This window comes from Brevundimonas sp. 01N35 (assembly GCF_056399785.1).
In genome coordinates, this window is record NZ_JBFTRZ010000006.1 from 1 (window position 1) to 218925 (window position 218925).

Consider the following 218925-nt stretch of genomic DNA (forward strand, 5'->3'; position numbering starts at 1 on the left):
GAACTCATCGACTCGCCCGCCTTCCAGCGATCCCAGATTTCAGCCCGCTGGGCCGCCGAGTAATAGATCCGCCGCCGCTGCTTCATCGCCCACGCTCCATCTCCGAAGAAAAGTTAGCGTGTTGCGTTCACCGGTTGAGCCCACCGTGGAAAGCAGACCTTGGCCGCCTAGCCGAAGATCATCGCCATAATGCAAGCCAAAAGAAATGAGCATGCAGCGCCTAGTGCGACCAGCAGAGCATGAACTGGGTCCAAGGCTTTAAATAGATGAATCCATGATTGGGGGAGGTTCATCCTAAAACTGAATATTGGGATGCATATGACTGCACAAATAGCGGCCGCCACCATACCAGTAACGGCGAGCTTCCAAATAAAGTAGCCGGTCTGCCCGTCCGCTAGGATACTTACCGTGCTGAGTCCGCCTGATGTTACGGTTGCCAGGATATACAACCATATCCGACCGGATAGCGCCGTCACTGCGGCGACGACGCCCGTGATCGCAGCAGGCACGAGACCCGCCACATAAACGAAGGGGGTCGCACCGAGGAACAAGGCAACCAACGTCCCGGTGGGGCCGAATAACAAGAACAGGCCCGCAATCGGTCCCGCGAGCATGAAAAGCAGAATTGCGGTCACGGATTGCCGAAGGGCAGCAAGCGGGGACTTGGCGGGTCGTCCTGTCGCTAAGGAGTCCATCTCGGGAGAATGCGAGGAAGTTGGATGGTCCGCAATGGGTCGCAAGCGGCCATTGTGGGATGCGCCGGAATGCGCCCTTAAACGGCGATCTTTACTGCATGATTCAATGTGGGTCTAAGGAGGTAGCTGCCTCCAACCACCACGGATTTCTCGGTCAGATTGATCTCAGTAGTTCGGCAGGCGCGACGCGCCGCCGGTGATCTTGCACAGATAGTCGGTCTGCGCCCGGCCGGTGGTGGCGCCCGTGGGGGCCAATATGCCGCCGCGCGCCGAGCAGTCGGCCTCAAGCCTGTCGAGGTCCTGCTGATAGGTGGGGAGAGGCCTGCCCGAGGCGCAGGCGGCGAGGGCGAGGGGGGCGACGAGGGCGGCGAGGACGAGCGCGGTGCGCATGACGGAGTCTCCTTGCGACTGACGGCGTAACGGTCAGGCGTCGGCGGACGTTCCGTCAGTCGCGCCGACGATGCAAGACGCCTTTCAGAACGCCAGCACGCCCAGATGCTCCAGCAGGATCTTGAGGCCCAGCGCGATCAGGGCGATCCCGCCGATCAGTTCGACGATCTTGCCCAGTCGCGTGCCCGCCGCCTTGCCGATCAGCAGGCCGAGGGTGGCCAGGGTGAAGGTGGTCGCGCCGATGCAGGCGGCGATCAGCCAGATGTTTTCGCCCAGCAGCGCCAGGCCGACGCCGACCGCGCCCGCGTCGATCGAGGTGCCGACGGCGGTGGCGACCAGGGCGATCACGCCGCGCGAGACGGCCTTCCTGGTCTCGGCTTCCTCTTCAGCCTCGTCCTCGCGCTTCAGCGCCTCCCAGATCATCTTGCCGCCGACCGCGCCCAGCAGGCCGAAGGCGATCCAGTGGTCGATGGCGGCGACGAAGCTGGCGGCGGCGATGCCCAGGCCGAAGCCGATCAGGGGGGTGATGGCCTCGACCACGCCGAACACCAGGCCCGAGCGCAGGGCCTGGGGCAGGGTGGGGCGGTGCACGGCCCCCCGGCCGATGGCGGCGGCAAAGGCGTCGGCCGACATGCTGAGGGACAGGATGGCGATGGCGACGGGGGTCATGGATCAATACTCAGCCGGGCGCGTGACAGCACGTCCGGGCGCAGGCCGGCTCGGCCCCCGGAACGTGCTGGTCTCGCTAGGCGGATGTGATCCGCTGATCGCGCCATGCCCCGTGCCGGAGCAAGTGTGTTGACGCGATCCCGGCTGAACGACGCCGGAAGCTACTCCCCAACGCGGCCCCTCTAGCGGCTGGGAGCTCGGGGTTCAAGCCCGCGGGGCTGGCCGGGCGCGACAAGGCCCCCCATTTGTGCTAGACGCCGCCGCTTCACCCCCGCCGCAGGATATCCAGCCTTGAGCATCACGCTCGATCTTTCGCGCGCTTCCGCCCCGGTTAAAGCCCCCGTCAACCTCAGCGGTCTGACGCGCGAGGGGCTGCGCAACGCGTTGATCGAAGCGAACATCTGTCCGCCCGAGAAGGCCAAGATGCGCGCCACCCAGGTGTGGCGCTGGATCCACCACTACGGCGTCACCGACTTCGCCCTGATGAGCGACATCGGCAAGGAGACCCGCGCGGCCCTGGCCGAGGCCTTCACCCTGGCCCGCCCCGAGATCGTCGAGCGTCAGGTGTCCAAGGACGGCACCCGCAAATACCTGATCCGCACCGCGCCGGGCATCGAGGTCGAGGCCGTCTATATTCCTGACGTGGGCCGGGCCGGCGCCCTGTGCGTCTCGTCCCAGGTCGGCTGCACCCTGAACTGCACCTTCTGTCACACCGGCACGCAGAAGCTGGTCCGCAACCTGACCACGGCCGAGATCGTGGCCCAGGTGCAGGTGGCCCGCGACGATCTGGACGAATGGCCGTCGCCCAAGGAAGACCGCCGCCTGTCCAACATCGTCTTCATGGGCATGGGCGAGCCGCTCTACAATCTGGAGCACGTCGCCGACGCCATCGACATCATTTCGGACAACGAGGGCATCGCCCTGTCGCGCCGCCGCATCACGGTCTCGACCTCGGGCGTCGTGCCGCAGCTTCAAGCTCTGGGCGACCGCACGGCGGCCATGCTGGCGATCAGCCTGCACGCCACCAACGACGCCCTGCGCGATGTCCTGGTGCCGCTGAACAAGAAGTATCCGCTGGACCAACTGATGGCCGGCATCCGCGCCTATCCGGGCCTGGCCAACGCCCGCCGGGTGACGTTCGAATACGTCATGCTGAAGGGCGTCAACGACAGCCCGGACGAGGCCCGCGCCCTGGTCAAGCTGATCGAGGGCATCCCGTCCAAGGTCAACCTGATCCCGTTCAACCCCTGGCCCGGCACCGACTACGAATGCTCGGACTGGAAGACGATCGAACGCTTCGCCGCCATTCTGAACAAGGCCGGCTACGCCTCGCCTATCCGCACCCCGCGCGGCCGCGACATCCTGGCCGCCTGCGGCCAGCTGAAGTCCGAGAGCGAGAAGCAGAGGGCCAGCGCCCGGATCAAGGCCGAGCGGGCGGAAGCCGGAACGGACGACGCAGCGGCGGCCTGACGTCGCTCGTGGCGGACGAACGCTGTTTTCTCTCGTGAGTGTGGCTGCATTGCTCTAGCGCCGCCGTGCGGGCTTGGGCATGGGTGTTTTGCTTTCGTTCCGTTTTCAGCTGGAGGCTGCGGGCTCGCACATCATGGACTCGTCGTCTCTGCCCAGCGTCCTGTCGAGTCCCGAGGTTCAGGCCTTCGCCACCGGCTTTCCCATCCTGGTGCTGCATCTGCTGGTGACCTTCGGTCTGCTGGCCATGGGGGCGACCGTCTATGCCTTGCTGACGCCGTGGCGCGAGGTCGCCCTGATCCGTCAGGGCAACGCCGCCGCCGCCGTCGCGTTTTCCGGCGTGCTGGTCGGTCTGGCCATTCCGCTGGCGACCTCCCTGTCGGTCTCGACCTCGATCCGCGACATCGCCATCTGGGGCGTGGCGACGGTGGTGCTGCAGCTGCTGGCCTTCCGCGTCGTCGACCTGCTGCTGACCGGTCTGCCGCAACGGATCGAGAAGGGCGAGATCGCCGCCGCCGTGGTGCTGGCGGGCGCCAAACTGGCCACGGCCCTGATCCTCGCCGCCGCCCTGACGGGCTGAGACGGCGCGGCGATGCGCTTTCCCCATCTTCCTGACTGGACCATCTATGCGGCGGTGGTCGGGGCGATTTTGATCGTGTCGCTGGGGCGACGCGAAAAGGCCGACGCCCCTCATGCGCCCGAGGGCGACGAGGCGCACGGCCCTCTGCTGGGACCGGTGACGCCGTTCGATCCTTCGGTCACCGTCATCGCCCCCGACCTTCCCTTCCAGCCCTCGTCCGGCACGGCCTTTTCCATCGCCGGAGAGGGGCGCTGGGTCACGGCCCGGCACGTGGTCGAAGGCTGCCGCCGCCCGGCGCTGGTGATCGGCGGCGGGCGCGCCCTGGCCGCCGACGTGCGCCTGGCCGAGCGCGCCGACGTGGCCGTGCTGCTGACTGAGGGCGGCCCCCCCGCCTTGCCGATCGCGACGCAGACGCCGCTGCGCAAGGGCCAACGCGCCTTCCATCCGGGCTTTCCCCAGGGCGAGCCGGGCGAGGTGGCGTCGCGCCTGCTGGGCCGCGAGACGCTGAAGATACGGGGACGGGGCGAGCGTGACGAGCCGGTGCTGGCCTGGGCCGAGGCCGGGCGCACCAAGGGCCTGAAGGGGACGCTGTCGGGCCTGTCCGGGGCGCCGGTTCTCGACGGCCGCGGCCGGGTGCTGGGCGTGACCATCGCCGAGGCGCCGCGCCGGGGCCTGATCTACACCACGGCGCCCGACACCTTCGCCCCCGCCATCCGGGGCGAGCAGCGCGCCGACGAGAAGGCGCTGGGCGAGGCTGTGACGACCGAGAATTACGGCCAGGTCGCAGATCGTCTGCGGCGCGACCTGCGGGTGGCCCAGGTGGTCTGTCTGACGACCTGACGCTCCGCCGGCCATCCCGGAAGCGGCGCAGCCGCTATCCGGGACCGTTGTCGTAGCGCCCTACTTCAGCGTGGCGCTGTCCAGGTTCAGCGCGGTCAGCGGAACGACCTCGACGTTCGGATATTTCGCCCGCAGGCCGTCGATGAATTTCGACGCATCGCCGACGATGACCAGGCTGGCGCGGTCGGTCGGCAGGTGTCCGGCGAAGGCCGCCTCGACCTGTTGCGGCGTGACCGAACGAACGCGCCCGGCATAGTCGGCCAGATCGCTCATCGGCAGGTCGTAGAGCGCCAGGTTGGCGACCAGACCGCCCAGACCGTCCACCGTCTCCAGCGAGCGGCCGAAGCCGCCGATCAGGGTGGCGCGGCGCGGGGCCAGTTCGGCCTCGGTCGCCTGGGTCGTGCCCAGCTTGCCGACCTCGGCCAGGATCAGGTCGGCCACCTCGGTCGCCGTCTCGTTCTTGGTCTGCGTCGAGGCGGTGAAGACGCCGACGTCCTGCTGGGCGCCGACCGAGGAGCGGGCGCCGTAGCTGAGGCCGCGCTTGATGCGGATCTCCTGGTTCAGCCGCGAGGAGAAGCCGCCGCCCAGCAGGGTGTTGCCCAGGGTCAGGGGGAAGTAGTCGGCGTCGGTGCGCTTGATGCCGCGAATGGCGGCGATGACGGCGGCCTGGCCCGCGCCCGGCTGGTCGATGACGACGACGCGCGTCGGCAGGGTCTGGCCGGCCTTGGCGACCGGAGCCGGCCCGGGCTGGGCCGGATCGCGCCAGTCGCCGAAGGCGGCCTGGGCCAACGCGCGGGCCTCGGCCGGGGTCACGGCGCCCGAGAAGACGATCGTGGCCTGCGACGGGCGATAACGGGCGGCGTGGAAGGCGGCCACGTCCTCGCGCGTGATGGCGGGGACGCTGGTCAGGGTGCCGCCGCCGGGCGCGCCGTACGGGGCGGCGCCGTAGATGACGCGGCCGACCGATTGCGAGGCGATCGAGCCGGGCTGGCTGAGGGCCACGCGCAGGCCGTCCAGGGTCTGCGACTGCTGGCGCTCCAGCTCCTCGGCGGCGAAGGCCGGGTGGCGCACCAGATCGGCCATCAGGGTCAGCGACCGGGCGAAGACGTCCTTGGGCGCATTGGCGTAGACATTGGTGAAGTCCGCGCCCGAGCCCGCGCCGACGTTGGCCCCCAGCTGTTCGATGGCGGTGGCGATCTCGGGGGCGGATTTGGTGGCCGTGCCCTGCGTCAGCAGGGCGGCGGTCATGGCGGCGACGCCGGGCTTGCCGACGGGGTCGTTGGCTGAGCCGGCGTTGAAGTTCAGGCGGGCCGAGACCAGAGGCAGACCGTCCGTCGGGGCGACCAGCACCCGCATCCCGTTGTCGAGACGGAAGTCGGCGACGGCCGGCGTGGCGGGGGCCACCTCGGCGCCGGGCTGGGGCAAGCGGGCGCGCTGGGCTTCCGGCAGCAGGACGGCGACCGGACCGGCGGGGGCCAGTTCGGCCACGGTGACGGGGGCGCCGACGTTCATCTTCTGCACGCTGGCCGGGTGTTCCTCGTCGGCGGGCAGGTAGGTGATGGTGATCTGGCGCTGCGGCGTCAGATAGCGGCGGGCCACCCGTTGCACGTCGGCGGCGGTGACGGCCTGAATCTCGGCGATCTCACGGTCGGCGGCGGTCGCGTCGCCGGTCATGATCAGGGCCATGCCGAGCGTGGTGGCGCGGTCATCCACCGTCTCGCGGCCGCGCAGCGCGTTGGCGACCAGCTCGTTCTTGGCCTCGTTCAGTTCGGCGGCGGTGATCGGTTCGTCGCGCAGGCGGGCGATCTCGGCCTCCAGGGCCTCCTGGCCGGCCTCGGGCGACTGGCCGTCGGCCATGATGGCGTAGGCGGTCAGATTGCCAGCCTGCTGGGCGAAGTCGGGGTTGGAGCCGATCGAGGCGGCGATCTGCTGCTCATAGACCAGCGAGCGGTAAAGGCGGCTGGATTCGCCGGTCGACAGCACCCCGTCCAGCACGGTCAGGGCGGCGCGGTCGGCGTCCTTGTAAGCGATCGTGTTCCAGGCCAGCACCACGGCGGGCAGCGGCACATTGGGCGCGTAGTAGGTCGCGGCGCGCGGGCCGGTCGGCTCCGGCTCCTTGACGTTATTGACCGGCATGGGCGTGGCCGGGCGCTGCAGCGGGGCGAAATACTGATCGACCCAGGCGTCCAACTGAGCCTGATCGAAGTTGCCCGCCACGATCAGCATGGCGTTGTCGGGCCGGTAGTAGGTGGCGTGGAAACGCAGCACGTCGTCCAGGGTCGAGGCGTTTAACTCCTCGATCGAGCCGATGCCCGAGCGGCGATAGGGGTGATCCTGATAGATGGTCTCGGGCGCGAACAGGCCGAACAGGCGGCCGTAGGGGCTGGCCAGAATGCGTTGACGGTATTCCTCCTTCACCACGTCGCGCTCGGAGACGAAGGTCGCCTGATCCACCACCAGCGAGCCCATGCGGTCCGCCTCGGCGAACAGGATGCGCTGCAGGTGGTTGGCGGGCACCACCTCGTAATAGGCCGTCACGTCGTCGGCGGTGAAGGCGTTGTTCATGCCGCCGACGTCCTCGGTCAGACGGTCGAACGTCTCCGACGGCATGTTCTTCGTCGATTTGAACAGCAGGTGTTCGAACAGGTGGGCGAAGCCCGAACGGCCCGCCGGATCGTCCTTGGAACCGACGCGGTACCAGACCTGAACCGTAACGTTCGAGGTCGAGGCGTCGCGGGCGGAATAGACCTCCATGCCGTTGGCCAGAACCCGCTTGTTAAAGCCCAGCGGCGGCACCGCGACGCCGCCCTGCGCGGCGACGGTCACGGTCGCGGGCGGCGCGCCCTCGGCGGAAGCGGCGGCGGGCAGGCCCAGCAGCAGGGCCGAGGCGCAGGCAGTCAGGATCAGGCGGGTCTTCATGGGCGTCAGGTTCCGGTCGCCCTCCAGCCACGCCGGGGGCAGGTTGACCAGACCCTATCAGCGTCAAATCCCGCCGCGCACCTTACGGTGCTGTAATGAAGCGCCCAGCCACAACCCGCTCATCCCCGCGGAGGCGGGGACCCAGTGCTTTGGCTTCAAGTGCAGCGGCCTGATGGGTCGTGGTTTCACCCACGTCCGGCATGTGAGGTTCGGACTGGGTCCCCGCCTCCGCGGGGATGAGCGGCGGAGAATTACTGGTCGAAGACCTGAACCCCGATTTCGCCGTCCGTGGTCAGCCAGGCGCGCTTCATGCCCTGACTGTTGAAGGGGGCGACGATGTTCCCCTCGCGGTCCAGGGCGATCAGGCCGCCGTCGCCGCCCAGGCCGCCGATGCGGTCGATGGTCGCCTGCGACGCCTGGGCCAGGGTCTGACCGGCGGCCACGCCCCAGGCGGTGCGCGCGGCGGCGGCGATGCGGATGAAATACTCGCCCTGACCGGTGCAGGAGACGGCGGCGCAGTCGTCGGCCCAGGTGCCGGCGGCGGGGATGGGGGTGTCGCCGACGCGGCCCGGCATCTTGCCGAACACGCCCGCCGTCGAGGTGGCGGCGGCCAGGCGGCCCTGGCTGTCCAGAACGCAGCAGCCGACGGTGCCGTGGCTGAGGGCCGGCGGATGGTTGTCTTCACCCTGACCGGCGCGGGTGAACCAGACCTCCTCGTCGCCGATCGGCTCCAGCCCCTGATCATGGGCGAACAGGGCGGCGCCTTCGCCAGCCAGCATGACGTGGGGGGTGCGGTCCATCACGGCGCGCGCGGCGACGACCGGGTTGCGGAAGCCCTGCAGGGCGGCGACGGCGCCGGCCTTGCCGCTTGCGCCGTCCATGAGGCTGGCGTCCAGCTCATAGGCCCCGGCCAGGTTGGGCGAGGCGCCGCGTCCGGCGACGTAGAGGCCGGAGTCTTCGAGCATGACCACGGCCTCGACCGCCACGTCCACGGCGGAGGCGCCCGCGTCCAGCCGCGCCTTCATCGCCTCGACGACCCGGCGCATCTGTACGACCTCGGCGTCGTAGTTGCGCTCGCGCCGGGCGCCGGCGCCGCCGTGAAGGATGAGGGCGGGTCGCGCCATGGTCGTCTCCTGAAAGTCCCTTCGGCCTCTTTGCATCGGGCCGCGCGCTGATTAGCCTCTCAAACGCGTCGGCGCCATGGTCGACGGGGGATCATGGAAGAAGCCAGTATGCGCGCAGTCCTCTCCAAGGCCGTCGGCGGCCCGGACAGCCTTGTCGTCGAGGAGGTCATGGACCCCACGCCCAAGCCGGGCGAGGTGGTGATCGAGGTCAAGGCGGTGGGGATCAACTACCCCGACACTCTCATTATCGAAGATAAGTACCAGTTCAGGCCCGAGCGGCCCTTCTCGCCGGGCGGTGAGGTGGCGGGCGTGGTCGACGCCGTGGGCGAGGGCGTCAAGGGCGTGTTCAAGGGCGACCGCGTCATCGCCGTGCCCGGCTGGGGCGGTCTGGTCGAGCGTCTGGCGGTGCCGGCCGCCAGCCTGATCCCCATGCCCGACGGCATGAGTTTCGAGGACGCCGCCACGCTGGTGATGACCTACGGCACCTCCTATTACGCGCTGAAGGATCGGGCCCAGCTGCAGCCTGGCGAGACCCTGCTGGTGCTGGGCGCGGCCGGGGGCGTGGGCGCCGCCGCTGTCGAGCTGGGCAAGGCCATGGGGGCGCGCGTCGTCGCCGCCGCCTCGACCAATGACAAGGTCGAGTTCGCCCTGGAGCTGGGGGCCGACAACGGCCTGATCTATCCGTCGGGACCGATGGACAAGGCGGCGCAGAAGTCGCTGTCGGGAGAGCTGAAGCTGGCCACGGGCCGCGACGGCGCCGACGTGGTGTTCGACGGGGTGGGCGGCGACTACGCCGAGCCGGCCCTGCGCGCCATGGACTGGAACGGCCGCTATCTGGTGGTCGGCTTCCCGGCGGGCATTCCATCCCTGCCGCTGAACCTGACCCTGTTGAAGTCGGTGTCGGTGATCGGGGTCTTCTGGGGCGCGGCGGTGGCGCGCGATCCGGCCGGACACGGCGCCAACATGGCCGAGCTGATGCAGCTGTGGAAGGACGGCAAGATCAAGCCGCGCGTCAGCCGCACCTATCCTCTGGAGGAGGCGCATGAAGCGATCAGGGCCCTGGGCGACCGTCGGGCCATGGGCAAGATCGTCGTGACGACCGACGCATGAGCGCGCCCCTGACTCCCGTGCTGAATTTGGCGGTCGGCGAGACGGATTTCGCCGCCGCTGCCGAACGCTTGGCCCGCACCGGCCGCAGCCGCGTGCCCGGCCTGTTCGGCGCCGGGGCCGAGGCCCTGCACGCCGCTGTGACGGCGCCGGATCAGGCCTGGGTCCGCACCTTCCTCAATCCTCTGGGCGCGGACATTCCCGTGGCGACGCTGGAGGCGTCCTCGCCGGAGGATCAGGCCCATGTGACGCAGCAGGCCTACGCCGGGGCGACCGAGGGCTTGCAGTTCCTGTTCGACCGGCTGCGGCTGGGCCCGGCGCGCGAGGCGGGCATGGCGACGCCGCAGATCCTGTTCGACCTGCTGGACCTGTTTAACACCGAGGCCTTTCTGGACTTCGCCCGCCGCCTGACCGGCGACGACCGCATCGCCTTTTCCGACGGCCAGGTGACCCGCTACCTGCCGGGGCATTTCCTCAACCGGCACAGCGACGCCAATGCGAAGACCGAGCGGCTCTACGCCTATGTGCTGAACCTGTCGCCGGGCTGGCGGGCAGAGTGGGGCGGCCTGCTGCAGTTCCTCGACGAGGGCGGCGAGATCACCGAGACCTTCACGCCCAGCTTCGGCGCCCTGAACGTCTTCACCGTGCCGCAGATGCACGCGGTCTCGACGGTCGCGCCCTTCGCGGGCGGCCCGCGCTATTCGGTCACCGGCTGGTGGCGGGCCAAGCCCTTGAACAGGAGTTAGGCCTCGGCGTCGTCGCGCACCCGTTTCAGCGCCGCCTCGGCCTGTTCGCGGTGCTTGCGCTTCACATGGGCGCCGAGGGTGGCCAGCACGGCGGCGATCACCGCCGCGTCGTCGGTGAAGCCGATCCCGGCGAAGACGTCGGGAATGGCGTCGATGGGCATGACGAAATAGGCCAGCGCCCCCAGCATGATCCCCTTGGCCGCGATCGGCGTCTGGGGGTCTTGCGTCGCGTACCAGGCGGCCAGGGCCTGATCGGCGAAGGGGATGCGGGCGGCGGTGCGCCGGATCTTGGGCCAGAAGCCCTTGCTGACGCGCATTTCATTGACCCTCTGCACCGTGGGGACCAACGCCCTTTCAGGATCGATGGCGTCGGCCATGGATTCGGCAGACGCCGGTTTGGCTTTGGCGGTCATGGCCGCTAAATCCTCGCACAGACACTCGGTTCAAAGAATATAGGGACGATCCTCATGAAACTCGACGGTTCGATTGCGGCGGTGGTGACGGGCGGGGCGTCGGGCCTAGGCGAGGGCACGGCGCGGGCGCTGGCGGCCAAGGGCGTCAAGGTCGCCCTGTTCGACCTGAACGAGGAGCGCGGCGAGGTCATCGCCCAGGAAATCGGCGGCGTCTTCTGCAAGGTCGACGTGACCTCGGACGAGAGCGTCGCCGCCGGCTTCGTCAAGGCCCGCGCCGCCCACGGCCAGGAGCGCCTGACCGTCAACTGCGCCGGCATCGCCACCGGGCAAAAGACCGTCAGCCGCAAGCGCGACACCGGCGAGATCCGCTCGCACGACATGGCGTCCTTCGAGCGTACGGTCACGATCAACCTGTTCGGCACCTTCCGCGTCCTGTCGCAGTCGGCCCTGGGCATGGTCCAGACCGAGCCGATGGCCGACGGGGAGCGCGGCCTGATCGTCAACACCGCCAGCGTCGCGGCCCAGGACGGCCAGATCGGCCAAGCCGCCTATGCGGCGTCCAAGGGCGGCGTCTACGCCATGACCCTGCCGATCGCGCGCGATCTGGCCCAGGACGGGGTTCGCGTGAACACCATCCTGCCCGGCATCATGTGGACGCCGATGATGGCCGGCATGGACCAGAAGGTTCAGGACAGCCTGGCCGCCGCCATTCCCTTCCCCAGCCGCCTGGGCACCCCGGCCGACTATGCGTCTCTGGCGCTGCACCTAGCCGAGAACGTCTACATCAACGGCGAGTGCATCCGTTTGGACGGGGCCATCAGGCTGGCGCCGCGCTGATAGCGCGGCGAAGGGCGCTAACGCTCGCGACGCGGTCGCGCGCGGCTTGAGCGCAACAAGCGCGAAAGATCGGCCCTCGGGGCGCCCTCGGGGTGGCCTGGGGGCCGTTTTCGTTTGAGGTTTCAGGGCTATCGGAAAAAGATCGGGCCGATTGAAAGAAAACGAAAAAGGGGGGTTGCGCGGGCCGAGAAAGGTCCGCTATACGCCCCTCCTCGACGGGGAGCAGCACACCGCTCCCACGGGAATGCGGGCGTAGCTCAGTGGTAGAGCACAACCTTGCCAAGGTTGGGGTCGAGAGTTCGAATCTCTTCGCCCGCTCCAGTCGAGACTGGGAAAACGGGGTCCGGCCGCAAGGTCGGGCCCCGTTTCGCATTTCAGGCCCCGGTCCTGCCCTTCCCTTTGACTTTGATCGGCATGGCCCCCGCCGCCGTCGCGGCCTATATGGACCGTGGCGGTTGACCCCGCCGGGGCCGGCGCTAGTGTCCGCGCCGCTCCCTTCCCAGCGCCTGAACGATCAGAGGACCATATGGCCGACGCCGCTTCCCAGACCTACGACGTGGTGATCATCGGGGGCGGGCCGGGCGGCTATAACGCCGCCATTCGCGCCGGCCAGCTGGGGATGAAGGTCGCCATCGTCGAAATGCGCGCCACTCTCGGCGGCACCTGCCTGAACGTCGGCTGCATGCCGTCCAAGGCCCTGCTGCACGCCTCGGAGCTGTACGAGGCCGCCAACACCGAATTCGCCAGCATCGGCATCGAGGTGAAGCCCAAGCTGAACCTGGGCCAGATGCACAAGGCCAAGGACGACAGCGTCGAAGCCCTGACCAAGGGCATCGAATTCCTGATGAAGAAGAACAAGGTCGTCTGGCTGAAGGGCCGCGGCCGCATCGCCGGGCCGAACAAGGTCGAGGTCGAGGCCGCCGACGGCGCCAAGACGATCTACGACGCCAAGAACATCATCATCGCCACCGGCTCCGAGCCGACCCCGCTGCCGGGCGTCGCCTTCGAGGAGGGCAAGGTCATCGACTCGACCGGCGCCCTCTTCCTGCCCAAGGTTCCGAAACACCTGATCGTCATCGGCGCGGGCGTCATCGGCCTGGAGCTGGGCTCGGTCTGGCGCCGCCTGGGCGCGCAAGTCACCGTGGTCGAGTTCCTCGACAAGGTCGGCGCCGGCATGGACGCCGAGGTCGCCACCGCCTTCCAGCGCGGCCTGACCAAGCAGGGCATGACCTTCCGCATGGGCACCAAGGTGACCGGCGCGGCCTCGACCAAGGACGGCGTCGAGCTGACGCTGGAGCCTTCGGCCGGCGGCGCCGCTGAGACCCTCAAGGGCGACGTGGTTCTGGTGGCCATCGGCCGCCGTCCCTACACCGCCGGCCTGGGCCTGGAGACGGTCGGCGTCGAGACCGACAAGCGCGGCGTCATCCCGAACGACCACTTCAAGACCGCGGCGCCGGGCGTCTGGGTCATCGGCGACGTCACCTATGGCCCGATGCTGGCGCACAAGGCCGAGGAAGACGCCGTGGCGGTCATCGAGACCATCGCGGGCAAGGCCGGTCACGTCGACTACGACCTGGTCCCCAGCGTCATCTATACCGGCCCGGAAGTGGCCTGGGTCGGCAAGAACGAAGAGCAGCTCAAGGCCGCGGGGGTCGCCTTCAAGAAGGGCAAGTTCCCCTTCGCCGCCAACAGCCGCGCCAAGATCAACCACGAGACCGAGGGCTTCGTGAAGGTCCTGGCCGACGCCGCGACCGACAAGGTCCTGGGCGTCCACATCTACGGCCCGCAAGCCGGCGAGCTGATCGGCGAGGCCTGCATGACCATGGCCTTCGGCGGTTCGTCGGAAGACATCGCCCGCACCTGCCACCCCCACCCGACCCGCTCCGAAGCCGTCCGCCAGGCGGCCATGGGCGTCGAAGGCTGGACCATGCAGGCCTAAGGCCAGGCCCTCAGCCCGAACGCATCACGGCGCGCTCCGCAAGGGGCGCGCCGTTTTCGTTGGGTCGTCAGAAACGGTCGCGGTGAAGGTCCGCGCGCGCCGTTCGATCAATTGTCGCAGCCGTAGCGCCCGCAGTAGCGACGCCGCAACTCGTCCAGGGCCGTCTGCTGCTTCGGCGTCGGGTCGGGACATGCGGCCAGAAGCTCCTCTTCGGAAGGCGGCGCCACCTCCTCTCCGGCGAGCAGGCTACGAAGCTCATCTTCGCTGAACAGGCGCGCGAGTTGCGTCATCGCCGCCGAGGTTTCCTGCGCTTCATCATACGGCATCAACTCGTCGAGCCAGGCACGCACCACGTTCCTTCTGTCAGTGTCCAAGCCGTCCAGCATCATTTCGCGATAGGAGGGCAGGTACTTGGTGTTCTTCTTTCCGCTCGCCAGCAGCGCTTTCGCCAGAGCCAACCTCTGGGCGGACGGCTCCGGCCCGGTCCATCCGCCGAAAGTCGGGACTTCGGGGTGGACGAAGCGCACGGTGGTTTGGATGGTCGCCGGGATAATGCCTCCCTTCCGGCGTGCTGCGCGGATTTGGCCGCTGGCGACGACCAAGCGCGCGGCGGCCCCAAAACCCAGGCCGGCGGGCATTTCCTCCATTATTCGACAACGAAATGGAGGGCCATCCTCGGAGACGCGGCACGTCACGGTCGCGTGGCCATCGACGCCGAGAAAGCCTGCAAAGCCGGGGAAGAGGTCGCTCGCTAGGTCTCCATCCGGCGGCGTCGCCCAGGTCGGGGGAATGAAATCCTGCGCCACGGCGCCGTTGGCGGTCAGCACGGCGGCAGCGAACAATATGGAGGTTTTCACCTGGGGCTTCTTTCGAGGAGGCGTGAAGATGGAAGGCGGCGGACGAAGATGAGAACGCTGGCGCATCGCATTTTGCATTCTGCGTGACCATATCCGTAGTCTCACCTTTCAATGATACCGGATCATGCCATGGACCTTCATCTCACCGGCAAGCGCGCCCTGATCTGCGGCGGCTCCAGCGGCCTGGGGCGGGCTGTGGCGAGGGCTCTGGTGGCCGAGGGGGCGCATGTGGCCCTGCTGTCGCGCGATGCGGCCAAGCTGCAGGCCGTGGCCGACGAGTTGAACGCCATGGGGCCGGGCAAGGCGGTGATCGCCCCCGCCGATCTGGCCGATCATGAGGGACTGCTGAAGGCGGTGGACGTCGCCGAGGCGGCCTTGGGCGGGCCGATCGAGATTCTGCTGAACAACACCGGCGGGCCGCCGCCGTCGGGCGTGAACGGGCTGGATCCCTCGGTCTGGCGCGATCATTTCGAGTCCATGGTGCTGTCGGTCTTTCGTCTGACGGACCGGGTGCTGCCGGGGATGCGGGCCATGGGCTGGGGGCGGATTCTGAACGTCGCCTCCGTGACCGTGATCGAGCCGGCGGCCAGCTTGGGCGTGTCCAACACCCTGCGCGCCTCGGTGGCGGCCTGGGCCAAGACCCTGGCGGGCGAGGTCGCGGCCAACGGCGTGACGGTCAACACCCTGCTGCCCGGGCGGATCGACACCCCGCGCATCGAGCGTCTGGACGCCGCCCGCGCCGCCGCCACCGGGGTCGAACCCGCCGAGGCCCGCGCCGAATCGGTCAAGTCCATCCCCGCCGGCCGCATCGGCACGACCGAGGAGTTCGGCGCCGTCGCCGCCTTCCTGGCCAGCCCCCTGGCCGGCTATGTCACCGGCTCGCTGATCCGGGTGGACGGGGGCGCTGTCAGGGCGATCTGACGCCCGGAGGCGTCTGGAGCGGCGGCGGACGTCTGAACAGGCCGCCGAAAGACATGCGCGATTGGCCGTAGTCCAGGGTGATGCGGCTGAACCGGGTCAGGATGTCGGCTCCCAGCAGCAGGGCCGGTCGTTCGATCAGGCCGAGAACCTGAAAGGCGTGCAGGTCGCCGAACAGCAGGGGCGTGGCGCCCAGTTCCCGGCGCGCCACCCGCAGGCTGGAGACGGCGCCGCTGTCGACCATCAGCGACTGTCCGATGACGCCATAGACCCGGATGGACTGGCGCGCGGCGGGGCCGATCCGCGCGTCGATGGCGCGCATCAGGGCGAGGTTGGCGATCGAATACTGGGCGCCGCTGTCGACGAAGGCCATGGCCGGCACGCCCTCGACCTGGACATTGGTCAGGATCAGCTGGCCGAAGCGGCCGCTGCGCGTGTCGGTGATATTGCTGCGCATCCGGCTGGCCACGCCGAAGGCGATGCCGCGCTCGACCACGTCGGGACCTGAGGGCGCCAGCATGACCCGGCGCTGGCGCAGCTCCAGCGTCAGCCGAAAGCGCGACAGGACGTCCAGCCCCAGAAGCCCGTCGGCGCCCAGCACCTCGTAGGGAAAGACCGGCGGCGTCAGATGGGTGAAGCGCCGCCCCGCGAAATCCAGCCGCGGCAGTTCGAGGGTCCGCACCGCCTCCGCCGCCGTGATGCCGTGGACCATTACCGGCGGGCCGGGGCGCAGGTTCAGCTCGTTCGCCAGACGATCCGAAATGGCCGTGCGCTCCGCCCCCGTGTCGATGACGAACAGGGGCTCGCGCAGACTGCCGACGTTCACCTTGACGCCCATCCGCGTCAGCAGGTTTTCGAGCAGACGCGCGGTTTCGTCGGGTTCGGGCGGAGGCGAAGCCGGCGGCGGGGTCTGGGCCGCGCCCTGGCCGGGAAGGGCCAGGGCGACCACGCCGCCCGCTGTCAGAACGAGCGCGGCTCGCCGCGAGGGATGGCTGACGGATTTCGGTTCACGCACCGGCCTGCCTCCACGCCGCGATCCATCCCCGCACGGAGAATAGGCGCCGTTCGAGGCCGCTGACCAGTCAGCCCCGAGGCCGGGTCAGCCCCGAGGATGGGCCTCGGCGTAGGCGGCCAGCAGACGGGCGGCGTCGACCTGGGTGTATTTCTGGGTGGTGGACAGGCTGGCGTGGCCCAGCAGTTCCTGGATGGAGCGCAGGTCCGCCCCAGCGCTCAGAAGGTGGGTGGCGAAGCTGTGGCGCAGGGCGTGGGGCGTGGCCGAGGCGGGCAGGCCGAGGCGACCGCGCAGACGCTGGACCGTGGCCTGGACCTGACGGGGGCTCAAGGGGCCGCCGCGCCTGGCCCGAAACAGGGGCTGGTCCGCCTCCAGGACGAAGGGCTGAAGCGCCAGATAGGCGTCGATGGCCTCGCGCACCTGCGGCAGGACCGGGGCCAGCCGCATCTTGCCGCCCTTGCCGGCGATGCGCAGGGCGTCGGGCAGGGGGGCGTCTGAGCGCTTCAGCGACAGGGCCTCGGAAATGCGCAGGCCGCAGCCGTAGAGCAGGGTCAGGACGGCGCGGTCGCGCGCGGCCTCCCACGGCGCGGCGTCGGGGTCCGACTCGGGTTCATGCAGCAGGCCCATGGCCTGATCTTCGGTGACCGGGCGGGGCAGGGATGGCTTGACGCGCGGGCCGCGCACCAGGGCCAGTTGCGGCGCGGGCGTGCCGCAGCGCCGGTCGAGGAAGACGTGAAAGCCGCGGATCGCCGCCAGGGTCTGGCTGAGCGAGCGGGCGTTCAGGGGGCGGTCGCCCCCATGCTGCCCGCCACTGCGGCGCTCGGCCATATGGGCGCGGACCTCGGCCGCCGTGACGGCGCCCAGATCGGCCAGGGTTTGAGGTTCGCCGCGATGGCGCTCCAGGAAGGCGACATAGTGCCGTCCTATGTGGCCATAGGCCTCCAGCGTGCTTGGCGACAGGCGGCGTTCGTGCGCCAGATGCTCAAGCCAGGCGAGGAGGGCTTCAGGCGCGGTCAGGCCTGCAACGCCCATCGCTCGGCCATGCGTTCGACGACGCGGGTGATGAAGGCCACCAGTTCGCAGCCCATGGCCGGGGTGAAGCCGTCGTCCTCGTGCGAGCCGAAGGCGCACAGGGCCGGGCGGGCGCCGTCCGACCCGGGCAGGTGCAGGCTCATCCGCACCAGGGCGACGGATTTCACCGCGCCCTCGGCGGGGCCGAACAGGTCCAGACCGGTGAAGTTGGGGCCGAGCCAGTCCAGACCGTCGTCGCCCAGAAGCGCATCAACGCGGCCCGGCTCCAGCGATTTCCAGCCGAAGGGAACGCCGCCGGGCTTCTCGATGGCGATGGCGCCCCCGGCCAGACCGAAGCGACCTTGCGAGGTGGCGTCCAACTGACGCGACAGCTCGGCGTGGCTGGTCGCCTCCATCAGGTCCAGAGCCGAGACGTGGGTCTGGGTCTGGGCGGCGAAGTTGGCGCGGGCGATCTCTTCGATCTGTTTCCGCGCGCCAGCCTCGCGCTGGACCACGGCTTCGAGCCGGGTCAGGGCCGCGCGGCCGAAATCGACCACGTTGCGGCCGGTGGCGCGCAGGCCCAGTTCTTCCAGAAGAGTGCGGTCGTCCAGCAGCCGGTCGGGGTGGGCGTTCAGCCAGGCCCGCACCTCGGGCCAGTGAAGGCCTTCGGCGTGATCAGAAGAGAGGTCCAGGGAAGTGCTCAAGCAGGACCTCTTTCCGGGGTCGAAGTTACAGGATCGACTGACCAGTCTTGCCCCAGTCGGCCAAAAACGCATCAAGACCCTTGTCGGTTAACGGGTGCTTGACCAAGGCCTTGAAAACGTCCGTCGGCAGGGTGGCGGCGTCGGCGCCGGCGATGGCGGCAGCGGTGACGTGATCGGGATTGCGCAGCGAGGCGGCCAGGATTTCGGTGTCAAAATCGTGGATGTCGTAGAGGGCGCGGATTTCCTCCAGCAGGCCCACGCCGTCGGCGCCGACGTCTTCCAGACGACCGACGAAGGGCGAGATGAAGGTGGCGCCCGCCTTGGCGGCCAGCATGGCCTGGGCGGCCGAGAAGCACAGGGTGACGTTGGTCTTGATCCCCTTGTCGGCGAAGGCCCGCGTGGCGCGCAGACCGTCCCAGGTCAGGGGCAGCTTGACGACCACGTTGGGGGCGATGGCGGCCAGCTTGTCGCCCTCCTTCACCATGGTCTCGAAATCGGTCGCCACGGCCTCGGCGGAAATCGGCCCCTCGACGAGGGCGCAAATCTCAGCGATGACCTCGGCGATGTTCCGACCCGACTTGGCGATCAGCGACGGATTGGTGGTGACGCCGTCCACCATCCCGGTGGGCAGCATGTCCTTGATGACGGCGACGTCAGCGGTGTCGAGAAAGAGTTTCATGGGACGAGGTTTTAGCGCCGACGAAGGCGAAGGGCGAGCTTCCTTTTTCCTCCCCACTGTGTGGGGAGGGGGACCCCGAAGGGGTGGAGGGGCTGTTGCGGCGAAATCAAGCGGCCCCTCCGTCTCGTCAGCTGCGCCGCCGATCCGCCTCCCCATTTCATGGGGAGGAGAAGCGCGGTGAAAGTCGCCTCCGTCCTCATCCCCCTGCCGGTGCCCGAGGCCTTCGATTACGAGGTTCCGGACGGGCTGACGGCTGTGCGCGGCGATCAGGTGACCGTGCCGCTGGGGCCGCGCCTGATCCGGGGCGTGGTGGCTGAAGTGTTCGAGACCACGGGCTCGAACCGGCGGCTGAAGGCGATCGATCAGGTGCTGAGCGAGCATCGCCTGCCGGATCGGACCCTGACCTTTGTCGAATGGGCCGCGCGCTGGACCCTGAGCCCCCCCGGCGAGATGGCGGCCACCGCCTTGAAAGGCCTGCGCGCGCCCCGGCCCCGGCCCGAGCGACGGGTCAAACGGGTCGAGGGCCGCAGCCCCGCCCGCCCCACGGCGACGCGGACGGCGGTGCTGGAGGCCCTGGGCCAGCGGTCGATGACCGGCGCTGACTTGGCCCGCGCGGCGGGCGTGTCGTCGGGCGTGGTCAAGGGGCTGGTCGACGAGGGCGTGCTGATGGTCGTCGAGACCCCGGCGGTCGCCGTCTTCGACGCCCCCGATCCCGACCATGCCCCCGCCACCCTGAACCCGGATCAGGCGGCTTCGGCGGCCGTGATCGCCGAAGCCGTGGCCAAGGGCGGCTTCGCCCCCTTCCTGCTGGACGGGGTGACGGGCTCGGGCAAGACCGAGGCCTATCTGGAGGCGGCGGCGCGAGCGTTGCGCGCGGACCCCGCGGCGCAGGTGCTGATCCTGCTGCCCGAAATCGCCCTGACCCAGGCCCTGATCGAACGCATCACCGCCCGTTTCGGCGCGGCCCCGGCGGAATGGCATTCGGGCGTCGCCGCGCCGCGTCGGCGCCAGGTGTGGGAGGCGGTGGTCGCCGGGCGCTGCAACATCGTGGTCGGGGCGCGTTCGGCCCTGTTCCTGCCCTACGCCAACCTGCGGCTGGTGGTGGTGGACGAGGAGCACGACGGCTCGTTCAAGCAGGAAGAGGGTCTGGTTTATCACGGCCGCGACCTAGCCGTGGCGCGCAGCCGGATCGAGGGCGCGACCGTGGTTCTGGCCTCGGCCACCCCGTCGCTGGAGACCCTGTGGAACGCCCGCCAAGGCCGCTACGGCTGGCTGAAGCTGGCGGCGCGGCACGGGGCGGCGGTCCTGCCCGACATCGACCTGATCGACCTGCGCACCTGTCCGCCGGACCCGCAGACCTGGCTGTCAGCGCCGCTGCGCGAGGCCATAGGCGAGACTTTTGCGCGTGGCGAACAGACCCTGCTCTTCCTCAACCGGCGCGGTTATGCCCCGGTGGTGCTGTGCCGCGCCTGCGGCCACCGGCTGACGGCGCCCGACACCGATAGCTGGCTGGTCGAGCATCGCTACACCGGGCGGCTGGTCTGCCACCTGACCGGCTTTTCTATGATGAAGCCCAAGCTCTGTCCGTCGTGCGGAGCCGAGGACTCGCTGGTCCCGGTCGGCCCGGGCGTCGAGCGGGTCGAGGAGGAGGTGCGCCAGCTCTTCCCCGAGGCGCGCACCGCCATCTTCAGCTCCGACACTGTGCCGGACGGGGCATCGGCGCGCGCCCTGATCCAGTCGATGGCCGAGGGCGAGATCGACATTCTGGTCGCCACGCAAGCCGCCGCCAAGGGCCACAACTTCCCGCGCCTGACCCTGGTCGGGGTGGTTGACGCCGATCTGGGCCTGCGCGGCGGCGACCTGCGCGCCGCCGAGCGGACCTATCAACTGCTGGCCCAGGCCACGGGCCGGGCCGGGCGGGCCGACAAGCCGGGCCGCGCCCTGTTGCAGACCTGGACGCCGGAACATCCGGTGCTGATGGCCCTGGCGGCGGGCGACCGCGACGCCTTCGTCGAGGCCGAGATGGGCGAGCGCGAGGCCGCCTCCCTGCCGCCGCATGGCCGTCTGGCCGCGATCATCCTGTCCAGCGAGAACGCCATGGCGGTCGAGAAGGTCGCCCGCGATCTGGCCGAGGCCATTCCCAACGCCGAGCGGCTGGAGGTCTATGGCCCCGCCGATGCGCCGTTGGCTTTGGTGCGGGGGCGGCGGCGGAAACGGCTGCTGGTCCGGGCGGACCGCGACGTCAACCTGCAGGCCTTCCTGCGCGCCTGGCTGGCGCGGGTGAAGGTGCCGGCCTCGGTGCGGCTGACGGTGGACGTGGATCCTTATAGTTTCCTGTAGGGGGCGCTACCGCTCGCCGCGCGGCGGCTCGCTGCTTGAGCGCCGCCACTCACTCCCGCTCACCCCGGCGGACGCCGGGGCCCAGTGAGAACTTCAGGTGCCGGGGCTTGAAGCCAAAGGACTGGATCTCGGCGTCCGCCGGGATGAGCGGGGAGGGGGCTAACGCGGCCCGGTCAGCCGAATCTCGAACAGGCTGGGCCAGTTCTTGCCGGCGACAAACAGGCGGCGGTTCTTTTCGTCCCAGGCGATGCCATTCAGGACGTCGTCGCGCGGGTCCTTCACCTGACCCGCGGGCAGCAGGCCCTTCAGGTCGATGATCCCGACCACATGGCCCGAGGCCGGGTCGATGCGGACGATGTAGTTGGTCTGCCAGACGTTGGCCCAGATCTCGCCGTCGATCCATTCCAGCTCGTTCAGCTGACGCACCGGACGGCCGTTCAGGGTGACGGCGACACTTCCGGTCTCAGTGAAAGTCGTAGGATCGAAGAAGCGCAGACTGGGCGATCCGTCCGACAGTATCAGTCGCGTTCCATCGTGGGTCAGGCCCCAGCCTTCGCCCGTATAGGTAAAGCGGGAGGTCTGGGTCAGGTCGGTCGCGTTCCAGACGAAGCCGACGCCGTTGTTCCAGGTCAGGCTGATGATGCGGCCGCCGATCTCGGTCAGGCCTTCGCCGAAATACTCGGGGTCGAGTTCGCGCTTTTGCAGCACGACGCCATCTTCCAGCCGCACGCGGCGAACGCTGGATGGCTCGCGGCCCGTGCTCTCGATCAGTTCACCGTCGCGAAAGACGAGACCCTGGGTGAAGGCTGTCGGGTCGTGGGGGAAGGCCCGCACCACCTCATAGCCATAGACCGGCGGTCGCGTGGCGGCGGCAGAAGGGGCGGTCGGCCCCGGCGATTGCGCCTCGGCCGACGCGGGAAGCGCCAACAGAAGCATCGCCAGGACCGGCCAGAGACGCACGATCAGACGCCGGGCTCGGCGGTCTCGGCCTTGTTCAGCGCGCGCTGGGCGGCTTCTTCGGCCCGGTCCTTTTTGATCTGGGCGTTGCGCGACCACATGTTCAGCCCTTCGACCAGGGCCGAGAAGGCCATGGCGGCGTAGATATAGCCCTTGGGCACATGGACGCCGAAGCCGTCGGCGATCAGCACGGCGCCGATCATCAGCAGGAAGCCCAGGGCCAGCATGACCACGGTCGGGTTCTTGTCGATGAAGTCGGCCAGCGGGTCCGAGGCCAGCAGCATGGCGGCCACGGCGATGATCACGGCGACCATCATGATCGGCACGTGATCGGTCATGCCGACGGCGGTCAGGATGGAGTCGACCGAGAACACCAGGTCCAGCAGGATGATCTGGACGATGGCGGCGCCGACGTTGGTGATGACGACGTCCTTCTTGTCCTTCTCCAGCATGTCGTTCGTCGGGGTGACGTCGACGGCGTGGTGGATTTCCTTGGTGGCCTTCCACACCAGGAACAGGCCGCCCGCGATCAGGATCAGGTCGCGCCAGCTGAAGGCGGTGTCGAAGCTCTCGCCGTGGATGCCGAGGTCGAAGACGGGCGCCGTCAGGCCGACGATCCAGCCGATGGCGGCCAGCAGGGCCAGACGCATGATCAGGGCCAGGCCGATGCCGATGCGGCGCGTGCGCTGACGATGCTCGGGCGGCAGCTTGTTCGACAGGATCGAGATGAAGATCAGGTTGTCGATGCCGAGAACGACCTCCATGACCACCAGGGTCACGAGAGCCGCCCAGGCGGCGGGGTCGCTCAACAGGGGGGTTATGCTTTCAAGCATCGGGGGTCCTGAGATGTGATGAAGCCTAAGCGGTAACGGGATCGTGAGGTTGCATCAAGCGGGCGCCGGCGGCGGCGTCGTCGCACCCGGCACGTCGGAGACCAGGGCGCCGGGGCCGCCGCCGGCCATGACGGCGGCGCGAACGGCCGCGTGGCTGGCCAGACTCTGGGCCTCGACATAGATGCGGCCCGCCTGGGGATAGGCGGCGCGGAGGCGATGCTCCAGCCGGGCGACGGTGGCCTCGACCTCGGCGGCGGTCAGGTCGTCCTGAAAATCGAGACTGAGGGCGACCAGGATTTCATTGGGTCCGAAATGCATGGTGCGCAGGTCGTTCAGTCCGACCACGCCCGCCTCCGCCTTGGCGATGGCGGCGATCCCCGCGCGCGTGGCGGGATCGGCCGCCTCTCCGGTCAACAGGCTCTGGCTCTCATAGGCCAGGAAGCCGGCGGTGACGGCCAGGACCGCGCCGATGGCCACCGAGGCGACGCCGTCGATCATCGGCAGGTCGAAGACATGGCTGGCGACGACGCCGATCAGGGCGATGACCAGGCCGGTCAGGGCGGCGGTGTCCTCGAACAGGACGGTGAAGATGGTCGGGTCCTTGCTGTCCTGCACCGAGCGCAGCAGGGGGCGGCCCGCCCTTTCACGATTGAAGGCCTTCAGCGCCACCCACCACGACCCGCCCTCGAACAGGACCGCCAGGCCCAGGACGACATAGTTGACCCAGGGGTTCTCGATCGGCTGGGGGGCGCGGATGCGTTCGATCCCGTGCAGGACGGAGATGACGGCGCCGAGGCCGAAAATCAGCACGGCGACGACGAACGTATAGAAGTAGAGCTGCAGCCCGTGGCCGAAGGGGTGGGTCTCGCTGGCCGGACGGGCGGCCCGCCTCAGCCCGATGAGCAAGAGAACCTGATTGCCGGTATCGACGGCGGAGTGGATGGCCTCGCTCATCATGGCCGCGCTGCCGGTGAACAGGGCGGCGGCGAATTTGATCACGGCGATGGCCGTATTGCCGGCCAGGGCGGCGAGGATGACGTTCTTCGAAGTCGAGGCGGCCATCGAAACCCCGTTGTAGCGCGCCGAAAGAGCGCGGGTGCGACCTTATCGTTCCGTTCCCGTTGGTTGCGACCGGGGGGCTTGCGTGTTATCAGCCGCGCGGCTTTGACGAAGGATGCATCGAAAGATGTGTCCCAAGTATGCTTTCCATAAGCAAATCAAGCCCTTGGCTGGCGCGAGAGATCGCGGCCGGACTCGACCCAAACGCTTCAAATCGCGGACCTTTATTACGTGGCGGACGATTTCAGAACGACGGAAGTCGGCGGACGGTATGCTCAGGCGCTGTTCGACCTCTCGGAAGAGACGGGGGCGCTCGACGCCGTGCGCGGCGATCTCGCCTCGCTGAAGGCCGCCTGGCTGGACAGCGCCGACCTGCGCCGCCTGGCCCAGTCGCCGGTGATCTCCGCCGAGGACCAGGGCAAGGGCCTGTCGGCCATCGCCGACAAGGCGAAGTTCAACGCTGTCACCAAGAAATTCCTTGGTCTGCTGGCGGCGAACCATCGTGCTCGCGACCTGCCGGGCGTGATCGCGGGCTTCCAGGCGCTGTACGCCAAGAAGACCGGCGTCGTCGCCGCCGAGGTGGTCTCGGCCCTGCCGTTGTCGGCGGCCCAGACCAAGAGCATTCTGTCGGCCCTGCGCGCGTCTCTGGGCCGCGATCCCGAACTGACCGCCCGCGTCGATCCATCGATCCTGGGCGGCCTGAAGGTCAAGGTGGGCTCGAAGCTGTTCGACGCCTCGCTGAAGACCAAGCTCGACCAGATGAAGTTCGCGCTCAAGCGCGCCTAAAGACCCCGAATTCCAAGTTCAAGCCGGGCCAGCGGGTCCGCACCGAAGACGAAAGCCAGAGAGCCCACCATGGACATCCGCGCCGCCGAAATCTCGGCCATCCTCAAGTCGCAGATCGCCAACTTCGGCGTTGAAGCCGATGTTTCCGACGTCGGCCAAGTGCTGTCGGTCGGCGACGGCATCGCTCGCATCCACGGTCTGGACAATGTCCAGGCCGGCGAAATGATCGAGTTCCCCAAGGCCGGCGTGAAGGGCATGGCCCTGAACCTCGAGCGCGACAACGTCGGCGCCGTGATCTTCGGCGCCGATGCGCAGATCGCCGAGGGCGACGAAGTCCGTCGTCTGGGCGAGATCGTGGACGTGCCGGTCGGCAAGGGCCTGCTGGGCCGCGTCGTCAACCCGCTGGGCGAGCCGATCGACGGCAAGGGCCCGATCCAGTTCACCGAGCGTCGCCGCGTCGACGTCAAGGCGCCGGGTATCATCCCGCGTAAGTCGGTTCATGAGCCGATGCAGACCGGCCAGAAGGCGATCGACACCCTGATCCCCGTCGGCCGCGGCCAGCGCGAGCTGATCATTGGCGACCGTCAGGTCGGCAAGACCGCCATCGCCATCGACACCATTCTGAACCAGAAGAAGATCAACGCCTCGAACGACGAGAGCGCCAAACTCTACTGCATCTACGTCGCCATCGGCCAGAAGCGCTCGACCGTCGCCCAGATCGTCAAGACCCTGGAAGAAGCCGGCGCGCTGGAATACACCATCATCGTCGCCGCCACGGCGTCGGAACCGGCCCCGCTGCAGTTCCTGGCTCCGTTCGCCGGCACCGCCATGGGCGAGTTCTTCCGCGACAACGGCATGCACGGCCTGATCGTCTATGACGACCTTTCCAAGCAGGCTGTGGCCTATCGTCAGATGTCGCTGCTGCTGCGCCGTCCGCCCGGCCGTGAAGCCTACCCGGGCGACGTCTTCTACCTGCACAGCCGCCTGCTGGAGCGTTCGGCCAAGCTGAATGAAGACAATGGTTCGGGCTCGCTGACCGCTCTGCCGATCATCGAAACCCAGGCCAACGACGTCTCGGCCTATATCCCGACCAATGTGATCTCGATCACCGACGGCCAGATCTTCCTGGAATCGGACCTCTTCTATCAGGGCATCCGTCCGGCCGTGAACGTCGGCATCTCGGTGTCGCGCGTCGGCTCCTCGGCTCAGATCAAGGCGATGAAACAGGTCGCGGGTTCGATTAAGGGCGAGCTGGCCCAGTACCGTGAAATGGCCGCCTTCGCGAAGTTCGGCTCGGACCTAGACGCCTCGACCCAGAAGCTTCTGGCCCGCGGCGCCCGCCTGACTGAGCTGCTGAAGCAGCCGCAATACTCGCCGCTGGCCGTCGAGGAGCAGGTCGTGTCGATCTACGCCGGCACGCGCGGCTACCTGGACAACGTGGCGGTGTCGGACATCGGCCGCTTCGAGAGCGAGCTGCTGGCCCGCGTCCACTCGAACCACGCTTCGCTGCTGGAAGGCATCCGCACCAAGAAGGCTCTGACGCCGGAGCTGGAAGCTGAACTCAAGGACGTCCTGGCCGCCTTCGCCAAGACCTTCGCTTAAGAACTGACCAGAGAGCGAGAGTAGCGCCGGATGGCCAGCCTCAAGGAAATGCGCAATCGGATCGGAAGCGTCAAAGCGACGCAGAAGATCACGAAGGCCATGCAGATGGTCGCCGCGGCCAAGCTGAAGCGCGCCCAGGAGCAGGCGGAGAACGCCCGCCCCTATGCGACGCGGATGGCCTCGGTCATCGCCAATCTGGCCGCCGGCGTCTCGGGCGACAGCGCCCCGAAACTGCTGGCGGGCACGGGCGCCGATCAGCGTCACCTGATCGTGGTCGCCACGGCGGACAAGGGTCTGGCGGGGGGCTTCTCGTCCAACGTCGTCCGCGCCGCGCGCGACCGGATCAACAGCCTGATCGCCAACGGCAAGGACGTCCGCGTCATCGCCGTGGGCAAGAAGTCGCGTGATCCCCTGACGCGCCTGTTCGGCGACAAGGTCGTGAAGACCTTCGAGCTGAGCGAGCACAAGGTCCTGGGTCTCGCTGCTGCGCAGCCGATCGCCGAACTGATCGCCGAAAGCTTCGAAGGCGGACAGGCTGACGTCGTCACCCTGTTCTACAGCAAGTTCCAGTCGGTGATCTCGCAGGTCCCGACCGCGAACCAGCTGATCCCGGCGGTTGTCGCCGGCGACGCTGAGCCGATCGACCTGAACGGCGCGGTCTATGAGTATGAGCCCTCGGAAGAGGAAATCCTCGAGACCCTGCTGCCGCGCAACCTGACGACGCAGATCCTGGCCGCCCTCTACGAAAACCAGGCCGGTTTCTTCGGCGCGCAAATGGCCGCGATGGACAACGCCACGCGCAATGCGGGCGACCTCATCAACAGCCTGACGCTCCAGTACAACCGCAAACGCCAGGCCCAGATCACAACCGAGCTGATCGAGATCATCGCCGGCGCTGAAGCGCTCTGATCCCGACCGACCAGACAATCCGAACCGGACGCACCCCATGACCGACGCCACCGCCCCGAAGAAAACCGCAGCCAAGAAGCCGGCTGCTCCCAAGAAGGCCGCAGCCGCCGCTGTCGCTGGCCAAGCTGCTGGCACGGGCAAGATCGCCCAGGTCATCGGCGCCGTCGTCGACGTTGAGTTCACCGGCGCCCTGCCGGCGATCCTGAACGCGCTGGAAACCCAGAACGTCGACCAGAAGACGGGCGAGCCCTTCACCCTGGTCCTCGAGGTCGCTCAGCACCTCGGCGAGAACATGGTCCGCGCCATCTCGATGGACACCACCGAGGGCCTGACCCGCGGTCAAGCCGTCGTGGACACCGGCAAGTCGATCATGGCGCCGGTCGGCCCGGGCACCCTCGGCCGCATCATGAACGTCGTCGGCCAGCCGATCGACGAAGCCGGTCCGATCCAGACCACGGAATACCGCTCGATCCACCGCGAGGCTCCGACCTTCGAAGAGCAGTCGACCTCGTCGGAAATCCTGGTCACGGGCATCAAGGTCATCGACCTGATCTGCCCCTACACCAAGGGCGGCAAGACCGGCCTGTTCGGCGGCGCCGGCGTCGGCAAGACCGTGACCATGCAGGAACTGATCAACAACATCGCCAAGGCTTACGGCGGTTACTCGGTTCTGGCCGGCGTGGGTGAGCGCACCCGCGAAGGCAACGACCTGTATCACGAGATGATCGAGTCCAACGTGAACGTGGACCCGGCCAAGAACAACGGCTCGACCGAAGGCTCCAAGTGCGCCCTGGTTTACGGCCAGATGAACGAGCCCCCCGGCGCCCGCGCCCGCGTCGCCCTGACCGGCCTGTCGATCGCCGAGTACTTCCGCGACGAAGAAGGCAAGGACGTGCTGCTGTTCGTCGACAACATCTTCCGCTTCACGCAAGCCGGTTCGGAAGTGTCGGCTCTGCTGGGCCGCATCCCCTCGGCCGTGGGCTATCAGCCGACGCTGGCCACCGAGATGGGCAACCTGCAAGAGCGCATCACCTCGACCAAGAAGGGCTCGATCACCTCGGTCCAGGCCATCTACGTCCCGGCCGATGACTTGACCGACCCCGCGCCCGCCGCCTCGTTCGCCCACTTGGACGCGACGACCGTTCTGAACCGCGACATCGCGGCCCAGGCCATCTTCCCGGCCGTGGACCCGTTGGACTCGACCTCGCGCATCATGGACCCGCTGGTCATCGGCGAGGAACACTACCGCGTCGCCCGTCGCGTTCAGGAAACCCTGCAGCAGTACAAGGCGCTGAAGGACATCATCGCCATCCTGGGCATGGACGAACTGTCGGAAGACGACAAACTGGTCGTGTCGCGCGCTCGCAAGATCCAGCGCTTCCTGTCGCAGCCCTTCTTCGTGGCTGAGCAGTTCACCAACTCGCCGGGCAAGTTCGTCGAGCTGAAAGACACCATCCGTTCGTTCAAGGCCATCTGCGACGGCGAGTACGACCACCTTCCGGAAGCCGCCTTCTACATGGTCGGCGCCATCGAAGAAGTCGTCGAAAAAGCCGCCAAGATGGCTGCGGAAGTCTGATCCATGGCGGGCAAGCTGAACTTCTCCCTCGTCGCCCCGGAACGCGAAATCTTCGCGGGCTCGGTCGATCAGGTCGATGCGCCGGGCGTCGAGGGCGACTTCGGCGTCCTGCCGGGCCACGCGCCCTTCATGACCACCCTGCGTGAGGGCGTCGTGACCGTCTATGAAGGCGCTGCGCGTCGTCAGTTCGCGGTCAAGGGCGGTTTCGCCGACGTCAACGCCCAGGGCCTCAGCATCCTGGCCGAGGAAGCCTCGGAAATCGTCGAGGGCTAAGCCCTTTGCGACGCTGAAACGATCAGGGCCTCCCGCTTCGGCGGGGGGCCTTTTTCGTGGCGCAAACCACAAGACCGCTCATCCCGGCGGACGCCGGGATCCAGTCCTTGCTTCAAATTCGGCGTTGGAAGTTACGGGGATCTGGCCCGGTCGTGTGCGTGGCTCTCACTGGATCCCGGCGTCCGCCGGGATGAGCGGATGGGTGGTGCGTTACTTCGGCAGTCCCTCGAACGCCGCCACCACCTGCTCATAGACCTCGCGCTTGAACGGCACGATCAGGTCGGGCGCCTCCTCCAGCGCGCCCCAGCGCCAGGCGTCGAACTCGGGCTCGCCGTGGGCGGCCAGATCGAATTCGTTGTCCTCGCCGGTGAAGCGGAAGGCGAACCAGACCTGCTTTTGGCCCTTGAAGCCCTGCCACGACTTGGGCCCGCCCATGCCCTCGGGGAAGTCGTAGACGATCCAGCCCCCGGTGCGGCCCAGCAGTTCGACCGAGCGGACCCCGGTCTCCTCCTGCAGTTCGCGCAGTGCGGCGGCCTCCAGGTCTTCGCCTTCATCGACGCCGCCCTGCGGGAACTGCCAGTTCCACGGTTCGGGCGTCCTGGCGCGGCGGCCCAGCCAGACCTGTCCGGCGGCGTTGAACAGCACCACCCCGACATTGGGGCGATAGGCGGAAAGATCGGTCTGGCTCATCCGTCCCGATTACGCCGGGGCGGTGCGGCCCGCCAGCCGTAACCGCGCCTTAAGCGGCGGCAGGGCAGGGTGGGGCATGGATCGTCGCGCACTGATCGGCCTCGCCGCCCTGGGTTCCGCACTCGCCGCCGCCGAGGCCGCCGACGCCTCGGACAATAGCGAAGGCAAGGGCGAAGGCGGCGGCGCGCCTGCCAGCGCCTACATCCCCCTGCCCACGGCCACCGCCACCATCCTGCGCCGCGACGGGCGACGCGGGGTGATGACGGTCGAGGTCGGGGTCGATGTGGCCGACGCCGCGCTGCGGACCCGCGCCGACCAGTCGAGGCCGCGTCTCAGCGCCGCCTATAACGAAGTGATTCGACTGGCGGGCGAGCGCCTGCTGCCCGGCGCCCCGCCGGACGTGGAGTGGCTGAGCCGCGCGCTGCAGGCGGCGACCGACCGGGTGCTGGGCAAACCGGGGGCCAAGCTGCTGCTCGGCACGGTGATGGTGGTTTGATCCCACTCTCCGTCATCCTCCGGCAAGCCGCGTAGCGGCGCGACCGGGGGACCCAGCGGCGCCGAAGGCGATCTTTACGGCAAGCGCGGCGGCGGGGTTTTCGCTCTACGGGCGCCGCCGGGTCCCCCGGTCTCCGCTGCGCTTCGCCGGAGGATGACGAAAGGGAGGGGCGTTTCCGGCGGTCCCGGGTAGCGGCTGCGCCGCTTCCGAGGTGACGAAGACGATCAGTCCTGCGTCGGGCTGGGCCGGCTGGCGTCGCCGTAGGTCAGGGCCAGGAAGACGTCTTCCAGGCTGGGGTCCTCGGTGGCGATGTCCTTGATGGTCACGCCCGCCGCGCGGACGGCCATCAGCACCTGTTCGACGCTGGATTCCCCGGTGCGATAGGTGACGACGAAGGCCCCGTGCGGACGCGGCGCGACCTGGAACCCCTTCAGCGCGGGCGGAACCTCCTGCGGCGTCTCGGGTGTGACGACGACGTTGCGGGTGTCCAGCCGTTTCAGCAGCTCGCGCGTCGGCTCGCAGGCCACGACCTCGCCCCGGTTGATGATGGCGATGGTGTCGCAGAGCTCCTGCGCCTCCTCGAGATAGTGGGTGGTCAGGATGACGGTGACGCCTTCTTCGTTGATGCGGCGGACATAGTCCCACAGCTGGCGGCGCAGCTCGACGTCCACGCCCGCCGTCGGCTCGTCCAGGATCAGCACCGGCGGATTGTGCACCAGGGCCTTGGCCACCATCAGGCGGCGCTTCATCCCGCCGGACAGGGCGCGGACATAGGCGTTGGCCTTGTCCGACAGGCCCAGCGCGGCCAGCAGTTCATCCGAGCGCCGCTCGTTGGCGGGCACGCCATAGAAGCCGGCCTGGACCTCCAGCGCCTCGCGCGGGGTGAAAAAGACGTCGGCGACGATCTCCTGCGGCACCACGCCGAGGGCGGCGCGGGCGTCGCGCGCCTCGTGGTCGATGTCGCGGTCCCAGATGCGGACGCTGCCCTCGGACTTGTTCACCACCCCGGCGATGATGTTGATCAGGGTCGACTTGCCGGCGCCGTTGGGGCCCAGAAGCCCGAACATCGAGCCGCGCGGCACGGTCAGATCGACGCCGCGCAGGGCGGTCTTGGGCGGCGACTTCTTGTTGCCCGCATAGGTCTTCTTCAGGCCCCGCACCTCGATGGCGTTGACGGGCAGGGCAGGGGTGTCGGTCATGCGGGCGTTCACTCGGACGGCGGAAGCGTGCGGCATAGGTAGGGCGCGCGGGGCCGTTCGCCAAGGCGCTGTTGCGCGGTTCGGCGACAAGGTTGCGCGTCTTTGTGTAAATGATGCTTGACGCGCGCTCCTCGTGTGTCTAGGTTCCTTGTCATAAAGACAACCTGCCTTGATGGAGAAGCGCTCATGACCGCCCTGCAAGCCCCGACCAAGAAGCCCCTGACTCGCACCCGCCTGATCGGTTTCGCCGCCATGAGCGTCTGCGCCCTCGGCTACGCCGGCATGGGTCTGGCTCTTTTGGCGGGCAAGCTCGACTATCTGGACATGACCTACGCCGCCCTGTTCGCGGCGGTCTCGGCCCTGATCGGCGAGATCGGCCTGTGGGTCGGCGCCGGCTGCCTGGGCCTGACCCTGTTCAAGAAGCGCAAGGCCATGCTCGACAGGCTGTTTCGCCGCCCGGCCCAACCGGCCTCGCAGGTTTGACCTCGGGGTCCGGTCCTTCTAGGAACGGCGCGAGCCTTCCAGACGGACCGGACCCATGCCCCCCCGCCATACCGACGCCATCCTCCCCCCGCCCGAAGAGATCGTGGTCTCGTCCAAGCGCGTCGCCTGCGACGGCGGCGGCGTTCTCGGCCACCCGCTGGTCTATCTGGAGATGGGCGAGGACGACTTCGTCGAGTGCGGCTATTGCGACCGCCGCTTCGTCCTGTCGGCGCACGCGCACCCCGAGAACGAATACCTCGACCCGGCGGCCCGCCCGCCCGAGGCCCACTGAGCGATGCGCTATCTGCACACCATGGTCCGCGTGAAGGACCTGGAGGCGTCGCTGCATTTCTACCGCGACCTGCTGGGTCTGGTGCAGACACGCCGGATGGACAGCGAGGCCGGGCGGTTCAGCCTGATCTATCTGGCGGCCCCTCAGGACACGGCCCGCGCCGAGACCGAGAAGTCCCCTGAGGTCGAGCTGACCTGGAACTGGGATGCCGAGGACTATCAGGGCGGGCGCAATTTCGGCCACCTGGCCTTCGCGGTCGACGACATCTACGCCGCCTGTCAGCGCCTGATGGACGGGGGTGTGGTGATCAACCGCCCGCCGCGCGACGGCCACATGGCCTTCGTCCGCTCGCCCGACGGCATCTCGATCGAGCTGCTGCAGGCCGGCGAGCGTCTGGCCCCGGCCGAGCCCTGGGCCTCCATGGCGAACGTCGGAGCCTGGTGATTTGACGAGCGCACGTCTTGTCGCCCTCGCTGCGGCGATCCTGGTCCTGAGCGGCTGCGCCTCGGTGACCGAGACCAATCCGGCCCGGACGGCCACCGACATGCTGCTGGTCAACCGCGCGGCCGACCGCGCGGTCGAGGGGCTGACCCTGCCGATCCCCCAGGGCGCGCGCGTCTTTGTCGACGAGACCTATTTCCAGGCCGAGAACGCCCGCTATGCGCTGAGCGCCATCCGCGCCGCCCTTTCGGACGCGGGCTATGCCATCAGCCGCGACCGCGACAGCGCCGACGCCATCTTCGAGGTCCGCGCCGGCGCCCTGTCGCTGGAGCAGATGCGCCGGGTGTTCGGCATCCCCGACATGCGGGTGCCGATCAACGAGACGCTGAACGTCGTCTCCATCCCCGAACTGTCGATCTATTCCAACCGCGACCGCATGGGCGTGGCCGAGTTTTCGGGCTTCCTCTACGACGGCCGCAGCGGGATGCCGCTGGGCGCGGTCACGCCGATGATCGGTCAGTACAAGATCCGCAGCCATAAGGCCTTCATGGTCGTGACCTGGGGTCAGCAACTGGCCCAGCCGGGCGAGCGCGATCCGGGCTCGAGCTGGAAAGAGTTCTAGATCTCCCGAACGAGACAGGGCCGCGAGGCCATGTTAGGGCACGGGTGAGCATAAGTCCGCCGCCGCTATAAAGAGCCGCCCTTGTCCTTCTTTCACGCCGGTCCCGCGCCGAAAGGCTTCGGCCCTCGACCCGGCGCCCTGCGCGACGGGCTGGACCTGCATCCGGGCATGAAGGTCGGCCTGTTCGGCGGCTCCTTCAATCCGGCCCACGACGGCCACGCCCATGTGGCCGAGACGGCGATGCGGCGTATGGGCCTGGACCGGGTGGTCTGGCTGGTGTCGCCGCAGAACCCGCTGAAATCGAGCCACGAGACCGCGCCGCTGGCGGAGCGCATGGCCTCGGCCCGCGCCGCCGCCGCCACGGTCGGCCCCTCCATGATCGTCTCGGATTTCGAGACCCGCATCGGCACCCGCTGGACCGTCGATACGGTGCGGGCGCTGACCGCCCGCTATCCGGGGGTGAAATTCGTCTGGCTGATGGGGTCGGACAATCTGGCCAGCTTCCATCGCTGGCGCGGCTGGACCGACATCATGCGGCTGATGCCCGTCGCCGTGGTCGCGCGCCCCGGCAGCCAGCTGGACAGCCGCACCGCGCCGGCCGCCTCGCGCTTCGCCCGCTGCCGCATTCCGGCGGCCCAGGCCGGCCTGCTGCCTAGCTTGCAGGCCCCGGCCTGGACCTATCTGACGGCGCCGCTGAACCCGCGCTCCTCCACGGCGATCCGGGCGGCCGGCGACGCTCGCTGAGCAGTCGGCCGGTCGGCGATTGACGGCTGAGATCAACGAGCATCTATTTCGCCGAACGGCGGCGCTTCCACGGGGGCGCTGCGGAGAGAGGGCGTCATGAGCCAGACCACCGGGCCGGCGGACATCACCAGGCGCTTCCAGGACGCGTGGAACACGCACGACATGGAGGCCTTCGGTCGGCTGTTCCATCCCGACGCGACCTTCGTGAACCGGTTCGGGACCTATTGGCGCGGGGTCGATCAGATCGTCGCCGGCCACGTCGGCATCCACACGTCGATCTATCGCGATTCAACGCTGGCGATCGACGCGCCCGATGTCGATCCGATCTCCGGCGATACGGCCATCCTGCATTTCTGGACGCGGCTCAGCGCCGGCGCGGCGCATCCCGCCGGGCCGCATCAGGTCGATACCCTGATCCTCGCCGTGGCGACGCGTCGCGAGGACGAATGGCGCATCCAGGCGGCGCAGAATGTGACGCTGACCCATCCGATGACCGGGGCGGCGATCCTCCGCTCCTGAACCGCCGAACCTCTGAGCCCGAGCCGGGGGAGGCGTTCGATAGAGCCGCAAGGAACGCTTCCTTTGCGGGAAGCGTCCGCCGGGGGCTGCCTCTATGCGAGCGATGGGTGACCTTTCGGCCGGAACGTGCTAGGTTGCCGCTTTAGTAATCTCCTCGGAGCCCTCCGCTGACCCCCTCGTCCGCGCACGATGCGCAAAACGCCGCCGTTTCCAACGCGGCCCATGAAATGGACCCGATCGATTCCGTCCATTCCGAAGACGGTCAGGCAGAAGGCGGTCCCAGTACCGGTGATCAAGCCCCGCTTCCAGTCGGCCTGACCGATCTGGAACGCGCCATCATCGCCAAGCTCGACGACGACAAGGCGCTCGACATGGTCCTGATCGACCTGCGCGGCAAAAGCCCGATGTCCGACGCCATGATCGTGGCTTCGGGTCGGTCGAACCGCCACGTCGGCGCTCTGGCCGATCACCTGCTGCGCATGTTCAAGGAGATGGGCCTGGGCAAGGTCAAGGTCGAGGGCCTGCCGCACTGCGACTGGGTGCTGCTGGATGCGGGCGACGTGATCGTCCACCTGTTCCGCCCCGAAGTGCGCACCTTCTACAATATCGAGAAGATCTGGGCCATCGACAGCGCCCACCGCGGCGGCGCCGGCGCGGCCTGATCCTCGAACTGAGCTGACCCCATGAAGCTGGCGATCGCGGCCATCGGCAAGCCGGGCCGCGGTCCCGAGGCCGCCCTGGCCGACGACTACGCCCGGCGGGCGACCCTGGCGGGCCGTCCGCTGGGGCTGGGTCCGCTGGAGCTTCTGGATCTCGAACCCCGTAAATCGGGCAAGGCCCCCCAGGCCGAGCTGATCCTGGCCGCCGCCGAGGGCGCGCACCTGATCGCCTGCGACGAGCGGGGCAAGACCTATGCCTCGCGCGCCTTCGCCGACCACATCGCGGCGCTGCGCGATCAGGGCGAGCGGCGGCTGGTCTTCGCCATCGGCGGGGCCGACGGTCTGGACGAAAGCGTGCGCCGCGCCGCGCGTTCCACCCTGGCCTTCGGGCCGCAGACCTGGCCCCACGCCCTGGCCCGCGCCATGCTGGCGGAACAGCTCTATCGCGCCGTGACCATCCTGTCCGGCTCGCCCTATCACCGCGACTGATGCGGCGCGGCCTTTCTCTTCTTCTGCTGTCGTCGGGGCTGGCGCTGATGCTGGCCGGGCCGGCGTCCAGCCAGCGCGCGCCGGCCCCCAATCCTGAACTGACCCGGCTTCAGGCCGAGTATCGCGACGAGACCGCGCGCGCCCGCCGCCTGCGGTCCGAGGCCGCGGCCGCCGGCGACGAGGTCGTCGATCTGGATCGCCAATTGGCCGCCCTGCGCCGGGCCGAGGCCGAGGACGACGTGCAGATGGAATCTCAGCGCGCCCGGCTGAAGGAGCTGGGCGACCGCGAGGCGGCCCTGGTCGCCTCTCTTTCCCGCGAACGGGCCAGTCAGGGACGCCTGTTGTCGGCCCTGCAGATGATGAGCCGCAAGCCGCCGCCGCCGCTGCTGATCCCGGCGGACAAGGCGGTGGACACGGTGCGCGCCTCCATTCTGATCCGGGCCATGACGCCCGAACTGCAGGCGCGGGCCAGGACCCTGGTCGAGCGTCAGGCCGAGGTGATGCGCATCCGCCGCCTGGCCGCCTTGTCGAGCGAACGCCTGTTCACCGTCGAGAGCGCCCAGGGGGATCGCCGCGCCGAGATCGAAAGCCTGTCGGCGCGCAAGGTCGCCTTGCGCGCTGTGCTGCGGGCCGAGGCCGCCCGCGCCGAGCGCGCCACCCGCGTGCTGGAGGCGCGCATCCGCGACCTGGGCGGCCAGACGCCGGTCATCGCCGACGCCGTGGTCGAGGCCCCCGCCGCCCGCCTGCCCGCCGGTCGCAGCCGTCTGACTTCGCCGGTGCAGGGCGCGCCGTCGCAGCGCTTCGGCGGCGGCTCCAGCGGCTGGCGCTGGCGCTCCAGCCACGAGGTCATCGCCGCCCCGGCCCCCGCCCGCGTCGCCTACGCCGGGCCGCTGAAGGAGTGGGGCGAGGTGGTCATCCTGGACCTCGGCCCCGGCTGGCGGGTCGTCGTGGCGGGGCTGGATCAGCTGTCAGTCACGACCGGGCAGAGGGTCGGCGACGGCCAGGCTCTGGGCCGGACCGGCGAGGACGGCGAGGCCTATTTCGAACTGCGCCGCGACGAGCGCCCCATCGACCCCGCGCCCTGGCTGCAATAGCGGCTCCAATAGGGGCCGTCGTCGCGCGAAAGTCCTTTCAAATCCGCGCGGACGCTGATTGTATCGTCATATCTGACGCTGGCGCTTGAGCGCCTGCGCCTCCCTGGACGACCGGAGCCCGCGCGGGTCCGATGGAAAGACACCGAATGCGTAAACTGCTTCTCATCGGTTGCGCCGCCCTGGCCCTGGGCGGATCGGCGGCGGCTGTCGCCAGCCAGACCCCGCGCAACGAGACCTTCCGGATGCTTCAGATGTTCGGCGACGTACTGGGCATCGTCGAACAGGCCTACGTCGTTCCGGTCGACAACAAGAAGCTGATCGAGGCGGCGCTGTCGGGGATGATGACGGCGCTGGACCCGCATTCCAACTATCTGCCGCCGAAATCCTACGGCGACCTGCGCGAGCGGACGACGGGCGAGTATTCCGGCGTCGGCCTGACCATCACCGCCGAGGGTGGTCTGGTGAAGGTCATCTCGCCGATGGACGAAAGCCCGGCGGGCCGCGCCGGCGTTCAGGCGGGCGACGTCATCAGCGCCATCGACGGCCAGAACGCCGCCGGCCTGACCGTGTCCGAAGTGTCCGAGAAGCTGCGCGGCGCGATCGGCACCAGCGTCACCGTCACCTTCCTGCGCGACGGCGAGGAGCCGCGCGAAGTGGTCCTGACCCGCGAGGTCATCAAGGTCGAGTCCGTCACCGGGCGACTGGAAGGCGACTTCGGCTACCTGCGCATCTCGACCTTCAACGAGAACACCGGCCGCGAACTGACTGAAACCATCAACCGACTCAAGCGCGAAAAGCCCGGCATCAAGGGCTATGTCCTGGACCTGCGCAACAACGGCGGGGGCTTGCTGACCGCCGCCATCGACGTGTCCGACACCTTCCTGGAGCGCGGCGAGATCGTCAGCCAGCGCGGCCGCAAGCCGACGGACATTGAACGCTACGCCGCCAAGCCAGGCGACCTGACCGGCGGCCTGCCGGTCGTGGTCCTGATCAACTACGGCTCGGCCTCGGCCTCGGAAATCGTGGCCGGCGCGCTGAAGGATCAGGAACGGGCCACGGTCGTCGGCCTGACCAGCTTCGGCAAGGGGTCGGTGCAGACCGTCATCCCGCTGCGCGGCGGCCAGGACGGCGCCCTGTCGATCACCACGGCGCGCTACTACACGCCGTCGGGCCGCTCGATCCAGAAGATCGGCATCGAGCCGGACCTGGAGGTGGCGCGCACCGAGGCCGAGGCGCGCATCGTCTCGCGCTCCAGCTTCATCTATTCCGAGGCCGCCTACGCCACGGCGCTGGACGCCTCCATCGGCGCCGAGCGCAAGGGGCCGCACACCCCGCACGAGGCGCCGGGCAAGGACTTCGACAAGACCAAGGACTATCAGCTGCAACGCGCCCTGGACGTGCTGCGCGCGGGCGGCGACCTGACCAGGCTGGCCGCCGCGCCGGACAACGTCGTGGTCACCGCGCCGGGTTCGAAGCTCATTGAGACGGCGGAGGCCGAGGCGCCGAAAGTGACGGTGACGCCGGACGCGTCCTCCGACCGTCCGACGCGCGGGCCGGAAATCACGCCGGGCAACGCGCCGAAGAAGGACTGATCCTTCCGGACGTGGTGAACGGCGCGTTAGGGTTTCTTAACCGGCGCTGGGGATAAGTGAGGGTGAGGGGAACCGCGTCGTGCGGTTCTCCCGTCCCGCCCCTGTCGTTCGAGCGCCGCCCTGTCCATGTTCGCCAAGCGCCAGTCCGCCCTCGCCGCCGCCGCCGGCGCGCCGCCGGAAAGCCGGTCGCGCCTGAGCTTGGGCGCCGTCATGACGACGCTGAAGAAGCCGCCGGTCGCCGTGGGCGCGGCGGGCGTCTTCGTCCTGGCCGCCGGGGCTCTGTTCGTCGCCGTCCTGGGCGACCCGCGCGCGGGCGCCCCCTCGGCCCGTGTGGCGCTGCATCGTCCCCCCGCCGCCGCCGATCCCGCCCCCACCGGCGCCGACGCCTTTTCCATGAGCGGGCTGGACCTCTATCAGGACCTGGCCAGCGGCGATCCCGCCCTGCTGGACCCCAATGGCGCCGCTGGCGGCGAGGCCCTGATCACCCTGCCGGACGGCGCCAGCGTGGCGGGCGGTTCGGCCATCGCCGCCCCGGTGCGCGCCCCCTCCAATCCCCTGCCCAAGGCCCCGATCGCCGGCCTGTTCTCGCCCGGTCCCAACGGCCCCTTGCCGCGCATCGCGCCCGACGGCCGCGTTCCGGCCCAGGCCTACGCCCGCCCGTTCCGCTCCAACGGCAAGCCGATGGTGGCCCTGGTCGTCGGCGGCCTGGGCCTGAACGCTGTCACCACCCGCGCCGCCATCGAACGCCTGCCCGCCGAGGTGACCCTCAGCTTCGTCCCCTACGCCGAGGGGCTGCAAGGCTGGATCGACCAGGCCCGCGCCCAGGGCCACGAGGTGATGATCGAAATCCCGATGGAGCCGACCGGCTATCCCGATAACGACCCTGGCCCCTACACCCTGCTGTCCGGCGGGGGCGCCGACGACGTCGAGGCCAAGCTGGACTGGCTGCTGGGCCGCGCGACCGGCTATTTCGGCGTGACCAACTATCTGGGCGACCGCTTCGCGACTTCAGACGAGGGCATGGGCGCCATGCTGGCCGTGCTGCGCCAGCGCGGCCTGGCCTTCCTCGACGACGGCTCCATGCGCCGAAAGCCCGGCGCCTTCGCCCGCGCCAGCGCCGACCGCATCATCGACGAGACCCAGAGCCCGGCCGCCATCATGGGCCAGCTCAACGCGCTTGAAGCCGCCGCCAAGACGCGCGGCGCCGCCATGGGCGCGGGCTTCAGCTACCCTGTCACCGTCGAAGTCGCCGCCCGCTGGACGTCGGGCCTGGAGGCGCGCGGGCTGCAACTGGCCCCCGCCTCGGCCATGACCCGCCGTCCGGGACGGTAGGCCGCTGCCAAGCTTGAGCGCGGGGGTGCTGAGCCACGCTTGAGGCGAGCTCATGATCGGCGTAGTCTTGTTACGCGACGTGACGTCGCGGGCAGGAGAGCCGTTTATGCGGAGCATCGTAATCGTCGCCGCCGTCGTCCTGGGCCTGGCAGGCCAAGCCCAGGCGCAGACGGGCCTCAATCCAGACGTCACCGTCCTGCCCGAGGTGACGGTGAGCGGGCGGCCGACGCCCCAGACGGTGCGGGACTTTGTCGGGCGGGTGGCTGCGCCGTCCAGCGGCCGGGGGCTAGCGCGCTGGCGCGGGGAGGTATGTCCCGGGGTCGCCAATCTTGACCGCGAAGCCGCCCAAGCCATCATCGACCGCATAACGACCGCGGCGACGAACCTCGACCTTCGGACGGGCCAGCCCGGCTGCAAGCCCAATTTGGTGGTGGTCTTTACGGAGGACGGCGGCGGCGTGGCGCGAGCGCTGAATGACGCCAATCCGCGGCTCTTTCGTCAGAATGTGACCGGTCTGGATCGCGGCGCAGCGGCGTTCCGCGACTTTCTGAACGCCGACCGCCCCGTGCGCTGGTGGTCCTTGAGCCTTCCTGTGGATAGCGAAACGGGCTTGAGGGCCGTGCGGATTCCGGGCGATCTGAGCGGCGGCAGGGTAGATTCGGACATTGCGGCCATGCTGTATTGCAATCCCGATGACTGCGCGATTGGAGCCGCCCCTGTCATCCCCAGGAAGGGTGCGGGGCGCCTGAACACCCAGATCGTCGACGACTTGTTCAAGACCATCGTCATCGTCGACCTGAACCTGATCGGCGAGGTCAACACGGTCCAGTTGGGCGACTATATCGCCTTCATAGGGTTGGCGCAGCTTGACGCCCAGGCGGAGACACAAGGGTTCGATACGGTGTTGAACCTCTTTTCCGGCGGCGGCCAGCAGGGGCTCACGGAATGGGACCGATCCTACCTTTCGGCGATCTACGCCGCACGCCCATCCAGAATCTCTCCCCGCGCCCAGGCGAGCGCGGTGGCGGCCATCATGACCGGAGACGTGCGCGCAGCGCGACGCGACGACTAGACCCTAGACACTTGATCCCACCCTCAACGGCATGGGCTTGAGGTCCAGCAGGGCGAACAGCTTGGCGTCGTCGTCTTCTTCCGGGTTGGGCGTGGTCAGCAGCTTGCCGCCGACGAAGATGGAATTGGCGCCGGCCAGGAAGCAGAGGGCCTGCATTTCCGGCGTCATGCCTTCGCGACCGGCCGACAGACGGACCATGGACTTGGGGCAGACGATGCGGGCGACGGCGACGGTGCGGACGAACTCGATCGGGTCGATCTCGCCTTCCTTGAGCACGCGCTCGCCCAGCGGCGTGCCGCCAACGGGGACCAGGGCGTTGACCGGCAGGCTGTCGGGATGGGCGGGCAGGGTGGCCAGGGCGTGCAGCAGGCCGGCGCGGTCGCGGCGCTTCTCGCCCATGCCGACGATGCCGCCGCAGCAGGTCGACATGCCCGCGTCGCGGACGTGCTGCAGCGTCTCCAGCCGGTCCCGATAGGTGCGGGTCGTCACCACCTCGGCATAGTACTCGGGCCCGGTATCGAGGTTGTGGTTGTAGTAGTCGAGGCCGGCGTCCTTCAGCTGTTTCGCCTGGTCGGCGTTCAGCATCCCCAGGGTGGCGCAGGTCTCCAGACCGAGCGCCTTCACGCCCGAGATCATGGCCGCCAGCTTGGGCGTGTCGCGGTCCTTCAACTCGCGCCAGGCGGCGCCCATGCAGAAGCGGCTGGCCCCGCCCGCCTTGGCCGCCATGGCCTCGGCGATGACGGCGGTGGGCTCCATCAGTTTCTCGGCCTTGAGCCCGGTCTTGAAGCTGGCCGACTGCGAGCAGTAGCCGCAGTTCTCGGCGCAGCCGCCGGTCTTGACCGACAGCAGCTGGGACTTCTGCACTTCGCTGGGGTCGAAGGTGCGGCGGTGCACGGTCGCGGCCTCGAACACCAGCTCCATGAAGGGGCGGGCGAACAGGGCCTCGACCTCCTCCAGGGTCCAGTCGTGGCGGGGGATCGAGAGATCGCGGGCGGGTCGGATCGAAGCGTCGTCAGCCATGATCGACGGCTTAACCGCGCGCGGCGGCGCGGCCAAGCCGGAAGTCACGCGTCCCTGTTCGACGAACTAGCGCTCGTCCTTGTAGATGCGGCCGTCGCGCATGACGAAGGCGACGGTCTTGAGCCTCGTCACGTCGCTCAGCGGATCGCCCGCCACGGCGATGACGTCGGCGCGCTTGCCCGGCTCCAGAACCCCGACCTCGTCGGACAGCCCCAGTAGGTCGGCGGCGTTGACCGTGGCCGCCTCGATGGCGGTCGCCGGGGTCATGCCGTTCCTGACCATCAGCTCGAACTCGTCGGCGTTGCGGCCGTGTTTCGACACGCCCGCGTCGGTGCCGAAGGCGATGCGCACCCCGGCCGGGACGGCGCGTTGCAGCGACTGGCCGGTGATGGCGATGCGCCAGCGGATCTTGGGCAGGACCTCGGGGGGATAGGCCTCGGGATCGGCCGCCAGCCGCTCGGTGTAGCCGTTCACCACCGACAGGGTCGGCACGTAATAGGCGCGGGTGCGGCGCAGCAGCTGCAAGGTCTCGTCGTCGAAGATGGTGCCGTGCTCGATCGAGTCGGCGCCCATGCGCAGGGCCAGGTTGATGCCGTCGGCGCCGTGGGCGTGAACCGCGACCTTCTTGCCATACAGATGAGCCGTGTCGATCAGGGCCTTGGCTTCGTCGTCGAACATCTGGGCGCCCAGCCCGGCGCCGATGCGGCTGTTGACCCCGCCGGTGGTGGCGATCTTGATGAGGTCGACGCCGCGACCGACCTGAAGCCGCACGGCCTCGCGGCAGCTGTCCGCGCCGTTGCAGACGTTGTCGTGCGCAATGTGTTCGCGAAAATCGTCGTTGAAGCCCAGACGCCCGTCCATGTGACCTGAGGTGGCCGAGATGCTGTTGCCGGCGTCGATGATGCGCGGTCCGGGCAGGCGGTGGGCCGCCGTCTCTTCACGCAGGGCCAGGGTGACGCCGCCGCTGTCGCCCAGGTTGCGCACGGTGGTGAAGCCGGCCATCAGGGTCTTTCGCGCATTCATGGCGGCGCTGTAGGCGTGGACGGGCAGGCTGTCGGTGACCTCGGACAGCAGACCGGCCTGGCCGGCGATGTCGGACACCAGATGCACGTGGCTGTCGATCAGGCCGGGCAGGACGAAACGGTCGCGCTGATCCACCACGGTCGCGCCGGGGAAGCTTGATGCATCGACGAAGCCGTCGCGGATTTCGACCACCTTGCCGTCGCGCACCACCAGGGTGGACGGGCCGCGCGGCGCCCGGCCGGGATGGTCCAGCAGCCGTCCCGCCTGGATCAGGGTCACGGCGCCTGCGCTGGGCGTGGTCTGGGCGACGGCGGGCAGGGCCGCCGCCAGCGTCAGGGCGCCGACGGCGCCCATCAGAACGGTCTTCATTGGTCGAAACTCCCCCTTCGAACTTTGGGGGAGTTAAGCCGGGCGTCGCCTTGCGCGCCAGTGCCTAAACGCGAGGCGTCAGCCGACCGCGCGCAGATGCGGGGCGCGGGGGGCGTCGCGATCCAGGCGGAAGCGGCCGACCTGCTGGTTCAGGCTGACGGCCTCGTTGGCCAGTTGCCGGGCCGCGGCCGTGGCCTCTTCGGTCATGGCGGCGTTCTGCTGGGTGATGTCGTCCATCTCGCCCATGGTGCGGCGGACGCGGGCCAGGCCCTCGGCCTGTTCCTGGGCGGAGCCGGCGATGCCGCCGGCCAGGCTGTCGATGGCCACGACGCGCCCGCCGATGCGCTCCAGCGCCTCGCCGGTGCGTTCGACCAGGTCGACGCCGCGCGCCACCTGGGCCGAGGAGGTCGAGATCAGGGTGCGGATTTCGCCCGAGGCCTCGGACGAGCGTTGCGCCAGGGCGCGGACTTCCTGGGCCACGACGGCGAAGCCGCGACCGGCGTCGCCGGCACGTGCCGCCTCGACCCCGGCGTTCAGCGCCAGCAGATTGGTCTGGAAGGCGATCTCGTCGATCAGGCTGGTGAAGCGGGCGATGCCGGTCGAGGACTCGGCGATGGCGTGGATGGCGGCGACGGCCTCGCCGACCACCTGGCTGCTGGCCTCGACGTCGACGCGGGCGGCGGCTAGGGCCTCGGCGGTCTGGCGGGCGTTGTCGGCGGTCGAGGCCACGGCGCGAGCGATGGCGTCGGCCTCGTTGACCGTGCGTTCCAGATTGGCGGCCTGACGTTCGGTGCGGCTGGCCAGATCTTCCGAGGCGGTGGCCAACTGGCTGGAGCCGGCGCTCAGGCCCTCGACGCTGTCGGCCACGGCGCGGACGGCGGTGCGCAGGGCGCGGGTGGCGGCGTGGAAGTTGTTTTGCAGGCTGCGGTATTGTTCGGGGAAGACGCCCGGGATGGTCGTCGACAGGTCGTTCTCGGCCAGATCGTGCAGGGCGGCGTCCAGGGCGCGGACCACCTCGGTCTGACGCGCCTCTGCCTCGTCATGGGCGGCCTGAACGCGGTCCCGCTCTTCCTGCAGAACTTCGAGGTAGATGGAGATGGCCAGGTCCATGTCCAGCATGACTCGCTGGGTCAGTTCGGCGACGGCCTCGCCGGTGATGCGGTCGTGCTCGCGCCGGTTCGCCCAGAACTTGCGCGGACGTTCAGCGATGGTTCGGGTCAGGTGGGCCAGGATGACGCTGTAGCCGCCGATATACCAGCGCGGCTCCAGACCGATGCGGGCGTGGACGTGGCCGATGGTGCGCACCGATTGGGCGTAGGCGGCGTCGGCGCGGCCGTCGATGATGGCGTCCCAGTGCCGCTCCTGCGCCTTGCTGGCGGCGTCGATATGGGTTTCGTCACGGAAGAAACGGCGGGTGGTCGGCTCGGCGCGAACCCGGTCGTAAAAGGCGGCGAGGGCGACCGGCGTCTGCTTGCGCAGCAGCGGGCCCATGGCGCGATAACCGGCGGAGGTCTGACCCAGACCCATGAAGCCCATGCGGTGTTCGATGTCTTCGCCCGCCATAATCGTCGTCTCGCTACCCACGCGGGCGCTAGGAAAGCGCGCCCGCATATCCCTTTGAAGGCTAGGGGTATTGCGCCCCTTAAGAGCGAAATACGTACAATCCCGTATCGATTGCGGAGGAACCTTGGCGGGCCGTCATATAAAGATGTCCTTATGTGTTGATTGCTCCGGTCGGCTGGCCGCGCTATAGCGGCGGCTCAGAAAAAACCGCGCCGCGAGAACCCTTTTCATGACCGACTACATCGTTCGCGACATTTCCCTGGCCGATTTCGGCAACAAGGAAATCGCCATCGCCGAAACCGAAATGCCGGGCCTGATGGCGCTGCGCGAGGAATACGGCGCGGCCCAGCCGCTGAAGGGCGCCCGCATCGCCGGCAGCCTGCACATGACCATCCAGACGGCGGTGCTGATCCAGACGCTGGAAGCCCTGGGCGCCGAAGTGCGCTGGGCCTCGTGCAACATCTTCTCGACCCAGGACCACGCCGCGGCCGCCATCGCCGCCTCGGGCACGCCGGTCTTCGCCACCAAGGGCGAGACCCTGGTGGAATACTGGGACTATGCCCACAAGATCTTCGAATGGGCTGACGGCGGCTATCCGAACCTGATCCTCGACGACGGCGGCGACGCCACCCTGCTGTGCGTGCTTGGCCCGAAGGCCGAGAAGGACATCTCGGTCCTGTCGAACCCGCAGAACGAGGAAGAAGAAGCCCTGTTCGCGGTGATGAAGCGCTACATCGCCGAGAAGCCCGGCTTCTACTCGGCCATCCGCGACGCCATCGGCGGCGTGTCGGAAGAGACGACCACGGGCGTGCACCGCCTGTATCAGATGGCCGAGCGCGGCGAACTGCCCTTCCCCGCCATCAACGTTAACGACAGCGTCACCAAGTCCAAGTTCGACAACCTGTACGGCTGCCGTGAGAGCCTGGTCGACGCCATCCGTCGCGGCACCGACGTCATGCTGTCGGGCAAGGTCGCCGTGGTCTGCGGCTACGGCGACGTGGGCAAGGGCTCGGCCGCTTCGCTGCGCAACGGCGGCGCTCGCGTCATCGTCACCGAAATCGACCCGATCTGCGCCCTGCAGGCGGCGATGGAAGGCTATGAGGTCCAGACCCTGGACGACGTCGCCGACCGCGCCGACATCTATGTCACGACGACGGGCAACAAGGACGTCATCACGGTCGACCACATGCGCCGGATGAAGAACAACGCCATCGTCTGCAACATCGGCCACTTCGACTCGGAAATTCAGGTCGCGGGCCTGAAGAACTTCAAGTGGGACAAGATCAAGGATCAGGTCCACCACATCGAGTTCCCGGACGGCAAGAAGATCATCCTGCTGTCGGAAGGCCGCCTGGTGAACCTGGGCAACGCCACGGGTCACCCCTCGTTCGTGATGTCGGCCTCCTTCACCAACCAGACCCTGGCCCAGATCGAGCTGTGGACCAACGCCGCGTCCTACGAGAACAAGGTCTACACCCTGCCCAAGCATCTGGATGAGAAGGTCGCCTTCCTCCACCTGGCCAAGCTGGGCGCCAAGCTGACCACGCTGACCAAGGAACAGGCTGAGTACATCTCGGTCCCGACCGAGGGTCCGTTCAAGCCGGAACACTACCGCTACTAGGACCCGTCGAAGGTCCGAGCGAAAGAACCCCGCGCCATCGCCGGCGCGGGGTTTTTCTTTTCCCTCCCCATGAAATGGGGAGGTGGATCGTCGGCACAGCCGACGAGACGGAGGGGCGGCCTTGTTCAGGCGCAGCGGCCCCTCCACCGCTTCGCGGTCCACCTCCCCATGCCATGGGGAGGAAAGCCGCCTTCAGGCCGCGTCGCGGGGGTCGTAGGTGTCGGTCTCGCGGCCCATCAGGCCGGTTTCGAAGTCCATGAAGATGTCGATCAGTTCGTCGACCCCGACCGGCGGCGCCTTGGGGCCGAAGCGGAAACGCCAGAAGCTGACGATGTGCTGCACCGCGCCCAGCTGGTCGCCCAGGCGCGCGAACAGGGCGGGCGCCTCCAGCAGGAAGTCGCGGAAGGCGATCGGATTGCCCTCGCGCGTCAGCCCCGCATAGGCGTCGTCGTAATAGCGCAGGGTGCGGCTGACATCCTCGCAGGTCTTCATGATCCGGCCGCGGAGAACGTTCCGGCCGCGCTCGATATAGTCCTTGGCGGCGCGGTCGCTGGGGCCGACGGCCTTCACCGTACCCACCTCGTCGGCGACGTGGACGATGTCGCCCATCAGGCTGGCCAGCGACCACTTGTAGTAGAGGAAGCCCTTCCAGCAGAAGACGCCCTCCTGATACTGCTCGGGCTCCAGCCGCAGGGTGGCGCGCAGCGCCTCCAGCCGGTCGCCGGGGGCGTTGGACAGGATTTTGGACGCCATGCGCGCGGTCGAGCCGACCGCCGCCACGCCGCCGCCCATGCTGAGGGTGACCAGGGGTTCGACCTCCTTCTGGACGAAGGCGAGCATCCGCTCCAGGTCGGCTTCGCTAAGCGCGAAATAGCAGGGGGCGGCGTCGACCCCGCCGCGCCGCAGTTGCTCGCGCAGCAGGAAGGGATCCAGCGACGGCAACTGGTCCATCAGCCGCAGGGTCTTCAGGTCGGGATGGTCGGCCTGGATGCCGAACGCCTCCTGCATGGCGCGTTCGAAACCGATCTGGTTGACGAAGACGAAGCGGCCGCCGGTCTTCAGGTCGGTGCTGTCGATGGGTACGACCACCTTGGTCGCCACCTGGCGGCGACCCGGAAAGGCGTCGGTCTCGTTGCGACGCAGCCGGTGTTTGATGATCAGGCAGGTGTTCAGCGCCGGGGTGCGGAACATGGGGCGCTCGGCCCAGTCGTCGGTGTCGCCGTGTTCGTCGGCGACCTTGAGCAGGTTCAGCACCCGCGCCGTCGAAGCGCTGCGGCGCAGGTGTTCCAGATTCCGGACGGCGCGGTCAGTCATGGCGGCCAGTCTGCCGGTCAAAAGGTGACTAACGGCTTAGCTGCCGAAGAAAGTGGGCGCTGCGCCGGGATGTGCGAATCGGTCGCAGTTTCTTCAAGGGCCCCAGCCCCTCGCGAACGCTGGCGTGCGCCGGGCGCGAGGCTTAGAAGACGGTCATGGAAATCTTCGACATCCTGATCCTCATCGCCATCGCGGCCGTCACCATCACCCTCGGCTTCGGGGTCTACACCCTGTATCGCGGCGGCGATTTCGCCCGCTCCAACTCGAACAAGCTGATGCGGCTGCGCATCGTCCTGCAGGCGACGGCGGTGCTGTTGCTGATGGCCGGGATGTGGTGGAAATCCACGCACGGCGGCTGATGTCGCCCGGAAAACTCAAGATGGGCGGCTGAGCGATGGTCACGCTGAACAAGATCTACACCCGCACCGGCGACGGCGGTCAGACGCGTCTGGCCTCGGGCGCGCCCGTGTCCAAGACCGATCTGCGGGTCGAGGCTTACGGCGCAGTGGACGAACTGAACGCCGTCATCGGCGTGGCCCGTCTCAACAGCGGCCAGAACGACCGCATCGACGCCATGCTGGGCCGCATCCAGAACGAGCTGTTCGACCTCGGCGCCGACCTGGCCACGCCGCTGGACCCGGCTCCGAAATGGGAGGCCCTGCGCATCATCGCCTCCCAGGTCGAGCGGCTGGAAACCGAAATCGACTGGATGAATGAAAGCCTGAAGCCGCTGGACAGCTTCATCCTGTCCGGCGGCGCGCCCCTGTCGGCGCACCTGCATCTGGCGCGCACCGTCTGCCGCCGGGCCGAGCGGGACGCCATCCGTCTGGTGGAATCCGGCGAGCCGGTGAATCCCGAGGCGGTCCGCTACCTGAACCGGCTGTCGGACCATCTATTCGTGGCCGCCCGCCGCGCCAACGCCAACGGCGCCGCCGACATCCTGTGGAAGCCCGGCGCGACGCGCTGAGGTCAGGCTCGACGCCTCGTCATCCCGGAAGCGGCGCAGCCGCTATCCGGGACCGCAGGAAGCGCGGCGTCTTGCGCGGTCCCCGGCTCTCCGCTCGCGAGCGAGCTGCGGCCGGGATGACTTTTCTTATCGCTGTTGCAGGGCCTTGATCCGCGCCCGTTCTGCTGCGGTCGCGGCGTCGCGGGCGCGCTTCTCGGCGTTCAACTGATCCTCGATGACGACCAGTTCCTTGTTTTTCTCGGCCGAGGCCTGGGCGCGGGTGACGCCGATGGGGCGGCCGGTGACTTCGGCGATCGAGATGGGCTGGGCGCAGATGCGGCTCTCGATGTCGTACCACTTGCCCGCCGCCTCGCAGCGCTCGCCCGGCTCCATCCAGTAGCGCTGGAACACGAAGATTCCGGCCACCATGACGGCGAACAGGCTGAAGAACAGGACGCTCAGGCGGCCGATGGTCAGGAAGCGTTTCATGCAGGTCTCATAGATTAAAAATACGCCCGCGACACGACCGCAGTTCACGTAGCGTTACGTTGACAGGCCCGTTGCGCCGGTCCAATCCCTCGGCCGACATTCCGAAGACCAAGTGGATAGGCTCATGAAGGTACTCGTCCCGGTAAAACGGGTGATCGACTCCAACGTCAAGGCCCGCGTCAAGGCGGACCAGACCGGCGTCGACCTGGCCAACGTCAAGATGAGCATGAACCCCTTCGACGAAATCGCCGTCGAAGAGGCCGTTCGGCTCAAGGAAGGCAAGGAGCATCACGCGGCGGGCACGGCGACCGAGATCGTCGTCGTTTCGATCGGCGTGACCCAGGCCCAGGAGACCATCCGCACCGCCCTGGCCATGGGCGCCGACCGCGGCATCCTGATCCAGTCCGACGCGGACCTGGAGCCGCTGGCCGTCGCCAAGCTGCTGAAGGCGGTGATCGACGAAGAGAAGCCGGACCTGGTCCTGCTGGGCAAGCAGTCGATCGACGGCGACAACAATGCGGTGGGCCAGATGCTGGCCGCCCTGCTGGACTGGCCGCAAGCCACCTTCGCCGGCAAGCTGGTCATCGACGGCGGCAAGGCTGTCGTCACCCGTGAAGTCGACGGCGGCCTGCAGACCCTGTCGGCGACCCTGCCGGCGGTGGTGTCGGTCGACCTGCGTCTCAACACGCCGCGCTACGCCAGCCTGCCCAACATCATGAAGGCCAAGAAGAAGGAGATCGCGGTCAAGGCGGTCGCCGACTACGGCGTCGATGTCGCGGATCGCCTCAAGGTTCTGAAGGTGACGGAGCCGCCGAAGCGTTCGGCGGGCGTCAAGGTCGCCGATGCGGCCGAACTGGTTTCCAAGCTCAAGTCCGCGGGGGTCCTGTAAATGGCCGTTCTCGTCATCGCCGACCACGACGGTTCGGTCGTTCGCGACACCACCAACAAGACCGTGACCGCCGCCCTGGCCCTGTCGTCGGACGTGGATGTTCTGGTCCTCGGCAAGAACGCCAAGGGCGTGGCTGACGCCGCCGCCAAGATCGCCGGCGTGCGCAAGGTCCTGCTGGCCGAAGGCGACGCCGTGGCTCACGGCCTGGCCGAGGCCGTCGAGGCCACCGTCCTGCCGCTGGCGGCCAACTACGACGCCATCCTGACCCCGGCCAACACCGACGGCAAGAATTTCGCCCCGCGCATCGCCGCCAAGCTGGATACGGCGCCGATCTCGGACATCGTCGAGGTCGTCTCGGCCGATACCTTCGTGCGTCCGATCTACGCCGGCAACGCGCTGGAGACGGTGCAGTCGGCCGACGGCAAGAAGGTCATCACCGTGCGCCCGACGGCCTTCGTCGCCGCCGGTGAAGGCGGCTCGGCCTCGGTCGAGAGCGTCGCGGCCGGTGAAGCGCCCAGGACCGCCTTCGTCTCCGAGGAAATGGTCAAGTCGGACCGCCCCGAACTGGGCGCCGCCAAGATCATCGTCTCGGGCGGTCGCGCCCTCGGCTCGGCCGAGGAGTTCCACGCGGTGATGGAGCCTCTGGCCGACAAGCTGGGCGCCGCCATCGGCGCCTCGCGCGCCGCCGTCGATGCCGGCTACGCCCCCAACGACTATCAGGTCGGCCAGACCGGCAAGGTGGTGGCCCCGGCCCTCTACATCGCCATCGGCATCTCGGGCGCCATCCAGCACCTGGCCGGGATGAAGGACTCCAAGGTCATCGTCGCCATCAACAAGGACGCCGACGCCCCGATCTTCCAGATCGCCGACTACGGCCTAGTCGCCGACTACAAGACCGCCGTGCCGGACCTGATGGCCGCCCTGGGCTAAGGGCTGCTACAGGCTGACATGAAGCGCGCTGGACGGGAGACCGTCCGGCGCGTTTTCTTTTGCGGCCCCTTTACTACCGCTCATCCCGGCGGACGCAGGGATCCAGTTCTTTGGCTTCAAGCGGCTACGCCCGGTATCGGAACGGATTTCCACCGTGGCGCGCGTGGCTCTTACTGGATCCCGGCGTCCGCCGGGATGAGCGGGAAGAGGTGGCTTGGCCCTCTCAAGCGAAAACAGGCTCCATGACCGCCCGCCTCGCCATCAAGCTGACGCCTCGCGCCGCTTCCGACCGCATCGACGGCTGGGACGTGGACCCCGACGGGCGACCGGTGCTCAAGGTCCGCGTCCGCGCCCAGCCGGTCGAGGGCGAGGCCAATGCCGCCCTGATCGCCTTTCTGGCCAAGGCTCTGGGCGTGCCCAAGCGGGCGGTGACTCTGTCGCGCGGCGGCCAGTCGCGGCTGAAGATGATCGAGATCGAGGGGCTGGACGAGGCCGGGGTGCGCGACCGCCTGTCCGTGGGCTGAGTTTTAAAGCTTTACGCTAGGGGAAACTAAGGTTTCTATGTCGCCCATTGTATGCCCGCCGTTCGCGGGCGCGAGGGGGTCTCGTTCATGTCATCCAGCCGCTTGCGGGGCTCCAGCCTCGCCGTCATCGCCTGCGCGCTCGGCGCGCTCAGTCTTTCGGCCTGCGCCACGACCGGCGACGCCAAGCCCAAGACGGAGACGGCCTCGACCGCTTCGTCGTCCAAGGACCGCACCATGGCCCCGGGCCTGGACGGCTGGGCCAACACCGACCCCTATCCCTCGACCTATCGCGGCCTGCCGCGTGAGAACCTGGCCCTGGTCGGCGCCACGGTCCTGACCGGCGCCGGTCAGAAGATCGAAGGCGGCGTGGTGATCATCACCGACGGCCGCATCGCCGCCGTCGGCGGGTCGAACACTCCGGTCCCGGCGGGCCACAAGGTCGTCGACGCGCGCGGCCGCTACGTCACGCCCGGCGTCATCGACATTCACAGCCACCTCGGCGTCTATCCCTCGCCCGGCGTTCAGGGCATGAGCGACGGCAATGAGGCGACCAATCCGAACACGGCCCAGGTCTGGGCCGAACATTCGATCTGGCCCCAGGACCCCGGCTTCAACGCCGCCCGCGCCGGCGGCGTGACCACGCTTCAGATCCTGCCCGGCTCGGCCAACCTGTTCGGCGGGCGCGGCGTGACGGTGCGCAACGTGCCGTCGGTGACCATGCAGGGGATGAAATTCCCCGACGCCCCCTACGGCCTGAAGATGGCCTGCGGCGAGAACCCCAGCCGCGTCTATGGCTCGCGCAACCAGTCGCCGGCCACCGGCATGGGCAATGTCGCCGGCTACCGCGCCGCCTTCATCGCCGCCCGCGAATACAAGGCCAAGTGGGACAAGTGGCGCGAGGACGGTCAGGGCACGCCCCCGACCCGCAACCTGCAGCTGGAAACCCTGGCGGGCGTGCTGGAAGGCAAGATCCTGATCCAGAACCACTGCTACCGCGCCGACGAGATGGCGGTCATGCTGGATGTGGCCAAGGAGTTCGGCTACCGCATCACCACCTTCCACCACGCGGTCGAGGCCTACAAGATCGCGCCGCTGCTGGCCCGTGAAGGCGTCTGCGCCGCCATGTGGACCGGCTGGTGGGGCTTCAAGATGGAGGCCCTGGACGGCATCGAGGAAAACGCCGCCCTGACCGATGCGCCCGAAGGTTCGTGCGCCGTCATCCACTCGGATGACGACCTGCTGATCCAGCGCCTCAATCAGGAGGCCGCCGCCGCCGTGTCGGCCGGCCGTCGCGCCGGGATGAGCATCTCGGAAGAGCACGCCATCAGTTGGATCACGCTGAACGCCGCCAAGGCCATCGGCATCGACAAGGAGACCGGCTCGTTGGAGACCGGCAAGCGCGCCGACGTGGTGATCTGGAGTGCCGATCCCTTCTCGATCTACGCCCGCGCCGATCAGGTCTTCATCGACGGCGGCCTGGCGTTTGACCGCAGCAACCCGGCCTATCAGCCCGTATCCGATTTCGAGCTGGGCCAGCCCGGCTTCGCCCAGCCCGCCGCCGGCGTCGCTCAGGGAGCTCGCTGAACCATGCGTATCCAATCCTTCATCGCCGGCGCGATCGCCGCGCTTTCGCTCTCGGCCCCGGCTCTGGCGCAAGACGTCGCCATCACCGGCGGTCGCGTCCTGACCGGAACCTCGGTGATCGAGAACGGCACCGTGGTCGTCCGTAACGGCCGGGTCGTCTCGGTCGGAACCGGCGCGGCGCCGTCGGGCGTCCGCGTCATCGACGCCCGCGGCAAGGTCGTGACCCCCGGCTTCGTCGCCGTGGATTCCGGTCTCGGCGGTACGGAAGTCGGCTCCGTGCGCGGCTCCAACGATCTGGGCAACAACGCCAATACTTTGAGCGCCGCCTTCGACGTCTCCTACGGCCTCGACCCCTGGTCCTTCACCCTGCCGGTCGCCCGGCTGGGCGGCGTGACCCGCGCCGTGGTCACGCCCCAGCACGCCGGCTCGGGCGGCGGCCACAGCCATGACGATTCCGACTTCGCCGGCGCCGGTTCGGGCGGCTTCCAGACCCCGGGCCTGTTCGCCGGTCAGGCGGCGGTCATCAAACTGGGTCGCGGCACCGACATCCTGGTCAAGCCGCGTGTGGCCATGGTCGCGCCCTTCGGCGAGGCCGGCGCCACGGTCGCCGGCGGCGCACGCGGGGCCGAGTTCGTCCTGTTCAAGGAGACCCTGGCCGAGGTCCGCCTCTACGCCCGCAACAAGGCCGCCTATGACCGCGCGGCGCTGCGCGACCTGTCGCTGTCGCGCGCCGACCTCGAGGCCCTGATCCCGGTCGCCGACGGGCGCATGCCGCTGATCGTCAGCGTTCACCGCGCCTCGGACATCCAGCAGGTGCTGCGTCTGGCGCGTGAGGAAGGCGTCAAGGTCATCCTGGACGGCGCCGAGGAAGGCTGGCTGGTCGCCGCCGACATCGCCGCGGCCAAGGTCCCCGTCCTGCTCAATCCGATCTCCAACCTGCCCTCGAACTTCGAGATGCGGGCGGCGCGGATGCAGAATGCGGCGGCGCTGAACGCAGCCGGCGTGGTCATCGCCCTCAAGGGCAATGAAGGCGGAGCCCACCGCGCCCGCGACATCCGCTACAACGCCGGCAACGCCGTTTCCCACGGCCTGCCGTTCGAGGCGGCCATCGCGGCGATCACGGTCAATCCGGCCCGCATCTTCGGCTTCGACGGCCAGTTCGGCGAACTGAAGCCCGGCGCGGCGGGCGACGTGGTGGTCTGGTCCGGCGATCCGCTGGAGCCCCTGAGCCAGCCCTCGGCCGTCTTCGTCGACGGCATCGAGCAGCCGCTGCAGGCCCGCAACCTGCTGCTGCGCGATCGCTACCGCACCGGCGGCGAAGGCGCGATGCCCGTCGCCTACCCGCAGTAACGTCCTTCTCCCCTTGCGGGAGAAGGTGCGCCGAAGGCCTCGGATGAGGGGTGTGAGCGCCGCGATCGAAAGGTCGCGGCGCTTTCATTTGAGTATGGGGCGAGGGCAAGCGAGACCCCTCATCCGTCAGGCTTCGCCTGCCACCTTCTCCCGCAAGGGGAGAAGGGCCATAAGACGCCTCATGCCCACCACCCTCTACATCGATGCCGACGCCTGCCCCGTGAAGGAGGAGGTCTATCGCGTAGGTCGCCGCTACGGGCTCAAGGTCTTCGTGGTGTCCAACGCCTGGATCAACGTCCCGCGCGAACCCCTGATCGAACAGGTGGTGGTGGACGCCGGCCCCGACGTCGCCGACGACTGGATCGCCGAACGGGCCGTGACCGGGGACATCGTCATCACTGCCGACATTCCCCTGGCCGACCGCTGCCTGAAATCCGGGGCCCAGGCGCTGAAGTCGAACGGCCAGCCCTTCACCCCCGACTCCATCGGTTCGGCCCTGGCCGGACGGATGGTCGGCGAACATCTGCGCTCCATGGGGGTGGCGACCAGCGGCCCTGCGCCCTTCTCGACCGCCGACCGTTCCCGGTTCCTTCAGGCCCTGGATACGGCAGTCGTCCGTGCACGGAAGGTCTCGCCCCCCAAGGCTGAAACGTGAGCCGGATTCCCGAGGACGAGCTGGAGTTCCGCTTCTTCCGCTCCGGGGGGCCGGGCGGGCAGAACGTCAACAAGGTGTCGACCGCCGTCCAGATGCGCTTCGACGTCAAGAATACGCCCAGCCTGACCGAACCGGTGAAGGCGCGGCTGATGAAGCTGGCGGGCAGCCGCCTGACGCTGGAAGGGATCATCCAGATCACCGCCGTCCGTTTCCGCACCCAGGAACGCAACAAGGCGGACGCTGTCGAGCGGCTGGACGAGATGGTGGCCGAGGCCTCGATCAAGCCGGTCTATCGCGTGCCCACCCGCCCGACGCGGGCGTCCAAGGAGCGGCGGCTGAAAGGCAAGTCGACGCGCTCGACGATCAAGAGCGGACGCGGAAAACCCTCGCTGGATTGACGATCAGTCGCCCTGCGCCGGACGGTACAGCAGGGCGTTGATCTGATCCTCGCCGTCGAACGAGATGACCCAGTCGGTCGCCTGCTTCTCGAAAACGACGCGGAACAGCTCGGCGCCGTCCTTCTGGCCGCGATACTCGATGGCCTGGATCGCGCCCAGCTGCCGGACGCGGGACGCAAAGTCGGCGGTCCGTTCGCGGATCTGCTCCGCCAGGTTGGGGCTGAACACCGAATAGTCGATCTTGTCGGACTGAAGCGAGGCGATCACGGCGCGAAGCGCCTGTTCCGAACGGGCGATGTCGGGCGCTGTAGGAGCGGGAGCGGGCGCCTGGGCGGGCGCGGGATCCGGTTTTCCGAAGGCGTCAGGAAGCGTCGCCGCAGCCGTCGTCTGAGCCGTTGTCTGGGCCGTCGCCGACAGGGCGAGCGCGCTCGCGGCCAGCATAGAGGCGGCGAGGATCAGCGTCTTCATACCGGCGGGCTCCGAACAAGCGTCAGGCGACGATCGCGGGCCAAAGAGTCAGGACCAGGGCGGCCATCGACGCGCAGACGGCGACGGTGACGGCGGCGACCACCCAGGGCCGGGTTCCGGCCTTCTCGATCACCAACGTCTGAGACTGCGGCGGGTTCTGCACCAGGCGCGACAAAGCCTTCAGGGCTGCCAGGGCCTCTTCCAGCGTCTCCTTGACCTGAGCCGACGGACCCAGCTCCCGCTTGATCCAGCGCTCGACCACGGGCTTGGCCGCCTCCCACAGGTCGTGGTCGGGGTTGAGGCGGCGGGCTACGCCCTCGACCGAGACCATGGTCTTTTGCAGCAGCACCAGTTCGGGCCGCATGTGCATGTCGAACAGGGCGGTGATCTCGAACAGTTGGCCCAGCAGGCGACCCATCGACACCTGGCTGGCCTGTCGTCCGATGACCGGCTCGCCCACCGCGCGCAGGGCCTGGGCGAAGGTGTCGACCGAGTGGTGCGGCGGCACGTAACCGGCCTCGAAATGCACCCGCGAGATGCGGTCGTAGTCTCGGCTGATGAAGCCCCACAGGATCTCGGCCAGGTAGCGCCGCTCGGACGGTCCCAGACGGCCGACGATGCCGAAGTCGACGGCGGTCAGCTCGGCGGGGGCGCGGGCGAACAGATTGCCCTCGTGCAGGTCGGCGTGGAAGACGCCGTGGTCCAGCGCCTGGATCAGGAAGGCGCGCACCACCTTGTCGGCCAGGGCGTCCTTGTCGAGCCCGGGCAGGGTGTCCAGCGCGGGGTCGGTCATCGGCAGGCCGGGGGCCCATTCCAGCGTCAGCACCCGCTTGCCCACCCCGTCCCAGACGATGGCGGGGGCGGACATGTAGCCGTCCTTGGCCATGACCTCGGCCAGCTCCGAGGCGGCGGCCGCCTCCAGCCGCATGTCCAGCTCGAGCTGGAGCGAGCGGGCGATGATCTCGACGAAGGCCTGAGGCTCCAGCCGCCGCGCGGGCTCGACGAACCTCTGCACCAGCTTGGCGCCCAGGCGCATGGAATCCAGACCGCGCGCCACGCGGCGCTCGACGCCGGGCCGCAGCACCTTGACCGCCACCTTGCGGCCGTCGGCCAGCCAGGCGGGGTGCGCCTGGGCCAGCGAGGCGGCGGCGACCGGCTCGCCCAGATCGCGGAACAGGCTCTCGACCGGGCGACCCAGCGAGCGCTCGATCTCGGCGCGGGCCTCATCCAGCGGGAAGGGGGGCAGCTTGTCCTTCAGTCGGCCCAGATCCTGGGCGAACTGGATGCCGAAGATGTCGGCGCGCGTCGCCAGCACCTGACCCAGCTTGATGGCCACGGGGCCGAGGTGTTCGAAGGCCTGGCCGACGCGCTGGCCGGGGCGACCGGCGCGGTGTTTCTTGCTGACCGTCATCTGCACCAGCCGCGCGAACGGGCGCGTCCAGGCGGGCAGCAGAGGATTGACCTCGCGCGGGATCAGGGCGTCGTGACGCGCCAGCACCCAGCCCCAGCCGATCAGGCGCAAGGTCGCGCCCAGCGGATCGCGGACCGGCTCCGGCGTCGGCGCGGGCGGCGGGGTATTGACGGACAGCCGGCTCAGATCGCCCACCCGTGGTGGATGGCCGCGATCCCGCCCGACAGGTTGGTGACGCTGACGCGGCCGAAGCCCGCCTCCTCGATCATCCGTTTGAAGGTCGCCTGATCGGGGAAGCGACGGATGCTCTCGACCAGATATTGGTAGCTGTCGCGATCCTTGGCGACCCATTCGCCGATGCGCGGAATGGCGTGGAAGGACCAGGCGTCATAGGCCTTGCGCAGGGCTTCGGTCGTCGGGCGCGAGAACTCCAGGCAGATGAAGCGGCCGCCCGGCTTCAGCGCGCGTCGCGCCTCCTTCAGCGCCCCCGACACGTCGGACACGTTGCGGATGCCGAAGCTGATCGAATAGGCGTCCAGGCAGGCGTCCGGCAGGGGCAGGTTCATGGCGTCGCCGACGCCCCAGGCCATCTCGGGCTCGCCGCCCTTGGCCACGCCGTTCAGGATCATCTCGGCGTTGTAGTCCATGACGATGACGGTGGCGTCCTCACCGCCGCGCCGCGCTTGCGCCGCGCGCGCCATCTTCGAATAGCGCCGCGCCATGTCGCCGGTGCCGCCGGCCATGTCGAGGATGACCTCGCCGGGCCGGGCGTTCAGCTTGGCCGCCGTGGCGTCCTTCCACAGGCGGTGCACGCCGGCGCTCATCAGGTCGTTCATCAGGTCGTAGTTGGAGGCGACGGAATCGAACACCCCGCGCACCATGCGGACCTTTTCCTGGGCGTCCACGTCGCGGAAGCCGAAGGAGGAGGTCTTGCCAGAGGGGGAGGTGCTGTCGGCCTGGGTCATGGATGCGGGTGTAACGCCTCGCGCGCGCGGCGTCATCCGGGGAAGCGTCGCAGCCGTTGAAAGCCCTCCCCCTCGAGGGGGGAGGGTTGGGTGGGGGTGAGGCTGCTGCCCCAACCGATCAAAGCATCTGAGGCATAAACCGCTCAGCCTCCCGCGCCACACCGTCGACCTCGGCTCCTACACCCCATCCCCGACCCTTCCCCCTCGAGGGGAAGGGAGAATAAGTCGAGCTTGCTTCGCCATCCCACGGCTTGCCGCCGGTCGGGGCGCGCGATACGCCTGAAGAAACGCTGAGGAGACGCCCCATGACCGCCGCCGCCCTGGATGTGACCGAGGTTCTGAAGGGCCTGCCCGACTGGCGCCGCGCCGACGATCCGCGCCCGGCCATCGCGCGGTCGCTGCGCTTCAAGGACTTCAACGCCGCCTTCGGCTTCATGACCCGCGTGGCCCTGCTGGCCGACAAGGCCGACCACCACCCCGAATGGTCCAACGTCTACAACCGGGTTGAGGTGTTGCTGACCACCCACGACGCGGGCGGGGTGACGGAGAAGGATGTCGCCATGGCCCGCTTCATCGACGACACCGTGAAGGGCCAGGTCGAATGACGGGGCGCGTCGCCGGCAAGGCCGCCCTCATCACCGGGGCGGCGGGCGGTCTGGGTCAGGCCATGGCGCGGATGCTGGTGCGGGAAGGTGCCAAGGTCGCCGTCTCCGACCGCGACCTGAACGGCGCGAAGGCTCTGGCCGAAGCCATCAACGCCGAGCATCCGGGCGCGGCCTTCGCCTACGAGCACGACGTGACTCGCGAGGACGACTGGGTCCGCGTGGTCGCCGCCGCCGCCGAGGACATGGGCGGCCTGTCCATTCTGGTGAACAACGCCGGCATCGGCGGTCAGCTGCTGTGGGCTGAGCAGGACACGCTGGAGCACTGGCGTCAGGTCCAGGCGGTGAACCTCGAATCCGTCATGCTGGGCTGCAAGCACGCCCTGCCGCACCTGCGGGCCTCGGGCGCGGCCTCGATCGTCAACATCTCGTCGATCGCCGGACTGGCGGCGGCGCCGGGCATGGGCGCCTATAACGCCACCAAGGCGGCGGTCTGGCTCTACACCAAGACGGTGGCGCTCGAATGCGCCAAGGCCGGCTGGAACGTGCGCGCCAACTCGGTCCACCCGGTCTTCATCAAGACGCCGATCCTCGACCCCTTCGTCGCCCTGGCCGGCGGAGACGAGACGACGGCGCACGAAAAACTGGCGCGCGGCATCCCCTTGAAACGCATCGGCGAGCCGGACGACGTGGCCTACTGCGTCCTCTACCTGGCCTCCGACGAGTCCAAGTTCGTCACCGGCGCCGAGTTCAAGATCGACGGCGGCCTGACAGCGCAGTGAACTCACTCGTCATCCCGGCCGTAGCCTCGCTTCGCGAGGCGCAGAGCCGGGACCGCCCAGGACGCCGACGTCGGCTTGTCGGGCGGTCCCGGATAGCCCTGCGGGCTTCCGGGATGACAGAGGAAAGGGGCGGGGGCGCCCAAAGAAAAACGCCCCGGCCTTTCGACCGGGGCGTTCTCATGTTCAGACCTTGCCGTCGCGGAGGCGCTTCAGGTCAGGCGGGGTGGCCTCGTCCGTCAGCAGGGCGATGGCTTCCTCGATGGTGACCACGGTCTGGGCCTGGCTGCCCAGGCGGCGGATGGCGACCTTGCCTTCCTCGGCTTCCTTGCGGCCGACGACGGCGATGGCCGGCACCTTGCCGACCGAGTGTTCCCGGATCTTGTAGTTGATCTTCTCGTTGCGCAGATCGGTCTCGACGCGCAGGCCGGCCGCCCGGAACTTGGCGGCGACCTCTTCGGCATAGTCGTCGGCGTCCGAGGTGATGGTCGCCACCACGGCCTGGGTCGGCGCCAGCCACAGCGGGAAGGCCCCGGCGTAGTTCTCGATCATGATGCCGATGAAGCGCTCGAAGCTGCCCAGGATCGCGCGGTGCAGCATGACCGGGCGGTGCTTCTGGCCGTCCTCGGCGATGTAGGTCGCGTTCAGGCGTTCCGGCAGGACATAGTCCAACTGGATCGTGCCGCAGGTCCATTCGCGGCCGATGGCGTCCTTGACGATGAAGTCCAGCTTGGGCGCGTAGAAGGCGCCGTCGCCCTCGGTGACGACCGGCTCGGTCCCGGCGGCGCGGGCGGACTCGGCCATCAGGGCCTCGGCCTTGTCCCAGAACTCGTCCGAGCCGGCGCGGTTCTCGGGGCGGGTGCCAAGGCTGATGTAGGCCGTTTCCATGCCGAGATCGGCGTGGACGCTGCGCGCCAGTTTGATGAACTCGGACGTCTCCTCGACGATCTGGTCCTCGCGGCAGAAGATGTGGGCGTCGTCCTGGGTGAAGCCGCGCACACGCATCAGGCCGTGCAACGAACCCGACGGCTCATAGCGGTGGCAGGCCCCGAACTCGGCCATGCGCAGCGGCAGTTCGCGATAGGAGCGCTGGCCCTGGTCGAAGATCTGCACGTGGCCCGGGCAGTTCATCGGCTTGAGGCTCAATTCCTCGCCCTCGACGGTTTCGCAGACGAACATGTTGGGACGGTACTTGTCCCAGTGGCCGCTCTGTTCCCAGAACTTGCGGTCCAGAACCTGCGGCGTCTTGACCTCGACATAGCCGGCGGCGTCCAGGCGGCGGCGCATATAGGCCTCCAGCACGCGCCACAGGACCCAGCCCTTGGGGTGCCAGAAGACCATGCCACGGCCTTCTTCCTGCATATGGAAGAGCTCCATGGCGCGGCCCAGCTTGCGGTGGTCGCGCTTCTCGGCCTCCTCGATGCGCAGCAGATAGGCGTCCAGGTCCTCCTTGGTCGCCCAGGCGGTGCCGTAGATGCGCTGCAACTGGGCGCGCGAGGAATCGCCGCGCCAGTAGGCGCCGGCCAGCTTGGTCAGCTTGAAGGCCTTGCCGACGAATTTCGTGGTCGGGAAGTGCGGTCCCCGGCACAGGTCGGCCCATTCGCCCTGCTTGTAGACGGTGATGGTCTCCGTGCCCGGCAGGTCGCGGATCAGCTCGGCCTTGTAGGTCTCGCCGACGCCTTCGAAGTGGGCGATGGCGGTTTCGCGGTCCCAGACCTGACGCTCCAGCGGGGCGCCCCGGTCGATGATCTCGCCCATCTTCTTTTCGATCTTGGCGAAGTCGTCGGTCGAGAAGGGCTCGTCGCGGGCGAAGTCGTAATAGAAGCCGTCCTCGATGGCCGGGCCGATGGTCACTTGCGTGCCCGGGAACAGCTCCTGCACCGCCTGGGCCAGCACGTGGGCGGCGTCGTGGCGGATGGTCTCCAGCGCCTCGGGATCGTCGCGCATCAACAGGCGGAAATCGCCGTCGCCGTCGATGACGCGGTCCAGGTCGCGCTGCTCGCCGTTCCAGACGACCAGAGCCGCCTTCTTGGCCAGCGAGGGCGAGATGGCGGCGGCCACGTCGCGGCCCGTCGAGCCGGCCGGATACTGACGCACGGCGCCGTCGGGGAATTTCAGTTCGATCATGACGGTCGTTCTTTTTCGATCTTGGCGGGCGGCACGGGATCATAGCCCGAACCGCCGAAGGGATGGCATTTACAGAGACGGCGCACGGTGAGCCATCCCCCCCGAACCGGTCCGTGCTGGAGCAGGGCGTCGCGCCCATAGTCCGAACAGGTCGGCAGAAACCGGCACGACTGGCCGAAGAAGGGGGACAGCGTCACCTTATAGCCCCGATGGGCCGCGCGGACGCTGCGTTCGTAGAGAGACATCTGTCCCTTCGCCGGGGGCTCTGTTTCAGGTTCGCCGCGCTTATCCCCTGTCATGGCGAGGGGATCAACCGGACGAAGCCTCAGGCCGCGCCGGCGAGACGAGTTCGCGTATCGCTGTGGTGCTTTTCCAACGCCTGATTGACCGCGTCGAGCGTGGCTTCCAGCGCCACCATGGTCGAGGCGTGACGCGCCGGATAATCGGCGACCTGCTTCAGCACCCGCAGACCCTCGAAGCGGCCGACCGGCCCGTCGCCGCCAGACTTCAGCATGGCCAGCATGGCGTCGCGGGCCTCGGCGATCTCCGACGCTGAGGCGCCGAGGATGCTCTCGCCCACCACGCCCGCCGCCGCCTGACCCAGGGCGCAGGCCTTCACCGCCTGGGCGAAGTCGCTGATGCGACCGTCAGCGTCGAGGACCACGTCCGCCGTGGCCTTGGACCCGCACAGCTTGGCGACCCGCTCGGCGCTGCCTTCGGGCGCAGCCAAGCGCCCGCTGTGTGGCAGGTTGGCCGCCAACGACAGGATGCGCGCGCTGTAGAGGTCGTCGATCATGGGGAGAAGATAGGCGCGATGGGCGGGAGAGAGAAGGTGCGATCCTCACTGCCGGTTCCTTCCTGCCGTCATCCCGGACGGCCGAAGGCCGATCCGGGATCCAGGCCGTGGCGTCATGCTCTTCGTCGCCCCTGCAAGGCTCTTCCGCCTGGGGCCCGGATCTTCGGCTCGCGAGCGAGCCTGCGTCCGGGATGACGGAATTTAATGGCGTCAGCCGCCCTGAACCGAGGACCAGGTCCGCGCCGTGCCGGCCTCGGCGACCGGGGCGGCGGCTGAGGCGGATGCGGCGGCGGTGCGCTCGGCCAGCCAGCGCAAATTGCTGTCAGCCACCTCGGGCGGCAGGTCGCGGCGCAGGATGGCTTCGGCCTCGGCGGTCTTGCCCTGCAGGCCCAGCGCCAGGGCCAGGTTCTGGCGCACCTTCAGGCTGGCGGTCGGCTGGGCGGCGGCGCGGCGCAGCAGGATTTCGGCGGAAGGCGCGTCGCCTTCGCCCATGCGGGCGATGGCGGCGTTGGTCAGGACGTCGGGATTGTCGGGCGACAGGCGCAGCGCCTCGGTCCAAGCCGCCTTGGCGTCGTCGGCGCGGCGCACCTGCTGATAGGCCACGCCCAGCAGCGACAGCGGCCGCCAGTCGCGCGGGGCTGTGGCGCGCGCCTGCTCCAGGGCGGCGATGCCGTAGAAGGCCTGACCCCGCGCGATATGGGCGCGGCCGACCTCCAGCATGGCGTCGAGATTGGCGGGTTGCACCAGCAGCACCCCCTGCGCCGTCTCGGCCGCCTGATCGAACTGGCCCATTTCGCGCAGCGCCTGCGCCAGCTTGACCCCGGCGACCGGGTCCATCGGATTGACCTGCTGTTCCTGCGACCAGAAGACCGAGCGGCTGAGGGCGTCGGCGCGGTCATAGCTGGCCCGCGTCGCGGCGTCCGCAGGCTGGCGCGCCTGGAGGGGGGGCGGAGCCGGGGTCTGCGCCTGAACGGCGCCCGTCAGGCCCAGAAGAGCCAGCGTCATGGTTGCGGCGGCGGCGGCGGTGCGCGACATGGAGAGGGTCCGGACGGTTTCCTGCGGCGCCAGCGTCGCGCCTCCGCGTCAAGGTTTGGTTAAGCGGCCTTAAGGGCCGGAAAGGCTCGCCCCATGTCCGTCGTCCATCCCGACCTGCTGATCGCCGCTTCCCAAGACGAGGCGAACGCCGCGCGCCCGGTGCGCGTGGTGACGCAGGGGCAGGCGTTGACCGGACGACAGGCCGCCTGGGCCGAGGCCAACGGCTTCACCGGCAAGGCGGGCCAGCTGCTGATCCTCCCCGGCGAGGACGGCGCGGCGCTTGAGGCCCTGTTCGGCGCGGGCGAAGCCTTCGAGCCGATGACGGCGCGTTCCCTGCCGACGCGTCTGCCCGCCGGCGACTGGCGGCTGGACGGCGTCGAGGGCGAGGCGGCTCAGCAAGCCGCCCTGGCCTTCGTCCTCGGCGGCTACCTGTTCGACCGTTACAAGGCCCGCCCCGAGCGCGGTCGCGCCCGTTTGGCGGCGCCCGCCGGGCTTGATCTGACCGAGGCGCTGAACATCGCCGCCGCCGCCGCCCTGGCCCGCGAGATGGTCGACACCCCCGCCGCCGACATGGGGCCGCTGCAGATCGAGACCATCGCCCGCGAGATCGCCCAGAGTGCAGGCGCGACCCTGACCGTCACGACGGGCGACGCATTGCTTGATGCAAGTTATCCGGCGGTTCACGCCGTCGGCCGCGCCGCCGCCCCGCATCGCGCGCCGCGCGTGCTGGAAATCGGCTGGAAGCTGGACCAGACCGACCTGCCGCTGGTGGCCCTGGTCGGCAAGGGAGTGGTGTTCGACACGGGCGGTCTGGACCTCAAGCCCGCCGCCGGGATGCGCAATATGAAGAAGGACATGGGCGGTTCGGCCCATGCTTTGGCTCTGGGCCGCTTGATTATGCAGGCCGACCTGCGCGTGCGCCTGGTGGTGCTGGTCGCCGCCGTCGAGAACGCCGTGTCCGCCGACGCCTTCCGCCCCGGCGACATCCTGTCGAGCCGCAAGGGCCTGACCATCGAGATCGGCAACACCGACGCCGAAGGCCGCCTGATCCTGGCCGACGTCCTGACGCGGGCGGGCGAGCATGAACCCGATCTGACGCTGGACTTCGCCACCCTGACCGGCGCGGCGCGCATGGCGCTGGGTCCCGAGCTGCCGCCCCTCTACACCGACGACGAGGCCCTGGCCGAGGGCATCCTCAGCGCCGGTCGCGCCGTGGGCGACCCCCTGTGGCGCATGCCGCTGTGGGCCGGCTATCGCGCCTCGCTCGACAGCGAGATCGCGGACCTGAGGAATGATTCCGCCGCCTGGGCCCAGGCCGGGTCGGTGACGGCGGCGCTGTTCCTGCAAAAGTTCGCCCCGGCGACCGGGTCCTGGGCGCACATGGACATCTTCGCCTGGAACCCGCGCGCGCGTCCGGGCCACCCCGAGGGCGGCGAGGCCCAGGCCCTGCGCGCCTGCTATCGCTATCTGCGCGACCGATTCGCCAAATAGCCAAGGCTGTTAACGCCCGATTTGGCTTCGGCGTTTACAAACGGCGGTTCACCCGCGTGAATCGCCGCCGAGTCCTTGCTTGTCCGACCTCCTGGCCCTTCTTCCGCCCGGCCCGCCTCTGATCCTTCGGGACGGAGACCGGACCGTTTTGGCCGAGCAGGCGCTGGAAGGCCTGATGCGGGCCGAGGCCTATCGCCGGACCGAGCCCATGCACTGCCGGGTCCCGGTCGCGGACATTGTGTCCGACGCGGATCAACGCATCGACCAGTTGCTGCACGGCGAGGCCTTCGACGTGCTGCATCGCCAGGGCGACCGAGTTTGGGGCCGCGCCCGCCGCGACGGGATCGTCGGCTGGGTCGCGCTCGATGTTCTGTCGCCCGGCGCGCCCCTGGCCACGCGCCGCGTCTCCTCGGTTTCCGCCACCCTGCCGCTGAACGCCCTGGTCGGCGACGCCGCCGAGGGGCTGAGCGCTGACGATCTTCAACCGGTCGGCGATTTCGAGCGCGAGCCGGTCGCCGTGGCCGAGCGCCTGCTGGGCCGCCCGCATGCGCTGGGCGCCCGTTCCTCGTTCGAGACCGACTGCTCGGGTCTGGTGCAGCAGGCGCTGCTGGCCTGCGGCCTGCCCGGTCCGCGCCGCTCCGACGCCCAGGCCGATCTGGGCCGCCCCGTCGCGCGCGAAGCGGCGCGGCGCGGCGATCTCGTCGTCTGGATGGCCCCGAACAGCGACCACGACTGGACCGGCCATTCCGCCATCATGGTCGCCGCCGATCAGGTCATCCATTCGACCGGCGCGCGCGGCGGCGTGGTCATCGAGTCCCTGGCCGAGGTCGAGGCCCGGCTGACGGGCGAAGGCTTCGCCTCGGCTGTCTTTCGTCGGATCTGACACGCTCTATCCCGCTCATCCCCGCGGAGGCGGGGACCCAGTGCTTTGGCTGCAACCGCTGCGCTGAAGTCGAGGGCGCATGCCTAGCGGGCGCGCCCGTGGCTCTCACTGGGTCCCCGCCTCCGCGGGGATGAGCGGGTGTAAAGGCGGGGGCCCAAACGCAGAAAGGCGGCCCGAAGGCCGCCTTTCCAAATCGTTCGACTGTGGCTCGAGCCTTAGGCGGCGGGGGCCGCAGCCGGAGCAGCCGGAGCCGCGCCCTCGGCGGCCGGAGCGGCCTCCGTGGCGGCGCCTTCAGCGGCCGGGGCCGCCGCAGCAGCGGCGCCCGGCTGGCGGGCCGGATCCGAGGCCGGGATGGCGAAGCCGCCCGAGCCCTGCGTGCGCAGCCAGGCGATCAAGTTGATGCGAGTCTTCTCGTCGCGGATGCCGGCGAACGACATCTTGGTGCCCGGGACGTAACGGCCCGGCGCGGTCAGGAAGGCGTCGATCTGGTCATAGCCCCAGGTCGGAGCCTCGGCCTTGTGCTTGGCCATGGCGTCCGAATAGGCGAAGCCGGCGCGGTGCATCACCGGACCGCCGATCACGCCCCACAGGTTCGGACCGATCTTGTCGGCGCCGCCGCTGTGGGCGTCGTGGCAGGCCTGGCAGCGCGCGAAGGCGGCTTCACCAGCGGCCAGATCCGCGGTCGGCAGGACCGTGCCCCAGTCGATCGGCAGGGCAGCCGGTTCGGCGCCCGCGGACTCTACCGGCGCGTCGACGAAATAGCCCATCTTCTCGGGCGTCTTGGTCTGGTAAACCATCCCCGACACCTGCTGGACTACCAGAATGACAAAGGCGGTGCCCAGGCACGCGCCCATAATCTTGTTCCACTTCAGATCGCCGCTCATGCGCGTCGTCGCATCCCGTCTCTAAGGCCCAAACCGCGATGCGGCGTACAGGCGTATCCTTGCGTGGGCGTCTCTTACACGCTAGCGCGGCCTTCGCAACCGGCCCGGGTGCTTCCGGGCGTCACAGGACGCGTCAAGTCGATGAATCCGCTGATATTGATACCCGCTCGCATGGCCGCGACCCGTTTGCCGGGCAAGCCGCTGGCCGATATCGGCGGCCAGCCCATGATCGTGCGCGCCTGGCAGCAGGCGGCCCTGTCCGGCTTCCGCGTCGCCGTGGCGGCGGGCGATCCCGAGATCGTCGCGGTCGTCGAGGCGGCGGGCGGCCTGGCCGTCCTGACCGATCCGGCCCTGCCCAGCGGCTCCGACCGCATCCGCGCGGCGGTCGAGGCGGTCGATCCCGACGGCGCGCATGACCTGGTCATCAACGTCCAGGGCGACATGCCCTTCGCCTCGCCCGATCTGGCGCGGGCCTGTGCCGAGTTGCTGAACCGCGAATCGGCCTGCGACATCGCGACCCTGGTGGCGGCCGAGGCCGACGTCTCCGACCGGATCAACCCCGACGTGGTCAAGGCCGTTTTGGCCCTGGCTGAGGGCGAGACCAGCGGCCGCGCCCTCTACTTCACCCGCTCGACCCTCTACGGCGACGGCCCGATCTGGCGCCACGTCGGCATCTACGGCTATCGTCGCGACGCCCTGATGCGCTTCTGCGCCGCTCCGCCGTCGCCGCTGGAGAAGCGCGAAAAGCTGGAACAACTGCGCGCCCTGGAGATGGGCCTGCAGATCTGGGCCTCGGTGATCGAGGAAGCCCCGCTGTCGGTGGACAACCCGGCGGACCTGGAGGCGGCGCGGGCGCTGGCCTGATCCTTTCTTCCTTCTCCCCTTGCGGGAGAAGGTGGCAGGCGAAGGCTGACGGATGAGGGGTCTCTCAAGTGTTGGATAAAGGGTTGCGACACGCCGTCGCGAAACCCCTCATCCGACCTCGCTGCGCTCGGCCACCTTCTCCCGCAAGGGGGGAAGGGCCTCCAGCTTAAGCCTCCTCTTCCGCCCACGTCGCCAGCAGCCGCCGCGCAATGGCGTAGGGCGGCGGGGCGTGGATCGCGCCGTGCGTCCCCGCCAGCACCGCCCGCGCCTCGGCCCGCGTCAACCAGGCCACGGCTTCGAGTTCGGTCTGGTCCGGCGCGGCGTCCTCGGTGGTGACCTCGGCGATCAGGCCGATCATCAGCTGGGCCGGGAAGGGCCAGGGCTGGCTGGAGTGATATTTGACGCTCGACACGGTCAGGCCGGCTTCCTCCATCACCTCGCGGGCGCAGGCCTCCTCGATCGATTCTCCGGGCTCCATGAAGCCGGCCAAGGCCGACATCCGGCCCTCGGGCCAGACGGCCTGACGGCCCAGCAGGCAACGCGGTTCCGCCCCGCCCCTATAGACCGGCAACATGATGACGACCGGATCGACGCGCGGGAAATGCTCGACGCCGCAGGCCGGGCAGAGCCGCCGCCAGCCGCCCGAGGCCTGATCCGTCGCCTGACCGCATGCGGCGCAGAAGCCGTGCCGGCGGCGCCAGTCGAACAGGTTCTTGGCCGTCCCCGCGATGGCGACATCGGTTTCCGATAGGGCGGCGGCGGCGGCGCGCATTTCGATGAACTGGCCCAGGCCCTGGGCCGGGCCGCTGGTCGGGTCGATTGAGCCCTCGAACTCGACGGCGAAGGCCGGCGCGCCCTTCCACAGACCCAGGAAGACGTCGCGGTCCGGCGCCAGGTCGCGCCCGTGCGCCAGCGCCAGCCAGACCAGCCGCTGTCCGCCGTCATGGTCCTCGACCAGAGGCCGGCCCTCCCACAGGACCATGGCCAGGGCCTCGGGGTTGGCTTCCTGCTCGCCCAGCCAGGCGGCGTCGTTGCGAAGGTCGCCCGAGCGGTCGAGCGGATTGCCGGAGAAGACGTTGCGATAGGACATGGCGCTTCATACCCCCGACGCTGGCGATGGGGGAGGGGTCTTGCTTAGAGCTCTTGATTCCGGGGCCGCCAACCGTCATATCCCTCCTCGGAGATCGCGGGCGAAGGCTTCGCCAACTTGGTCAGGGCCGGAAGGCAGCAGCCACAACGAATTCACCTTTGGGTCGCGGTCTCTACTTTCTTCGTTTGAGCGCGCTATCGTCGATCACGCGGTGATCGACTGCTTGAGCGCAGTCTAGGGCGCTATGCTCGCGACGCGGTCGCTCGCTTTTGAGCGCGATTTTCAGACTATTCAGACGAATTGGACTCTGTTTTTTCCGACAGGGGCTGTTCGGTCGCGCAAGCTTCACGGAACCCGAATCGCTCTGGCCCGCTGAAAGGGCCTCACCTTTTCAGGAGCAGGCGATGAGCATTCTCGGGTCCATTCTCGGCGGCATCTTCAAGAAGAAGGAGGCGGCCCCCGACGCACCGGCGGCTCCGGCGCCGACCGCAGCGCCCGCCCAGCCTCAGGCCGCCCCGGTCGCCCCCTCGGCCGCCGCTCCCGCGCCCGAGGTCGATGTCGCCGGCATCCTCGACTTCATGAACGACCAGAAGGCGCAGAAGCTGAACTGGCGCACCTCAATCGTCGATCTGATGAAGCTGGTCGGGCTGGAATCCTCGCTGGCCGAGCGCCAGGAATTGGCCGACGAGCTGGGCTATACCGGCGACAAGTCCGACAGCGCCGCGATGAACGTCTGGCTGCACGCCCAGGTGATTCAGAAGATCAGGGACAACGGCGGTCGACTGCCCACCGATCTCTGATTCGCCCAACCCTCCGTCATCCCGGACAAGGCGCGCTTGCGCGCCGCTGATCCGGGACCCAGGCCTGTAGGTTGCGTGGCCGGTTTCCAGCCTGTGGCCGCCGCCTAGGTTCCCGGGTTCCTCCGCTTAGCGTCGGCCCCGAGAATGACGGTGCATATCGGCCGAGGGGAGGATGCGCTGGCGGCTTACTCGCGGTAAGACATCCGCATGAGCGACGTCGATCCGAGTCTTGATGGCCCTCCCTGGGAGGAGGACGTTCCCGAGCGGGACGAGAACACCGACGACATGTTCGGCGCGCCCGCCGCTACACCCGAGCCCGTCGCGGCTCCGGTCGCCGCGCCCGTCGCGACGCCCGCCCCGGCCAAGGCCGAACCGTTCGCGGACGAACCCGCCGACGACGGCGCCTACAAGGTTCTGGCGCGCAAATACCGCCCGCGCACCTTCGAGGACCTGATCGGTCAGGAGGCCATGGTCAGGACCCTGACCAACGCCTTCGCCACGGGCCGGATCGCCCACGCCTTCATGCTGACCGGGGTGCGGGGCGTCGGCAAGACGACGACCGCCCGCCTGCTCGCCCGCGCCCTGAACAACGAAACCGACGTCATCGACAAGCCGTCGCTGAGCCTGACGGCGCATGGCCGCCACGACGCCTCCATCATGGCCGGCCAGCACATGGACGTCATGGAGATGGACGCCGCCTCGCACACCGGCGTCAACGACATCCGCGACATCCTCGAAAGCGTCCGCTACGCGCCGGTCGAGGCCCGCTACAAGGTCTATGTCCTCGACGAGGTCCACATGCTGTCGACGCAGGCGTTCAACGCCCTGCTGAAGACGCTGGAGGAGCCGCCGCCCCACGCCAAATTCATCTTCGCCACCACCGAGATCCGCAAGGTCCCGGTGACCATCCTGAGCCGCTGCCAGCGTTTCGACCTGCGCCGCGTCGAGCCCGAGGTCCTGGTCGGCCACCTGTCGCGCATCGCCGACCGCGAAGGCATGAAGATCGAGCAGGAGGCCCTGGCGCTGATTTCGCGCGCCGCCGAGGGCTCGGTCCGCGACGGCCTGTCCTTGCTGGATCAGGCCCTGGTTCAGGCCGAGCACGGCGAGACGGTGCAGACGGCGACCGTGCGCGACATGCTGGGTCTGGCCGACCGGACCCAGACCATCGCCCTGTTCGAATCCGTCATGGCCGGGCGCACGCCCGAGGCGCTTCAGAACTTCCGCACCCTCTACGGCTATGGCGCCGATCCGGTGCAGGTGACTAACGACCTGCTGGAGCATTGCCACGCGGCCTCGGTCGCCAAGATGCTGGGCCCCAACGCCACCCGCCTGCCCAATGATCAGGCGCAGAAACTGGCCGCCATGGGCGCGGCCATCTCGGCCGGGGCCCTGTCGCGCACCTGGCAGATGCTGCTCAAGGCGCTGGACGAGGTGCGGCGCGCGCCGAACCCGGCCGACGCGGTGGAAATGGCCATCGTCCGTCTGGCCTACGCCGCCGACCTGCCGGGACCGGAAGAGGCGCTGAAGGCCATCCAGTCGGGCGGGACCCTGCCGGGCGGCGGCGGCGCAGGCGGTCCGCGCGGCGGCGGGGGCGGCGGCGCCTCGGCCATGCTGGCGACACGACCCATGGCCCAGCCGGCCCTGCCCGATCCGCAGACCTTCGAGGCGGTGGTCGCTCTGATCGGCGACAAGCGCGAAATCACGCTGCAGATGGATGTCGAACGCTATGTGAAGCCGGTCTCGTTCAAGCCGGGCGCCATCGTCTATGAGCCCGCGCAGGGCTCGCCGCACGATTTGGCGCGGCGTCTGGCCGGGCGCCTGAAGGAATGGACCGGCCGCACCTGGCTGATCGCCGCCAATGGTCAGGGCGGCGGCGAGACCCTGATCGAGGTCGAGAAAAAGGCCCGCTCCGCCCGCCGTGCGGCGGTCGAGGCGGACCCCTTCGTGGTGTCCATCATGCAGGCCTTCCCCGGCGCCGAGATCAAGGAGATCAAGACCTTGGCCCCGGCGGTCGAAATGCCCGCCATCCCGGAAGACGACGAGGCCGGCGAAGAGGACTGAGCGTCATCCCGGGAGCCGCAGGGCTATCCGGGACCGCAGGAAGCGCAACGTCTTGGGCGGTCCCGGATCGGCGCTGCGCGCCGTCCGGGATGACGGTTTCTAGCTTACAGAATCTGCGCGGCTTCCTCGAAGTCGAGGCGGGGCGAGCGCGGGAACAGGTTCTCGTCCGTGCCGTAGCCCAGGTTCATGATGAAGTTCGGCTCGACATTGCTGTCGGGGAAGAACTCGGCCTTCATGCCCGCCGCGTCAAAGCCCGACATCGGACCGACGTCCAGACCCAGGGCGCGGGCGGCGATGGTCAGGTAGCCGCCTTGCAGCGAGGCGTTGCGGAAGGCCGCTTCGCGACGACCGGCCTCTTCCAGGAACCAGTCGCGGGCGCCCGGGGCGTGCGGGAACAGCTTGGCCAAGGTGTCGTGAAAATCGATGTCCTGGGCGATGATCAGGTTGACCGGCGCGGCCAGGGTCTTGGCGCGGTTGCCCTCGGCCATGTGCGGGGCCAGGCGCGCCTTGGCCTCGGGCGAGGTGACGAAGACGAAGCGGGCCGGGGTCATGTTGAGCGCCGTCGGGCCGAACTTGGTCAGGTCGTACAGCTTGCGGATCAGCTCCTCGGACACGGGCCGGTCGCTCCAGCCGTTGCGCGTGCGCGCCTCGGTGAACAACTGGGCCAGCACGGCGTCGGAAACCGGAACGTCGCGGGCGGAAAGGGCGTCGAAAGCCATGGGGGAGAACCTCCTGAACAGGATTAGCAACTTCAATGGTTGCTATTTGGCCTCTTCCGCGACGGCGTCAAGGGTAATCGCTACAAATTCTGTTGCCAATAAAGATCGTCGTTCTTTGTCAGGGACTGGAGCCTTGCTGCACTTCGCCCTATCTAGGGGGGATGAAAGACCTCAACGCTCTGATGCAACAGGCCCAGGCGATGCAGCAAAAGCTGCAGGACGCCCAGGCCAAGATGGCCGAAACCAACGCCGAGGGCACCTCGGGCGGCGGCCTTGTCGTCATTGCCCTGAAAGGCCCCGGCGAGATCACCGCGGTGAAGATCGACGACAGCCTGATGGCCCCCGGCGAGGGCGAGATCCTGGCCGACCTGATCGTCGCCGCCCACGCCGACGCCAAGCGCAAGCTGGACGAGGTCAACAGCGCCCTGATGCGCGAGGCCGCCGGCCCCATGGCCGGGATGAACCTCCCGGGAATGCCGAAACTCTTCTGATGGCCGCCTCCGCCCCCCTGTCGTCATGCTCGGCCCTGTGCCGAGCATCCAGAAACGCCGACCTCTGATGATGACTCATGGATCGCCGTATTTCTGGATCCTCGGGACAAGCCCGAGCATGACGGATGGAGGGGACTTCTGATGGCCGCCTCCGCCGGGCCGGAAATTGAACGGCTCATCAGCCTGCTGGCCAAGCTGCCGGGCATGGGCCCGCGCTCGGCCCGGCGCGCGGCCCTGGCCCTGCTGAAGCGGCGCGAACAGTTGCTGGTCCCACTGGCGGCGTCCCTGGCCGAGACGGCCGAGAAGGTCGTCAACTGCTCGGTCTGCGGCGCGCCGGACACGCGCGATCCCTGCTCCATCTGTGCCGACCACAGCCGCGACAACGCCCTGATCTGCGTGGTCGAGGAGGCCGGCGCCCTGTGGGCCATGGAGCGCTCGGGCGCCTTTCGCGGCAAGTATCACGTGCTGGGCGGACTGCTGTCGGCGCTCGACGGCGTCGGCCCCGAGCAGCTGCGCATCGCCGAACTGATCGGCCGCGTCAAAGGCGGAGAGATGGGGGGCGGCGAGGCGAGGGAGGTCGTTCTGGCCCTGCCCGCCACCGTCGACGGCCAGACCACGGCCCACTACCTCGCCGAACGCCTGTCGGCGGCCGGCGTCGAAGTCACTTCGCTGGCGCGCGGCGTCCCGGTCGGCGGCGAACTGGACTGGCTGGACGACGGCACCATCATCCAGGCCCTGCGCGCGCGCCGCCCAGCCTAGGGGCGGGCCGCGATCTGCGCGGCGTAGGCGCGACCCTGGGCGCCGATCACCTCGACCAGATCGCCCATCACCAACTCCAGGTCGATCAGATGCAGGCCCATGGCCGCGTCGCGACGGCCTTCAAACACGAAGTCGCCGCCCAGGGTGAACCCGTCCGCGACGGATGTTGCGGCGATGGACAGATAGCCGCCCCGTTCTTCATCGACGCAGGTCGCGCTCAGCCCGCGCGGCGAGACGAAGGGCGGCGCATCGGCGGCGAGCTTGTGGGGCGGGGCTGAGAACCAGGGGGTGATGGTCGCCCCGTCCGTAGCGAAGTAGGGTCGAAGTCTCGCTGGGCCGCCTTCCAGCGCCGCCGGATTGGCGCAGATCGTCCGTTCGCCATCGCCCAACGCGGCCTCATGGCCCTCGGGCGGCGGGGCGTCGGCGCGGAAGCTGTTGAAAGCGATGACGCAACCGGTCTGGGTCGTCGCGCGGCAGGCCGGGATGGCCTTGAAGGTGCCGCCGACGTCCTGTCCTGCAGGGGCGGTCACGAAACTGCCCGGCAGGACGACCGACACCAACTGCGCCATCAGCGACCTGCCGTCGATCTGTTCGCGGATCAGCCCCTGCAGGATCAGCGCTCCCTGCGAATGGCCGATCAGCACGACGCCGCGTCCGGCGTTGTCGTGCGCCAGATAATGCGCCCAGGCGGCGGCGACATCGTCTTCGGCCAGGGCCATGGCGGCGGGCAGGTCTGGCGTCTGGCCGCCTTCCAACCGCCGTTTCATGTCGCTGACGGTTAGCTGGCGATAGAGCGGGGCATAGAGGCGGCAGACCGAGCGCAGTCTCGCCAGTTGCAGCCGCACACTGCGGGCTTCATCCTCGGTGACGGCAATGGGGGCGCTGTCGCCCGGGGCGGTCGATATGGTCGGATAGACGTAGAAGCAGTCGATCGCGGGGACGGCGTCGCCGGACGCAGGGGTCTCGATTCGTCGCTCGCCATCGGCTGTCACGACGGTCGCCGCCAGATCGACCGCACAGGCGTCGTGGCGGTGAGGACGGCAAATCCAGGCGTGATCTTGCGCATAGTCGGGTGGAGCGGGCGTCTGGGCCGTGACCGGGAGGGCCATGGTCAGCTCAGAGCCCAGCGCGACGGCGAAAGCCAGAATGATCGTTCGCATCGCCGCTCCCCCGCCACCGACCGGAAGCCTATGGCCGACACGACGAACGGGCAACGCCGGTCGTCCAGAGCCGCCCTTTGCCGAAGGCGCGACTCCGGTTAGGAACGGAGCATGAACACGCTCGAACTCATCCTGCTGGTCGTCGCCGTCGTCGCCGGGGGCGGCTTCTTCTGGGCCTTCATGGGCTGGCAGAAGACCAGGGGCGCGCTCGACGCCGCCGACGCCCGGCTGGAACTGATGGAGGAGAGCCGCGATTCCATGGCCGAATTCCTCAAGGCCCAGGCCTCGCAGTCGGCCGAGGCCGTGGCGACCAAGTTGGTGGCCCGCGCCACCGAGACCTTCCAGGCCCAGGACCGCGTCGCCCGCGAGCGGATGGAGGCCCAGCTCAAGCCGGTCTCCGAGACCCTGGCCAAGTTCCAGGAACACGTCGCCGCGCTGGAGAAGACCCGCGCCGAGGACACCGGCGGGCTAAAGGAACAACTGGCCGCCCTGATGACCGCCTCGACCGCCACCCGTGACGAGGCCCGCCGCCTGACCGAGGCCCTGAAGGGCAATACCGGCCGTCGCGGCCGCTGGGGCGAACAGACCTGCCGCAACGTGCTGGAAGCCGCCGGCATGGCCGGCCGCTTCGACTTCGAGGAGCAGAACTCCTCGGCCAATGACGAAGGGCGTCAGCAGCGCCCCGACTTCATCATCAAGCTGCCCGGCGGCGGCATGTTCGTCATCGACGCCAAGGTGTCGCTGGCCTTCGCCGACGAGGCGGACGGCGACGAGGAGGCCCAGGGCAAGGCCATGTCGGCCCGCACCGCCGCCAGCATGAAGACCCACGTGCGCCAGCTGTCGTCCAAGGCCTATCAGGACCAGTTCAAGCCCAGCCCCGACTTCGTCGCCATGTTCGTGCCCGGCGACGCCTTCCTGGCCGCCGCCCTGGATCACGAGCCCGACCTGATGACCCAGGCCATGGCTTCGCGCGTGGTCATCGTCACCCCGACCACCCTGTTCGCCCTGTGCAAGGCGGTCGCCTACGGCTGGCGCGCCGAGGAGCAGGCCAAGAACGCCGAGGACGTCGCCAAGCTGGGCAAGGAGCTTTACAAGCGCCTGTCGGTCATGGGCGGCCACGCCGGCGCGGTCGGGCGGGCCCTGGAGACCGCGGTGGGCAAGTACAACCAGTTCGTCGGCTCGCTGGAGAGCCAGGTCATGGTCTCGGCCCGCCGCTTCGAGGACCTGCAGGTCGACCACGAGGGCAAGGAGCTGCCCGAACTGCCTGCCGTCGAACAGTCGCCGCGCACCCTCAGCCGCCCCGAACTGCTGAACGCCCCGGCGGCGGAGTAGGCCTCAGGGCCTGACAACCTCGCTTGACGCAAGCTGGGGCGCATGTAAAACAAACTTGTCTGTCGGCAAGTAAGAGCATCCATGTCTTCGAAGCCTGTTAAACCGCTCGGCGCGTCCGGACTGATCGCCCTGACCGTCGCCACGATGGTCTTGGGGCTTCTGGGCGGCGTGGGCTCTGCGTCTCTCTCCGAACTGCCCGGCCAAACCGGTCTGTTTCTGACGGTCGCCGTCCTGGCTCTGGTCATGGCGGCGACGCTTTGGCTGTGCCTCTTGTGGTGGCGTCGCGTGGACGAGGCCGCGCGCGAGGCGCACAAATGGTCGTGGTTCTGGGGCGGATCATGCGGAATGATCGTCGGCGCGATCTGCCTGCTGACGCTCTCGCTCCGGGGCTCTGATATTCCCCTTCCGGCGTCGTTGGGTGAAACGCCGCACGACCTTCTTGTCTCGGGCATGATGGCGATCCTCGCGTTTCAACTCATCGGCTACGCCATCGCCTGGGGTTGGTGGTGGTTGGCGCGGCGTTGAGGGCAAGGGCATGAACAATCGTCTCAAGGTGCTGCGCGCCGAGCGCGACTGGAGCCAGGCGCACCTGGCGACCGAGCTCGGCGTCTCGCGTCAGACCGTCAATGCGCTGGAGACGGGCCGCTACGACCCGTCGCTGCCGCTGGCCTTCAAGATCGCGCGTCTGTTCCAGTTGCCGATCGAATCCATCTTCTCCAACGATCCGGACTGATCCTGCGCTTCGCAGACGCCTGATCCCGTGCCGCCGCCCTGACCAGGAGTTCGCCATGACGTTCGCCCGCCTCTGGATCCGATCGGTTTCCGCCCTCGCCGCCGGCGTCGCCCTGTTGTTGCTGGCGCCGTCCGCTGTGGCGCAGACGCCCGTCGCCCCCGAACCTGTCGCCGTCACGGCCGCGCCTCGAGGCTCGGGGCCGGGGCTGTGGGTGGTGCGCGACGCCGATTCAACCATCTACCTGTTCGGCACGGTCCACGTGCTGAAGCCCGACACCCCCTGGGGCACGGCGCGCATGGACAAGGCCTTCGCTGGCGCCGACGAATACTGGTTCGAGATCGCCGACCTCAACGACCAGACCGGCGTCATGGCGCTGATCCAGGCCAAGGGAATTTCGCCGGACCGTCCTCTATCCAGCCTGCTGACCGCCGAGGAAATGGCCGATCTGGACGCCGCCGCACGGACGGTCGGCGCCAGCGCGGCGCAACTGAATCCCCTACGTCCGTGGCTGGCCAGCCTGCAACTGGCCCTGGCCTCGATCCAGAAGGCCGGCTACGTCGCCGCCAACGGCGGCGATCAGATTCTGCACGCCCGCGCCGCTGCGACCGGCAAGCCGATCAAGGGGTTCGAGACCGCTCCCCAGCAGATCGGCTTCGTCGCCGACATGTCCGAGGCGGCCCAACTGGCCATGCTGCGCTCGGGCCTCAAGGAGTTTGATCAGGCCGACGCCTTCCTCGGCCGCATGGTGACGGCATGGGCCGCCGGCGACGTCGACGCCCTGGACGCCCTGATCGGTCAGGAGATGCGGACGGACTCAAGCGAGATGTACGCCGTCATGCTGACCCGCCGGAATCAGGCCTGGGCCGATCAGATCCAGACCCTGCTAGCCGGATCGGGCACGGCCTTCATCTCGGTCGGCGCCGGCCATCTGGCGGGTCCCGACAGCCTCCAGGCGCAACTCGAACAGCGCGGCGTCCGCGTCGAGCGCGTCCACGACTAAGGGCTCGGTCGGGTTCCTATTTTCCCCAGGCCCGGCCCCGCGCCGGACCTTTTCTTTTCAGCCCCGCCCTCTATGGTCCGCCGCCTGCGCGGCCGTAGTTCAGAGGTAGAACGTCAGCTTCCCAAGCTGAATGTCGGGGGTTCGATTCCCCCCGGCCGCTCCAGCACTTGATCGTGTGTCGATTTTCGAACGAACTGTGTCAGGTGTCGGCAGGCCTGATTTAGGGGGCTGACTCTCTGCGGGGCGCCCCAGCGGTCTTCAGAATCTTAAATCTGGACGCCAAGACACTTGTTCTGTTCATCATAAGCCGGTTGGGCACGCATATTCGTTTGGATCTATGCGTGTGGGGGTAAGGGGAAATACTATGATGAATAAACCACTTGCAGTGAAAGCGACTTGTTTTGCGATCGCTTTGAGCTGCATTGGCGGACAAGCAGCAGCCGTTCCGATTCCTTATTCAGTGAACGGGTCCTTCAATGGATTGGGAGAGGGAGGATTCTCCGGGTCCTTTGTGTTTGACGCAGACACGGGCACTTACAGCGCAATCAATATTGTGACGACGGCCGGCTCCTCCGTTGGTTCGACCACGTTTACCGCCAGAAGCGGCTTTAATTCGGCGGCACAGATTCGCGTTACGAGTAACCCGGGGAACCCCGCTGCAGGTCGTTGTCTCGTCCTCACGTTTGATAACATTTTGAACAATGCAGGCATGGCTCGAACCGTTTCTTCCGCCAGTGATTATACCAACTTCGGTGCGGTCAGTTGCGACACTTTCGACGCTGCCGCGCCATTGCGTCAGGGAAACTCTGGAACAGTGACGAGGGCGGCTCCCACTCCCGTTCCCACGATGACGGAGTGGGCGATGATCCTGTTGAGCGTTCTGCTAGCAGGTGTCGCAGCGCTGACGATCCAGCGGCGGCGGACGGCCTGAGCCGTCCGATCAATTCAACTCCGCTATCAGGCCCGCTCCGGTTCGCCGGGGCGGGCCTTTTCGTCGTTTCAGGCTCTCGGCGTCAGATCGCGATACGGCGCGCCCCGCTCGCCAGCCTCGGCGCGGGCCACCACCTTGGTCTCCTGCGCCGAGCCAACGTGGATCTGAATGTCGCGGTGCCGCAGTCCGTCATCCAGTCGGGCGCAGGCCGTGCCGATGGCGGACAGCACATGCACCCAGTGGTTGCTCTCGATCGTGATCAGGCCGGGCGTCAAATCAGGTTTCCAGCGGCCCCCAGCAGCATCGCGTCGAGGGCGTCGTCGAGTTCGGTCGGGATCATGGGCACCGGTAGAGGGTGGTTCGCTGGCGGTGTCGAGACGCAGGGGCGGGTTCTCAACAGGCGGAACCGAAAGCCTGAACGTTTCATTCTGAGAACACGGTTGGCGGCTGGGCGGATGGCTCGGCAAAGCGCCGTCCGTCTGGTTACTACCGGAGCCCCTCGCCCTCGCCGGCGGGGGGCTTTTGTCATTCCGGCCAGACGCGCGTGACTTTCAGCTGGCCCGGCGCGGAGGGTGTGAGGATCAGAGCCTCGGGCGCCGACAGGTCCAGCCAGTGGACGCCGGCGCCGGCCGGCAGCACGACGACCTGACGGTCATGGTAGGGGGCGATGTCCGGCCCAGGCTCGGTCGTCAGCATGGCGAAGGCGCCGTCCCTCACGACGCCGGCGATCCAGAACCACGGCTGGTCGGCCAGGGTGAAAAGCCATTTGGTCTTCTTGCCCGGAATCTTGGGCTCCGTGACCTCGTAGAAGCCGTCAGCTGGGATCAGACAGCGTGTCGAGCCGGCGAAGAAGCGACCGTCAGATCGGAAGTTGAAGACCAGCTTTCCTGACGGCCCTTTCCAGGCCCACGGCGTCATGATCAGCTGGGGCGCGCCGTCGACCAGGGCGATGACCTGAGCGCTGTCGCCGATGCGGTAGCCGGCGGGCGCGAGGTTCGGCAACCGCCTGGAAAGGCCAGCGACCGCCCCGCCCCCGCGAACGGCGCGGCGAGCTGGTTGGCGGGGACGTGCAGTCGGTAGTTGTTGCACATGGCCGAAGCCTGGCATGCAGAACAGCAATTGTGAGTCTGCCTGCAAGTAAGGTGTCGGCCCCTCGCCTAGCAGACGAGGGGCCGATTTTGCATCAGGCCACGCGGCGCCGCTGGATCATTAGCGCAGCTCCGCCTGCCAGCATCACGCCGAGCAAGATCAGCGCCCATTCGGATATGGTGGGCACCGGCGCGGGCGGAGCGATAGCGGCAGCGCACTTCGCCACGACGTTAGTATCCATCGTCACAGAGCCATTGCGCGCCCGAGCGCTGCCAGCGACTTGTGCTTGGGCGCCGAGCGCCAGGTTGGTGAGCGCCAGAATGTCGCCGACAAAGCTGGAGTTCGATCCCAGATTTGCGCTCGAGCCGACGTGCCAAGTTACGTTCGGAGGGCAAGCCACTCCGGCATTTCTGGTCAGGAGGACGGATGTTCCCGCTGCCGTAGTCAGGGTTCCGGCCGTTCGGATGATAAAGACCGCGTTCGGATCATTTGCGAAATCCAGCGTCAGGTCCGACGACATTGAGACCGGCCCTGCGTAGCAGTAGACGCCCGGCGACAAGGCCAAATTACCAAGGTCGATCCCTCCCGCAGAGCTAACTGTGCAGGGCGCGCCGCAGCGTCGTTGTAAGCGGCCGTCAGATCCAGCTGCGCTTGGGCGGTCGTTGCATCGGCCCCATGGAAGGCGCCGATGACCGTGCCGGGCGGAAAGCCGATGATCGCAGAGCCCGGAGAACTCCCAAGTCGCCCTTGACCACAGTCGCTCCGGTATTCGTGACCGTCGTGCCGGCCAGTACGCCGAAATTCTTCTCCGTTCCCGCCGCAGCGACTGCAGGAACCGTCATCGCGGCGGCCGTCAGCATGAGTATGAGGCGGGGTATTAGGCGCGCGGCGCCGATAGGTTTGATCATGAGCGCTTTCTTGGGGTTCTGCCTGGGGAACTCGGAAACTCCCATGTAAATCGCTGGCGGGCAATTACGGTACCGCTTGCGTGGTCCGATGCCCGCTGGCAGCGCCGTCTTTTTATTGTGGCTCCCGATGAACCGCCTTGTGGAGGCTAGCTGCCGAGAGCGGACTGAGAGCATCAAGCGTAAGGCGGAGGCGCGGGCCAAATGGGGCGCTTCGACGGCGACGGCGGCGTCCACCCCCATCGCGGTCGCCGACGGTATGTGACGATCCCCAGACATTCTGATCTAGGCGCGCGGGCCGATTGGCTTTAGCAACGACAGCGACGAGGCGGGGCCGCGGACAGTTTGAACGTCTGCCGCCCCGCTTTTGTATGAACGGAAGGGGCTCGTGCGGTCGGGGGAGGATTCCGACGGGGTGAGCCGAGTGGAGTTGGAACGTAAAAAATGAAGCGACTATTCGCCTACCTCATCATCGGCGCCATGATTCTGGGCGTCCTCACCGGATGGGGTCTCAACCAGTACCTCGGCGCTGACCAGGCCGAGGCTGCGGCCAAGAATCTCAGCCTCATCACCGATGTCTTCCTGCGGCTGATCAAGATGATCATCGCGCCGCTGGTCTTCACCACCCTGGTGGCCGGCATCGCCCACATGGAAGACGCGGCTTCGGTCGGCCGTATCGGCGTCAAGACCATGACATGGTTCATCGGCGCCTCGATCGTCTCCCTGCTGCTGGGGCTGACCATGGTGCAGATCCTGCAGCCGGGCGCCGGCATGCACCTGCCGGAAGCCGTGCTCGCCGCCGCGCCGGCCGCCTCGACCGACGCCTTCTCGCTGCATGGCTTCGTCACCCACCTGGTGCCGACGTCGATCTTTGACGCCATGGCCAAGAACGAGATCCTTCAGATCGTCCTCTTCTCGCTGTTCGTCGGCACCGCCGTGGCCGCGCTGGACGACAAGGCTCCGGCGGTTCTGAACCTGGTCGAGCAGGCCGCTTCGATCATGCTCAAGGTGACCGAGTTCGTGATGAAGCTGGCGCCCTTCGCCATCTTCGCCGCCCTGGCATCGACCATCGCCACCCAGGGGCTGGAGATGCTGGGCGTCTACGCCAAGTTCGTGCTGGGCTTCTACGGCTCGATGGGGATCCTGTGGGGGCTGCTCTTCCTGGCCGGCGCCCTGGTGCTGGGGCGTCGGGTTGTGCCGCTGTTCAACGTGATCCGCACCCCGGCCCTGCTGGCCTTCTCGACCGCCAGTTCGGAAGCCGCCTATCCGCGCATCCTGGAGGCCCTGCCCAAGGTCGGCGTGCGTCGCCGCATCGTCAGCTTCGTCCTGCCGTTGGGCTATTCGTTCAACCTCGACGGCTCGATGCTCTACTGCACTTTCGCCACCATGTTCATCATGCAGGCGCATGGCGTTCATCTGAGCGTTTCGCAGCAGGTCTTCATGCTGCTGCTGCTGATGGTGACGTCCAAGGGCATCGCCGGCATTCCGCGGGCCTCGCTGGTGGTCATCATGGCGACCCTGACCTACTTCGGTCTGCCGGAAGCCTGGATCGCCATCGTCCTGGGCGTCGACCACCTGCTCGACATGGGCCGCTCGGCCACCAACGTCGTGGGCAACTCGGTCGCCGCCGCCGTGGTCGCCAAATGGGAAGGGGAACTGGACGATATTCCTCAGGAGGAGGTCGGGCGCCCCGTCGAGGCCTGATCACAGAGCCGCCACGACGCCTGATCGTCATGCAGTCGCCGTCCTGGTCCCCCAGGGCGGCGATTTGTCGTTTGGGGGCCGGGCCTAGGGGCGGGCGGCAGGCCTGGCGCTTCGGCGAAGACTCCGGTCGTGGCGGAACGCTGGGGGGCGTGCTGTTCCGCTGTCGAGGCCGTCCTGCCGAAGCGCCCATGTTTGAACGAAAGCGCGAGTGCGCCTTCGTCCGGCCCGCCCGTTGACGCGTCGATCCCGCGCATGCGGTGGTGGCGATCGGCGTGTCAGGGTCTTGATCCGTCCGCGCGCCGGGCTGCAGCGCCGGATGCGCGGACGGGAAGCTGATCAGGCGGCGCAAAACGCCGTTTCGACGCCTCTGACGGCGTCTAACGGCGCAATCCCAGTAAAATCTCGTCGTCTGTCGCGGCCGCAGAGTTCAGATGATCCGCAGCAGGAGGGGTCTTGGCGAGATGGACTTTGAAAATCTCCTATTTTCAGCAGTTTACACTGTTAACTTTTCGTTAGTAATCCGCATTTCATTTCTGCAAGCCGTATTGCCTTAGTAAGGCAGATGCTTGTATTTGAGAGTGCGCGTATAAATTGAGATCATCATTGCGATGATCTGTAATGATATAATTTTTATATGTCTTGGCGTATCACCAATCTGTGGGGTGTGGCGACGAATATTTTGAGGTACCCTGCGCGGGTTGGAGTGGGACGTAGAGTAATTCGGTGTGCACTAAACCGGCCGGGCGGGGGCGGCCAGAGCTTGGAGGCTTGGTGTGAGAGAGGGGTCTGTCGAGGCCAACCGTCCCCGCGGACTGGCCCAGGAGCCGTATTGGCTTTCGGTCGATCGCCGGGCGTCGGGGGAGCGACGCCGGTCGGCGCCGACCGCCGACGACGCGGATGATCCGGGCGCGCTCTGCCACCGGGCCTTGGCCAACTGGGTCGACGGCGAACGTCGTGCGCGGTTGATCGTAACGCGCGATCTGGACGTCCTGTGGCTGAACGAGGCCGCGCGGGCGCTGCGCGACGACGGCGAGGCGTTCGAGGTCTGCGACGGGCGGTTGGCGCCGCGCTCGGCCATCATCGGCAGCCTGGTCGCCACGGCGCGGCCCGAGGAGGCGAGTTGCGCCGTCGTGCCGGGCGACGCCGGTCGCCATTGGGTGGCCTGGGCGCGCGAGGTCTGCGGGCCGCCGAACGCCCTGATCGGCCTGACTCTGCAACGGGCCCGCAGCGAAATCCGCTTTCAGGCCCTGATCGAGAACCACCTTCTGACGCCGTCAGAGGGCCGGATCATCGAAATGCTTCTGGCCGGGGTGGAGACGGGTCGGATCGCCCAGGCCCTGGACATCTCGATCGAGACCCTGCGCACCCATCTGAAGCACGCCTATCAGAAGCTGGGCGTACGCAGCCGCGGCGAACTGTTCGCCGAGGCCCTGAGCTTCGTCGGCCCCTAGGGGCTAGGCGGCGGGCGTCGACGCGCCGGGAACGGCGGGGGCCGGCGTGGCCGCGGCCAGGGCGGCGGCATTGGCGGGATCGCTCTGGACCAGAAGCGGGCCCAGGGCGAAGGCGGCCACGGCCGCGCCTGCCGACAGGGCCAGGAGAGCGACGACGGCGTAGGCCACGGCGGAGCCCGAGCGGCGTCGACGGAAGCCGCCGGTCTTCACGCCGCGAATGATCACGAACGGGCGTTGGCTAAAGGCTTCGGAGCCAATGATATTGTGTTGGGACAAATACGCGCTCCCCGACTGTCCAGGAATGGATCAATCCAGAGAGACGTCCCATAAGGCCAAAGGATGGCGAACGTTGGTCCTCGGCGTCGTTCAACTTCCGAGGGTGACGTTGACCATCCGCCCGCCGCGCGTCTGGACGCGGCGCATCAGCACCACGATGTCGTCGTCCGCCTTGACCGGCGAGATCAGAAACCAGCTGCCGTCCGGCAGGCCCGAGAAGCGGAAGGCGTCGTTGGCGCAGGCCTCGGCCCGTTCATAGGAGCGGTAGTCGGCGCCCTGTTCCCCGGCCGAGCGGGCGCGCACTACGGCGGCGGGCGCGGCGGCGCGTTCGGTCGAGCCGTAGAGGCGCTGCATGCGGGCGCGGGTGTAGCTCGTGTCGGGGATCAGGCCGACGTTGCCGACGCAGCGGAAGGCGCGGCCGTTCTGGGCATAGGCGACGCGGCCCTCGATCGAGGCCTGACCCGCGCGGGTCGACCAGGCGAAATCGTCGGCGCTGAAGGCGGAGCCGGTCGCGCCGCCCATGGGCGTGGTGGCGCAGGCGCTCAGGGCCAGTCCGCCCGCCAGGACGGCGACAAGGGCGATGGAGGACGAGGGGCGACGGATCGACATGGAGGGGCTCCCGAAATCTCGTTTCAAGCGTCACCGGCATGGCCCCCCATGGCCCCGCGAGTCAAGGTTGCCCGCCCGCGCCGGGTGCGCCACAAGAGCGGCGGAGACCGGGCGCAGAGACCGGCCAGAAACGAGTTCAGGGACTTCATGACCGTCACCATCGACGACATCCGTGCGGCGCAGCGGCGCATCGCCGGTCAGGTCGACCGCACGCCGGTCCGCTATTCCCGCCGCCTGTCGCAACTGACGGGCGCCGAGATCTGGATCAAGTTCGACAACCTGCATTTCACCGGCAGCTTCAAGGAGCGCGGCGCCCTGAACCGGCTGCTGCAACTGACGCCGGACGAGAGGAAGCGCGGCGTCGTCGCCGCCTCGGCCGGCAACCACGCCCAGGCCCTGGCGTATCACGGCGGCCGGCTCGGCGTGCCCGTGACCATCGTCATGCCCGAGGGCACCCCCTTCGTGAAGGTGGACGGCACCCGCGCCCACGGCGCCACGGTCGTCATCCACGGCCTCGATTTCTCGGCCTCGACCGAGGAGGCCAAGCGGCTTCAGGTCGAGCATGGCTATGTCTTCGTCTCGGCCTTCGACGATGAAGGCATCGTGGCGGGGCAGGGCGTCTGCGGGCTGGAGTTCGTGGAGGACGCGCCCGATCTGGACGCCCTGATCATCCCCATCGGCGGCGGCGGCCTGATCGCCGGCAGCGCCATCGCCGCCAAGGCGATGAAGCCCGACATCAAGATCTTCGGCGTCGAGGCCGCCCGCTATCCCTCCTTCACCGCGCGCCGTCGCGGCGAGCCGGCCAAGTGCAGCGGGCAAACGATCGCCGAGGGCATAGCCATCAAGGCCGTGGGGGAGATTCCCTTCGCCCTGGCCGACGCCCTGATCGACGAGGTCTTCGTCTGCGAAGAGGCTGATTTCGAGAAAGGCGTCGCCCTGCTGGCGACGCTGGAGAAGACCGTGGCCGAGGGCGCCGGCGCCGGCGGTCTGGCCGCCATTCTGGCCAATCCCGAGCGCTTCAGGGGCATGAGGGTCGGCATCGAGCTGACCGGCGGCAACATCGACGCGCGGATGCTGGCCGTGGTGCTGAACCGCGAAATGGTTCGCGAGAAGCGCCTGATCGTCTATCGCATCCTGGGCGACGACCGCCCGGGCATGCTGTCGGCCATGGCTGCCGTGATCGGCGGACTGGGCGGCAACATCATCGACGTCGTGCACAACCGGCTGGCGCTGGACGTGCCGGCCAAGGGCGCGGAGTTCGACATCATGGTCGAGACCCGCGACGCCAGACATGCCGAGGAAATCGGCGAAGCATTGAAAGAACGTGGCTATGAACTTCGCATGGGCTAGGCCCGCACTCGCTGCGGCGGCGGTCGCCGCCTTGCTGGCCACGACCGCCTGCAACCGCCAGCCCGCCGCATCCGGCGCCGATCTCGCCAAGAACGCCGAGGCCGCCGCCGCCTTCATGAAGAGCAACGCCTCGGCGGAGGGGGTGCAGACCCTGCCGTCGGGCCTGCAGTACAAGGTGGTCGCCAGCGGCCCGGCGGGCGGGGTCCGCCCCGATCGCAACGATCTGGCGCGCGTCGACTACGAAGGCAGCCTGACCGACGGCACCGTCTTCGACAGCTCGTTCAAACGCGGCTCGCCCGCCGTCTTCTCGCCCGAGCAGGTCGTGCCGGGTTGGACCGAGGCGCTGCAACTGATGAAGCCCGGCGACGAATGGCTGCTCTACGTCCCGCCCGCGCTGGGCTATGGCGAAGCGGGCGGTCCGCCGCTCATCCCCGGCAACGCCGTGCTGGTGTTCCGGCTGAAGCTGCTCGACGTGGCCCCGGTCCCCGGCGGCGGTCGCGGCGTGGGCTCGGCTGACGTCTGACGTTTTTCCTTCTCCCCTTGCGGGAGAAGGTGGCAGGCGAAGCCTGACGGATGAGGGGTTTCTCCACGTGGGAAACCCCTTTTTGCTAGGTTTGAGGGCGGCGAGACCCCTCATCCGACCCGCTGCGCGGGCCACCTTCTCCCGCAAGGGGAGAAGGATTCCATTCGGCTCTCACGCTCTCATCGGTCTCCCCCGCCAGCCGCGCCTCGCGCAGCGCCGCCCACCGCTCGGCGTCCAGCCGCGACAGCGCCCAGATCGCCGCGCCGCGCACCACGGGCGTCGGGTCGTCCAGCAGGGCCTCGACCGGCGCGATCAACTCAGCGTCGTCCGCGTTGCCCGCCGCGTACAGTACGTTGCGGATGAACCGGTCGCGCCCGATGCGCTTGACCGGGCTCTTGGTGAACAGGGTGCGGAAGGCGGGATCGTCCAGCGCCAGCAGGTCGGCCAGCCTTGGCCCCTTCAGGGCGTCGCGGGCGTGCAGCCGCGCCTCCGACGCCCCTTGCGCGAACTTGTTCCACGGACAGGCGCCCAGGCAGTCGTCGCAGCCGTAGATGCGCGGCCCCGCAGCGATGCGGAACTCGACCGGCCAGGGATCAGCAAACTCGATGGTCAGGTAGGACAGGCAGCGCCGGGCGTCGATCTGGAAGGGCGCGGGAAAGGCGTTCGTGGGGCAGGCGTCCAGACAGGCGGTGCAGCGGCCGCAGTGCTCGGTCTCGGCCTCGTCCGGTTCGATCTCGGCGGCGGTCAGGATGACGCCGAGGAACAACCAGTTGCCGTGGGTCCGGCTCAGCAGATTGGTGTGCTTGCCCTGCCAGCCCAGACCGGCGCGCTGGGCCAGCGGCTTCTCCATCAGGGGGGCGGTGTCGACGAAGACCTTGACCTCCTGGCCCAGCCGCGCCCCGATCTGACCGGCCAGGATCTTCAGCCGGCCCTTGATGACCTCGTGATAATCGTCGCCGCGCGCATAGACCGAGATATAGCCCGCCGACTTGTTCTCAAGTTCGGGCAGAGGATCGGCCGCGGGGCCGTAGTTCATGCCGAGCACAATGGCGGTCCTCGCCCCCTCCCACATGGCGGTGGGATGGGCGCGGCGCTCCAGCGTCGTCTCCATCCAGTCCATGTCGCCGTGACGGCCCGCCTCGACGAAGTGCGCCAGCTTCTCGCCCGCGCTCCACGGTTCGCTGGCAGAGGCGAAGCGGCACACGCCGAAGCCCAGTTCGGCGGCGCGCTGTCTGATGAAGATACGGGGATCGGCCGCCATGAGGGGCGTTTGCCCCTGTTAGCCTCAGAAGTCGAGGTCGGCGTACCAGGTCGCTGGCTGGACGCCGGGGAAACGGTCGGTCAGCAGAGGTCGGAAACAGGGCCGCGACTTCAGCTTGGAATACCAGGTCTTCAGCGCCGGATAGGCGGCCCAGGTGATCTCGCCGAAATAGTCCAGCACCGACAGGTGGCCCGCCGCGATCAGGTCGGCCTGGCTGAGTCGACGCCCGGCCAGCCATTCGCGTCCGGCGGCCAGGGCCTCGAACATCGCCATATGGGCGCGCAGGGCGTCGCGGCCTTCGCGCAGCATCCGCGCCTCGGGCGGGCCCAGCCGCAGCAGGGGTTTTTCCATCCGTTCGTGCAGCAGGACGGCGTCCACCTCGTCGATGAAGCGGCGGTTGAACCAGGCCGTCAGCCGCCGCGTCTCGGCCCGCTCGGAGATGTCGCCGGGCATGAGGACGTCGCCCTTGGAGCGGTCCTCGATCCAGCCGAGGATGGAATCAATCTCGCACAGGGTCAGGGTCTTGCCCTTTTCCGTCACGGTCAGGACCGGCGGCATCCCCGAGGGGTTGAGGTCGAAGACCGGGCAGTCCGGCTCCCACGGCTTGACCAGTTCCTCGCCGAAGTCGATGCGCGCCTCGCCCAGCGCCAGCCGCGCCGTGCGTGAACCGGGATGAAAGGCGAAATGATAGAGGACGGCGGGCGCGGACATTTCCCTATCCCTGCGCCCGCGCTCGTTAAGGGCGCGTTTACCGCGAGGGGCTCTGCGCGCGAGTCAGGACCAGGGGCCGGCCTGGTTCGCCAGCGGTTCGTCGTCGGTTCCGGAGGCCTCTGAGGCCGGAGCCTCGGCGGGCGTGTCGCGAAGACCGTGATCCTCGCCGCGTCCGCGCGGATCGGCGTGGATCAGGATGTCGGCGTGGGGAAAGGCGGCCAGCACGCGCTGTTCCGCGTCGACGACGATGGCGTGGGCGGCCTCCAGCGTCAGTTTCGGATCAAGGTCGACGTGCATCTGGATCATCAGCACCTGCCCGGCCAGGCGGGTGCGCAACTGATGCAGACCCGAAATGCGCGGATCGGCCAGGACGGCGGCGGTGATGGCGACGCGGTCCTCTTCCGGTCCGGCGTGGTCCAGCAGGTGGTCGGCGGCGCCGCGCAGGATGGAGGTCGCCCCCCAGAACAGCCAGACCGCCACGACCAGACCCGCGGCCGCGTCCAGCCCCGGCGCCTGGAGGAAGGCGCCTGAAACCACGCCGATCAGCACCACGACATTGGCCGCCAGATCGGCGGCATAGTGGGCGCGGTCGCCCGCTACGGCCAGGGACGCGGTCTTCTTCAGCGCCTGGGTCTGCATCCACACCAGCCACAGGGTCACCAGGATGGAGACGCCGACCACGCCGACGGCCCAGCCGCCCGCCGTCACCGGGCGGGGATCGAACATGCGCTGCACCGCCTCCCAGCCGATGAAGACCGAGGAGGCGAACACCAGCCCCGCCTGCACCAGGGCCGCCAGGGCCTCGGCCTTGCCGCGTCCGTAGCGATGGGCGTGATTGGCCGGGATCGCGGCCCAGCGCACGGCGAAGAAGGTCGCCAGCGAGGCGATCAGGTCCAGCGACGAGTCCGCCAGGCTGGCCAGGAGCGACACCGATCCCGAAGCGCCCAGGGCGAAGGCCTTGAGCACGATCAGGACGACGGCCGTCCCCACCGACAGGGCGGTGATCCGGCGGGTCGCCGCGTGGGCGTCGTCGAGCGCGGGGGGGAAGGCGGTCATCCCCGCCCTTGTCGCGCAAAACCGCTCGCCCGCCAATGGCGGCATCTCGTCCGGGGCGCTAAGGAGGTGGCGTGCCCGGCGCGGACGAACCGGCGGCCGGTTGAGATGGAGTTTCCATGGCGGACTGGCTGACGGCGATCCTTATGGGTCTGGTCGAGGGACTGACCGAATTCATCCCGGTGTCCTCCACCGGCCACCTGCTGCTGCTGGGGCATTTCCTCGGCTTCCACAGCACCGGCAAGACGTTCGAGATCGTCATCCAGCTGGGCGCCCTGCTGGCCATCATCAGCATCTATTTCAAGCGGCTGTGGACCCTGGCGACGCGCTGGCCCTTCGATCCGGCGGCGCGGCGCTTCCTGATCGGGCTGCTGCTGGCCTTCCTGCCGGCGGCGATGATCGGCTTCTTCGCCTACGGCTTCATCAAGACGGTGCTGTTCGAGACGCCGCTGGTGATCTGCATCGCCCTGATCGTCGGCGGCTTCCTGCTGCTGTGGCTGGATCGGGTGGACAAGTTCCCGGTCTATCTGGACGCCGACCGCTATCCGTTCCGCGTCTATTTCCTGATCGGCCTGTTCCAGTGTCTGGCCATGATCCCCGGTGTCTCGCGCTCGGGCGCCACCATCGCCGGTGGACTGCTGCTGAAGACCGACAAGCGGTCGGCGGCCGAGTTCAGCTTCTTCCTGGCCCTGCCGACCATGGGGGCGGCGGTGGCCTATGACCTGTTCAAGAACCGCGACGTGCTGGATTTCAGCGATGTCGGCCTGATCGCGGTCGGCTTCGTCGCCGCCTTCCTGACGGCCTTGGTGGTGGTGCGCTTCCTGCTGGACTTCGTGTCCAAGCGCGGCTTCGGCCCCTTCGCCTGGTGGCGGATCGCGGTCGGCGTGGCGGGCATCATCGGCCTGGCCGCGACGGGCGTGCTCTAGCCTCTCTTTCCTCCCCACTTGTGGGGAGGGGGACCGCTTCACTGGGCAAACAAAAACCCCTCGGGACCGGGTCCCGAGGGGTTTTGCGTAGGCCGTCTGATCAGGCGGCGGTCGGGTTCTCGGCGTACTGGCCGCCGACGCGGTAGCGGAACAGGTAGCTCGGCGCGATGGCTTCCAGCCCTGTGGGCTCGATGCCCAGTTCGGCCAGACCCTCGGCGCCCGGAGACACGACGTTGTCGCTTTGCAGCAGCACCACCTGATCCTTGGTCAGGGCCGGGGCCAGGCCGATCAGGGCCGGAATCTGCGCCAGCGAGCCGATCAGGCGCGCGATCGGGAAGGGCAGGGGGACCAGGAAGCGGTTGCGCTTGGTCTCGCGCAGGATGAATTTCAGGATGTCCTCGAAGGTCCAGACGGCGGGGCCGCCCAGCTCGAAGGTCTTGCCCTCGGCTTCCGGCGCCACGGTGGCGCGGGCGACGGCTTCGGCCACGTCGCCGACATAGACGGGCTGGAACCTGGTCACGCCGCCGCCGATCAGGGGCAGGGCGGGCGAGAAGGTCGCCATGGCGGCGAACTTGTTCAGGAAGGCGTCGCCCGCGCCGAAGACGATCGACGGGCGGATGATCACGGCGCCGGGGAAGGCGGCGCGCACGGCGATCTCGGCCTGGCCCTTGGTGCGGGCGTATTCGGCCTTGCCGTTCACGTCAGCGCCCAGGGCCGACATGTGGGTCAGGCGCTTGACGCCCGCGGCCTTGGCGGCCTCGGCGACGTTGACGGCGCCCGCGACGTGCAGGGCCTCGAACTTGCGGCCGCCGGTCTCGAACAGGATGCCGACCAGGTTGACCACGGCGTCGGCGCCCTTGATCGCCTCGGCCACGGCGGCCTTGTCGGTGATGTCGCAGCGGACGGTCTGGATCTGGCCGACATCGCCGGCCATGCGCAGTTCATAGGCCAGGGCCGGCTTGCGCACGGCGACGCGCACGCGCCAGCCGCGCTTGGCCAAGGCTCGCACCACCTGGGTTCCGATAAAGCCCGAGCCGCCGAAAACGGTGACCAGACCGGGGGCGAAATCAGCCATCTGAGCGCTCCAACGCCAAACCCCGGCCGCAATGGCGACCGGAGAAGAATTCCTCGCCGGGGCTTAACCGATGCGCCGCCCCGCCGCAACGCACAGGCGGGTCAGAAGGCCTTTAGTCGGCCCGATATACCACCTGGCCGTCGACAATGGTCAGGACGGAGCGGCCCTTGGGGATGGCGGCGGCGGGCACGGTCATCAGGTCGATGTCGAAGGCGGTCAGGTCGGCGCGCTTGCCGACCTCGATGGTGCCCAACTCACCCTCGCGGAAGCTGGCGTAGGCCGGCCAGAGGGTGAACATCTTCAGCGCTGTGGCCCGATCCACGGCCTCGCCGGGACGCCAGTCCGGGCCCTGGAAGCCGTTCAGGTCGCGGCGCGCCACGGCGGCGTAGAACTCGATCAGGGGATCGCCGCGCTCGACCGGCGCGTCCGAGCCGCCGACCACGATGACGCCCCGGTCCGCCAGACTATGCCAGGCATAGGCCCCGTCCAGCCGGGCGTCGCCCAGGCGGGCGGCGGCGAAATGCAGGTCGCCGATGGCGTGGCTGGGCTGCATCGAGGCGATGATCGGCAGGTCGTTGAAGTAGTGGTAGTCGCTGGGCCGGATGATCTGGGCGTGCTCGATGCGCCAGCGCGGATCGGCCAGCTTCCATTCGGCGCGCGGGACCTCGCGCATGGCCTGTTCGTACCAGGCCGCGACCTCGTGGTTGCCCCGGTCGCCGATGGCGTGGGTGGCGACCTGGATGCCCGAACGCAGGGCTTCTTCGTACAGCGGGACCATCTCGGCGCCTGAGGTCTGCATCAGGCCGGTCGACCCCGGCTGGTCGGCATAGGGGTCGAGCAGGGCCGCGCCGCGCGAGCCCAGGGCGCCGTCGGCGTAGAATTTCACCGCCCGCGTGATCACCCGCCCGTCGCCGGCCTCGCGCGGGCCCGAGGCGTAGAGGGCGCGGGCGCCGTCGGGGGTGACGCTGTTATAGACCCGCAGCGGCGCCTCGCCGTCGCGCGCCATCGCCTCCAGCAGCGGCACGTCCTTCCACGGCGCACTCATGAAGTGGACCCCGGTCCAGCCGTAGCGGGCATAGACGCCGAACCCAGCGCGATAGGCCGCGCGGGTCGCCGCCGCGTCGGCTTGGGGCATCAGCGGCTCGATTAGGGCCTGGGCGGCGTCGACCAGCAGGCCGGCAGGCTGGCCGTTCGCATCCTTCAGGATGTCGCCGCCCGAGGGGGCGGGTGTCGCCGCATCGACCCCGGCGGCGGCCAGGGCGGCGCTGGAGGCCGCGACCGCATGGCCGTCGGCGCGGCTCAGCAGCACCACGCGGCTGGGCGCGGCGGCGTCCAGATCGGCGGCGGTCAGGAAGCGTTTCTCGGGCCAGTGGGTCTCGATCCAGCCGCGCCCGACGATGACCCCCTCGGGGTGGGTCCTGGCCCAGTCGGTTAGTCGCGCCATGGCCTCGACGACCGAGGCCGAGCCTTCCAGGTTCAGCGTCATCTCGCGCCAGCCGATGCCGTCCAGATGGGCGTGGCCGTCGGTGAAGCCGGGGAAGAGGGTCGCGCCCTTCAGGTCGATGACCTCCAGCCCCTCGGCCGAGGGTGCGCCAGAGGCGGCGCCGACATAGGCGATGCGCCCGTCGCGCACGGCCACGACCTCGGCGGTCGGCTGGGCCACATCGCCGGTGTGGATGGTCCCGCCCCGGATCAGCAGGTTCTGGGCGAAGGCCGTGGGGGCGGCGGCCAGCATCAGAACGGCGGCCAGCGGTAAAGCCTTCAGGGCGGAACGGGTCATGGGGTCTCCTCCAACTGCGGCGCAGGGAGCGGGTCGCAAGGCCCGGCGTCAAGTCCGGGACGGAGGGGCGTTGCACGGTGCGGCGAAAAAAACAGTGCAATTGGTGCCATGACGAGTGGCTGGGGAGGGACGCTCCGTGGCGCATTTGCGGGGCGCCGGCAGGGGCGGGCCGGACGACCTGGGCGGTCAGGCGGCGGTTGGCGATGTCAAAGACCCGAAGCCATCATCGCACGTCTGGCGACGGCGCCTAGGATCGGACGCCGAGCCGAACGCAAACCCGGAAATTCATGGGGATTGGGGCGCTAGGTTGTGACGGCGGGGCGGCAGACGCCGCCGAAGTGATTTCACCCGACCCCGTTTGCGCGGATGTCCGCTTGTTGATCAAACGGCGAATGCCGCTTTCGACCCCTAGCTGAAGTTAGGGGCGTCCGCTTTCGGGCCGTCTGGCCAAGATCCGGTTTTTTCAGGCGGCAGATTTTCTGGCGCCGCCATTCCAGACAAGCAAAAGCCCGCCTGCCACATTGGGACTCAGACGGGCTCGATGAGCCGAGGCTCAAGTCCTAGATGGTGAGGCCGGCTGAGAATGCAAGCGTCGAGCCCTCAGCCTCCGCTATCGAGGCCCGCTCCGGTTCGCCGGGGCGGGCCTTCGTCGCGTTAGGCGGCCCGACGCCGCTGGATCATCAGGGCCGCGCCGCCCGCTAGCATCACCCCGAACAGGATCATCGCCCATTCAGTCATGGTCGGGATGGGAGCGGGCGTAAAGGACACCAGCACAGGCGTGACAGGTGTCGCCCCGCTAGTGAACCGGCTGCTTGAGTCGATATCGTTGCCGGGGGTGCCGTTGGTTGGGAGGCAAGTGCCCGGCCCAGAAGCGGCGCTGGAACCACCCCGGATCAAGCAGACGTAGTTGTTGCGGCCAGCTACTGCAAAACCGCCTTCGTAGAGGAAGTAAGAGAACCGGGCCTCGAGGTCGGCGTAGTCATTGACCGGATAGGTCGAGCCCGCTCCATGCAGCACTTCGAACACCAGGCGATAGGCGGTGATGTTCCCTGATGCGTCAGTGGAAACCCTAGCCTCGCCGATGCGAGCGCGCGGATTGGTCGAGCTATAGAGAACCGCGCCGTCGTCAAAGCTGTAGCTTTTCAGGCTCGGGCCGAAATCGAAGTTCGTGAGGTTCGGGGCAAAGGGCGCCGCCAAGGTGAAGGTCCCGGTCACCTTGTCCGCCATCGAATAGGCCGAGCACGGCCCTATGCTGCAGACACCGCCCATGTCGTTGACTGCGGAATAGGTCCCACTCGCAACGCTATAGACGGCTTGGGCCGCGGCAGGCCCCGCCGCCGACATGCTCAGAAGCGCAACACCGGCCAGTGCCGTCACCGCGCGCGCCAATCGGCCAAACTGCATTTTCATTGAAATCCCCCGTCCACTCAAGCTGCGGGGCCTACGCGCAACTTGAGCGCATGTCGATATCTGTGCGTCCCAGTTTTTCGAGACGCCTGCTTCGCGCTGACGGGAGCGCGCTCTCCTCCACAATCTGAACTGGATACCGACCATGGACCGAAAGGCCTTGTTCGACGCTGTGCGCCCCTATGCGCCGGGCGCGAAGCTGAAACCCGAGTGGGTGCCGATGATCGACGCCCTGGCCGACGCCCTGGGCCTGCCCCGCGAGGGTGGCGGCCTGGGCGAGCCTGATCCTGAGTTGATCGCGGCGCTGAAGACGGATGAGGGCCTGCGGCTGGCGGCCTATCCTGACCCGATGTCGCCGCGCGCGGCGCAGGTCGGGCGACTCTGCCGATTCTATCGCGCGATGAAGGGGCTCGACTGTCCGCCGCCGGGAACGTCCAGATTAGGCGGGCAGGTCAATTACCGCTTTCGACCCGTTGCGGACCTTGAGCATCACAGTCTCAGTAAGAGGCGAAACATCTCGATCGTGCCTGCGATGACGCCCCAAGCTGCGGCGGCTCCCTGAACGACGGCCAGCATGGCCAAGCCGATAATCACCGCCGTTTCGCCGATGGCGCTCGACGAGGCCGAAGCGCCGCGCCTTCTTTTTGATGGCTGCATCTTTCCTCTTCCAGGGACGCGATCGCGAACAGCGATTGACACCAATGTTTACATACGTAATCGTTCAAGTCTACAGTTGTGAACTGGAGGAGATATGCGCGCTTCTGTTTCTCTGGCGGCCTTGTGCGCCGTCACGACCCTGGGCTGTGGAGGGCCGAGCGCTCTGGCTCAGGAGGTCACCCTCGTCAGCGAGACACCGGCGGTTCAGGCCCATGCGGTGCAACTGGTGCTCCACTCGGACCTGATGGACCGGGACTACCGGATCGAGGTCACGGCGCCATTCCGGGGGCCTGTGTTCCCCGGCCAGAAGGCGGCCGTCGTCTATGCGCTCGACGGCGGATGGGGCGTGGCAGGGCCCGCCGGATCGCTGTTGGGCGGAGGCGGCGCGATGCTGCCCGCCTATATCGTCACGATCGGCTATCCTCAGGGTCAGCGAAACAGTCGTGAACAGGACCTGCTGCCGCGCCCGGTCCGTCGACAGGACGGAAGCATGGCGCAGGGCGGACGGTCGCCCCTGTTCGCCAGATTCCTGACCGAAGAGCTGCGCCCCTTCATCGAGGCGCGCTATCCAGTTGATCCCCAGCGCTCGGTGCTGTTCGGCCATTCGCTGGGCGGCATTTTCACTGCCAATGTCCTGGCGGATCAACCGACCGCCTTCAGCGGCTACCTGATCGCCAGCCCATCGGTATGGGCCGATCCCTCGGTCACCGATCGACTGCGGAACGCCGCCGCCGGCCTGGATCGCCTGGTATTCGTCGCCTAAGGCGAACGCGAGGACGACTACATGGTCGAGGGCGGGCGGGTTCTGTCCGAGGCCCTTGGAAACCACGGCGGCCAGGTCCGGACCGAAGTCTTTCCGGGCGCCTATCACATCACCTACTACCCGGCGGTCATGGGCGAGGCCCTGCCCTTCCTGCTTCCTCGCCAGTCGCCGCTCACCTTCCCGGTCGCCGTGGACCTGTCGCCGTCGCAGCTTTCTGCCCATTCGGGACGCTATCTCGTCGGCGGCGCCGTCCCGGTCGATTTCGACGCACAGGACGGCGGTCTGACCGCGACCGTTCCCGGGGGCGGCCGGCTCCCCCTTAAAGCTAGTTCGCCGACCCGCTTCTTCGCCCCGGGGCTCGATGTCCAGGCCGAGTTCGCGAGCGACGGCCAGTCGGTGGCCATGTTCGTCAACGGCGACCGTATCGACGCGACCCGGGCGCGCTGACCTGGTCCGCCGTCGGGCGGGTCCTCTAAGAACGATCAACCAAGGATTCTTGAACCATGCCTCTCACCCACGCACGAGCCGCCGTCCTCGGGCTGCTGACGCTCTCTCTAACGGCGCCGACCGCCGCCCTGGCGCAGTCTCGCGTGGGCGTCGCGACGGTGTTCGGCGAAGCCGCCCCGTTCATCAAGTTCTTGATGCTGATCATGGTGGTCGCGGCCATCGCGGCGATCGTCGTCACCGTCATGAAACTGTCCTCCGGACGCCGGCTTTCCGGCGGTTCCAGCTTCGTCTCCGCCCTGCGAATGGGAGGGCCGCTGATCGGGTTGCTCGGCGCCATCTTCAACCTGCTGATGATATTCATCGGCATCGCCAACGCTGGCGAGCCCGTGCCGTTCGAGGTCCTGGTGCCGGGCTTCGCCGAGGCCTCCATGCTCTTCTTCATCGGCCTGTTCGTCGGCGTGATTGCCGTGACCTGTCACTGGATCATCGAGGCGCGGATCGACCGAACGGTGCTGTCATCCTGAAACCGGCCCCCATCGCCATCACGGAAGCCGAGAGCGCTATTCTGGCGGCGCTCTGGAGGTGCGGCCCGCTGTCTTTCGCCTCTCTGATTGAAGAGGTGAGGGGCGATCACCCCTGGGCGGACGCGACGATCAAGACCCTTCTGCACCGGCTGATGCAGAAGGGGGCTATCAAGTCAGCCAAGGACGACGGACGCCACCGGTATCATGCCCAGATCGGGCGCGACGCCTATGTCGAAGGTGAGGTGGCCCAGATCGTCACGCGCCTGTTCGACGGCGACCTGAACGCGTTGGCGGCGTTCTTGAGAAGTCGGAGAGACTGAGCGACACGTCCGCTTCCCATCTGTGGACGCCCCCTCGTCGCCAGCTAACCCGAGGGTCGTCAATGGGGCGATTGTCGCGATCATAGACCGAACGTCGCTCAAACCGGCCCTACTGGCAAGTTCCGCTTCCCACCCTTAGCTGACGTCATCGACGTCTGGTCTCGGGTCTGTATGCCGGTGTCGGCCTTCTGGGTCGAAGGCGGGACATGGCTGGCATCGGCCGGCTCGACGGGTGGGGCGCAAGGCTTGGCGTCGAGCGGCTTTCGTCCGATGCTGGCCGGATGAAGCTGTTCACCATCGGCTATGAAGGTTCGACCCAGGCTCAGGTCATCGACCGGCTGAAGAGCGCCGGGGTCGAGATCGTGGCCGACGTGCGTGCGGTGGCCTCGTCGCGCATCGCGGGCTTTTCCAAGACGCTGCTGGGCGAAAGCCTGAAGGCGGAGGGGGTGGACTACCTGCACCTGCGCGCGCTGGGCACGCCCAAGGCCGGGCGCGACGCGGCGCGAAAGGGCGACGTCGCGACCATGCGCGCCATCTTCAACGCCCATATGCAGGAGCCGGAAGCCGAGGCGGCCTTCCAGCAGTTGCGTCACGTGGCGGGCGAGAAGCGCGTCGCCCTCCTGTGTTTCGAGGCCGACGCCTGCGGCTGCCACCGCGCCGTCCTCGCCGACCGGCTGGCCCGCGAAGACGGCGTCGAGGTGGTGAACCTCTGAGCCTTACGACGGCCCCACCAGTTGATCGACCGAGCGGCTGGTCACCGGGTGATACAGCGGCCGGGCCTTGGCGTAGATGCGCGTGGCGATCGGCCGGCCCCAGTCGCCTTCGTTCCACAGGGTCTGGAACAGCGGCAGGACGAATTTCCGACGACCCTGGCTGGTCAGGAAGCGGTCGGCGGTGGCCACGGCGGGTTCATAGCGGTGGGCCAGGGCGATCTGCAGCCAGGCGAAGGTCAGCTCGGCGTTGCCTTCGTTGGCCAGGTTCAGGGTCTTTTCCAGATCGGCCAGTTGGGCGGTGGTCAGCCAGTCGGCGCCGGCCGCGAGGCCCGCGGGACGCCAGGCCAGGAAGCGCTGGCGCTGCTGGGTGTTCCAGCTCTTCCAGTCGATGGCCGAGGCTGGGCCCTTGTCGGCGAAGAAGGCCTTGGCGGCGACATCCACGGCCTCGAAGGCGTGCGACACCGGGGCCTGGGCGTTGGACGGCATGCCCGGCTGATAGATCCAGTTGTCGAGCTGAAGCTGGGCCTCCAGCGCGGCGTCGCCCTTGACCAGATTCGCGCGGATGTCGGCCAGGAAGCCCACGTCGGTCATCGGCTGGAAGGCGTGGCGGTCGAAATAGCCGCGCAGCCAGGCGTCGAACTTCTCGCGGCCGACGATGCGTTCGATGGTGCGCAGGAAGGCGGCGCCCTTGTCATAGGGAATGCCCGACAGGCCGTCGTCCGGGTCGCGTCCGGTCAGGTCGATGTGCAGTCGGGTGTCGGCGGGCGCCGTCACCGCGATCTCGGCCATCAGATCGGCCCAGCCCAGGGCCTGTTCCTGCAGGGCGCGCTCGCGGCCGTACAGGGCTTCCATGATCCGGTTCTCGAAATAGGTGGTCGTGCCTTCGTTCAGCCAGATGTCCGACCAGGTGGCGTTGGTCACCAGATTGCCCGACCAGCTATGTGCCAGTTCATGCGCGACCAGCGACACCAGCGAGCGGTCCCCGGCGATGATGGTCGGGGTGGCGAAGGTCAGACGCGGGTTCTCCATGCCGCCGAAGGGGAAGCTGGGCGGCAGGACCAGCAGGTCGTAGCGGCCCCAGCGATAGGGGCCGTAGAGGGTCTCGGCGGCGTCCACCATCTGGGCCGTCGGCTCCAGCTCCCAGTGTGCGGCCTGCAGGCGGCTGGGCTCGGTCCAGACCCCGGTGCGTTCGTCGAACGGGGCGAAGGCGATGTCGCCGATGGCCACGGCCATCAGATAGGGTGGGATCGGCCGATCCATGTCGAAGCGCCAGGCCTTCTTGCCGGCGCCGGCCGCCTCGCCTTGCGGCGTCAGGTGCTCGGCGGACATGACCACGGTCAGGTCGGCGGGGGCGGTGATGCGGGCGGAATAGGTCTGGCGGATGCCGGGGCTGTCCTGGGTCGGGACCCAGGTGCGGGTCAGGATCGCCTGTCCCTGGCTGAACAGATAGGGCTTCTGGCCGCCTGCCGTCTGCTGCGGGCTGAGCCATTGCAGCGCCGCCGCGTCGGGACGGGTGGCATAGTCGACGACGATCTTTTGCGTCTCGTCGCCGGTGAAGGCGGGCAGGTGGACGGTCAGGGCCTGGCCCTTGATGGCGTCCATGGCGCCCAGCTCAAAGCGCAGCGGGTTTCCGCGCGCGTCGCGCACGGCGCGGATGTCCAGGGTCTTGGTGTCCAGCACCACCTCGGTCGCGCCGACCCGGCCAGTGACGTCCAGCGTCGCCGTGCCGGACAGGGTCTTGGCGGCGAAGTCGGCGCTCAGGTCCAGCGCGACATGCTTGACCCGCGCCTCGGCGGGGCGGGCGTTGGAGTGGATGTCGTCAGCGTAGGCGAACGCGGGGGCGACGGGGGCGACGGGGGCGGTCGCGGCGGGCAACGTCATCTCAGAGCCTCCGGGCGCGGTGGCGCACGCTCCAAGCGCGGCGGTGAGGGCGAGGGCGGATACCAGGCCGGCCAGCTTCAGGGTCATCGAACGCTCCGTATTCAGATGCGTGCGAAATGGCGCCCTTGGGCCGAAAAGATCAAGCCTTGGCCGTGCTGGCGACCGGGGGCAGGTGGTGGGCCCTGAACAGCCGCCCCTTCTCGGCCGCCAGAACCAGCAGCAGGGCGACGACGCCCAGGCCGGCGAAGCCGACCGTCAGCGGCACGGTCGAGCCGTCGAACTGCTGGCCGATCCAGAAGCCCAGCAGGGCCCCGCCGATGGTCGAGATGAAGCCCTGGGCCGACGACGCCGTGCCGGCGATATGCCCCATGGGGTCCATGGCCATGGCCCCGAAATTACCGGCGATCAGGCCGAAGCAGAACATCTTGCAGGCCTGCAGGGCCGCGAAGACCCACAGGCTGTCATGGCCGGTATAGGCGACCACGGCGTGCAGGGTCGCAAAGCCGATGAAGCCGAACAGGGCGGTATGGGCGATCATGCGCGAGCCCAGTTTCTCGACCAGCCGCGCGTTCAGGATCGAGGCCAGGGCGATGCCGCCGGCCACCAGGGCGAAGACGGTGGTGAACAGGCCCGGCGCCTTGAACACGTCGAAGAAGATCTGCTGCGACGAGTTGATGAAGGCGAATAGGGCGCCGCTGATCGCCGTCATGGCCAGGGTGTAGCCCATGCCGACGCGGCTGCTCAGCGCCTGACCGAAGGCCTGCGCGATCCGCTTCACATTGATCGGCATCCGGTCGTCGGCGTGGAGCGTTTCGGGCAGGCGCAGCGTCGCCCAGATCAGGAAGCCGCCGCCGAACAGAGCCAGGAAGCCGAAGATCCAGCGCCAGGGCGCCACCAGCATGATCAGCTGGCCCAGCGTCGGGGCCAGGATGGGCACGCCCAGGAAGACCAGGAAGCTCAGCGACATGACCCGCGCCATGGTGCGTCCGGCGTAGCGGTCGCGCACGATGGAGACGGCCAGGACCCGCGTCGCCGCCGAGCCCAGCCCCATGCCGATGCGCGACAGGATCAGCCATTCGAACGACTGGGCGAAGGCGGCCAGGATGCTGAACGCCACATAGAGGCTCACGCCCAGCGTCAGGATCGGCTTGCGGCCGAAGCGGTCGGCCAGCGGGCCGTAGAACAGCTGCGCCCCGCCGAAGCCCAGCAGATAGGCGGTGATGACCCACTGGCGGGTGTTCTCGTTGGCGACGCCCAGATCCTCGCCGATGTGCGGCAGGGCCGGCAGCATGGCGTCGATGGCCAGGGCGTTCAGCGCCATCATGATGGCGATCAGGCAGACGAATTCGGCGAACCCCGGCCCCTTGGGCGTCGCGGCTGTGGTGGTCGGGGCGCTGGTCATCGGGACCAGATGCGGGCTGCGACAGGCTGACGCAACCCCGGATCCTCATGAATTTTGCATTGCAGCATAAGGTCAGTGGCGGCGGCCGACGTCGATCCGCGCCACGACCGACATGCCGGGCGCCAGCCGCGCGGCGGCCTCCTGACCGGGATCAATGGCGATGCGGACGGGGACGCGCTGGGCCACCTTGGTGAAGTTGCCCGTGGCGTTGTCGGGGCGGATGACGCTGAACTCGGAGCCCGTGGCGGGCGAAATCCGCTCGACCTTGCCCTTCAGCGTCTGGCCGCCGAGGGCGTCGACCGCGATCTCGACCGGCTGGCCGACGCGGATGTCGCGCATCTGCGTCTCCTTCATATTGGCCGTGATCCAGACGACGTCGGGCACCAGGGCCGTCAGTTGCGTGCCGACCGCGACCTGCTGGCCCTGCCGCACGGCGACCTCGCCAAGGCGTCCGGCGCGGGGGGCCGTGATGCGGGTGTTGTCCAGATCGATCTGGGCCAGGCGCACCTGGGCGCGGGCGTTCTCGACCGCGGCTTCCAGCGAACCGCGCCCGACCACAGCTGAGGTCACGCCCGTCTGGGCCACGCCTTCGGCGGCGCGGGCCTGGCCCAGCTGGGCCTCGGCGGCGCGCAGGGCGTTCTGGGCGACATCGACCTGGGCCTGAGCGACCCATCCGCCAGCGAACAGGGTGCGCACGCGCTGGGCGTCGGCGCGGGCCTTGGTCACGGCGGATTGGGCGCCGGCGATGGAGGCGCGGGTCTGGGCGACCGACCCCAGGGCCGAGGCCTTGCTCTGGGCCGCGTTGGCCAGCGCCGCCTCGGCCGCGTGCAGCGAGGCCTGGGCCTGCTCCAGCCGCTGGCGATAGATGCGGTCGTCGATGGTCGCCAGCAGCTGGCCCTGCTGCACCCTCTGGAAGTCCTGCACCTCGACCGAGACGACATAGCCGCTGACCTGCGGGCTGATGATCGTCACCGGGCCGCGCACATAGGCGTTGTCGGTCGACTGCGGCCCGCCATTGAATGGCGGCAGTCGCCAGGCGTGCAGGATCAGGCCGACCCCGACCAGGGCGATCAGAACCAGCGCCACGCTCCACATGACGCGGCGGCTCTTGGTCGGCTGGGGCGCAGGCGCGGGCGCAGGGGCGGGCGGCGGCGCGGCCGGGGCGGGAGACGGTGCTGGGGCAGGGTCGGTCATGGTCGGGTCCGGGTCATTCGACAGCGGCGGCGGCTTCGGCCGCCTCGCGGTTGGCGGCGCGGCGCGCCTCGATGCGGGGGCGGTAATGGTTGACGGCGACCCAGACGGCGCCGATGGCGGCGGCGCCCGAGATCAGCAGGAAGACGTCGTTGTAGGCCAGGACCTGGGCCTGCTGGCTGATCTGCTGCTGCAGCAGCCTCAGCCCTTGCGCCTGTCTCAGGGCGGCGTCGCCGATCGTGTGGGCGTAGGCGCCCGACAGTTGCTGCAACCGCACCACCGCCTCCGGATCGCCCAGGTTGATGTGCTCGCTCAACTGGTTGGAATGGTATTTCTCGCGGACCGTCTGGATCGTGCCGATCAGGGCCGAGCCCATCAGCCCGCCGATGTTCTGGCCGATCGAGAAGACGACGATGAAGCTGACCAGGTTCTTGCCGCCGCCCTGCAGCACCTTGCCGAAGCCGATGATCATGGTCGGGCCGAGGAAGAAGGCGGCGGCGAAGGCCAGCAGGGCCTGGCTGAAGTAGAGGTTCACCGGTCGGGTCAACACGGTCGCATGGCTGTCCATAAAGGCGCCGACCGCAATCAGGGCCAGGGCGATGGAGATGGGCTTCCACAGCTTGGTCGGGTTCAGGGTGAAGGCGCTGGTCAGCGTCCCCGCCGCCGTGGCGAACAGCATGACCCAGAACAGGCCGTGCATCTGGTCGTTGCCCAGCCCCATCTGCTGCAGGAAGCCGACCGCGCCCGTCGTCTGTTCCGACAGGACGATCCGCACCAGCAGGATGGCCAGGGTCAGGCGCGCGATGTCGCGCCCGGCCAGCCATTTCAGGTCGATCAGCGGATTGGTCCGGTTGTATTCGATGACTATGGCGGCGGTCAGCAGGATCAGCGCGCCGATCAGGGACCAGCCGATCCACGCGGCTTCCGTCCACCAGACGATCCGCCCCAGTCCCAGCACGGCGGTCAGCAGGGCCACACCCGGCGCGAACAGGGCGAAGGTGACGAAGTCCATCTTTTCGAACGATTTGACACGCTGCGCCGGCGGCATCTTCAGGGCGAAGACCGCCGGCAGGGCGACCAGCACCAGCCCCAGGTCGAACATGTAGACGGCGCGCCACTGGTCGTGGTCCAGCAGAGGGCCGACCCCCAGCCGCGCCAGGGGAATGGCCAGGCTGGCCAGGCCGACGGCGATGATGATCCCCTTCAGCCGATGCTGCGCCGGGAAGGCCTGGATGATGTAGAGGACGCCCAGCGTTGACATCCCCGCCGCCGCCATGCCGGCGATGCCGCGCACCACCAGGGTCGAACCGTAGTCCTCGAGGAAGAGGTGGGCGGCGGCCACCGCCAGAAAGACGATCAGCACGATCTCGGTGAACAGCCGCAGTCCGTACTGCATGCGGAACTTGACCAGCAGCAGGTTCATGCAGGCGTTGGTCATGACGAAGACGACCGGCAGCCAGGTCGCCTCGGCGACGGTCACGCCCAGCGAGCCCGCCAGCTGGGGGATGTTGGCCGTCACCGCCGCATTGCCCAAACTGCCGGTCAGGGCGACCAGAATGCCGACGGCGGCGTAGGCCCAGCGCATGGGCGTCGAATGGTCGGGCGTGGCGGGCGAGCCGGGCAGGGCGGGCCGCTCGTGCGGCTTCAGCGTCGCCAGATAGTCTTCCCACGGCAGGTTCCAGTCGCGGCGGCTCACGCGCGGGCTCCGCCCTGCGGCCGCACCGCGTCCAGCACCAGCTCCAGGGTGCGGCGGCTCAAGACGTCGCGATCCTCGGCCCGCACCGTGCGCGACGGCGCCCCCAGCATCAGGGCGATGACGCGGATGTCCTCGACCGTCAGGTCGGGGCGCACCCGCCCCGCCGCCTGCGACAGGATCAGGGCCTCGGCGCCCGCGCGCTTCAGCCCGCTGCGGATCGGAGCTAAGGCCTCGTCCTTCAGGTCGCGGATGGCGCTGGACAGGCCCGCGCTGCGGATCATCAATTCGACCAACTGGCCGAGGAACCACAGAAAGACCTCGGGATCGTCCAGACGCGCGTGCGTGCGGCGGCCCAGGTCGTCGATCTGTTCTACGAAGACTGCCGCCGCCAGCTCCGAGCGGTCGGCGAAGTTGCGATACAGCGTCGCCCGTCCCACGCCCGCCCGCTCGGCGATGACGTGCAGGGGCGTGTCCAGCCCGTCGCGGGCGAACGCTTCCTCCGCCGCTTTCAGCAGCGCGTCTCGCCTCTCGGCGGCGTCTTTTCGCAGGGGACGGGTCATGGAAGTCGCCAAGTGGACACTTGTGTCCGCTTAATCAAGTGAGGCAGGACTCATTCTTTGTTTCAGCCCGTGTCGCGTTGTGGACAGGCGCGCGCGATCCCTCCTCGCAAGCGGAATGCGCCAGAACGGCTAAGGCTGCGTTCCGGTCGGTGGCGATGTCGGAAGGGGAAGGGCGGGATGGCGCCGATCGGCGCTCATCCAGACGTGGTGCGGGTGGCCGGGCTCGAACCGGCACTCCTCTCGGAACAGGATTTTGAATCCAGCGCGTCTACCAATTCCACCACACCCGCACAGGTCTGGGAGGCCGCGCAATCTAGCGGCGGAATTCGTCGGGTCAATCACCGTGTTCGTCGGTCAGGTCGATTGCCGAAACGCCGCCCGATCAAGATTCTAGTGAAAGCGGGCCTCGAATTTGTAGTCGAAGCGAATGATCCGAAAGCCGGTCTTGCCGTCGTCCGGCACCTCGAAGCGAGCGGTCATGGTGGATGCGACGGCGGCGGGGCCGACGCCCTTGCCTGAAGGCGTCTCGCCTTCGACCCAGCAGGATGACGGACGGCCGTCCGCGTCGATCAGGCAGCCGAGACGCGCCTCGGCCGCCACGAAGCGATACTTGCCGAAGCGGGGCGGCAAAACGGCCACCGGCTTTCGGGTCCAACGGGTCGCGGTTTCGGCCAAACGGGGCAGGCGGTCATGCTCGCCGGTGGTCAGCTGGTTGCAGGCCTGAAGAACATCGCGGACGCCCGCGCCGTCGGACGGCAGCGGCAAGCCATAGGTCGCCTCGCCACCGGTGGTCATGACGCGCAGATCCAGGTCGCCCCCGTCGGCCATGAGGCGGGCGATGCGCGCCGGCTCGGGCGGCGAGGCGATCGGGCTGCCGGGCGCGGTGGCCCAGGATTGAGTTTCGGGACCGACCTCGCCCAGAGTCATTTCGATCCTGCGCGACCGCGTCTCGGCGGGCGGCAAGCCATTGACGATGACGTCCAGACGCCCCGCCTTGCAGCGCACCAGAACCGCCTGGCCTGACGCCCAGGCGGCGCTGGCCACCCGGCCGTGGTCGGGGTCGATCATCATGTCCCAGCCGTCGGCGTCAGCGTCGAAGGGCTGACCGGCGACGGCGAGGGCCGCCAGCGCGATGATCAAGCCGCGACCTCGACGTGGCTGTCGCTTCCGCCGGCCAGGACGCGGCGGGCACGGATATACATCTCGATGCGCTGGGTGACGATCAGGCCGATGGCGAAGATCATGAAGGCGTCGGTGACCACCACGGCGTCCAGGCCCCAGGCGACGGCGTTGGACTGCATCAATTCGCGCAGGCCTGCGCGCGCCGCGAACAGGCCGATGACCAGGATCAGCCCCAGCGGCGAGGCCTGGGCCTTCAGCGAGCCGTCCGGCTCTTTCTCGATGGTGATGGTCTTGCCACGCTGCCAGCCGGCCGCGGCGCCCAGCGCCAGGGCGGCGGCGAAGGCCATCCAGGCGTAGGGGCCGAAATGGGGATGCTGGGTCGTCGCCCACAGCCCCATGCCGATCATGATGGTGACCAGCAGGGGCATGACCCACAGCAGATGCGGCCGCAGCGTCCGTTTGCGCCGGTTGCGCAGCAGGACGACGATCAACGCCACGGCGATGCCGATCAGCGGGCCCATGGTTTGCGGCGACATGCGGACTTCCCCTTCCCAACGCCGTCAGTCTATCCCGACGAACGGCGCTCGAAAAGCGGAGATCAGGCGGGCTGAACCGTCTGCTCGATGGCGCCGAAGATGGTGTGATGCTTGTCGTCCAGCATCTCGATGCGGACCACATCGCCGTGCTTGAGGAAGGGCGTCTTGGCCGCGCCCGTCAGGAGGGTCTCGACGGTGCGGACCTCGGCGATGCAGGAGTAGCCGACGCCGCCGTCGGCCACCGGCTTGCCCGGGCCGCCGTCGGCGTCCTTGTTCGACACCGTGCCGGAGCCGATGATCGAACCGGCCACCAGGGCGCGGGTCTTGGCCAGGTGGGCGATCAGCACGCCGAAGTCGAAGGTCATGTCGACGCCCGCGTCGGCCTGACCGAAATCCTTGCCGTTCAGTTGCACCGACAGGGCGCCGTGCATCTTGCCGTCCTTCCAGCGGTCGCCCAGGGCGTCCGGGGTGACGAATACCGGCGACAGGGCGCTGGCCGGCTTGGACTGGACGAAGCCGAAACCCTTGGCCAGTTCGCCGGGGATCAGGTTGCGAAGCGAGACGTCGTTGACCAGGCCGACCAGACGGATCGCCGCCAGGGCCTCCTCGCGCGTCGCGCCCTGGGCTACGTCGCCGGTGACGACCACGATCTCGGCCTCCAGGTCGCAGCCCCAGGCCTCGTCTTTCAGCGGGATGGCGTCGCGGGCGCCCATGAAGTGGTCGGAGCCGCCTTGATACATCAGGGGGTCGGTCCAGAAGGTCGCGGGCATCTCGGCGCCGCGCGCTTTGCGCACCAGTTCGACGTGGTTCACGTAGGCCGAGCCGTCGGCCCACTGATAGGCGCGGGGCAGGGGGGCGGCGGCCTCATGTTCGCGGAAGCGGCCGCTCGGCACGGCTTCGTGCTCCAGACTCTCGGCCAGGGCGCGCAGCAGGGGCTCGCACCGCGCCCAGTCGTCCAGCGCGGCCTGCAGCGTCGGCGCGATCAGGAAGGCGTCCGTGAACCAGTTCAGGTCCTTGGAGACGACGACGAGGCGGCCGTCACGGCCGTGCTTGAGCGAGGCGAGTTTCATGAGGCGAAGCTAATCCGGGGCGAAGCGGTTGGGAAGCGGCGTCAGTCGTCATCCTCAATCCCATTCCCGTCATCCTGGGCCTTGTGCCGAGGATGACGGGGAGAAGCGTAGGCTAATTTCAGGACGCCTTGCCGTTCGGGGGCGCGATCACGGCGCGCGCCTCGGCCCCGGTGCGCAGGGCCGGGTCGCGCACCTCGACCTCGACGGCGATCGAGCCCGCCGGGTCGTGCGCCCACAGGTAGCGGCGCTCGATCTCGACCGCGCGGCCGGACGGGGCCACGCCCTCATAGACGTCGCCCCAGGGGGTGACGGCCTTCATCTCGACCCACAGCAGGGCGCAGGCGGCGTCCAGTTCCTCGATGGCCATTTCCGATAGTTCGTCGGCGTGCGGGGCGGGGGTGTTGGGGGTCACAGCCATCGGCGGACCTTTCCTTTGTAGGCCTGGTAATCGGCGCCGAACTTGCCCGCCAGATAGCGCTCCTCGCGGGCGATGACGAAGCGGTCGACGACGATCAGGCAGGGGACCAGCAGGGCCAACGCGATCGGGCTGTCCATGGCGATGGCCAGACCCAGATAGGTGATGGCGAAGCCCAGATAGATCGGGTTGCGGCTGAACTTGTAGAGACCGCCCGTGGCCAGGACCGTCGTCGGCTTCCACGGCTCGGGCGGGGTGCCGAGGCGACGGAAATAGCCCGCCGCCGCCCCGTCCAGCAGCAGACCGACGACGATCAGCGTCAGGGCGACCCCGCGCCGCGCCTCGACCGCCAGCCCCAGCGACGGCTCGGCCGTCCACTGGCCCAGTCCCCATCCGGCTAGAAGGAAGCCGAAATAGATCAGCGGCGGCGGGGCGATGACGCCCGAATGGTCGCCCTTGGCGTTCAACGCTTGGCGTCTTCGTCGGCGTAGATGGCGACGTGGCTGGCGCGGTTCGATCCGGCCTCGCCGCGATACATGCCCGAGGTGTTCATCGAGAAGGCGACCGTGCCGTCCTTGCCCATGACGATGACGCCGCCGTCGCCGCCGATGGCGCCGACTTCCGCGATCTCGGCGTCGGCCGCCGGCTGGACCGCCATGCCCTCGGCGGTGCGGTGGCAGATGTCGCGCGCCACGGTGGCGCGGATGAAATACTCGCCCGCGCCGGTGGCCGAGACGGCGCAGCCGTCGGCGTTGGAGGCGTAGGTGCCCGCGCCGATCACCGGCACGTCGCCGACCCGGCCCCAGCGCTTGGCGGTCATGCCGCCGGTCGAGGTGCCGGCCGCCAGACGGCCCTGGCTGTCCAGGGCCACGGCGCCGACGGTGCCGAATTTCCGCTCGTCCAGCGGGGCTTCGTTCAGGGCGGCGAGGGGAACCGCGGCGCCGTGCTTGCTCGGCTCCGGCGGGGCGCCCGCCGGGCGGGGCGGCAGGGGCTGGCCCGCTTCGCGCAGGGCCTTCAGCAGCGCCTGCCAGCGGCTTTCGGTGAAGAAGAAGCTGGGGTCGACCTGCTCCAGACCGACCGAGGCGGCGAAGCTCTCGGCGCCTTCGCCGATCAGCATGACGTGGGGGGACTGCTCCATCACCGCGCGCGCCGCCGCGATCGGGTGGCGGGTGCGGGTCAGGCCGGCCACGGCCCCGGCGGTCAGGTCGGCGCCGTTCATCACGGCGGAATCCAGTTCGTTCTTGCCGGCGGCGGTGAAGACGGCCCCGCGCCCGGCGTTGAACAGGGGGTTGTCCTCCATCGTCTGAACCGCGGCCTGAACCGCGTCCAGGGCCGAGCCGCCCTTGGCCAGAACGGCCGAGCCGGCGTCCAGCGCCGCCTGCAGACCCGCGCGATAGGCGGCGTCGCGTTCCGGCGACAGTTCGGCGCGCTCGATGACGCCCGCGCCGCCGTGGATGGCCAGCGACCAGGTCGGGGCGTTTTCGGCGTGGGCCGAGGTCGCCAGCAGAGCCAGCGCCGCGGCGGCGGTCAGGATGGATTTCATTTCAGTCTCTCCCCATTTTTTCCTCCCCACCTTGTGGGGAAGCAGCGCGGACGCGCAAGCGGCGTGACGGAGGGGCTGTTTGAGCGTGGCTCGCCCCTCCACCGCTACGCGGTCCCCCTCCCCATGGCATGGGGAGGAAATAGTTCAACGATGATGTCGTCGTTTCCAGACGCGGTAGCCCAGAATGGGGGCGAAGCCGCAGACCAGCGCCGCCAGCAGCACCATCCAGAAGCCTCCCCCCAGCCAGTATTCCCCGGCCAGAGCCCCGGCCCCGGCCGCCAGAAGCGGGCCGAGCCAGGGCAGCCAATGCGGCGGCCGCATCCTCATTCAGGCGTCGACCTTGATGACGCCGCGACGAATCTGGTCCAGCTCGATCGAATCGAACAGGGCCTGGAAGTTGCCGTTGCCGAAGCCCTCGTTGCCCTTGCGCTGGATGATCTCGAAGAAAATCGGACCGAAGGTGTCCTGGGTGAAGATCTGCAGCAGCAGGCCTTCCTCGTCCGAACCGTCGATCAGGATGCGGTTCTTGCGCATCCGCTCCACGTCCTCGCCGTGGTGGGGCAGACGCTTGTCGATCAGCTCGAAGTAGGTCTCGATCGTGTCCTGGAAGGCCACGCCGCGCGCCTTCATGGCTTCGACGGTCTCGTAGATGTTCTGGGTAGTCAGGGCGATGTGCTGGATGCCTTCGCCGTTGTAGCGCCGCAGGAACTCCTCGATCTGGGAGTTGTCGTCCTGGCTTTCGTTCAGCGGGATGCGGATGGCGCGGTCGGGCGCGATCATGGCCTGCGAGAAAAGGCCGGTGGCCTTGCCCTTGATGTCGAAATACTTCTGCTCTTCGAAGTTGAAGACCTGGCCATAGAAGCCGGACCAGGTGCGCATCTCGCCGCGACGCACGTTGTGGGTCAGGTGGTCGAGGACCTCGAGACCCATGGAATTCTTGCGCTCGGCCTCTTCCCAGCCCTCGATCTCGTCCCAGGCCTCATAGAGCGAGCCCTGCTCGCCGTACTGGTCGATGACGTACAGCAGGCTGCCCCCGATGCCTTGCAGGATATAGGGATAGTCGTTCCCCAGGGCGCCGCCCTGCGCGCCCTCGGCCTTGCGGGCGCCGCGTTCCAGCGCGCCCTCATAGGCGGCCTTGGCGTCGGCGACGCGGAAGGCCATGCCGTTGGCCGAGGGGCCGTGGTCCCTGGCGAAGTCCGCCGCCTGGCTCCCCGGAACCTTCGTCGGCGTGCGGTTGACCAGCATGGTGATGTCGCCCTGCTTCAGGCGCACAGCGCCGGTGGTCGGGTTCACATGGGTCTGGGTGAAGCCCATCAGCTCCAGCCGGGCGATCATGGCTTCGGGCTCGGGTCCGGTGAATTCGACGAATTCGAAACCGTCCACGCCCAGCGGGTTTTCCTGATCGAGTTTGGCGGCGTCATTCATGACGCGTCTCCTCTGACTGTCTTTTGGGGCGGCTCCTGCCGCCGATTGGGGCGGAACCTAATGGGCGCCCCCGGTGGGACGCAAGGCGGCGCTGATCCGAAACAGGACACGTTGCGGTGTCGCTGGCGATGATCGACGGGTGCACGCGGGCCTCTAGCCTGCTAGAGCCGCAGGCTCAATCGGGACGCCTGTATGCTTCGCAAGCTCTATGACTGGGTCTTCTCCCTGGCCCGCCACCGTCACGCGACCCGGTCGCTGGCGATCGTGTCCTTCGCGGAAAGCTCCTTCTTCCCCATTCCCCCCGACGTCATGCTGGCGCCCATGGTGCTGGCCAAGCCGGAACGGGCCTATTTCTACGCCATGGTCTGCACGGTCGCCTCGGTGCTGGGGGCGATGCTGGGCTACGCCATCGGCTATTTCCTCGAGCCGGTCGGCCTGCAACTGCTGGCCCTGCTGGGCAAGGCCGATACCTTCGAGGCGTCCAAGGCCCTGTTCCAGCAGCACGGCGCCTGGATCATCCTGATCAAGGGGCTGACGCCGATCCCGTTCAAGCTGATCACCATCGCCTCGGGCATCTTCCATTTCAATCTGGCGCTGTTCCTGGCCCTGTGCGTCGTGACGCGCGGCGCCCGCTTCTTCCTGGTGGCCTTCGTGCTCAAGCGCTGGGGCGAGCCGATGCTGGCGATCATCGAGAAGCGGCTGGCGCTTTTCACCGTGCTTTTCGTGGTTCTGCTGGTCGGCGCCTTCTTTGCGGTCAAGCTTGTCGGACACTGATCGACGCGGGCTCCGGCTGCGTCTAAGAAAGGCGCCATGAAGCGCCTTTATCTACGTCTGACCCGCTGGTGGACCGCCTTCGCGCTGGCGGCCTCTCTGGCCATGCTGGGCGCGGCCCACGCCTTCGAGCGGTTCGCCGGGCTGGCGCCCTGCAACCTCTGCCTCAAGCAGCGCGAGGTCTATTGGGCCGCCGTGGCCATCGCGGGCGCCGCCACCTTCTGGGCCGTCTTCAGCCGCGCCAGCCGCGGCACGCCGCGCATCGCCTCCTTCCTGCTGGCCGCCGTCTTCTTCACCGGCGCGATCACCGCCGGCTATCACGCGGGCGGCGAGCTCAAGTGGTGGGCCCTGCCGGCGACTTGTATGGCGGTCAATCCGACCGACTTCAGCATCGAAGGCCTGAACGCCCTGGCGCTCGGCACCGCCGAGATCAAGCCCATCGTCGGCTGCGGCGACGTGCCGTGGAGCTTCGCCGGAATCTCGATGGCCGGCTGGAACTTCCTGATCTCCCTGGCGCTGGCCATTTTCAGCCTGCTGGCGGCGAAACGTCCCAAGGACGCGCGCGCGCCCAAGGCGTAGAGAGGCGATCATGACCGAGGCATCCGACACCGTCGCCGCCGCCCGCCGCATCCCTCTGCCGCGCCCCGGCGTGGGCCAGACCCGCGCCCGCATGGCGGAAATGCTGCGCGTCGACCATGCGGGCGAGTTCGCCGCCGTCCACATCTACCGCGCCCAGCGCGCTGTGCTGGAAGGCCGCAAGGGCAAGGCCGTCATCGCCGCCGACCTGACCGAGATGGAGGGCCACGAGGCCGTCCACCTGGCCCGGTTCGAGGCTCTGCTGACCGAAAACCGGGTGCGCCCCACGGCCATGATTCCGCTGTGGAAGCTGGCCGCCACGGCGCTGGGCGCCGGCACCGCCCTGATCAGCGAGAAGGCCGCCCACGCCTGCACCGAGGCGGTCGAGAGCGTCATCGAGCAACACTACGCCGACCAGATCGAAGAGGTCCGCGAGCGCGACCCCGAACTGGCCGCCGAACTGACCCAGTTCCGCGAAGAGGAACTGGCCCACCACGACCACGCCATCGAGCACGGCAGCCGCGAGGCCCCGGCCTATCGGTTGCTGTCCAGCGTCATCAAGGTCGGCTGCAAGGCCGCCATCAAGATCAGCGAACGGATCTGAACCTGCTTCTCCCTCCCCTTCATGGGGAGGGTGGTCGCGCAGCGACCGGGTGGGGAGGGCGAGGCGATACGGAGCGCGGCGCTTGAATAGCCCAAGCGCCCCCACCCGGCCTCGGCTACGCCTCAGCCACCCACATCAAACGCCAGCATCATGGTCCGCTGCACGGCGTTGAAATTATCGTCGGACAGGATGTAGAGCCGCGTCCGCGCGCCGCGCTTTTCCGCCGCGATCCCCTCGAAATTATCCGTCGTGCCCGGCAGCTTCAGTTCGATCAGAACAGGCCCCAGCGTCCCGTCAGCCGCCATGCGCCGCACCCGCGCCCGCATGTCGACCGGCGCGCGATAGGACCTTTGCACCACGAACCAGCCGCCCGCCGGGTCGCGGTCCATGCCGGTGATGCGGTAGTCGCTTTCGGGGATCGGCGTCGCCGGGGGCGCGGTCACGACCGAACAGCGCGCCGCCGAACAGTCCCACACCCCGCCCGCCTCGCCCGCGACCCGCCAGCCGTTGTTTGAGGCCGCCAGCCCCTCCATGCCCTCGTTCTCGGGGAAGGGGAAGTCCGGTTGGCGCACGGCCTCGGGCCGGGTCCCCAGCGCCGCCAGAGGGCCGTAGTTCCAGATGCGGTGGTCGTGCTCGAAGCTGACCAGGAGCTCCCCGCTCGCGGTGATCGCCAGCCCCTCGGCGTCGCCCGCGGCCTTCTGGCTGATCGGCGTCCCGTCGGTCAGGGTCAGGCGGCGCACCCTCAGGCCCTCCAGCCCGATCAGCCGCCCGCCTCGGTCCAGCGCCAGCGTCCCGCGCGCCAGATCGCCGGCGTCGGACACGGCGATGAAGCCGCCGTCGCCGGTCAGCTTCAGGTCGGACAGGCTGTGCAGCGGCGAGGCGGGATCGGCCCGCAGAGTCACGCCCCCGGCGTAGCGCACGCCCTTCGCCAGGGTCGCCCCGCCGGGCAGGCCCAGGCCGACCGGGCGGGTCGAGGGGCTGGCCGCGCTCCAACCGTCGGCCTCGGGAGTCGGCGCCCAGGGCTGCGACGTCACGACCGCGCTGGCGCAGGCCGCCAGCGTCAGCGCCGCCAGCGCGGCGACATAGACGCGCCGGTTCACGCCGCGCGCTTCCTCGGCGTCTTGGCTACAGCCTTGGGCTTGGCCTCGAACAGTTCGGCCAGCTTCTCGGTCATGACGCCGGCCAGCTGCTCGACGTCGACGATGGTCACGGCGCGGCGATACCAGCGGGTCACGTCGTGGCCGATGCCGATGGCGATCAGTTCAACCGGCGACCGGGTCTCGATCTGCTCGATTACCTGACGCAGGTGCTTGTCCAGATAGAGGGCGGCGTTGGCCGATTGCGTCGAGTCGTCCACCGGCGAGCCGTCGGAAATCACCATCAGAATCTGGCGCGACTCGGTGCGACCCAGCAGGCGCTCGTGCGCCCAGGTCAGGGCCTCGCCGTCGATGTTTTCCTTCAGCAGGCCCTCGCGCATCATCAGGCCCAAGTTCTTCTTGGCCCGGCGCCACGGAGCATCCGCCGATTTGTAGATGATGTGGCGCAGGTCGTTCAGGCGGCCCGGATGGGCAGGCTTGCCGGCGCTGATCCAGGCCTCGCGCGACTGCCCGCCCTTCCAGGCGCGGGTGGTGAAGCCCAGGATCTCGACCTTGACCCCGCAGCGTTCCAGCGTCCGCGCCAGAATGTCGGCGCAGACCGCCGCCACCATGATCGGCCGCCCGCGCATCGAACCCGAGTTGTCGATCAGCAGGGTCACGACTGTGTCCCGGAACGGGCTCTCGCTCTCCATCTTGAACGACAGGGGGCTGGTCGGATCGGTGATGACGCGGGTCAGGCGGGCGGTGTCCAGCACGCCCTCCTCCAGATCGAATGCCCAGCTGCGGTTCTGCTGCGCCATCAGGCGGCGTTGCAGCTTGTTGGCCAGGCGCGACACCACGCTCGACAGGGTCGCCAGCTGGGCGTCCAGCAGCGAGCGCAGCCGGTCCAGCTCCATCGGGTCGCACAGCTCCTCGGCGCCGATCGTCTCGTCATAGGCGCTGGTGAAGACGTGGTAGGCGTTGATGGCGCGCCCGTCGTCGGCGTTGTCCTGACGGTTGGGCAGGGCGCCTTCGTTCAGTTCCGGGCCGTCGTCCGAGGCCTCGCCATCGGGCTCGGCGGGGGCGCCGTCGGGGCGGGTCTGGCGCTCGTCCTCGGCGGACTGGTCGTCGGCCGTGCCTTCCAGCGACTGGCCGCCTTCGCCGCCGTCCTCTTCTTCCTGTTCCTGCTCGTCGGCCTGATCCTGCCGCGACTGGTCGGGCTCGTCCTCGCCCTCCTCGTCGTTGGCGTCCTCAGCATGGCCGTCGCCGGGATCGAGGTCCAGCGCCCGCAGCACGTCCTTCAGCCGGGCCGCGAAGGCCGTCTGGTCGTCGGCCACGGCGGCGAGGGCGTCCAGTTCCGTCCCCGCCTTCAGCTCCAGATTGGACCGGACCAGGTCCAGCATGGTCTTGAGCCCGTCGGTCGCGGGCTCGCCCGTCAGCCGTTCGCGCACCAGCAGGGCGGCGGCCTCGGCCACCGGCACCCGCTCGGCCTCGGCCCGCAGGGCGCCCGACTTCTCCAGCCGGGTCAGAAGCGCTGCGTTCAGATTATTGCGCACCCCCTTCAGTTCGCGCGCCCCGACCGCCTCGACCCGCGCCTGTTCGACGGCGTCGAAGACCTCGGCCGCCGTCTGATCGACGGGCCGCAGCCGGGCGTTCAGCCCCTCGTCGTGATTGGCTAGCCGCAGGGCCAGCCGGTCGGCCTGACCGCGCAGGGTCGCGCTCTCGGGCGCACCCGGATCGCGCGGCGGGTGGGGCAGGGTCAGGACGCCGTTGGACAGTCGCGGCCCGTCAGAGCCGAAGGTCACCTCCAGCTCGGCCTGCTCGGCCAGCGCCCGCGCAGCGTGCGCCAGCGCGCGTTTGAAGGTCTCGACGGGGGTCTCTGCGGCGGCCATGGCCCACACATAGACCACCCCGCGCGCGGGGGAAGGGGGCGGGCGGCCTGGGGGCGCGAAAAGCCCGCTGTTCTAGAAGCTCTGCGGCGTCCTCGACCCCTGGGACTCGCGCAGGCGATCGCCCGCCGAGCGGTCGCGGGCGGCGCTGTTCACCGGGACCTGACGGCAGACACGTTCCGACAGATTGGAGCCCGGCGTGCGTTCCCGGCGGCAGACTTCGCGCATCGGCTCGCCGGACGGAACGGTCGGAGCCGGGGCGATGGCCGTGCTCGGCGGGACGGCGGGGCGACTGGCCGACGCGGCGGTCGGATCAAGGGTAAGAACGGCGAGAGACGCAACCAGGATCATGAACATCTGAGCGGCTTTGATTTTCTTCTAGCAGGGCAGAACGGGAGCAGCGTGGGGCGATCAGGGCCGAAAAGGCTCCAAGAGTCTACCTTCTATGCGACCATCCCGCGCGCGGGGTTAGAGAACCCAGGCGGCGGGCACGCCGACGGGAGGGCCTGGCGGCGGGCCGAGCTCGGGCGCGATCTCCGTTGCATCGGGCGCTTGGGACAGGCGCGCGCCGGCGACAAGGGTGATCGACGTCAGCCGACCGGGCGCCCGCCGGGCGCGCGCCGGCTGGGGCCGTTCGAGGAGTCGAGGCCGATGCTTTGCATCTGCCGCAGATAATCGCCCGACATCAGTTCGCGGCCCGCGCTGTTCACCGGCACTTCGCGGCAGACGCGGCGCATGATGTTGCTGTCCATGGCCTTCTCGCGACCGCAGACGACCCGAGTGGGGCCGTCCGGCAAGGTCGGGGCGCGGGCCGAGATGGCGCGCGACGGCGTGCTGGAGGCGACGCGCGGTCGAGCGGCGCCCTCCTCATTCTGGAGCGCGGGGGCGCCCAGCAGGGCCAGGGCGGCGGCGGTGATCAACAGCATGGCGAACTCCTGTGCGCGGAACGGTCAGACGGCCATCCTGCCCGCCGCTTCACTTTGTGGCAACACTGTTATCCGAACCGTTCCGCTTGTCGGCGCGCTTGACCCGCGCACGCATGGCGCTGCCGGGCCCGACTTCCACGTCGAAACGGCCCGTGGCGCGGATCAGCTCCGACAGCTTGGCGTAGCCGTAGGTGCGCTGGTCAAAGTCGGAATGGGCGTTCCTCAGCCGGTTGCCGATGCCGCCGACGCTGACCCAGCCGTCGCCGTCCTCGTCCATGTCGGCGATGGCGGTGGCGATCAGCGGCGTGGCCTCGGACGGTTTCCTCACCGCGGGGATCGGGGCGGGGGTTGCGGTCGCGTCCGCGTCGCCGCCCTCCGCAGGGCCTCTCAGGTTCTCGGTGTAGATGAAGCGGGTGCAGGCCTGACGGAAGCTCTCGGGCGTCTTGCGCTCGCCAAAACCATAGACCGGCACGCCCTGTTCGCGGATGCGCGCCGCCAGCCGGGTGAAGTCGCTGTCCGACGACACCAGGCAGAAGCCGTCGAACCGCCCCGAGTGCAGCAGGTCCATGGCGTCGATGACCAGGGCGATGTCGCCGGAATTCTTGCCCTTGGTGTTGGCGAAATTCTGCTGCCACTGGATCGCCCAGCGCGCGAGGACGTCGATCCAGCCTTTCAGCGAGGTGTTGGCCGCGTCGCCATAGATGCGTCGGGCGCTGGCCTCGCCTAGCGTCGCGATCTCGGTGAACAGGGCCTCGGCGATCCGCGACGAGGCGTTCTCTCCGTCGATCAGCACGGCCAGGCGCGGCGTCCGGGCATAGGCGTTCAGGGCGTCGGTCGGCATGGGCGAGCCTTTCAGCGATCCGAACCGCCAGCCTCGACCCGCGCGCGGGCGCGGTCAACCGCCGACGGGCGTGCTACAGGGCGGCATGACCAACGCACCGCTCCGCCGCCTGATCGACCTGCCCGGCGTCGATGATCTGGAACTGAAGGCGCTGATGAAGCCGCGCTACGCCGATCCCGACGCCCGCGACGAATTCCCCGAGATCGACGCCCTGACCCAGTCCCTGTTCGGCCTGACGGGCGATGCGGCCGAGGCCGTCGCGCTGCCCGAGGATTGGCCCGACAGCTTGCGGGACATCCACCGCCTGTCCGGCGCCGATCTGGCCGAAGCCTTCGAGGCTATGGGCTGGGACGTGACCGACAAGCGCCGCAAGCCTCTGCGTCTCATGCCCCACTACGCCCTGCCTCTGGCCCTGGCGGCGCGCGGAGTGGCCGGCGAACTGCCCTTCCACGCCGAGCCCGACCACCCCACGACCGATTGGGGCGCCAGCCTGGCCGCCGACGCCGCCCGCTTCAGGAAGCGATAGCGGCCGCCAGCGTCGTCAGTCCAGAGGCGTCACCATCCCCGTGTTGTTGATGAAGTCTTCGGTCTCTTGACGCTTGGCGCGGGCTTGAAGCTCGGCGCGGTGGCGTGGCTCGCACTGGGTGCGGTCAAGGCGCGAACCCGTCGGCGCGCGTTGCGAACAGACGACTTCGAGCCGCGCCAGACGCCGGCGCTCGGCGGCCTGTCGCGGCGTTTCCGGCGCGGCGGCCTCTGCCGACGCCATCACTTGAGGCGCGGCTTGTGGCGAAGCGGGCTCTGGCTGCTGGGCCATCGGCATGGCCAGCAAGGCGAAGATGACCATAAGCATCAGGCGCAATCCCTTGTTTTGAGGCCGAGAGCCTCTCACGCCCCTCGGGATTCAGCAACCAAAGATATTCGGACTGGCGTCTGGCCGGTCCTCAGTCCTCGTCCATCTTCAGCGCCGCGATGAAGGCTTCCTGCGGAATCTCGACCTTGCCGAACTGGCGCATGCGCTTCTTGCCAGCCTTCTGCTTCTCGAGCAGTTTCTTCTTGCGGGTGGCGTCGCCGCCGTAGCACTTGGACGTCACGTCCTTGCGCAGGGCGCGGACGGTTTCGCGGGCGATGATCTTGCCGCCGATGGCCGCCTGGATCGGAATGACGAACATGTGGGGCGGGATCAGCTCCTTCATCTTCTCGACCATGCCGCGTCCGCGCGTTTCGGCGCGGCCACGGTGGACCAGCATCGACAGGGCGTCGACCGGCTCGGCGTTGACGAGGATGCTCATCTTGACTAGGTCGCCGACCTTGTAGTCGGTCAGCTCATAGTCGAACGAGGCGTAGCCCTTCGAGATCGACTTCAGGCGGTCGTAGAAGTCGAAGACGACCTCGTTCAGCGGCAGCTCATAGACCACCAGCGCGCGGCTGCCGACGTAGGACAGCTCGACCTGCGAGCCGCGGCGATCCTGACACAGCTTGATGACGCCGCCCAGGTATTCGTCGGGGGTCAGGATGGTAGCCTTGATCCACGGCTCGGCGATCGACTCGATCTGCATCACGTCGGGCAGGTCGGCCGGGTTGTGCAGGTCGATCTCGCGTCCGTCGCGCAGGCCGATCTTGTAGACGACCGAGGGGGCCGTCGCGATCAGGTCCAGGTTGAACTCGCGGCTCAGGCGCTCCTGGATGATCTCCAGGTGCAGCAGGCCGAGGAAGCCGCAGCGGAAGCCGAAGCCCAGGGCAGCCGAGGATTCCATCTCGAAGGTGAAGCTGGCGTCGTTCAGGCGCAGCTTGCCGATGGCGGCGCGCAAGTCCTCGAAGTCGGCGGCGTCGACCGGGAACAGGCCGCAGAAGACCACGGACTGGACCTCCTTGAAGCCCTTCAGCGGTTCGGCGGTCGGCTTCTTCTCGTCGGTGATGGTGTCGCCGACGGCGGCGTGGGCCACTTCCTTGATCTGGGCGGTGATGAAGCCGACCTCGCCGGGGCCGAGCTGGTCCACGGGGGTGTTCTTGGGCAGGAAGACGCCGACGCGGTCGACCAGGTGGGTCGTGCCGTGCTGCATCATCTGCACGCGCATGCCGGTCTTCAGCACGCCGTCGAACACGCGCACCAGAAGCACCACGCCCAGGTAGGGGTCGTACCAGGCGTCGACCAGCATGGCCTTGAGTGGGGCGTTGATGTCGCCCTTGGGCGCGGGCAGGCGGGCCACGATGGCCTCCAGCACGTCCTCGATGCCGATGCCCGACTTGGCCGAGCACATGACGGCGTCCGAGGCGTCGATGCCGATGACGTCCTCGATCTGCTGGCGAACGCGCTCGGGTTCGGCGGCGGGCAGATCGATCTTGTTCAGGACCGGCACGATGTCGTGGTTGTTGTCGATCGCCTGATAGACGTTGGCCAAGGTCTGGGCCTCGACCCCCTGCGAGGCGTCCACCACCAGGATCGAACCCTCGCACGCGGCCAGACTGCGCGACACCTCATAGGCGAAGTCGACGTGCCCCGGCGTGTCCATCAGGTTCAGGACATAGTCCAGCCCGTCCTTGGCCTTGTAGTTCAGGCGCACGGTCTGCGCCTTGATGGTGATGCCGCGCTCTTTTTCGATGTCCATATTATCGAGGACTTGCGCCGACATTTCACGCGCGGTCAGGCCGCCGGTGAACTGAATCAGCCGGTCTGACAGCGTGGACTTGCCGTGGTCGATATGGGCGACCACCGAGAAATTACGGATGCGTTCGATTGGGGGCGTCGTCATGGTCCGCGCGCTTAGCATCCGCAGCGCCCGAACGCCATGCACGGGGCGCTGTGGGCTTATTTCCGGCGAAGGTCGGCGGGCGACCGAGTTTATTTTGGGTGGTCGCCCCATCAAATGATCCGCCCGGAATCCTGGCGGTCGTCCAATCCATAACAATTGGCGCGGGGCGCCACGGGAATGCCCGAAGAGCGGCCATTTTGGGGCTGGTTCGCTTGGGCCGAAAATGCGGAACGACGGCTGCTCAGAGCGATTGGGTTGTCCGGAGGTGGAGGAACCTCCGTATCCATTTTGATCTGGAGGCTAACGATATGCGTGCCAAACTTATGACTTCGGCGGCGGTCCTGTTGGGGACGCTGGCGTTTGCGAGCGTGGGCTACGCCCAGTCCCATTCGACTGGGCCAACCGGCGCCGTCGGTGGCAACACTCACGCCACTGATTCCTACAACAGCGGTCACAACGACAATTCGACCTACACGGATAATTCTCAACAAAATGAAAGTGAACTTAAGGTCGAGGATTCTTACAACAACAATTCTCGGACCGAGACGGAAAATAAGGTAGAAGATTCGCATAACAACAATTCTCGAACGGAAACTGAAAACAAAATTGAGGATTCTTTCAACACCGACAACTCTTCCAGAGTTGAAAACGAACATTCTTTCAATACGGACAGTTCTTCCAGGGTTGAAAACGAACATTCGTATAACGCTGATGAATCGTACAATACCGATGAGTCGTTCAACACGGATAACTCTGTCTATGTCGATGATTCCTTCAACACCGACAGCTCCACCAATGACTCGTTCAATGACTACTCGAGTCATGACAGCTGGAACATTCGGGTTTCCCTGAACTTGCAGGACCTGGACGCGTCGGTGAGCGATATCGGCTTCGACCAGTCGGAAAGGGATGACGGCAGCCAGCATGGCCATATGACCACGGGCGACATCAGCCAACACGGCGGCGCCTTCGCCGGCTTCGCGGGCATTCAGACCGTAAGCAACAACACCGGCATGGCCTCGATCGGCCAGGCGGCGACGGCGGTCAGCGCCAACGCCAACGTCACCTTCGGCAGCGGCGGCGGCGGCATCTAAGCGTCCTACTGTCGGCGGCCGGTTTCACCGGCCGCCGATGTCTTTCTGGGAGGAAGCCATGCTTGTTTTTCTAACAGCCGCGCTCTTGTTCGCTGGCTCGGATCCCGCCCCCCCGCCGCCGATTGTTTCACCGGCTACGTCTCAAGTCCCGGCGGTTTCGACGTCCCCCGCAATACCGGCGCTGGATCTGTCGCAGCTCCGTGACCTGAACGGACGCCAAGGCGTCAGCGTCATCGTCGCCAGCGATCAGCTTCTGAAGGCTACGAACAGCGGCAACAGCGTCAACGCCAACACCGTGGGGTCCGGCGCGATCACGATCAGTCCCAACGCCTTCGCCGGCTACAGCGGCATCGGCAATTTCGTCATGAACACCGGCCACAACAACAATCTCCAAGGCGCGATCACCATCAATATCGTGACCACGGGGCCGACGCCGTGAAACGAGGAGGGCTCTGTATCCGCGGCGGTCTAGGCCTTCCGTTTGCGGCCTTGTGCATGGCCTGGATGTCGGCGGCGCCTGCAGGCGCCGATGTGCTTCTCAGCAGCGGGCCGGCGCCGGCCAGGGTCAGCGTCGTCAGCTATCGCGACATCCCGTTTCGGACCGTGGTCCGGCAGCGTTACGACTTCAGTTGCGGCTCGGCTGCGCTGGCCACCCTGCTGCGCTATCACTACGACCGCAACGTCGGCGAGGAGCAGGTGTTTCGCGCCATGTACGCGGACGGAGATCAGACGGCGATCCGGCGGGTCGGCTTCTCCCTGCTCGACATGAAGCGGTTTCTTGAAACCAGCGGCTATGAGGCGGACGGCTTCAGATTGGGGCTCGTCGATCTGGCCGAGATGAACAAGCCCGCGATCGTCATGATCAACACGGCCGGCTACAAGCATTTCGTGGTGTTCAAGGGCGACGACGAGGGGCGCGTGCTCATCGGCGATCCCGCCCTGGGGCTCAAGATCTACACTCGCGACGAGTTCGCCTCCATGTGGAACGGCGTCGCCTTCGTGATACGGGCGCCGGCCGACAGCTTCAATCAGGCGGCGGAATGGACGCCCTGGAACCGGTCGCGGCCTTGGCAGGCCCTGCCGGACCGTTCCCTGGCGGAACTGACGCGAGAATTGCCGCCGCTCTATCAGATCACTACGCGCTTCCCCATCGACCCGTATTTGAGGTGACGATCATGCGACGCGCACGTTCCCTTTTGCTGCTCGCCCTGATCGCCATGGCTCCGGCCTTGATGGCGACGGCGGCCCTGGCGGAAACCCCCTCGGGGCCGCAGCCCCTGTCCGATGACGAACTGTCGGGCCTGCGCGGCGGCTTCATCACCACCAACGGCTTCACCTTCGGTTTCGGCGTGGTCATTCGCTCCTATGTCGACGACCGGCTGGCGCTGCAGACGCGGCTGACCTGGACCCCGACCGGTCCGGTGACGCAGCAAATCCGCGGCGACGTGCCGGGCGTTGTCGATCTGGCGGCCGCCATGACGTCGCTGGTGAACAGCGGCATCGACCTGACCCAGCTTGCCGGAACCAGCGGCGGCGTCGCGCTTGTCGACGGCAACGGCGGGACGGCCCTGATCCATAATGTGACGGCCGGCCAGCTGCAGAATCTGATCGTCAACAACGCCAACAATCGCAACCTGCGTCAAGACATGGAGCTGAACCTGTACCTGCCGGATCTGGCGGCGATGCAGAGCGCCAGCAGCGCGCAGCAGCGTGCGGCGCAGATGACCTACGATCTCAATACGAGTCTGGTCGGTTCCCTCGGCCGCTGACGGTCTCCGGCGTTCCGGCCGGAGACCGCGGGCGTCGCTAGAAGACGATGGGCACGCGCAGCACAAACCGCATGTCCGGCGCGTCCTTCGTCACCCCGAACTCGAAATTGCCGTTCAGGCTGAAGCGGTCGCTGAGCAGGTAGGACATGCCGAACTGCAGGGCGCCGACCTGCAGGGAATCGGACTTCTCGGTGATGTCGTTCAACTCGCTCGTGGTCGGGCGGATATAGCTGTGCTTGTAGCCCAGCGAGTACGAGAATCTCGGATTGAGCGAGAAGCCGAAACCGATGGACATGCCGATGGCGTCGCCGGGATCGACGCGGCCGATGTGGATATCGCCCTCGGTCTTGTCGATGTTGCGCGACAGGTGGGAGAAGTAGCTGAGGCTGCCGAAGATCACCGCCGGGTCGCTGGGGTAGAGGAAGCTGACGCTGGGTTCGACGCCCCAGAAACCGGAGCCGGTGGCCAGGCGGGTCGCCACGCCGAACTCGTCGCGCGGAATTTCGAAGGGGCCTTTGCCGGTGTCGCTCTTGACCCGCAGGCTGGCGATGAAGATCGGTCGGCCGCGTTCGCCGCCGTTGATCTGATAGCGGACGGCGCCCTCGACGTCGCCGATGCCGTCGCCGCTCAGGTCGATGGTGCGGGTCACGGCCTGGTCGCGCTGCTGGACCGTGGTGATGGTGTCGTTGCGCCAGACGTAGGGCGCGCGCAGTTCGACCTCCATGCGCGAGGTTACGCCGTATTTGCCGGCGATGGTCGTCACCCCGGTGTCGCGGTCGGCCTCATTGGCCTCGATCACGCCGATCTGGACGCCGGGCACGATCTCGATGCCGCGGAACACCAGCCGGTTGGCGCTGGAGCGCGTGTATTCGGCCGACAGATCGACAGTCAGCTTGCCGGGCTGGGTCAGCACGGCGATGCCTTCGGGGAGGGCCGCCAATTGTTCGCGGCGAGCCTGTAGCAGCGGCGGTTCGACCGGCGGTGCGCCTTCCGGGGCCGGGGTGGTCTGGGGCTGGCCGTTAGGGGCGGCCTGACCGGCGCGCAGGTCCGTCATGTCGCGATCGGCGAAGACGGCGCGACCCGAGGCGTCGCTCTGGACGCGCCAGCGCGCATCGACGTCGGCATTGGCGATTCCGGCCGGCGGGGCGATCCCGGCGGCGCGTTCCGCCAGAAGCGCGTCCTGGGCCTCGATGCGTTTCTGCTGGTCGAGGACCAGGGCCTCGAGCCGCGCCACCCGCGCGGCCAGATCGGCGTCCTGGGCCAGGGTGGACTGCGGGCCGATGAGAGCCGCCGCCGCCACCGAAGCCAACAGCAGGCCTAGCCTCGATCCCTTTCGACGCGAGCCGTGCAAATCGCGTTGTCGAGGCGAAGGACGATGGATCATGACGCGCTCTCTCTCTTTGCAATGGGGATCAATGAAGGACGGGGTAGTCCGCGCCGTAGTCGCAGGCGGACCGCAGGTAGGCTTCGTTCAGAAGGGTCAGCCAGCCGTTCTGCATTGCGATCAGTTGACTGCGCTTCATCTGGCTCAGGGTCCGGCTGACGTGGACCAGGCTCAGGCCCAGCGCGTCCGCCAGCATCTCCTGCGTCAGCGGCAGATGCATCCGCTCGCCGTTGCACAGGCCGGCCCGTTGCAGGCGATCCCGCAGTTCCAGCAGCAGGTGGGCGAGCCGGGCCACGGCGGACTGGCGGCCCAGCCGCACGACGTGATTCAGCAGGCAGGCGTCCTCGTAGCGCCGCGCGGTGGCCAGCGCCCGGCGCAGCCGGTCGTGTCGGGGATCGTGAAGCGCGAGGATTTCGCGCAGCATGACGGCGTCGACGCACTCCACCCGGGTCAGGGCCACCGTCGTGGTTTCATCCAGCGGACGCGGGTCCGCGCCCAGGCCCAGGCCGTCGCCCGGCAGCAGGAAGCTGAAGATCTGGCGCTGTCCGTCCGCCAGGGTCCGCTGTCGACAGGCCCAGCCGCTCAGGATCAGCCGGGGCGTCACCGTGCGCCCTTCGGTCGTAAAGGTCTCGCCCGCCGCGATCACCTCCTGAAACACGCACAGCCGGCGCACCAGGGCGCGTTCCTCCTCCGACAGGCGCGCGGCGGTGTTCAGGATGCGGAGCGTCGCCATGTCGGCGGGCACGCCCAGACTGCGGCGCACGCTGATGTTTCGCGACGTCATGCCATGCAACCTGTGGGGCGCAGCGGCCACCCTCCGGCCGCACCGCGCCTGTCCCTCGCCAAATACATATCCGGCGCTCCTCCGCGGGGCCAAACGGTCGCCAAACGTCGCCGTTCCGTCAGGTCAGCGGAAACATGTATTTCTTTGAAGGCTGTGGCGCGGGGGCCGTGACCGCCGGGAGGGCTAGAAGGGCGCCTTCGCCGCGACGTAGGCGGCGACCACGACGATCAGCCCCGCGAACAGGCGGCGGCCCAGGGCGGCGTTGGCGCCGAGCCGCCGGCGAGCCACAGTTGGGCCGTGCCCATGGTCAGCTCTTCTTGATGGCCCGATTCCAGGGCGCGACGGCGAGGAGGCGGGCCATGCCGCAGAAGCCTGTCGCCCCGGCGACGAACAGGCCGGCGCCGACGAAGGCGCTGAGGCCCCAGAAAGCGGGATGCACGAGCGTACCCAGCACGCCGCCCAGCAGGATCAGGCCGCCCGCCGCCATCTGCACCTGGCGCATCAGCTCCAGCGGCGCCTGGGCATTGGTGCGGGTCGGCAGGCCGGCCTTCTTCCAGGCGTCTAGGCCCCCGTCCAGCACATAGGCCGGACCCGCCACGCGGTTGGCCAGGCGCTGACAGTTGACGCCCGTGCGATTGCCGGTGCGGCACATGAAAATGACGTCCTGATCCGCTTTGAGAGTCAGATCGGCGGCCTCGAAGGTCGACAGGGGCGCGGGCAGGGCGCCGACGACGTGGTCGCGGGCGAATTCGTCGGCTTCGCGGATGTCGACCAGGTGCGCGGCGCCGGACTTCAGGCGGGCGGCGACCTCGGCGGGCGACAGGGGGACGAGCGCGGTCATGGTCGGGTCTTTCAGGAAAGCGGAGGGCAATAGATTTCGGCGAGCACCGCGATCACCTTCAGGGCGGCCGGATCATCGATGCGGTAGAAGACGGCGGTGCCGTCCCGGCGTGTCGCGACCAGTTCGTCCTCGCGCAGGCGGGCCAGGTGCTGGGACAGGGCGGACTGGGACAGGCCGACGCAGGCCTGAAGCTGCGACACCTGCATTTCGCCGTCGCCGAGTTGGCACAGGATCATCAGCCTGTGTTCGTTCGACAGGGACTTGAGGAGGCGGGCGGCTTGTCCGGCGCTTTGCTGGAACCGGTCCAATCCGACGGCTTTAAGGGTGATCATGGCGGGCAATATATGAGTGCTTGCTAAATTAGCAATATTTAATATGTAGGGCGTCGCAAGGAGATCGTCACATGGTCCAGGCTGCACCGTCCGTTCCGCACGTCACCGGCGTTTTCGATCCGGCGACCCACACCGTCAGCTATATCGTCGCCGACCCGGCCACGGGGGCGGCGGCCATCATCGACCCGGTGCTGGATTACGATCCGGCGGCGGCGCGCACCTCGACCGGATCGGTGGACCGCCTGCTGGCGATGGTGGCCGAGCGCGGCTTGAAGCTGGCGCGGGTGCTGGAGACCCACGCCCACGCCGACCACCTGACGGGCGCCGACGTCATCCGTGTCCGCACCGGGGCGCCCATCGGCATCGGCGAGAAGATCACGCAGGTGCAGAAGACCTTCGGCGACCTGTTTGAGGCCCGCGACGTGACGCCGGACGCGGCGGTCTTCGACGAGACCTACGCCGAGGGCGACCGCTTCCGGCTGGGCGACCTGGAGGTCGAGGTCCTGCATACGCCCGGTCACACCCCCGCCTGCGTCAGCTATCGGATCGGCGATGCGGTCTTCGTCGGCGACGCCCTGTTCATGCCCGACTACGGCACGGCGCGGTGCGACTTTCCCGGGGGCGACGCGCGGACCCTATATCGTTCGATCCAGAAGCTGCTGGCCCTGCCTGACTCGACGCGCGTCTTCGTTGGTCACGACTATCTGCCCAAGGGGCGAGAGGTCGTCGTCTGGGAGACGACCGTGGCGAAGGAGCGGGCCGAAAACGTCCATGTCGGCGGCGGGCGGTCGGAGGAGGATTTCGCCGCCCTGCGCGAGGCGCGCGACGCGACCCTGAGCCCGCCGCAACTGATCCTGCCGGCGCTGCAGATCAATATTCGGGCGGGCGCCCTGCCGCCGGCCGAGCCGTCGGGCCGACGTTTCCTGAAAACGCCGCTGAACGCGATCTAGGGGCGTCGTCGCTCCGGTCTTGCGTCCTGGGTTCAGGCGCAGGTTCCCCCCAGATCGGGACCGCCAAGCCCATGGATCAAGTCGCCGGTCAGATTGGAATAGGCGCACCGATCCGAATAGAGCCGCACCGGCGGCCACCCCCGGCGTTCGTTCGGCTGGACCGCGATCACCAGTCCCAGGCTGGGGGCCACCGTGATGTAGCGCCCGCCGTTGCCGACCGCCGAATAGGCCGTGAAGTTCTGGTTGAGCGCCCAGTCGCGCGCCACCCACCACATATAGCCATAGCCGCTCAGAAGCCCGCTGCGGCTCCCCTGGGAATAGGCGGTGGTGCTCTGCCGCACCCAGTCCGGATCCAGCAACTGGCGGCCCTTCCAGTTCCCGTTGTTGAGGTAAAGCTGGCCGAACCGGGCCATGTCCCGGGCCGACAGCGAGAGGGTGTAGGCCGGGAAGGGGGTCGAAGCCGGTTCGCGCACCCACTGGGTATGACGTCGAACATTGAAGTCTCGCCATCCCAGGGGCCCGGCCAGCCGACGGTCGATGGCGGTGAAGAGGTCCTCGCCGGTGGCCATCTCGTAGATCCGGCCCAGGACGTTGAAATCCCAGTTGTTGTAATACCAGTGATCGCCCGGCGCATAGCTGCCGCGCCTTGGGCGCCGCGCCTTCTGCCGGCTGGTTTCCGCCGCGGCGGGCAGATAGACGCCCGAACGGCTCATCAACAGTTGCCGGACGGTCGCCCCGGCTTCGGTGGCGGTCAGCGGCGCCAGGCGATCAATCCCCAGATCGCCCAGCGTCCAGTCAAGCTGCACCTGGCCTTCGGCGACGGCCATGCCGAACAGCGCGTCCAGAACGGATTTGCGAATGGAGGCGATGCGAAGCGGCGTCGCGACGTCGCCGGCGGCCAACACCGTCTCGCCGTTCTGGACCACGCAGACCGCCCGTGCGCCGAGCCTCAGCGTCCGTTTGCGAAAGTCGCTCAGGGCCTCGCGGCTGCGGTCGCGGTCCGCACGCGCCCAGGCGGGGAAGGCCGACAGGACAGGTATCGTGGCCCCGCAGGCGACAGCGCCGGACACCACCGCCCGGCGGTCAACGACGACATGGCTCATGCATCGGCCCCGCTCTGTCTATCGTTGAATCCTTGTCACGTTAGAGCAGCTTGGAGCTTTAACACAAGCGCTGCGTTAGTCCTTCGCGCGATCAACATCGATCATCGTGGCACGAGGTATTGTGGTGCGCAGACGAACTTTTCTGACATCTAGTCTCGCATTGTCGCTTGGGAATGTCGTCACGGGTTGCGGGGCGGCGCCCGCCGCCGGATCTTCAGGTTCGTCCTTCCGTCTGCTTGTCGGCGGAGACACGAATTTCGGTGAACGGCACGACATCGAGGAAGGCGTCGCCGCCACGACGTCGGTCGCCGAATTCGGCTACGCGCATTCGCTGGAACGCCTGGCGCCGCTGCTCAAGCGCGCCGACTACGTTGTTCTGAATCTTGAAACGCCGCTCACGGGGGCCCAAACCCCGGCCCTGGCCAGCAAGAGCTATCTGCGCCGGTCGGATGTCGCCAGAGCGCCCGAACAATTGCGTTTTCATGGCGTGGATGCGGTGGGATTGGCCAATAACCACGCGCTGGATTTCGGCGTGCCGGGGCTCAAGGACACGTTCGGAGCCCTTCGTCATCATGACATCAAATGGTTTGGGGCCGGCGACAACGCCTATGACGCCTCCCTCCCCCTGATCGTCAAAATCCCGACCGACGACGGGCGAGACAGGCGCGTCGCCTTCTTCGGCCTCTTCGAATACCGCCGCCGGTATGACGAACAGTATCATTTCTACGCCTCTCCCAAAAACGCCGGCGCGAACCGGCTGGACGTCGCCGCCTTTTCCAGGATGGTGCGACGCTATCGACGTCGGCATCCCTCGTTGTTCGTGGTCGCCTACGCCCATTGGGGGCGGACCTATGCCTGGAGAACCGATTATCAGACGGCCAAGGCCAGGGCGTTGATCGACGCGGGGGCGGACATGATCATCGGCCATCACGCCCACGTCCTTCAGGAGATCGAGCAGTATCGCGGCAAGTGGATTCTGTACGGCATCGGCAATTTCATCTTCAACGCGCCGGGTCGCTTCGCCGGGCGCCCGGACGTGCCGCCTTACGGCCTGGCCGTTGAGCTTCTGTTCCCCAAAAGCCGGACGGCGCCGCCGGAGCCGCGCCTGTATCCGATCCTGTCGAATAACGCCGTCACCGGCTTCCAGCCGCGCCTTGCGGACAATGGGGAATTCCAGGGCGTTTTCGACACCTTGGCGAGACGTAGCGACAGCGCGACGCGCGCAGGCCTCGCCTCCGGCGCCGACGCCATGGGCCGCTACATCAGGCTCGATACAGGCTAGAAAACCTTGCGGACGGTCAGTGACAGGCGGTTGCCGTCCTCTTCGCGGGTGCTGTCGTTCGATCGGCGGAAGTCCCGGCGATAGTCGACTTCGACCGTCGTCTCATTGGCGAAGGCGTGCGTGAACCGCACCTGAGGCTGAACCCGCCAACTGTGCAGACGCTCTCCTCCTCCGGTCACGAGACGAGAGTCGAACTCCCAGTTCTGCACGACTGCCCCCAGGCGCAACCGGTTCACGCGACCGAAGGTGCGGGTGTAATATCCCCCGAGCCGCTGCCTCTCATAGTCGAAGCTGGCGTTGTTCGTGTTCACCCACTCGTATCGCGCGTCGAAATCGAACCTGTGAAGGTTGTCCGGCTGATACCGGTAGGTGGCCTCGGCATAGGGCGCCGAACCGCTGGAGTTGGCCCGATCGTCATATTCTCGGTGGCGGTATTCCGCCGCAAATCCAAAGCGATGCTGTCGTGACGGGCGGTAGAGAATGGCTGCGCCCAGCGCGATCTGGTCCGCGGATCGATACTCCAGCGTGGAATAGTCTGTACCCGCCGCGGCCAGGAGGCTCAGCTTCACGGTCTCAGACAGGCTGATCTCATGATCCAGGCTCACCTCATTGTTCCAGCGATCCCGGCGACCCCTATCCAGATACTTGTAATAGTTGCTGCTCACGGCGACCTGGGTCGCGCTGTCGCCATGCACCCATCGCGCCCCGCCCTGGCCCCTCAGGACGAGGGCCGAGCGGTTGGAGTCCTCCTGGTCGTCCAGCAGTTTCGAACCGTCGGCGTAGATGCCGGAGGCGGAGAGGCTGCCGTAATAGTCCTGAGCGGCGGCGGGCTGGCTGGAACAGGCGATGCCGACGGCGAGAAGCCAGCCGCAGCTACATGCCCGGATATATTCCGTTTTCATGCACTACACCCCACAAAGAGAAGGTTTCACTGCGCGCCAGAAAGATCTGGCCACGCCAATTCATCCACCAAGAACGGCTCTCTTGAATTCCACGCCTTCCGCCACGCATTCGGAGGGCCATGCGACAGTTTCACGCTCGGGCCGCAAAAGAAATTCAAAACTTTGATCAATAAGGCCGCCGTTGCGGACCGCCTCCTTCAGGGAGTGGCCCGTATTCGGCAGGGAGAGGAACTCAAGCTGATCCGCGACGCCCCGCTTCATCGCTTCGTTCGACAAATGGTCGATCCAGCGGCGGGCGCGTTCGAACCGATGCGCGCCCTGACGCCGGTCCAGTTCGGGGGTGGTGCGGAACCGTTCGCCGCGCTCCACATCCTTCTCGCCCACCGCGACCAGGATCGGCAGGCGCAGAAACGCCTCCAGGGCGGGGTCGGAGGGCGACATTTCACCCTCCCCGACACCCAGCGGATAGGCGAAATCTCTGTCGAGATAGGTGTACCAGCCCGCCGCCGCGACGACGACGCGTCGCACCGCGCGGGGAAAATGAAGCGCGAAGCGATGGGCGAACTGGGCGCCGCCGGAGAAGCCCATCAGGTCAAAGCGATCCGTTTCCAGACCGTATCGGACGCCGACCTCGTCGACCGCCGTCTGCAGGGCGCGGGCGGGGCCAAGCCCGCCTTGGCGCCCCCGCAACCTCTGGTAGCCCGCAAATTCGGCCCCGGAAAAATCGGGCGCCAGCAGCGGGACGCCATGCTGCGCGGCGAAGGCGGCCGCATAGTCGATCAGCCGCGCCGGCCGGCTGCTGACGCCGTGGACCAGGACCAGAAGCGGACGCCGGGGCCGGGGCGGCATGTAGAGGTGGTAGGGCAGGGGCGTCCGTGCCTTGTCTTGGTCCTGGCCAGCCAACCCAGCCTCCCTAGGACGCCGCGGCGACGTCGATGCGGCGAGCCAGGCGCTCTTCGGCGCGCCGCCGACTTCTGTACTCGTCCCCCGCGACGGCGCTCACCAGCCGCCCCTTGTCCAGCAGCCATATCTGATCGGCCATTTCCGCCGTCGCCGGGTCGTGGGTCACCAGAAGGATGGTCCCGAGGTAGCGTCTCAGGGCGTCCTGAGCGATGTCCTGGCTTCGCGGGTCGAGGTTGGCCAGGGGTTCGTCCAGCAGGAGGATGGGCGGATGGCCCAGCATGGCGCGGCCCAGCGCCAGAAGCTGCCTCTGGCCGACGGAAAGGTTGAGCCCGCCTTCCGTGACCCACCCGTCTATGCCGCCCGGCAGATCGGCGAAGACCTCGTCCAGATTGCAGATCATGACGACGTGGTTGATCTCGGCTTCGGTGGCGGCGGGATTTCGGTAGGTCAGGTTGCGCCGGATGCTTCCGCGCATGAGCGGCAGGTCCGGGCTCATCACCCCCAGATATCTGAAGGTCGACAGCAGGGTGCAGTCGGCCAGGCACTGACCATCGATGCGGACCTGGCCTGACAGCGGGTCGACCATTCTCGCGACAAGCCCCAGCAGGGTCGATTTTCCGGCCCCGGCCGCCCCCAGGATGGCGACCTGCTCTCCGGCCTGCGCCGTCGCCGTCACCTCGGCTAGGGCCCCGGCCACCGACACGGCCTCGAACTCGATCATGCCGCGCCGCACCCGGAGCTTCTGCTGCGAGGGATCCTCGAGCTGGCGGCTTGCGCTTTTCAGGAAGTCCTGGATCTTCCGCTGCGATATCTGCGCGCGCCGCCAATAGTCGTGGGCGAAACCCAGGTTGCGGACCGGGCTGTTCATATAGCGAACGACGGTGATGGCGGCCGCCAGCGCCCCGATCGACATCCGTCCCGCCGACACGTCAAAGGCCCCCAGGGCCAGGACCGTCAGAACCGCCGCCCATCCGGCTCCCGCTGAGATGCCCCGAAGACCGCCGCGAATATTGGCTTCCTGAACCAGGAAACGGGTCATGGCGTCGTTCTGCCGCGACAGGCGGCTGCGTTCGCCTCGGGAGCGGCCGAACAACTGAACCACGGCCAGGGCGCTGATCTGCTCGTCGAGGTTGCTGGTGACCAGGGAACGTCGGCGGCGCACGGCCCGGGTCAGCCGCGCCAGCCGCTTTCCCTCGTGGGCCGACGCCGCCAGACCGATCACGAAGATGGCGAGGACGACCAGGGCGATCCTGATGTTGATGACCCCCAGAAAGAGGGTGCCCCCGGCGACGATGATCGCGGCGATGACGCCTCGCCCTATGCCGCGACTGATCCAGGTGCGCAGCATGGTGAGATCGCCCGTCAGGCGCAGGATCAGACTTCCGCGCGAGCGGTGCTGGATCTGTCGCGGCGCCATGCCGCTCATATGGTCATAGAGGACGAGGCGCAGGCGGCGCACCAGTTCGAGGCCGACTTTCTCCGTGACCGCGAATTGAAGCGCTCGGAGAAGCGCGCTGCAGGCCACGGCCAAACCTAGACCGCCGATCAATGGAAAAGTGGCGAAGGCGGTTTGCGGGGACGCGGTGATCCTGTCGACGATTATCCAGACGAGAAACACCACGGCGACCAACGCAAGCGTCTCGCCGAGCCCGAGGGCGATGATGACGATATAGTCGTGACGCCGCAGCCGGACTGGATTCCCCCCTCCCGGCGCCTCGGTCATGACGCCGGGGCCTCAAACACGCCGGACTGGACCCCGGCCTTATCCGCTGCGGAGGCCTCGAACGGAGCGAAGCTCGGCTCCTCTTCGTCGACGGTGGTCCCGAACGGGGCGAAGCTCGGTTCTTCTTCGGCCACGGTGGAGCCGAACGGGGCGAAGCTGGTCTGCTCTTCGGCGAAACGCAGTTTCTTCTTGCGCCACCGAGCGATCTTGAACCCGTGCCGCCTCGAGTCGTCCCGGCTGAGCAAGATTTCGTCGTGGCGAGGCTCGTCCGGCGCCGAGGTCTCTATCGACTGTTCGGCGCCGACGATGCGCGCGGCGTACCTCGGGTCGCAGAGTTGTTCCTTGGTGTAGATGGGCACGGAACAGGCGCTGGCGGCCTCTTGCACGAGAAGTTTCGACGCGGTGAAGGCGCCGGAAACCCCGAGGACCGGCAGGCCGAGGGCTTGAAGCTGCGACACCCCCAGGACGGCGCCCATGGAATCCCCGGCGGCGAAAAGGACCCCGTCGATGAAGTTTTTGAAGAAATCCGTCTGCAGCAGTTCGATGTTCTGCCGATGTAGAAGGCCATCGGCGATCTCCACGAGGATGATCCCGCAGCCCTCGGCGGCAAGGTGGGTCACCAGATCGATCGCGGCCTTCTCCAGAAGGTCCGTTGGAATCCTATAGGTCGCGGCGTAGCCGGCGTCGGTGAAATCCGCGACGGCGTGAGCCCCCGCATCGACCATCACCCAGAAGTCTCCGCCTGAACCCGTGCCGGTGATCTTGGTGGCGCCGGGCTTGTGGCCGGCTCGGCTCAGACCGGAAACCAGGTAACGGTTGGTGGTGGTCTTGCCGGAATTCATCGAGGTGCCCAGCACCGCGATCGTGCGCGGCCTGACAGCCTGCGGACATCGGGGCTCCAGAGCGAACTGCGACAGGTTCAGAGGGATGCCTCTGGCGTCTCCGACCAGTCCGATGGGGGTGATGTTGGTCGCTGACCGAATGCCCTTGGCCCGGGACAGCATCCTGGACGCCACGCCGCCTGTCGCCACCAGATTGGTCGGGCCGAGATCGGGAGGGACCTCCGCCTCGAACTGGTCCGTGGCGTAGCGATCTCCGTAGGCGATGACGATTTCGTCGCCGAGATGGAGGCAGGCCTTGCGGCCCGACGTCAGCTCAAGGCGGGTCTGATAGCCAAACCGATCGACCCGGGCCAGGACAAGGTCTCCAGACCTTGGCCGTATCGGCCCCATGATCAGGGTCTTCATAGCGGATGAGGGGACGCGTCGGGTTGTAAACCCCATTTTGGAGTGAGCTTGCCGGGCTGACGAAAACTCGGCGATGACCGGTCCCGATCTATGCTTCTTGCGATGCGCTTCCGCCATGGCCGTATCGTCAACGCGCAGGGACTCGATATTCATTTGCCCTCTCCTCATTCCCGCACTGGAAATGATTTATTAACTATGCGCCGACCTATTTTTTTTTCCGACTCACAAAACGCCAACCGGTGAAAAAATGTCATTTCTTGGGCCGTGCGGCCGCCGTAGCGGGGTCGGCGCGGTCCGGCCCCTGCGTCACCTCGGGGCGCGGGGCGAGCGGTGCAGCGCCATATAGAGCGCCGGTGCGAAGATCAGGATGAGAGGCACGCCGGCCAAAAGACCGGTGATGATGGCGATGGCGAGGGGCTTCTGCATGGCCGAGCCCTCGCCCAGGCCGAGCGCCAGGGGCGACAGCGCCAGGATGGCGATCAGCGCGGACATCAGGATGGGACGCAGACGCGCCCGACCGGCGGTGATCAGAGCCTCGGCGTCGCTGCGCCCTTCCGCCCTCAGTTCGGACAGATAGAAGACGCCCAGCTCCGCCACGATGCCGATGACCATGGTCAGTCCCATCATCGCCGAGATGTTGAGCTCCGTGCCCGTCAGCCATAGCCCCGCGAACACGCTGGCCGCCGACAGCGCCAGGGTCACCACGATGCCGATCACGGCGGGCCAGCTCTGGAACAGGTAGAGGAACAGCAGGCCGACCAGCGCCAGAGCGGCGGCAAAGACGACGGACAGGTCGCGGAACGACTTCTGCTGCTCGGCGTAGAGGCCGCCGTATTCGACGCGGACGCCGGACGGCAGGCTGAGGCGGGACACCACCTGCGACACCTCTTTCATGGCCGAGCCCAGGTCGCGGCCTTCGAGCCGGGCGGTGACCGCGACCAGAGGCTGCAGGTTCTCGCGCGTGATCTGGGGCTGCCCCGGGGTGATCGTCAGCGAGGCGACGCGCTTCAACGGCAGGGCGTGTCCGTCGGGCGCCCGCAGCGGCAGATCTTCCAGCGACTTCACCCGGTCCCGCAACGAACCGTCCGTCCAGACCCGGACGCCGACCAGTTTCTCGCCTTCCTGAATCTGGCCGATGACGATGCCGCCGACCAACTGTTCCAGCTGGCGGGTGACCGCCTCGGGATCGAGCCCTTCTAGCGCGGCGGCCGGTCGATCGACGGTGATGGTGACCGCATCGCCCGCAACGCGCAGGCCGCCCTCGACCTCGACCACGCCGCGAACCTTGCCGATCGCCTCGGCGACCAGCGGGGAGGCGGCCCGGAGCGCCTCGGCGTCCGATCCCAGCAGCTTGACTTCGATCGGCTGAGGCACGGCCGTCAGGTCGCCGATCAGATCCTCCATCAGTTGCGCCGTCTCGATGGTCAGGCCGGGCGTCGTGGTCTCGATCCGGTTGCGCACGTCCGCGGTCACCTCGTCGATCGGGCGGCGGCCGTGAGCCTTCAGCCGGACGAAGAAGTCGCCCTCGTTGGCCTCGGACAGTCCGCCCCCCAGTTGCAGTCCGGTGCGGCGCGAATAGCTTTCGACGTCGGGCGTGTCCTGCAGGATGCGTTCGACCTGGCGAAGCAGTCGGTCCGTTTCCGCCAGAGAGGCGCCGGGGGCCGCGCGATAGTCCAGGATGAAGCCTCCCTCGTCCATTCGGGGCATGAAGCCCGAGCCAAGCCGGGAATAGGCGAAGCCGCCCACCGCGACGACGATCAGGGCGATGATCAGGGCGAAACGGATCGGCGCCTTCAACACCCGCCGCATGATCCAGTCGTAGCGGACGGCCAGCCGGTCGAGAATCTCGCCCGCCTTTTCGGCCTGTTCGACGTCGCGCGGCCGGACCCAGCGTTCGGCCAGCAGGGGCGCGACGAAGAGGGCGAACAGCAGGGAAACGCCCAGCGCCGCCGACATGGTGACCGCCAGCGCCTTGAAGAAACCGCCGGTCACGCCGCCCAGGAAGGCCAGGGGCGTGAACACCAGCACCGTCGCCAGCGTCGAGCCGATCAGCGGGCGCGTCATCTCCGACGCGGCCTCCAGGGTTCCGGCGCCGGCGGCGCCGTCGCGACGCCTTTCCTGAAGCCTGCGCATGAGATGCTCCAGCATGACGACCGCGTCGTCCACGACCAGGCCCACCGCCGCCGCCATGCCGCCCAGGGTCATCATGTTGAAACTCATGCCGAGCAGGGTCAGCACGATCGTCGTCGTCGCCAGCACCGCCGGCAGCAGCAGGGCGACGATGAGCATGAAGCGCTGGCTGCGCAGGAAGACGAACAGGACGCCCCCCGCCAGAACGGCCCCCAGCAGGATGGCGTCGCGCACGCTGCCGGCCGCCGCCGTCACCAGTTGGGACTGGTCGTAGAAGGTCACGATCTGGAGGTCGGCGGGGGTCTCGCCCTTGAAGCCGTCGATGCGTCGGCGCACCTCCTTGACCAGGGCGACGCTGTTGGCGTCAGGGGTCTGGCGAATGTTCAGCAGCACGGCGTCGCGGCCCTGGGACGTGACGCGGGTCCATTGCGGAACCTCCCGGACCGCCACCTGAGCGATGTCATCCAGTTCCACGACGCCGCGGGCTCCGGTCTGGATCACCGTGCGCCGGATGTCATCCACGCCCTTCAGGCGATTGTCGGCCAGGATCAGATAGAGCCGATAGCGGTCCTCCAGCCGTCCCGTCGCAACGACGACGTTGTTGGACGACAGGGTCCGCGCCAGATCCTCGATGGACAGGCCCAGGGCCTGAAGGCGGGCGGGATCGGCCAGAACTTGATATTCCTTCTCTTGCCCGCCCAGCACATCCACGCTGGCCACGCCCGGCACCGACGACAGCAGCGGCGCCAACTGCAACCGGGCGAAGTCGCGAAGCGCGACCGGGTTCTGGACGGGGGACACCAGCGCCAGGCCCAGTACCGGGAAGACGGTCGGGTCCATCCGGCGCACCTCGAAGCGAACGCCGGGGGGAAGGTCGGGAAGCGCCGCGTTGATCGCGGATTCGGCCTGCAGGGTGGCCGCGACCATGTCCGCGCCCCAGGCGAAATTCACCGACAACTCGGCCGAGCCCCGGCTGCTGGTCGATCGCACGCTGACCACGCCCGGCACCGTTCGCAGCGCGCGCTCGACCGGCCGGGTGATCTGGCTCACCATCTGGTCCGCCGGCCTGTCGCCCGCCTCGACCGCGACGACGACGCGCGGAAAGTCGATGTGGGGAAACAGGCTGACCGGCAGACGTACGGCCGAGGCCGAGCCGGCCAGGGTCAGCAGGACGAAGATTAGGACGATGAAGCGGGCCTGGCCGCTGAGCCAGCGGCTCATGGCTTGTCGGCTGCGGGCAGGGCCGTCTCGCGGGTGCGCATGCCGTCGGACAGCGACGGTCCGCCCTCGATCACCACCTTCTCGCCCGGTCGGACGCCGTCGGTCAGTTGGACCACGTCGCTCTGTTCAAGGCCGACGGCGACCGGGCGGCGCGAGGCGACGCCCCGGCTGACCACAAACACATAGGGCTGCTCGCCGTCGTAGAGGACCGCGGCGCGCGGCACGACCACCGCATCGGCCCGAAGCCCGACCACGACCGCCCCCTTGAGCGCCTCGCCCGGCAGAAGCGGGCTGCCGGCGGGCAGGGCGACAATCACCGCCGCCAGCCGCGTCGCGGGATCGACGCGCCGATCCACCGACGCCGCCCGCGCGTCCACGGCCGCGCCGCTTTCGTGCAGGCCCGTCAGCCGGACCAGGGCGCCGGGGCGGATGCGCTGGGCGTCCTCGACCTCGACCCCAAGGCGCGCGTTCAGAAGGCGGGTGGAGGCGACGCTGGCCACCGGCCCGCCCGCGCCGATGACGGCGCCGGGACTGGCGGGCAGGCTGTCGATGACGCCGCCGACGGGGGCCGTCAGGGTCAGGCGTCCGCCGTCGGTCCGTCGACGCAGATCGGCGCCGGCTTCTCGCGCCGTGGCGGCGGCGGCCGTGGCGGCGGCGACCTCCGCGTCGGATGCCAGACCGTCGGCGCGCAGGCGCTGCAGGCGCGAGGCCTCGGCGCTCGCCACCGTCGCCTCGCGGGCCAGCCGATCCATATCGAGGCGCGTCGTGGGGCTGGCGATCAGCGTCACGACCGGCTGCCCGGCGTCGACGGCCTGGCCCAGGTTGACGTGGACCTCGGCGACCTGGGCCTCGAAGGTCGTGGTCAGGGTGCGAACGGCCGAAGGATTGAACTCGACCTGGCCATAGGCCGTGATCGTCTCGTCCAGGGTTCTGATCTCGGCGGCGGCGGTGCGCACGGCGGCGACGGGCGGGGCGGCCGCCGTCTCGGGCGGGGCGGAACAGCCCCCGGCCGTCCCGACCAGGGCCGCCAGGGCCGCCAGGGCGATGATCGTCCAAACCCTCATTGAAGCACAGTCCCCGCCGCCAGTTCCAACGCCGCCCATTGCTCGTTCAGGGCCTGATCGAGCGCCGCCAGCGCAATTTCCTTGTCCGTCAACGTCTGCCGCGCGGTCTCGGCGGCGACCGGGGCGATGTCGCCTCGCGCGCCGGCGCGTTCGAAGGCCTCCACCGTCCGGCGCAAGGGCGCGACCTGGGCGGCCAGATCGTCTCGCTGTTTCAACCCGATGGCGTAGGCGCCGATCAGGGTGGAGATCTCCGACCGCAGGGTGAACAGGCGCGCCTCATATTCGGCCCTGAGCTGTTCGCGGGTGGCCTCCTCGACCGCGATCGCGCCGCGATTGCGGTTCCACAGAGGAAGGTCGAAACCGACGCCGAACCCGTAGGTGCGAACCGCGCTCGTGTCCCGGGCCGCGTTCAGGGACAGGTTCAGTCGCGGATACTGCAGCAACAGCGCCGACCTCAGGTTGGCATCCTGGGCCTTATAGCCCGCCCGCAGGGCCGCCAGATCGAGCCGTCCCGCATAGGCGCGCGCGGTCAGGGCGGGCCCGTCCGGCGCGGCAGGATGAACCGCCGCGCCCTTCGCCAGCGCGATCCTGTAGTCCGGCGACAGGCCGAGGGCGGCGTTCAGTTCGAAGCGCGCGGCCTCGAGATCGCGCTCCAGCGTCCTGACGCGATCGCCCGCGTCTGCAGCGGCCAGTCGTCGGGCCTCCAGGTCGCCCGCCGACAGGTCGCCGCGCGCCACCGCGCGCAAGGTCCGCTCCAGCGCGCTGTCGGCCAGGGCCGAGGAACGCCGCGCCAGCTCAAGGCTCTGTTCCAGGCCCTGGATGCGCGCGGCCTGCAGGCGCGCCGTTCCGGCGACCTGCCATTCCCGCCACGCTAGATCGAGGCGTGCCTGCTCGCGCGTCGCCTGCGCCGCCCGCAGTTTCCCGGAGCGGGCGTAGAGGGCGGACAGGTCCATGCCCAGTCCGGCGGCGACGGCGTCCACCAGCCCTCCGTCCCCGAGCGGGCGGTCCAGGCTGAAGGAGAACTGGGGATCGGGCAGAAGCCCCGCGTTGAAAACCTGGGCCTGCGTCACGCCCAGATGCATGCGTTGTGCCTGCAACTCCGGATTGGCGATCACGGCGACCAGACCCAGTTGCTCAGGCGTCAGCGCCGCATCCAGATCGATCGTCGTCGGCGCCGCCAGGTTCAGACGGGCCGCCTGCATCGACAGATCGGCGGAGGACGGGTCGGCGCGGGGCGCGGACGCCAGGTCCGCCGGTCGATAGGCGGCGCACCCCGACGCGGCCGCCGCCAGTCCCAAGGCCAGGGTCCGGGCCAAGGCCATGCGCATTCGCCCCCTTGCCATGGCGCCGGACCTCCGAACCGTTGCAGCGTTCCGTCCCGACGACGACGCCCTATTGCAGCGCAGTGAAATACTCTTCCAGCGCATCCACAAGCGCCAACTCGTTCGATGCGGCGACCGAGGCGGCGACGTCGTTCTTGCGGGCGGCCGCCAACTCCATTCCGGACACGGCGCTCTCGAAGGCGCCGCTCAGCCCCGGCGCCTTCACCTGGGGCGAAAGCCGCGCCCACGTCTCGCGCGCGAACCGGGCGTCGGCCGCCATTTCGTCCCAGTTCACCGGCCTGGCCTTGTTGAGCGCGTCAAACTTGAACCCGGCGTAGTCCAGCAGGCTGACGTCCACGGGCGTCTTGCCGCTGGCGTCCTGCGCGCTCACCAGAATCCGGAAGGTTTCGACCGCCGCTATGGCGATCGCGGCGCGGTCCTGGGCCGTCCGCGCGGCGTCGAGCCGCCCGTTCAGGGCGTTGATCTGCGCGCCTTGCGCGGCGTCGAGCAGGCGTCGCAGGCCTTGCGCCTTCTGATAGCCGGCGCGCTGAAGAACCTCGAGTTCGGCGACCGGCTTGTCGAAGGCCGACTCCGTCAGGGTTTCATAGTCTTCCGCCGCCGCCAGCAGTTGGACGTTGCGCGGCGTCTCGACCGCGCGACCGGAGGCCGGGGGCTCGGCCTGCCGGCCCTTGGAGGCAGGCGGATTGCAGCCGCCGAGCAGTCCGGCGGCGACAACGACGGCGAGCCCGGCCGAAGCCGACTTGAAGAAGGAGGAAGCGGACATTCTTCATGACCTCGGCAAAGCTGGTCAAATCGTGCTCTGCGCCAACGCCAGGGGGCCTGCTGCGTTCCCGCTACGCCGCCGATTGGTCGTGGCTTGTCGAATCGACGGGGAGCGGGGCTCTGGCGTCGGCCTTTCAAGGCGCGGCGTTGAGCACGCCCTGTATGCCGTTGAGCAGGACGCCGGCGGTGAAGGGCTTGCCGATATGGCGGTCGGCGCCGACGGCCCGGCTGGCCTCCAGATGTTCGGCCTGGGTGTTCGCCGTCAGCATGATGACGGGGGTCGGGGCTCGGCCGGACGCTCGCTCGGCGGCGCGGATCCGCGCGACAGCGCTGATGCCGTCCAGGCGCGGCATCTGGATGTCCATCAGGATGACGTCGAAAGGGTCGCCGGCTGCGGCCTCGACCGCTTCCAGTCCGTCCTCCACGGAGGTCACCTCGGCCAGACCCTCCATCATCAGCTCCACGATCCGGCGATTGGTCGGATGGTCGTCGGCGATCAGGACCCGCAGGCGGTTTTGCGCGCCGATGTCGGGCTCTGATGGTTCCGGCGAGGCGGCGGCGAGCGGGGCGTCCAGCCAGAAGCAGGCCCCGCCTTCGGGACGCGCCGCGGCGTCGATGACGCCGCCCAGCTTCTTGGCCGCCTCGCGCGCGATGGTGAGGCCCAGGCCCAGGCCATCGAAGCGGCGGGTCAGGCTGCCATCGCCTTGCTCGAAATTATTGAATAACAAGTCCTTTTTGGTGGGATCGAAGCCAATGCCGTCGTCGATGACGCTGAAGCGGAACCGGCCGTCGGCCAGGGTTTCGGCGCGCAGCACGATCCGCCCCTCGCCCGAGAATTTGATCGCATTGTCGATCAGTCGCGACAGGGCTTCCTCGAGGCAGACGCGGTTGCCGGCCAGGACAGCCGCCGAGTGATTTTCGACGACCAGGGTCAGGCCCTTGGCGTCGGCGCGGGCGCGGAACCGCGCCGCCAGATCCTGCAGCAGGACTGCGGCGTCGATGGGCTCGATGTCGGCCTGGCCGCTGGGCGCGTCGAGATGAACCACGCGCATCAGATCCTCCAATCGTCGCTCCAGCGTCGCTGCTGAACGGCGCACCATCTCCAGGACCTCGGCGCGGTCGCCGGCGCCGGATTCGATCAGATCGATCCCGGCGATCACCCCGTTCAGCGGCGTCCGCAGTTCGTGGCTGATGTTACTCAGGAAGGTGTTGCGGGCGCGTTCGGCCTGGCGCGCCTTCTCCAGCGCCTCGCGCAGCGCCGCCTCGTCGCGGCGTTGCCGGGTTACGTCCTCGGTCAGGCTGATGACGTGCCGCACGCCGTCGTCGTCGTAGGTGGCGACCTTGACCGCCGAGATATGGCGATCGCTGCAACTCGCCGTGCCGGCGTGGAAGGTCGAACGCATCCGGTTGGGAAGGGGCTCTTCCTCAGCTTCCCAGGCCGCGAACGCGGGCGGCAGGATCTCCTCCCCGGTCAGGCCGATCAGGCCCTGGGGACAGTCGAACAGGGCTTCCGCGGCGCGGTTGGCGAGAATGTAGCGGCCGGTCCGCGCGTCCCGGACCGTCAACGCCGAGGGCAGGGTTTCGATCACAGTGTGGAGGAAGGCGGAGGATTCGACCTGGGCGGTCACGTCCTCGGCCCGGACCAGCAGCCGGACCAGTCGTTCTGCGTCGTCGCGGATCGGCCCGATAGTGATGTCCAGATAGACCATGGCGTTGTCATTGAGCGGGCAACGGAGGCGAAAGGCGACGGCCTGTCCGCTCAGAGCTTCGTCCAGGGCCCTGGTGACGTAAAGGCGGCTGGTCTGGGGCCAGATGTCACGCCATTGCGCGCCATTTTCCAGATTTCCGGGCAATGACGACTGTCTAGCGGGAAGATTGGCGTGAATAACCGCTCCATCGGCGTCGAGAAGCCAGATCATGATCGTCGATGCTTCGGCCAGACGCGCAAAAAATGGATCTCCCGCATAGGTGACCGTCGCCCAGTTCGTCGTCGTCTTCATGGAAATACGTCGCAACTACGATTGTTGTGGGGGAAGTAATTGACGGGTTTGTCTCTGCACAGTGAAATTCCGGTAAATCCATCAGAGATCGATCTAGGCGTAAGCAATTTCACGTAATTCTGATTTCGGTCGCAATTAACTTTTTGGGTGAACGATAGTCGTTGATCGGTGCGGCGAGGCGTCGCGTGAGACTAGAGTTCGTGATGATTAGAACAATCGAATTGGATTCGGCGCTCGTCGTCCGAAATGTAGCGGTTATCCATCAAGTTTTGGTCGATGGATTCCAAGGCTGCGATGATCTTTGTCTTGATATCTCAAAAGAAGACATTGCCGATTTGTGCGGTCTGCAACTGATCGAGTCCGCACGCTGTTATGCGAAGACCACCGGCAAGCGCCTGTCGTTACTGCGACCTGCCGAACAGATGCGCTCCCTATTGGAAAATATAGGTTTTTTTGCTGACGCGCCGTCGGACCTCCACCGTTTCTGGCTTCATGAAGGGCCCGCGCAATGACCGCCTCGATCCTCACGGTTGATGATTCCCCCAGCATCCGCGTGGCGCTGAAGATCGCCCTGACCAACGCCGGCTATTCGGTCGCCGAGGCCGCCAACGGCGCAGAGGGCATCGAGAAGGCGCGGGCCAGCGCCTTCGACCTGATCATCACCGACCTGAACATGCCGGTCATGGACGGGCTGACGATGATCGAGAAGATGCGCCTCATGCCCGAGCAGATGGGCGTGCCCATCGTCTTCCTGACCACTGAATCCGACGCCGCGATGAAGGAGCGGGCCAAGGCGGCCGGCGCGACGGGCTGGCTGACCAAGCCCTTCGACCCCGACCAACTGGTGCGCATCGCCAAGAAGGTGCTCGGTCGATGAGCGACGAAGCCATCGCCGTCTTTCAGGTCGAGGCGCGTGAGAATCTGGAGCTGATCGAGCAGGGCCTGCTGGATCTGCTGGATCATCCCGAGAACCGCGATCTGGTCGACGCCGTGTTTCGCGGCCTGCACACGTTGAAGGGGTCGGGGGCCATGTTCGGCTTTGACGCCCTCGCCGGCTTCACCCACCACTGCGAGACCGCCTTCGATCGCGTCCGCAAGGGCGAGGTGGCCGCGACCACGGACCTGGTGTCGGCCGTGCTGGCCGCTCGCGATCACATGCGCCGTCTGATGGAAAATCCGTCGGGGGATTACGGCGATGCGGGCGACCTGCTGCTGGCCGATCTGGAGCGCGCGGTGCGCGCGGCGGACGGGATCGCTCCGGTCGCCGCCGCGTCGCCGGGCATGACGACCTGGCGCATCCGCTTCGACTTGCCGTCGAACGCCTTCAGGAACGGCGTCAATCCGTTGGCCCTGCTGGCGGAGCTGCGGGACCTGGGCGAGGCCCGCGTGGTCGCCGACCGGTCGCGCGTGCCGCCCTTGAACCTGATCGAACCGACCGACCATTACCTGGCCTGGGACGTCGTCCTGACCACCGACCAGGGCCGCGCCGCCATCGAGGACGTCTTCATCTTCGTCATGGACGACATGACCCTGGAGATCGAAGCGGTCGAAGACGCGGCGTTCGTCGCGGACGAAGTGCCGGCGTCGGCGCCGTTCGAGGCGACGGTCGCTTCGCCGGTTTCGCCGTCCGTTCAGGCTCAGGCGGCGGTTGCCGGCGATCCCGCCGACGCCGGCGCAGGCAGGGCCGCCAGGGCCGCAGAGAGCGTTCGCGTCCCTGCCGATCGCCTGGACGAACTGATGGACCGCGTCGGCGAACTGGTCATCGCCCAGTCGCGCCTCAGCCAGATCGCCGCCGCCGGGGCCGACACCGCGCTGCGCGCCGTGTCGGAGGACATCGGGCGTCTGTCGGGCGAGTTGCGCGACACGATGATGGTGCTGCGCATGGTCCCGGTGGCCACTCTGTTCGGCCGCTTCCGGCGCCTGGTCCATGATCTGGCGCGCGAGACCGGCAAGGCCATCGAGCTGTCCACCGACGGCGAAACGACCGAGATCGACAAGACCGTCATCGAACGGCTGGCCGACCCGCTGGTCCACCTGATCCGCAACGCCGCCGACCACGGGCTGGAAGGGCCTGAGGATCGCCTCGCTTCGGGCAAGCCCGAGACGGGCCGCATCCGCCTGTCCGCGCACCAGTCGGGCGGCGAGGTGGTGATCGTCATCCGCGACGATGGCCGGGGCATCGACCGCGACCGCGTGAGGGCCAAGGCCGAAGCGCAGGGGCTGATCGAGCCGGGCGCGACGGTCAGCGATCATGACTTGCTGCAGATGATCTTCCACCCCGGCTTCTCCACGGCGGCGGCGGTGACCAATCTGTCGGGACGCGGCGTCGGCATGGACGTGGTCAAGCGGACGATCGAGAGCCTGCGGGGCTCCATCGACATCGCCAGCCGTGCTGGCGAGGGCTCGGAGGTGTCGCTGCGCATTCCGCTGACCCTGGCCATCATCGACGGCCTGTTGGTCAGGGTGGGGCAGGGGCGTTACGTCATTCCTCTGGGCGCCGTCGAGGAATGCCTCGAACTGTCGCTGGACGAGGACCAGCGTTCGCGCGGACGAAGCTTCCTTTCGCTGCGCAACAGGCTCGTGCCCTTCCTGCGCCTGCGCGACCTGTTCGCCACCGGCACTCAGCCCGAACTGCACCAGAAGGTGGTTGTGGTCTCCAGCGGCGAGGAACGGATCGGCCTGGTCGTCGACCAGATCATCGGCGACCACCAGACCGTCATCAAGTCGATGTCCAAACTGCACGCCGGCCTGCCGACCTTCTCCGGCGCCACCATTCTGGGCGACGGCGGCGTCGCCCTGATCCTCGACATCGTCAACCTGGTCGCTCTCGGCCAACAGCAGGAGGCGCGGATGCGCGAAGCCGTATGAGCGGGCTGAACGACGCCGTGACCGCGCCGGGCTGGACCGGCGGCGAACAGGTCGAGGTGCTGACCTTCGAACTGAACGGAGAGCTCTTCGCCCTCGACGCCGTGCGGGTGCAGGAGATCATCGACCTGGCGCCCGAGACTGCGGTGCCGGGCGCCGGCGCCTTCGCGGGATCGGTGATCAATTTCCGCGGCAAGGTCATTCCGTTGGCCGACCTTCGGGAGGTCTTCGACCTCAAGATCGGCGCGCCCACCATCGACAGCCGCATCGTCGTCATCGAGATGACGCTCGACGGGGAGCAGGCCCTAGTCGGCCTCCGCACCGACAAGGTGCACGAGGTCACCACCCTGGAGCGCGCCGCGAGCGAAGCTCCGCCCAGCGTCGGAATGCGCTGGCGGCCCGAGTTCATCCAATGCCTGGTCCGACGAGACACCGAGTTCATCGTCGTTCCGGAATTGCAGACCATTTTCAATCAACATCAGGACGCCCGCCCATCGGCCGCGTCCCTGAGCCGCCACTGATTTCGGGGACGACTTCCATGCGTTTCACCATCAAAGCCAAACTGGCCCTGGCCTTCGGCTTCCTCATCGTCATGCTGGCCGGCACGGCCGGCTACGGTATCCACAGTCTGGGCGTGGCCAAAGGGGCCATGGACGAGGTGGTTGACGGCACCGTTGCGCGCCTCGACAAGATGCACGAACTGAACGCCCTGTCGCTGGCCGTCGTGCGGAGTCAGAAGAACACTATTTTGTCGGCCTCGCCGGACGAGATGCAGCGCCATGTCACGACCAGCGACGACTTGCGTCGCCAGTATCATGTGATCTTTGACGAGATGGCGGCCTCGGCCACGACCGCGACTCGTCAGTTGTGGGTCGACCTGAAGGCCCGTACGGACGAGTTCGAACGCACCGACGACCATATCCGCGCCCTGGCCCGCGCCGGCAACATTCCCGCGGCGGTCGCCTATTCGTCGGGCGACGGTCGGGACGCCGCCAATGCGCTGACCGACAAGCTCAAGGAAGGCGTGGCCACCAACCGGGACCGCGCCCGTGAGGCTCAGTCGCGGGCCGATGTCGACTATCATACCACGCGCAACATGATGATCGCCCTGTCGGCCCTGGCCGTCGCCCTGGCTCTGGGCATGGCCTTGTGGATCGCGATTGGCATCACTGCGGGCCTGCGCAAGATCATGGTCGCGGCCGACGCCATCGCCATCGGCGACCTGGAAAAGGACGTCGAGATCAAGTCGAACGACGAGATCAAGGACCTGGTCGACCGCATCAACATCATGACCGGCAACTTGCGCGTCACCGCCGCCATCGCAGACGAGATCGCCAACGGCGACCTGACCGTCCAGCCCAAGCCGCTGTCGGACAAGGACACCCTGGGTCTCTCGCTGCAGAGCATGGTCGAGCGCCTGCGCGGCGTTGTCGCCGACGCCCTGTCGGCCGCCGACAACGTCTCCTCGGGCAGCCAGGAACTGTCGTCGACCTCGGAGCAGATGAGCCAGGGCGCGACCGAACAGGCCGCCGCCGCTGAACAGGCCTCGGCCTCGATGGAAGAGATGGCCGCCAACATCAAACAGACCGCCGACAACGCCGCCCAGACCGAGAAGATCTCGCGTCAGTCGTCGCGGGACGCCGAGGTCAGCGGCGAAGCGGTCAGCCGCGCCGTCGACGCCATGCGCACCATCGCCGACAAGATCGGCATCGTGCAGGAGATCGCCCGCCAGACCGACCTTCTGGCCCTGAACGCGGCGGTGGAAGCCGCCCGGGCCGGCGAGCACGGCAAGGGCTTCGCCGTGGTCGCCTCGGAAGTGCGCAAGCTGGCCGAACGCAGCCAGACGGCCGCCGCCGAGATCAGCTCGGTCTCGGGCGACACGGTCAAGGCCGCCCAGGAAGCCGGCGACATGCTGCAACGCCTGGTGCCGGACATCCGCAAGACCGCCGAACTGGTCTCCGAGATCAGCGCCGCCTGCCGCGAACAGGACATCGGCGCCTCGCAGATCAACGAGGCCATCCAACAGCTCGACAAGGTGACCCAGCAGAACGCCGGCGCCTCGGAAGAAATGTCGGCCACCTCCGAGGAACTGGCGGCCCAGGCCGAGGAACTGCAGACCTCGATCGCCTTCTTCCGTACCGACGCCGCCGGAGGGCGCGCCGCGACGCGGTCGCCTGCCCCGATCTCGACCTTCAAGCCCGCCGCGCGCCCGGCCGCCAAGGCCGTCAAGGCTGCGGGCCGGCCCGCTGTCCACCAGCAGCAGGCCCGCGCCAAGGGCTTCGCCCTGGACATGGCCCTGGGCGGCGCCGACGCCGAGGACATGGACTTCCGGGAGAGCGCTTGATGTCGGACGCCGCTGAAGGCCAGTACGTCACGTTCGGCCTGGGCGAGGAAGTCTTCGCCGCCCCGGTCAGCCTGGTGCGGGAGATCCTGACCTATCAGACGCCCTCCCGCATTCCCAACGGTCCGGCCTATCTGCTGGGCCTGACGGACGTGCGGGGGCGCGGCGTGCCCACGGCGGATCTCCGGATCCGCCTAGGCATGGCCCCGGTCGAGCCGACCTTGAACACCCGCATCCTCGTGCTGGACATCCCGCTGGAGGATCGCGTGCTCAGCCTGGGGCTGGTGGCCGACCGGGTGTTCGAGGTCGCCGCTTTCCAGGACGATCAGATCGAGCCGTCGCCCGACATCGGGGTGAAGTGGCGCTCGGATTACATCTCCGGCGTGGTGCGTCGATCCGAAGGGTTCGTCGTGCTGATCGACCTGCCGCGCCTGCTGTCCACCACGGATACGGCTTCGCTCGGATCATTTGCGGACATAGATCACGCGGCCTGACCGCCGCGTGATCTCCACTTCAAGGAATATTGCATTGGCCGCAGCGGCTCTCGCCCGGGAAACGACCGTCGTCGATCAGATCAGCGCCCGCAATTTCGAGCGTCTGGCGCGCTATATCTACGACTACAGCGGCATCAAGATGCCCTCGTCCAAACGCACCATGCTGGAGGGGCGGCTGCGGCGTCGGCTGCGCCATACCGGCCACGCCAGCTTCGACGACTATTGCGACCATCTGTTCCGCGAGGACGGGTTGGAGGCCGAGTCCGTCCATCTGATAGACGCGGTCACCACCAACAAGACCGACTTCTTCCGCGAACCGCGCCACTTCGACTACATGACCAGCCACGTGCTGCCGGAGTTCAAGTCGGCGGGCCAGCGCCGCATTCGTGCCTGGAGCGCAGCCTGCTCGACCGGCGCCGAGCCCTACACCATGGCCATGGTGATGCAGCGCTTCGCCGACGACCAGGGCGGACCCGACTACCAGATTCTGGGCACGGACCTGAGCACAGACGTGCTGGAGACGGCCCTGCGCGGCGTCTATCCGAAGGAAATCCTGGCGCCCGTGCCCGCTGACATGCGCCGCTGGGTCATGGCGGCCAAGGAGAGTCGGCGGCGCGAGGCGCGCATCCATCCCTCGCTTCGCGCCAAGCTGGTCCTGGCGCGGTTGAACCTGATGGACGAGAGCTACGCCGTCGGCGATCCGTTTGACCTGATCATGTGTCGCAATGTCCTGATCTATTTCGACAAACCGACTCAGGCCAAGGTGCTGAAGCGGCTGTGCGACCGGCTGAAGCCCGGCGGTTATCTGTTCATCGGCCATTCGGAAAGCATCGCCGGCATTGAACTGCCGCTGACGGCCGTGGCCAACACCGTATTCCGAAAGACCTGATCCCATGCCCAAGGTTCGCGTCCTGGTCGTCGACGACTCGGCCAGTGTCCGCCAGACCTTGGTCGACGTGCTGTCGGCCGATCCGGACATCGAGGTCATCGGCGTCGCGCCCGACCCGTTCGTCGCCGCCCGCCGCATCGCCGAGGATGTTCCCGACGTCATCACCCTGGACGTCGAGATGCCGCGCATGGACGGCATCACCTTCCTGCGCAAGATCATGTCGCAGCGGCCGATCCCCGTGGTGATGTGCTCCTCCCTGACCGAGGCGGGGTCCGAGACCCTGATGCAGGCCCTGGAAGCCGGCGCGGTCGACATCATCCTGAAGCCGCGGATCGCCGCCGCCGACCATCTGGCGGAAAGCGCAGATCGCATCCGCGACGTGGTCAAGGCGGCCGCGCGCGCGCGCGTCGGCGTCCGCCGCCCGGCGCCCCGGCCGCTGGAGCCGGGCGCCAGGCTCACCGCCGACGCCGTGCTGCCGCCGCCGAGCGGCGCCGCCATGGCCCGCACCACCGAGATGGTCGTCTGCATCGGCGCCTCGACCGGCGGCACCGAGGCCCTGCGCGAAGTGCTGCAGGCCCTGCCGGCCAATGCGCCCGGCATCGTGGTGGTCCAGCATATGCCGGCGGGATTCACCGCCGCCTTCGCCAAGCGGCTGAACAGTCTCTGCGATGTCGAGGTCAAGGAGGCCGGGCACGGCGACCCGGTGCTGCGCGGCCACGTCCTGATCGCGCCGGGCGACAAGCATATGCTGCTGGAACGCCAGGGCGCCCGCTATCAGGTCGCGATCAAGGACGGGCCGCCGGTGTCGCGTCATCGCCCCTCGGTCGACGTCCTGTTTCGCTCCGCCGCGCGGGCGGCCGGCCGTAACGCCCTGGGGGTGATCATGACCGGCATGGGCGACGACGGCGCGCGCGGCCTGCTGGAGATGAAGGAGGCGGGGGCCTCCACCCTGGCTCAGGACGAGGCCACCTCGATCGTCTTCGGCATGCCCAGGGAAGCGATCGCCCGGGGCGCGGCCCAGAAGGTGGCGCCGCTGGAGCACATCGCGCGCGAGATCATGCAGGTCGATCGCCGCCGTTAAGCGGCTTTCGACGCCGCGGAAGCGGGCGACGCGCCCTAGAACAGGATGTCGTCGAATTCCTCGTCCTTGGCGGACATGGGCTTGATGGGGACGACGTTCTCCGCGTCCGGTCGGTCGCATGCGACGGCGTGCGCCGCGTGGATCGTGCGTTCCCGCGCCATGGTGTAGCAGCGCGAAATTTCGTCCATCGCGTCGCCGACGATCCCGGCGATATCGGTCAGGTCCTCCACCGCCGGTCCCGCCTCTTCGATCAGGGCTATGGCGGCGGCGTGCAGGGTTTCGCCCAGGTCGTCCTTCAGTCCCAACTGGTCGGTGGAGAGCGCGAGCGACCGGGCGGTCTCGGCGCCCTTGACACCCAGGGCCGCAAGGTCGTGTTCGATCACGTCGGCGGCCTGGCGCAGGCGGTCGCTCACGCTTTCCAGCCGCGTCGCATCGATCACGGCCTCCGTCTGGCCCGTCATGTCCCCGGCGATTTCGGCCAACTGGGCCAGCGACCCCAGGGTCTGGTTGGCCGATTCCTCCAGCTGTACGGCGTGGCTGCTGAGTTCCAGCGCGATGACGTTCAGCGGCTTGCCGATCTCGCCCAACCGGTTACAGCGCAGGCTGCTGTTGATCGCCATCTGCTGAATGTCGCGTTTAACGCTGTGGATGGCGTCGACGCGGCGGGTCAGGGTTTCAACCGCCGTGGCGGTTTCGTCGCTGATGCGATGGGCGTTGTCCATCGCCGCGCCGACGTCGCCCACCAGGACGCGCGCCTGACCCAGGCTGCTCTCCAGCGCCCGCAGGCCGCCGGACCCGCGCGCATCCGACAGGCCCTCGAAGGCCAGGATTTGCGCTGTGTCCTGGGCCATGCCGGCGAGGCTCTGCGTCACCTTGGCGGCCTCGGCCTCGAAGGCTGTGGCGGTGTCGGCCATCTGTTCGGCCAGAAGCCGGGTCAGTTGACGCCTGACGCGCCCCCCGGCTTCCGCCGACAGGGTCGCGTCCGTCAGCCGTCGGGAGGTCACGGCCAGGCCGAGCTGGACATGCTCGATCCGCTGGCGGGTGATGTCGCCGATCTGCAGGGCCGTCAGGGCCCTGGCGACCTTCATCTGAATGTCGCGGGCGATGGCCGCCACCGAGGCCGTGACATGGGCGATGCGGGCGTGATGGACGCCGATGGCCTGGGCGTCGATCGCCAGCTTTTCCGGCACGGCGGGAATGACGGTCTGGTATTTGCCGCCGAGCGTCTGTTCGAAGGCGAGGGCTTCGACCAGTTGACGATCCAGGAGGGACAACTGACCCGCCAGTTCGTCCAGTTCGCGTCCCCCCACATCCAGCTGGCTGCACATCTGCTCGGCGAAACCGCCGAATTCGTCCGACGCGGAGATGATCGCGCCGGCCGTGATCTTCACATTCATGGCGAAGGCGCGGAGATAGCGCAGGGTCTGGCGCATTTCGTCGATGTGGAAGGCCAGCGCCGCGCCGGCCTGGCGAAGGTGTTGCATGCGCTCGATGCGGCCGCGCTGGGCCTGGGGCAGGGCCGTCAGTCCCGCCGCGGTCGACAACAGATCTTCCGTCGTGCCTGAAACGGTGTCCGCGTTCAGCGCGGAGCCGAGATGATCCAGGGAGTCGATCAGGCGCCCGACCATGTCCAGCGAACTCGCCAGCCGTCCGCCGGCGTCGGAGAAACGCGCCTCGATCTGCGCGCGAGCGGATTCCAACTGGTCGGATATGGTCGACAGCGACCGATTGGCGGTCGCGGGGCCATGGCGGGCGGGCTGGTCTGTCATGCGCACGAAAGGCCTCGCTTCGAACTCTGCCCGGCAGGTTAGCCAAGACATCACAACTGACGGTAAAGATTGGGCGGGCGTTTTCTCGCTGGACGGCCGGATTCAGGGCGCGCCTGATCCCCTCGTCAGGGTCGAGAGGCCGATGGCCTGAACGTAGATTGGAGAGTTTTCGTGGTCGTCCCCGCGCTGTCGCCGCTCCGAGCGAGCTTCAAAGCGAAAAGCCTGGGGAAGAGATGGTGGACGCGACAGGGATTGAACCTGTGACCCCCTCGATGTCAACGAGGTGCTCTCCCGCTGAGCTACGCGTCCGCCTGAGCGGCCCCTGGAAGAACAAGTTCCCCTGGGGGTCGGGAAGGCGGCGTCTATAACCCGCAGTTTGCGGGGGCCGCAAGGGGGGGCGACGTCTTTCTTCGTCTTTTCTTCCGCTTAAGCTGCGATCATGCGTTCGACCTCGTTCACCAGGTCGCGCAGGTGGACGGGTTTGGACAGGACCTTGGCCTGCGGCGTGGCCTGGGCGGCGGTCAAGGCGACGGCGGCGAAGCCGGTGATGAACATGATGCGGATGCCCGGCTGACGCACGGCGGCGACGCGGGCGACCTCGATCCCGTCGGCGCCCGGCATGACGATGTCGGTCAACAGCAGGTCGTAGGGGCCTTGTTCCAAGGCGTCGATGGCGTCGTCGCCATTCTCGCAATCCACCACGGCGTGGCCGGCGCGTTCCAGCGCGCGGGTCAGGAAGCCTCGAAGCGAGCCGTCGTCTTCGGCCAGCAGAATACGCGCCATGCGTTGTCGTTCCTTGATCAAACCGCCACCTTTGCAGCGAAGCGTAAATCGCCGGTGAAAGACCGGGTTCGATCATCGGCGCCGGGGTCTGGTCTTGTGGACAAAACAGGCTAAGCCGCAGCCATGGATTCGCGCATCGCCACAACTGACGAGCAATCGGCGTTTCTCGTCGAGGCGCCGGTCGGCGCGCCGAGCCCGCTGGTCTTCGCCTCGCCGCATTCGGGCGATGTCTATCCGGACGATATGGGCGCGCGTCCAGGCTTGTCGACGCTCAGCCTGCGCAGCGCCGAGGACGCCTTGGTCGATCGGCTGGTCGAGACGGGTCCGACGCTTGGGATTGCGCTGATCCGAGGACGTATCGGACGGGCCTATGTCGATCTGAACCGGGCGGAGGGCGAGTTGGATCCCTTGTTGATCGAGGACCTGAGCGCGCCGGTCCCGAGCCCGAAGGCGCGGGCCGGTTACGGCGTCCTGGCGCGCCTGACAGGGGACGGCGCGCCGCTCTATGATCGGCGGCTGTCGAAGGCTGAGGCCGAGACGCGGATCGCCAACATTCATCGTCCTTATCATCAGGCGCTCGCCGCCCTCATGCAGGCGGCCCACGCGCGGCATGGCCGCGCCGTTCTGATCGACTGGCACTCCATGCCGGCGCGCGCAGCGGGCGGCAGGAACGGCCCCGACGTCGTGCTGGGCGATCGGTACGGCGCGTCCTGCACGCCCGAACTGACCCGTCGCCTGAGGCGCGCCTTCGAACGGCTGGGGTGGCGCGTCGCCCTGAACCGGCCCTATGCCGGCGGCCACGCCACCCAGATCTGGGGACGGCCGGAAGACGGCTTCCATGCGATTCAGATCGAACTGAATCGCGCGCTCTATTTCGATGAGGCGGCGCACCAACGGGGGCCTGGCTGGGAGCGGACCCGGAAGGCCCTGGCCCAGGTCGTAGCCGACCTGCTGGTGGGCGTCGGGACGCTCGATCAGACCTGACGGACGCAGGCCAGGGTGTCGCCCATGGTCAGGGGCGCATCGCCGCGAGCGATCCACCATTCGACCGTCATGGCGTTGTCGCCGCCGCGGATATAGACGAACTGCTCCCGCGGCTCGGCGCCGAGCCGCTGACGCTCCCAGGTCCACCGGTCGCCGGCCCAGCCATCGGCGGCGTACCATCGCTGCCCCGAGAAGCTGTCCGCGATCGTCATCCGGTACCCGCCCGAACGCGCGGAGGTCCATGTCTCGTTCGCTGAATAGGTCGCGGGCGGCAGGTCCCGATGCGCCTTCGTCGTCGCCTGGGTGACGGGATCGACGCTGAACTCCAGGATCGACGACAGGGGCCTGTTGGACGGCGTGAAATGGCCGTCGCACCGCCAGGTTCCGGCGAAATAGGCCAGGGAATCGGCCGTGGGCTCCGGCGCGGACGCTTGAACGGCGGCCAGAAGCAGAATCGTCGTCAGCATTCACCCCTCCATCGAGGCGAGCGACGTTAGACGACAGCTTGACCAAAACTTGGCCATTCACGACCGGGCCAAAAAAAAGCCGCGCCCGGAGGCGCGGCATATAAAGTCTATAGGGAGGAAACGCCCAGGAAGGGCATGACGCCCGGAGGCGTCGAAAGCCAAGTTAGGTTGCAGCGCACAAGATTTCAAGCGCCGATCATCTTCTCGCGATCACAGGCTGTTACGAAAATCTCTTTCGCCGGAACGCGACAGGATAGGGGGTGTCGGCAAGGATCATTCGCGGCCGCAATAAGACGAAACCGGGGCCTAGTTGCGTTCCAGCAGCCGCCGCGCCGCCCGCACGGCCCGCGCCGCGGGCGACCCTGCCTGGCGCCAGACCAGCAGGCTGAAGGCCGAGATCACGCCCAGCGCCAGCCACGGCGGACCGAACAGCCAGGCCGCCGCCGCCAGAGCGAAATAATAGCCGCGCACCCCCTGGCTGAAGCCGCTCAGCGCCGGGTTCAGCACCCGCCCCACCGCGTGGCCATAGGCGACCCTGTCGGTTTCGGAGTGAATCTCGGGCGCGGCGCCGATCAGGGCCAGGGCGTAGTTCATCTGGCGCAGGGCCCAGATGAAGTCGAGGAAGCCGCGCGCCAGGCAGACCAGGACCAGGGCCAGCTTGGCCTCGAGGAGCTTGGTCGGCACCGCCTCGGCGCCGACGGCGGCGAATCCCTGCAGCGCGTTTTCACCGCCGAACAGGATGCCGGCCACCGCCGCGATCAGCAGCAGGTTGGTCGAGGCGAAGAAGGACGCCGAATTGATCGAATGGCCCATCAACTGGCTGTCGATCAGCCGCGTCTCGCGGTGGGTCATGGCCGTCATCCAGCTGTCGCGGACGATCAGCATGTCGTCGTTCAGCGAGCCGCTGCGCCGGGCGATCAGCCCCAGGATCGGGCCATAGCCGAGCCAGGCGATGAAGAAGAGGGCGAGGGCGATCCAGTCGAGCAGGGTCATGCCGTGTTGATGCCTTCAGTCGGGCCTATGGGGCAAGGGCGTTCGCCTCGCTGCGTCCTCTGACGCTTGCTGTTCGGCGACGCAAAGCTTATCACGCGCCCCAACTCCCCGTTCGCACCTGCAATAAGAGCGTATCATGAACATCGAAGCCATTCCGGTTGGCCCCAACGCCCCCTGGGACGTCAACGTGGTCATCGAAATTCCGCAAGGCGGCCTGCCGGTCAAATACGAGATGGACAAGGCCTCGGGCGCCCTGTTTGTCGACCGCTTCCTGCACACCGCCATGTATTATCCGGGCAACTACGGCTTCATCCCGCACACCCTGTCGGACGACGGCGATCCCTGCGATGTCATCGTGCTGAACCCGACCCCCGTTGTGCCGGGCTGCGTCATCCGCTCGCGCCCGATCGGCGTGCTGAAGATGGTCGACGAGGCCGGCGGCGACGAAAAGATCCTGGCCGTGCCGGTCGACAAGCTGAACCCCTACTACACCGAGGTCTCCAGCTACCGTCAGCTGCCCGCCATCCTGATCGAGCAGATCGAGCACTTCTTCACCCGCTACAAGGATCTGGAGAAGGGCAAGTCGGTCACGGTCAACGGCTGGGGCGACGCCGGCGAAGCCGCCGAGCTGATCGCCATCGGCATGAAGGCCCACCAGGACAAGCTGGCCAAGGCCGCCGCCGCCGCCGCCTGAGGCGTTTCAGCGTCTGAATAGAAGAGGCCCTGCTGGATCAACCAGCGGGGCCTTTTGTTTCTCCTCCCTATCGCTTCGCGACGGGGAGGTGGCGCGGCGCGAAGCGCCGTGACGGAGGGGCTGCTTTGACGTGGCAAAGCCCCTCCACCGCTACGCGGTCCACCTCCCCATGGAATGGGGAGGAAAGAGGGGGCTACTTGCTTCTGAACGCCGCGATCGCTTCGACCGTCTGGCGCACCTTGGCTTCGATCCCGGCCCAGTCCTTGGCCTGGATCGCGGCGTCGGTGATCAGCTTGGACCCCATGCCCGCCGCGACGATGCCCGAACCGAACCATTTGGCGATGGAGGCCTCGTCGGGGTCGACGCCGCCGGTCGGCATGATCTTGGTCCAGGGCATCGGCCCCAGCACCGCCTTGACGAAGTCCGGGCCGCCGACCGAGGCGCCGGGGAACAGCTTGACGATCTCGCAGCCCAGGGCCTGAGCCTCCGAGATGTCGCGCACCGAGCCGCAGCCCGGCGAATAGGCGACCTGACGGCGGTTGCAGACCTGCGCCACCTCGGGAACCAGGCAGGGGCTGATGACGAAGCGCGCGCCCGAAGCGAGGTAGAGAGCCGCCGTCGACGCGTCCAGGATCGAGCCGACGCCCATGATGATGTCGGGATCGGTCCGGGCGAACTGCTTCGACAGGGCGGTGAAGGTCTCCCAGGCGAAGTCGCCGCGGTTGGTGAACTCAACCGCCTTGGCCCCGCCGCGCGCACAGGCGCGGATCACCTCGGCGCAGACCTCCGGGTCGGCGTGATAGAAGACCGGCACCACCCCTTGCGTTTCGAGGGCGGTCAGCACGCTGAGACGATCGTGGCGCATGGGGTCTCCTTCAGGCCTTGCAGCCCGCAGATCGGCGGTAGGCGGCCCCTGCGTCAAGGGCTGCCGGGATCAATCCTGGTAAGCGGCGCCTTATTCGGCGGTCGCCAGCGCAGTCAGCCGTTTGACCATGCTGCTGTCCTTGTCGGCCAGCGGGTCGAGCATGGTGAAGTGATCCAGCCCGTCCAGCACCTCGACATGGGTGTCGGCGCCCTTGCCGCCCCATTCGGCGGCCATGCTGCGGCTCTGACGGATGAACTCGTTGCTCTCGGCCCCGCCGACCCAGCAGTCCAGCGCCCGCCCGCCCGGCGCCCCGCCGTTGGGGACGGGCCAGTGGATCGGCGACAGCGCCCGCGCCGTGGCCGCGTCCAGCCCCAGGGCCTGGTTCAGCGTGGTGTGGATCAGCGGCTCGATGTCGAACACGCCCGAGATGGCCAGCGCCGCCCGCGCCCGGCCCTCGGACAACATGCAGGCCGCCATATGCCCGCCGACGGAATGACCAAAGACCAGCGGCCGCTTGCCGGTGCGGTCGCGCACCAGTTCCGTGGCGCGGCGCATCTGGCCGATGATGGCGCCGACCTTGACCGCCGGGGCCAGGTCATAGCCGGGGATGACGACGCTGATCCCGTGATCCAGCAGGGCGGGCGCCACCCAGGCGAACCAGGCCCGGTCCAGCGCCTGCCAGTAGCCGCCGTGGATGAAGATGGCGGTCGGCGTGCCGGAGCCGGCGTCGAACCACTCCATCTTCTGGCGTTCGCTGGGACCGTATTCGACGGTTTCGGGGTGGCGGGCGTCGATGACGCGGGCCGAATCCTCTCGCCATCGTTTCAGGATTTCCGGGTGTCCCGGCACCCGTTCCCGATTGTTGTACGCCGCCTCGTAATCGACTGGAGGGGCCGTCAGTGTCGCCGGAGCCTTACCCATGCCGTTTCCATCCGCTATGCACCTCCGCTTGAACGGGAGGTTCCGACCATGATGACCGCCATTTTCGTCTTCATCAAATGCGAGTTGGGCTACGCCAACGACGTCGCCGCCGATCTGGTCGACAATGTTGAAAACGTGTCGGAAGTTTACTCGACCTCGGGTCAGCATGACCTGCTGGCCAAGTTCCAGCTGCCGAAAGACGCCGACATCGGCACCTTCGTGACCAAGCAGGTGCAGACGCGCCCCCACATCCGCGACACCTTCACCGTCATCACCTTCTCGCCCTTCCTGCCGACGAAGAAATAGCGCGACACGCGACGCCTCTCCCTCCCCCTGCGGGGGAGGGAGATTCTTCCCATTCCGTTTCCAAAAAAGACCGGCTAGCCTCCCTGCAACGACGAACGCAGGGAGGGCGGCCATGGCCGATCTGGAGACGTTCCGCGCCGAGACGCGCGCCTGGCTGGAGGCCAACTGCCCGGCCGAGGTGCGCGGGCCGCGCGACGGCGACGCGGACTATGTCTGGGGCGGCCGCAACCCCGTGTTCAAGACCCCGGCGCACAGGCTGTGGCTGGAGCGCATGGCGGCGCGCGGCTGGACCGCGCCGGAATGGCCCGCCGAATACGGCGGCGGCGGCCTGAACCGCGAAGAGGCCAAGGTGCTGGCCTCCGAGATGCGCCGCATCAAGGCGCAGATGCCGCTGGCCAGCTTCGGCATCTGGATGCTCGGCCCGGCGCTGCTGGCCTTCGGCACTGAGGAGCAGAAGCAGCGCTTCCTGCCGCCCATCGTCCGCGGCGAGATCCGCTGGTGTCAGGGCTATTCCGAGCCCGGCGCCGGCTCTGACCTGGCCTCGATCCAGACGCGCGCGGTCGATCAGGGCGACCACTGGATCGTCAACGGCCAGAAGGTCTGGACCTCCTACGCCGACCAGGCCGACTGGATCTTCTGTCTGGTCCGCACCGACCCCGAGGCGCCCAAGCATCTGGGCATCAGCTTTGTCTTGTTCGACATGGCGACGCCGGGCGTCAGCACCCGCCCCATCACCCTGATTTCGGGCAAGTCGCCCTTCTGCGAGACCTTTTTCGACGACGTGCGCGTGGAAAAAGAGAATCTGGTTGGCGTGCTGAACCGCGGCTGGGACGTGGCCAAGGCCCTGCTGGCGCACGAGCGGACCATGATCGGCGCCATGGGCGATAGCGGCGTCGGCCGCCCCCTGGGTCAGGTCGCGGTCGATGCGCTCGGCGTGGACGAGGCCGGGCGGCTGGACGAACCGTCCTTGCGCGCCCGCATCAACGACTATGACATCGACGCCGCCGCCTTCCGTCTGGCGATGGAGCGCGTCGGCGATCAGGTGAAGGCCAAGCAGGCTCACCCGGCCATTGCCTCCATGCTGAAATACTACGGCTCCGAACTGAACAAGCGCCGTCACGAACTGGCCATGGCGGCGGGAGGGTCAGACGCGCTGGAATGGGAAGGCGAGCGCTCCAAGGACGGCGCCGCCGCCCGCGACTGGTTGCGCACCAAGGCCAACTCCATCGAGGGCGGCACCAGCGAAATCCAGCTGAACATCATCGCCAAACACCTGCTGCAACTGCCGGGGGCGTGAGGATGGCGGCTTTGCACACTCCCTTCCCCCTCGATGGGGGAAGGGCCGGGGATGGGGGTGCGCCCGTCGCCCTGTTCGTTGTGGCGGGAGAGGCGGCGTCACTAGCGTTCGCCCGCACAACGCCTGCCGACACCCCCACCCAACCCTCCCCCATCGAGGGGGAGGGCTTTGGAGGAATGATCTGATGGCCCTGATCCTGACCGAAGAGCAGACCATGCTTCAGGACGCCGCCGACGGCTTCCTGAACGAGCACGCCCCCATCGCTCACCTGCGCCAACTGCGCGATAGCCGCGACCCCGACGGCGTGTCGCGCGACCTGTGGCGGGCCTTCGGCGAGATGGGCTTCGCCGGCGTCGTCATCCCCGAGGAGGACGGCGGATCGGGCCTCGGCGCGGTCGAGGCGGGCGTCATCGCCGAAAGCCTGGGGCGCACCCTGACGCCCTCGCCCTTCATGGGCTCATCGGTGCTGGCCGCGACCGTGCTGAAGACGGCGGGATCGCAGGCACAGAAATCATGGCTGGCCAGGATAGCGGCGGGCGAGGCCATCCTCAGCCTTGCCGTCGATGAAGGGCCGAAGCACGCTCCGGCCAAGATCACGACGCGGGCCGACCGCGCCGGAAACGGCTTCAAGCTGAACGGCGCCAAGGGCTTCGTGCTGGACGGCCACGTCGCCGACGCCCTCATCGTCGCGGCGCGAATTCAGGAAGATGGGGCCGACGACGGCCTCACCCTCTTCCTGATCGACCCGAAGACCAGCGGCGTCGCGGTCGAACGCACCGTCATGGTCGACGCCCACAACGCCGCGCGCGTGACCCTGAGCGACGTGATCGTGAACGCCGACGCCGTGATCGGCGCGGCAGGCGAGGGGCAGGGGCCGCTGGACGCCGCCCTGATCCTGGGCCGCGCTTGCGCCGCCGCCTCTCTGGTCGGGGCGGGGGATCAGGCCTTCAGGATCACGCTGGACTACCTCAAGACCCGCCAGCAGTTCGGCAAGCTGATCGGCGAGTTCCAGGCCCTGCAGCACCGCGCCGCCCACCTGTTCACCGAGCTGGAGCTGGCCAAGGCCGCGACCCTGGCCGCGCTCCAGGCCATCGACGCGGGCCGCCCCGACGCCGAAATGGCGGCGGGCGTCGCCAAGGCCAAGGCCGGCCGCGTCGCCGAACTGGCGGTGCAGGAGGCGGTGCAGATGCACGGCGGCGTCGGCATGACCGACGCCTTCGACGTCGGCCTGTTCATGAAGCGGGTGCGGGTGCTGAACGAAATGCTCGGCGACGCGGGGTTCCACGCAGAACGGCTGGCGCGCAGCCAGGGGTTCTGACTTTCCTTCTCCCCTTGCGGGAGAAGGTGGGCGCCGGAGGCGCTCGGATGAAGGGTTTCTCCGTCGGCTGATTTAAGAGTGCTATCCGCATCGGACAGGGAGGTGCGACCCCTCATCCGTCTCGCTCCGCGAGCCACCTTCTCCCTCAAGGGGAGAAGGATGACGGGGTGGGCTTCGCTCGCTAAACCTCTCCCAAGGGAGAAACCACATGACGCGATCCAACGCGCCCGCCTATCAGACCGGCTTCGCCAATCATTTCGCCACCGAGGCCGTCGAGGGCGCCCTGCCGGTGGGGCGCAATTCGCCGCAGCGTCCGGCGCTGGGCCTCTATGCCGAACAGCTGTCGGGCGCGGCCTTCACCGCGCCGCGCGATCATAACCTGCGCAGCTGGCTGTACCGCCTGCGGCCCTCGGCCCAGCACGGGCCGTATCAACCGTTCGCGCAGGGGCGGGTGCGGTCCGGTCCCTTCGCCGAGACTCCGCCCAACCCCAACCGGATGCGCTGGGACCCTCTGCCCCTGCCGGACGCCCCCACCGACTGGGTCGAGGGCCTGGTCACCTATGGCGGCAATGGCGACGCGGATTCGGGCGTCGGCGTGGGCATCCACCTCTATGTCGCCAACCGCTCGATGGTCGACCGCGTCTTCTACGACGCCGACGGCGAACTGCTGATCGTGCCGCAGGAGGGCGCGCAGCGTTTCGTCACCGAGATGGGCGTGATCGAGGCCGCCCCCGGCCAGATCGTCGTCATCCCGCGCGGCGTGCGCTTCCGCGTCGAGGTCGATGGACCGGTGCGCGGCTACGTCTGCGAGAACTACGGCAGCCCCTTCCGCCTGCCGGACCTCGGCCCCATCGGCTCCAACGGCCTGGCCAATCCCCGCGATTTCGAGACCCCGGTCGCCTGGTTCGAGGACGTGGATCGCCCCACCCAGTGCATTCAGAAATACGGCGGTCAGCTCTGGGCCACGACCTTTGGCCATAGCCCGGTGGATGTGGTCGGCTGGCACGGCAACTACGCCCCCTATCGCTATGACACGGCGCGGTTCAACACCATCGGCACGGTCTCTTACGACCACCCCGACCCGTCGATCTTCACCGTCCTGACCAGTCCGTCGGACACGCCGGGCACGGCCAACTGCGACTTCGTCATCTTCCCGCCGCGCTGGATGGTGGCCGAGGACACCTTCCGTCCGCCGTGGTTCCACAGGAACGTCATGAGCGAGTTCATGGGTCTGGTCTTCGGCGCCTATGACGCCAAGGCGGGCGGCTTTGCCCCCGGCGGCGCCTCCCTGCATAACCGCATGAGCGGCCACGGTCCGGATCAGGCCAGCTGGGACGGCGCGACCAAGGCCGACCTGAAGCCGCACAAGATCGAGAACACCCTGGCCTTCATGTTCGAGACGCGGATGCCGATCCGCACCACGGCCTGGGCCGAGGCGACGCCGCAGATGCAGCTCGACTACGACGACTGCTGGAGCGGGTTCGAAAAAGGAAACGTCGGATGAAGCTGAAAGCCCTGCTGTTCGCCGCCGGTCTCGTCCTGGCGGCCTGTTCCCCGACTCCAGCGCCGGAACCCGTGGTCCCTGTCGAAGCGCCCGAGCCGCCGCCGACGATGACCATCAGTTCGTCGTCCTGCACCGCGCGCGGCGGCGAGATGCGCCAGGTGGGGCGGATGCAATCCTGGCAGTGCGTGGTCAGATACCCCGACGCGGGGAAGCGCTGCACCGACGCCTCGCAATGCGAAGGCGACTGCGAGATCGCGGGCAACAACGGTATCGCTCCGGGCGCGCGTGCGACCGGCGTCTGTCAGGCCGACAGCAACCGTTTCGGCTGTCGCACCACCATCAAGGACGGCAAGGCCGAGGCGACGCTCTGCATCGACTGAGATCATCAGCCCCCGTCGGCTTCGCGGCGGGGGCTTTCCGATCAGGGCCTAGGTGGGCTTGGCGGCGTCCTTGACGGCGGCGGCGTGCTCGCCGGCGGCCTTCTTGGCATTGTCGGCCTCAGCTTTCAGGGCCTCGGCCTTGCGATCCGCTTCGGCCTTGACCGCATCGGCGGTGGCGGCGCCTTGGGCCATGGTGGTGTCGGCCTGGGCGTTCATCTGGTCAGCGGCGGCGTTGCCTTCCGCCTTGACCGCGGCGGCCTTGCTTTCAGCGGCCTTTTCGGTCGGGTTCTGGCAAGCGGCGAGGCCGGCGACGATGAACAGGGCGGCGGCGGTGACGGCGATCTTTTTCATGGGGCGTCCTTCCAGAGCAGGTTAAGCTTGAATAACGCCGTCGCTCACGAACGGTTCACGCCGCCGTGATTTTTCCTTCAACGCGCTTCGGCGAAGGCCACGCGCGCGGCGCCGAGCAACGCGGCCTGCTCGTGCAGGATCACCTTGGTCGGGATGGCCTCCATATAGGGCTGGAACCGCCCCTTGCGCTCGAACCGTTCGCGGAAGGGGCTGGCCTTGAGGAAGGGCAGGATGCGCGGGGCGATGCCGCCGGCGATGTAGATTCCGCCGCGCGCTCCCATGGTCAGGGCCACGTCCCCGGCCACGGCGCCCAGGATGGCGCAGAACCGCGCCAGGGTCGCGCCGCAGGGGCTGTGCATGTCCTCGAGCGCCTCGCGGGTGATCTGCGCCGGGTCCTCAATATGGCTCTCGCGCCCGTCGATCTCGGCCAGCGCCCGGTGCATGTTCAGCAGGCCGGGGCCGCAGATCAGCCTCTCGATCGACACCCGGTCATAGCGGCGGCGCAGGATGCGCAGGATCTCGTCCTCGACCGCGTCGCCCGGGGCGAAACAGGCGTGGCCGCCCTCGCTCGGCAGGGCGATCTCGCGGCCGTGGCTGTCGCGCGCCAGGGCTGAGACGCCGAAGCCGGTGCCGGGGCCGAGCACGGCCAGGGCGGCGTCGTGCTGACCCTCCGCCGGCCCGCCCAGCGAGGCCAGCTGGTCCTCGGGCACGATCGGCGCGCCCCAGGCCAGGGCCTCGAAATCATTGATCAGCCTGACCGGATTGAGGCCCAGGCTCTGCAACTCGGCCTCCGACACCTGCCAGGGCGAGTTGGTCAGGTCGATGGCTCCGTCCGTGACCGGCCCGGCCACGGCCAGGACCCCGCCGGTCGGCTTGACCGCGCAGCCGTCGAGGAAGGCCTTCACCCCGCCGAGGAAGGTCGGGTGTTCGTGGGCAGGGAAGCTCTCGTGGTGGTCCAGAACGACCTGGCCGTCCACCATCCGGGCCAGGGCGAAGCGAGCATTGGTGCCGCCGACGTCGCCGACAAGCTGGGGACCAACGAGAAGCGTCTTGTCGTTCATCGGGTCGTTTCCTGCGCTCGGCGGGGCGGATCAGGCGTCCACCGTCCGGTCGACGAAGTTGGGATTGGGGGGCGTATCGGTATGACCGCCCACGCCGACGGGAACGGCGAAGCAGACGGTGGCCCCCCGCTCGGCCGTGGTCACGACATGACGGAAGGCGCCGAACAGTTCGCGACCATAGCCCCAGGACGACCCCTCGGCGTTGGCGGTCGAGCGGACGGCCAGCGGCCGCGCGGTCAGGCCGCTCACCCCGACCGTGCTCAGCACCCCGGCCTCGGGGTCCAGACGGATGACGTCGCCGTCCTGAACATAGGCCAGGGGGCCCCCCGCCAGCGCTTCCGGGCTGACGTGGATGGCGGCGGGGGTCTTGCCGCTGGCGCCCGACATGCGGCCGTCGGTGACGAAGGCGACCTTGAAACCCCGGTCCTGGATCACCGACAGGGCCGGTGACAGGCTGTGCAGTTCCGGCATGCCGTTGGCCTTCGGGCCCTGGAAGCGCAGCACCACGACGACGTCGCGAAACAGCTTGCCGTCCTTGAAGGCCTGGAGCGCGTCTTCCTGCGTCTCGAACACGGCGGCGGGCGCTTCGACGATGCGGTGCTCGGGCTTGACCGCCGAGACCTTGATGACCGCCCGGCCCAGGTCGCCCTGGACCAGCCGCAGCCCGCCCTCCTTGTCAAAGGGATCGGCGGCGGGACGCAGGATGTCGCGGTCCAGGCTTTCCTCGACCCCGTCGCGCCAGACCAGTTCGCCGTCCACCAGCGACGGTTCCTGGAAATAGGCCTCGATGCCCTGACCCATGACGGTCATGACGTCGGAATGGATATTGCCCGCCTGCGCCAGTTCGCGCGTCACGAAGGCCACGCCGCCGGCCGCCTGGAAGGCGTTCACGTCGGCCGAGCCGTTGGGATAGACCCGCGCCAGAAGCGGCGTCACCGACGACAGCTGGTCCATGTCGGTCCAGTCGATCAGCACCCCCGCCGCCCGCGCCATGGCGACCAGATGGATGGCGTGGTTGGTCGAGCCGCCGGTGGCCAGCAGGGCGACGATCATGTTGACGATTGACTTCTCGCTGATGACATCGGCCATGCGGCCTTGGCCCGTGCGCGCCAGTTCCACCGCCCGCTTGGCGGCCGCCGCCGTCAGGGCGTCGCGCAGGCCCGTATCGGGGTGGACGAAGGCGGTCGAAGGCAGATGCAGGCCGGCGATCTCCATCATCATCTGATTGGAGTTGGCGGTGCCGTAGAAGGTGCAGGTGCCGGGCGAGTGATAGCTGCCGATCTCGCTTTGCAGCAGGGTGGCGCGGTCCACCAGCCCCTGCGCATATTCGGCGCGAATGCGGGCCTTCTCGGCGTTGGGAATGCCCGAGGGCATGGGTCCCGCAGGCGCAAACACGACCGGCAGATGACCAAACGCCAGCGCGCCCATGAACAGGCCCGGCACGATCTTGTCGCAGACGCCCAGCATCATGGCGGCGTCAAAGGCGTCGTGGGTCAGGGCCACGCCCGTCGCCATGGCGATGACGTCGCGGCTGAACAGCGACAGCTCCATGCCGGGGCGCCCTTGCGTGACGCCGTCGCACATGGCCGGGGTTCCGCCCGCCACCTGGGCCGTGGCCCCGACCTCGCGGACGGCCTGGCGGATCACGGCGGGGAAGCGCTCGAACGGCTGATGCGCCGACAGCATGTCGTTGTAGGCGGTGACCACGCCGACGTTGGGCTTGGACCCGTCCATGGCCGTCAGCTTGTCGGCCACGGTCTGGCCGGCGAAGGCGTGCGCCCAGTTGGCGCAGGACAGCTTGGCGCGCCCCGCCCCGCTGTCGCGGGCGGCGTCCATGCGGCGGATGTAGTCGGCGCGAGTGGCGCGGCTGCGTTCGACGATGCGGGCGGTGACTTCCGCCACCACGGGATTCAGGGGGGGAGCCATCAGACGGCCTCCGTCCAGAGCACTTCGAGGGGAACCTTGGCCGCGATCAGGGCGGCGATGGGATGGACGCGGGGATCGCCCTGGGCTTCGCGCTCGAACACGGCGCGCTTGGCCGCCCCGGTCAGGGCCAGCACCACGCGACGGGCGGAAATCAGATAGGGCAGGTTGATCGACAGCCGTTCCTGGGGCGGCGCCAGACCGTCGCGGCCCGGCGGCACGCCATAGACGGCGGGCTTCAGGTCGGGCGTCAGCAGGGTCTTCAGCGTCGGGCTTTGCGGGAACATCGAGCAGATATGCCCGTCCTCGCCCATGCCCAGCAGGACGGCGTCCAGACGCCTGTCTTCGGCCGCCAGAGCCTTCGACGCCTCGGCGGCGGCGCGGTCCACGGTCACGGCGGGGCGGTAGAGCGGCAGGAAGCGCGCAGCGGCGGCCCGACCCGTCAGCAGGGTCCGCTTCATCAACGCCGCGTTCGAGTCGGGCGAGGTCTCCGGCACATAGCGCTCGTCCACCAGGGTGGCGACGACCCTGGACCAGTCCAAGTCTGCCTGGGCCAGCCCGGCGTAGATGGGCGAGGGGGTCGAGCCGCCCGATCCGGCGAAGACGGCGCGGCCGTTCGCGGCGATCCCGGCCGCCAGCGCCTCCGCCAGCCGCGCGGCGGCGGCCTCGGTCCAGGACCGGACGGTAGGGAATACCTGAATGAGTGATTGGGTCATGGCATGCCTCCCCTTCCCCTCGAGGGGGAAGGGGTTGGGGGATGGGGTGCAGGCAGGAGGCTGAACTTGATGGCGCGCGAGGCACCGCTGCTTGCAAGGTCGAGCCCTCTGGTGCGAAGCGGGACCCGGCCTGTCTTCACCCCTCCCAACCCTCCCCCTCGAGGGGAGGGCTTGTGTGCCAATTTACTCATCGCGCGTGTTCCACTTCCGACCCGTCCGCGACAGCAGCAGGTCCGCCGCCTCCGGTCCCCAGGTTCCGGCGACATAGTCCAGCGGCTTGCAGTCGCGGCAGTCCCAGGCCTCGGAGACCTCGTCGACCCATTTCCACGCCTGCTCGGCCTCGTCGCGGCGCACGAACAGGGTCGAATCGCCCTTGAGCGCGTCCAGCAGCAGCCGCTCATAGGCGATGCGGCGACGCGGCGGGGCGGCGTCCTTGCCGTCCTGCCCCCAGGACAGGCTCATCTTGATCGGCTGCAACAGCATCCGCTGATCCAGCCCCGGCTTCTTGTTCATCACCGACAGCGAGATGTCTTCCTCGGGCTGCAGTTCGATGACCAGACGATTGTCGTAGATGTCGCCGCGCTCGCCGTGGCCGAAGATGGAGTGGGGCACCGGCTTGAACTGGATGACGATCTCGGTGCGCTTCTCCGGCAGGCGCTTGCCGGTGCGCATGAAGAAGGGCACGCCCGCCCAGCGCCAGTTGTCGATGTCGGCGCGGATGGCGACGAAGGTTTCGGTCTCCGAAGGCTGGCCGCGCTCCTGCTCATAGGCCTTGGCCAGCTGGCCCTCGACCTGACCCGCCACATACTGGCCGCGCACCGTGACGCGCTCGGCTTCCTCGGGCGTGATGGGGCGCAAGGACCGCAGCACCTTGACCTTTTCATTGCGCACGGAATCCGGGTCGAGGTCGCTCGGGGGCTCCATCGCCACCAGGCACAGCAGCTGCAGCATGTGGTTCTGCAGCATGTCGCGCAGGGCGCCGTATTCGTCGTAGTAGGGCCAGCGGTCGCCGACGCCGACCGTTTCGCCGACCGTGATCTGGACGTGGTCGACCGTCAGATTGTTCCACAGCGGCTCGAAGATGGTGTTGCCGAAGCGCAGGGCGATCAGATTCTGGACCGTCTCCTTGCCCAGGTAGTGGTCGATGCGGAACACCTGGCGCTCGTCGAAGGCGCGGGCCACGGCGTCGTCGATCTCAAGGAAGCTCGTCAGGTCGTGGCCGACCGGCTTCTCCAGCACGATGCGGCAGTTCTTCTCGGCCAGACCCGCGGGCTTCATCGCCGTGACGATGCGGTCGTAGAGCGAGGGCGACACCGCCAGGAAGGAGGTGACGTCGCCGTCGCCGCATCTGGCCTTCAGCGGCTTCAGGCTTTCGGGATCGGTGGCGTCCACGGCCAGATAGTCGAGGCGGGCGGCCATCCGCGCCCAGCTGGCCTCGTCCCAGGCGTCGTCGGCCTCGGCGCGCGGCTTCACCGCCTCATGGACCTTGGCGACATAGTCCTCGCGGGTCTCGTGCGAGCGGGCGGCGCCGATGATCTTCAGCCCCTCGGGCAGCAGGCCGTCGTGGTCGAGGAAATAGAGCGAAGGCAACAGCATCCGCATGGCGAGGTCGCCGCCTCCGCCGAACAGAATGAGAGCCGCCATTCGCGCTTTTCCTCCGTGGCCCCGGCGTGCGGGGTCTTCGCCTTACGGCCTAGCTATCGTCCTTGGCCGGTTGCGCGCGATGCGCCAAGACGTCGAGCACGTCCTGAAACACCATGTTACGCGCATGGAGCAGGACCAGCAGGTGATAGATCAAATCCGCCGACTCGCTGGCGAGTTCCGCCTCGTCGCCCGCAGCCCCCGCCAGCGCCGTCTCGACGCCCTCTTCGCCGACCTTCTGCGCCGCGCGTTTGGGGCCCTGCGCCATCAGGCGCGCGGTCCAGCTGTCGTTGGGATCGGCCTGAGCGCGGACGTGGATGGTGCGCTCCAGCCGCGCGATCCGGCCCACGCCCGGCGCGTCCTCGTCGCCGAAGCAACTGACACGGTTCAGGTGGCAGGCGTTGCCGACCGGGCGGACCTTCACCACCACGGCGTCGCCGTCGCAGTCGGGCGTGACCGACACCACATTGAGGAAATCGCCCGAGGTCTCGCCCTTCCGCCACCGCCCGCCGCGTGACCGCGAGAAGAAGGTCGCCTGTCCGCTGTCCAGCGTCTCGCGCAGCGCCGCCTCGTCCATATAGGCGAGCGTCAGCACCTGCAGGGTGTCGGCGTCCTGCACCACGGCGGGGATCAGGCCGCCGCCCTTGGCGAAATCGATCTTGGTGATGTCGAGGGATTGGAGGTCGAGCATTATTCTAATCCGCTCATCCCGGTGGACGCCGGGATCCAGTGAGAGCCACGCGACGTAGCGTTGAATATCATCAGGCCGGAGGTCCAGATGTCTGCGCTTCTGGCCAAAGCTCTGGATCCCGGCGTCCGCCGGGATGAGCGGGAAGGGAGGGGGCGGGTCATATCCTCACCTCCACCCCGACCTGATCGAGGTAATGTTTGAGATCGGGAATCGCGATCGCGCCCGAGTGGAAGACGCTGGCGGCCAGGGCGCCGGAAACATCCGCCTGCTCGAACACATCGCGGAAATGCTCGACCGTGCCGGCGCCGCCCGAGGCGACCAGAGGAATGGTCAGCCGCCGCCGCGCCTCGGATAGTTGGGCTATGTCATAGCCGCGCCGCACCCCGTCCTGATCGATGCAGTTCAGCACGATCTCCCCGGCGCCGAGGCTCTGCGCCTCGACGATCCAGTCCATGGTCAGCTTGCCCGCGCCGCGCCGGGCGTTGGGATCGCCGGTGTATTTATGCACCCGCCACTCGCCGTCCTGGAAGGCGCTGTCGACGCCGACGACGACGCATTGCCGCCCCAGCCGCGCGGCCATCTCGCCGATCAGTTCGGGACGTTCCAGCGCGGGGGAGTTGATCGACACCTTGTCGGCCCCGTGGTCGAGACAGCGCGCCGCCTGCTCCACGGTGCGGATGCCGCCCGCGACGCAGAAGGGGATGTCCAGCAGCCGGGCGATGTCCTGCACCCAGCCATAGTCCAGCGTCCGCCCCTCGGGGCTGGCGGTGATGTCGTAGAAGACCAGTTCGTCGGCGCCCTGATCGCGATAGCGCGCGGCCAGTTCGGCGGCGTCGCCCATGTCGACGTGGCCCTCGAAGCGCACGCCCTTGACCACCCGCCCGTCCTTGACGTCGAGGCAGGGGATGATGCGTCTCGCGGTCATGGCGCGACCGCCTTCAGCGCCTCGGCTACGGTGAAGCGTCCCTCATAGATGGCGCGCCCGACGATGGCCCCGTCGCAGCCCAGATCGCGTGCGGCGGTCAGGTCGTCCAGCGACGCCACCCCGCCCGAGGCCTGGATCTTCAGCTCCGGCCGTCGCGCCAGGGCCTCGCCCAGCAGGTCGAGATTGGGCCCGGTCAGGGCGCCGTCGCGGCCCACGTCGGTCATCAGCACATGGGTCAGCAGGTCGGACGGATAGCGCTCTAGAGCCGTCCACAGATCGACCCCCGCCGACTGGGTCCAGCCCTTCAGCGCCGGGACCGGAACACCGTCCTCGTACTTGACGTCCAGCGCCAGGGTGATGCGTTCGGACCCGAACCGGTCCAGCCAGGCCAGCACCTCGTCCGACTTGGTCACGGCCATCGACCCGACCACGACGCGGTCGACGCCGGCCTCCAGCAGGCGTTCGACATCGGCCTCGGAGCGCACGCCGCCGCCCGACTGGATCTTGACGGTGACCGAGGCCGCCATCTCTCCGATCAGGCCGTGCTGCATGGCGCGCCCGGCTTCGGCCCCGTCCAGATCGACAATGTGGACCCAGGCCGCGCCCTCGGCGGCGAAGGCGGCCAGACGCGCGGCCGGGACCTCGTCATAGCGGGTCACCTGATCGAAGCGCCCGTGCATCAGCCGCACGCAGACGCCGTCCTTCAGGTCGATGGCGGGATAGACGATCATGCGGGCAACTCGAGGAAGTTCTTGAGGATACGCGCGCCCGCAGCCGCCGAGCGTTCCGGGTGGAACTGGCAGCCCCAGCGGTTGGCGCTGTTGACCACGGCGGGCACGGGGATGCCGTAGTCGGCGGCGGCGATCGTCGCCGGGCCGTCGGGGCAGACGAAGCCGTGCACGAAATAGGCCCAGTCGCCGTCCTTGATCCCCTCCAGCAGGGGATCGGGGCGACGGATCGCCAGCCGGCTCCAGCCCATGTGCGGCGAGGGCCGTGAGGGCGCGGGCGCGATGGCTTCGACCCGACCCGGGATCAGACCCAGCAAGTCGGCGCCGCCATCCTCGGCGCTGGTCTCGAACAGCAGCTGCTGGCCCAGACAGACGCCCAGCAGCGGGCGTTTGAACTGGCGCAGAGGCTCGACCAGACCGAGCGCGTTCAGCCGCTGCATGGCATAGCCCGCAGCCCCGACGCCGGGCAGGATGACCCGCTCGGCCTCGCCCAGATCGGCGGGATCGGCGGTGATCCGCACCCGCGCGCCCAGCCGCTCCAGCGCGAACCGCACCGAGGCGACATTGCCCGAGCCGTAACCGATCAGGGTGACATCCTTGGTGCGAGGGGGGCTCACAGCACCCCCTTGGTCGACGGCACGACATCGCCCTCGACGCGGATGGCCTGACGCAGGGCGCGGCCCAGGGCCTTGTAAACGGCCTCGGTCTTGTGATGGTCGTCGTCGCCGGTGACGCTGACGTGGATGGCCGCGCCCAGGTTTTCGGCCAAGGAGCGGATGACGTGCGCCGTCAGGTCGGTGCGGTAGTCGCCGATGAAGGGGGTCGCGAACGTCCCCTCGAACACCGGATAGGGTCGCCCCGACAGGTCGATGGAGACGCTGGCGTTGGCCTCGTCCATCGGCAGGACGAAGCCGTAGCGGGCGATGCCCTTCCTTTCGCCCAGCGCCTGTTTCAGCGCCTGCCCCAGGGCGATGGCGCTGTCCTCGATGGTGTGGTGCGGATCGGTGTGCAGGTCGCCCTCGCACGACAGGCGGATGGAAAAGCCGCCGTGCGCCGCCACCTGTTCGATCATGTGGTCGAAGAAGCCGACGCCGGTGTGGATGGTCACCGGCCCGGCGCTGTCCAGATCGACGGCGCAGACGATGCGGGTCTCTTTCGTATCGCGCACGGCCTGTCCGACGCGGGTGCGGCGAACCTTGGGCGCGGCGGCGCCCAGGGCCACCAGCAGTCGATCGTTGACCTCGGGCTTCAGCGAAACGGGCAGACGCACGCGCTCGCCCGCGGCGTCGGCGTCGAGGCCGAAACGACGCAAGCTCTCGATGACCGCCCCCGGATCGGAGGGGCGGGCGATGATCACCGGCCCGACTCCGGCCTCCAGCGGCATCAACCGCGACAGGGCCTCGACCACGCGGACGCGCTCGCGGCGCACGCCGTCGATGCGCTCGGCGGTCTCGATCATCCGCGAGGGGTCCAGCGCCTGCAGCGCCAGCCGCACCGAGACCTCGGGCAGGGCGTAGGGTTCCAGCACGCGCGCCAGCCGGGCCAAGGTCTGCCCTTGCGCCACCGCCGCCCCGACCCGCGCCCCGGCCAGGCCATAGGCCAGCGACAGGCTGCGCAGCACGATCAGGTTGGCGTGGTCCTTCACCACCGTCGCGGCGGACGCCGCCTCGGCGAACTCGACCAGACCCTCGTCCACGACCAGCAGGGCGGGGGCGACGCGCTCGGCCATCTCGGCCACGGCTTCGGGCGAACCGAGGGCGCGGATGACGACCGCGGCGACCTCGGCCGTTTCGACCGGGCGGGCGTAAAGCGCCGCCAGCCCCAGGTAGGGTTCGGCCTCGGGCGCCTGAACCGTCTGCCCGTCGCGAGCAGCCAGACGCCAGACCAGTTCCAGCCCGTGCGTCAGGCCGCGCACCGGCAGCACCTGATCGGCGGCGACGCCATAGAGGTCGGCCAGCCGGGCGGCCAGCACGGTCGGGTCGGCCGGATAACGGTCCAGACCTTCGCCGCCCGAGACCAGCGGCGGATAGGGGGCGGGAAGCGTCACGCCTCGGTCCTCAGATCGGCCGCCCGCGCGTGGCCCTCAAGCCCCTCCATCCGCGCCAGACGGGCGGCGACGGGGGCCAGGGCGGCGGCCCCGGCTTGCGTCACCGTCTGCACCGACATGGTGGTCATGAAGCTGGCGGTGGTGATGCCGCCGAGCGTCCGCGCCCCGCCGTCGGTCGGCAGGACGTGGCTGGGTCCGGCGGCGTAGTCGCCGAGCGTCTCGGCCGCCCACTGGCCGACGAAGACGGCGCCGGCGGCGGTGATCTTGTCGACCAAAGCTTCGGCGTCCTCGGCCTGAATCGACAGGTGTTCGGGGCCATAGAGGTTGGCCGCGGCGCAGGCCTCAGCCATGTCGGCCACGCGGATGGCGCGGGCCTCGGCCAGCGAGGCGCGGGCCACGGCGGCGCGGGGCAGGGTCTCGACCTGACGCTCGACCTCGGCGACGATCTCGTTCAGGGCCGTGCCGCTGTCGGAGACCAGAATGACCTGGGCGTCGGCGTCGTGCTCGGCCTGGCTCAGCAGGTCGGCGGCGACGATCTCGAAGTCGGCGTCCCGGTCGGCGATGACCAGCAGCTCCGATGGGCCGGCGGGCATATCGGCCGCGGGACCGCCCGGCAGGCTGGCGGCATAGCGTTTGGCCTCGGCCACATAGGCGTTGCCGGGCCCGAACAGCTTGTCGACGGGTTCGATGACGCCGTCGTCCAGTTCGACGCCGAAGGTCAGCGCCGCGATGGCCTGGGCCCCGCCCAGCAGCCACAGCTCGTCCAGACCCGCCTCGGCGGCGGCGACGATCATGGCCGGGTGAACCGACCCATCTTTCGAAGGGGGGGTGACGGCGACGCGCCGCCCGACCCCGGCCACGCCCGCCGGAATGGCCAGCATCAGCAGCGACGAAAACAGCGGCGCCGTCCCGCCCGGCACATAGAGGCCCGCCGAGCCGATGGGCCGCCACACCAGCTTGGAGCGCACGCCGGGCGTGGTCTCGATGAAGCCGGTGTCCTCGGGCCGGGTTGCGGCGTGGAAGACGCGGATATTGTCGGCGGCCACCCGCAGGGCGCGGGCGGCGGCGGGCGGGAGGTCGGCTCGGGCTTCGGCGGCGGTCTTCTCGGTGATGGCCACCCGGCGCGGCGCGGCGCCGTCCAGCTTGATCGCCCAGTCGGTCACGGCCTGACCGCCGCGCGTCTGCACGTCGTCGAAGATCTCGCGCACCACGCCGGTGACGAAGCCCTCGGTGCGGCGCTGCGGCCGGGCCAGCGCCGCCTTGCGTCCGGCGGCGTCCAGGGTGTTCCAGTCGATACGCTTCATCACATCATCTTCTCGATGGGCAGGACCAGGATGGCCGAGGCCCCCGCCGCCTTCAGCTTCTCCAGCGTCTCCCAGAAGACGGCCTCCTGGCAGACGGCGTGGACGGCCACGGCGTCGTCGCGGCCCGACAGCGGCATGACGGTGGGCGAGCCGGCGCCCGGCAGGATGGCGGTGATCTCAGCCAGCGCCGCGCGCGGGGCGTTCAGCATGACGTATTTGGCGCCCTGTGAGGACACCACGCCCGCCATCCGCTCGATGATGCTGTCCAGCAGGTGCTGCAGCCCGGCCTCGGGCGCGGTGGGCGCCTTGATCAGCACCGCCTGGCTGTCCAGCACCGTCTCCTTGGCCGTCAGGCCGTTGGCCTCCAGCGTCGCGCCGGTCGAGACCAGGTCGCAGATGGCCGAGGCCAGCTTCATCCGCGGGGCCACCTCGACTGCGCCGCGCATGGTGACGATCTCGGCGCGCACGTCGCGGTCGTTGAGGAAGCGCCGCAGGATCTTGGGATAGGAGGTGGCGATGCGCAGGCCGTCCAGCGACTGCGGCCCGGCGTAGTCGAGCGTCGGCGGCACGGCGATCTTCAGCGTGCAGCGGCCAAAGCCCAGCGGCATGACCACTTCGGCGTTCGGCCCGCCGTTGCGGCCTTCCTCCAGCACGTTCTCGCCGACGATGCCGAGGTCGCAGACCCCGTCCGCCACGAAGGTCGGAATGTCGTCGTCGCGCACCCGCAGCAGGTCGATCGGATAGTTCTCGATCCGATACAGCAGTTCGTTGTTGCCCTTGATGACCCGAAGGCCCGCGTCGCGGACCAGGTCGAGGCTGCGTTCGGCCAGGCGGCCGGATTTCTGAACGGCGATGCGAAGCCGCCCTTGCACGGTGCTCATGATCTCAACTCAGGCTTGGCCAGAAGGCGTTTTTTGGCGGTCCAGCACCAGGCGATAGCCCTGGTGCGGCATGTCTTTCAGGGAGCGCGCGACGCGCACCACGGTGGTCGGGCTGGCCGAGGCTTCCACGGCGATCTCGCGATAGGTCTTGTCCCCGCCGTCCAGCAGCCGCGCCACCTGCCAGCGCTCGGCGAAGGCGCGCAGTTCAGCAGGGGTGCAAAGGTCGGACAGAAAAGCCTCCGCCTCCTCGCGCGTTTTCAGCGAAAGCAGGGCGTCCAGCAGGGCGGTCTTGGCGGGGGCGGGGCTCATGGCGTGTTTCATTATGCTGTAACAGTGGAACGGTCAAGCGCCGCCGCTGTCTTTCCTCCCCACGCGAGTGGGGAGGGGGACCACGAAGTGGTGGAGGGCCTCTACCGTCCCGTCGCGTGCTGAAGGATCACCGCCAGCACCCCCTCCGGATGATCGCGCACATCGGTCGAGCGCACCCGCAGAACCTCAACGCCCTGCGACGCCAGCCAATGCGTCCGCCGTTCGTCATGCGCGATCTGCTCAGGATCATCATGACCCGCGCCGTCGACCTCCACCGCCAGCCGCGCGGCGTGACAGTAGAAATCCAGGATGTAGGGACCCACCGGATGCTGGCGTCGAAACTTCAGACCCTCCAGCCCGCCGCGCTTGACCTGGATCCATAGCCTCGCCTCGGGCGGCGTCAGGGCGCGGCGCATCCCGGCGGCGCGGCGATAGGTTTCAGCGGTCGGCGGGATGGCCCCTCCACCACTTCGTGGTCCCCCTCCCCACAAGTGGGGAGGAGAGAGTAGCCGCTCCGCTCGATCCGTCCTATCTCCGCTGCCATGACCAAGGTTCTGATCATCGGCGCGGGACACGCGGGGGGCTCGGCGGCGGCGCTGCTGAGACAGTATGGCTTCGAGGGCGAGATCGTCCTGGCGGGCGAGGAGGCGGCGGCGCCCTATCAGCGGCCGCCCCTGTCCAAGGCTTGGCTGAAGGGCGAGGCGGGTCTGGAGGACCTGCTGCTGCGCCCCGAGAGCTTCTACGCCGAGCACAAGATCGACCTGCGCACCGGCGTCACGGCGACCGCCATTGATGCGGCGAGCAAGTCCGTGACCTTCGCCGACGGCGTGGTCGAGTCCTATGACGCCCTGATCCTGGCCACCGGCTCGACGGCGCGCAAGCTGGCCGTCCCCGGCGCCGACCGGTCCGATCTGCTGGAGCTTCGCACGCTGGAGGACGCCGAACGCCTGAAGGCGGCGCTGGCCCCCGGCAAGCGTCTGGCCGTGGTCGGCGGCGGCTATGTCGGGCTGGAGGCGGCGGCCTCTGCCCGCGCCCTCGGCGCCGAGGCGGTGGTGATCGAGCGCATGGACCGGGTGCTGGCGCGCGTGGCGTCGCAGACCCTGTCGGCCTTCTTCACCGACCTCCATCGCCGGCACGGCGTCGAAATCCTGACCGGCGCCGAGGTCTCGGGTTTCGAGGACGGCGGCGTGCGGCTGGCGGACGGATCGCTGATCGCGGCCGACGCCATCCTCGTCGGCGTCGGCGCCCTGGCGCGCGAAGCCCTGGCGCGGACGGCCGGTCTGGCCTGCGAGAACGGCGTGGTCGTGGACGAAAACGCCCGCACCGCCGACCCCGCCATCTACGCCATCGGCGACGTGACCTACCGGCCCATTCCGGTTCACGGCGGGCGGATGCACCGGCTGGAGAGCGTGCCCAACGCCCTGGAGCAGGCCAAGCAGGCGGCGGCCGCTATCGTCGGCCGCGCGGCTCCCGCGCCGGAAGTGCCGTGGTTCTGGTCGGATCAGTACGACGTCAAGCTGCAGATCGCCGGCCTGCCCTTCGACGCCGACCGTCAGGTGGTGCGCGGCGACCCGGCCGGCGGCGTCTTCGCCGTCTTCCACCTGAACGGCGACAGGATCGTCTGCGTCGAGGCGGTCAACGCCCCGGCCGAGTTCATGGGAGGGCGCCAGCTGATCGGCAAGGCGACGCCGGTGGATGCGGCCCTGCTGGCCGACCCTGCCGTGTCGATGAAGGCGGTCGCGCGGGTCTAGAAACGCCACGGGGGATTAATTGCGATTTATTCGCAGAGTCACTTGCGGGACGAGAGTAAGGTGATATTGCGACGTGATCGCAATATCACTGACCGGTTTCTCCCCCATGTCCGACGGCCCCTCTTCCGCCCTCAAGGCGCTTCTGTTCGCTTCCAGCGCCGCCGGCATGCTGTGCGCCTCGCCGGTTCTGGCGGGTGACGAAGCCCCGATCGCCACGGCGGACGTGACGCAGGACGCCACAAATCTGGGGACCATCGACGTGCAGGGCCGGCGGGTGAAGCGCGAGCCCAAGGATCCGTCGTTCGTCGCCCCCCTGGTCGATACCCCGCGCTCGGTCACGGTGATCCCGCAGCAGATCATCGAACAGACCGCCGCCACCTCGCTGCAGGACATTCTGCGCACCTCGCCGGGCATCACCTTCGGCGCGGGCGAAGGCGGCCAGCCCCTGGCCGACCGTCCCTTCATTCGCGGCCAGGCCTCGGGCAACAACATCTTCGTCGACGGCATCCGCGACACCGGCGGCCAGCAGCGCGAGGTCTTCAACCTGGAGCAGGTCGAGGTCATCAAGGGACCGGATTCGGTCTATTCGGGCCGCGGCTCGGGCGGCGGCAGCATCAACTTGTCGTCCAAGGCCCCGCGCCTGACCCATTTCATCCATGGCTCGGCCGGCGCCGGTACTGACAATTATGCGCGCGGCACGGTGGACGCCAACTGGCAGGTCAGCCCGACCGCCGCCATGCGTCTGAACCTGATGGCCTCGCAGGGCGACGTCGCCGGCCGCGACGCGGTCGACTTCGACAAGTGGGGCGTCGCCGCCGCCATAGCTGCGGGTCTGGGCACGCCGACCACCCTGACCGCCAGCTACTACCACCTCGACAGCGACCAGATGCCTGACTACGGCATCCCGCTCTTCACCAAGACCAACGTCCGCACGACCGACAGCGGCGTCATGGATGTGCCCTACGACAGCTTCTACGGGCTGAAGGCGCGCGACTATCTGACCAATACGGTCGACAGCCTGACCCTGGCCGCCGATCACCGCTTCAGCGATGCGTTGGCGATCCGCAACGTCTCCCGCTGGTCGCAGACGCTGAACGACTATGTCGTCACCAACCCCGGCGACGGCGGCAGCGCCACGACGCCGGTCCCCGGCGCGGCGCTCGTCAACGGCGTCTGGTGGATGAAGCGCGGCACCAAGTCGCGCTGGAACCCGGCCGAAACCCTGGCCAACGTCACCGACCTGCACGGCTCGTTCATGACCGGCGGCATCAAGCACAATTTCGACGCGGGCGTCGAACTGTCGCGCGAAACCAACAAGAACGCCTCCTATACGGTCACGACCCTGACCGGGTCGGCCTGTCCGGCGCCGCTGACCGGCGTCGACTGCACCCCGATCTACAACCCCAACCCGAACGACCCCTGGACCGGCACGATCACGCGCGGCGTGGTCAGCGACAGCCAGACGGATTCGCTGGGCGTCTACGCCTTCGACTCGCTCAGCTTCGGCGAGAAGTTCATCGTCAACCTGGGCCTGCGCTGGGACGACTATTCGGTCGACGCGATCAACGCCACGGGCACGGTCGCGGCCCCGGTCTATGCGCCGTTCAAGGGCGACTGGAACTTCGTCAACTATCAGGTCGGCCTGGTCTACAAGCCGACGCCGAACACCAGCCTCTACGCCTCCTACGCCACCTCCTCGACGCCGCCGACCATCTCGGCCGGCGACCAGAACACCGGCGTGGGCGTCGGCACGGGCAATCTGCTGACCAGCGTGCTGGATCCCGAAGAGACCCAGAGCGTCGAGCTCGGGGCCAAGGCCAACCTGTTCAACGACCGTCTGGCCCTCAGCGGCGCCCTGTTCCGCCTGACCCGCAAGGACGCGCAGATTCAGGTGGCGCCGGGCGTCTATGAGCAGGCCGGCGAAGCCGAAGTTCAAGGCCTCGAACTGGGCGCTTCGGGCAATGTCACCGACAAGTGGCAGGTCTTCGGCGGCTACACCTGGATGGATTCGGAGCTGGTCAGCGGCGCCTACAACAGCGTCAACGTCGGCGAGGCCCTGGCCAATACGCCGGAGCACAGCGCCAGCCTGTTCACCACCTACCGCGTCCTGCCCAAACTGAGCCTCGGCGGCGGCGTCTATTATGTTTCCAAGTCGTTCGGCGGCAATCAGGGCGGCGCCGGCGGCGGCGCCAACCGCATCTACGCCCCAGAATACACCCGCGTGGACCTGTTCGCCTCGTATGAGATCAACGACCGCGCCTCGCTGCAGCTGAACGTCCAGAACGCGGGCGACGAGGAATACGTCATCCGCACCAACGGCGTGCACCACGCCGACGTGGCGCCCGGGCGTTCGGCCATCCTGACGCTGAACCTGCGCTACTAAGCCCCTACTGGGCGACCGCGTTTCGCGCCATCATGTCGGCCCCGTCGTGAGCGGCGGGGCTGATGAGTTACGGTGAGAGAACCATGCTGCTGCACATCCCCGACGTCTTCACCAAGGCCGAGGTGACGGCCCTGCGTCAGACCCTGGACGCCGGCCCCTGGGCCGACGGCAACATGACTTCGGGCCACCAGTCGGCGACGGCCAAGAAGAACCTGCAACTGCCCGAGGACAGCGAGGCGGCGAAGGAGGTCTCGGCCCTGATCGTCCAGGCCCTGAACGCCAACCCCATGTTCGTCTCGGCCGCCCTGCCGCACACGATTTTTCCGCCCCTGTTCAACCGCTACGAGGGCGGCAGCGAGTTCGGCGTCCACGTCGACAACGCCATCCGCCAGCGGGGCAACATCCGCATCCGCAGCGACCTGTCGGCCACCCTCTTCCTATCCGAGCCCGAGGACTATGACGGCGGCGAACTGATCATCGAGGAGATGTACGGCAGCCAGTCGGTCAAGCTGCCCGCCGGCGATCTGGTCCTCTATCCGTCCAAGAGCCTGCATCGGGTGACGCCGGTGACGCGGGGCGTGAGGGTCGCCAGCTTCTTCTGGCTGCAGAGCCTGATCCGCGACGACGCCGACCGCGAAAGTCTGTTCCGTCTCGACGTGGCCACCCAGCGGGTCAACCTCGACAAGGGACCGAAGGATCAGGCGGTCATCGAACTGACCGGGCTGTATCACAACCTGCTGCGGAGATGGTCGGAGGTGTAAATCCTCCCGCTCATCCCGGCGGACGCCGGGATCCAGTACTTTGGCCGCGCCCATGCCCTAGAAGATATTGTAGCGGTTGAAGCGCTCACTGGGCCCCGGCGTCCGCCGGGGTGAGCGGGTATCTTGATTAATAGACGTCGCGCCGATAGCGCCCGCTGTCGGTCAGCCGCGTCAGCCGTTCCTCGCCCAGCGCCGCCTCCAGCGCAGCGTGAACGCCCTTCGACATCCCTTCCAGGCTGCCGCAGACATAGACATAGGCCCCGCGATCCACCCAGTCGGCCACCCCGCGCGCCTGTTCGGCCACCAGCGACTGTACATATCGGTTCTGGTCTCCGTCGCGCGAGAAGGCGCGGTCCAGTCGGGTCAGGGCGCCCGAGGCCAGCCAGGCCTGCAGGTCCGCGTCATAGAGGGCGTCGTGCGCCCGCGTCCGCTCGCCGAACAGCAGCCAGGCGCCGCCGGTCTTCTCATGCAGAGCCCGCGCCTTCAGATGCCCGCGCAGGCCCGCGATCCCGGTGCCGTTGCCGATCAGGATGATAGGGGCTTCCGGCCGCGGGGCGTGGAAGCTGCGGTTGGCGCGCACGCGCATGGCCACCTCGTCGCCGATCCGGGCGTCCCTGGTCAGCCAACCCGAGGCCAGACCCGGAGTCCCGTCCGGCCGCGTCATCAGGCGGATGCAGACCTCGACCCGTCCGTCCGAGGGCAGTGAGGCGACCGAGTATTCGCGGCTGGCCGGCTGTTCGCCGTCGCGCGCGGGCAGGCCGATCTCGGCGATGTCGCCCGCCGCCCAGTCGGGCGCGTGGTCGATCGGTTCGAAGGCCAGATGATACGCCGCGCCGCCGGGGCTGCCCGCATTCAGCAAGGTCCGCTCGACCAGACGCCAGCGGCCAAAGGCGGGCGGGGTCCAGTCGGAGGCGGCGGTCGAGCCGGTCAACTGGTTCAACTGATGCTGCCAGTGGCGGATGGCGCCCGCGTCGCCGTCGTCCACCTCGACCCGGTCGAACAGGGTCTGGGCCCCGCAGCGGTCCAGCCAGTCGCCGACCGCGTGGCCAAAGCTGCAATAGGCGTCGTAGGACCGGTCGCCCAGCGCCAGCAATCCATAGGACAGGTGCGACAGGTCGGCCTCGTCCCTCATCACCTGCCGCACGAAACGGGCGGCGCTGTCGGGCGCGTCGCCCTCGCCGGTGGTCGAGGCCACGATCAGCAGGCGTCGCGCGCCCTTCAGCGTCTCCAGGTCCAGATCGGCAAAGGCCGTGATCCGTGCGCCCACACCGCCGTCGCCCAGCGCCCGTGCGGTCATCCAGGCCAGTTCCTCGCCAAAGCCCGTCTGGCTGGCGAAGGCGATCAGCACGGCGTCGTCGCCCGCCGCCTGGGCCAGCGCCCGCGCCTGTTCGGCGGCCTTGCGCGCGGCGGCCCGCACCCGCCACACCGTCAGGCCGATCAGGCCCAGCCACAGGGCGACGGCGAGGCCCGTCCACAGCCAGCGGGTCGCATCCATCGTCACGTTCAGGCTTCTTCTTCGTCCATCATGGCGGCGAAGGCGGGGCTCATCCGTTCGACCAGACCGCGCGGCGTGCGCTCGACGAAGTGGGCCGCGATCTGCATGGCCTCGGCGAACTCCGGCCCGTCGAACGGTCCCAGCACCATCAGGGCGGTGGCGAGGGCGTCGGCGCGCATGGCCGAGGCGTCGAACACCGTGACCTGCGCCAACCCATTGTCCACCGGCCGCCCGGTCGAGCCGTCGATGGTGTGCGGATAGAGGCGCTCTTCATGCACAAAGGCGCGGCGCCAGTCGCCCGAGGTGGCCACCGCCATGTCGAACAGGGCCGCCACCGTATGCGGCGCGGGCGAACCCGGCACGGTCTCGATCTCGACCCACCAGGGCTGGGCGTCGGGCTTGACGCCGCGTCCCAGCAGTTCGCCGCCGATCTCGACCAGATGCGAAGTCGCGCCCATCTCGGTCAGGCGGGCGGACACCCGGTCCACGGCGTGACCCTTGGCGATGCCCGAGAAGTCCAGCCTCATCCCGCCATTGGGGCCGCCAGCCTGCACCGCCGCGCGCCCGTCGCGGTTCAGCCGCAGCTTCTGCCAGCCGGACACGGCCAGCGCCGCCTCGACCTCTTCAGCAGACGGCAGGGGATGGAGCGGATCGCGCGGTCCCGGCGGGCCAAAGCCCCACAGGTCGACCAGGGCGCCCAACGTCGGATCGACTGCGCCGTTGACGTCGTCGGCGATATCCAGCGAAGCGTTCAGAAGGGCCCAGAAGTCGTCCGACAGCTTCCACGTCCCGGCGGGGGCGTTGTTGAAGCGGCTGATCTCGCTGTCGGGCGTCCACGGGCTGAACAGGGCGACGATGCGCGCTAGCTCCTCCTCGACCGCCGCCTGAAACACGTCCTGCGTCGTACCCAAGGGCGGCACCAGACGCACCGACCAGGTGGTGCCCATGCTTTCCCCCGACAGCGACCAGATCAGGTCGCTGGGCGGTCGTTCCGGCGCGCGCGTGGTCGGCGGGATCAGGACGCGGTTGTCCTGACGGCCGTCAACCGCCGCTCCGATCTGGAGCGGCGGCGGGGTCGAGCTGGAGCGTTTCGAGGTCAGGGCAGGACTTCCAGCGCGCCGTTCCACGAGGCGTTCGAGCCGGGCTGGCCGTTCACGCCCGCCGTGCGCACCGAGGCGCCCAGCCAGTAGAGACCGGCTTCCGGCCAGGTCACGCTGAAGGCGCCGACAGCGCCGGTCTTGACCGTGATTTCCTCGGGGTTGTCGCGGTAACGGACGCCGCCGCGCGCGATGGTGACGTCGACGTTCGCGGCGGGTTGGCCGTCCTTCAGCAGCTTGAAGGTCGCGGCCTCGCCAGCGGCCAGATCGTTCGGGTGGGTGACGGGGGCCAGTTCCAGACCCTTGCCGACCGTCTTCAGGTCGGTCGGCTCGCCCAGGGTGACGAAGGTCTCGGTGCGGCTGTCGGTGCGGGTGGCCTCGACCTCGGTGGCGTCAGCCGGAATGGCCGTCGCGAAGTCGGCCTCGGCGCCGCGCCAGCGCTTCTGCTCGCCGCCCTGCACGTAGTTGACCATGAAGCCCGAACCGACGTTGGCGACGCGATAGGTGCCAGGCTGGGCCAGATGCAGGTCGAAGCTGGAGCGGTACTTGGCCTGCATCACGTTCTCGGCCTTGGCGGTGGAGCCGTCCGGGGCGGTGATGGTCAGGCCGGCCAGACGCATGGCGGCGTGGTCGGGGATGAAGACCCCGTTCGACATGCCGGCGTCGAAGCCGACCCAGGCCTCGGCGCCCGACAGCACGGTCGAGGTCGGGGCCAGCCAGGCGCGGTGCGCCTGGGCCGACAGCGGCGCGGCCAGAACGGCGGCCAGGGACAGGAGGGCGAGGGTCTTTTTCATGATCTCTGGTCCTTAGCGGGTCACGGCGACGCTGACGGCGCCCAGTTCGGTGGCGCCGGTTCCGGCGCCGGTGTTGGCCCCGCCCCAGCGGAAGGGCACGCGGACGACCTCGCGGCCGCCCAGTTCACGGGCCGCCTCGACGACGAGGTTGTACTGGCCGGCGGGCAGGTTGCGCAGGCGGGCGGCGGGGACCGTCACCGCATGGCGGCCGGGGGCCTTGGTCGGGCCGGACACGCCGTCGGCGGGCAGGGTCATGGCGCGGCCGCCCTTGCGCCACCAGGTGCGCAGGTCCTTCAGCCAGTCCGTGCCGTCGCCCTCGTTGTTGCGGGTCTGCTGGTACCAGACGGCCAGGGTCTGCGCGGTCGACTGGTCCGGCTTCTCGATCCACACCGCCACATAAGGCCGGTGATAGGAGGCGCTGGCGATGCGCGGCAGTTCGACGTTCACCGTCAGGTCGGCGGCGAAGGCGGGGGCGGCTGCGGCGGTCAGGCCCGCAGCGGTCAGGACGAGGGGAAGCTTGCGCATGGGGAGGCTCGCCAATGAGGGCTTAGTGAATGAACAAGAGGGCGATGACGACGGGAATGAGCAGACCCAGGGCCACGATGGGCCAGGTCGAGGGACGGCCGCGGGAGTGCAGCCACAGCAGGGCCAGGCCGGTCAGCGAAAACACCACGCAGGCTGCGGCGAAGACGTCGATGAACCAGTACCAGACCACTCCGGTGTTGCGCCCCTTGTGCAGGTCGTTGAGGTAGGCGACCCAGCCGCGCGTGGTCCTCTCGTGCACGGCCTCGCCGGTTGAACGGTCGATGGTCAGCCATCCGTCGCCGCCGGGCGCCGCCAGGGCGACATAGATCTCGTCCGCCGTGGTCTCGGTCGGCTTGCCCTCGAGCTGGACCTGGAAGGCCTCGGCGGCCCAGCGGGCCACGGGCGCGGGGACCGGGTCGGTGGTCTCGGCGGGGAAGTCGGCCAGACGCGCCAGCAGGGGCGAGGGCAGAACAGCCGTGGCTTCCTTGATCACCGGCTCGGCCGGGATCTGCGCCGCGTGATTCAGGGTGATGCCCGTCGCCGCGAACAGGATCATGCCGACCAGGCTGAGCGCCGCCGAGATCCAGTGCCAGCTGTGCAATTGCTTCAGCCAGAACGACCGTTTGGCGTTCAACGCCGCCTTCGCCTTGGCGGGGCGCTTGGCGGCGGTCCGGGGTGAGGGTGCAGCGGTTTCGGTCACACCTATGGCTGTGCCATACTTTGCGAACGATTTGCAATACCGTTTAGACGCCGGAATGTCGCGGGCCGGATCGCGGTTCAGTAAGCCAGCCGCACGCCGGTGCTGACCATGCGCGGCGGACCAAAGCCCGCGACCCCGGTTCCGGTCTCCGCGACCTCGACCTCGGCGTCGAACAGATTGTCGGCGGCCAGCCACAGCGAGGTCGTCTCATTGACCCGCCAGTCGGCGCGCGCGTCCAGCGTCACGGCGGCCCCCAGCACCCGGCTGTTCAGATCGTCCTCGAACCGCTGGCTCTCGTAACGGGCGCGCGCTGCCAAGGTCAGGCGGTCGCCGGCGCGCCAGTCGACCCCGGCCGTGGCGCTCCAGATCGGGGCCTGGGCCGGGCGCAGGCCGGTCAGTTGCGGCGCGGCTGATCCGCCGTCCAGCCGCGCGTCGGTGATCGACACGGCCCCGCTTAAGTCCAGTCTGGCGCGCACCGTCTGGCGCACGCTGATCTCCACCCCGGTCGCCTCGATGGTCCCGGCGTTCTGGCGTTGGCGCAGCACCCCGCCTGCGGGCACGAAGCCCGCGCGGGGGAAGGTTCCCGGCCCTTGGCCTATGGTGACGTTGACGACGGCGTCCTCGATCCGGTTCCAGAACAGGGTCGCCGTCAGCGCCGAGATCGGCCCCTCGAAGGCCAGCCCGGCCTCGACGCCCTGCAAGGTTTCGGGGACCAGTCCGGCGTTGGCCTCGGTCAGGTCGTTGCCGACGCGGAAGGGGCGATGCAGTTCGTTCAGCGTGGCGGGCCGAAAGCCGGAATAGGCTGCCGCCCGCGCCGCCCAGCCGCCGCCTATCATGCGCCGCGCCGCCAGCCGCGCGCTGACCATCTCGCCCGAGCGCTCGGGATCGGTCTCGTCCAGCGTCGGCGCCCCGGTGGCCAGGTCGCGCTCCAGCCGCCGTCCGTTCTGGTTCTTCCAGCCGTCCAGCCGCAGCCCCCCGGCCAGCAACCAGGGTCCGGCCTCCAGCGAGCCTTCGCCGTAAAGCCCGGCCACCGAGGTCTCGCCCCCGGCGACGCGGTCGCGGGTGAAGGCTCCCGCCATGTAGCGGAACAGCTCATGCGTCTCGCCCGCGTTGAAGCGGGCGTCGGCGCCGACCTCCCACTCCAGACGCCCGCCGCCGACCCGGCGCTCGGCCCGACGCAGGGCGGCGTTCAGGCCCCAGCCGGTCGCGGGGGTCTCATACTGGTCGTTGGCCGGCGTGGTCGTCGCCCGGTCGGCGGTCACGGCGACCGAAGTGTTGGCCAGATCGCTCTCGCGCCGCCAGGTCTGCAGCCGCCAGCCATAGTCGCCCTCGGTGGGGCGCTGCGTCGCGGTGGCCGACAGCACATGGCCGCTGGCCGTGGCCCGCGCTCCCGCCAGACCCGAGCCGCGATCCTCCTCATAGGCCGCCGCACGCAGCGACAGGGCCGCTTCGCCGACGGGAATGTCCGCCCGCAGCGACGCGCTTTTCGCCTCCAGATCCAGCGGCGCATCCGCCGCCCCCGCCGCCGCCCCGCGCACGGGGACATAGCCGTCGCTGGCCTCGTAGAGCGCCGAGCCGGTCAGCCGCGCCCGCCCGGCGTCGATCCCGCCCGACCCCGCCAGCCGCGCCCCGCCGCGCTCGGCGATAGAGGCGTCCAGCACCCCGCCGCGCTCGCGTTCCCTCAGCTGGATCACGCCCGTCAGCGCCCCCGCCCCATAGGGACCGGCCCCGGCGCCGCGCACGATGTCCAGGCTTTCGATGCTCTCGGTCGGCGTCTGCGACCAGATCACCCAGCCGCCGAAGGGATCGTTCAGCGGCACCCCGTCCAGCGTCACCAGCGTCCGCCCCGCGCCCGACGGGGCGATGGCGCGCAAGGAGATTCCCTGCGTCGTTGGATTGGCCGCCAGGCTTGAGGTGCGCCGGAACAGCGACACCGCCGGCACCGTCGCCAACGCCTCGTCCAGACGCGTAGAGGTCGACAGCGTATCTTCGCCCAGACGGATCACTGAGAAGGCCGCCTCGCCCGCCGCCGGCGGCAGGCGCGCGGCGGTGACGATCACTTCGTCTATGACAGTGGCAGGCGGGGCGGGGGGCGGGTCCTGAAGCATCAAGCGGGACCATACCTCAGCGCCCGACGGGTTGCGCGCTCTTACGCCGCCTCTGCCACGGCGTGGCGCGACAGCGCCCGCCGGATGGCGTTCAGCAGGGCGTCCGGCTGGATCGGCTTTTGCGCCACGCCGTCCATGCCCGCCGCCAGATACTCGGCCTCGTCGCGCGGGTCGGCGTTGGCGGTCAGGGCCAGGATGGGCACGGCGGACGCGGCGCCAGGCAGGGCGCGGATGGCCCGCGTCGCCGCCACCCCGTCCATCACCGGCATCTTCACATCCATCAGGATCAGGTCGAACGGCGCGACCGTGGCCCGCTCCACCGCCTGCCGCCCGTCCTCGGCGGTCTCATGGGTGCAGCCGAACAGCTCCAGCACCTTGCCGGCGACGAAGCGGTTGGTGGCGTTGTCGTCGACCACCAGCACATGCAGGGTCTCATGCGCGGTCGGCGCGGCGACGAGGTCGTCGGCGCGGCTGGCGTCGGCCTCGGCCAGCGGCAGGCGCAGATGGAAGCGGAACCGCGCCCCGCCCTGCGGCGAACGCTCGACCGACAGGGCGCCGTCCATCCGCTCGACGATCTGACGGCAGATGGCCAGGCCGAGCCCCGCGCCCGCCCCCTGACGCTGGGTTTCGCCGGTGTTGAAAGGATCAAAGATGGTGGCCGCCGCCTCCTCGCTGACGCCCGGCCCGCTGTCGTCCACCACGGCCTCGATCTGTACCGCGCCGTCGTCCAGCCGGGAGGACAGGCTGACCTCGACCGCGCCCTCGGGGGTGAATTTCAGCGCATTGCCGATCAGGTTGTTGAGCAACTGCTTCAGCCGCATCTCGTCGCCCACGACCCAGCGGGCGGCGTTCGTCGCCGTCGTCACCGTCAGGCGCAGCGCCTTCTCCTCGGCGCGGGGCCGCCATAGCGCCGTCAGGTCGGCGGCGACGGCGTCGAGGTCCAGCGGCGCGGGCTCCAGCGTCAGCATTCCCGCCTCGGCGCGCGACAGGTCCAGGGCGTCGGTCAGCAGCCGCAGCAGACTGTTGCCTGAATCCAGAATGGTGCGGACATAGGGGCGCAGCGAGCCTTGCGTCAGCTCGCGCTCCATCAGGGCGGCGACGCCCAGCACCCCGTTCAGCGGCGTACGGATCTCGTGGCTCATCACCGCCAGGAATTCGGACTTGGCGCGGCTGGAGGCGCGGGCCTCGGATTCGGCGCGGACCAGGTTCTGGGCCAGTTCGCCCATGGCCTCGGCGCGGCGCTTGTGGATGGCCACCCCCGCCTGCAGCACGTGCAGGCCCGCGCCGACGCCGACGTAACGGCCGCGCGACACGACGATGAACCCTTTCAGCAGGGCGCCCAGCCCCGCCGCGTCCATGGTCTGGAACAGGACGTCGGCGTCGGCGTCGGCCTCGACCAGCAGGGGCGCGGGGTCCATCAGGGCCGAGACCGGGCGCCGGGCATAGAGGGCGCGGCCGAACTCGGCGGCCATCTTCAGGGTGAAGGCGTTGCGCTCGATCAGGCCGACGGGGCGGCCGTCGGCGTCGACCACGGCGATGACAAGGGCCGCCGGCTCGGCCTGAAACCGGTCGAAGGCTTCCGCGCCGAAGGCCTCGGGCGCCATGGGCGGCGCCGCCTCGACGAAGTCTCCGATCCTGGCCATGTCGTCGCCCCTCCCGCGTTTTGCGAGAGCGCAGTTAGACGAGCAACGCTTAACGGCCGCTTTTCTGGAAGTGAATGTTTTGCAAGCGCAATTTGACGATTGCTCCGGGCGCGGAGCTTAAAGCCGGGCCAGCAGCTCGGCCGCGAAGCTCGACAGGCTGTCGTCGCGCGCGCCCATGACCACCACCCGGTCGCCGGGCTGGGCCAGGTCCACGATGCGGTCGCCGCAGTCGGCGCGGGTCGCCAGGGCCTCGGCCTGACGGCCCTCGGCGCGCACGCCCGCCGCGATGTCCTCGGACCCCACGCTGCGGTCGGTGGTGCCGCCGTAATAGACCGGCTCGGGCATCAGCAGGACGTCGTGCTCGCGCATCAGCCCGGCGAAGCCCTCGATGAACTCAGCCTTCATCAGCTTCAGCGGGCCGAAGCCGTGCGGCTGGAACAGGATCAGCAGCCGCCCGTCAAAGGCGTGCAGGGTCTTCAGCGTGGCGGCGATCTTGTCCGGGTTGTGGGCGAAGTCGTCGATGACGGTGACGCCGTTTTGCGTCCCCACCACCTCGAGGCGCCGCCGGATGCCGGCGAAGCTTTCCAGCGCCGCGACCGCCGCATCCACCGACACGCCCAGAGCCTTCACCGCGCCCAGCGCCGCCAGGGCGTTGGCGACATTGTGGGCGCCCGGGACGTTCAGCATGACCGGACGCGGGGCCTCGCCGCGCACCCGCAGAGTAAAGGTCATGCCGGTCGGCAGGGGCGCCAGATCATGCGCCGACAGGTCAGCTTCCTCCTCGCCGAGCGCAAAGGTGATCGCCTTGCCTGGCTCCAGCTCTTGCGCCAGCGCCGCCGTCTCGGGATTGTCGAGGTTCAGCACCGCCGTCCGCGCCCGGCCGGCGAAGCCGCCGAACAGGTCGCGCAACTCCTCCATCGACTTGTGGTCCAGCGAGATGTTGGAGACGACCGCCACGGTCGGGTCATAGCGGGCGATGGAGCCGTCCGACTCGTCCACCTCGGCTGTGAACAGGTCCGCTCCCCCGACCAGGGCGCTGGCGAAGGGATGATCGGCGTCGGCGAAATTCTTCATCACCGCGCCGTTGACCACGGTCGGCTTGCGGCCCGCCTGATCCAGAATCCAGGCCACCATGCCGGTGATGGTCGACTTGCCGCTGGTGCCGGCCACGCCGATCGAGGTCGGGGCGGCGTTGAACAGCTGCGACAGCAGCTGGGGCCGAGTGACGATGGTGGCGCCGACGCGCCTGGCCGCGCCGATGTCCGGCACCGTGTCCTCGACCGCCCCTGTGGCGACCACGATCTGGTCCCGGCTGACCACGCCCGATCCGTCCTGCGGATGCAGGGTCACGCCGTGGGCGCGCAGCCAGTCGAACTTGTCCGGCGTGCGGCCCTGATCCAGCGCCCGGTCCGACCCGGCGATGCGGTTTCCTTGCGCCTGAACGATCATGGCCAGGGGCAACATGCCGGACCCGCCGACGCCGCAGAAGAAATAGTCTTTGTTCATCGGCTTGATTTTGACGCGCGAAACCGGGGAATGTCCGGCGGCCTGACTAGCACGGGCGACGCCGGAGGCCAGCCCCATCACTATGCCTGCACCCTTCAAGATCGGCGTCGTCAACGCCAGTTCGCGTCTGGACTTCGCCCGCGGCGAGGCGATCCAGGCCTGGATGGATCAGGCCTATCCGGGCGGCGAGGTGCAACTGATCTTCCACCCCCAGACCTTCAACAAGCACGGCCATTTCGGCGGCGACGACGCCACCCGCGCCCGCGCCTTCGTCGAGTTCGCCAATGATCCGCGCCTTGGCGCCATCTGGTTCGCGCGCGGCGGCTACGGCTCGTGCCGCATCGCCGAGGCGGTCGTGCCGCAGCTGACCGCCGTGGCGCGCAAGAAGCGCTACCTCGGCTATTCCGACGCGGGCAGTCTTCTGGCCCTGCTCTACAAGGCGGGCTTCCCCCATCTGGCGCACGGGCCGATGGCCTCGGATGGGGCGCGCCACGACGCGACCGGGCGACGCGCGGTGGACTGGCTGGTCAGCGGCGACCGCGCCTCGCTGGAGTCCTCGCTGCTGGACGACCCGCGCCCGGCGGTCGCCTTCAATCTGACCATCCTCAATGAACTGGTCGGCACGGCGCTGGAGCCGGACCTGAGCGGCCACGTCATCATGCTCGAAGAGGTGTCCGAGGCGCTCTACCGCGTCGACCGGATGATGTTCCACCTGACGGGCCAAGCCTCGATCCGCCGCGCGGCGGGCATCCGCCTGGGCCGGGTCTCGGACGTCACCCCCAATGATCCCGACTTCGGCCTGACGGCGGAAGAGATCGTCCGCTACTGGTGCGCGCGCTCGGGGATTCCCTATCTGGGGACGGCGGACATCGGCCACGACGCCGACAATAAGGTGGTGCCGTTCGGCGTGAACCGCTGAGGGTTGTTGGGTGTTGGCGGCGTTCCCCTCACCGCTCATCCCGGCGGACGCCGGGATCCAGTGAGAGCTACAGACGCCACGGGGGGAAATAGCGCTTCGTTCAACGCAGAGCTTGCGGCCAAAGGCCTGAATCCCGGCATCCGCCGGGATGAGCGGGTTAAGAACGAGTGCGGATGACGAATATATATCTAGCCGTCGGACCGCTGAGGTCTAGCCCTTGAAGGTCAGGCCTTCGGGCCGGGCGTCGAATCCCGCCAGCCGGCCCAGATAGCTCATGCCCAACAGCGATGCGGGCATGTCGGCGTCCACCACGAGGGCCTCGACCGAGGTCAGCCGCACCCCGGCTACCGCCAGCGACGGCAGCACGACCGGCGCGGCGCGCACCGGACCGGCGGCGGTGTTGATCGTGCGGGTGAAATCCTTGGCGGCGACGCTTACGCCCGCCCGTTCGGCATCGGCGCGGCTCAGGGTCACGACGCTGGCGCCGGTGTCGACCAGCATCCGCATCGGCCGTCCGTCCACGATGGCCTCGGCCCAATAATGCCCGTCGGCCGAGCGCACGACCGAGGGCGGCGCGCTGGCGGCCTGGGCCTCGCCCGCGCCGTCCATCCAGCGCAGGGCGCCGACGCAGGCCAGCGACGACGCCAGAGCGGCGGCGAAAACGACAGCAGAGCGCGGGTCGATACGGATCATGACCCTACTGTGCCGCAAGGGTCTTGGCGTGGGGTGAAGCGATACGGCGAACGAAAGGTTGACGACCGAACCGCGTTACCTGTCGCCTTCTCCGTCACCCAAGACGCTGCGGTCGGCGCTACTTGCGGTCCCGGATAGCGGCTTTCGCCGCTTCCGGGATGACGGCAGAGGAGGGTCCTACCCGCCCAGCAGGGCCGGGTCGATCCGCCCGCGCCGCTCGTCCAGTTCACTCATGATCGCGGCGCGTTCCGCGTCGTTCATCCGGCTCCAGGTCGCGATCTCCTCAAGCGTGCGCAGACAGCCCAGGCACAGGCCGGACGCCCCGTCGACGGTGCAGACCATGACGCAGGGCGTGGCGATGGCGCGCGGCGCCTGGGCGAGGGAGGGGGGCTTCGGAGGGCTCATGTTTTATGACGTTGAAACTACAATACGTCCGACTTCGGACCAAAATCTTGACTTTTTAACCAAGCGGGGCTATCTAGGGCCCTGACGCGAAACGACTATGACGGTGAGATTCCCGATAAGCACGACGCGTCTTCTTTCATCGTTCAACGAAAGGAGACGCCAAAATGAACGACAAGGACCGTAATCTCCAACACGCCATGATGTCCTTCGCCCTGTGGGGCGGGATGCTGGTGAACACGAAGCAGATGAACCCCGCGAACAACCGCGCGGTCAGTCATCCCTCGAACTTCGTGCCCATAACGATCAAACGGCCGCGCGCGTAGTCGCGAGGGTATTTGATCCAACCCAGAAGCCCCGGTCAGATCGACCGGGGTTTTTCAATTCCGCTTGCCTTCGCCCGCCGCCCCGCTGAAACCGACCGCTGCATTCAGAGGGCCAAGGAAAAGGAAAGCCGCCATGGGTCTGATCGTCGAGGAGCGCCGCGGCGCGGTCATGGTCTGGACCCTGACCCGGCCCGACCGGCTGAACGCCCTGCCGGACCTGGAAGACGGCGAGGCCTTCGCTACGGCCTGCGAGGCGGTCAACGCCGATCCCTCGATCCGCTGCGTGGTCATGACCGGGGCGGGGCGGGCCTTTTCGGCGGGCGGCGACCTCAAGGCGATGAAGGCCCGCGCCGACCTGTGCGAGGGCTCGGGCGCCGCCATCCGCGAACGCTATCGCCGCGTCGTCCATCGCATCGTCCGCTCGCTCTACGGGCTGGAGGTTCCCCTGATCGCCGCCGTCAACGGCCCGGCCATGGGCTTGGGCTGCGACATCGCCGGCCTCGGCGACATCCGCATCGCCTCGGACCGCGCCAGCTTCGGCGTGCCCTTCATGAAGCTGGGCATCATTCCCGGCGACGGCGGATCGTGGCTGCTGCCGCGCAACATCGGCTATGTCCGCGCCGCCGAGATGCTGTTCACCGCCCGCTCCATCGACGCCGAGACGGCGGCTGAGTGGGGTCTGGTCAACCGCGTGGTCCCGCACGAGACCCTGATGGACGAGGCCATGGCCACGGCCAACCAGATCGCCGCCCAGCCGCCCCAGGCCCTGCGCATGGCCAAGAGTCTGCTGCGTCAGGGCCGCGACATGAATTTCGACCAGATGCTGGAGTTGTCGGCGGCCCTGCAGGCCCTGGCCCATCTGACCGAGGACCACATCGAGGGCGTCACGGCGGTGCTGGAGAAGCGGCCGGGGGAATTTACGGGGAACTGATCTGACAATTGGGAAGCCCTCCCCCTCGAGGGGGGAGGGTTGGGTGGGGGTGTGGGTAGGCCGTTTCAAATGAAGGTGGGGAGACGCGGACCGCCTCATGCGCTCGACCTTCAATGTCGCGCCCTCACCCCCATCCCCCGACCCTTCCCCCCTCGAGGGGGAAGGGAGGCTGTCAGCAGTCAACAAAAAGGGGCGCCTCTCAGCGCCCCTTTCCGTCGTCGGTTTTCGCTAACTCTTAGCGCTTGGCCGGCGTCTGCATCGAGCGGCTGGCGGGGACGCCGGCGACATTGGCGGCGCGCTTGGCTCCGGCCGTCTCGCCCGGCTTCATGAACTTGACCAGCACGCGCTGGCCGATCAGCAGGGGCGCGTCGTTGACGGCGACGACCACTTCGACGACGCGCTCGTCCGAGCGTTGCGAGGGGTCGTCCGAGGCCAGCTTGCGGGCGCCGAAGACGGCGGCGCGGCGCAGGACCTTGCCGACATAAATCTTGGTCGGGTCGCCTTCCGGGGTGATCTCGACTGCCTGATCGGTGGCGATGTTCGGAATGTCGGCCTCGACGATTTCGGCACGGGCGATGCGCGGGGCGTCGGGCTCCAGATCGAACATGTTCGACACGTTCAGGGTCGAGGCGCCGGCGCCCGGGTTGGCGTAGCGGCGTACGATGCGGCCGTTCTGCGGGGCGCGGATGACGGTCAGTTCGACGTTATAGGCGGACTGGTCGCGGCGGGCGCGGGCGGTCCGGACGGCCGCCTGCTGGGACCCGAGACGGGCCTGGGCCGTGGCGATTGCGTCGCGCGCCTGATCCAGCTTCTGGGCGGCGACGAAGTTCGTGGCGACCAGTTTCTGCAGTCGGTCGTATTCGCGCTGGGCGGTGGTGATGTCGACAGCGATCATGCGCAGTTGGCTCTCGGCCTGGGCCACGTCGGCCGAGGCGCTTTGCAGGGCCAGGCGCGGTTCGTCGTCCTCCTGACGGGCCAGGATCTGGCCGGCCGTGACGCGGTCGCCTTCCTGCACCAGGACTTCACGCACCACCCCGCCGCGGCGGGCCGCGATCTGAATGATGCCGCCCTCGATGTCGATCTTGGCGTTGGCGATGGCGGCGTAGGGGCTTTCGACCTTCTGCTCGGCGGCCTTGGCCAGTTCGGCCTTCTTGGCGGCATTGGCCTTCTGGACCATGCCGAAGCCGACGACGAGGGCGATCAGCAGCACGAGGCCGATCCAGAGCCATTTGTTTTTCAGGAAAGCGGGCATGGAGGTGTCCTTGGGATCGAGGTCTAGTGCGAGGCCAGAACGGCGTCAGGATTGGGGATGCGGCGCTGGTCGTCGATGATCACGCCGTCTTCGATGTGGATGACCCGGTCGGCCCAGGCTTCCAGGCGGGGGTCGTGGGTCACGCAGATGACCGCGGCGCCGTGTTCGGTGGCGGCCCGACGCAGCAGCTTGATGACGATCTGGCCGTTCTCGCCGTCCAGGGCCGAGGTCGGTTCGTCGGCGAACAGGATCTGCGGGTCCTTGGCCAGGGCGCGGGCGATGGCGACGCGCTGCTTCTCGCCGCCGGACAGGGCCGACGGCCGCTGATGCAGGCGATGGCCCAGGCCGACCTCCTCCAGCGCCAGGGTGGCGCGCTTTTTGGCCTGATCCGGGGTCAGACCCTGGAACTTCAGCACCGTCGTCACCTGCTGCAGGGCGCTGAGGGCCGGGAACAGGTTGAAGCCCTGGAAGATGAAGCCGCAGTGGTCCAGGCGGAACTTGTCGATCTTGCCCGACGACAGCTTCCACATGTCATCGACGTCCAGGGCGTCGACCCGGCCCTGTTCGGGGCGCAGCAGGCCCGACAGGGCGGCGATCAGCGTCGACTTGCCCGAACCGGACGGCCCCATGACCATGGTCAGATCGCCGTGGCGGGCGTCGAAGTCCACGCCCTTCAGCACCTCCACATAGGACTTGCCGGACTTGAACCGCTTGACCAGACCCTTGGCCTCGATGGCGAATTCGCCATGCTTGCCTTGAACTTTCGTGTGCATGTTCATCGCAACAGGTCCGCAGGTTGGCTCTTCTTCAGGATGCCCATCGACAGCAGGCCCGACACCATGGCGATGGCGATCAGCCCGCCGCCCACCACGATCAGCAGCGGCAGGGGCAGGGCGATGATGACGGCCTTGGACAGGGCGAACAGCGACAGCAGCCAGGTCAGGCCTATGGCGGCGGCCACGCCGACCAGGCCGACCCAGAAGCTCAGCTCCATGACGATGCGGCGCAGGGAGCCCATGCCGACGCCCAGGGCGCGCAGCGAGGCGAACTCCTTGATGTTGGCCATGATGGCGCCGCGCAGGGTCTGCCAGGTGATGGCCACGCCGATGATGATGCCCAGCACCACGCAGCCGCCGATGATGATGACCAGGATGCCTTCCTCGAACATGGCGCTGGAGTTGGCGTCGGCCAGGGCCTGACGCGTCCAGGCCTTCCACTGGCCGTTGCCCATGGCGTTCAGTTGCGCGACGACGACGTCCGCCTTGGCCGGATCACGCAGCTTGATCATCAGGGGGCCGACGCGGGGGCCGGTGTCGGCCTGGCCGAGCATCCGTAGCGTGTCGCGCGACATCACGATGGTCGGCTGCATCATGTTGGGGTAGCCGCGGGTGATGGCGGCGACGGTGACGGTCTGGCCGTTGTAGAGGGCCTTGTCGCCCAGCTTGACGCCCAGCGGCCTGAGCGCCGTTTCGTCGATCGCCACCGCATAGGGACGGCGCAGCGCCTCGACCAGGTCGGCGGAATAGTCGGTGGGAATGGTCACGGCGCCGGGAATGGTGTCGATGATCCGGGTCGCCACGAATTGCTGACGCGGCGCGCCCTGTTTGGCGCGATCCGCCTGGGACAGGGTGGGGTCGACGTTCTTGACCGACTGGAAGGTGCCGCCCGCGCCGTCCAGCGGTTGAACCTCGATGACTTCGGGGTGGTTGTAGACTTGCGGGATGAACCGGCGCGGCACGCCCGACGGCCCGTTCATGATGCTCTTGGCCCCGGGCTGCAGCACGAAGACATCGGCGCGCGAGCGTTCGATCTGGGCGGTGAAGCCCTTGCCGATGCCGATGAAGACCCCGGTCATCGCCAGCACGAGCAGGCCCGAGAGGGCCAGCGCCATGACGGCGGCCATATAGCGTCGCCACTCGAAGAGCAGCGTGGATAGCGCGAGTGACATGACGCGTCTCAAACCCCTGACTTGCAGTGTTATCTGACCGCGCTGCGGGCTGCGGCCAAGTTAAATCGGGGTAAGGCTGCGGCTTCCCCTCGCTCGACAGCGGGACTATGGGGATTTGAGGCCCGTCCATCGGCGGCGCTGGTTGCATAATAACAGACGCGAGGCGCCGGGCCTTGCGCGCCGGGAGAGCCATATGTCGCTTCGCCGCACCTTTTCCTTCACCGCCTCGCTGGCCGCCCTGGGCCTCGCCGCCGCCGTGATCAGCGCGCCCGCCACGCCCGCCCGCGCCGACGAAGGCATGTGGACGTTCGACAACTTCCCCATCCAGACGGTGAACGACAAATACGGCACGCGCATCGACCAGGCCTGGCTGGACGGCGTGCGCAACGCCGCCGTGCGCCTGCAGGGTTGCTCGGCCTCGTTCGTTTCGGGCGAAGGCCTGATCCTGACCAACCACCACTGCGTCATCTCCTGCGTGCAGGACCTGTCCACGGCCCAGAACGACTACGTCAAGAACGGCTGGATGCCGGCCACGCGCGAGGAAGAGAAGAAATGCCCCGGCCAGACGGCCGAGGTCCTGACCGGCATCACCGACGTGACCGAGCGCGTGCTCGGCGCTGGCGCAGGGCTCGAAGGCGCGGCCTTCGTCCAGGCCCGCTCGGCCGAGATCGACAAGATCCAGAAGGAGGCCTGCGGCGACGACCGCAAGCTGACCTGCCAGGTCATCAGCTTCTATCGCGGCGGCAAGTACGCCCTCTATCAGTTCCGCAAGTATGAAGACGTGCGTCTGGTCTTCGCCCCGGAGTTCCAGGCGGCCTTCTTCGGCGGCGACCCCGACAACTTCAACTTCCCCCGCTACGCCCTCGATTCCGCCTTCCTGCGCGCCTACGAGGACGGCAAGCCGGTCGTCACGCCGAACCACCTCAAGTGGAACCCGAACGCGCCCAAGGAAGGCGAAGTCACCTTCGTCGCCGGCAACCCCGGCTCGACCTCGCGCCTGTTGACCATGAGCCAGCTGGAGCGCCTGCGCGACCAGCAGATCCCCGTCACCCTGATCCAGGGATCGGAACTGCGCGGCCGTCTGGTCGAATACTCGACGCAGGGCGAGGAAGAAAAGCGCGTCGCCCTGGACCCGATCTTCGGTCTCGAGAACAGCTTCAAGGTCTATTACGGCCAGGAAGGCGCCCTGACCGATCCGGCCTTCATGGGCAAGAAGCGCCAGGAAGAAGCCGAACTGCGTCAGCGCGTCGCCGCCGACCCGGCCCTGGCTCAGCGCATCGGCGATCCGTGGACGGATCTGGAAAAGGTCCAGGACACAGCCCGCGACCTCTACCTGCCCTACCGCCAGCTGGAAGGTAACGCCGGCGGCGGTTCGACCCTGTACTCCTACGCCCGCGCCATCGTCCGCGCCTCCAAGGAACGCGCCAAGCCGGTCGCCGAGCGCCGCGCCGGCTACGCCGACAGCGACATCGCCGCCCTGGGCCGCCGCCTGGCCTCGGAAGCGCCGATCGCCAAGGGCGTCGAGGAGATCCAGCTGTCCTTCTGGCTGTCCAAGACCCGCGAATACCTGACCGTCGACAACGCCGAGGTGAAGGCGATGCTGGGCCGCGAGAACCCCGAGGGCATCGCCGCCAAACTGGTCGAGACCAGGCTGATCGACCCGGCCTTCCGCGCCCAGGCCCTGGCCATGACGCCGGAACAGCTGGCCTCGTCGGGCGACCCGATGATCGCCTTCGTCCTGGCCAATGACGATGCGGCCCAGGCCGTCCGCACCCAGTGGGACGCGGGCGTCAACGCCCCGACCGCCCGCGCCGCCGAAAAGGTCGCCCAGGCCCGCTTCGCCGTCTATGGCGACAACCTGTATCCCGACGCCACCTTCTCGCTGCGTCTGTCCTACGGTGCGGTCAAGGGCTGGACCTATCGCGGCGTGACCGTGCCGGCCTTCACCCAGATCGGCGGCCTGTACGAACGCGCCACGGGCGCCGAGCCGTTCAACGCGGCCCAGCGCTTCCTCGACGCCGAGAGCCGCGTCAACAAGGCGACGGTCTATGACTTCGTCTCGACCAACGACATCATCGGCGGCAACTCGGGCTCGCCGGTGATCAACGCCAAGGGCGAAGTGATCGGCGCCGCCTTCGACGGCAACATCCACTCGCTGGGCGGCTCGTTCGGCTACGACGGCGAACTGAACCGCACGGTTTCGGTCTCGACCGCCGCCGTCACCGAGGCCCTGCGCAACGTCTACAACCAGCCGCGCCTCCTGCGCGAACTGGGCGTGACGCGCTAACTGCGGCGCTCAAGCAGCCGCAGGCGTTAGCGCAAAAAGAATGACCCTTCTCCCCTTGTGGGAGAAGGTGTCATGCGCAGCATGACGGATGAGGGGTGTCGGCGGCGCGGTCTGATTTTCAGGCTCGCCGCCGGCCCCCCTTTTTCATAACCTCGCGCCGACACCCCTTATCCGAGCGCCTTCGGCGCGCACCTTCTCCCTCAAGGGGAGAAGGAACTACGCCCCCGTCTGACGCACCGGCCTGCTAGGTTCCTTCCAGCCGATTTCAGACTATTCAGACGAATTGGACTCTGTTTTTCCTCGCCAGAGTCTGAACCAGGAGTTTTCCATGCGTCACATGCTCTTCGCCTCGGCCGCCGTCCTGGCCTTCGCCGCCGCTTCGTCCGTCGCGTCCTCGGCCCGGGCCGAGGAGGGGATGTGGACCTACGACAACTTCCCCATCGCCCGCGCCAATGCGACGCTGGGGACCTCGATCGATCAGGCCTGGCTCGACAAGGTCCGCCTGTCGTCGGTCAAGTTCGGCGGCTGCTCGGCGGGCGTCATCTCCGGCCAGGGGCTGGTGATGACCAACAACCACTGCGTCGCCACCTGCGTCGCCAACCTGTCCACCCCCCAGCAGCAGTACGGCGAGACCGGCTTCACGCCGAAAAGCCGCGAGGAAGAGCTGAAATGCCCCGGCGCCTCGGCTGAAATCCTGACCGAGATCGTCGACGTCACCGAACGCCTGCACAAGGCGGGTCAGGGCCTGGACGGCCAGGCCTTCACCCAGGCCCGCGAGGCAGAGGCCGGCCGTATCGAGACCGAGGCTTGCGGCAATGATCCCAAGATCCGCTGCCAGGTCGTCAGCCTGTATCGCGGCGGCCAGTTCAAGCTCTACAAGTACCGCAAATACTCCGACGTGCGCCTGGCCTGGGCGCCGGAAGACCGCGCCGCGACCTTCGGCGGCGACCTCGACAACTTCTCCTTCCCGCGCTTCGCCATCGATGCGGCCTTCATCCGCCTCTATGAGGACGGCAAGCCGGTCGCCACGCCGATCCACTTCACCTGGAACCCGAACAAGCCGACCGAGGGCGAGCCCGTCTTCATCACCGGCAACCCCGGCGCGACCCAGCGCCTGCTGACCCAGTCGCAGTTGATGACCATCCGCGACGTGGTCCTGCCGATGGACCAGTTGATCGCCTCCGAACTGCGCGGTCGCCTGATCCGCTATTCCGAGGAAGGCGCCGATCAGGCCTTCATCGCCATGGATCCCATCGTCGGCGTCGAGAACACCTACAAGCGCGGCCTGGGCCGGATGCGCGCCCTGACCGACGCCGCCTTCATGGCGACCAAGGCCGAGGCCGAAGCCGACTTCCGCGCCCGCGCGGCTGGCGGCGCGACGGACCCCTGGGCCACGCTGGACGGCGTTCAGCCCCTGGCCCGCGAGCTCTATGCGCCGATGGCCCTGCTTGAGGGCGGCACGGGCATGGGCACCACCTCGGTGGCGGGCGGTTCGTCGCTGTTCCAATGGGCGCGGGCCATCGTGCGCGGCGCTCAGGAACGCGCCAAGCCGTCGGATCAGCGTCTGTCCGAGTACGCCGACAGCCGCCTGCCGGGCGTGCAGTCCGGCCTGTTCGCCGAGCGTCCGACCTATGCGGCGCTGGAGCAGATCCGTCTGGAATGGTGGCTGTCCAAGACCCGCGAATGGCTGACCGTCGACAGCCCCTATGTCCGCACCCTGCTGGGCAAGGAAAGCCCCGAGGCTCTGTCGGCCCGCCTGATTGAAGGCACCAAGCTGGCCGATCCCGCCGTGCGCCGCGCCCTGTGGGAGGGCGGTCTGCCCGCCGTTCAGGCCTCGACCGACCCGCTGATCCGCTACGTCCTGGCCATCGACGCCGACGCCCGCGCCATCCGCGCCGACTGGGACAACAAGGTCAAGGCGCCGACCGACCGCGCCTCGGAAGACCTGTCCGCCGCGCGTTTCGCCGCCTATGGCGACGCCGTCTATCCTGACGCTACGGGGACGCTCCGCCTGACCTATGGCCGGGTCGAAGGCACGGACGTTCCGGGCCAACGCATCGGCGCCTTCACCACCTTCGCCGGCCTGTGGGACCGCGCCACCGGCGCCGAGCCGTTCAACGTCGCGCCCAAGCTGCTGGCCGCCAAGGATCGCATCGATCCGAACACGGTGATGGACATGGCCGTCTCGTCCGACACCATCGGCGGCTCGTCGGGCTCGCCTGCGGTGAACGCCAAGGGCGAGATCATCGGCGCCAATTTCGACTCCACCGTCCTGACCCAGCGCAACGCCTACGGCTATGACCGCAACGTCAACCGCAGCGTCATCGTCACCACCCAGGCCGTGACCACAGCCCTGCGCGACGTCTACGGCATGGATCACCTGGTGCAGGAACTGGGCGTGGCCGCGCCCAAGGCCGCTCAACGCCGGACGCGTCGTTGAGCGCCCCGACTTTCCGGCCCGCCACGTCTTCGGACGTGGCGGCGCTGCACCGCCTGATCGAAAGCGCCTATCGCGGCGACGCTGCCCGGGCGGGCTGGACCCACGAGGCCGACCTGCTGGGCGGCCAGCGCACCGATGAAGCCGAGCTTCTCGACATCCTCGCCGACGCCAGCCGGGCCATCCTGCTGGCCGAGGTCGAGGGCGTCCTGACCGGCTGCGTCCAGGTGGCGGATCAGGGGCAGGGCCTGGCCTATCTCGGCCTGCTGACCGTCGATCCGACCCGCCAAGCCGGCGGCCTCGGCCGTCGCCTAATCGAGGCCGCCGAAGCCGAGGCCGTCGCCCGTTTCGGCGCGACGCGCATGGAGATGACCGTCATCCGCCAGCGGTCAGAACTGATCGCCTGGTACGAGCGCCGCGGCTACGCCCTGACCGGCGAGACCCGCCCCTTCCCCCTGGACGACGAGCGCTTCGGCCTGCCGCAGACGCGGGATCTGGCGTTCGTGGTCATGGAAAAGGCGCTCAAATAAAACCCTCTCCCGGCGGGAGAGGGCTTGAGCCTCGGAGAGCCGAAGGCGATCCGTCTAGGCGAAAGGGTGAGGGGCTGCGGTTTCAGTCGGCGCGAGCCGTGGCACAGACGGCTTACGCCGACGGCTAGGGACGACCCTCATCCGGCCCTTCGGGCCACCTTCTCCCATCGGGAGAAGGGACCGAGAAAGGTTCGGTCAGGCGTCGCGCATCTGCTTCTGGGCGGCGCTGAAATACTGCCAGCCGGTCCACAGGGTGATGAGGGCCGCCAGCCAGATCAGGGTGTCCGAGAAGAGCTGGAAGGCCGGCAGGTAGTCGAACGGCAGGCCCCAGCCGTCCCAGTTGCGGGCGAACAGCTGGCAACCCAGGGCGATCATCTGCAGCGTCGTCTTCCACTTGGCGGCCAGGGTGACGGGCAGGTTGATGCGCCCGGCCATGGCTTCGCGCAGGGCGGAAACGGCGAACTCGCGGAACAGGATCAGGCCGCAGGGGATGATGATCTGCTGCACCGACCCGCTCGTCAGCACGCCCAGGATGGCGCCCGTGACCAGGATCTTGTCGGCGATGGGGTCCAGAATGGCGCCCCAGCGCGTCTCGGCGTGCCAGCGCCGCGCCAGATAGCCGTCGACCCAGTCCGTGGAGGCGGCGATGACGAAGATCCAGAAGCCGGTCCGGTACATGGCGAACTGGTCGTCAGGGCTCAGCCACGCCGACAGGAAGGGAAAGCCGCTGGTGGCCCCGGCCAGCAGCAGGAACATGACCACGCCCGCCGCCAGCCGCGCGCTGGTCAGGATGTTCGGGATCGGGTTGGCTTTGTGAGCAGTCATCATCTCGTCCATTGCAACGCCTGACGGTGTGCCATGGTTCGCCGTCAGAGGCGAGGGTGGGGGCGAGGGCGGCTCAGTCCAGCCGTTCGAACCGCTTCGCGCCCGTCAGCCTGGACAGGATGCCGTCGGCGATGCCGAAATGCAGGCCGCTGAGCGCCAGCTCGCCCGCCGCCTCGCGCTCGGCGATCCAGGGGAAGGTGCGCAGGTTGTCGAGCGACAGGCGCACGACAGTCTCCTCGGCCACGCGCTCGACCTGATCGGCGGGGAAGTCCTCGACCACGCGGCGCACGGTCGGGGCGGCCTGCTCGACCCAGGGAGCGACAAAGTCCTGACAGTTGGCGGGCGAGCCGTTGAGCATGGCGTTCACGCCGCCGCAGTAGGCGTGGCCCATGACGACGATGCGCTTGACCTGAAGCACGTTGACGCCGAACTCCAGCGCCGCCGAGACGCCGTGCAGCTTGCCGTCCGGCTGATAGGGTGGGACCAGGTTGGCGACGTTGCGCACCACGAACAGTTCGCCCGGCGCGGTGTCGAAGATCAGGGCCGGATCGGCGCGGCTGTCGGAACAGGCCACGACCAGGGTGTGCGGCTTCTGGCCGTGGACCAGGGCTTCATATTCGGCGTGTTCCGTCGGCCAGCGGTTCTGGCGGAAGCGGTGATAGCCTTGGGTCAGTTCGTCGCGGGGATCGGTCATGGCGGCCTTCCTAGACCCGGTTCAGCTTTTGCGGAAGAAGGCGTGGATGCGTTCGGCCAGGGCCTGATTGACGCCGTCGACCTTGATCAGATCGGCGACCCCGGCGCGCGACACGCCCTTGGCTGAACCAAAGGCGTGCAGCAGGGCCTTCTTGCGGGCCGGGCCGATGCCCTCGATCTCGTCCAGCGGGTTCTTCTTGATGTCCATCGAGCGGCGCTGGGCGTGGGCGCCGTTGGCGAAGCGGTGCGCCTCGTCGCGCAGCCGCTGGATGTAATAGAGGGCCGGCGACTTCAGCGGCAGCATGAAGGGCGGCTTGCCGGGCATGAAGAAATGCTCCTTGCCCGCGTCCCGATCCGGCCCCTTGGCCACGCCGACGGCGATTATGTCGTCCACGCCCAGATCAGCCAGCACCGCCAGCACCTCGGCCAACTGCCCCGCGCCGCCGTCGATCAGCAGCAGGTCGGGGCGCTCGACCGTCTCGCCGGCCTCCTCGTCCTTGACCATCTTGCCGAAGCGGCGACGCATGACCTCGCGCATCATGCCGTAGTCGTCGCCGGGGGTCAGGTCTTCGCCGCGGATGTTGAACTTGCGGTACTGGTTCTTGCGGAAACCCTCGGGTCCCGCGACCACCATGCCGCCGACGGCGTTCGTGCCCGAGATGTGGGCGTTGTCGTAGATCTCGATCCGCTCGGGCCGGGCGTCCAGGCCGAAGACCTCGCAAACCTCGTCGAGGATTTTCGACGTGGCCGAGTTCTCGGCCAGCTTGCGGCCCAGGGCCTCGCGGGCGTTGGTCAGGGCGTGGTCGAGGACGCTCTGCTTGTCGCCGCGCCGGGGCTGAAGGATCTCGACCTTGCGTTCGGCCTTCAGGGTGAAGGCCTCCTGCAGCAGTTCGATCTCGTGCGGGCGGATATTGGTCAGGATCTGACGCGGGACCGGCTTGTCCTCATAGAACTGGGCCAGGAAGGCGCCCAGGATCACGGGGTCGCTGTCCGTGCGGTCCACGCGCGGGAAATAGGCTCGCCCGCCCCAGTTCTGGCCGGCGCGATAGAAGAAGACCTGAACGCAGGCCTGCCCGCCCTCGGCGTGAAGCGCAAAGACGTCGGCCTCGCCCACGTTCTCGGCCGCGACCGAATGCTCCATCGAAATGGCGGTCAGGGCGCGGATGCGGTCGCGCAGGCGGGCGGCCTGTTCGAACTCCATCTCGTCGGACGCCGCCTGCATGTCGCCGGACAGGCGGGCGATGACGGCGCGCGACTTGCCGCGCAGGAACTGTTCCGCCTCGCTGACCAGTTCGGCGTAGTCCTCCAGGCTGATCAGGCCGGTGCAGGGGGCCGAGCAGCGCTTGATCTGATGCAGCATGCAGGGCCGGGTGCGCGTCTCGAAGACGCTGTCCGAACAGGAGCGCAGGAGAAACGCTTTCTGCAGGGTGTTCAGCGTGTGGTTGACCGCCCAGGTCGAGGCGAAGGGCCCGAAATAGTCGCCGGGAATGGTGTGGGCGCCGCGATGCTTGCGGACCTGCGGCGCGCGATGGTCGCGGCGGATCATCAGCTCGGCGAAGGACTTGTCGTCCTTGAGCAGGACGTTGAAGCGCGGCTTCAGCCGCTTGATGTAGCCGGCTTCGAGGATCAGGGCCTCGGTCTCGGTGGCCGTGACCACCAGTTGCATCGACCGGGTCAGCGATACCATCAGGCCGATGCGCTGGGTGTGGAACCGCCCCTGCGCATACTGGACGATGCGCTTCTTCAGCGACTTGGCCTTGCCGACATAGAGGCAGGCGCCGTCCTCGCCGTACATGCGATAGACGCCGGGCTTGTCCGGCGCGCGACGCGCCTCGTCCGCGATCAGGGCGGCGGCCTGAAGCGGCAGGGCTTCGCCCAGAGTGTCGGTCGTCTCCTCGGTCATCGGGCGGGATATAGGCTCACGACCGGCGAACCAGAACCACGCCGCCGATCACCAGGGCGACCCCGGCGATCCGGCCCAGGCTCAGCGGCTGTTTCGCAACGCCCAGGGCGCCGAAATGGTCGACCACCAGACTGAGCGCCAACTGTCCCGCGACCATCAGGGTGATGGTCGTGGCCACGCCGAGGCGCGGCACGCCCCAGGCGGCGGAAATGACGAAGGCGCAGCCGTACAGCCCGCCCATCCAGGCCCACCACGGCAGGGCCTTCATCGCGCCGACGTCGGGCCGGGTCTGCATCGCCAGGGCCAGGCAGCCCAGCGCCACCGTGCCAACCGCGAAGGAGATGAAGGCTGCGTTCAGCGGCGACCCGACCGCTGTGACCAGCTTGGCGTTGGTCGGACCCTGCAGGGCCGTGGCGGCGCCCGCCAGGAGCATGGTCAGAAAGACAAGGATCGGAATCTGCATGCTGCGGCTCTACCAGTTCGGATCTGAGGACGCGCCGCCGAAGATCTCGGCCAGCCGGTCGCGGCTGCCGCGATGGGTGTCGGCGGGCAGGGCCTCGGGAGGAAACCAGCCGATCTCGGCGATCTCGCCGTGGCTGGTGCGTTCGGTCAGCTCGAAGCTCTCGATGCGGAAGACGAGGACGTGGTCGCCGGGAAAGAAGCGTTCATTGGAGTGGACCGAGATCAGGCGCGGTTCGCCGCGTGCGATCAGTCCGGCCTCTTCGCGCAGTTCGCGGATCACTGCGGCGTGGGTGGTCTCGCCCCGGTCCACCCCGCCGCCCGGCAGCCACCAGCCGTGCAGATAGGTGTGCTTGACCAGCAGCACCCGACCCTCGTCGTCCACCGCCACGCCGCGCACGCCCAGGGTCATGCCCCGGTTCATCCGCGACCAGGCGAAGAAGAGCGGACGGGTGAAGGGCTCGATTCGCGTGCGCCAGGTGGTCATGCGCCGACGATAGGCCGGGCGACAGCGGCTTGAACAGTCGCGTCTGTGCCTCTATTCGGACCTTTGAACAGGAGCCTTCCCATGCTGGCCATCGCCATCATCTTCGTCTTCATCGCCGTCATCGCCGCCGTGAACTTCTACGAGTTCGGTTCGGTTGACTGAAACCGCGCCCGACAGCGGGATGGGCGCGGGCGGGTTCGACTGGCGCACCGCCGGGGACCATGTCCGCGTCCTTCTGTCGGACGTGGCGGTCGATGTGCGCATCGGCCTGCACCCGTGGGAGCGGCACCCTGAGCGCCCCACGCGGTTGATCGTCAATGTCGAGATGTTCGCCCGCTGGCCTTTGCCGGACGGGGGTTTCATCGACTACGACCGGGTGCGCGACCATGTGGCCGGATGGCGCGGGCGCGATCATGTCGAGCTGTTGGAAACCCTGGTCGAGGACCTGATCGGCGTCTGTCTGGACCTGCCGCCGGTCGAGGCCTGCCGGGTGCGGATCGTCAAGCCCGACATCTTCCCCGAAGCCGCCGGCGCGGGCGTGGAAATCTTCCGCCGCAGGTCGAACTGAGTGAGCAACGCCGCCGACAGGGTGGTGCTGATCACCGGCGCGGCGCGACGCGTGGGCGCCGGACTGGCGCGGGCGCTGGCCGAGGCGGGTTGGCACGTGGCCGTCCACCATCGCGGCGGGGCGGATGACGCCGCCGCCCTCGTGGACGAACTGACCGCCAAGGGCGTGCGCGCCGCGGCCTTTCAGGCGGACCTGAACGAGGCGGCGGACCGCGACGGCCTGATCGGTCGGGTGATCGGCCACTTCGGGCGGATCGACGCCCTGATCAACAACGCCTCCCTGTTTCGTTACGATACCTTGCCGACCCTGACCGAGGCGTCGTGGGCGGCGCATCTGGCGTCCAACCTGACCGCCCCGGTCTTCCTGATCCGCGACTTCGCCGCCGCCGTTGAGGCTCAGGGAGGCGAGGGCGTGGTGGTCAATATCCTGGATCACAAGGTCGACAGTCCGAACCCGGACTTCTTCGCCTATACGGCCGGCAAGGTCGGTCTGGCGGGGCTGACGCGGACACTGGCCATGGGCCTGGCCCCCCGCATCCGGCTGTGCGGCGTCTCGCCCGGCCTGATCCTGCGCAGCGGCGAGCAGACCGAGGCCGAGTACGAAGCGGCATGGCGCGATACCCCGCTGGGGCGCGGCGCGTCGCTGGAGGATGTGGCCCGCACCGTGCGCTTCATCCTCGAGACGCCCAGCCTGACGGGGCAGAACCTGACCATCGACGGGGGCGAGAGCCTGATCGGCCGGGGGCGCGACGTCGCCTTTGACGGAATTCCTCTTCCCTGAGGCTGGCCCTGACGCCGTTCTTGGACGCGCCTTTACATCGCCGTCGTCAGGGTGTTGATGCGCGAACCTTTCGCGGCGCCTATATGGAGCGCCCGCGTTTTCGGAACCCTTGCCCCTGATGCCTGCCGTCCAGTTCACCCGCCGCTTCTCGATGGCGCATCGGCTGATCGCCGATGCGGGGTCGAAGTGCGCCGTGCCGCACGGGCACAATGAGTTCGTCAAGGTGACGCTGGAGCCGACGGCCGAGATCGCCTTCGGGGTCTCGAACCACGCCGCCTCGTTCGAGCAGTTGAAGCGGCGCTGGCACGGCTTCGTCGACCGCAGCCTGGACCACGCCTTCCAGCTGAACCGCACCGACCCGCTGCTGGCCTGGTTCCAGGCGCACGAGCCGCAGCGGCTGAACCAGGTCCTGACCGTCGACGGCGACCCGACGACCGAGGCCCTGGTTATCGCCCTGTGGCGCAAGCTGGAAGCCATCCTCGCCGCTGAGGGCCTGCCCTTTCGACTGGCCGAACTGGCCATCGAGGAGACGCCGACCAACACCGTCCTGACGCGGGGCCTGACCGAGGCCGAGCGGGCGTGGAAGCTGGGCGACTGGTGCGATCGGGCCGATTTCAGCATCAACGACATCCTGCCGCCGGAGACTTGGTCGTGAGCGCCGTCATCGCCCCCCTGCCGTCGTCCGAGCCGCGCCGTCTGGGCCTGACCGTGCTGGTGCGCGGTCTGGAGGTTCAGGCCGCCATCGGGGTTCACGCCCATGAGCACGGCCGGTTGCAGCCCCTGACGGTCGACGTCGATCTGGACTTGGGGGCCGGGCCGATCAATCGCTTGTCCGATACGCTGGATTACGAGGGCGTGGCCCGGATCGCGCGGGAACTGGCTGGGGGGGAGCATATCGCCCTGGTCGAGACCTTCGCCGAACGGGTGGCCCTGGCCTGTCTCGAGGACGGGCGCGTCCTGGCGGTCAAGGTGCGGGTCGAAAAGCCCGGCGCCATTCCCGGCGCGGCGGCGGCGGGCTGCGAAGTCGCATACTCCCGCTAACGACCGGCGCCCGCTAAGTTCGGTTGCGCGGGGCCGCGCGTCCCGCCATTGTTGCGCCTTGCAAGAGGTTTCGATGATCCAGTCCCGCGATGACATCAGCAACGGCGCGGGGGCGTCGGACGACCTGGCGGGGCTTTACGCCGGATACGCCCTGATCCTGTTCACCGTGCCGACCTTCGGCGTGGCGGCGATGATCGGCCTGCTGCGGCTCTGGCGCCAGGCGCCGCCCGGCGATCCCCTGGCGCGCAGCCATTTCATCTTCCAGCAGCGGACGCTGATGGCGGCGGTGGCCTCGATCATCGCCGGGGTCCTGCTGATCGCCATCAATGTCGGCGTCTTCGTGCTGTTCGTCATGGCGGTGTGGACCATCGTGCGCGGCGCCATTGGGCTGAAGGACCTGCTGGAAGGCCGGCCGATCCGCCATCCCCACCGCCTCTTCTACTGAAAGGCCTGCGCCCATGACCGACCCGAACGGAACCTCGGTTCAGCCCGTCGCGGGGCGCGACGGCGCGATCGTGGCGTGGATCCTCTATATTCTGTCGATCCCCAGCGCCAACGTGCTGGTGCTGGTCGGGCTGGGGCTGGCCTATATCAATCGCGGCGCGGCGACGGGGCTGGCGGCCCAGCACGTCGAGGCGCAGATCAAGCTGTTCTGGTCTGTCTTCTGGATCAGCGCGGCGCTGTGGGTGCTGATCGCCATCAGCGCCGTGGCCTCGGCCTTCCTGATCGGCATTCCTTTCCTGATCCTGTTCGGTTGCCTGCTGGTGCTGGTGTCGATCTGGTTCACGGTGAAGAGCGTTCTGGGGCTGCTGGCCCTGCTGAACGACCGGCCGGCTTAGGCCCATGACCGAGTTCAAGGACCACGCCGCCGCCCGTCGCTTCCATCAGGACTTTCCTGACGCCGACGGCGAGACCCGTCGCGTCTGGGCCGAATATGTCGCGCGCGGCAAGACGCGGGTCATCCTGCACGTCGAGGCGGCGCCGGCGCTGCGCGGCACGGGCGCGGCGTCGACCTTCATGCAGTCCCTGGCCGAGCACGCGCGGGCCGAGGGGCTGAAGCTGGAGCCGATCTGCAGCTATGCAGTCGTGTGGCTGAAGCGGCATCCGGAATATTCCGACGTCGTCGGCTGACCGACCCGCTGACGGCGGCGTCAGGCGGTACCGGCTCTCCGCTGACGCTTCGGCCGGGATGACGGCGAAGGAAAGGGCGCTTCGCGCGCTCAAGCAGCGAGCGACCGCGTCGCGAGCGATAGCGCCCTAAGAATTATGGATGGCTCTTGGCGATGATGGCCTTCATGGTTTCGGCCTTGGCGGGCAGGTCCATGACCAGACGGTGGGCCAGTTCGCGGGCGCCGACGGGGTAGGCCTCGCCGCCCTCGGCGATGTCCTTGGCCATCTCGGAGGCTTTCAGCAGCACCTCCTCCAGCGCCTCGACCTGTTCGAGGGCCAGGGCGCGCGCCTCAGCCTGCAGGCGTTTGACGCGTTCAGCGGTGGTCTCTGGCGCACGCATCAGGTCATAGACCTCGGCCTCGGGGGAGGAGACGATCCGCAGGTTGGGACGGTCGTCGGATTCTGGATTGTTCGATTTCGACATGATGCACCCTTCGACACGACAATGCCGCAATTTCTGCGCCGTTCCCCATATTCATATGAGGGGGGCGTGGTTTCCTGCCCCTGTGGCGCCCAAGCCTCAGGCGTTGGGGTTGAGGGGCGGTTCGGGCGGCGCCTGCTTCTGGCGCTCGCTGGCCTCGTGCTTGCGCTGAAAGACGGCGACCAGATGATCGACGCGGGCGAAGAATTCCTTCTCCAGCCGGCGCAGTTCGGCCGGATGCATGTCGGGCTCGTCATCAGGGTGAGGGACGGGTGCGGTGCGCGGCGGTCGGGGAGGGGCCATGTCTGCTCCAATAGCCTTCTCCCCTCGGGGGAGAAGGTGTCAGGCGTCGCCTGACGGATGAGGGGGCGGGCGGCGGCGAACGGACGGTCGGCGTCGAGGGCGCGGAAAGCTCCCCCTCATCCGAGCGCCTCCGGCGCCCACCTTCTCCCCAAGGGGAGAAGGGCGCACGCGTTTCGCCGCCGCGCTTTTCAGCGGGCGGTTGGAGGGCTGGGCGGAGCGCCGGGCCGACGCCCGGAGTGTGATGTGTATTACCGTTTCGACGACGACTGACGCTCCGCGCGGACGGGCTTCCACGAGCTCGGGGCAGGCGCCGCTGTTAGCGGCTACCCCCGGCGCCCGCGGCGGGCAGGGGCCTGCTTGCGACAGGCCTCCTGGAACGGTCCGCGTAACCCCCGCGACCCTGACCGGAACCTCTATGACGGACGGGTCGAACGCCCCGTCGCTAGGTCCCGTCGGCTCCTTGTCTTGATGTGTGGTCTATCGCCCTTGCGGGCTACTTGAGACCACGGGGCGAAGGTTCAGGCGTTCGCCCTTACTCCGTCCGCTGCATCTGTGAACCGCGCGCCAGAACCCGCCGCGACCTGTCCGCTGGGCTCAGCGCCCTTGACCGGAGACCGCGGCGGGCGCCGCGCAGCCCGACAAGGACCCCGCTCCATCCGCTCCCGCCGCCCGCAAGGTCGCAGGCCTCACGAGCCCTCCATGCGACGGAACGAGCGCAGGGTGGCAGGTGGGAGGTAGGGCGAGTTGGAAGGGGATGGCGGAGGGGGAAAGGCGGGAAATCGTGGGGATTGGGACGGTGAGGTTGGCGTGTGTTTCCCTTCTCCCCTTGCGGGAGAAGGTGCCCCGCAGGGGTGGATGAGGGGTTTCTGGACGTTGGATGAAGGCCCGAAGTCGACCCGCCGCGCGACCCCTCATCCGTCGGCCTCCGGCCGCCACCTTCTCCCGCAAGGGGAGAAGGAAGGTTATGGCGTCAGTTTCGCATCCGCCGCCGCGATGATGGCCGCCAGCACCTCGTGCGCCCGGTTCTCGATCTGCTGATTGGGGAACCGCAGCACGCGGAAACCCTGCCCGCGCAGAAAGTCGTCGCGCTCTGCGTCCTCGGCGCGGTCGTCGTGGTGGGGGCCGTCCGCCTCGACGATCAGGCGATGGCGCAGGCAGACGAAGTCGGCCACGTAGCGCCCGATCACGACCTGCCGCCGGAACTTCAGTCCCTCCAGCCGCCGGTCCCGCAGAATGGCCCACAACCGCCGCTCATAGAGGGCGGGCTCGCGGCGCATCGTCTTGGCGCGGGTGTGCAGCCAGTCGTCCATAGGCTGACGCTAGCCAGTTTCAGCGCGAGCGAACAGCGTCCCTTCTCCCCTTGCGGGAGAAGGTGCCCCGAAGGGGCGGATGAGGGGTTTCTGGCGGTCGGAAGAAGGCCGGTCGTCGACAGGCGTCGCGAGACCCCTCATCCGTCGGCCTCCGGCTGCCACCCGTCGTCAGTTCGCGATGCGAGCTTCCTCCACCCGCAAGGGAAGAAGGAAAGCTCCTACCGTCCCTTCCTGAACGCCTCGGCCTTCTCGGCCGCCGCTTCCGCGCGCCAGCGCTTCGGGGCTGACTTGTCGACGTCTTCGCCGGCGCCGGTGAGGGCTTCGTTGGCGAATTCGAGGTCGAGGAGCTTCATCTTCTTGATCTCGTCGCGGAGGCGGGCGGCGTCTTCGAACTCGAGGTTGGCGGCGGCGGTGCGCATGCGGCCCTCCATGTCCTTGAGGGCGGCCTGGAAGTTGGAGCCGACGAAGGGTTTGGAGGCTTCGGCCACGCCGGGGCGGGTCAGGCGGTCCATCTCGCGGGTCTCATAGGGGCTCGCCATGATCTCCTTGATGTCGCGCTTGACGCTTTCGGGCGTGATGCCGTGTTCGAGGTTGTAGGCTTCCTGACGTTCGCGGCGGCGGTTGGTCTCGGCGATGGCGCGTTCCATCGAGCCGGTCATGCGGTCGGCGTAGAGGATGACGCGGCCGTCGACGTTCCGCGCGGCGCGGCCGATGGTCTGGATCAGAGAGGTTTCCGAGCGCAGGAAGCCCTCCTTGTCGGCGTCGAGGATGGCGACCAGGCCGCACTCGGGGATGTCGAGGCCCTCGCGCAGCAGGTTGATGCCGATCAGGACGTCGAAGGCGCCGAGGCGCAGGTCGCGCAGAATCTCGATGCGTTCCAGGGTGTCGACGTCGGAGTGCATGTAGCGGACGCGCACCCCCTGCTCATGCATGTATTCGGTCAGGTCCTCGGCCATCTTCTTGGTCAGGACGGTGACCAGGCTGCGGTAGCCCTGGCGCGCCACGGCCTTGACCTCGTCGATGACGTCGTCGACCTGGTTGCGGGTCTGGCCCGAGACCGGGCGGATCTCGACCGGGGGGTCGATCAGGCCGGTGGGGCGGATGACCTGCTCGACGAAGACGCCGCCGGTGCGCTCCATCTCCCACGGGCCGGGGGTGGCGGAGACGTGGACCGTCTGGGGCCGCATGGCGTCCCACTCGTCGAACTTCAGAGGTCTATTGTCGATGCAGGAGGGCAGGCGGAAGCCGTACTCGGCCAGGGTCGATTTGCGGCGGTAGTCGCCCCGGAACATGCCGTTGATCTGGCCGATGGTGACGTGGCTCTCGTCCACGAACAGCAGGGCGTTGTCGGGGATGTATTCGAAGAAGGTGGGCGGCGGCTCGCCCGGCGCGCGGCCGGTCAGCCAGCGGCTGTAGTTCTCGATGCCGGCGCAGGCGCCGGTGGCCTCCATCATCTCCAGATCGAAGCGCACGCGTTGCTCCAGACGCTGCGCTTCGAGGAGTTTGCCGTTCTCGTTCATCCAGGCGAGCGTCTCCTTCAGCTCGTCCTTGATCCCGGTGATGGCCTGGTTCAGCGACGGGCGCGGGGTGACGTAGTGGCTGGCGGCATAGACGGTGACTTCCTCCAGGTCGGCGGTCTTCTTGCCGGTCAGGGGGTCGAACTCCTGGATCGACTCCAGGTCGTCGCCGAACAGCTGGATGCGCCAGGCGCGGTCCTCCATGTGGACGGGGAAGATCTCCAGCACGTCGCCGCGCTTGCGGAACATGCCGCGCTCGAAGTTGAGGTCGTTGCGCTTGTACTGCAGGGCGATCAGGTCGGCGCGCAGCTTGGCCTCGTCGATCTGGTCGCCGACCTTCAGGGAGAAGGTCATGGCGGTGTAGGTCTCGACCGAGCCGATGCCGTAGATGCAGGAGACCGAGGCGACCACGATGACGTCGTCGCGCTCCAGGATCGCGCGGGTGGCCGAGTGGCGCATCCGGTCGATCTGCTCGTTAATCGACGAGTCCTTCTCGATGTAGGTGTCGGTGCGCGGAACGTAGGCCTCGGGCTGATAGTAGTCGTAGTAGCTGACGAAATACTCGACCGCGTTGTCGGGGAAGAAGCTCTTGAACTCGGAATAGAGCTGGGCGGCGAGGGTCTTGTTCGGGGCGAGGATCAGGGCCGGGCGCTGGGTCTGCTCGATGACCTTGGCCATGGTGAAGGTCTTGCCGGAGCCGGTGACGCCCAGCAGCACCTGATCCCGCTCTCCGGACGCGGCCGTGGCGACCAGTTCCTTGATGGCGGCGGGCTGGTCCCCGGCGGGGGTGTATTTGGTCTCCAGCCGGAAAGGGACGCCCTTCTTCTTGCCTTCGCGCGAGGGGCGGTGCGGGACCCAGTCGCCCGGCGCGGCCGGCGGCTCCTCCGGCGTCAGGCGCGGGCCGACGACCGGCGCGAACATGGGCTCCTTCGCCGCCTTGCCCCTGGCCGCCTTGGCGCGCGGGGCGTCGTGCAGGAAGGGCGCGGCCATCTCCTGAACGCCGTGGTTCGGGCTGGGGTTTTGCCCCGGCACGTGGACGGGCTTGGACGGTTTCGAAGGAGAACGAGCCATGAACGCCAAGGTAGTGCGCGCGGGGGGCTGACGCCATAGGGCGTGGATTGCGGCGCGGCGACGGCGAGGGCCGCGTCTTCGCCGCCGTACGGCTCCAGCTTGGCCATATTCCGGCCGAATGACGCCGCAATGCGGGCCAGATTTGGCTAAATCTAGCCATAAATAGACGAATTGTGGTTCAAAATCGGTTCCTTGGCGTCAAAAATGACGCAGCTTTCCGTCGATCGTCGCTTTTCGGAAAGATATCTGTTGCCCTTGTGTGACGCTTTCCATAGCCGTTAGTGCAACCAAGAAACGTAGAGTCGAACATTGGTATACGAAGCGGCGTTCACGTAACGCCGTATTTGCTGTTCAATATTCACAGGTAAATAGAGGCATATGAGCACTCGTAAAGACTACCTGCTGGGCACGACGATGGTGGCTGGCGCTGCCGCCCTGTCGCTGACCCTGCTCGCTCCGGGAGCCGCGTTCGCTCAGGACGCAACGAATACCGCCCAGGAAACCACTTCCGTCGATGAAATCGTCGTCGTCGGCTCGCGCATTCGCCGCGACAACTTCAACGCCCCGTCGCCGACCCAGGTCGTGACGCGCGAAGAAGCGACGCTGCAAGGCTTCGCCTCGACCACGGAAGCCCTGCAGAGCACCGCCGTCACGGGCGGCACCGCCCAGATCAACAACTCCTACGGCGGCTACGTCACCAACGGCGGCCCCGGCGCCAACACCATCGGTCTGCGCGGCATGGGCCCGAGCCGCACCCTGGTGCTGCTGAACGGCCGTCGCGTTTCGCCCGCCGGTTCGCGCGGTTCGGTCGGCGCAGCCGACCTGAACGTGCTGCCGACCGCCATGATCGACCGCGTCGAAGTCCTGCGCGACGGCGCTTCGTCGGTGTACGGCTCGGACGCCGTGGCCGGCGTGGTCAACATCCAGACCCGCAAGAATTTCGAGGGCCTGACCTTTGAAGCCCAGCGCAACGAGCCGCTGGAAGCCAACGGCGCCGGCGGTTCGAGCCGCTATTCGCTGACGGCCGGCGCCCGTGGCGACCGCTGGCGCGCCGCCGGCTCGATCGAGCGCTACGAGCGCGACGAGCTGACCCTGCGCGACCGTGAGTTCACGCGTTGCCAGACCGACGGCTTCCGCAACAACAAGGACTACATCGACCCGCTGACCGGCCAGTCGAAGTGCTATCCGCTGACCACGACCGGCTCGAACGGCGTGACGATCAACACGATCGGCACCAACTCCCTGGCCGGCGTCGCTGCGGCTGGCGCCACCGGCACCACCTTCAACCGCTGGCGTCCGAACGCAGGCGTCACGACGGGCCTGGTCGGCTTTGAAGGCGTCGGCGGCGGCACCAACAACATCAACGTCCGCGACACCTTCGAAGACCGGATGCTGAACAAGTCGCTGATCTCGCCGGTCGAGATCAACACCATCTACGGTGAAGGCGGCTATCAGCTGAACGCCCTGGGCAACGCCGAAGTCTATGGCGAAGTCCTGTTCAACCAGCGCAAGTCGTCGCAGACCGGCTACAAGCAATTGGCGCTCGACTACGCCAAGGGCAGCCCGCTGATCCCGTCCAGCCTGGCCGGAAGCACCGCCTTCGCCGACCAGGGCCTGAACAAGAAACAGGACGTCGGCGTCCGCGCCTTCATCGGCTTCGGCAACGACCATTCCCAACAGGAAGTGAACTTCAGCCGCTACGTCGCGGGCGTGAAGGGCGACTTCTTCATTCCGGAATGGCGCTATGACGCCTCGCTCAGCTATTCGCGTTCGCGTTCGGAATACACCAGCGAGCAGTTCCTGACGAACCGCCTGATCGAGAGCCTGGACGTCGTCCAGACCGCACCGGGCAAGTTCCAGTGCGCTCAACTGGCCTCGAACCCGGGCTGCGTCGCGGCGCCGGCTCTGAGCACGCAGACCATCGCCGGCGTGCTGCCGAAGGACTGGGTCGACTACGTCTTCCGTCCGGTCAAGGGCATCACCGAGTTCACCGAAACCGTCGCCAGCTTCGGCATCGACGGCCCGCTGTTCGACCTGCCGGCCGGCAAGGTCATGGGCTTCTTCGGCGCCGAGTACCGCAAGTCGGAAATCAACGACGTCCCGGGCCTCGATTCGCAGACGGGCAACACCTACAACTACTCGACCTCGGCCATCACCCGCGGTTCGGACGCGGTGTGGGAAGCCTTCGGTGAAATCGAAGCGCCGCTGCTGCGCGACGCCCCGTTCGCCAAGGAACTGACGCTGAACGGTTCGTTCCGTTACACGGACTACGACTCGTACGGCGACGACACGACCTACAAGATCGGCCTGGTCTATCGTCCGATCGACTGGGTGACGCTGCGCGGCACCTACGGCACCTCGTATCGCGCTCCGGCGCTGTTCGAGCAGTTCGTCGGCGCCACGACCGGCTTCCTGTCGAACACCAACGACCGCTGCAACAACTACGGCGCGCCGGGCGTGAACCCGAACCGCGTCGCCAACTGCACGGCCGAAGGTCTGGCGGGCGACTTCCAGTCGACCACCAGCGTCAAGGTCATCACCGCGGGCGGCGCCGACGCCGGCCTGGCGGCTGAAACCTCGACCAACATGACGATCGGCCTGGTGCTTCAGCCGCCGTTGCCGTCGGGCTGGGGCGATCTGGCCTTCGCCGTCGACTACTACGAGATCGAAGTCGAAAACGGCGTGTCGCGCACCGGCGCAGGCGAAATCCTGACCCGTTGCTACGACTCCAACCCGGGCGATTTCGCCGCCGACACCGGCTTCTGCCGTCTGATCGAACGCGACAAGGCCAACAACGCCCTGACCGTCCACGACAGCTACGTGAACCTGGCCACCGACAACGTGAAGGGCCTCGACTACACCCTGCGTTACCGCAAGGACGTCGGTCCGGGCACCGCGCTGTTCAACCTGGGCGTCACCCAGTACACGGAAGTCTCGAGCAAGCTGTTCGCAGAGGACCCGCTGGAAGACGTCAAGGGCATGGTCAACAACCCGGAATTCACCGGGACGGCTGATGTGTCCTACGCTTGGGACCAATGGCGCGTGCGCTACGGCGTCGAGTGGATCAAGGGCACGGACAGCTACGCCTACTATGAAGAAAACCCGACCACGAGCCAGTACGACCTCGAAGTCGGCGACTACTTCCAGCACAACGCCTCGGTCCAATACCGGGCCGACGGCTGGACGGTCACGGCCGGCGTTCGCAACCTGCTGAACGAAAACCCGCCGGTGATCTCGGCTGGCGTGTACAACCGGGTCGGCAACGCCCCGCTGTACTCGGGCTACGACTACCTGGGCCGCACGGCCTTCGTGAACCTCACGAAGTCCTTCTAAGCCTGACCTGATTTCAGGTTGAGGAGAGGGCGGCGGACTTCGGTTCGCCGCCCTTTCTGCGTTCGGGGCGGATGCAGAAAGCGGCTGGCGCGTTTCGCGGGCGCTGCTAGCGTGGCCGTATGAAAATGGCTCGATCCTTTCTGGCGTCGCTGAGCGCCCAGGTTTTGCTGGCGCTGGCCCTGGGGCTGGCGGCGGGGGCGGCGGCGCAGGCCTGGGGCCTGCCCGGCGGCCACGGCACGGCGGACTTCATCGCCGCCCTGGGCCAGCTTTGGCTGAACGCCCTGAGGATGACGATCATCCCGCTGGTCTTCTCGCTGCTGGTGACGGGGATCGCCTCCATCGCCGACGCGGCGC

The 218925-nt window shown here is 68.2% G+C and carries 224 protein-coding genes, 4 tRNA genes, 1 other RNA gene and 1 riboswitch (1 of these 230 only partly in view); of the genes, 108 read left to right on the forward strand and 121 right to left on the reverse strand.

All coding sequences use genetic code 11. The features are described from left to right. Positions 1–167: 167 nt before the first annotated feature. The 3 genes from AC1DJ5_RS07480 to AC1DJ5_RS07490 form a co-directional block, all read right to left on the reverse strand. Positions 168–635, reverse strand: a complete 468-nt coding sequence (locus tag AC1DJ5_RS07480) for a hypothetical protein (RefSeq protein WP_477020176.1) — start codon at positions 633–635, stop codon at positions 168–170. A 225-nt stretch (positions 636–860) separates the two neighbouring features. Then, positions 861–1085, reverse strand: a complete 225-nt coding sequence (locus AC1DJ5_RS07485; protein ID WP_477020177.1) for a hypothetical protein — start codon at positions 1083–1085, stop codon at positions 861–863. A gap of 84 nt (positions 1086–1169) precedes the next feature. Continuing rightward, positions 1170–1754, reverse strand: coding sequence for a manganese efflux pump MntP (locus tag AC1DJ5_RS07490; protein ID WP_477020178.1), 585 nt, complete (start codon positions 1752–1754; stop codon positions 1170–1172). Positions 1755–1832: 78 nt separating this feature from the next. Further along, positions 1833–1931, reverse strand: a riboswitch (yybP-ykoY riboswitch). Between the two features lie 114 nt (positions 1932–2045). On the opposite strand from AC1DJ5_RS07490, the gene rlmN reads away from it, so the two are divergent. The 3 genes from rlmN (at position 2046) to AC1DJ5_RS07505 (ending at position 4641) form a co-directional block, all read left to right on the forward strand. After that, positions 2046–3224, forward strand: coding sequence for a dual-specificity RNA methyltransferase RlmN (rlmN, locus tag AC1DJ5_RS07495; protein WP_477020179.1), 1179 nt, complete (start codon positions 2046–2048; stop codon positions 3222–3224). 133 nt (positions 3225–3357) lie between these two features. After that, entirely contained in the window at positions 3358–3801 is a 444-nt protein-coding gene (locus tag AC1DJ5_RS07500; RefSeq protein ID WP_441454757.1) for a DUF350 domain-containing protein, read from the forward strand. Positions 3802–3813: 12 nt separating this feature from the next. Further along, positions 3814–4641: a S1 family peptidase gene (locus tag AC1DJ5_RS07505; RefSeq protein WP_477020180.1), complete on the forward strand. Its 828-nt coding sequence runs from the start codon at positions 3814–3816 to the stop codon at positions 4639–4641. Between the two features lie 60 nt (positions 4642–4701). On the opposite strand, the gene AC1DJ5_RS07510 is transcribed toward AC1DJ5_RS07505, so the two are convergent. Both AC1DJ5_RS07510 and AC1DJ5_RS07515 read right to left on the reverse strand, forming a co-directional pair. Further along, positions 4702–7560 (reverse strand): M16 family metallopeptidase, encoded by a 2859-nt coding sequence (locus AC1DJ5_RS07510; RefSeq protein WP_477020181.1) that lies wholly within the window; start codon positions 7558–7560, stop codon positions 4702–4704. A gap of 251 nt (positions 7561–7811) precedes the next feature. Then, complete coding sequence (locus tag AC1DJ5_RS07515; RefSeq protein ID WP_477020182.1) at positions 7812–8684, reverse strand: isoaspartyl peptidase/L-asparaginase family protein; 873 nt, start codon at positions 8682–8684, stop codon at positions 7812–7814. 108 nt (positions 8685–8792) lie between these two features. Here AC1DJ5_RS07515 and AC1DJ5_RS07520 point away from each other — a divergent pair, with 108 nt between their 5' ends. Together AC1DJ5_RS07520 and AC1DJ5_RS07525 are read left to right on the forward strand one after the other, a co-directional pair. After that, positions 8793–9794, forward strand: coding sequence for an NADPH:quinone oxidoreductase family protein (locus tag AC1DJ5_RS07520; RefSeq protein WP_477020183.1), 1002 nt, complete (start codon positions 8793–8795; stop codon positions 9792–9794). Next, a complete protein-coding gene (locus AC1DJ5_RS07525; protein WP_441454639.1) occupies positions 9791–10537 on the forward strand; it encodes a 2OG-Fe(II) oxygenase in 747 nt (248 codons plus the stop codon). Before AC1DJ5_RS07520 ends, AC1DJ5_RS07525 begins: the two co-directional genes overlap by 4 nt. On the opposite strand, the gene AC1DJ5_RS07530 is transcribed toward AC1DJ5_RS07525, so the two are convergent. Next, entirely contained in the window at positions 10534–10950 is a 417-nt protein-coding gene (locus tag AC1DJ5_RS07530; protein WP_441454638.1) for a YkvA family protein, read from the reverse strand. The two genes, AC1DJ5_RS07525 and AC1DJ5_RS07530, sit on opposite strands and share 4 nt — an antisense overlap. A gap of 54 nt (positions 10951–11004) precedes the next feature. Here AC1DJ5_RS07530 and AC1DJ5_RS07535 point away from each other — a divergent pair, with 54 nt between their 5' ends. The 3 genes from AC1DJ5_RS07535 (at position 11005) to lpdA (ending at position 13726) form a co-directional block, all read left to right on the forward strand. Next, positions 11005–11787, forward strand: coding sequence for an SDR family oxidoreductase (locus AC1DJ5_RS07535; RefSeq protein WP_441454637.1), 783 nt, complete (start codon positions 11005–11007; stop codon positions 11785–11787). 246 nt (positions 11788–12033) lie between these two features. Continuing rightward, positions 12034–12108: transfer RNA gene (locus AC1DJ5_RS07540), tRNA-Gly, on the forward strand. Between the two features lie 205 nt (positions 12109–12313). Next, positions 12314–13726 (forward strand): dihydrolipoyl dehydrogenase, encoded by a 1413-nt coding sequence (lpdA, locus tag AC1DJ5_RS07545; protein WP_477020184.1) that lies wholly within the window; start codon positions 12314–12316, stop codon positions 13724–13726. Between the two features lie 107 nt (positions 13727–13833). Here lpdA and AC1DJ5_RS07550 read toward each other — a convergent pair whose 3' ends face one another. Continuing rightward, positions 13834–14583 carry an energy transducer TonB family protein gene (locus AC1DJ5_RS07550; RefSeq protein ID WP_441454635.1) on the reverse strand — a complete coding sequence of 250 codons (750 nt, stop codon included), beginning with the start codon at positions 14581–14583 and terminating at the stop codon, positions 13834–13836. A 129-nt stretch (positions 14584–14712) separates the two neighbouring features. Here AC1DJ5_RS07550 and AC1DJ5_RS07555 point away from each other — a divergent pair, with 129 nt between their 5' ends. Further along, positions 14713–15504: an SDR family oxidoreductase gene (locus AC1DJ5_RS07555; RefSeq protein ID WP_477020185.1), complete on the forward strand. Its 792-nt coding sequence runs from the start codon at positions 14713–14715 to the stop codon at positions 15502–15504. Here AC1DJ5_RS07555 and AC1DJ5_RS07560 read toward each other — a convergent pair. The 4 genes from AC1DJ5_RS07560 to fsa form a co-directional block, all read right to left on the reverse strand. Beyond that, positions 15491–16516: a retroviral-like aspartic protease family protein gene (locus AC1DJ5_RS07560; RefSeq protein ID WP_477020186.1), complete on the reverse strand. Its 1026-nt coding sequence runs from the start codon at positions 16514–16516 to the stop codon at positions 15491–15493. The two genes, AC1DJ5_RS07555 and AC1DJ5_RS07560, sit on opposite strands and share 14 nt — an antisense overlap. An 84-nt stretch (positions 16517–16600) precedes the next feature. After that, on the reverse strand, positions 16601–17545 hold the full coding sequence (locus AC1DJ5_RS07565) for a tyrosine recombinase XerC (protein ID WP_477020187.1): 945 nt from the start codon (positions 17543–17545) through the stop codon (positions 16601–16603). Then, a complete protein-coding gene (locus tag AC1DJ5_RS07570) occupies positions 17527–18228 on the reverse strand; it encodes a DUF484 family protein (protein ID WP_441454631.1) in 702 nt (233 codons plus the stop codon). The genes AC1DJ5_RS07565 and AC1DJ5_RS07570 overlap by 19 nt, the downstream gene beginning before the upstream one ends. Before the next feature lie 25 nt (positions 18229–18253). Further along, positions 18254–18907, reverse strand: coding sequence for a fructose-6-phosphate aldolase (gene fsa / locus AC1DJ5_RS07575; RefSeq protein WP_477020188.1), 654 nt, complete (start codon positions 18905–18907; stop codon positions 18254–18256). 159 nt (positions 18908–19066) lie between these two features. Between fsa and AC1DJ5_RS07580 the strand changes: the two genes are divergently transcribed. After that, a complete protein-coding gene (locus AC1DJ5_RS07580) occupies positions 19067–21247 on the forward strand; it encodes a primosomal protein N' (RefSeq protein WP_477020189.1) in 2181 nt (726 codons plus the stop codon). A gap of 159 nt (positions 21248–21406) precedes the next feature. On the opposite strand, the gene AC1DJ5_RS07585 is transcribed toward AC1DJ5_RS07580, so the two are convergent. The 3 genes from AC1DJ5_RS07585 to AC1DJ5_RS07595 are packed head-to-tail and all read right to left on the reverse strand — an operon-like array spanning position 21407 to position 24099. Beyond that, positions 21407–22183 (reverse strand): glutaminyl-peptide cyclotransferase, encoded by a 777-nt coding sequence (locus tag AC1DJ5_RS07585; RefSeq protein ID WP_477020316.1) that lies wholly within the window; start codon positions 22181–22183, stop codon positions 21407–21409. Positions 22184–22209: 26 nt separating this feature from the next. Further along, positions 22210–23037 carry a TerC family protein gene (locus AC1DJ5_RS07590; RefSeq protein ID WP_441454628.1) on the reverse strand — a complete coding sequence of 276 codons (828 nt, stop codon included), beginning with the start codon at positions 23035–23037 and terminating at the stop codon, positions 22210–22212. Positions 23038–23091: 54 nt separating this feature from the next. Further along, the gene (locus tag AC1DJ5_RS07595; protein ID WP_441454627.1) at positions 23092–24099 is read right to left on the reverse strand and encodes a cation diffusion facilitator family transporter; all 1008 of its coding nucleotides are present in this window, start codon (positions 24097–24099) and stop codon (positions 23092–23094) included. Between the two features lie 228 nt (positions 24100–24327). Between AC1DJ5_RS07595 and AC1DJ5_RS07600 the strand changes: the two genes are divergently transcribed. From AC1DJ5_RS07600 to AC1DJ5_RS07620, 5 genes are all read left to right on the forward strand, one after another. After that, entirely contained in the window at positions 24328–24882 is a 555-nt protein-coding gene (locus AC1DJ5_RS07600) for a F0F1 ATP synthase subunit delta (protein ID WP_477020190.1), read from the forward strand. A gap of 69 nt (positions 24883–24951) precedes the next feature. Further along, entirely contained in the window at positions 24952–26484 is a 1533-nt protein-coding gene (atpA, locus tag AC1DJ5_RS07605; protein WP_441454625.1) for a F0F1 ATP synthase subunit alpha, read from the forward strand. 30 nt (positions 26485–26514) lie between these two features. Next, positions 26515–27393, forward strand: coding sequence for a F0F1 ATP synthase subunit gamma (locus AC1DJ5_RS07610; protein WP_441454624.1), 879 nt, complete (start codon positions 26515–26517; stop codon positions 27391–27393). Between the two features lie 37 nt (positions 27394–27430). Beyond that, a complete protein-coding gene (atpD, locus tag AC1DJ5_RS07615) occupies positions 27431–28969 on the forward strand; it encodes a F0F1 ATP synthase subunit beta (protein WP_441454623.1) in 1539 nt (512 codons plus the stop codon). 3 nt (positions 28970–28972) lie between these two features. Beyond that, the gene (locus tag AC1DJ5_RS07620; protein ID WP_441454622.1) at positions 28973–29242 is read left to right on the forward strand and encodes an ATP synthase F1 subunit epsilon; all 270 of its coding nucleotides are present in this window, start codon (positions 28973–28975) and stop codon (positions 29240–29242) included. 210 nt (positions 29243–29452) lie between these two features. Here the strand turns inward: AC1DJ5_RS07620 and AC1DJ5_RS07625 are convergent, their stop codons facing one another. Beyond that, positions 29453–29932, reverse strand: a complete 480-nt coding sequence (locus AC1DJ5_RS07625; protein WP_441454621.1) for an RNA pyrophosphohydrolase — start codon at positions 29930–29932, stop codon at positions 29453–29455. Between the two features lie 76 nt (positions 29933–30008). On the opposite strand from AC1DJ5_RS07625, the gene AC1DJ5_RS07630 reads away from it, so the two are divergent. Continuing rightward, complete coding sequence (locus tag AC1DJ5_RS07630) at positions 30009–30428, forward strand: Tat pathway signal protein (RefSeq protein ID WP_477020191.1); 420 nt, start codon at positions 30009–30011, stop codon at positions 30426–30428. Between the two features lie 224 nt (positions 30429–30652). Here the strand turns inward: AC1DJ5_RS07630 and AC1DJ5_RS07635 are convergent, their stop codons facing one another. Next, the gene (locus AC1DJ5_RS07635) at positions 30653–31627 is read right to left on the reverse strand and encodes an ABC transporter ATP-binding protein (RefSeq protein WP_477020192.1); all 975 of its coding nucleotides are present in this window, start codon (positions 31625–31627) and stop codon (positions 30653–30655) included. A 186-nt stretch (positions 31628–31813) separates the two neighbouring features. On the opposite strand from AC1DJ5_RS07635, the gene AC1DJ5_RS07640 reads away from it, so the two are divergent. The 12 genes from AC1DJ5_RS07640 to AC1DJ5_RS07695 all read left to right on the forward strand — a co-directional run bounded on the left by AC1DJ5_RS07640 (position 31814) and on the right by AC1DJ5_RS07695 (position 40966). Then, the gene (locus AC1DJ5_RS07640; RefSeq protein WP_477020193.1) at positions 31814–32110 is read left to right on the forward strand and encodes a hypothetical protein; all 297 of its coding nucleotides are present in this window, start codon (positions 31814–31816) and stop codon (positions 32108–32110) included. Between the two features lie 55 nt (positions 32111–32165). Next, positions 32166–32402: a zinc-finger domain-containing protein gene (locus AC1DJ5_RS07645; RefSeq protein ID WP_441454617.1), complete on the forward strand. Its 237-nt coding sequence runs from the start codon at positions 32166–32168 to the stop codon at positions 32400–32402. Between the two features lie 3 nt (positions 32403–32405). Further along, entirely contained in the window at positions 32406–32846 is a 441-nt protein-coding gene (locus AC1DJ5_RS07650) for a VOC family protein (protein WP_477020194.1), read from the forward strand. Between the two features lies 1 nt (position 32847). After that, a complete protein-coding gene (locus AC1DJ5_RS07655; protein ID WP_477020195.1) occupies positions 32848–33465 on the forward strand; it encodes a DUF6655 family protein in 618 nt (205 codons plus the stop codon). Between the two features lie 81 nt (positions 33466–33546). Beyond that, positions 33547–34209, forward strand: coding sequence for a nicotinate-nucleotide adenylyltransferase (locus AC1DJ5_RS07660; RefSeq protein ID WP_477020196.1), 663 nt, complete (start codon positions 33547–33549; stop codon positions 34207–34209). Positions 34210–34305: 96 nt separating this feature from the next. Next, the gene (locus AC1DJ5_RS07665; RefSeq protein WP_477020197.1) at positions 34306–34728 is read left to right on the forward strand and encodes an SgcJ/EcaC family oxidoreductase; all 423 of its coding nucleotides are present in this window, start codon (positions 34306–34308) and stop codon (positions 34726–34728) included. A 227-nt stretch (positions 34729–34955) separates the two neighbouring features. Next, complete coding sequence (gene rsfS, locus AC1DJ5_RS07670; RefSeq protein WP_441454612.1) at positions 34956–35390, forward strand: ribosome silencing factor; 435 nt, start codon at positions 34956–34958, stop codon at positions 35388–35390. Positions 35391–35411: 21 nt separating this feature from the next. Further along, a complete protein-coding gene (rlmH, locus tag AC1DJ5_RS07675) occupies positions 35412–35876 on the forward strand; it encodes a 23S rRNA (pseudouridine(1915)-N(3))-methyltransferase RlmH (protein ID WP_477020198.1) in 465 nt (154 codons plus the stop codon). Continuing rightward, the gene (locus AC1DJ5_RS07680) at positions 35876–36970 is read left to right on the forward strand and encodes a murein hydrolase activator EnvC family protein (RefSeq protein ID WP_477020199.1); all 1095 of its coding nucleotides are present in this window, start codon (positions 35876–35878) and stop codon (positions 36968–36970) included. Before rlmH ends, AC1DJ5_RS07680 begins: the two co-directional genes overlap by 1 nt. Before the next feature lie 146 nt (positions 36971–37116). Continuing rightward, positions 37117–38562 (forward strand): S41 family peptidase, encoded by a 1446-nt coding sequence (locus AC1DJ5_RS07685; RefSeq protein ID WP_477020200.1) that lies wholly within the window; start codon positions 37117–37119, stop codon positions 38560–38562. 126 nt (positions 38563–38688) lie between these two features. Then, complete coding sequence (locus AC1DJ5_RS07690; protein WP_477020201.1) at positions 38689–39894, forward strand: divergent polysaccharide deacetylase family protein; 1206 nt, start codon at positions 38689–38691, stop codon at positions 39892–39894. Positions 39895–39946: 52 nt separating this feature from the next. Continuing rightward, on the forward strand, positions 39947–40966 hold the full coding sequence (locus tag AC1DJ5_RS07695) for a hypothetical protein (protein ID WP_477020202.1): 1020 nt from the start codon (positions 39947–39949) through the stop codon (positions 40964–40966). A 3-nt stretch (positions 40967–40969) separates the two neighbouring features. Here AC1DJ5_RS07695 and bioB read toward each other — a convergent pair whose 3' ends face one another. The 3 genes from bioB to AC1DJ5_RS07710 form a co-directional block, all read right to left on the reverse strand. Further along, the gene (gene bioB, locus AC1DJ5_RS07700) at positions 40970–41986 is read right to left on the reverse strand and encodes a biotin synthase BioB (protein ID WP_477020203.1); all 1017 of its coding nucleotides are present in this window, start codon (positions 41984–41986) and stop codon (positions 40970–40972) included. A gap of 66 nt (positions 41987–42052) precedes the next feature. After that, complete coding sequence (locus AC1DJ5_RS07705; RefSeq protein ID WP_477020204.1) at positions 42053–43378, reverse strand: metal-dependent hydrolase family protein; 1326 nt, start codon at positions 43376–43378, stop codon at positions 42053–42055. A gap of 78 nt (positions 43379–43456) precedes the next feature. After that, a complete protein-coding gene (locus AC1DJ5_RS07710; RefSeq protein WP_441454604.1) occupies positions 43457–44941 on the reverse strand; it encodes a globin-coupled sensor protein in 1485 nt (494 codons plus the stop codon). A 229-nt stretch (positions 44942–45170) separates the two neighbouring features. Here AC1DJ5_RS07710 and ahcY point away from each other — a divergent pair, with 229 nt between their 5' ends. Beyond that, on the forward strand, positions 45171–46562 hold the full coding sequence (gene ahcY, locus AC1DJ5_RS07715) for an adenosylhomocysteinase (protein ID WP_441454603.1): 1392 nt from the start codon (positions 45171–45173) through the stop codon (positions 46560–46562). A gap of 192 nt (positions 46563–46754) precedes the next feature. On the opposite strand, the gene AC1DJ5_RS07720 is transcribed toward ahcY, so the two are convergent. Next, positions 46755–47876, reverse strand: a complete 1122-nt coding sequence (locus AC1DJ5_RS07720; protein ID WP_441454602.1) for a hypothetical protein — start codon at positions 47874–47876, stop codon at positions 46755–46757. Between the two features lie 155 nt (positions 47877–48031). Between AC1DJ5_RS07720 and AC1DJ5_RS07725 the strand changes: the two genes are divergently transcribed. Then, the gene (locus AC1DJ5_RS07725) at positions 48032–48235 is read left to right on the forward strand and encodes a twin transmembrane helix small protein (RefSeq protein ID WP_441454601.1); all 204 of its coding nucleotides are present in this window, start codon (positions 48032–48034) and stop codon (positions 48233–48235) included. A gap of 35 nt (positions 48236–48270) precedes the next feature. Next, positions 48271–48843 (forward strand): cob(I)yrinic acid a,c-diamide adenosyltransferase, encoded by a 573-nt coding sequence (locus AC1DJ5_RS07730; protein ID WP_477020205.1) that lies wholly within the window; start codon positions 48271–48273, stop codon positions 48841–48843. A 126-nt stretch (positions 48844–48969) separates the two neighbouring features. On the opposite strand, the gene AC1DJ5_RS07735 is transcribed toward AC1DJ5_RS07730, so the two are convergent. Further along, a complete protein-coding gene (locus AC1DJ5_RS07735) occupies positions 48970–49311 on the reverse strand; it encodes a hypothetical protein (RefSeq protein WP_477020206.1) in 342 nt (113 codons plus the stop codon). Between the two features lie 124 nt (positions 49312–49435). Between AC1DJ5_RS07735 and AC1DJ5_RS07740 the strand changes: the two genes are divergently transcribed. The 7 genes from AC1DJ5_RS07740 (at position 49436) to arfB (ending at position 55641) form a co-directional block, all read left to right on the forward strand. After that, positions 49436–50200, forward strand: coding sequence for an electron transfer flavoprotein subunit beta/FixA family protein (locus AC1DJ5_RS07740; RefSeq protein WP_477020207.1), 765 nt, complete (start codon positions 49436–49438; stop codon positions 50198–50200). Beyond that, positions 50201–51130, forward strand: a complete 930-nt coding sequence (locus AC1DJ5_RS07745) for an electron transfer flavoprotein subunit alpha/FixB family protein (protein WP_477020208.1) — start codon at positions 50201–50203, stop codon at positions 51128–51130. A 242-nt stretch (positions 51131–51372) separates the two neighbouring features. Continuing rightward, positions 51373–51654: a DUF167 family protein gene (locus tag AC1DJ5_RS07750; protein WP_477020209.1), complete on the forward strand. Its 282-nt coding sequence runs from the start codon at positions 51373–51375 to the stop codon at positions 51652–51654. 87 nt (positions 51655–51741) lie between these two features. Continuing rightward, positions 51742–53238, forward strand: a complete 1497-nt coding sequence (locus tag AC1DJ5_RS07755) for an amidohydrolase (RefSeq protein ID WP_477020210.1) — start codon at positions 51742–51744, stop codon at positions 53236–53238. A 3-nt stretch (positions 53239–53241) separates the two neighbouring features. Further along, complete coding sequence (locus tag AC1DJ5_RS07760; RefSeq protein WP_477020211.1) at positions 53242–54588, forward strand: amidohydrolase family protein; 1347 nt, start codon at positions 53242–53244, stop codon at positions 54586–54588. 181 nt (positions 54589–54769) lie between these two features. Then, complete coding sequence (locus tag AC1DJ5_RS07765) at positions 54770–55243, forward strand: YaiI/YqxD family protein (RefSeq protein ID WP_441454593.1); 474 nt, start codon at positions 54770–54772, stop codon at positions 55241–55243. Next, the gene (gene arfB / locus AC1DJ5_RS07770; protein WP_477020212.1) at positions 55240–55641 is read left to right on the forward strand and encodes an alternative ribosome rescue aminoacyl-tRNA hydrolase ArfB; all 402 of its coding nucleotides are present in this window, start codon (positions 55240–55242) and stop codon (positions 55639–55641) included. The genes AC1DJ5_RS07765 and arfB overlap by 4 nt, the downstream gene beginning before the upstream one ends. A gap of 3 nt (positions 55642–55644) precedes the next feature. On the opposite strand, the gene AC1DJ5_RS07775 is transcribed toward arfB, so the two are convergent. The 3 genes from AC1DJ5_RS07775 to AC1DJ5_RS07785 are packed head-to-tail and all read right to left on the reverse strand — an operon-like array spanning position 55645 to position 58485. Further along, on the reverse strand, positions 55645–56109 hold the full coding sequence (locus tag AC1DJ5_RS07775; protein ID WP_477020213.1) for a hypothetical protein: 465 nt from the start codon (positions 56107–56109) through the stop codon (positions 55645–55647). A gap of 22 nt (positions 56110–56131) precedes the next feature. Next, complete coding sequence (gene ubiB, locus AC1DJ5_RS07780) at positions 56132–57715, reverse strand: 2-polyprenylphenol 6-hydroxylase (protein ID WP_477020214.1); 1584 nt, start codon at positions 57713–57715, stop codon at positions 56132–56134. Then, complete coding sequence (locus tag AC1DJ5_RS07785) at positions 57703–58485, reverse strand: class I SAM-dependent methyltransferase (protein WP_477020215.1); 783 nt, start codon at positions 58483–58485, stop codon at positions 57703–57705. Before AC1DJ5_RS07785 ends, ubiB begins: the two co-directional genes overlap by 13 nt. Positions 58486–58790: 305 nt before the next feature. Between AC1DJ5_RS07785 and AC1DJ5_RS07790 the strand changes: the two genes are divergently transcribed. Further along, positions 58791–59090, forward strand: a complete 300-nt coding sequence (locus tag AC1DJ5_RS07790; RefSeq protein ID WP_477020216.1) for a 4a-hydroxytetrahydrobiopterin dehydratase — start codon at positions 58791–58793, stop codon at positions 59088–59090. Continuing rightward, a complete protein-coding gene (locus tag AC1DJ5_RS07795; RefSeq protein ID WP_477020217.1) occupies positions 59087–59869 on the forward strand; it encodes an SDR family oxidoreductase in 783 nt (260 codons plus the stop codon). The genes AC1DJ5_RS07790 and AC1DJ5_RS07795 overlap by 4 nt, the downstream gene beginning before the upstream one ends. A 183-nt stretch (positions 59870–60052) precedes the next feature. On the opposite strand, the gene thrS is transcribed toward AC1DJ5_RS07795, so the two are convergent. From thrS to AC1DJ5_RS07815, 4 genes are all read right to left on the reverse strand, one after another. Continuing rightward, positions 60053–61993 (reverse strand): threonine--tRNA ligase, encoded by a 1941-nt coding sequence (thrS, locus tag AC1DJ5_RS07800; RefSeq protein ID WP_477020218.1) that lies wholly within the window; start codon positions 61991–61993, stop codon positions 60053–60055. Beyond that, complete coding sequence (gene yidD / locus AC1DJ5_RS07805) at positions 61990–62238, reverse strand: membrane protein insertion efficiency factor YidD (protein ID WP_105562548.1); 249 nt, start codon at positions 62236–62238, stop codon at positions 61990–61992. Before yidD ends, thrS begins: the two co-directional genes overlap by 4 nt. Before the next feature lie 80 nt (positions 62239–62318). Next, complete coding sequence (locus AC1DJ5_RS07810; RefSeq protein ID WP_477020219.1) at positions 62319–62789, reverse strand: iron-sulfur cluster assembly scaffold protein; 471 nt, start codon at positions 62787–62789, stop codon at positions 62319–62321. 210 nt (positions 62790–62999) lie between these two features. After that, the gene (locus AC1DJ5_RS07815; RefSeq protein WP_477020220.1) at positions 63000–63824 is read right to left on the reverse strand and encodes a tetratricopeptide repeat protein; all 825 of its coding nucleotides are present in this window, start codon (positions 63822–63824) and stop codon (positions 63000–63002) included. 93 nt (positions 63825–63917) lie between these two features. Between AC1DJ5_RS07815 and AC1DJ5_RS07820 the strand changes: the two genes are divergently transcribed. Beyond that, on the forward strand, positions 63918–65315 hold the full coding sequence (locus AC1DJ5_RS07820; RefSeq protein ID WP_477020221.1) for a leucyl aminopeptidase family protein: 1398 nt from the start codon (positions 63918–63920) through the stop codon (positions 65313–65315). A gap of 79 nt (positions 65316–65394) precedes the next feature. Further along, positions 65395–66198: a C40 family peptidase gene (locus tag AC1DJ5_RS07825; protein WP_477020222.1), complete on the forward strand. Its 804-nt coding sequence runs from the start codon at positions 65395–65397 to the stop codon at positions 66196–66198. A 215-nt stretch (positions 66199–66413) separates the two neighbouring features. Here AC1DJ5_RS07825 and AC1DJ5_RS07830 read toward each other — a convergent pair whose 3' ends face one another. Then, complete coding sequence (locus tag AC1DJ5_RS07830) at positions 66414–67082, reverse strand: c-type cytochrome (RefSeq protein WP_441454581.1); 669 nt, start codon at positions 67080–67082, stop codon at positions 66414–66416. A gap of 141 nt (positions 67083–67223) precedes the next feature. Between AC1DJ5_RS07830 and AC1DJ5_RS07835 the strand changes: the two genes are divergently transcribed. Then, positions 67224–67946, forward strand: coding sequence for a 3-deoxy-manno-octulosonate cytidylyltransferase (locus tag AC1DJ5_RS07835; protein ID WP_441454580.1), 723 nt, complete (start codon positions 67224–67226; stop codon positions 67944–67946). A gap of 166 nt (positions 67947–68112) precedes the next feature. Here AC1DJ5_RS07835 and nudC read toward each other — a convergent pair whose 3' ends face one another. Further along, positions 68113–69036: an NAD(+) diphosphatase gene (gene nudC, locus AC1DJ5_RS07840; protein ID WP_477020223.1), complete on the reverse strand. Its 924-nt coding sequence runs from the start codon at positions 69034–69036 to the stop codon at positions 68113–68115. Positions 69037–69121: 85 nt separating this feature from the next. Between nudC and ffs the strand changes: the two genes are divergently transcribed. From ffs to AC1DJ5_RS07855, 3 genes are all read left to right on the forward strand, one after another. Then, positions 69122–69217, forward strand: an RNA gene (gene ffs / locus AC1DJ5_RS07845) — signal recognition particle sRNA small type. A gap of 223 nt (positions 69218–69440) precedes the next feature. Continuing rightward, positions 69441–69836 (forward strand): DUF3597 domain-containing protein, encoded by a 396-nt coding sequence (locus AC1DJ5_RS07850; RefSeq protein WP_477020224.1) that lies wholly within the window; start codon positions 69441–69443, stop codon positions 69834–69836. 207 nt (positions 69837–70043) lie between these two features. Beyond that, positions 70044–71897, forward strand: coding sequence for a DNA polymerase III subunit gamma/tau (locus AC1DJ5_RS07855; RefSeq protein ID WP_477020225.1), 1854 nt, complete (start codon positions 70044–70046; stop codon positions 71895–71897). Positions 71898–72001: 104 nt separating this feature from the next. Here AC1DJ5_RS07855 and AC1DJ5_RS07860 read toward each other — a convergent pair whose 3' ends face one another. Beyond that, complete coding sequence (locus AC1DJ5_RS07860; RefSeq protein WP_477020226.1) at positions 72002–72616, reverse strand: malonic semialdehyde reductase; 615 nt, start codon at positions 72614–72616, stop codon at positions 72002–72004. Between the two features lie 161 nt (positions 72617–72777). Between AC1DJ5_RS07860 and AC1DJ5_RS07865 the strand changes: the two genes are divergently transcribed. Together AC1DJ5_RS07865 and recR are read left to right on the forward strand one after the other, a co-directional pair. Then, entirely contained in the window at positions 72778–73107 is a 330-nt protein-coding gene (locus tag AC1DJ5_RS07865) for a YbaB/EbfC family nucleoid-associated protein (RefSeq protein ID WP_477020227.1), read from the forward strand. Positions 73108–73248: 141 nt separating this feature from the next. Further along, positions 73249–73866: a recombination mediator RecR gene (recR, locus tag AC1DJ5_RS07870; RefSeq protein ID WP_441454574.1), complete on the forward strand. Its 618-nt coding sequence runs from the start codon at positions 73249–73251 to the stop codon at positions 73864–73866. On the opposite strand, the gene AC1DJ5_RS07875 is transcribed toward recR, so the two are convergent. Continuing rightward, on the reverse strand, positions 73863–75026 hold the full coding sequence (locus AC1DJ5_RS07875) for a DUF3089 domain-containing protein (protein WP_477020228.1): 1164 nt from the start codon (positions 75024–75026) through the stop codon (positions 73863–73865). The genes recR and AC1DJ5_RS07875 overlap by 4 nt on opposite strands. A gap of 111 nt (positions 75027–75137) precedes the next feature. On the opposite strand from AC1DJ5_RS07875, the gene AC1DJ5_RS07880 reads away from it, so the two are divergent. The 6 genes from AC1DJ5_RS07880 (at position 75138) to AC1DJ5_RS07905 (ending at position 79022) form a co-directional block, all read left to right on the forward strand. Beyond that, positions 75138–76358 carry a DNA recombination protein RmuC gene (locus tag AC1DJ5_RS07880; RefSeq protein WP_477020229.1) on the forward strand — a complete coding sequence of 407 codons (1221 nt, stop codon included), beginning with the start codon at positions 75138–75140 and terminating at the stop codon, positions 76356–76358. Positions 76359–76439: 81 nt separating this feature from the next. Further along, positions 76440–76883: a hypothetical protein gene (locus AC1DJ5_RS07885; RefSeq protein WP_441454572.1), complete on the forward strand. Its 444-nt coding sequence runs from the start codon at positions 76440–76442 to the stop codon at positions 76881–76883. A gap of 10 nt (positions 76884–76893) precedes the next feature. Continuing rightward, positions 76894–77091, forward strand: coding sequence for a helix-turn-helix transcriptional regulator (locus tag AC1DJ5_RS07890; RefSeq protein ID WP_441454571.1), 198 nt, complete (start codon positions 76894–76896; stop codon positions 77089–77091). 55 nt (positions 77092–77146) lie between these two features. Further along, positions 77147–78091, forward strand: a complete 945-nt coding sequence (locus AC1DJ5_RS07895) for a TraB/GumN family protein (protein ID WP_441454570.1) — start codon at positions 77147–77149, stop codon at positions 78089–78091. Positions 78092–78179: 88 nt separating this feature from the next. Continuing rightward, positions 78180–78254 (forward strand) — tRNA-Gly (locus AC1DJ5_RS07900). Positions 78255–78455: 201 nt separating this feature from the next. Further along, positions 78456–79022, forward strand: a complete 567-nt coding sequence (locus tag AC1DJ5_RS07905; RefSeq protein WP_477020230.1) for an IPTL-CTERM sorting domain-containing protein — start codon at positions 78456–78458, stop codon at positions 79020–79022. A gap of 68 nt (positions 79023–79090) precedes the next feature. On the opposite strand, the gene AC1DJ5_RS07910 is transcribed toward AC1DJ5_RS07905, so the two are convergent. The 3 genes from AC1DJ5_RS07910 to AC1DJ5_RS07920 form a co-directional block, all read right to left on the reverse strand. Then, positions 79091–79297, reverse strand: coding sequence for a hypothetical protein (locus tag AC1DJ5_RS07910; RefSeq protein WP_477020231.1), 207 nt, complete (start codon positions 79295–79297; stop codon positions 79091–79093). Between the two features lie 250 nt (positions 79298–79547). Continuing rightward, positions 79548–80024, reverse strand: coding sequence for an SOS response-associated peptidase family protein (locus AC1DJ5_RS07915; RefSeq protein ID WP_477020232.1), 477 nt, complete (start codon positions 80022–80024; stop codon positions 79548–79550). A gap of 181 nt (positions 80025–80205) precedes the next feature. After that, positions 80206–80943 carry an ice-binding family protein gene (locus AC1DJ5_RS07920; protein WP_477020317.1) on the reverse strand — a complete coding sequence of 246 codons (738 nt, stop codon included), beginning with the start codon at positions 80941–80943 and terminating at the stop codon, positions 80206–80208. Positions 80944–81460: 517 nt separating this feature from the next. Between AC1DJ5_RS07920 and AC1DJ5_RS07925 the strand changes: the two genes are divergently transcribed. Together AC1DJ5_RS07925 and AC1DJ5_RS07930 are read left to right on the forward strand one after the other, a co-directional pair. Next, a complete protein-coding gene (locus AC1DJ5_RS07925; protein WP_477020233.1) occupies positions 81461–82720 on the forward strand; it encodes a dicarboxylate/amino acid:cation symporter in 1260 nt (419 codons plus the stop codon). A 773-nt stretch (positions 82721–83493) separates the two neighbouring features. Beyond that, on the forward strand, positions 83494–84171 hold the full coding sequence (locus AC1DJ5_RS07930) for a helix-turn-helix transcriptional regulator (RefSeq protein WP_441454568.1): 678 nt from the start codon (positions 83494–83496) through the stop codon (positions 84169–84171). Between the two features lie 3 nt (positions 84172–84174). On the opposite strand, the gene AC1DJ5_RS07935 is transcribed toward AC1DJ5_RS07930, so the two are convergent. Next, entirely contained in the window at positions 84175–84447 is a 273-nt protein-coding gene (locus AC1DJ5_RS07935) for a hypothetical protein (protein WP_441454567.1), read from the reverse strand. A gap of 90 nt (positions 84448–84537) precedes the next feature. After that, positions 84538–85056: a hypothetical protein gene (locus AC1DJ5_RS07940; RefSeq protein WP_477020234.1), complete on the reverse strand. Its 519-nt coding sequence runs from the start codon at positions 85054–85056 to the stop codon at positions 84538–84540. A 147-nt stretch (positions 85057–85203) separates the two neighbouring features. Here AC1DJ5_RS07940 and AC1DJ5_RS07945 point away from each other — a divergent pair, with 147 nt between their 5' ends. Both AC1DJ5_RS07945 and AC1DJ5_RS07950 read left to right on the forward strand, forming a co-directional pair. Then, positions 85204–86406 (forward strand): threonine ammonia-lyase, encoded by a 1203-nt coding sequence (locus tag AC1DJ5_RS07945; RefSeq protein ID WP_441454565.1) that lies wholly within the window; start codon positions 85204–85206, stop codon positions 86404–86406. Further along, complete coding sequence (locus AC1DJ5_RS07950) at positions 86387–86929, forward strand: FKBP-type peptidyl-prolyl cis-trans isomerase (protein WP_441454564.1); 543 nt, start codon at positions 86387–86389, stop codon at positions 86927–86929. Before AC1DJ5_RS07945 ends, AC1DJ5_RS07950 begins: the two co-directional genes overlap by 20 nt. Positions 86930–87014: 85 nt before the next feature. On the opposite strand, the gene queG is transcribed toward AC1DJ5_RS07950, so the two are convergent. From queG to AC1DJ5_RS07965, 3 genes are all read right to left on the reverse strand, one after another. After that, on the reverse strand, positions 87015–88190 hold the full coding sequence (queG, locus tag AC1DJ5_RS07955; RefSeq protein WP_477020235.1) for a tRNA epoxyqueuosine(34) reductase QueG: 1176 nt from the start codon (positions 88188–88190) through the stop codon (positions 87015–87017). 24 nt (positions 88191–88214) lie between these two features. Then, positions 88215–88901 (reverse strand): FtsZ-binding protein FzlA, encoded by a 687-nt coding sequence (fzlA, locus tag AC1DJ5_RS07960; protein WP_441454562.1) that lies wholly within the window; start codon positions 88899–88901, stop codon positions 88215–88217. A 63-nt stretch (positions 88902–88964) separates the two neighbouring features. Beyond that, complete coding sequence (locus AC1DJ5_RS07965) at positions 88965–89957, reverse strand: cation diffusion facilitator family transporter (protein WP_477020236.1); 993 nt, start codon at positions 89955–89957, stop codon at positions 88965–88967. Positions 89958–90073: 116 nt separating this feature from the next. Here AC1DJ5_RS07965 and AC1DJ5_RS07970 point away from each other — a divergent pair, with 116 nt between their 5' ends. Then, on the forward strand, positions 90074–90880 hold the full coding sequence (locus AC1DJ5_RS07970; RefSeq protein WP_477020237.1) for an undecaprenyl-diphosphate phosphatase: 807 nt from the start codon (positions 90074–90076) through the stop codon (positions 90878–90880). A gap of 100 nt (positions 90881–90980) precedes the next feature. Here the strand turns inward: AC1DJ5_RS07970 and AC1DJ5_RS07975 are convergent, their stop codons facing one another. The 3 genes from AC1DJ5_RS07975 to AC1DJ5_RS07985 all read right to left on the reverse strand — a co-directional run bounded on the left by AC1DJ5_RS07975 (position 90981) and on the right by AC1DJ5_RS07985 (position 95145). Further along, a complete protein-coding gene (locus AC1DJ5_RS07975) occupies positions 90981–91955 on the reverse strand; it encodes a complex I NDUFA9 subunit family protein (RefSeq protein ID WP_477020238.1) in 975 nt (324 codons plus the stop codon). 112 nt (positions 91956–92067) lie between these two features. Then, positions 92068–93735: an amidohydrolase gene (locus tag AC1DJ5_RS07980; protein ID WP_477020239.1), complete on the reverse strand. Its 1668-nt coding sequence runs from the start codon at positions 93733–93735 to the stop codon at positions 92068–92070. A 654-nt stretch (positions 93736–94389) separates the two neighbouring features. Continuing rightward, positions 94390–95145, reverse strand: coding sequence for an IPTL-CTERM sorting domain-containing protein (locus tag AC1DJ5_RS07985; protein ID WP_477020240.1), 756 nt, complete (start codon positions 95143–95145; stop codon positions 94390–94392). Positions 95146–95287: 142 nt separating this feature from the next. On the opposite strand from AC1DJ5_RS07985, the gene AC1DJ5_RS07990 reads away from it, so the two are divergent. The 6 genes from AC1DJ5_RS07990 (at position 95288) to AC1DJ5_RS08015 (ending at position 98566) form a co-directional block, all read left to right on the forward strand. After that, the gene (locus AC1DJ5_RS07990; RefSeq protein ID WP_477020241.1) at positions 95288–95704 is read left to right on the forward strand and encodes a hypothetical protein; all 417 of its coding nucleotides are present in this window, start codon (positions 95288–95290) and stop codon (positions 95702–95704) included. Positions 95705–95893: 189 nt separating this feature from the next. Continuing rightward, a complete protein-coding gene (locus tag AC1DJ5_RS07995; protein ID WP_477020242.1) occupies positions 95894–96562 on the forward strand; it encodes an alpha/beta hydrolase in 669 nt (222 codons plus the stop codon). 21 nt (positions 96563–96583) lie between these two features. Next, positions 96584–97009, forward strand: coding sequence for a hypothetical protein (locus AC1DJ5_RS08000; RefSeq protein WP_477020243.1), 426 nt, complete (start codon positions 96584–96586; stop codon positions 97007–97009). 56 nt (positions 97010–97065) lie between these two features. After that, positions 97066–97533 (forward strand): MotA/TolQ/ExbB proton channel family protein, encoded by a 468-nt coding sequence (locus AC1DJ5_RS08005; protein WP_477020244.1) that lies wholly within the window; start codon positions 97066–97068, stop codon positions 97531–97533. A gap of 17 nt (positions 97534–97550) precedes the next feature. After that, positions 97551–97853 (forward strand): BlaI/MecI/CopY family transcriptional regulator, encoded by a 303-nt coding sequence (locus AC1DJ5_RS08010; RefSeq protein WP_477020318.1) that lies wholly within the window; start codon positions 97551–97553, stop codon positions 97851–97853. Between the two features lie 281 nt (positions 97854–98134). Beyond that, entirely contained in the window at positions 98135–98566 is a 432-nt protein-coding gene (locus AC1DJ5_RS08015; RefSeq protein WP_477020319.1) for a DUF488 domain-containing protein, read from the forward strand. 3 nt (positions 98567–98569) lie between these two features. On the opposite strand, the gene AC1DJ5_RS08020 is transcribed toward AC1DJ5_RS08015, so the two are convergent. The 14 genes from AC1DJ5_RS08020 to hppD form a co-directional block, all read right to left on the reverse strand. Then, on the reverse strand, positions 98570–100534 hold the full coding sequence (locus tag AC1DJ5_RS08020) for a M1 family metallopeptidase (RefSeq protein ID WP_477020245.1): 1965 nt from the start codon (positions 100532–100534) through the stop codon (positions 98570–98572). 52 nt (positions 100535–100586) lie between these two features. Then, positions 100587–101849: a multidrug effflux MFS transporter gene (locus AC1DJ5_RS08025; protein WP_441454555.1), complete on the reverse strand. Its 1263-nt coding sequence runs from the start codon at positions 101847–101849 to the stop codon at positions 100587–100589. 72 nt (positions 101850–101921) lie between these two features. Then, positions 101922–103043, reverse strand: coding sequence for an HlyD family secretion protein (locus tag AC1DJ5_RS08030; RefSeq protein WP_477020246.1), 1122 nt, complete (start codon positions 103041–103043; stop codon positions 101922–101924). Between the two features lie 13 nt (positions 103044–103056). Continuing rightward, positions 103057–104736, reverse strand: a complete 1680-nt coding sequence (locus AC1DJ5_RS08035) for an MFS transporter (RefSeq protein ID WP_477020247.1) — start codon at positions 104734–104736, stop codon at positions 103057–103059. Beyond that, the gene (locus tag AC1DJ5_RS08040) at positions 104733–105296 is read right to left on the reverse strand and encodes a TetR/AcrR family transcriptional regulator (RefSeq protein ID WP_477020248.1); all 564 of its coding nucleotides are present in this window, start codon (positions 105294–105296) and stop codon (positions 104733–104735) included. The genes AC1DJ5_RS08035 and AC1DJ5_RS08040 overlap by 4 nt, the downstream gene beginning before the upstream one ends. 205 nt (positions 105297–105501) lie before the next feature. Then, a tRNA-Leu gene (locus AC1DJ5_RS08045) sits at positions 105502–105586 on the reverse strand. 100 nt (positions 105587–105686) lie between these two features. Then, entirely contained in the window at positions 105687–106436 is a 750-nt protein-coding gene (locus AC1DJ5_RS08050; RefSeq protein ID WP_441454551.1) for a hypothetical protein, read from the reverse strand. Beyond that, positions 106433–106954, reverse strand: a complete 522-nt coding sequence (locus tag AC1DJ5_RS08055; RefSeq protein WP_441454550.1) for a CcdC protein domain-containing protein — start codon at positions 106952–106954, stop codon at positions 106433–106435. Before AC1DJ5_RS08055 ends, AC1DJ5_RS08050 begins: the two co-directional genes overlap by 4 nt. Positions 106955–107016: 62 nt before the next feature. Beyond that, positions 107017–108024 (reverse strand): fumarylacetoacetate hydrolase family protein, encoded by a 1008-nt coding sequence (locus tag AC1DJ5_RS08060; RefSeq protein ID WP_441454549.1) that lies wholly within the window; start codon positions 108022–108024, stop codon positions 107017–107019. 118 nt (positions 108025–108142) lie between these two features. Beyond that, a complete protein-coding gene (locus AC1DJ5_RS08065) occupies positions 108143–108442 on the reverse strand; it encodes a hypothetical protein (protein ID WP_441454548.1) in 300 nt (99 codons plus the stop codon). After that, positions 108433–108906, reverse strand: a complete 474-nt coding sequence (locus AC1DJ5_RS08070; protein WP_477020249.1) for a methyltransferase family protein — start codon at positions 108904–108906, stop codon at positions 108433–108435. The genes AC1DJ5_RS08065 and AC1DJ5_RS08070 overlap by 10 nt, the downstream gene beginning before the upstream one ends. Then, positions 108903–109982, reverse strand: coding sequence for an isoaspartyl peptidase/L-asparaginase family protein (locus tag AC1DJ5_RS08075; protein WP_477020250.1), 1080 nt, complete (start codon positions 109980–109982; stop codon positions 108903–108905). Before AC1DJ5_RS08075 ends, AC1DJ5_RS08070 begins: the two co-directional genes overlap by 4 nt. A 144-nt stretch (positions 109983–110126) precedes the next feature. After that, positions 110127–110303 (reverse strand): hypothetical protein, encoded by a 177-nt coding sequence (locus AC1DJ5_RS08080; RefSeq protein WP_441454544.1) that lies wholly within the window; start codon positions 110301–110303, stop codon positions 110127–110129. A gap of 6 nt (positions 110304–110309) precedes the next feature. Continuing rightward, positions 110310–111407, reverse strand: a complete 1098-nt coding sequence (gene hppD, locus AC1DJ5_RS08085; protein WP_477020251.1) for a 4-hydroxyphenylpyruvate dioxygenase — start codon at positions 111405–111407, stop codon at positions 110310–110312. A gap of 192 nt (positions 111408–111599) precedes the next feature. Here hppD and AC1DJ5_RS08090 point away from each other — a divergent pair, with 192 nt between their 5' ends. Genes AC1DJ5_RS08090 through AC1DJ5_RS08100 form a run of 3 tightly spaced genes read left to right on the forward strand, consistent with a single transcriptional unit; the run spans position 111600 to position 113358 of the window. After that, positions 111600–112181, forward strand: a complete 582-nt coding sequence (locus AC1DJ5_RS08090; RefSeq protein ID WP_477020252.1) for a YqaA family protein — start codon at positions 111600–111602, stop codon at positions 112179–112181. A 36-nt stretch (positions 112182–112217) separates the two neighbouring features. Further along, complete coding sequence (locus AC1DJ5_RS08095) at positions 112218–112757, forward strand: disulfide bond formation protein B (protein ID WP_441454541.1); 540 nt, start codon at positions 112218–112220, stop codon at positions 112755–112757. 10 nt (positions 112758–112767) lie between these two features. Then, on the forward strand, positions 112768–113358 hold the full coding sequence (locus AC1DJ5_RS08100; protein WP_477020253.1) for a demethoxyubiquinone hydroxylase family protein: 591 nt from the start codon (positions 112768–112770) through the stop codon (positions 113356–113358). 122 nt (positions 113359–113480) lie between these two features. Here the strand turns inward: AC1DJ5_RS08100 and AC1DJ5_RS08105 are convergent, their stop codons facing one another. From AC1DJ5_RS08105 to AC1DJ5_RS08125, 5 genes are all read right to left on the reverse strand, one after another. Beyond that, entirely contained in the window at positions 113481–114458 is a 978-nt protein-coding gene (locus AC1DJ5_RS08105; RefSeq protein WP_477020254.1) for an esterase-like activity of phytase family protein, read from the reverse strand. Then, positions 114455–116326: a cobaltochelatase subunit CobT gene (gene cobT, locus AC1DJ5_RS08110; protein WP_477020255.1), complete on the reverse strand. Its 1872-nt coding sequence runs from the start codon at positions 116324–116326 to the stop codon at positions 114455–114457. The genes AC1DJ5_RS08105 and cobT overlap by 4 nt, the downstream gene beginning before the upstream one ends. Before the next feature lie 72 nt (positions 116327–116398). Beyond that, positions 116399–116680, reverse strand: a complete 282-nt coding sequence (locus AC1DJ5_RS08115; protein WP_441454537.1) for a hypothetical protein — start codon at positions 116678–116680, stop codon at positions 116399–116401. A 233-nt stretch (positions 116681–116913) separates the two neighbouring features. After that, complete coding sequence (locus AC1DJ5_RS08120; RefSeq protein ID WP_441454536.1) at positions 116914–117249, reverse strand: hypothetical protein; 336 nt, start codon at positions 117247–117249, stop codon at positions 116914–116916. Between the two features lie 49 nt (positions 117250–117298). Beyond that, positions 117299–118090 carry an NYN domain-containing protein gene (locus tag AC1DJ5_RS08125; protein ID WP_477020256.1) on the reverse strand — a complete coding sequence of 264 codons (792 nt, stop codon included), beginning with the start codon at positions 118088–118090 and terminating at the stop codon, positions 117299–117301. Positions 118091–118175: 85 nt separating this feature from the next. Between AC1DJ5_RS08125 and AC1DJ5_RS08130 the strand changes: the two genes are divergently transcribed. Continuing rightward, entirely contained in the window at positions 118176–118616 is a 441-nt protein-coding gene (locus AC1DJ5_RS08130; protein ID WP_477020257.1) for a hypothetical protein, read from the forward strand. Between the two features lie 15 nt (positions 118617–118631). Here AC1DJ5_RS08130 and AC1DJ5_RS08135 read toward each other — a convergent pair whose 3' ends face one another. Continuing rightward, the gene (locus tag AC1DJ5_RS08135) at positions 118632–118940 is read right to left on the reverse strand and encodes a hypothetical protein (protein WP_441454533.1); all 309 of its coding nucleotides are present in this window, start codon (positions 118938–118940) and stop codon (positions 118632–118634) included. A 91-nt stretch (positions 118941–119031) separates the two neighbouring features. After that, positions 119032–120840 carry a translation elongation factor 4 gene (gene lepA, locus AC1DJ5_RS08140; RefSeq protein WP_477020258.1) on the reverse strand — a complete coding sequence of 603 codons (1809 nt, stop codon included), beginning with the start codon at positions 120838–120840 and terminating at the stop codon, positions 119032–119034. Between the two features lie 308 nt (positions 120841–121148). Here lepA and AC1DJ5_RS08145 point away from each other — a divergent pair, with 308 nt between their 5' ends. The 4 genes from AC1DJ5_RS08145 to AC1DJ5_RS08160 are packed head-to-tail and all read left to right on the forward strand — an operon-like array spanning position 121149 to position 123703. After that, complete coding sequence (locus AC1DJ5_RS08145) at positions 121149–121934, forward strand: hypothetical protein (RefSeq protein WP_477020259.1); 786 nt, start codon at positions 121149–121151, stop codon at positions 121932–121934. A 37-nt stretch (positions 121935–121971) separates the two neighbouring features. After that, positions 121972–122373 carry a hypothetical protein gene (locus AC1DJ5_RS08150; protein WP_477020260.1) on the forward strand — a complete coding sequence of 134 codons (402 nt, stop codon included), beginning with the start codon at positions 121972–121974 and terminating at the stop codon, positions 122371–122373. Between the two features lie 56 nt (positions 122374–122429). After that, positions 122430–123104 (forward strand): C39 family peptidase, encoded by a 675-nt coding sequence (locus AC1DJ5_RS08155; protein WP_477020261.1) that lies wholly within the window; start codon positions 122430–122432, stop codon positions 123102–123104. Positions 123105–123109: 5 nt separating this feature from the next. Then, positions 123110–123703, forward strand: a complete 594-nt coding sequence (locus AC1DJ5_RS08160; RefSeq protein WP_441454528.1) for a hypothetical protein — start codon at positions 123110–123112, stop codon at positions 123701–123703. 37 nt (positions 123704–123740) lie between these two features. Here the strand turns inward: AC1DJ5_RS08160 and AC1DJ5_RS08165 are convergent, their stop codons facing one another. The 4 genes from AC1DJ5_RS08165 to AC1DJ5_RS08180 all read right to left on the reverse strand — a co-directional run bounded on the left by AC1DJ5_RS08165 (position 123741) and on the right by AC1DJ5_RS08180 (position 127044). Further along, positions 123741–125087, reverse strand: coding sequence for a transporter (locus AC1DJ5_RS08165; protein WP_441454527.1), 1347 nt, complete (start codon positions 125085–125087; stop codon positions 123741–123743). A 28-nt stretch (positions 125088–125115) separates the two neighbouring features. Continuing rightward, the gene (locus tag AC1DJ5_RS08170) at positions 125116–125871 is read right to left on the reverse strand and encodes a Crp/Fnr family transcriptional regulator (RefSeq protein ID WP_477020262.1); all 756 of its coding nucleotides are present in this window, start codon (positions 125869–125871) and stop codon (positions 125116–125118) included. Between the two features lie 307 nt (positions 125872–126178). After that, positions 126179–126712: a rhodanese family protein gene (locus AC1DJ5_RS08175; RefSeq protein ID WP_477020263.1), complete on the reverse strand. Its 534-nt coding sequence runs from the start codon at positions 126710–126712 to the stop codon at positions 126179–126181. Positions 126713–126723: 11 nt separating this feature from the next. Next, positions 126724–127044 carry an ArsR/SmtB family transcription factor gene (locus tag AC1DJ5_RS08180; RefSeq protein WP_441454524.1) on the reverse strand — a complete coding sequence of 107 codons (321 nt, stop codon included), beginning with the start codon at positions 127042–127044 and terminating at the stop codon, positions 126724–126726. A 71-nt stretch (positions 127045–127115) separates the two neighbouring features. On the opposite strand from AC1DJ5_RS08180, the gene AC1DJ5_RS08185 reads away from it, so the two are divergent. After that, the gene (locus AC1DJ5_RS08185; protein WP_477020264.1) at positions 127116–127994 is read left to right on the forward strand and encodes an MBL fold metallo-hydrolase; all 879 of its coding nucleotides are present in this window, start codon (positions 127116–127118) and stop codon (positions 127992–127994) included. Between the two features lie 32 nt (positions 127995–128026). On the opposite strand, the gene AC1DJ5_RS08190 is transcribed toward AC1DJ5_RS08185, so the two are convergent. Further along, positions 128027–129097 (reverse strand): serine hydrolase domain-containing protein, encoded by a 1071-nt coding sequence (locus AC1DJ5_RS08190; protein WP_477020265.1) that lies wholly within the window; start codon positions 129095–129097, stop codon positions 128027–128029. A 124-nt stretch (positions 129098–129221) separates the two neighbouring features. On the opposite strand from AC1DJ5_RS08190, the gene AC1DJ5_RS08195 reads away from it, so the two are divergent. Then, positions 129222–130379: a CapA family protein gene (locus AC1DJ5_RS08195; protein ID WP_477020266.1), complete on the forward strand. Its 1158-nt coding sequence runs from the start codon at positions 129222–129224 to the stop codon at positions 130377–130379. Here the strand turns inward: AC1DJ5_RS08195 and AC1DJ5_RS08200 are convergent. The 9 genes from AC1DJ5_RS08200 to AC1DJ5_RS08240 form a co-directional block, all read right to left on the reverse strand. Further along, the gene (locus AC1DJ5_RS08200) at positions 130376–131281 is read right to left on the reverse strand and encodes a hypothetical protein (RefSeq protein WP_477020267.1); all 906 of its coding nucleotides are present in this window, start codon (positions 131279–131281) and stop codon (positions 130376–130378) included. The two genes, AC1DJ5_RS08195 and AC1DJ5_RS08200, sit on opposite strands and share 4 nt — an antisense overlap. 60 nt (positions 131282–131341) lie before the next feature. After that, positions 131342–132184: an alpha/beta hydrolase gene (locus tag AC1DJ5_RS08205; protein WP_441454519.1), complete on the reverse strand. Its 843-nt coding sequence runs from the start codon at positions 132182–132184 to the stop codon at positions 131342–131344. 10 nt (positions 132185–132194) lie between these two features. After that, positions 132195–133907, reverse strand: a complete 1713-nt coding sequence (locus tag AC1DJ5_RS08210; RefSeq protein ID WP_477020268.1) for an ABC transporter ATP-binding protein — start codon at positions 133905–133907, stop codon at positions 132195–132197. Beyond that, a complete protein-coding gene (locus AC1DJ5_RS08215) occupies positions 133904–135154 on the reverse strand; it encodes a P-loop NTPase family protein (RefSeq protein WP_477020269.1) in 1251 nt (416 codons plus the stop codon). Before AC1DJ5_RS08215 ends, AC1DJ5_RS08210 begins: the two co-directional genes overlap by 4 nt. 306 nt (positions 135155–135460) lie before the next feature. Then, the gene (locus AC1DJ5_RS08220; protein WP_477020270.1) at positions 135461–138505 is read right to left on the reverse strand and encodes an efflux RND transporter permease subunit; all 3045 of its coding nucleotides are present in this window, start codon (positions 138503–138505) and stop codon (positions 135461–135463) included. After that, on the reverse strand, positions 138502–139569 hold the full coding sequence (locus AC1DJ5_RS08225; protein ID WP_477020271.1) for an efflux RND transporter periplasmic adaptor subunit: 1068 nt from the start codon (positions 139567–139569) through the stop codon (positions 138502–138504). The genes AC1DJ5_RS08220 and AC1DJ5_RS08225 overlap by 4 nt, the downstream gene beginning before the upstream one ends. Then, a complete protein-coding gene (locus tag AC1DJ5_RS08230) occupies positions 139566–140891 on the reverse strand; it encodes a TolC family protein (RefSeq protein ID WP_441454514.1) in 1326 nt (441 codons plus the stop codon). The genes AC1DJ5_RS08225 and AC1DJ5_RS08230 overlap by 4 nt, the downstream gene beginning before the upstream one ends. Before the next feature lie 70 nt (positions 140892–140961). Then, entirely contained in the window at positions 140962–141675 is a 714-nt protein-coding gene (locus tag AC1DJ5_RS08235) for a hypothetical protein (RefSeq protein ID WP_441454513.1), read from the reverse strand. 133 nt (positions 141676–141808) lie between these two features. Beyond that, positions 141809–143674, reverse strand: coding sequence for a hybrid sensor histidine kinase/response regulator (locus AC1DJ5_RS08240; protein WP_441454512.1), 1866 nt, complete (start codon positions 143672–143674; stop codon positions 141809–141811). 203 nt (positions 143675–143877) lie between these two features. On the opposite strand from AC1DJ5_RS08240, the gene AC1DJ5_RS08245 reads away from it, so the two are divergent. The 8 genes from AC1DJ5_RS08245 to AC1DJ5_RS08280 are packed head-to-tail and all read left to right on the forward strand — an operon-like array spanning position 143878 to position 151344. Then, entirely contained in the window at positions 143878–144186 is a 309-nt protein-coding gene (locus AC1DJ5_RS08245; protein ID WP_477020272.1) for an STAS domain-containing protein, read from the forward strand. Continuing rightward, positions 144183–144551 carry a response regulator gene (locus tag AC1DJ5_RS08250; protein ID WP_441454510.1) on the forward strand — a complete coding sequence of 123 codons (369 nt, stop codon included), beginning with the start codon at positions 144183–144185 and terminating at the stop codon, positions 144549–144551. The genes AC1DJ5_RS08245 and AC1DJ5_RS08250 overlap by 4 nt, the downstream gene beginning before the upstream one ends. Then, on the forward strand, positions 144548–146542 hold the full coding sequence (locus AC1DJ5_RS08255; RefSeq protein ID WP_441454509.1) for a chemotaxis protein CheA: 1995 nt from the start codon (positions 144548–144550) through the stop codon (positions 146540–146542). Before AC1DJ5_RS08250 ends, AC1DJ5_RS08255 begins: the two co-directional genes overlap by 4 nt. Beyond that, the gene (locus tag AC1DJ5_RS08260; protein WP_441454508.1) at positions 146539–147060 is read left to right on the forward strand and encodes a chemotaxis protein CheW; all 522 of its coding nucleotides are present in this window, start codon (positions 146539–146541) and stop codon (positions 147058–147060) included. The genes AC1DJ5_RS08255 and AC1DJ5_RS08260 overlap by 4 nt, the downstream gene beginning before the upstream one ends. A 17-nt stretch (positions 147061–147077) precedes the next feature. Further along, a complete protein-coding gene (locus AC1DJ5_RS08265) occupies positions 147078–148883 on the forward strand; it encodes a methyl-accepting chemotaxis protein (protein WP_477020273.1) in 1806 nt (601 codons plus the stop codon). Then, entirely contained in the window at positions 148883–149374 is a 492-nt protein-coding gene (locus AC1DJ5_RS08270; RefSeq protein WP_441454506.1) for a chemotaxis protein CheW, read from the forward strand. The genes AC1DJ5_RS08265 and AC1DJ5_RS08270 overlap by 1 nt, the downstream gene beginning before the upstream one ends. Positions 149375–149408: 34 nt before the next feature. After that, positions 149409–150263 carry a CheR family methyltransferase gene (locus AC1DJ5_RS08275; protein ID WP_441454505.1) on the forward strand — a complete coding sequence of 285 codons (855 nt, stop codon included), beginning with the start codon at positions 149409–149411 and terminating at the stop codon, positions 150261–150263. A gap of 4 nt (positions 150264–150267) precedes the next feature. Next, positions 150268–151344, forward strand: coding sequence for a protein-glutamate methylesterase/protein-glutamine glutaminase (locus tag AC1DJ5_RS08280; protein WP_441454504.1), 1077 nt, complete (start codon positions 150268–150270; stop codon positions 151342–151344). Between the two features lie 35 nt (positions 151345–151379). On the opposite strand, the gene AC1DJ5_RS08285 is transcribed toward AC1DJ5_RS08280, so the two are convergent. The 3 genes from AC1DJ5_RS08285 to cpdR form a co-directional block, all read right to left on the reverse strand. After that, positions 151380–153119: a hypothetical protein gene (locus AC1DJ5_RS08285; RefSeq protein WP_477020274.1), complete on the reverse strand. Its 1740-nt coding sequence runs from the start codon at positions 153117–153119 to the stop codon at positions 151380–151382. A 228-nt stretch (positions 153120–153347) separates the two neighbouring features. Further along, a tRNA-Val gene (locus AC1DJ5_RS08290) sits at positions 153348–153422 on the reverse strand. A 117-nt stretch (positions 153423–153539) separates the two neighbouring features. Next, a complete protein-coding gene (cpdR, locus tag AC1DJ5_RS08295; RefSeq protein ID WP_441454502.1) occupies positions 153540–153896 on the reverse strand; it encodes a cell cycle two-component system response regulator CpdR in 357 nt (118 codons plus the stop codon). 123 nt (positions 153897–154019) lie between these two features. Here cpdR and AC1DJ5_RS08300 point away from each other — a divergent pair, with 123 nt between their 5' ends. Further along, a complete protein-coding gene (locus AC1DJ5_RS08300; protein ID WP_441454501.1) occupies positions 154020–154880 on the forward strand; it encodes an N-formylglutamate amidohydrolase in 861 nt (286 codons plus the stop codon). On the opposite strand, the gene AC1DJ5_RS08305 is transcribed toward AC1DJ5_RS08300, so the two are convergent. Then, positions 154871–155347, reverse strand: a complete 477-nt coding sequence (locus AC1DJ5_RS08305; RefSeq protein WP_477020275.1) for a hypothetical protein — start codon at positions 155345–155347, stop codon at positions 154871–154873. The genes AC1DJ5_RS08300 and AC1DJ5_RS08305 overlap by 10 nt on opposite strands. A 306-nt stretch (positions 155348–155653) precedes the next feature. After that, a complete protein-coding gene (locus AC1DJ5_RS08310) occupies positions 155654–156340 on the reverse strand; it encodes a DUF599 domain-containing protein (RefSeq protein WP_477020276.1) in 687 nt (228 codons plus the stop codon). A 136-nt stretch (positions 156341–156476) separates the two neighbouring features. Between AC1DJ5_RS08310 and ppa the strand changes: the two genes are divergently transcribed. Then, positions 156477–157034 carry an inorganic diphosphatase gene (gene ppa / locus AC1DJ5_RS08315; protein WP_441454498.1) on the forward strand — a complete coding sequence of 186 codons (558 nt, stop codon included), beginning with the start codon at positions 156477–156479 and terminating at the stop codon, positions 157032–157034. A 193-nt stretch (positions 157035–157227) separates the two neighbouring features. On the opposite strand, the gene AC1DJ5_RS08320 is transcribed toward ppa, so the two are convergent. Together AC1DJ5_RS08320 and AC1DJ5_RS08325 are read right to left on the reverse strand one after the other, a co-directional pair. Further along, positions 157228–157899, reverse strand: a complete 672-nt coding sequence (locus AC1DJ5_RS08320; protein WP_477020277.1) for a bifunctional 4-hydroxy-2-oxoglutarate aldolase/2-dehydro-3-deoxy-phosphogluconate aldolase — start codon at positions 157897–157899, stop codon at positions 157228–157230. Positions 157900–157989: 90 nt separating this feature from the next. Beyond that, positions 157990–158820 (reverse strand): alpha/beta hydrolase, encoded by an 831-nt coding sequence (locus tag AC1DJ5_RS08325; RefSeq protein WP_477020278.1) that lies wholly within the window; start codon positions 158818–158820, stop codon positions 157990–157992. Between the two features lie 48 nt (positions 158821–158868). Here AC1DJ5_RS08325 and AC1DJ5_RS08330 point away from each other — a divergent pair, with 48 nt between their 5' ends. From AC1DJ5_RS08330 to AC1DJ5_RS08350, 5 genes are all read left to right on the forward strand, one after another. Continuing rightward, positions 158869–159126, forward strand: a complete 258-nt coding sequence (locus tag AC1DJ5_RS08330; RefSeq protein WP_441454495.1) for an Lrp/AsnC ligand binding domain-containing protein — start codon at positions 158869–158871, stop codon at positions 159124–159126. A 112-nt stretch (positions 159127–159238) separates the two neighbouring features. Beyond that, positions 159239–160423, forward strand: coding sequence for an acyl-CoA dehydrogenase family protein (locus tag AC1DJ5_RS08335; protein ID WP_477020279.1), 1185 nt, complete (start codon positions 159239–159241; stop codon positions 160421–160423). Positions 160424–160607: 184 nt separating this feature from the next. After that, positions 160608–161741 (forward strand): acyl-CoA dehydrogenase family protein, encoded by a 1134-nt coding sequence (locus AC1DJ5_RS08340; protein ID WP_477020280.1) that lies wholly within the window; start codon positions 160608–160610, stop codon positions 161739–161741. A gap of 208 nt (positions 161742–161949) precedes the next feature. Beyond that, a complete protein-coding gene (gene hmgA, locus AC1DJ5_RS08345) occupies positions 161950–163245 on the forward strand; it encodes a homogentisate 1,2-dioxygenase (protein WP_477020281.1) in 1296 nt (431 codons plus the stop codon). Beyond that, a complete protein-coding gene (locus tag AC1DJ5_RS08350; RefSeq protein WP_441454491.1) occupies positions 163242–163625 on the forward strand; it encodes a hypothetical protein in 384 nt (127 codons plus the stop codon). Before hmgA ends, AC1DJ5_RS08350 begins: the two co-directional genes overlap by 4 nt. A 48-nt stretch (positions 163626–163673) precedes the next feature. On the opposite strand, the gene AC1DJ5_RS08355 is transcribed toward AC1DJ5_RS08350, so the two are convergent. The 14 genes from AC1DJ5_RS08355 to AC1DJ5_RS08420 form a co-directional block, all read right to left on the reverse strand. Continuing rightward, complete coding sequence (locus AC1DJ5_RS08355) at positions 163674–163976, reverse strand: hypothetical protein (RefSeq protein WP_441454490.1); 303 nt, start codon at positions 163974–163976, stop codon at positions 163674–163676. A gap of 77 nt (positions 163977–164053) precedes the next feature. Further along, positions 164054–165037, reverse strand: a complete 984-nt coding sequence (gene glk / locus AC1DJ5_RS08360; protein ID WP_477020282.1) for a glucokinase — start codon at positions 165035–165037, stop codon at positions 164054–164056. Positions 165038–165067: 30 nt separating this feature from the next. Continuing rightward, entirely contained in the window at positions 165068–166963 is a 1896-nt protein-coding gene (gene edd / locus AC1DJ5_RS08365) for a phosphogluconate dehydratase (RefSeq protein WP_477020283.1), read from the reverse strand. Beyond that, the gene (gene pgl, locus AC1DJ5_RS08370; protein ID WP_477020284.1) at positions 166963–167676 is read right to left on the reverse strand and encodes a 6-phosphogluconolactonase; all 714 of its coding nucleotides are present in this window, start codon (positions 167674–167676) and stop codon (positions 166963–166965) included. Before pgl ends, edd begins: the two co-directional genes overlap by 1 nt. A 183-nt stretch (positions 167677–167859) precedes the next feature. Next, complete coding sequence (zwf, locus tag AC1DJ5_RS08375; RefSeq protein ID WP_477020285.1) at positions 167860–169320, reverse strand: glucose-6-phosphate dehydrogenase; 1461 nt, start codon at positions 169318–169320, stop codon at positions 167860–167862. A gap of 49 nt (positions 169321–169369) precedes the next feature. Further along, a complete protein-coding gene (gene hisIE, locus AC1DJ5_RS08380) occupies positions 169370–170008 on the reverse strand; it encodes a bifunctional phosphoribosyl-AMP cyclohydrolase/phosphoribosyl-ATP diphosphatase HisIE (RefSeq protein ID WP_477020286.1) in 639 nt (212 codons plus the stop codon). Positions 170009–170165: 157 nt separating this feature from the next. Continuing rightward, positions 170166–170933 (reverse strand): imidazole glycerol phosphate synthase subunit HisF, encoded by a 768-nt coding sequence (gene hisF, locus AC1DJ5_RS08385; protein WP_477020287.1) that lies wholly within the window; start codon positions 170931–170933, stop codon positions 170166–170168. Beyond that, positions 170930–171664, reverse strand: a complete 735-nt coding sequence (hisA, locus tag AC1DJ5_RS08390) for a 1-(5-phosphoribosyl)-5-[(5-phosphoribosylamino)methylideneamino]imidazole-4-carboxamide isomerase (protein ID WP_477020288.1) — start codon at positions 171662–171664, stop codon at positions 170930–170932. The genes hisF and hisA overlap by 4 nt, the downstream gene beginning before the upstream one ends. Next, on the reverse strand, positions 171661–172278 hold the full coding sequence (gene hisH / locus AC1DJ5_RS08395) for an imidazole glycerol phosphate synthase subunit HisH (protein ID WP_441454482.1): 618 nt from the start codon (positions 172276–172278) through the stop codon (positions 171661–171663). Before hisH ends, hisA begins: the two co-directional genes overlap by 4 nt. Beyond that, positions 172275–173708, reverse strand: a complete 1434-nt coding sequence (gene hisB / locus AC1DJ5_RS08400; RefSeq protein WP_477020289.1) for an imidazoleglycerol-phosphate dehydratase HisB — start codon at positions 173706–173708, stop codon at positions 172275–172277. Before hisB ends, hisH begins: the two co-directional genes overlap by 4 nt. Continuing rightward, complete coding sequence (gene hisD, locus AC1DJ5_RS08405; RefSeq protein ID WP_477020290.1) at positions 173705–175012, reverse strand: histidinol dehydrogenase; 1308 nt, start codon at positions 175010–175012, stop codon at positions 173705–173707. The genes hisB and hisD overlap by 4 nt, the downstream gene beginning before the upstream one ends. Further along, positions 175012–175893 (reverse strand): ATP phosphoribosyltransferase, encoded by an 882-nt coding sequence (gene hisG, locus AC1DJ5_RS08410; RefSeq protein WP_441454479.1) that lies wholly within the window; start codon positions 175891–175893, stop codon positions 175012–175014. The genes hisD and hisG overlap by 1 nt, the downstream gene beginning before the upstream one ends. Before the next feature lie 9 nt (positions 175894–175902). Beyond that, entirely contained in the window at positions 175903–176202 is a 300-nt protein-coding gene (locus AC1DJ5_RS08415; RefSeq protein ID WP_441454478.1) for a YerC/YecD family TrpR-related protein, read from the reverse strand. A gap of 101 nt (positions 176203–176303) precedes the next feature. Then, positions 176304–176618 (reverse strand): endonuclease domain-containing protein, encoded by a 315-nt coding sequence (locus AC1DJ5_RS08420; RefSeq protein ID WP_477020291.1) that lies wholly within the window; start codon positions 176616–176618, stop codon positions 176304–176306. Positions 176619–176744: 126 nt separating this feature from the next. Between AC1DJ5_RS08420 and AC1DJ5_RS08425 the strand changes: the two genes are divergently transcribed. The 3 genes from AC1DJ5_RS08425 (at position 176745) to AC1DJ5_RS08435 (ending at position 181097) form a co-directional block, all read left to right on the forward strand. Continuing rightward, positions 176745–177953 carry an NAD(P)/FAD-dependent oxidoreductase gene (locus AC1DJ5_RS08425; RefSeq protein WP_477020292.1) on the forward strand — a complete coding sequence of 403 codons (1209 nt, stop codon included), beginning with the start codon at positions 176745–176747 and terminating at the stop codon, positions 177951–177953. A 106-nt stretch (positions 177954–178059) separates the two neighbouring features. Then, a complete protein-coding gene (locus AC1DJ5_RS08430; RefSeq protein ID WP_441454475.1) occupies positions 178060–180336 on the forward strand; it encodes a TonB-dependent receptor in 2277 nt (758 codons plus the stop codon). 83 nt (positions 180337–180419) lie between these two features. Further along, complete coding sequence (locus tag AC1DJ5_RS08435) at positions 180420–181097, forward strand: Fe2+-dependent dioxygenase (protein ID WP_441454474.1); 678 nt, start codon at positions 180420–180422, stop codon at positions 181095–181097. Between the two features lie 127 nt (positions 181098–181224). On the opposite strand, the gene AC1DJ5_RS08440 is transcribed toward AC1DJ5_RS08435, so the two are convergent. From AC1DJ5_RS08440 to AC1DJ5_RS08475, 8 genes are all read right to left on the reverse strand, one after another. Next, positions 181225–182592: a sulfite reductase subunit alpha gene (locus tag AC1DJ5_RS08440; protein ID WP_477020320.1), complete on the reverse strand. Its 1368-nt coding sequence runs from the start codon at positions 182590–182592 to the stop codon at positions 181225–181227. 8 nt (positions 182593–182600) lie between these two features. Next, positions 182601–183719 (reverse strand): FAD:protein FMN transferase, encoded by a 1119-nt coding sequence (locus tag AC1DJ5_RS08445; RefSeq protein ID WP_477020293.1) that lies wholly within the window; start codon positions 183717–183719, stop codon positions 182601–182603. Beyond that, a complete protein-coding gene (locus AC1DJ5_RS08450) occupies positions 183689–184483 on the reverse strand; it encodes a DUF4198 domain-containing protein (RefSeq protein WP_477020294.1) in 795 nt (264 codons plus the stop codon). Before AC1DJ5_RS08450 ends, AC1DJ5_RS08445 begins: the two co-directional genes overlap by 31 nt. Positions 184484–184495: 12 nt before the next feature. Further along, positions 184496–185008, reverse strand: coding sequence for a DUF2271 domain-containing protein (locus AC1DJ5_RS08455; protein ID WP_441454471.1), 513 nt, complete (start codon positions 185006–185008; stop codon positions 184496–184498). Between the two features lie 22 nt (positions 185009–185030). After that, positions 185031–185708 (reverse strand): PepSY-associated TM helix domain-containing protein, encoded by a 678-nt coding sequence (locus AC1DJ5_RS08460; RefSeq protein ID WP_477020295.1) that lies wholly within the window; start codon positions 185706–185708, stop codon positions 185031–185033. A gap of 77 nt (positions 185709–185785) precedes the next feature. Then, positions 185786–187816, reverse strand: coding sequence for a TonB-dependent receptor (locus AC1DJ5_RS08465; protein ID WP_477020296.1), 2031 nt, complete (start codon positions 187814–187816; stop codon positions 185786–185788). 41 nt (positions 187817–187857) lie between these two features. Continuing rightward, the gene (locus tag AC1DJ5_RS08470; protein WP_477020297.1) at positions 187858–189459 is read right to left on the reverse strand and encodes an ATP-binding protein; all 1602 of its coding nucleotides are present in this window, start codon (positions 189457–189459) and stop codon (positions 187858–187860) included. Positions 189460–189576: 117 nt separating this feature from the next. Then, the gene (locus AC1DJ5_RS08475; protein WP_477020298.1) at positions 189577–190965 is read right to left on the reverse strand and encodes a UDP-N-acetylmuramate--L-alanine ligase; all 1389 of its coding nucleotides are present in this window, start codon (positions 190963–190965) and stop codon (positions 189577–189579) included. Between the two features lie 82 nt (positions 190966–191047). On the opposite strand from AC1DJ5_RS08475, the gene AC1DJ5_RS08480 reads away from it, so the two are divergent. Continuing rightward, positions 191048–191884: an LD-carboxypeptidase gene (locus AC1DJ5_RS08480; RefSeq protein WP_477020299.1), complete on the forward strand. Its 837-nt coding sequence runs from the start codon at positions 191048–191050 to the stop codon at positions 191882–191884. A gap of 210 nt (positions 191885–192094) precedes the next feature. On the opposite strand, the gene AC1DJ5_RS08485 is transcribed toward AC1DJ5_RS08480, so the two are convergent. Together AC1DJ5_RS08485 and AC1DJ5_RS08490 are read right to left on the reverse strand one after the other, a co-directional pair. Further along, positions 192095–192577 carry a retropepsin-like aspartic protease family protein gene (locus tag AC1DJ5_RS08485; RefSeq protein WP_477020300.1) on the reverse strand — a complete coding sequence of 161 codons (483 nt, stop codon included), beginning with the start codon at positions 192575–192577 and terminating at the stop codon, positions 192095–192097. Between the two features lie 177 nt (positions 192578–192754). Further along, positions 192755–192982 carry a DUF1289 domain-containing protein gene (locus AC1DJ5_RS08490; protein ID WP_477020301.1) on the reverse strand — a complete coding sequence of 76 codons (228 nt, stop codon included), beginning with the start codon at positions 192980–192982 and terminating at the stop codon, positions 192755–192757. A gap of 164 nt (positions 192983–193146) precedes the next feature. Here AC1DJ5_RS08490 and AC1DJ5_RS08495 point away from each other — a divergent pair, with 164 nt between their 5' ends. After that, entirely contained in the window at positions 193147–193305 is a 159-nt protein-coding gene (locus tag AC1DJ5_RS08495; RefSeq protein WP_170136955.1) for a hypothetical protein, read from the forward strand. 133 nt (positions 193306–193438) lie between these two features. Then, positions 193439–194236, forward strand: a complete 798-nt coding sequence (locus AC1DJ5_RS08500; RefSeq protein ID WP_477020302.1) for a crotonase/enoyl-CoA hydratase family protein — start codon at positions 193439–193441, stop codon at positions 194234–194236. Positions 194237–194471: 235 nt separating this feature from the next. Here the strand turns inward: AC1DJ5_RS08500 and AC1DJ5_RS08505 are convergent, their stop codons facing one another. Genes AC1DJ5_RS08505 through AC1DJ5_RS08515 form a run of 3 tightly spaced genes read right to left on the reverse strand, consistent with a single transcriptional unit; the run spans position 194472 to position 197436 of the window. After that, a complete protein-coding gene (locus tag AC1DJ5_RS08505; protein WP_441454462.1) occupies positions 194472–195488 on the reverse strand; it encodes an HlyD family secretion protein in 1017 nt (338 codons plus the stop codon). Between the two features lie 23 nt (positions 195489–195511). After that, complete coding sequence (locus tag AC1DJ5_RS08510; protein ID WP_441454753.1) at positions 195512–196261, reverse strand: ABC transporter ATP-binding protein; 750 nt, start codon at positions 196259–196261, stop codon at positions 195512–195514. A gap of 2 nt (positions 196262–196263) precedes the next feature. Then, positions 196264–197436 (reverse strand): ABC transporter permease, encoded by a 1173-nt coding sequence (locus tag AC1DJ5_RS08515; protein ID WP_441454461.1) that lies wholly within the window; start codon positions 197434–197436, stop codon positions 196264–196266. A 193-nt stretch (positions 197437–197629) separates the two neighbouring features. On the opposite strand from AC1DJ5_RS08515, the gene AC1DJ5_RS08520 reads away from it, so the two are divergent. The 3 genes from AC1DJ5_RS08520 to AC1DJ5_RS08530 all read left to right on the forward strand — a co-directional run bounded on the left by AC1DJ5_RS08520 (position 197630) and on the right by AC1DJ5_RS08530 (position 202690). Then, entirely contained in the window at positions 197630–199723 is a 2094-nt protein-coding gene (locus tag AC1DJ5_RS08520) for a S46 family peptidase (protein WP_477020303.1), read from the forward strand. A gap of 328 nt (positions 199724–200051) precedes the next feature. Beyond that, positions 200052–202163: a S46 family peptidase gene (locus AC1DJ5_RS08525; protein ID WP_477020304.1), complete on the forward strand. Its 2112-nt coding sequence runs from the start codon at positions 200052–200054 to the stop codon at positions 202161–202163. Beyond that, positions 202160–202690, forward strand: coding sequence for a GNAT family N-acetyltransferase (locus tag AC1DJ5_RS08530; protein ID WP_477020305.1), 531 nt, complete (start codon positions 202160–202162; stop codon positions 202688–202690). Before AC1DJ5_RS08525 ends, AC1DJ5_RS08530 begins: the two co-directional genes overlap by 4 nt. Positions 202691–202885: 195 nt before the next feature. On the opposite strand, the gene pgsA is transcribed toward AC1DJ5_RS08530, so the two are convergent. From pgsA to AC1DJ5_RS08555, 5 genes are all read right to left on the reverse strand, one after another. Continuing rightward, positions 202886–203518 (reverse strand): CDP-diacylglycerol--glycerol-3-phosphate 3-phosphatidyltransferase, encoded by a 633-nt coding sequence (pgsA, locus tag AC1DJ5_RS08535; protein ID WP_441454457.1) that lies wholly within the window; start codon positions 203516–203518, stop codon positions 202886–202888. A 70-nt stretch (positions 203519–203588) separates the two neighbouring features. Then, positions 203589–204209 carry a carbonic anhydrase gene (locus tag AC1DJ5_RS08540; RefSeq protein WP_441454456.1) on the reverse strand — a complete coding sequence of 207 codons (621 nt, stop codon included), beginning with the start codon at positions 204207–204209 and terminating at the stop codon, positions 203589–203591. Between the two features lie 21 nt (positions 204210–204230). Continuing rightward, complete coding sequence (gene uvrC, locus AC1DJ5_RS08545) at positions 204231–206111, reverse strand: excinuclease ABC subunit UvrC (RefSeq protein ID WP_477020306.1); 1881 nt, start codon at positions 206109–206111, stop codon at positions 204231–204233. Between the two features lie 16 nt (positions 206112–206127). Then, complete coding sequence (locus tag AC1DJ5_RS08550) at positions 206128–206574, reverse strand: DMT family transporter (protein ID WP_441454454.1); 447 nt, start codon at positions 206572–206574, stop codon at positions 206128–206130. Positions 206575–206583: 9 nt separating this feature from the next. Continuing rightward, a complete protein-coding gene (locus tag AC1DJ5_RS08555; protein ID WP_441454453.1) occupies positions 206584–207057 on the reverse strand; it encodes an NUDIX domain-containing protein in 474 nt (157 codons plus the stop codon). A 154-nt stretch (positions 207058–207211) separates the two neighbouring features. Between AC1DJ5_RS08555 and AC1DJ5_RS08560 the strand changes: the two genes are divergently transcribed. The 7 genes from AC1DJ5_RS08560 to AC1DJ5_RS08590 all read left to right on the forward strand — a co-directional run bounded on the left by AC1DJ5_RS08560 (position 207212) and on the right by AC1DJ5_RS08590 (position 210577). Further along, on the forward strand, positions 207212–207625 hold the full coding sequence (locus AC1DJ5_RS08560) for a dihydroneopterin aldolase (protein WP_441454452.1): 414 nt from the start codon (positions 207212–207214) through the stop codon (positions 207623–207625). Further along, entirely contained in the window at positions 207626–208405 is a 780-nt protein-coding gene (locus AC1DJ5_RS08565) for an SDR family oxidoreductase (protein WP_441454451.1), read from the forward strand. A 118-nt stretch (positions 208406–208523) separates the two neighbouring features. Next, positions 208524–209060: a 6-pyruvoyl trahydropterin synthase family protein gene (locus AC1DJ5_RS08570; protein ID WP_477020321.1), complete on the forward strand. Its 537-nt coding sequence runs from the start codon at positions 208524–208526 to the stop codon at positions 209058–209060. Then, positions 209057–209446 carry a dihydroneopterin aldolase gene (folB, locus tag AC1DJ5_RS08575; RefSeq protein WP_441454450.1) on the forward strand — a complete coding sequence of 130 codons (390 nt, stop codon included), beginning with the start codon at positions 209057–209059 and terminating at the stop codon, positions 209444–209446. Before AC1DJ5_RS08570 ends, folB begins: the two co-directional genes overlap by 4 nt. A gap of 73 nt (positions 209447–209519) precedes the next feature. Then, positions 209520–209891, forward strand: coding sequence for a serine/threonine protein kinase (locus AC1DJ5_RS08580; RefSeq protein WP_477020307.1), 372 nt, complete (start codon positions 209520–209522; stop codon positions 209889–209891). Positions 209892–209904: 13 nt separating this feature from the next. Further along, the gene (locus tag AC1DJ5_RS08585; RefSeq protein ID WP_477020308.1) at positions 209905–210285 is read left to right on the forward strand and encodes a hypothetical protein; all 381 of its coding nucleotides are present in this window, start codon (positions 209905–209907) and stop codon (positions 210283–210285) included. A 4-nt stretch (positions 210286–210289) separates the two neighbouring features. After that, positions 210290–210577 (forward strand): GNAT family N-acetyltransferase, encoded by a 288-nt coding sequence (locus tag AC1DJ5_RS08590; protein WP_441454447.1) that lies wholly within the window; start codon positions 210290–210292, stop codon positions 210575–210577. 133 nt (positions 210578–210710) lie between these two features. Here the strand turns inward: AC1DJ5_RS08590 and AC1DJ5_RS08595 are convergent, their stop codons facing one another. The 4 genes from AC1DJ5_RS08595 to uvrB form a co-directional block, all read right to left on the reverse strand. Beyond that, complete coding sequence (locus AC1DJ5_RS08595) at positions 210711–211040, reverse strand: hypothetical protein (protein ID WP_477020309.1); 330 nt, start codon at positions 211038–211040, stop codon at positions 210711–210713. Positions 211041–211136: 96 nt separating this feature from the next. Next, on the reverse strand, positions 211137–211340 hold the full coding sequence (locus tag AC1DJ5_RS08600) for a hypothetical protein (RefSeq protein WP_477020310.1): 204 nt from the start codon (positions 211338–211340) through the stop codon (positions 211137–211139). A gap of 962 nt (positions 211341–212302) precedes the next feature. Continuing rightward, positions 212303–212650 carry an endonuclease domain-containing protein gene (locus tag AC1DJ5_RS08605; RefSeq protein WP_477020311.1) on the reverse strand — a complete coding sequence of 116 codons (348 nt, stop codon included), beginning with the start codon at positions 212648–212650 and terminating at the stop codon, positions 212303–212305. A 218-nt stretch (positions 212651–212868) separates the two neighbouring features. Continuing rightward, positions 212869–215088: an excinuclease ABC subunit UvrB gene (gene uvrB / locus AC1DJ5_RS08610; RefSeq protein WP_477020322.1), complete on the reverse strand. Its 2220-nt coding sequence runs from the start codon at positions 215086–215088 to the stop codon at positions 212869–212871. Positions 215089–215616: 528 nt separating this feature from the next. Between uvrB and AC1DJ5_RS08615 the strand changes: the two genes are divergently transcribed. Together AC1DJ5_RS08615 and AC1DJ5_RS08620 are read left to right on the forward strand one after the other, a co-directional pair. Then, a complete protein-coding gene (locus AC1DJ5_RS08615) occupies positions 215617–218571 on the forward strand; it encodes a TonB-dependent receptor plug domain-containing protein (RefSeq protein WP_477020312.1) in 2955 nt (984 codons plus the stop codon). A gap of 125 nt (positions 218572–218696) precedes the next feature. Further along, positions 218697–218925 carry the 5' end (the start) of a dicarboxylate/amino acid:cation symporter gene (locus AC1DJ5_RS08620; RefSeq protein ID WP_477020313.1) on the forward strand. 1031 nt of this gene lie beyond the right edge of the window, so only the first 229 of its 1260 coding nucleotides appear in the window; the start codon lies at positions 218697–218699; the stop codon falls past the right edge of the window.

Coding starts and splice junctions, on each gene's coding strand:
- AC1DJ5_RS07485 (WP_477020177.1), bottom strand. CDS start 1,085: ATGCGCACCGCGCTCGTCCTCGCCGCCCTCGTCGCCCCCCTCGCCCTC.
- AC1DJ5_RS07490 (WP_477020178.1), bottom strand. CDS start 1,754: ATGACCCCCGTCGCCATCGCCATCCTGTCCCTCAGCATGTCGGCCGAC.
- AC1DJ5_RS07500 (WP_441454757.1), top strand. CDS start 3,358: ATGGACTCGTCGTCTCTGCCCAGCGTCCTGTCGAGTCCCGAGGTTCAG.
- AC1DJ5_RS07505 (WP_477020180.1), top strand. CDS start 3,814: ATGCGCTTTCCCCATCTTCCTGACTGGACCATCTATGCGGCGGTGGTC.
- AC1DJ5_RS07510 (WP_477020181.1), bottom strand. CDS start 7,560: ATGAAGACCCGCCTGATCCTGACTGCCTGCGCCTCGGCCCTGCTGCTG.
- AC1DJ5_RS07515 (WP_477020182.1), bottom strand. CDS start 8,684: ATGGCGCGACCCGCCCTCATCCTTCACGGCGGCGCCGGCGCCCGGCGC.
- AC1DJ5_RS07520 (WP_477020183.1), top strand. CDS start 8,793: ATGCGCGCAGTCCTCTCCAAGGCCGTCGGCGGCCCGGACAGCCTTGTC.
- AC1DJ5_RS07525 (WP_441454639.1), top strand. CDS start 9,791: ATGAGCGCGCCCCTGACTCCCGTGCTGAATTTGGCGGTCGGCGAGACG.
- AC1DJ5_RS07530 (WP_441454638.1), bottom strand. CDS start 10,950: ATGACCGCCAAAGCCAAACCGGCGTCTGCCGAATCCATGGCCGACGCC.
- AC1DJ5_RS07535 (WP_441454637.1), top strand. CDS start 11,005: ATGAAACTCGACGGTTCGATTGCGGCGGTGGTGACGGGCGGGGCGTCG.
- lpdA (WP_477020184.1), top strand. CDS start 12,314: ATGGCCGACGCCGCTTCCCAGACCTACGACGTGGTGATCATCGGGGGC.
- AC1DJ5_RS07555 (WP_477020185.1), top strand. CDS start 14,713: ATGGACCTTCATCTCACCGGCAAGCGCGCCCTGATCTGCGGCGGCTCC.
- AC1DJ5_RS07565 (WP_477020187.1), bottom strand. CDS start 17,545: ATGGGCGTTGCAGGCCTGACCGCGCCTGAAGCCCTCCTCGCCTGGCTT.
- fsa (WP_477020188.1), bottom strand. CDS start 18,907: ATGAAACTCTTTCTCGACACCGCTGACGTCGCCGTCATCAAGGACATG.
- AC1DJ5_RS07580 (WP_477020189.1), top strand. CDS start 19,067: ATGGGGAGGAGAAGCGCGGTGAAAGTCGCCTCCGTCCTCATCCCCCTG.
- AC1DJ5_RS07585 (WP_477020316.1), bottom strand. CDS start 22,183: ATGCTTCTGTTGGCGCTTCCCGCGTCGGCCGAGGCGCAATCGCCGGGG.
- AC1DJ5_RS07590 (WP_441454628.1), bottom strand. CDS start 23,037: ATGCTTGAAAGCATAACCCCCCTGTTGAGCGACCCCGCCGCCTGGGCG.
- AC1DJ5_RS07595 (WP_441454627.1), bottom strand. CDS start 24,099: ATGGCCGCCTCGACTTCGAAGAACGTCATCCTCGCCGCCCTGGCCGGC.
- atpA (WP_441454625.1), top strand. CDS start 24,952: ATGGACATCCGCGCCGCCGAAATCTCGGCCATCCTCAAGTCGCAGATC.
- AC1DJ5_RS07610 (WP_441454624.1), top strand. CDS start 26,515: ATGGCCAGCCTCAAGGAAATGCGCAATCGGATCGGAAGCGTCAAAGCG.
- atpD (WP_441454623.1), top strand. CDS start 27,431: ATGACCGACGCCACCGCCCCGAAGAAAACCGCAGCCAAGAAGCCGGCT.
- AC1DJ5_RS07620 (WP_441454622.1), top strand. CDS start 28,973: ATGGCGGGCAAGCTGAACTTCTCCCTCGTCGCCCCGGAACGCGAAATC.
- AC1DJ5_RS07625 (WP_441454621.1), bottom strand. CDS start 29,932: ATGAGCCAGACCGATCTTTCCGCCTATCGCCCCAATGTCGGGGTGGTG.
- AC1DJ5_RS07630 (WP_477020191.1), top strand. CDS start 30,009: ATGGATCGTCGCGCACTGATCGGCCTCGCCGCCCTGGGTTCCGCACTC.
- AC1DJ5_RS07635 (WP_477020192.1), bottom strand. CDS start 31,627: ATGACCGACACCCCTGCCCTGCCCGTCAACGCCATCGAGGTGCGGGGC.
- AC1DJ5_RS07640 (WP_477020193.1), top strand. CDS start 31,814: ATGACCGCCCTGCAAGCCCCGACCAAGAAGCCCCTGACTCGCACCCGC.
- AC1DJ5_RS07645 (WP_441454617.1), top strand. CDS start 32,166: ATGCCCCCCCGCCATACCGACGCCATCCTCCCCCCGCCCGAAGAGATC.
- AC1DJ5_RS07650 (WP_477020194.1), top strand. CDS start 32,406: ATGCGCTATCTGCACACCATGGTCCGCGTGAAGGACCTGGAGGCGTCG.
- AC1DJ5_RS07665 (WP_477020197.1), top strand. CDS start 34,306: ATGAGCCAGACCACCGGGCCGGCGGACATCACCAGGCGCTTCCAGGAC.
- rsfS (WP_441454612.1), top strand. CDS start 34,956: ATGGACCCGATCGATTCCGTCCATTCCGAAGACGGTCAGGCAGAAGGC.
- rlmH (WP_477020198.1), top strand. CDS start 35,412: ATGAAGCTGGCGATCGCGGCCATCGGCAAGCCGGGCCGCGGTCCCGAG.
- AC1DJ5_RS07680 (WP_477020199.1), top strand. CDS start 35,876: ATGCGGCGCGGCCTTTCTCTTCTTCTGCTGTCGTCGGGGCTGGCGCTG.
- AC1DJ5_RS07685 (WP_477020200.1), top strand. CDS start 37,117: ATGCGTAAACTGCTTCTCATCGGTTGCGCCGCCCTGGCCCTGGGCGGA.
- AC1DJ5_RS07690 (WP_477020201.1), top strand. CDS start 38,689: ATGTTCGCCAAGCGCCAGTCCGCCCTCGCCGCCGCCGCCGGCGCGCCG.
- AC1DJ5_RS07695 (WP_477020202.1), top strand. CDS start 39,947: ATGATCGGCGTAGTCTTGTTACGCGACGTGACGTCGCGGGCAGGAGAG.
- bioB (WP_477020203.1), bottom strand. CDS start 41,986: ATGGCTGACGACGCTTCGATCCGACCCGCCCGCGATCTCTCGATCCCC.
- AC1DJ5_RS07705 (WP_477020204.1), bottom strand. CDS start 43,378: ATGAAGACCGTTCTGATGGGCGCCGTCGGCGCCCTGACGCTGGCGGCG.
- AC1DJ5_RS07710 (WP_441454604.1), bottom strand. CDS start 44,941: ATGGCGGGCGAAGACATCGAACACCGCATGGGCTTCATGGGTCTGGGT.
- ahcY (WP_441454603.1), top strand. CDS start 45,171: ATGACCGACTACATCGTTCGCGACATTTCCCTGGCCGATTTCGGCAAC.
- AC1DJ5_RS07720 (WP_441454602.1), bottom strand. CDS start 47,876: ATGACTGACCGCGCCGTCCGGAATCTGGAACACCTGCGCCGCAGCGCT.
- AC1DJ5_RS07725 (WP_441454601.1), top strand. CDS start 48,032: ATGGAAATCTTCGACATCCTGATCCTCATCGCCATCGCGGCCGTCACC.
- AC1DJ5_RS07730 (WP_477020205.1), top strand. CDS start 48,271: ATGGTCACGCTGAACAAGATCTACACCCGCACCGGCGACGGCGGTCAG.
- AC1DJ5_RS07735 (WP_477020206.1), bottom strand. CDS start 49,311: ATGAAACGCTTCCTGACCATCGGCCGCCTGAGCGTCCTGTTCTTCAGC.
- AC1DJ5_RS07740 (WP_477020207.1), top strand. CDS start 49,436: ATGAAGGTACTCGTCCCGGTAAAACGGGTGATCGACTCCAACGTCAAG.
- AC1DJ5_RS07745 (WP_477020208.1), top strand. CDS start 50,201: ATGGCCGTTCTCGTCATCGCCGACCACGACGGTTCGGTCGTTCGCGAC.
- AC1DJ5_RS07750 (WP_477020209.1), top strand. CDS start 51,373: ATGACCGCCCGCCTCGCCATCAAGCTGACGCCTCGCGCCGCTTCCGAC.
- AC1DJ5_RS07755 (WP_477020210.1), top strand. CDS start 51,742: ATGTCATCCAGCCGCTTGCGGGGCTCCAGCCTCGCCGTCATCGCCTGC.
- AC1DJ5_RS07760 (WP_477020211.1), top strand. CDS start 53,242: ATGCGTATCCAATCCTTCATCGCCGGCGCGATCGCCGCGCTTTCGCTC.
- AC1DJ5_RS07765 (WP_441454593.1), top strand. CDS start 54,770: ATGCCCACCACCCTCTACATCGATGCCGACGCCTGCCCCGTGAAGGAG.
- AC1DJ5_RS07775 (WP_477020213.1), bottom strand. CDS start 56,109: ATGAAGACGCTGATCCTCGCCGCCTCTATGCTGGCCGCGAGCGCGCTC.
- AC1DJ5_RS07785 (WP_477020215.1), bottom strand. CDS start 58,485: ATGACCCAGGCCGACAGCACCTCCCCCTCTGGCAAGACCTCCTCCTTC.
- AC1DJ5_RS07790 (WP_477020216.1), top strand. CDS start 58,791: ATGACCGCCGCCGCCCTGGATGTGACCGAGGTTCTGAAGGGCCTGCCC.
- AC1DJ5_RS07795 (WP_477020217.1), top strand. CDS start 59,087: ATGACGGGGCGCGTCGCCGGCAAGGCCGCCCTCATCACCGGGGCGGCG.
- thrS (WP_477020218.1), bottom strand. CDS start 61,993: ATGATCGAACTGAAATTCCCCGACGGCGCCGTGCGTCAGTATCCGGCC.
- yidD (WP_105562548.1), bottom strand. CDS start 62,238: ATGTCTCTCTACGAACGCAGCGTCCGCGCGGCCCATCGGGGCTATAAG.
- AC1DJ5_RS07810 (WP_477020219.1), bottom strand. CDS start 62,789: ATGATCGACGACCTCTACAGCGCGCGCATCCTGTCGTTGGCGGCCAAC.
- AC1DJ5_RS07815 (WP_477020220.1), bottom strand. CDS start 63,824: ATGTCGCGCACCGCCGCCGCCGCCGCAACCATGACGCTGGCTCTTCTG.
- AC1DJ5_RS07820 (WP_477020221.1), top strand. CDS start 63,918: ATGTCCGTCGTCCATCCCGACCTGCTGATCGCCGCTTCCCAAGACGAG.
- AC1DJ5_RS07830 (WP_441454581.1), bottom strand. CDS start 67,082: ATGAGCGGCGATCTGAAGTGGAACAAGATTATGGGCGCGTGCCTGGGC.
- AC1DJ5_RS07835 (WP_441454580.1), top strand. CDS start 67,224: ATGAATCCGCTGATATTGATACCCGCTCGCATGGCCGCGACCCGTTTG.
- nudC (WP_477020223.1), bottom strand. CDS start 69,036: ATGTCCTATCGCAACGTCTTCTCCGGCAATCCGCTCGACCGCTCGGGC.
- AC1DJ5_RS07850 (WP_477020224.1), top strand. CDS start 69,441: ATGAGCATTCTCGGGTCCATTCTCGGCGGCATCTTCAAGAAGAAGGAG.
- AC1DJ5_RS07855 (WP_477020225.1), top strand. CDS start 70,044: ATGAGCGACGTCGATCCGAGTCTTGATGGCCCTCCCTGGGAGGAGGAC.
- AC1DJ5_RS07860 (WP_477020226.1), bottom strand. CDS start 72,616: ATGGCTTTCGACGCCCTTTCCGCCCGCGACGTTCCGGTTTCCGACGCC.
- AC1DJ5_RS07865 (WP_477020227.1), top strand. CDS start 72,778: ATGAAAGACCTCAACGCTCTGATGCAACAGGCCCAGGCGATGCAGCAA.
- recR (WP_441454574.1), top strand. CDS start 73,249: ATGGCCGCCTCCGCCGGGCCGGAAATTGAACGGCTCATCAGCCTGCTG.
- AC1DJ5_RS07875 (WP_477020228.1), bottom strand. CDS start 75,026: ATGCGAACGATCATTCTGGCTTTCGCCGTCGCGCTGGGCTCTGAGCTG.
- AC1DJ5_RS07880 (WP_477020229.1), top strand. CDS start 75,138: ATGAACACGCTCGAACTCATCCTGCTGGTCGTCGCCGTCGTCGCCGGG.
- AC1DJ5_RS07885 (WP_441454572.1), top strand. CDS start 76,440: ATGTCTTCGAAGCCTGTTAAACCGCTCGGCGCGTCCGGACTGATCGCC.
- AC1DJ5_RS07890 (WP_441454571.1), top strand. CDS start 76,894: ATGAACAATCGTCTCAAGGTGCTGCGCGCCGAGCGCGACTGGAGCCAG.
- AC1DJ5_RS07895 (WP_441454570.1), top strand. CDS start 77,147: ATGACGTTCGCCCGCCTCTGGATCCGATCGGTTTCCGCCCTCGCCGCC.
- AC1DJ5_RS07905 (WP_477020230.1), top strand. CDS start 78,456: ATGATGAATAAACCACTTGCAGTGAAAGCGACTTGTTTTGCGATCGCT.
- AC1DJ5_RS07925 (WP_477020233.1), top strand. CDS start 81,461: ATGAAGCGACTATTCGCCTACCTCATCATCGGCGCCATGATTCTGGGC.
- AC1DJ5_RS07940 (WP_477020234.1), bottom strand. CDS start 85,056: ATGTCGATCCGTCGCCCCTCGTCCTCCATCGCCCTTGTCGCCGTCCTG.
- AC1DJ5_RS07945 (WP_441454565.1), top strand. CDS start 85,204: ATGACCGTCACCATCGACGACATCCGTGCGGCGCAGCGGCGCATCGCC.
- AC1DJ5_RS07950 (WP_441454564.1), top strand. CDS start 86,387: ATGAACTTCGCATGGGCTAGGCCCGCACTCGCTGCGGCGGCGGTCGCC.
- queG (WP_477020235.1), bottom strand. CDS start 88,190: ATGGCGGCCGATCCCCGTATCTTCATCAGACAGCGCGCCGCCGAACTG.
- fzlA (WP_441454562.1), bottom strand. CDS start 88,901: ATGTCCGCGCCCGCCGTCCTCTATCATTTCGCCTTTCATCCCGGTTCA.
- AC1DJ5_RS07965 (WP_477020236.1), bottom strand. CDS start 89,957: ATGACCGCCTTCCCCCCCGCGCTCGACGACGCCCACGCGGCGACCCGC.
- AC1DJ5_RS07970 (WP_477020237.1), top strand. CDS start 90,074: ATGGCGGACTGGCTGACGGCGATCCTTATGGGTCTGGTCGAGGGACTG.
- AC1DJ5_RS07975 (WP_477020238.1), bottom strand. CDS start 91,955: ATGGCTGATTTCGCCCCCGGTCTGGTCACCGTTTTCGGCGGCTCGGGC.
- AC1DJ5_RS07980 (WP_477020239.1), bottom strand. CDS start 93,735: ATGACCCGTTCCGCCCTGAAGGCTTTACCGCTGGCCGCCGTTCTGATG.
- AC1DJ5_RS07985 (WP_477020240.1), bottom strand. CDS start 95,145: ATGAAAATGCAGTTTGGCCGATTGGCGCGCGCGGTGACGGCACTGGCC.
- AC1DJ5_RS07990 (WP_477020241.1), top strand. CDS start 95,288: ATGGACCGAAAGGCCTTGTTCGACGCTGTGCGCCCCTATGCGCCGGGC.
- AC1DJ5_RS07995 (WP_477020242.1), top strand. CDS start 95,894: ATGCGCGCTTCTGTTTCTCTGGCGGCCTTGTGCGCCGTCACGACCCTG.
- AC1DJ5_RS08000 (WP_477020243.1), top strand. CDS start 96,584: ATGGTCGAGGGCGGGCGGGTTCTGTCCGAGGCCCTTGGAAACCACGGC.
- AC1DJ5_RS08005 (WP_477020244.1), top strand. CDS start 97,066: ATGCCTCTCACCCACGCACGAGCCGCCGTCCTCGGGCTGCTGACGCTC.
- AC1DJ5_RS08015 (WP_477020319.1), top strand. CDS start 98,135: ATGAAGCTGTTCACCATCGGCTATGAAGGTTCGACCCAGGCTCAGGTC.
- AC1DJ5_RS08020 (WP_477020245.1), bottom strand. CDS start 100,534: ATGACCCTGAAGCTGGCCGGCCTGGTATCCGCCCTCGCCCTCACCGCC.
- AC1DJ5_RS08025 (WP_441454555.1), bottom strand. CDS start 101,849: ATGACCAGCGCCCCGACCACCACAGCCGCGACGCCCAAGGGGCCGGGG.
- AC1DJ5_RS08030 (WP_477020246.1), bottom strand. CDS start 103,043: ATGACCGACCCTGCCCCAGCACCGTCTCCCGCCCCGGCCGCGCCGCCG.
- AC1DJ5_RS08040 (WP_477020248.1), bottom strand. CDS start 105,296: ATGACCCGTCCCCTGCGAAAAGACGCCGCCGAGAGGCGAGACGCGCTG.
- AC1DJ5_RS08055 (WP_441454550.1), bottom strand. CDS start 106,954: ATGTCGCCGCAAACCATGGGCCCGCTGATCGGCATCGCCGTGGCGTTG.
- AC1DJ5_RS08060 (WP_441454549.1), bottom strand. CDS start 108,024: ATGAAACTCGCCTCGCTCAAGCACGGCCGTGACGGCCGCCTCGTCGTC.
- AC1DJ5_RS08065 (WP_441454548.1), bottom strand. CDS start 108,442: ATGGCTGTGACCCCCAACACCCCCGCCCCGCACGCCGACGAACTATCG.
- AC1DJ5_RS08075 (WP_477020250.1), bottom strand. CDS start 109,982: ATGAAATCCATCCTGACCGCCGCCGCGGCGCTGGCTCTGCTGGCGACC.
- AC1DJ5_RS08080 (WP_441454544.1), bottom strand. CDS start 110,303: ATGCGGCCGCCGCATTGGCTGCCCTGGCTCGGCCCGCTTCTGGCGGCC.
- hppD (WP_477020251.1), bottom strand. CDS start 111,407: ATGAATGACGCCGCCAAACTCGATCAGGAAAACCCGCTGGGCGTGGAC.
- AC1DJ5_RS08090 (WP_477020252.1), top strand. CDS start 111,600: ATGCTTCGCAAGCTCTATGACTGGGTCTTCTCCCTGGCCCGCCACCGT.
- AC1DJ5_RS08095 (WP_441454541.1), top strand. CDS start 112,218: ATGAAGCGCCTTTATCTACGTCTGACCCGCTGGTGGACCGCCTTCGCG.
- AC1DJ5_RS08100 (WP_477020253.1), top strand. CDS start 112,768: ATGACCGAGGCATCCGACACCGTCGCCGCCGCCCGCCGCATCCCTCTG.
- cobT (WP_477020255.1), bottom strand. CDS start 116,326: ATGGCCGCCGCAGAGACCCCCGTCGAGACCTTCAAACGCGCGCTGGCG.
- AC1DJ5_RS08115 (WP_441454537.1), bottom strand. CDS start 116,680: ATGTTCATGATCCTGGTTGCGTCTCTCGCCGTTCTTACCCTTGATCCG.
- AC1DJ5_RS08120 (WP_441454536.1), bottom strand. CDS start 117,249: ATGCTGTTGATCACCGCCGCCGCCCTGGCCCTGCTGGGCGCCCCCGCG.
- AC1DJ5_RS08125 (WP_477020256.1), bottom strand. CDS start 118,090: ATGCCGACCGACGCCCTGAACGCCTATGCCCGGACGCCGCGCCTGGCC.
- AC1DJ5_RS08130 (WP_477020257.1), top strand. CDS start 118,176: ATGACCAACGCACCGCTCCGCCGCCTGATCGACCTGCCCGGCGTCGAT.
- AC1DJ5_RS08135 (WP_441454533.1), bottom strand. CDS start 118,940: ATGCTTATGGTCATCTTCGCCTTGCTGGCCATGCCGATGGCCCAGCAG.
- lepA (WP_477020258.1), bottom strand. CDS start 120,840: ATGACGACGCCCCCAATCGAACGCATCCGTAATTTCTCGGTGGTCGCC.
- AC1DJ5_RS08145 (WP_477020259.1), top strand. CDS start 121,149: ATGCGTGCCAAACTTATGACTTCGGCGGCGGTCCTGTTGGGGACGCTG.
- AC1DJ5_RS08150 (WP_477020260.1), top strand. CDS start 121,972: ATGTCTTTCTGGGAGGAAGCCATGCTTGTTTTTCTAACAGCCGCGCTC.
- AC1DJ5_RS08155 (WP_477020261.1), top strand. CDS start 122,430: ATGGCCTGGATGTCGGCGGCGCCTGCAGGCGCCGATGTGCTTCTCAGC.
- AC1DJ5_RS08160 (WP_441454528.1), top strand. CDS start 123,110: ATGCGACGCGCACGTTCCCTTTTGCTGCTCGCCCTGATCGCCATGGCT.
- AC1DJ5_RS08165 (WP_441454527.1), bottom strand. CDS start 125,087: ATGATCCATCGTCCTTCGCCTCGACAACGCGATTTGCACGGCTCGCGT.
- AC1DJ5_RS08170 (WP_477020262.1), bottom strand. CDS start 125,871: ATGACGTCGCGAAACATCAGCGTGCGCCGCAGTCTGGGCGTGCCCGCC.
- AC1DJ5_RS08175 (WP_477020263.1), bottom strand. CDS start 126,712: ATGACCGCGCTCGTCCCCCTGTCGCCCGCCGAGGTCGCCGCCCGCCTG.
- AC1DJ5_RS08180 (WP_441454524.1), bottom strand. CDS start 127,044: ATGATCACCCTTAAAGCCGTCGGATTGGACCGGTTCCAGCAAAGCGCC.
- AC1DJ5_RS08185 (WP_477020264.1), top strand. CDS start 127,116: ATGGTCCAGGCTGCACCGTCCGTTCCGCACGTCACCGGCGTTTTCGAT.
- AC1DJ5_RS08190 (WP_477020265.1), bottom strand. CDS start 129,097: ATGAGCCATGTCGTCGTTGACCGCCGGGCGGTGGTGTCCGGCGCTGTC.
- AC1DJ5_RS08200 (WP_477020267.1), bottom strand. CDS start 131,281: ATGAAAACGGAATATATCCGGGCATGTAGCTGCGGCTGGCTTCTCGCC.
- AC1DJ5_RS08210 (WP_477020268.1), bottom strand. CDS start 133,907: ATGACCGAGGCGCCGGGAGGGGGGAATCCAGTCCGGCTGCGGCGTCAC.
- AC1DJ5_RS08215 (WP_477020269.1), bottom strand. CDS start 135,154: ATGAAGACCCTGATCATGGGGCCGATACGGCCAAGGTCTGGAGACCTT.
- AC1DJ5_RS08220 (WP_477020270.1), bottom strand. CDS start 138,505: ATGAGCCGCTGGCTCAGCGGCCAGGCCCGCTTCATCGTCCTAATCTTC.
- AC1DJ5_RS08225 (WP_477020271.1), bottom strand. CDS start 139,569: ATGAGGGTTTGGACGATCATCGCCCTGGCGGCCCTGGCGGCCCTGGTC.
- AC1DJ5_RS08230 (WP_441454514.1), bottom strand. CDS start 140,891: ATGGCCTTGGCCCGGACCCTGGCCTTGGGACTGGCGGCGGCCGCGTCG.
- AC1DJ5_RS08235 (WP_441454513.1), bottom strand. CDS start 141,675: ATGTCCGCTTCCTCCTTCTTCAAGTCGGCTTCGGCCGGGCTCGCCGTC.
- AC1DJ5_RS08240 (WP_441454512.1), bottom strand. CDS start 143,674: ATGAAGACGACGACGAACTGGGCGACGGTCACCTATGCGGGAGATCCA.
- AC1DJ5_RS08245 (WP_477020272.1), top strand. CDS start 143,878: ATGATTAGAACAATCGAATTGGATTCGGCGCTCGTCGTCCGAAATGTA.
- AC1DJ5_RS08250 (WP_441454510.1), top strand. CDS start 144,183: ATGACCGCCTCGATCCTCACGGTTGATGATTCCCCCAGCATCCGCGTG.
- AC1DJ5_RS08255 (WP_441454509.1), top strand. CDS start 144,548: ATGAGCGACGAAGCCATCGCCGTCTTTCAGGTCGAGGCGCGTGAGAAT.
- AC1DJ5_RS08260 (WP_441454508.1), top strand. CDS start 146,539: ATGAGCGGGCTGAACGACGCCGTGACCGCGCCGGGCTGGACCGGCGGC.
- AC1DJ5_RS08265 (WP_477020273.1), top strand. CDS start 147,078: ATGCGTTTCACCATCAAAGCCAAACTGGCCCTGGCCTTCGGCTTCCTC.
- AC1DJ5_RS08270 (WP_441454506.1), top strand. CDS start 148,883: ATGTCGGACGCCGCTGAAGGCCAGTACGTCACGTTCGGCCTGGGCGAG.
- AC1DJ5_RS08280 (WP_441454504.1), top strand. CDS start 150,268: ATGCCCAAGGTTCGCGTCCTGGTCGTCGACGACTCGGCCAGTGTCCGC.
- cpdR (WP_441454502.1), bottom strand. CDS start 153,896: ATGGCGCGTATTCTGCTGGCCGAAGACGACGGCTCGCTTCGAGGCTTC.
- AC1DJ5_RS08300 (WP_441454501.1), top strand. CDS start 154,020: ATGGATTCGCGCATCGCCACAACTGACGAGCAATCGGCGTTTCTCGTC.
- AC1DJ5_RS08305 (WP_477020275.1), bottom strand. CDS start 155,347: ATGCTGACGACGATTCTGCTTCTGGCCGCCGTTCAAGCGTCCGCGCCG.
- AC1DJ5_RS08310 (WP_477020276.1), bottom strand. CDS start 156,340: ATGACCCTGCTCGACTGGATCGCCCTCGCCCTCTTCTTCATCGCCTGG.
- ppa (WP_441454498.1), top strand. CDS start 156,477: ATGAACATCGAAGCCATTCCGGTTGGCCCCAACGCCCCCTGGGACGTC.
- AC1DJ5_RS08320 (WP_477020277.1), bottom strand. CDS start 157,899: ATGCGCCACGATCGTCTCAGCGTGCTGACCGCCCTCGAAACGCAAGGG.
- AC1DJ5_RS08325 (WP_477020278.1), bottom strand. CDS start 158,820: ATGGGTAAGGCTCCGGCGACACTGACGGCCCCTCCAGTCGATTACGAG.
- AC1DJ5_RS08330 (WP_441454495.1), top strand. CDS start 158,869: ATGATGACCGCCATTTTCGTCTTCATCAAATGCGAGTTGGGCTACGCC.
- AC1DJ5_RS08335 (WP_477020279.1), top strand. CDS start 159,239: ATGGCCGATCTGGAGACGTTCCGCGCCGAGACGCGCGCCTGGCTGGAG.
- AC1DJ5_RS08340 (WP_477020280.1), top strand. CDS start 160,608: ATGGCCCTGATCCTGACCGAAGAGCAGACCATGCTTCAGGACGCCGCC.
- hmgA (WP_477020281.1), top strand. CDS start 161,950: ATGACGCGATCCAACGCGCCCGCCTATCAGACCGGCTTCGCCAATCAT.
- AC1DJ5_RS08350 (WP_441454491.1), top strand. CDS start 163,242: ATGAAGCTGAAAGCCCTGCTGTTCGCCGCCGGTCTCGTCCTGGCGGCC.
- AC1DJ5_RS08355 (WP_441454490.1), bottom strand. CDS start 163,976: ATGAAAAAGATCGCCGTCACCGCCGCCGCCCTGTTCATCGTCGCCGGC.
- glk (WP_477020282.1), bottom strand. CDS start 165,037: ATGAACGACAAGACGCTTCTCGTTGGTCCCCAGCTTGTCGGCGACGTC.
- edd (WP_477020283.1), bottom strand. CDS start 166,963: ATGGCTCCCCCCCTGAATCCCGTGGTGGCGGAAGTCACCGCCCGCATC.
- pgl (WP_477020284.1), bottom strand. CDS start 167,676: ATGACCCAATCACTCATTCAGGTATTCCCTACCGTCCGGTCCTGGACC.
- zwf (WP_477020285.1), bottom strand. CDS start 169,320: ATGGCGGCTCTCATTCTGTTCGGCGGAGGCGGCGACCTCGCCATGCGG.
- hisIE (WP_477020286.1), bottom strand. CDS start 170,008: ATGCTCGACCTCCAATCCCTCGACATCACCAAGATCGATTTCGCCAAG.
- hisF (WP_477020287.1), bottom strand. CDS start 170,933: ATGACCGCGAGACGCATCATCCCCTGCCTCGACGTCAAGGACGGGCGG.
- hisA (WP_477020288.1), bottom strand. CDS start 171,664: ATGATCGTCTATCCCGCCATCGACCTGAAGGACGGCGTCTGCGTGCGG.
- hisD (WP_477020290.1), bottom strand. CDS start 175,012: ATGAAGCGTATCGACTGGAACACCCTGGACGCCGCCGGACGCAAGGCG.
- hisG (WP_441454479.1), bottom strand. CDS start 175,893: ATGAGCACCGTGCAAGGGCGGCTTCGCATCGCCGTTCAGAAATCCGGC.
- AC1DJ5_RS08415 (WP_441454478.1), bottom strand. CDS start 176,202: ATGAGCCCCGCCCCCGCCAAGACCGCCCTGCTGGACGCCCTGCTTTCG.
- AC1DJ5_RS08420 (WP_477020291.1), bottom strand. CDS start 176,618: ATGCGCCGCGCCCTGACGCCGCCCGAGGCGAGGCTATGGATCCAGGTC.
- AC1DJ5_RS08425 (WP_477020292.1), top strand. CDS start 176,745: ATGACCAAGGTTCTGATCATCGGCGCGGGACACGCGGGGGGCTCGGCG.
- AC1DJ5_RS08430 (WP_441454475.1), top strand. CDS start 178,060: ATGTCCGACGGCCCCTCTTCCGCCCTCAAGGCGCTTCTGTTCGCTTCC.
- AC1DJ5_RS08435 (WP_441454474.1), top strand. CDS start 180,420: ATGCTGCTGCACATCCCCGACGTCTTCACCAAGGCCGAGGTGACGGCC.
- AC1DJ5_RS08440 (WP_477020320.1), bottom strand. CDS start 182,592: ATGGATGCGACCCGCTGGCTGTGGACGGGCCTCGCCGTCGCCCTGTGG.
- AC1DJ5_RS08450 (WP_477020294.1), bottom strand. CDS start 184,483: ATGAAAAAGACCCTCGCCCTCCTGTCCCTGGCCGCCGTTCTGGCCGCG.
- AC1DJ5_RS08455 (WP_441454471.1), bottom strand. CDS start 185,008: ATGCGCAAGCTTCCCCTCGTCCTGACCGCTGCGGGCCTGACCGCCGCA.
- AC1DJ5_RS08465 (WP_477020296.1), bottom strand. CDS start 187,816: ATGCTTCAGGACCCGCCCCCCGCCCCGCCTGCCACTGTCATAGACGAA.
- AC1DJ5_RS08470 (WP_477020297.1), bottom strand. CDS start 189,459: ATGGCCAGGATCGGAGACTTCGTCGAGGCGGCGCCGCCCATGGCGCCC.
- AC1DJ5_RS08475 (WP_477020298.1), bottom strand. CDS start 190,965: ATGAACAAAGACTATTTCTTCTGCGGCGTCGGCGGGTCCGGCATGTTG.
- AC1DJ5_RS08480 (WP_477020299.1), top strand. CDS start 191,048: ATGCCTGCACCCTTCAAGATCGGCGTCGTCAACGCCAGTTCGCGTCTG.
- AC1DJ5_RS08485 (WP_477020300.1), bottom strand. CDS start 192,577: ATGATCCGTATCGACCCGCGCTCTGCTGTCGTTTTCGCCGCCGCTCTG.
- AC1DJ5_RS08490 (WP_477020301.1), bottom strand. CDS start 192,982: ATGAGCCCTCCGAAGCCCCCCTCCCTCGCCCAGGCGCCGCGCGCCATC.
- AC1DJ5_RS08495 (WP_170136955.1), top strand. CDS start 193,147: ATGAACGACAAGGACCGTAATCTCCAACACGCCATGATGTCCTTCGCC.
- AC1DJ5_RS08500 (WP_477020302.1), top strand. CDS start 193,439: ATGGGTCTGATCGTCGAGGAGCGCCGCGGCGCGGTCATGGTCTGGACC.
- AC1DJ5_RS08505 (WP_441454462.1), bottom strand. CDS start 195,488: ATGCCCGCTTTCCTGAAAAACAAATGGCTCTGGATCGGCCTCGTGCTG.
- AC1DJ5_RS08510 (WP_441454753.1), bottom strand. CDS start 196,261: ATGCACACGAAAGTTCAAGGCAAGCATGGCGAATTCGCCATCGAGGCC.
- AC1DJ5_RS08515 (WP_441454461.1), bottom strand. CDS start 197,436: ATGTCACTCGCGCTATCCACGCTGCTCTTCGAGTGGCGACGCTATATG.
- AC1DJ5_RS08520 (WP_477020303.1), top strand. CDS start 197,630: ATGTCGCTTCGCCGCACCTTTTCCTTCACCGCCTCGCTGGCCGCCCTG.
- AC1DJ5_RS08525 (WP_477020304.1), top strand. CDS start 200,052: ATGCGTCACATGCTCTTCGCCTCGGCCGCCGTCCTGGCCTTCGCCGCC.
- pgsA (WP_441454457.1), bottom strand. CDS start 203,518: ATGATGACTGCTCACAAAGCCAACCCGATCCCGAACATCCTGACCAGC.
- AC1DJ5_RS08540 (WP_441454456.1), bottom strand. CDS start 204,209: ATGACCGATCCCCGCGACGAACTGACCCAAGGCTATCACCGCTTCCGC.
- uvrC (WP_477020306.1), bottom strand. CDS start 206,111: ATGACCGAGGAGACGACCGACACTCTGGGCGAAGCCCTGCCGCTTCAG.
- AC1DJ5_RS08550 (WP_441454454.1), bottom strand. CDS start 206,574: ATGCAGATTCCGATCCTTGTCTTTCTGACCATGCTCCTGGCGGGCGCC.
- AC1DJ5_RS08555 (WP_441454453.1), bottom strand. CDS start 207,057: ATGACCACCTGGCGCACGCGAATCGAGCCCTTCACCCGTCCGCTCTTC.
- AC1DJ5_RS08570 (WP_477020321.1), top strand. CDS start 208,524: ATGCCTGCCGTCCAGTTCACCCGCCGCTTCTCGATGGCGCATCGGCTG.
- AC1DJ5_RS08580 (WP_477020307.1), top strand. CDS start 209,520: ATGATCCAGTCCCGCGATGACATCAGCAACGGCGCGGGGGCGTCGGAC.
- AC1DJ5_RS08585 (WP_477020308.1), top strand. CDS start 209,905: ATGACCGACCCGAACGGAACCTCGGTTCAGCCCGTCGCGGGGCGCGAC.
- AC1DJ5_RS08590 (WP_441454447.1), top strand. CDS start 210,290: ATGACCGAGTTCAAGGACCACGCCGCCGCCCGTCGCTTCCATCAGGAC.
- AC1DJ5_RS08595 (WP_477020309.1), bottom strand. CDS start 211,040: ATGTCGAAATCGAACAATCCAGAATCCGACGACCGTCCCAACCTGCGG.
- AC1DJ5_RS08600 (WP_477020310.1), bottom strand. CDS start 211,340: ATGGCCCCTCCCCGACCGCCGCGCACCGCACCCGTCCCTCACCCTGAT.
- AC1DJ5_RS08605 (WP_477020311.1), bottom strand. CDS start 212,650: ATGGACGACTGGCTGCACACCCGCGCCAAGACGATGCGCCGCGAGCCC.
- uvrB (WP_477020322.1), bottom strand. CDS start 215,088: ATGTTCGCGCCGGTCGTCGGCCCGCGCCTGACGCCGGAGGAGCCGCCG.
- AC1DJ5_RS08615 (WP_477020312.1), top strand. CDS start 215,617: ATGAGCACTCGTAAAGACTACCTGCTGGGCACGACGATGGTGGCTGGC.